The organism is Corynebacterium sp. HMSC30G07 (assembly GCF_001806945.1).
GTDB classification, from domain to species: Bacteria; Actinomycetota; Actinomycetes; order Mycobacteriales; family Mycobacteriaceae; genus Corynebacterium; species Corynebacterium riegelii.
In genome coordinates this window covers 1-192,339 of record NZ_KV786467.1, presented here as the reverse complement: position 1 = coordinate 192,339, position 192,339 = coordinate 1, and the positions used below count along the sequence as shown (strand labels likewise).

Sequence of the window (192,339 nt, the reverse complement as noted above, 5' to 3'; positions counted from 1 at the left end):
AACAACGTATCGACTAGCAAATATCGACTAGCAGAGAATCGGCTGCCCGGGGAGTGTGACCCGGGAGAGTCGGTAGGGAAGCTGGCCCTACTGTGCACCAAATAAGCGCCTGGCACGCGCCAGGCAAGCACCTACTAGCAGATAACGAGAACAAGCTTCCATATCCCCTGGTGGAATGTGTAGACACACGCCCCGCTTTGCGTTATCTGCTAGCAGCAGTAAGCGTAAGAACAAGCAGTGTAATCCTCTTCGGGGCTGTGCGTGTTCTTTCATGACCTACCCGCAACAATCGCTGCGAAAAGTGAGGAATACGCCGTGGTAGTTGGCGGTAATCCGGGGTCGGTCCATATACTGGTTGGAACGTAAACGGAAAGGTCTTTGTATGTCCGACAATGGGAACACCTCTAGGCACGAAAACCGTGGCTCATATGAGAATCGTGGGCGCGGTGGCTACGGGGGTGGGCGAGGTCGCCGATCTGAAGGCGGCAGGCCTGGAGATGATCGCGGTAACAGGTCCGGCGGCCGTTACCGCGGCGGTAGGGACGAGAATGACCGTGGTGACCGCAACCGTGACGACCACGGTCGGCCTAACCGTAACGGCGGTCGGGGTGATCGTAGGCGCAATGATCGGGCTGGTGGGTATGGCGCGGGGCGTCGTGAAGATCGCGTAAGGCACGACCGGTCTAACCCACGCAGGCAGGGCTACCGTGAGGATCGCATGGCTATGCGCCTGTCGGAACCGGACCTCCTTGAGGATATTGACGTAACTGTCCTGGATCCCTCAGTCCTGCAGGATCTGAAGGTGTTGTCGAAGGACAACGCCGATCGTGTGGCCAAACACATGATTATGGCTTCTGACTTGCTGGCAGACGACCCGCAGCTGGCGCTGCAGCACGCACGCGCGGCGAAGAACCGTGCTGGTCGTGTGAGTGTGGTTCGTGAGACTAACGGTGTTGTTGCGTACCATGCCGGTGAATGGAAAGAAGCGCTCTCCGAGCTTCGGGCAGCTCGCCGCATGAGCGGTGGACCGGGACTGCTCGCGGTGATGGCAGATGCTGAGCGAGGCCTCGGTCGCCCAGAGAAGGCTCTTGAGCTTGGACGCAGCCCAGAGGCTAACGAATTGGACGAGGAAGGCCGTATTGAGCTGGCCATTGTGCTGGCCGGTGCACGCCACGACCTCGGTCAGCATGAGTCTGCGCTGATCACGCTAGAGCGGATGAATCCGTCACTGGACTCCCAGGGATTTAGCCAGATGCGTCTGTCGTACGCGTATGCAGATGCGTTGTTGGCGGTTGGTCGTAAAGATGAAGCGAAGACATGGTTCCAACACGCCGCAGATCTTGACGTTGAAGCACTGACGGATGCGGACGAGCGCGTAGAAGAATTGAGCTAGAGGAATCGGGGTAGTAGATAAAGCGATGGCTCTGCAGGATACGTATGACGCACTGCTGCTTGACCTAGATGGCACGGTTTGGGAGGGCGGAGACGCCATTGAGCATGCTGTCGAAGCGATTAATGCTGCTGGGGTACCGGCGGTGTATATCACCAACAACGCGTCCAGAAGCGCCGCAGAAGTAGCGCAGATGCTGCGCGCAATTGGGCTTCAGGCGCAAGACAATGATGTGCTGACCTCCGCACAAGCTGCACTTGGGCTGGCTGAGGAACACCTCAGCCCAGGCGACCCAGTTTTGGTCTTGGGAGCGCCGTCTTTTCGCGATCTCGTGGCCAATGCCGGCTACCGCGTTGTTGATTCCGCAGATGAAAACCCGAAGGTGGTCCTGCACGGACACAACCCGGAAACGGGGTGGCATCAGCTTTCGGAAGCTGCGCTATCCATCGCGCGCGGGGCTGTGTATCTGGCCTCCAACCTGGACACCACGCTGCCGATGCAGCGCGGGCTGATGGTTGGCAACGGCTCCATGGTTGCGGCTGTGACCTCCGCAACCGGCGTAACGCCGCGAGCTGCTGGCAAGCCCGAGCCGGCAGTGTTCCTCCAGGCAGCCGGAGCGCTTGGCGCAAAGCGCCCGCTGGCAGTTGGAGACCGCATGGATACCGACATCGCTGGTGCCGTCGCCGCTGGTATTCCTGCACTGCACGTGCTCACTGGTGTCTCTGGGCCGTTGGCGCTTATTGAGGCACCAAAGGAACTGCGCCCTACGTTCATTGCGGAAGACATGCGCGCCCTTGCACAAGACGCAGAGCAGCTGAAACCCTCCGCGCAAGGTGGCTTTGGCGCGCGTGTTGACGGGCGCGACATCATCTTGAGCCACGGCAACGAAGGCGCAACCAGCATCCAGGCGCTGCGCACTGTACTGGAGGTGGCGTGGATGATGGACACCCCTCCGGAGCTTGTGCGCCCGAACTCGGATGCTGCAGAAGCCGCAACCGCAAACTGGTGGTAATCATGACCCCGGAAGATCCGGAGCAGCTGCGTCAAGCCTTCGAGGAGGCACTCGCGCAGCCGGCAGAATCGCTTGAAGATGAGGTGGAACGCCTTACAAAGGCACACCAGCTGCTGCATAACGCACTGCAAAACAGCTAGAACAGGAACTACTCATGGCACCATCACGCCGGCGTTTGGACGCTGAACTCGTCCGACGCAAGATTGCCCGCTCCCGCGAGCAGGCCCAGGGCTGGATTAAAGACGGCCGCGTGGAGGTCAACGGATTCGTCGCGAAGAAGCCAGCCACCATCGTAGAGCCGGATGCGTCCATCAAGGTTAGTGTTGGCCCGGATGATGAGTGGGCGTCACGCGGGGCCCATAAGCTGCTCGGGGCGTTGGGGGCGTTTGGGGAGATGGGGTTGAGCGTCGATAAGCAAAAGGCTCTCGATGCTGGTGCTTCGACCGGTGGGTTTACCGATGTGCTGCTGGCAAACGGCGCACGCGAGGTCGTCGCGGTTGACGTGGGCTATGGGCAGCTGATCTGGCGGCTGCAAAATGACCCGCGGGTCAAAGTGCTGGACCGGACGAACATTCGGCACCTCACGCCAGAGATGATGGATGGGCCGGCCGATCTGATGGTGGGCGACCTTTCGTTTATCTCCCTGAAGCTGGTATTGCCGGCGATCGTGGAATGCATGGCGGATGGCGCGGACCTTCTGCCGATGGTCAAACCCCAGTTTGAGGTGGGCAAAGACCGTCTTGGCAGTGGCGGGGTGGTGCGCTCAAACGAGCTGCGGGCCGAGGCAACCACGGAAGTGGCGCTGTTTGCGCAGTCATTGGGCTTAAGTTTGAAAGGTGTGACGGCATCGCCGCTGCCGGGCCCGAGCGGCAACGTAGAATACTTCCTATGGCTGGTGAAGGATGCGGGTGAAACCGCACTTGCACCGGGGGCTGTGGCTGAAATGGTGGCCACCGCAGTGAAGGAAGGACCGCAGAATTGACAGACGTGACAACGCAGCGCGAAATCCTGCTTGTGCCGCATTTCTATCGGCCTGACAACATTTCTTCCGCCGCGCGGGCGGCTCGCCTGCTGCAAGAGGCAGGCATCCGCGTGCGGCTCCTAGACCAGGGCGAGCCGGGTGCAGAGCAGCCGGTGGACAAGGACCCTGTGCTTAACCAGCTTGAGCGGGTCAAACCCGGTCCGGATGCCGCCGCTGGGTGTGAGCTGGTGCTGGTGTTGGGGGGCGACGGGACGTTTTTGCGCGCAGCCGGCGTGGCTCGTGACCAGAACCTGCCGGTGCTGGGCATCAACCTAGGCCACGTGGGGTTCTTAGCTGAGGGTGAGGCTGAAAGCCTGGAGACCGCAATTGGCCAGGTGGTTGAGCGCAACTACACCGTAGAAGACCGCATGACTATTGACGTGCAGGTGCGAAGTGCGGAGGGTGAAGAGGTTGGCCGTGGTTGGGCGCTCAATGAGCTCAGCGTGGAAAACATTGACCGCACTCGCGTGTTGGATGCGGTGTTGGAGATCGACTTTCGCCCGGTAAGTGCCTTTGGGTGCGACGGTGTGCTGGTGTCTACGCCAACCGGATCGACGGCGTACGCGTTTTCCGCTGGTGGCCCGGTCATGTGGCCGGCCCTGGATGCCATTTTGGTGGTGCCGAATAACGCGCATGCGTTGTTTGCGAAACCGCTGGTGGTCTCGCCACGCTCCACTGTGGCCATTGAAACGGAAGCGGACTCCAGCGCGGCTGTGGCGGTGATGGACGGGTTTCGACGCATTGACATGCCTGCCGGGTCGCGCGTGGAGGTCATCCGCGGTTCGCGCCCGGTGCGTTGGGTGAAGCTGGATCGTAAACCCTTCACGGACCGCCTGGTGCGCAAGTTCCAGCTGCCGGTCTCAGGCTGGCGGGGCCCGAGGTACACGTAGTGCTTGCAGAGATTTCTATCCGCAACCTTGGTGTGATTCCGGAGGCCTCGGCGGAGCTTTCGCCAGGCTTGACTGTGCTCACGGGTGAAACCGGTGCGGGCAAAACCATGGTGGTGACGGGCCTTCGCTTATTGACGGGCGGACGCGCCGACGCCTCACGCGTACGCACGGGTGCTGAAGAAGCCGTGGCAGAGGGAGCCTTTTCTACTGCTGGCTTGCCGGAGGATGTTTCCGCGAAGGTTGCGGAGATCGTAGAAAACGCCGGTGGCAGCGCTGACGAGAACGGCGAATACGTGGTCTCGCGATCGGTGAAGGCAACGGGCCGTTCGAAAGCGCACCTGGCTGGCAGGACGGTGCCGGCGGCAACGCTTGCGGAGATGGCGGGCCACCTGCTGACTATTCATGGGCAAAATGACCAGCTGCGGCTGATGAGCCCGGACGAGCAGCTTGCGGCGTTGGATCGGTTTGATCCGGCGATCACCCCGCTTGCCCAGGCTTACCGCGAGACGTACCGCGAGTGGCGCAAGGCAGCTCGCGAACTGGAGGAGCGCACGCAGCACAAACGTGAGCTGGCCCAGGAGGCGGATCGTCTGCGTTTTGCGTTGGATGAGATCGATGCCGTTGATCCGGTGGCGGGCGAAGATACCGAATTGGCTGCGACGATTCATCGTCTGCAGGATGTTGACGCGCTGCGTGAGGCGGCCCTCAACGCACTGGCAGCCATTGACGGCGCGGAGGCCGCTGGCGGCTTCGGCGCGGATGATGAGGCGGCGTCTACACTCGTCGGCCAGGCGGCGAGCGCGCTGGATGGTGCAAGTGATGAACAGCTCAAGGAGCTGGCAACTCGCCTGCATGAGGTGAGCAGTGTGCTTTCAGACGTCTCGGCGGAACTCGGCACCTATCTGACCTCGTTGCCGGCTGATGCCGATCAGCTGGAAGCGCTTTTGACCCGCCAGCAGGACATCCGGGGGTTGACCCGCAAGTACGCGCCCGATGTTGAAGGCGTGCTGGCGTGGCGCGCGAAGGCAGTAAAGCGCTTGAGCAAGATCGACGTATCCGAAGAAGCCGTAGACAAGCTCAAACAGCAGGTGTCCAAGCTGGAGAAGCAGTTGGCGTCGCGCGCGAAGGCGTTAAGTAAAGCCCGTGAGGCCGCAGCGGCGAAGCTTGGTGAGGCCGTTTCTGCAGAACTGCACGGCCTTGCCATGCCGAAGGCGCAGCTGACAGTCCAGGTCACCCGTGCCGGATACAGCGCAACCGGCGCCGACGAGGTGGCTATTCTCTTGGCGCCCAACAAGGCGTTGGAGCCGAAACCGTTGGCAACGAGCGCCTCCGGTGGTGAGCTGTCGCGCGTGATGCTCGCACTTGAGGTGATTTTGGCGGCCTCATCGCACGGGGCGACTTTGGTGTTCGACGAGGTTGACGCTGGCGTCGGTGGGCGCGCGGCCGTAGAGATCGGTCGCAGGCTTGCTCGTCTTGCTACCAACAACCAGGTTATTGTGGTTACGCACTTGCCGCAGGTGGCGGCGTATGCGGATACGCATCTGCACGTGGCGAAGGACGTGGGGGATGCGTTGGTGGCCTCGGGCGTGGCGCAACTGAGCGAAGAAGCCCGAATCGAAGAGCTGGCCCGCATGATGGCCGGCATGGATGATTCCGATACTGGCCGAGCGCATGCTCAGGAGCTGTTTGAACGCGCGCAGCGTGAGGTGGCGGAAATGCGCGCCTAAGTGCCGCGCGCCTCCCTTAAAACAGGCAGGTCACCGTGCACAATAGCGCGTATGACTGTCTCTACTTCCATCAACGGCACCTTGCGCGACTGCACTGCGCAGGGCAAAGGCATTGGCCGCCTCAGCGAAGGCGATATTGCGTTTGTGGACGCGCCGGATATGACGCGTCGATTCGCGGAGCTGTTGGTGGCGGCGAAACCTGCGGCGGTGGTCAACGTCGCGCGGTTTACCACGGGGCTTATTCCGAACTACGGCCCGCACGTGCTGCTGGATGCTGGCATTCCGCTGTATGAGGCGGCTGGTTCTTCCGTGCGTGGGGTGGTGAAGGACGGCAAGAAGGCTTCTGTGAGTCCGACCGGCGAGGTCATGATGGGTAAGAAGCTCATTGGCCAGGCCAGTGCCGTCAGCCGTGAGGACGTGGACGCCACCTTTGCGGACGCGCAGCAAGCGCTGGTGGACAACATGGAGGCCTACTTTGGCAACACCATCCAGTTCATCCACTCCGAGGCGCCCTTGCTTATCGACGGTGTGGGCTCACCCGAACTCGGCGACACCATGGCAGAGCGCAAAGTGCTTGTGGTCAGCCAGTCTGAGGAGCTGCGCGAGCGACTCGATGGGCTGAAGTTTTTCATCCGTGAGTACACGCCCGTGATCATTGGCGTGGGTGCAGCCGCGGATACACTGACCAAGCTGGGTTATGACATGGACTTCATCGTGGGTGACCCGACCGATATTTCCAACGAGGCACTGCGCGGGGACGCCAAGGTGATCCTGCCCGCAGAGACCGACGGTTTCGCCCCTGGCCTTGAGCGTATCCAGGACCTGGGTGTGGGCGCGATGACGTTCCCGGCGGCGACTGACTCGCCGACGGATTTGGCCATTTTGCTGGCGGTGTTCCATGACGCCGAGATGGTGATTACGGTTGGGCAGCCGGTGGAGTTGGACAGCATTTTCGCGGATGCGGCAGCCGCTGAGCCGGCGGCACTGCTGACGCGGCTGAAGGCGGGGCGCAAGCTTGTAGATTCGACGGTGATTGAGCACCTCTACGACACGAACACCGGCGGCGGGGGTGTCGCTTGGGCCTGGGCGATCTTGGGGCTTTTGGTGGCCGCCGCCACCGTGGTGTTGATCGTGGGCCTGGGCGGCTCGGAGACGTTTACAACGAACTTGGTGGATACGTGGAACCGCATCGCGCTGGAGTTCCAGAGCTGGTTTAACTAGGAGCTGAGAGACAACATGGGACAGGCAACTCGTGGCACCGGTCTAGTTGCGGCCGGTATTGGTTGGGGGATTGCGGCAGGCGTGGCACTTGGCACACTGCTGATCGCGCCGGCGTTGGAAGGATCGTTGGGCACCGGTTCCGTCACAGCGTCGGAGGCTGGGAAGGGGGATGCAGCGTCTGATAGCGGTGAGCTGGCCCGCGCCAACGGACAGGTTGATGAGGCGAACACGTTGCTTGCGCAGCATGGCGACGCCATCGTGTCCGGCGCCTTGGACGGCGTAGCGGTCACGTTGATCCGGACGGCTTCGGCTTCTGAGGAGGACGCTGCCGGCGTGCGCTGGATGGCAAACGCCGCGGGTGCGTCAAACTCGGGTGGCATCCGTTTGACGGAGAAGTTCTTCGAGCGCGATGCCGCTGATGAGCTGAGCAGTGTCATTGCTAATACGCTGCCGGCCGGTGCGACGCTGAGCGTGGATAACTTGGGCCCGGGCACGCACGCTGGTGAGTCACTGGCGGCGACGTTGACTGCGGCGAGTGATGAAGACCGCGCACTGGTACTCGAAGCGCTGACCCAGGCAGGGTTCATTGAGACCCGTGGCGAGGTGGGTGCAGCTGACGCCATTGTTGTCGTGGCTGCCGATGAGTTTGACGGTGAGGGCTTCGCCGCACAGCTGGTCGCGGACTTCGCACGGGCGTTGTCGGCGGGCGCGCGCACTGTCGTCGCAACGCAAGGTGCTGCTCCGGAGTTGGACGGGGTGAGCCTGCAGGGCAACGTGGACACGGAGGCTGGACGTGTCCAGTCGGCGTTGTTGCTTGCGGAAGACGCAGCAGAGGAGTAGGCCGTGTCTCACTCGCACGAGTTTGAGGTAGTTGACTCCCAGCTGCTGCATGACGCGCCGATTATTGCGCTGCGGCGCGACCGCGTGACTATGCCTGGTGGCACGACGGCGCATCGTGAGATTGTGGAGCATTTCGGTGCGGTTGCTGTCGTTGCGTTGGATGCCCAGGGCCGGGTGGCGATGGTGGAGCAGTACCGTCACAGCGTGAAGCGTCGCCTGTGGGAGCTGCCCGCAGGGCTTTTGGACTTCTACCAGGAAGACGAGTTGGCCACGGCGAAACGTGAGCTGCAGGAAGAGGCGGGGTTGGCTGCTGATTCTTGGGCGCTGCTGGTTGATCTGGTGACCTCGCCGGGCTTTGCGGAGGAGGCCGTGCGAGTGTTTTTGGCGCGTGACTTGCGTGAGGTGGAGCGTCCGGAGGCGCACGATGAGGAAGCCGACATGGGGTTTGCGTGGGTGCCGCTGGATGAGGCTCGCGCGATGGTAATGCGTGGCGAGATTGTGAACTCGATTGCGGTTTCCGGCATTTTATCCGCTAGTGAGGTCGTTGCGGGGCGCGCGCAGCCTCGTGAGACTTCGGTTGCCTTTGAGTTGCGCCCGAGCTCTCTTGCTTATCGACGCCACGCCGAAGGCATCACCCCCGACATGAAGAAAATCCCGCGCTAGTGGTTTCCCCTGCACAACTTGCCCGAGATTGGCACGTCCACTTGGTGGTGGAGCGTGGGCTGTCTGAAAACACGGTGAGCAATTATGACCGTGACATGAAGCGCTACGTTGCCTGGCTGGATAACGCCGGTATTGCTGACCTGAACGATGTGACTGCTGGCCATCTTGAGGCGTACGTGGCGGATTTGCGCCGCGGAAGTGAGACGGTGAAACCGCTGGCGGCGTCCTCGGCGGCTCGGGCACTCGTGGTTGCGCGTGGTCTGCACAAGTTCGGTGTGTCAGAAGGCCTGCTGGCCGGTGATGCCGCGGCTGAGGTGGCGCCGCCGCAGGCCGCAGAGAAGCTTCCAGACACGCTGAGCGTGGACGAAGTCGCGCGGCTGATTGAGTCCTGTTCTGAGGACAACGCGTTAGGTCTGCGTGACAAGGCGCTGTTGGAAACGCTGTATGCCACTGGCGCGCGCGTGAGCGAGGTGTTGGCGCTGAACGTGGATGACGTTGTTGATGCACGCGGTGTGCTGGTTGTGACGGGCAAGGGCAATAAGCAGCGCGTTGTGGCCCTAGGTTCGCATGCGCAGGCAGCAATTGAGTCGTATCTTGTGCGTGCGCGCCCGATGCTGGCGACAGGTAAGTCGCACGCATTGTTTCTCAACGCACGTGGCAACGCACTGTCGCGCCAAAGCGCGTGGACAATTATTAAAGACGCCGCATCACGCGCCGGCATTAACAAGGACATTTCCCCGCACACGTTGAGACATTCATTTGCCACGCACCTGCTTGAAGGAGGCGCCGATGTGCGAACCGTGCAGGAGTTGCTGGGACACGCATCTGTGACAACGACGCAGATTTACACGCATATCACTGCGGATAACCTACGAGAAGTCTGGGCAGGTGCGCATCCGCGTGCATAGGCGGTAACGTTAGCCCGATGATGCGAAACGTTGCGGTAGGAGCGTGCGTTGCCACGCTGACGCTTTGCCTTCCCCTTGCCACTGGTCCGGTTGCGTTAGCGCAGCTGCCTGGGGGACTGGATCCAGCGCAGATCAAAGAGATGCTGCCATCCCAGGTAAGTGTGGCGGCGGGGGAGTCGACGACTGTAGACGTTGGCGTGCCTGTCGATGTGAACTATTCCGCTGATGGCTGGGTGGTCAGCTCTAGCGGCACGACCGTGACCGTTCAGGCTCCGAATACGCCGGGTGCAACCGCCAACGTGCCGGCAAGTGCGCTTGGTTACTCTGCGACGATCACCCTGGTAGCCGTCGGCGGTAGCGAGTCCCCAGATGTGGCGCCGGACGGGGAAGCAGAGCAAGCAGAAACGTCCAAACCGGAAGAGGATGGCGGCAATCCAGGCACGGGCTCGGACACTGGCTCGGACACGGGCTCGGACACTGGCTCGGACGCGGACGCGCAGCAGCAAGACGGCGCTCAGGTAACACACCCGCCGCGCGAGGCAGCAGCACCCGTGGACACAACGGCGGCGAAGACGTTCTATTTCGATGGTGAGATCCACGGCAACACGCTTGTGGTCACCGTGCCGCTGACCCGCGCTGCTGACTTGGCAAAGTACGCCCGCACGGATCGTGAGGGGGCGAAGCTGCGCTATCTGGACGTCAACGGTCGGGTAATCCAGGGAGTGAAGCGTGATGTGGATATTGCCAAGCGGACGCTGACGCTGACCTATCCGGAGGGCGAAACCCCAGACAATCCTTTCATCATGGAAGTGGTTCGGGATGACTCGGTGGCTGAGTTCATAGCGGTGATTACCGCGAAGAATGCGCCAGTGGAGCAGGCAGAGGCGTCGGCAAGCGAAGGCGACGATGCAGCGGAGCAGTCGACGAATCCGTATGCGGACGTAGCTAAGGAAAGTCAAGGTGCTGAACCTGACTCTGCGAATGGCGGCGGCATTCCGGTGCCCTTGATTGTCGGCGGCGTGGGCCTGTTGGTGCTGCTTGCGCTGGTGTTTACGGTGCTGCGTCGTCGCGGGACGGGGCGCGCCTAAATACTGGGCGGGCGAGAGGCCACCCAAGATAAATGCCATCGTTGTAAGATGGTGGCGTCAAGTGTACAGGCGGGATAGAGAAAGGACCTGCGATGGCGGAGAAACCGGCAGACGGCGCGTTGTTCGAAGCTGAAGAACGCAAGACGTTCTTGACCGGACGGCCCTACCGCGAGTTTGCGGCGCCGAAAGAGCTTGACCGCCACGGTCCCGCAAAGATTATCTCGATGGTCAACCAGAAAGGTGGCGTGGGCAAAACCACTTCCACCATCAACCTTGGTGCTGCGCTGGTAGAGCAGGGGCGCAAGGTGCTGCTGGTTGATTTGGATCCGCAGGGTGCTCTGTCCGCGGGCCTGGGTATTGCGCACGAAGATGACCAGATTACGGTGTATGACCTGCTTTTTGACAACACCGCCAGCATTCACGCGGCAATCCAGCACTCGAAGGTCTCCGGACTAGATCTTGTGCCGGCAAACATTGACCTTTCAGCTGCAGAAATCCAGCTGGTCAATGAGGTGGGTCGTGAGCACACACTGGCGCGTGCGCTGCGCCCGGTGCGCAATGAGTATGACTACATCTTCATTGACTGCGGTCCTTCGCTGGGCCTGCTTACAGTCAACGCGCTTGCAGCGTCCCACGGCGTAATCATCCCGATGGAAGGTGAGTACTACTCCCTTCGCGGCTTGGCGCTGTTGACGGACACAGTAGAGAAGGTGCGCGACCGCATCAACTTCGATCTAGACATTGTGGGCATTTTGGTGACCATGTTTGATCGCCGCACCACGCACGCGCGCGAGGTCATTGAGCGTGTGGTTGAAGTCTTCGGGGATCGCGTTTTTGACACGGTGATTACCCGCACTGTCCGCTTCCCGGAGACCTCTGTTGCAGGTGAGCCGATCACCACGTGGGCACCAAGCTCCCAGGGTGCGGAGCAGTACCGCAGCTTGGCGCTCGAGGTTATGGAACGCACTGAGCGGAACTAGCGTGAGCGTAGGCGCGCAGCACCAGGTTGGTGAGCAGCCGGAGATCACCGGCTTCACCTTGGTCCTGAACAATTTTGAGGGGCCCTTTGACCTCCTGCTGAACCTGATTCACTCCAAGAAGCTTGACGTGACCGAGGTGGCGTTGGCGGAGGTGACGGATGAGTTCATCGCCTATACCCGCGCCCTTGGGCAGACGGCGGAGCTCGATGAGGTCACGGAGTTTCTTGTTATCGCTGCCACCTTGTTGGACCTGAAGGCTGCACGCCTTCTGCCGCGCGGTGAGGCCGACGAGATCGAAGACCTAGAGCTTTTGGAATCGCGCGACCTGCTTTTTGCTCGCTTGTTGCAGTACCGCGCCTACCAGCAGGTGGCTGAGCAATTCCGGGCCTGGCAGGCAACGGCGCAACGTAGCTACCCGCGTGCGGTGGCTATGGAGGAGCGTTTCGCCGAGCTTTTGCCGCCGGTTGAGCTTGGTCATACGCCTGATAGCTTTGCGCAGCTTGCGGCCAGCGTGTTTCGGCCTAAGCCACCGGAGGAGGTGCGCACTGATCACCTTCATGAGGTTGCGGTGTCCGTGCCGCAGCAGGCCGGCAAGATTCTGGACACGCTCAAGCTTGCGGGAGCGCAGACTTGGCTGTCTTTTGCCGCACTAACGCGGGATTGCACGCGTTCCATGGAGGTTGTCGGGCGGTTTCTTGCCCTGCTTGAGCTGTATAAGGCCCGCGCAGTGGAAACACAGCAGGAGGTTGCCCTTGGCCCGCTTGATGTGTCGTGGACCGGCATTGAGGTGGACCCAGCCGTCGTCGCCGCCGGAAACTGGACCTAAGACACAACCCAAGGAGTGAAGCGATAACTATGGAGATGGTCTCACAGCTGCGTAGCCAGATTGAGTCGATCCTGCTGGTGGTGGACACACCTGTAGCCGCCGCCGACATCGCGGGTGCCTTGGCCGCAAGCGAAGCGGACATTGAAGAGGTGCTTGCGCAGTGGTCGGAGGAACTCACTTCCCGCGGCAGCGGCATAGATCTTCGCAGGACTGAGGCCGGGTGGCGCTTGTACACCCGCGCGGAGAATGCTGACGCGGTGGAGTCATTCGTGCTGGACGGCGCGCAGACCAAGCTGAGCCGCGCGGCCCTTGAGACCCTTGCGGTGGTGGCGTACCGGCAGCCGGTGACGCGTGCCCAAGTTTCCGGGGTGCGTGGCGTCAACGTCGACGGTGTCATGCGCACGCTCACCCTGCGTGGTTTGCTTGCAGAAGTGGAGCCGGACGATTCCACGGGTGCTCACCGCTACGTCACCACTGAGCTGTTTCTGGAGCTTTTGGGCATTGAGTCACTGTCCCAGCTGCCGGAGTTGGCGCCGCTTTTGCCGGATGTGGACGCGATTGAAGACGCCTGGTAGCCACCCAGCAGCCTTTAGATAGGTAAATAACGGCAAAACGCTGGTAGGGTGGGCCGCATGACTCGAACCGCTCGCCGAGACGGCACACCGGAGAGGGATAAGAACGAAACGTTCTATATCTCCTACGCAAAGCCGGCTAAGAAACAACACGTACAACGTCCGGAACCTCACCCGTTGGAGGACAACTGGTGGGATGATGAAGAAACTAAAACCCGCAAGCAAAACACTGAAGGTGTGCGCCTGCAGAAGGTGCTCGCTCAGGCGGGTGTGGCCTCACGCAGGCATGCGGAGGTGATGATTGCCCAGGGGCGCGTCAGCGTCAATGGCAAGCGCGTCACTGTGCAGGGTATGCGTGTGGATCCGGATCGTGATGTGATCCGGGTTGATGGCACCCGTATCAATGTCAACGAGAAGCTTGAGTACTTCGCGTTTAACAAGCCGCGTGGCGTGCACACGACTATGAAGGATGAGCTGGACCGCACGTCTGTGGGCTCGTACCTGTCGGAGCGCACTGCCTCTGGTCAGCGCCTGTTCCACGTGGGCCGCTTGGATGCGGATACGGAGGGCTTGCTGCTGCTTACCAATGACGGTGAGCTGGCGAACCGTCTGACCCACCCGAAGTACGAGGTGTCCAAAACGTATTTGGCCACCGTGCTGGGTGAGGCAAAACCGGCGCTTGTCAAGGAGCTCAAAGAGGGCATCATGCTTGACGACGGCCTCGCGAAGGCCGACTACGCCCAAATCGTCGATGTGCACAACGGGCAGTCGTTGATTCGTCTTGAGCTGCATGAGGGCCGCAAGCACATTGTGCGCCGCATGTTGAAGGCCGCAGGCTTTCCGGTGCAGCGTCTGGTGCGTACGAAGGTGCACACGGTGCAGCTGGGCGATATGAAGCCTGGGTCGATGCGTGCGCTGAACGCTGCTGAGCTGACCTCGTTGTACAACGCGGTGGAGATGTAAGGGGAGCGTTATGGCTGATTCTTCGTTGCTTTCGAATACCGCTGACGGTGGCTTGATTCTGGCTGTTGATGGGCCTTCAGGTACCGGTAAGTCCACGACGTGTCGTGCGTTGGCGAAGCGCCTGGACGCGAAATACGTGGACACGGGTGCGATGTACCGCGTAGCAACGCTGGCTGTGTTGCGCGCGGGCGTGGACCCGCAGGATACGGATGCCGTGATTGCGGCAACAGCAGATCTGCCGCTAACGGTGTCGGATGACCCTGATTCCACCGAGGTACTGCTTGGCGGTGAAGACGTCTCTGGTGAGATCCGCGGCCCCGAGGTCACTCGCAACGTCTCAGCGGTGTCTGCGATTCCGCAGGTGCGTGAGAACCTTGTGGCGCTGCAGCGCAAGCTTGCTCGTGATGCACATCGCGCGATTGTTGAGGGCCGTGACATTGGCACTGTCGTGCTTGTGGACGCTCCGGCGAAGGCCTACCTGACGGCGTCTGCGCAGGTCCGCGCGAAGCGTCGCTACGACCAGGATGTGGCAGCCGGCCGAGAGGCGGACTTTGACACGGTGTTGGCGGACGTGCAGCGTCGTGACGAGCTGGACTCTTCACGCGCCACCAGCCCGCTGAGGCCTGCCGAAGACGCTGAGATTATTGACACCTCGGCGATGACGCTCGATGAAGTGTTGAAAACCTTGATTCAGTTGATTGAAAGGAGTGCCCGATGAGTGATCACAACCGTGACCACGAGCAGATGCCAGAGACGCAGTTCTACCAGCCTGGCATTGACGCCTCCGGCTACGACGAGGTGGAGGAGCACTACGTCACCGCTGATGACGCTGAGTTCTACGAGGGTTATGAAGACTTTGATGACTCTGACTTTGACGATTCAGACTTCGGTGAGGCTGACTACGGCGACACCGGCCTAGAGGGTCGGGATGAAGACGCCGATGAGGACGCTGAGTACACCGACGAAGAGTGGGCCGAAATTGAGCGCGCCTACGGCATTGCACGGCCCGACATGGTGGAAGAGGCGCTGCCGACGGTTGCCATTGTGGGCCGCCCTAACGTTGGTAAGTCCTCGCTGGTCAATAGGTTCATTGGCCGCAGGGAGGCTGTGGTGGAGGACCATCCTGGCGTGACCCGTGACAGGGTGAGCTACCTTGCTGACTGGGGCGGGCGCCGCTTCTGGGTGCAAGACACCGGCGGCTGGGACCCGGACGCCAAGGGCATCCACGCGGCAATCGCGCGCCAGTCTGAGGCCGCGATGGAGACCGCGGACGTGATTGTCATGGTGGTGGATTCCCACACCGGCATTACGGAAACGGATGCGGTGATGGCCAGAAACCTGCAGCGCTCCGAGGTGCCCGTCATCTTGGTGGCCAATAAGTTTGAGTCTGAATCGCAGTGGGGCGACGTCGCAGAATTCTATGGGCTGGGTCTTGGAGACCCGTGGCCGGTATCTGCACTCCACGGCCGCGGTGGCGCGGACGTGCTCGATGAGATCCTGCGCGTGTTCCCAGAGGTGCCGCGTGCGGCGAACTCCATTACGGATGGCCCGCGCCGCGTGGCCATTGTTGGACGCCCGAACGTGGGCAAATCCAGCCTGCTGAACAAGCTGAGCAAGTCGGACCGTTCGGTGGTGGACAACGCCTCGGGTACCACGGTGGACCCGGTGGATGAGCTCATTCAGCTGGATAAGAACCTGTGGAAGTTCATCGACACCGCAGGTCTTCGCAAGAAGGTGAAAAACGCCCAGGGGCACGAGTACTACGCCTCGCTACGCACCCGCGGCACCATCGATGCTGCCGAGGTGTGTGTGGTGGTTATCGACGCCTCCCAGGAGATCTCTGAGCAGGACCAGCGCGTGATCTCCATGGTGCTGGAAGCCGGCAAGGCGATGGTGATCTGCTTTAACAAGTGGGACCTCATGGATGAGGATCGCCGCTACTACTTTGACCGCGAGTTCGAAGAGCAGATTGGCCACCTCAGCTGGGTGACCAAGATCAACATCTCCGCAGACACGGGTCGTGGTTTGCACCGTCTTGAAGACGCCATGACGGAGGCCCTGGAGAACTGGGACAAGCGCATCTCCACAGGTCATCTGAATACGTGGCTTCGTGAGGCGATTGCGGCCAACCCACCGCCGATGAAGAACAACCGTCTGCCGAAGCTGTTGTTCTCCACCATGGCGGCTACACGTCCGCCGACAATCATCCTGTTCACGACGGGATTTTTGGATGCGTCGTACCGCCGCTACCTGGAGCGCAAGTTCCGTGAGCGCTTCGGCTACCACGGCACACCAATTAGGATCGCGGTGCGTGTGCGCGAGCGTAGCCAAAAGAAACGCTAGCGCCGCTCATAAGCAAAGGCGTCAGTGCGATAGGGAAGCGGCAGCAGCTGGCCGGGGCTGAAGCCTAACCTCTCGTAGAGGTACCAGTGAAGGTTCGCCTCTACCTTGGCGCGGGTGGTGTCGCTGGCCCGCAGCCAGTAGGAGCGGGTGCGCATGAGTGAGATCAGCTCTTCCGGCGTGGTGGGTTGAATCCACTTGGTGCGCTGCTCATCTGCAAGTTGCCACTGGTTACCAACGGTTGGGTAGAACCCTTCGCGGTGGACGTCGCCAGAGTGGCTGATGCGGGAGTATCGCAGCACCCAGGGGTGGGTGACATCGAGGGTGTTCCACACCAACACCAAGCGGCCATCCGGTTGAGCTACGCGTGCCGCCTCACGGCTGGCGGCGTCGATGTCGAGCCAGTGCCACGTTTGCGCGCAGGTGATCGTGGAAAACTGAGCATCTGCAAAGGGCAGCGCCTCTGCGGTGCCGCGGACCACGGCAACGTCCGTAAGGCGGGAAGCCAGAACCTGCGCCATGTCTGGGGAGGGTTCGAGGGTGGTGACGCGGTGGGCGTCGGCAAGCAGAAGCTCTGTGAATTTGCCTGTGCCAGCGCCGATGTCGAGAAGCTCCCCGCCGTGCACAAGCGAGCGGACCTCGGCGGGGTAGGAGGGTCGAGCAGCGTGATACAGCGAAGCACCAGTGGAAAACGCGCCGGCGGTGAATGCTCGGGCGGCGTCGTTTTTGAATGCTGGGCCCTGTCTGGAGCTGGGGTTGACCATAGGTGGCCAATCTAGCCGTGTAGCCTTGGAAGTTATGAATAAGGCGGTGCGAATCACGGCGGCGCTTGCGCTGTCGGTGGGTCTGATCAGCGGATCGAGCAACGCGGAGGTTCTGGCAGCCAGCACAACCACAACCTCTACCAAGGTTCCGGTGCCGGACTCCATGGAGCGGAAAGAGCGCCGCATCAAGGCTGGTGGTGAGAAGCGCACATACTGGGTCTCCGCCCCGAAGGATGCCAAAGACCGCGAGCTGCCGCTTATCCTGGCATTCCACGGCAAGACTGACACAGCGAAGAACTTCCTAGAAAACAGTGGCCTTGGGCATGCGGACGCCATCGTGGTCGCCCCGGACGGGCTAGCCAAGAAGGATGTGTGCGACGACAAGTTCAAACAAGCCTGGTCTCCTGCCCCCTACGCTGTAACCACGCCGGAGCAGGATTTTGCGCTGGTTGATGCGCTGCTGGCGAAGATGGATAAAGAGTTCAATATTGATCCCGAGCGTATTTACCTGACCGGGTTTTCTAACGGCGGCGGCTTTGTCGCATCGGTTATCGCGCAGCGTCCGAAGCCGTTTGCCGGTGCGGTGATTGTCTCGGCAGCGGTGCGCAACTCCGAGTCGGAACTTCGCACTGGCCTGCCCGTGCCGCTGCGCATCATCCACGGGGATAAGGACCAGCAGGTCCCGCTGGAGGGGTACAACCGGCCCACCAATGTGAAGGGCTGCAAAGACGGTCCGGGTGATGTGGTGTTGGATATCCGTGATGTGCGCGACGCGTTTTTGCTGCGCAGCGGCTCAACAAACGTGTCCTATCACGAGGTGAAGGGCATGGGGCATAAGTGGATCCATGATGAGCCGATAGACGTGACTGATGAGGTGCTCGACTTCTTTGATATCCCCAAGCAGGGGTAGCGGGAGGTAGTGCGCTACGCTTTCCACCCGTGCGCGGGGCAAAAAGAGTTGCAGCCGCCGCGATGGCCTTGATGCTCGCGGCGGGTATTAGTGCATGTTCGCCCCTGCTTCACGACGATCCAACGCACACCCCACCAACCCTCACCAAAGTCGAAACCGCCGACCCTATGGACGTGGCGCAGCCGTGGAGTCCGGCAAGCGCAGGTACTCGCTCGGTGACGGCGGCTGGATTTGAGCGCAACTACATCATGTCGCTGCCCCCGGGTGCGCATGAGCGCTCCAGACTTCCCGTGATCTTCGTGTTCCACGGGTATAAAGAGAGCGCTGAGACCATCCGCGAATACTCAGGGCTGGATTCAGCCGACGCGATCGTGGTGTACATGGAAGGCATTGACAAAGCCTGGGCGCCAGCACCGTATGCGGTGACTACTGGCGAGCAGGACTTGGCGTACGTGGACGCGGTGTATGACCAACTGATCAATGAATTCGCTGTGGACCGCGCGCGTGTGTTTGCCGCGGGTCTATCCAACGGCGGTGGGTTCGCCGCGTATGTGGGTTGCCAACGCCCCCAGGCGTTTACCGCGGTGGCAACGGTGGCCGGCGCGTTCTATGAGAAGGTGTCTGCGGGGTGCTCCGCGATTCCGATGAAGCACGTGGATTTCCACGGCACGCATGATGCGGTGATCAATTACGCGGGGGGAGAGCGCCACAGCACTGTCTACGGGTCGAGCGCGGAGCTGATGGAGGACGCCGCACGCCGCAGCCGCTGCGACGCTGAACCGGCCATCAGCGCCGTCTCGCCAACCATTGAGGAGTACCGCTGGACCGGGTGTGACGCCGCTGTCACGCACTACCGCATTGAGGGTGGGCCGCACGTGTGGCCGGGGTCCATCAAAGACACCTCGGCTACGGTGTCCATCGGGTTTGCCACGCGCCAGATTCTGCACTTCTTCGGAGTCGGCCTGCGCTAGAGTCAAAAAACAAAAACCCCAGCTCACGCCGGGGTTTTTGTTTGCCTTGTCGGACTGACAGGATTTGAACCTGCGACCCCCACACCCCCAGTGTGGTGCGCTACCAAACTGCGCCACAGCCCGATGTTGCCAAAAGGGCAACACCGAAAGATTACAGCACTGTCATCGTGGAATGAAACCGGCAGGTGGGGCGGGCAGGCCGCACACGTACACCCAGCGCCCGGCGCGGCGTTCAAACGTGGAGTATTCGCATTGGATGCCGCTTGCGTGGGTGGCTGCAAACGTAACGGCGCCGTCCTTGTCAAAGGGGCCGCCGCCGCTGGTTCCAAGGATCTCCAGGTTCGTGTAGGGCTCGCCATCGGGGTTGATGCTTAGGTCAGCGGGCAGTGTTTCCTCGGCCCAGGTGCTGCGGATATAGGCCTCGTCGCCGACAACGAAGGCGCTGTAGCGCGAGCGCATGAGCGCCTCCGCAGTCGCCGGGGTTGTCTCGCCTGCGTGGTAGCGCCCACAGCAGTCGGCGTAGCGCAGATTCGAGCGGCAGGGGCACGACTGGTTGGGGTTTAGCACGATAAGCGTCCCCTACTTGATGGCCTTGGCCGCTTTGGCCTGGGCGCGGCGCTCTGCAACGGTGGCCTTGCGCACCACGGTCTCCAGCTGATTCTTGGCCACGTAGCCGTCCACGGTGGACGCGGCACCTGCGGCACGCAAGGTCTCAGCCTGGTCGTCCGTCAGGTCACCGTAGAGGGTGATTTCGCGGGTAAATCCGCCGGTGCCGTTGTGGGTGATTTCCACGCGGACGTCGTCAAGCTGCATGCCCTTGGCTGCCTCCCGGATGGCCTGGGAGCAGCTGACAGCAAGTGCGGACATGTACAGGCCGGTAGACGTTACGCCTTGGCCCTTACCACCGGAGTTCTTGGCGCGGTCCGTGGTGATCGCACGGCCGGAGGTGCGCACCACGTCGCCGTATTTGGTGCCGCGGGCGGTATAGGAGATCGCGTTGGAGTCACCCGTTTCCTCCGGCGTGAACTCGGGCACGATGTACTGCTTAGCCCAGGAGCCGATGATGTCGGCGGCGCGCTGCGCGGTGCCCTGGCGGGTGAGCAGGTGGTCCGCCTTGTCCAGGGCCATGAGGGACTTGGGGTAGCGGGTGAGACGGAAGATGGTCTGGGCGTTGTCAATGCCCACAGTCACGTCAATCGGGGAGTGGACTAACAAGAGCGGCTTCCGTAGCAGCGGCAGGTAGGCTTCCGGGTTGGTCACCGCGAGGTCCTCCAGAAACTCGCGAGAGATGATCAGCTCGCGCCCGCCCAGGATGACGGGTACGGAGCCGTTCGCGTCGGCTTCACCGATCTTGTCTGCGTAGTGGAGCACGGAGTGCGCCGGGTCAAAGGGTGCACCGACGGTGGCCACGGCCTTGATCATGTGCTTCAGCTCCGGGCGGGTTGCCGCCTTCAGTGTCGCCGCACCACCCAGGGAGTGGCCCATGATCAGCTGTGGGGCGGTGAAGTTCTCTTCCATCCATTGCGCCACTGCCACAATGTCGTCGACGTTTTGGCTGAAACTGGTGTCTTTGAACTCACCGCCGGACTGGCCGAGGCCCGGGAAATCAAAACGCAGCGTGGCAATGCCGTGTTCCGTCAAGCGTTTAGAGATGCGTGACGCTCCGGGGGTGTGGCGTGAACCTGCGAAGCAGTGGGCAAAAATCGCGTATGCCTGCGCAGGGGCATCGGGCCGGTCGATGGTGGCTGCCAGCGGCGTACCGGTTGAGGATGGCACGGTGACGTTCAATGACTGCATGGGTACACAGTAAAGCACGTTGCAGGTTTGGTGTCGGGTGGACTTACCATGGGCAGAACACTGAAAGGAAGGACGCATTTCCACATGGGCGCATTTGATTGGTTCTGGAAGGCCATGGGGTCTACCTCCGAGCGCAACAACAAGAAGTCCAAGGGGGTTGTCGCTGCGGCTCAAGGGTTGATCGAGGAGCTTTCCCTGCTTGACGACGCTGCGTTGGCCTCCACCGTGCGCTCCACCGTAGCGGGCGGCGAGATTGCTGATAAAGCCCGGTTTTTGGCGGGCTTGTCGGTGGCCTCTCAGCGCACGCTGGGCATGACGCCGTTTGAGGTGCAGAACCAAGCTGTGCTGCGTCTGCTTGAGGGCGATGTGATCCAGATGGCTACCGGTGAGGGCAAGACGCTGGTGGGGGCTATGGCGGCGACGGGCTACGCGCTGACCGGCAAACGGGTGCATGTAATCACCGTGAATAATTATCTGGCGGGCCGTGATGCTGAGTGGATGCGTCCGCTGGTGGAGTTTTTCGGACTGACGGTTGCGCCAGTGACGGAATCCTCGACGCGTGCAGAGCGCGTGGCGGCGTACGCGTGTGATGTGATTTACGCGCCTGTGACTGAGATTGGCTTCGACCACCTGCGGGACAACCAGATCACGCACCGCTCCCAAACGGTGCAGCTGGATGCCGATGTAGCGCTGGTGGATGAAGCGGACTCCGTGCTTGTGGATGAAGCGCTGGTGCCATTAGTCCTCGCTGGTTCTGAGGGCACCAAGCAGGCGACCGGCCAGATCACAGCCGCAGTGTCGCAGCTGGAGGAGGAGAAGGACTACACCATCGACTCTGATGGCCGCAACGTGTTTTTGACCGACGAGGGCGCGGCCAAGGTGGAAAAGCTCCTGGGCATTGACTCGCTGTATTCGGATGAGCACATTGGCACCACCCTGGTACGGGTGAACCTGGCGCTGCACGCCAAGGCGCTTCTGATCCGAGACGTCCACTACATCGTTGCTGATGGCAAGGTGGCGCTTGTGGATGCTTCGCGTGGCCGCGTCGCCGAGCTGCAGCGCTGGCCCGACGGCCTGCAGGCGGCGGTGGAATCCAAGGAAGGCCTGGATGTGTCCGAGGGTGGTCGCATTCTGGACTCGATTACCTTGCAGGCGCTGATGCGCCGCTACCCGGTGGTGTGCGGCATGACTGGTACCGCAGTTGAGGCCACTGACCAGCTGCGTTCCTTCTACGGGTTGCACGTGTCCGTGATCGACCGGGCAAACGAGCTTGCGCGTTTTGATGAGGCGGATCGCATCTACGCCACCATGGCGGAAAAGAACGCGGCAATCGTGGAAGAGATCGCGCATATCCACGAAACCGGCCAGCCGGTGCTGGTTGGTACGCACGACGTTGCGGAGTCCGAGGAACTCGCCGAGGCTCTTGAGGCGCGCGGCATCGCTGTCAACGTGTTGAACGCGAAAAACGACGCTGAAGAGGCGCGCATCATTGCTGAAGCCGGTGATACGGGGCGTGTGACTGTGTCCACGCAGATGGCTGGCCGTGGTACCGATATTCGCCTCGGCGGAGCAGATGAGCGCGACCACGACGAGGTGGCGCGGCTTGGCGGCTTGGCAGTTATTGGCACTGCACGACACCGCACGGCCCGCCTAGATAACCAGCTGCGCGGCCGCGCGGGCCGACAAGGAGATCCAGGCTTGAGCCTGTTTTTCGTCTCGCTTGAAGACGACATTGTGAACGTCGGCGGCGCCGACGAGCAGGTCACTGCGCACCCCGCGGAAGACGGCCGCATCGAATCCGGCCGCATCCAGCAGTTCATTGAGCACTGCCAGCGTGTGACCGAGGGCCAGCTTTTGGAAATCCACTCGCAGACCTGGAAGTACAACAAGCTCCTGGCGGATCACCGTGACATCTTGGATGAGCGTCGCGCGGCGCTTCTGGACACCGACACGGCCTGGCGGGAACTGTCTGAGCGCAACCCGCAACGCGCCGCGGAACTGGAGCACCTTCCGGCGGATACCAAGGAGCAAGCAGCACGCGACATCATGCTGTTCCACCTGGATCATGAGTGGTCGGAGCACCTCGCGCTGATGGATGACGTACGTGAATCCATCCACCTTCGCGCCATTGCCCGCGAAACCCCGATTGATGAGTATCACCGCATTGCCGTTCGCGAATTCAAGGACCTTGCCAACCGCGCGGTTGATAAGGCTGTGGAGACTTTCGGATCCGTGACTATTGATGAAGAAGGCGCACACTTGGCGGATGCCGGGTGGAAGCGTCCAAGCTCTACGTGGACCTACATGGTGTCTGATAACCCCCTGGCTGGGTCCGGAAATTCGGTTATCTCCGGCATTGGCAACATCTTCCGCTAAGATAAACCGCGACTTATTTTTCTTACTTCCGATTTTTTGGAGGCTCCAATGAGCGAGAACACTGCAACCCCGCAGGCCCAGGTTGAGACGACCTCGGTTTTCCGCGCAGACCTGCTGAAGGAAATGGAGAACGGTGCAGCACCTGCTCCGGACTCCGCTCCCGGCGCCGAGAATCTGCCAGAGGGCGCTGCACTTCTCGTGGTCAAGCGTGGCCCGAACGCGGGTGCGCGCTTCCTGCTGGATCAGGATTGCACCCCTGCTGGCCGCCACCCTGAGGCGGACATCTTTCTTGATGATGTGACGGTTTCTCGCCGTCACGCCGAGTTCCGCCGCACGGAGGACGGTTATGAGGTAGTGGATGTGGGCTCGCTCAACGGCACCTACGTCAACCGTGAGCCGCGTAACTCTGAATCCTTGTCCAACGGTGATGAGATTCAGATTGGTAAGTTCCGCCTGGTGTTTATCGTCAGCGAGAGCTAAGACCACACGCTTCGCCTCTGGTGCGCAGAGGCGAAATTTTTTCAGACCAACCTTCAACCTCGAGGAAAGATTGAGCATCCAGTGAGCGCCATCCCGAAGACCTCCCCGCAGACCCGCGCTGGGACTGCTAAGGCTGCGAAGACTGCGAAGACTGCGAAGACGATGTCCATTGGCGTCGTGCTGGAACGCCTGCGCACGGAGTTTCCGGACGTTACGGTGTCCAAGATTCGTTTCCTTGAGTCCGAAGGGCTGATTACCCCGCAGCGTACGGCTTCCGGCTACCGCCGTTTCACAGATGAGGACGTGGAGCGTCTTCGCTTCATCCTGATCACCCAGCGTGATAACTACCTGCCGCTGAAGGTGATCCGTGAGCAGCTCGAAGCGATGGATGCGGGTTCGGTGGCTCCGGTTGCGGCTGTTGCTGAGGCTGAACCGGCACCGACATTGCGTTCTTCGGGGCCCAACCTGTTTAGCGACGTTGATGTGGCCACCAAAGCCTCCGCCCCCCAAGAATTTGTGGACGAGCTGATCCGCGCGGGCCTCATTGCGCCAAGTGCAGCCGGCCTGTTTGGTGAAGACGACGTACGCATTGTCACCGCAGCGCTCACACTCGACGGCTACGGGCTGGACGTTCGACACCTGAAGACCTTGCGTACGGCTGCCTCCCGTCAGGCGGACCTGATTCACCAGGTCACTGAGCCGCTTGCGAAGTCCGGTAAGGCCTCCGGCTCGCAGGAGGCTGAGGAGATGGCGCACCAGATGGCAGCGGTCATGGCCACGCTTAGCTCATCCTTGGTGCAGGCGGAGCTGCGCCAGCAGCGGGCGCGCTAGTGATTGCCGTCAACCTTGTCGGGGTCTACGCAATTGGCCCCGAAGAGTTCCTCTGCGCGTTGTTGGAGTGGGAAGAAGAGCAGCGCTACGTTCCAGTGTGGCTCTCGCTCGCAGACGGCGCGGCACTTGCCGCCGCCATCGAGGGGGAGGCGCGCCGCCGTCCGAGTGTGCATGACGCCATGACGGAGTTAATCACCCGCGCCACCACAGGCATCAACACCATTGCGGTGACCAGCTATTACCAGGGTGTGTTCATCTCGGAGCTTTCGCTTGCAGACGGCACGACAATCGACATGCGCACCTCCGACGCGTTACTGCTCGCCGTGGCTTCGGATACGCAGATTCTTGTTGAGGAGTCAGTGCTGCAGCAGGCGTCCATGCATTTGAATCCGGCGACAGCGAAGGAACTGTTCGACCTGGATTTGGAAGACGAACTTGACCAGGCGGAGATCGAGGGCGAGTTTGAGGAGTTTATGCGCGAGCTCGGTCTCGATGGGGGAGACGGGGGTAACGAGGGGGACCAACCCTCAAGTTCTTCTTGAGACTTGTGCGGCGTGTTGCGCATGTGACACTTGACGTTAAGCCTAGGCTGACATTTAATTAGCACGAGGCCTTATGGCAAACACCATGGGAGTAATTACATGAGCACGAACGACGTTGAAACCGCCGACTTCGCCGAAGCTTCGGTCCAGGAGTCCCTCTTCGACATCGGCCCGTCCGATGAAGTTGGCTACCGCGTGCCAATCGCATGCCAAGTTGCGGGCATTACCTACCGCCAGCTTGACTACTGGGCACGCACCAACCTGGTGCGCCCGTCCATCCGCGGTGCGAAGGGATCCGGCTCCCAGCGTCTGTATTCCTTCAAGGACATCCTGGTGCTCAAGATTGTCAAGGGCCTGCTGGATACCGGTATCTCGCTGCAGAACATCCGCTTGGCGGTGGACAAGCTGCGTGACCGCGGTGTGAACGACATCGCCGAGATCACCCTGGTGTCTGATGGTGCGACGGTCTACGAGTGCCGCAGCAACGAAGAAATCATCGACCTGCTCAACGGCGGCCAGGGCGTGTTTGGCATCGCCGTGCCGCAGATCATGAAGGATCTGACCGGTACTATCTCCGCGTTCCCGTCCGAGCGTGTTGTTGAGGACGCTGAGCCGGACAACGTCGTCGGCATCGATGAACTGGCGGCACGCCGCCAGCGCAAGACCTCTTAGACGCTCGTTTACGCTCCCGCTGCCTCCCGCACTGCCTGCGGGAGGTTTTCTGCTTCAATCCACGTGCTGGCGACCTCCTTGACCGCCGCATCGGGCTCCTGCGTACCGACGTGCACGCCAATGACCTCAACCTTGTCACCAGCGAGCTGACGGATCTGGTTTACAAACGCCTCGTCGGCTGCCGGGTCGCCGTTGGCGTCGGCGGTGCCGGTGGTGATCAACACGACGCGTACGGGTTCCTCACGCTGCGCCATCTCGGCCACCGCGGCACTGACCGCCTCGCGGGTCTGCGGCACACCACCCGTGCCCAACCTGCCCACAACATCAGCGATGTACTCAGCGTCAGGCGTCATATCAACGTTATGGCGGTAGCCCTGCGTCACCCCGGGGCTTAACGGGGAGGAGTAGTTCCACAGCGCTACCTCGTGGCCGTCAGCCTGGACGTCACGTGCCGCCTGATCGACCGCCTCCTGAGCCTGGGCCATAAACGGTGTCATTGCGTCCGAAGTATCCAGGACAAACAGGGTGTTTCGGCCCTCACTAGTCAGTGCCGCGCCACCATCCGGCAACGCCGCCGCCCACACGGTTTCCGGGATCAGCGGCTGCGAAACCTCAGCAGCCGACACGCGCTCGGCGGCGAAACGTGCGAAATCCTGGCCTGCACGCGCCTGGTTCTCATCCACCGTGTTAGTACTGTTCAGCGGGATCGCGGCATACTCCACGGCACCGTCGAGCGCCTGGAAGTCTTCCGCCTTCTGGCTTGCGGATGCCACCGTCAACCCATCAGCAGGTGCCTCACCATCGACGGCTTGCTCGGTAAGTGCATGGACGGCTTGCGCGGGGCCGTCCGCAAGCAGGAAAGCCACAACCGCATTTGCCTCCGGAGTGTTGGTGGGGAAGCGGACATTGTTCAACGAAACCTCACCCTTGCCCGCAACACCAACCTGGTCCACATACACAACGGCCGGCTCCGCAACCGCCGAAGAACGCTGCGCGCGACTCAACTCCTCCTGCGTAATGGACGTTGCTGGGGCGAGGTACACCGCAGCGTCCGCAATCTTGTCCGTAATCACCGGCAAGATGCAGTGCTCACGCACTACCGGCTTCGATGCCGCGTAGGCGCCGATGAGCTCCTGGGCGATCTGCTCATTGCTTGTGGCTACCGGCAACGCGAGCTCACCAAGCACACAGGGTTTCTCCTGCGCAGTCGTCTCGCTTTCGTCACCGCGCTGGCTCACAGACCACACCACACCGCCAGTGAGGGCCAACACCGCGCACAGCGCCGCGATCGCCCCGCCCGAAAGAGAGTAGTTGTTCTTACCGTTGGAATGCCGACCCATAGGGGCCAATCCTAGTCCGCAACCTCAGCAGAATCATCGACCAACAGGGCATCCAACAACGCGAGAAGTTGCGCCCGAATCGGCGCAGCCTCTGCGGCAAGTGCTCGTTGCCGCGCCACGTACTGCGCTTTGCCCTCCGGCGTCTCAACCGGGACAACGCCAAAGCCCAACCCGCGGCAGTCATAGGGGGAGGCCTCCATATCCAACGTACGAGCCTTTACCGCCAACTCAAAGGCATCCAGCAGCAGCTCACCTGGGACAACCGGGCCCATCTTCGCCGCCCACTTGTACAAATCCATAGACACATGCACGCATCCAGCCTGATCGTTAGCAACCTGCCCCTCACGCGTCAGCACCGTCACGTTCAACGGCTTGGCGGCAGGCGTGAAGAAACGGTACGCATCAAAGTGGCTGCACTTGACCTGGTGTGCCTCAACCACCGCATCGGTGCCTTCAGGACCAAGGCGCAGCGGCAAATCATGGCGCGGCGTATCCCGGTAAACCATCGCCCACTCATGCATGCCAAAGCAGTCAAAGTGTGGCGAGCGCTGCTGCGTTGCCCGCAACAGTTCGCGGATACGCTGCATGTCGTTACCGCGTTTGGCCAGGAATTCGGTGGGGTTGAAGGAGGCGTTATCTGGGGCGTCGATAAGCAGAATGCCCAACCCCGGATGCCACCGCTCAAGCTGGCTGGCCCGCACCGGATAGTACTCAAAGAGGAAATCCCACACAGGGTGCTTCTCACCACGAGTGCGGCGCTGGCGATGCGGGACCGTATAGCGGCTGGCACGCTCCAGATGAGCCGCCTGACGTGCCTGCCAGACCTGCGGGGGAAGACTAATCGTCTTCATGCGTCCAGTCGGTCACGGTACCCACGTACTCCTCAATGATGTCCTCGAGTGCGGCGACACCCACCAGCTCACCATCCACACGCACCTGCGCCATATGCGCCGAACGACGGTGCATACTTGTCAACGCATCATCCAGGGACTGCGAGCCATCCACAATGCTCAACGGACGAATACGGCTGACCGGCACAAGCGCACGATCATCCTCCGCCGCAAGGAAATCCAAAATGTCCTTCACATGCACATAGCCAACCAACACGCCCGGCGCGCGCTCAACGGGATAACGCGAAAAGCCAGTCTCACGTACTGCCTCTTCGATCTCATCAAGGCGAATGCCGCGCGGGTGGTACGCAAGGGTGCGCACCTCATCCAACGGGATCATCACCTCAGTGACACTGCGAGACTCCGTACGCAGGGCGTTGGCCAAACGACGCGTCTCCTCCGCATCCAGCAAGCCTTCCTCGTTGGACTCACGGATCATGGTGGCCAGCTGCTCCTGGTCCACCGTGGATTCCAGTTCATCGCGTTGTTCAATACCGAAGGCTAGCAACGTCTTACGAGCCACCCAGTTCATCGCCTCTAGCAGCGGGCGCGTCAGGCGCATCCACACCGAAAAGGCCGGCACCAGTAGCATCGCGGTCTTCTCCGGGCCCGCAATGGCAATGTTCTTGGGCACCATCTCACCCAACAAAATGTGCAGGAACGAGATGATGATTAGTGCGATGACAAAGCTGATGGGGTGCAACAGCTCCGGCGGCAGACTTGTCGAGGCAAACGGCACCTCAATGTAATGGGCAATCGCAGGCTCGGCCACCTTACCCAGAATCAGTGACGCCACCGTGATACCAAACTGCGCACCAGCCAAGTAGATAGAGAGGTGCTCCGTGGCGTAAAGCACGCCCTTGGCTTCCTTCTTGCCCTGGGCCAAGAGTGACTCAAGACGGTCACGGCGCGAAGACACCAGTGCAAACTCCGCCGCGACGAAGAACGCATTCGCCAACAGGAGGACGACAATAAGCAAAACTGCAGTCACAATGCTCACAACGCACCGCCTTCCTGTAACGCTGCGGCTTGCTCCGGCGTAACGGGGGACAAGATGGCGCGCTCCACGCGGCGATCATCCATCACCGTCACGCGAGCCAGCCAGAAGCCGTCCCTGACGGTCTCCAGCTCCTCCTGAAAGCTCGTCGCCGTAAACTGCGGCAGCACAACCTTGTCGCCCACCTGCGGAATCCGACCAAGCGCCGACATGATCAGGCCACCAAGCGTTTCATAAGGCCCGTCCGGGGCGGCGTAGCCGGTTTTCTGCGTGAGCTCATCAAGACGCACAAGGCCCGCAACCTCCCAGGAGGTGCCGAAGCGTTGGAAGTCGCGCTCGGATTCTACGTCGTCGTACTCGTCGTACACCTCGCCGAGGATTTCCTCAACCACGTCCTCAATGGTCACAAGGCCTTGGGTACCGCCGTACTCATCGGCCACCAGCACAACCTGGGAGCCGGCGGAGCGCACGCGGTTGAGCACTGCATCTCCATCGAGTGTGCCCGGCACAAACGGCACTGGGCGTGCCATGGAGGCAAGCTTGGTGGTACTGCGCGCCTCACGCGGAACGTTGAATGCGTCCTTGATGTGGACCACGCCAATCGTGTCGTCCAGATCGCCTCGGCGTACCGGGAAACGCGAGTGGCCGGACTCCTGCGCAAGCGCGATGAGATCCGCTACGGTGTCCTCCGCGTCCAGCGCTTCGATGGTGGAACGCGGCGTCATCACCTCTTCTGCAGTGGTCTCGCCGAAGCGCAGCGAGCGGTCAATCACGGCAGCCGTGTCCGCGTCCAGGCCGCCTGCCTCAGCCGAGTTGCGCACCATTGCGCCAAGCTCCTGGCCCGAGCGTGCCGACGCCAACTCATCCGCCGGCTCAATACCCATCTTGCGCACAATCCAGTTAGCGGAGGAGTTCATCGCCTTGATAAACCACTTGAACACCGCGTTAAACGCATTCACCGGCGGAACGACGAAACGAGCGGTGTGCAGCGGCTCTGTGATTGCGATGTTCTTCGGTACAAGCTCGCCGAACACCATGGAAAGCACCGTGGCCACTACAAGCGCAAGCACCAGGGCAACGGGGCGCGAGGCGCTTTCGCTCAAGCCCACTAACTGAAGGAGGGGAGTGAAATACTGGCCGAGTACGGGCTCTGCCAAGAAGCCAGCGGCCAGCGTGGTCAGCGTGATGCCCAGCTGCGCGCCGGACAACACGAAAGACAGGTTGCTATGGCTGCGCGCCACTGCGCGCGCCCGGGCGTCGCCCTTTTCCCGCACGTGCGCCTCAATAGTGGAGCGCTCAAGGCCCGTCATGGCGAACTCGATAGCCACGAACAAGCCCGTGGATGCGGTGAGAAGCAGAAACCCGATAAGGGCGAGGATGGATATGAATATGTCCATGGTGTGGTGCTAGCGCGAGCGCTTTAGCGTGAGTGTCTCCTCCTGCGTTGCTGGTTGGTGCGACGCTGGTTGTTTCGGCGCCGGTTGTGTTGCGGTTTGCCTGAAGACCGTGCGGGGGCTGCAGCACGCTGCGGCTGTCCCGGCGGTGGCAAAGGTTGCCCTTCAGGCTTTGTTGCCCCAGTAATTTTAATCAGCTCGGGGCTCAGCGGCTGTACTTGGACCTCCGGCGCGTCCACACCCGCCTTCTTCAGCAGCGTTGCAACCTCTTTGCGCTGCTCATCCATCACCAACGTCACTACCGTGCCCGTGGTTCCGGCGCGGGCGGTGCGCCCTGCGCGGTGCAGGTACGCCTTGTGCTCGGCGGGTGGGTCGATGTGGACGACCAACGAGACGTCATCAATATCGATACCTCGCGCCGCAATATCGGTGGCCACCAGCACGGGCGTCGAGCCGTCCGTAAACCCCTCGATTGCGCGGGTGCGTGCGCCCTGGCCTTTATCGCCGTGCAGCCCTTGGGCGTGGATGCCAACGCGGCGCAACTTCTTTACTTGCCTGTCCACGCCGTGCTTGGTGCGCATGAACATGATCGTCTTACCTTTACGCGCTGCGATCTGCGTGACAATCTCGGCGCGCGTGTCCCGGTTGCCAACCAGCAGCCGGTAGTGCTCCATCGTGTCCACTGCAGCCTCAACCGGGGCGGTGGAATGGGTGACAGGGCAGTGCATGTAGCGCTTGACCAGCTTGTCCACGTCCCCGTCCAGAGTCGCGGAAAACAGCAGGCGCTGCCCGCCGCTAGGCGTCATGTCCAGCAGTTTGCGTACCTGTGGGATGAAACCCATGTCTGCCATCTGGTCGGCCTCATCAAGCGCGGTGATCTCCACTCGATCCAGGTGTAGATAACCCTGGTTGACCAGGTCCTGGGCGCGGCCCGGGGTGGCCACCAAAATATCTACCGGGGCGGCGAGCGCACGGATGTGGTGGTTGATATTCACGCCACCGACAACCTCAATCACCCGCAGCCCAAGCGCGCCTGCTGGCTCCTCCAGCCGCTCCCGGATCTGGGTGGCCAGCTCACGCGTCGGTGCCAAAATAAGACCTCGGGGCTTTCCGCTTTTCGACGGCGCGCCTTCCAACCTCGCCGCCATCGGCAACCCAAACGTAAACGTCTTGCCGGAACCAGTCGGCCCGCGGCCAAGCACGTCCTTGCCCGCAAGCACGTCCGGGATCGCCGCCTGCTGGATGGGGAAGGCATCCGTGATGCCCTGTTTGTGCAGGACACGGACAATGTCGCGGGGCAGGCCGAGGTCGGCGAAAGAAGTCATCCGAAAGATTCTAGTAGGACAACTCTTCGCGGTCACCCGACCACGCGGTATGGAACGTGCCCTCCATATCCACACGGCGGTAGGTGTGCGCGCCGAAGAAGTCGCGCTGGCCCTGAATCAGTGCCGCCGGCAGGCGCTTGGAGCGCAGCGAATCGTAGTAGGACAGGGAAGACGCGAACACGGGCACGGGCAGGCCGAGGCGGGTGGCGGTGACCACGATGCGTCGCCAAGCATCAACAAGCCCCTTTTCCAGCTCACCCTTGAAGTACGGATCAAGCAACAGGGAGGCAAGCTCCGGGTCGCGCTCATAGGCCTCAGTGATGCGGTTAAGGAACTGCGCGCGAATGATGCAGCCGCCACGCCAGATACGAGCCAGATCGCCCGGCTTGATGCCCCAGTTGTACTCCTGGGAGCCCGCGTTGATCTCATCGAAGCCCTGGGCGTACGCCACCAACTTGGAGGCGTACAGGGCGCGGCGTACATCCTCCACAAACTCCTCGCGCGACACTCCCAGTGCCTCAAGCGTGGTCACATCGCCCGCAGGCAGGATCGCGCTCTGGGCCGCCTCACGCTGCGCGAGCGCTGAAGACAAGGCGCGGGCAAACACAGCCTCACCAATACCGGTCACCGGCACGCCCAGGTCAAGCGCTTCTTTCACCGTCCAACGGCCGGTGCCCTTTTGGCCAGCGGCGTCCACAATGATGTCAATGAACGGCTTGCCGGTACGCGCATCCACCTGGCGCAGCACCTCAGCGGTGATCTCAATCAGGTAGGAATCCAGATCACCCTTGTTCCACTCCGTGAAAATGTCCGCGATCTCCGCAGGCTCCAGCCCGGCAGCGTAACGCAGCAAATGGTAAGCCTCACCAATAACCTGCATATCCGCGTACTCAATGCCGTTGTGCACCATCTTCACAAAGTGGCCGGCGCCATCCGGTCCGATGTGAGTCACACACGGTGTGCCGTCCACCTTCGCCGAAATATCCTCCAGCAGCGGACCCAAGGTCTCCCAAGACTCCGCAGGACCGCCCGGCATAATTGACGGCCCACGCAACGCACCTTCCTCACCACCAGAAATACCGGCGCCCACAAAGTGACGGCCCGTGGCAGCAACCTCCCGCTCACGACGGATCGTGTCCGTGAACAGGGCATTACCGCCGTCAATGATGATGTCACCCTCATCCATCGCCTCAACCAGCTGCGCGATCACAGCATCCGTCGCGGCACCCGCCTGCACCATGATGATCGCCTTACGAGGACGCTCAAGCGAGGCCACAAACTCCTCGATCGTCTCAGCCGGAATGAAGTTGCCCTCATGGCCAAACTCCGCAACCACCGCGCGGGTCTTCTCCGGCGAGCGGTTATAAATAGCCACAGTGTGGCCCTTGGATGCGAAGTTACGCGCCAGGTTGGAGCCCATCACAGCCATACCAACAACGCCGATCTGAGCAAGGGAAGTATCCGAAGCAAGTGGGGTAGTCATGCAGCACAGTGTACGTGGCCGCGTTGGGCAACTGCGTCTCGGATTAGTTTCCGACTAGCCCACAAACCCCAACACCATACGTATAGTGACCGGCATGGAAATTGCAGAGATCAACCGCATGAATACCGGATTCGCCCAAACCATCGGCATGGAAGTCACCGCTTGCTCCGAAGAAGAGATCAAAGCCCACATCGACGTGGGCCCTGAGCACCTCCAACCGGCAGGCATTGTCAACGGCGGCGTCTACGCAGCCATCGGCGAGACGCTGGGCAGCCTTGCAGCCATGTTCACCAGCCAAAAAGCAGCCGTGGGTATGAACAACAACACGGATTTTCTTCGTCCAGTGACTTCCGGTCGCATCGAGGCCGAAGCCATCCCAGTTCACATTGGTCGCACCACGCACCTGTGGCGCATCGAAATGCGCAACAACGACAAGCTAGTGGCAATCACCAACCTGAAGTTGATGATTAAGGGCTAGCTACTCAGGCTAGAGCCAGTGGTTCTTCCGGAACCACCAGAACATCAGCGCCATCGCGCTAAGCATTACTAACAGTGCGGCTGGGTAGCCAAACGCCCACCCTAACTCCGGCATGTTCTCAAAGTTCATGCCGTAAATACCAGCAATAAGTGTCGGCACAGCGGCCATACCAACCACAGCTGAGATCGTGCGCATGTCGGCGTTTTGCTGCATGCTCACCTTCGCTACCGAAGCGTTCAGCAGGGAAGACAGACGCTCATCAAAGCCCGAAACGCGATCCGAGGCAATTGTTGCGTTGTCCTGTACGTCGCGGAAGTAGGATCGCAGCGCTTTGCGCACCATGTCTTTGTTATTGGTCAGGCCGTTTCGAAGCGCAGGCGCCAGCGGATCAATTGCGTGGCGCATCTCCAAGATCTCACGCTTGTAGCTGTAGATCTTGTCAATGTTAATTTGGCGCTTCGGCGTGAACACTTCATTTTCCAGCTCATCCACGTCCTGGCTCAGGTATTCCGCGACCCGCAGATAGTTGTCCACCAAGTAGTCCGCCACAATCCACGCAACCGCACTGGGCCCAAGGACAACGAGGTCTTCTTCCGCCTCCAGCTGGGCAGTCAGATCCGGCAGTGGTGCGTTGTGGCGAATGCTTACCGCAAAATTCGGTCCCGTAACCACCTGCACCTCGCCAGTGGAAATGATCTCACGGGCGTCCGCTACTTCTTCGTCATCGCGGTAGTGCACGGAGCGAACAACCATAAACAACTGCTCGTCGTAGCGTTCGATCTTGGGACGCTGGTGGGCGTCCAACACATCGTCCACAATCAGGTCATCAATATCGAAGATGCCGGCAAGCCGCTCCATCTGATCCTCAGTAGGGGACTTCAGCGACAACCACACAAACGCGTTCTCGTGCTGCTGCACAATCTCCATCGCTTGGTTGACGCGAATATTGCCGGGCAGACGCTTGCCGTCAACAAACACCCGGCAAAAATCCATCGAGCGCTCAATAGGCACCCGGATGGGTGTATTCGACGGGGGCTCGGGTCTTTTCGGTCGCGGTCGCGTAAGTGGAATGCGTGGCGGCATGGGCTCCAAGCCCCCTTTCATTGGATCAAGGGGAGGGCGCTCCCGAGGCGCTCTCAACGTAATAGGTGATACTACGCGCAGACCCCGGGTTAGAAAACTGTCAGGCCACGGGAGCGAAATACTGAACGCACATGTTCCAAAGATTCCGCTGTCGGGGGAGTCGTGTCCTCCAACTGGTAGTCCAAACCAATCTTCTTCCACTTGTCCGCGCCCATGTTGTGAAAGGGTAGGACCTCTACACGCTCAACGGTGCCTTTCCAGCGTGCGACGATGTCAGCGACCTGTTGCACGTTGTCCTCACCATCCGTCAGGCCCGGCACAAGCACGAAACGTACCCAGACCTTTTTGCCCTTTGCGTGAAGACGATCACCGAACTCAATCGTCGGCTGCAACTGCCGTTCAGTGACGTGCTCATAGGTGTTCGGATCACCAGACTTCACGTCCAAGAGGAACAGGTCGATGTTGTCCAAGTCCTCGTCCGTTAGTCGCGCGCCCAAGTAACCGGAAGTATCAACCGTGGTGTGCACGCCCGCGTCATGCACCGCCTTGAGCAGACGACGGGTAAACGCGATCTGGAACAGCGGCTCACCACCCGACAGCGTTAACCCGCCACCGGAGGCGTTGAACACAGGTTTGTAGCGTAGGACGCGCTTTACCACAGCGTCGATACGCTCCAAAGTGCCCTCTTTCATCTCCATCGTGTCCGGGTTGTGGCAGAACTTACACCGCAACGGACAACCAGACAGGAAGAGCGTCAAACGGGTGCCCGGGCCGTCAACCGCAGTCACCAACTCCCACGAGTGGATCAAGCCGATCTCGCCGGTACGGCGTGCGTCGAGCAACTCTGGGCGGGTGATCTCCAAATCATCCGTGGATAGCCCACCTAAACCGGCAGCGACGCCGCGCACGCGTTCACCCTGTTCGGGCTGAAGCGTGACAACGCCGCTGGTGCCATCAAACGCCATTTACGCGCCCTGGTGGAAGGTACGGGAAATGACGTCGCGCTGCTGCTCCTTCGTCAGCTTGACAAAGTTCACGGCGTAGCCGGAAACGCGCACCGTCAGGTTCGGGTAGTTCTCTGGGTGCTCCATCGCATCTTCAAGCGTGGACTCGTCCAACACGTTAATGTTGGCGTGGTACAGGCCAGACTCCATGTTGTTTGCAGCACGGGATGCCTTCATGGAGGCGAGACGCTCGTCAAAAGTAGGGGTAGACATTGTTCGAAGTGCTCCTTTATCTGTGTGAAGTGGGGGATTAGGCCGGCTGGATGGTCGTGTCAGCGTTGTCCATGATGAAGCCCGCGTCCAAGACACCAACCAGGTTCTTTACCTGCTCTTCCTTGTTGCGGCCAAGACCAGCAGGAGTGATGGTGTTGGTCAGCGAAATGCCGTCCAGCGCATCGTTGTAGTCCAGCTTGCCAACCGACAGCATGGAGGCAACCATGCCGTGGTTATCGGCACCGTTTTCCGGGTTTGCGCCCGGCGCGAACGGAGTACCGGCCTTGTGCCCGGACGGGAACGAACCGGTGGCCTTGCCGTAGACAACGTTGGAGGTAATGGTCAGCACGGACTGCGTCGGAATGGCGTCGCGGTACATCGGGATCGCCTTGATCTTCTGCATCACGGTGTGCACCACGGTGGCAGCGATGTCGTCCGCACGGTCATCGTCGTTGCCGTAGAACGGGAACTCACCCTCGGTGATGTAGTCCACCACTAGGCCGGTCTCATCACGAACCGGGAAGACCTTGGCGTACTTAATCGCGCTGAGTGAGTCAGCCACAATGGATAGGCCTGCAATACCGCAGCCCATGGTGCGGATGATGTCAGAATCATGCAGCGCCATCTCAATGGACTCGTAGGCGTAGCGGTCGTGGCAGTAGTGGATGATGTTCAGCGCCTCAACATAGGTGCCCACAACCCAGTCGAGCATTTCCTCGTACTTCTGCCAGACTTCGTCGAAGTCCAGTGGGCCGTCGCCAAGAATCGGCGTGTGGTCGCCATCGGTGATCTGCTTGCCGCTGACCTCATCGCGGCCGCCGTTGATGGCGTACAGCAGCGCCTTCGCCGCGTTGACGCGCGCGCCGAAGAACTGCATCTGCTTGCCCACCTTCATAGGAGACACGCAGCAAGCGATGGCGGCGTCATCGCCCCACTTGTCACGAATCTGTTTGTCAGACTCATACTGCAGCGAGGACGTCTCAATGGAAATCGCGGCGCAGAATTCCTTGTATCCCTCCGGCAGCTGCGGGTCCCAGAAGATCGTGATGTTCGGCTCTGGTGCCGGGCCAAGATTGCGCAGCGTCTGCAGCAGGCGGAACGCAGTCTTGGTTACTTGGTGGCGGCCGTCCTCGGAGAAGCCTGCGTCCGTCCAGGTAGCCCAGTACGGGTCACCGGAGAAGATCTGGTCATAGTCCTCGGTGCGCAAGAAACGCACGATGCGCAGCTTGATTACCAGCGCGTCGATGATCTCCTGAGCTTCAACCTCGGTCAGGGTGCCGTTGGCCAGGTCGCGCTCAAAGTAGGCATCCAGGAAAGGGGAGAGGCGGCCAATAGACATGGCAGCGCCGTCCTGGCTCTTGACTGACGCCAAGTAGCCGAAGTAGGTCCACTGCACTGCTTCCTTAGCGGTGGAAGCCGGTCCGGAGATGTCGAAGCCATAGTCCGCGGCCATCTTCTTCAGCTTCTTCAGCGCTTTGATCTGCTCGGCGTGTTCCTCGCGGTAGCGCGCCCAATGCTCGGAGAACCCGTTAGCAAGCGAGGCGTCCTTGGCTTGCTGCTTTTCCTCAATGAGGTAGTCCACGCCGTAGAGCGCCACACGGCGGTAGTCACCAATGATGCGGCCACGGCCATAGGCATCCGGCAAGCCCGTGACGATGTGGGAGGAACGTGCCGCACGGATGCGAGGCGTGTAAATGTCAAACACCGCGTCATTGTGTGTCTTGCGGTAGTGGGTGAAGATTTTCTTCACATCTTCATTGACCTCTTTGCCGGCTTCTTTAATGGCCTGCTCGACCATGCGCCAGCCGCCGTTCGGCATCATGGCGCGCTTGGTTGGGGTGTCCGTCTGCAGGCCAACAATCACATCATCATCTTCGGAGATGTAGCCCGGGGCAAACGCGTCGATGTCTGCAGGCGTGTCCGTATCTACGTCATACACACGGCGTTCACGTTCAACAGCGAGGTAGGTTTTGTCTAGATAGTCCCAGAGGCGAAGCGTCTTTTCGGTAGCGCCTTCAAGGAACGAAGCGTCCCCGTCGTACGGGGTGTAGTTGCGCTGCACGAAGTCGCGGACGTCAATTGTTTCCATCCACGGGCCCGGCGTGAAGCCTTCCCATGCTTGGTGCTGCATTTGCGGCTGAGTAGAAACTGTCACAGTTGCACGGTCCTTCTGTTGACTATTGAAGTGTTCCTGCGGCTGCGCTTGGGCAATTCCCGCTTGACGACGCCACGCGCGTGCCGCTCACATCCAAGTATAAAGAAAACCGGCCCCTTTAGGTAATACGAATGGCGTGACGTTTGGCACAGAAAACCCGCCCTCATGGTGAGGGCGGGGGAGCTGAGTGCTGCTAGCCTTGGCCAGCTTTCGGCCTCGGCTACTTTTCGGTCTCCGTGTTTTCACGCGCCACGCGCTGCAGCAACTGGCCATTGGTGGTGACCAGGTTGTAACGACGCGAGTTCAGCGCGTTGAGCAGCCACGTAAACGAGGTGACCACGCGGTTGCGCAGACCCTGCAGGAACTGAACGTGGACGAACAGCCACATCAACCAGCCAATGAAGCCGCTGAACTCAACCTTGCCCATCTTCACCACAGCGTTGAAGCGGGAGATGATCGCCATGGAACCCTTGTCAAAGTAGCTGAACGGGTCACGCTGATCCGGCTCCACGCCGTGCTCAACCTGCTCTGTGATGATCTTGGCCACGTACTCGCCAGACTGCATAGCCACCTGGGCAACGCCCGGAAGCTTGTTCAGGCTCATCATGTCGCCGATGATGAACACGTTGCGCTTGTCACCCACGGAGCAGTCCGGGTTGACCTGGACGGTGCCGTTGCGGTTGACCTCAACGCCAGTCTGCTCAGCCACAATACGGCCCAGCGGGGAAGCCTCAACACCAGCGGACCAGATCTTGGTCGCAGCCTTGATGGTCGTCTCCTCATTGGTCTTGGTGTCCTTGTAGGTCACGGACTCTGCGTCCACATTGGATACCAAGGCGTTGAGGATCACAGTTACGCCTTCGCGCTCCAGCTGGCGCTGAGCCTTCTTGCCCAATCGCTTGCCAAATGGCGGAAGGACCTGCGGCATGCCGTCGATAAGCACGATCTTGGTCATCTCCGGGCGGAAGGTGAACTGGCCCTGCTCGAAGGAACGGTGAGCGAGCTCAGAGATCTGGCCTGCCAGCTCAACACCGGTCGGGCCAGCGCCCACGATGACGAAAGTGAGCAGCTCCTCGCGCTCTTCAGGCGTTGCAGCAAGCTCGGCACGCTCGAAGGCATCCATGATGCGTGCGCGGACCTCAAACGCGTCATCCAGGGTCTTCAGACCCGGTGCGAACTCGGCGAAGTGGTTATTGCCAAAGTAGGACTGGCCAGCGCCGGCAGCCAGGATCAGGGAGTCATACGCGTAAGCGCGCTCCTCACCACCGTCAACGGCGGTGACGGTCTGGGCTTCCGTATCAATGTCAGTGACCTCGCCGCGCATAACCGTGAGGTTGTCAATGCCGCGGGTGAGCTGACGCACCGATACCGCGATCTCGCCAGAGGATAGAAGACCAGTTGCCACCTGGTAGAGCAGCGGAGCAAACAGGTGATGGTTGGTGCGGTTGATAAGCGTTACGTCCACGTCGGCACCCGCGAGCTCGCGGGCTGCATAAAGGCCACCGAAACCGGCACCGACGATGACTACGTGGTGGCGGTTACCAGTAGGGCGGTATGGCGTTGCTGCCATGTTGAAGCACTCCTTGTGATTGAAGCTGAAAATACCCCGGTAGATACTACGCCCCCATCCCGGGTTATAGCACAGTGAGGGCACTTAGCGGCACTAAGGTGAATGCAATGACAGTCAACAGCGCCGCCGATCACCTTGTGGGTGTGGATGCATCCGCATGGCCTGGAGTAGCTACGCCACCACACATACGTGGTGCCGCACTGCGATCAAGGCGTGCCGAGGCAGCGTTTGCCAAGGCGGCTTCCCAGGCAGGGCTTGCCCTTGATGGCGATGAACCCGCGCTGGTAGTTGCCCATGCGGATGTGTTTGCGCGAATTGCTGCTAGTGGCTGGATTGGCCTTGCGGAGGGATACCTGGCAGGAGAGTGGGAGACGGCAGACTCTGACGCGCTAGTGGCCGTGCTGCGCGGCCTCATCGCGGCAAAGTACTGTCCGAAAACCCCACGAATTTCACCCAGTAGGGCTGCTGATGAGCTGCCGCCAGACCTGATTAGCCATTTCTCCGGCGATGGCGTTAGCCCATTTCAGGGGCATTTTTCGACAGGTGTGCCTACCACGCAGCGTGAGCTGGTGAAATCCTTTGCGCGCGGCGCGGGGCGTCGACATGAACCTGCAAAACATTTCGTCGATGTGACGGAATTCGCCACACCGTTGGATGCAGGGCGCGGGGATTTGAGCGATGCACAAGCCCGCAGTGCCGCGATGCTCCTTGGCGCAGTGCATGCCGGAACAGGCATCCACCTGCAGATTCGGCCCGCGGCGGGCTCTGCGCTGGCGGTTGCGGCGAGCCGTCGTGGCGCGACCGTGGACTGCGTGGCAAATTCTGACCAAGCAGCTGCGGAGCTGCGTGAACAACTCACGTTTGCGGGTGTCGCCGATGCTGTGCGGGTTGAGACCTTGGGCGAAGCTGCCCACGGTGCGTATGACGCCATTGTGAGCGTGGAGCACCTTGAGACACTGCCGGAGAAGGCTAAGGGGGAGTTCCTGCGCTTGCTTGATAACTCCCTGGTTCCAAGCGGTATGGTGTGTATACAAACGGTGGTGTGTGTGGAGCGGTTGCCGTCGGCGGCCGTTGCGGCCCTCGAATCGCTGCGGGCATACATTTGGCCGGGCTTAAGCTTTTCGACGTCACACGACATCGCCAAAACCACCGACCGGAACACCGGACTGCGCATCATCGCGGAGACGCGAGCGCCGGAGCACCTGGCTGAATCGTTGGCGTTGCAGCGCCGAACCTTTGAGGGCAATCTGCGCGACGCGGCGGCCGATGGGTTTGACGTTGTGTACCGGCGCCTGTGGATCTGGCAGCTGGCGCTGCGCGAGGCGTTGGCGCGAGAGGGGATGCTGAGCTTGACACAGCTGACCATGGTTAGGCGCCGGCGTCGCGGGCGCTAGGCCGAAGGGCGGGACTAGGGGCACGACCCCACTAACGTTACTTGACATAATGTACATTATCGGACAAATAATGATAATGGCCGCACTGCAGAAAGGTGCAGCCATATACCCCCAATAACGTAACGTGACGTTAAGGGTGACTATTTGGCCAGGTTGATGCGGATGTTGATCTCGCCTTCCTCCGCAATCTTTGCCGCGACAAACTCCGGCGTGTCCACACCGTAATCCAAACGGTTAATCGGAATGTCGCCCGCGATAATCAGGTTGTCGCCGGAACGCGCAACCTCAAACGTCTGCGTCACAGAGTTCGTTGTCCCCATGATGGTCAGGTCGCCCGTAAGCGTCACCTCTCCGACGTTGGCGTCTGTGGGTAGCTCGCTGACGTCGACAGGCTCAGTGAGCTCAAACGTGGATTCCGGGAACTGATCAGTATGGAAAATCTTGCGACGGACATTGTTATCACGTACATCGCTGTCTGTGGTGATATTCGTCATGTCCACAGTGATCTTGCCGGCGGTCAGCGTGCCGGCCTCAATGGTTGCAAATCCGGTAATACCGTTCGTGGATCCCGAGGTCTCCCTGCGCTCACCGGGCAGCACCTCATTGAAGGTGAATCCGGCCGCCGAACGGTTTGCGTTTGGGCGGTTGCTCACGCTCCATTCGCCATCAATGTCGGTTGAACTTGGCTTCAGTGCCGAATGATCGATACCTTCCGTTTTTACGCCACTGCCAAGCATGTTGATTGCTAGCGGAACAAATGCAATGAACAGCGCAAATACGGCAAATACGGAGACTACCGCGATCAGAACCTTTTGTTTCGTCTGCACCTTCTACCTCAGCTTTTCAATGTGTGTGGCCAGCTCAACTAATTCGTCACAAAGGTGACGAATTTCGTCTGCCTTTGCCCCTTCCGCAGCTGCCGTTGCAATATCTTCCGCGGCGCACTTGAGCGCATACAGCTCATCGCGAAGCTCTCCTACGCGCTCCGGGCGCAGTACAACGGAGCCTTCAGCAACCGCCGTACCAGCAATATTATGCCTTTGCTCATACGCACGCTGCTTGCAACTGGGGCTGCAGTATTTCCGTTTCCTGCCTCTCCCCTCCTGCGGCGCCAGCTCTTTCCCGCACCACTGACAAGCAGGTGCGGCCCTGTCGGTAAAACTGGTCTGGGCTGCCACGCCCAAACATTCTAGTACAGCCGGGAACAATCCTTGAAGCTTCCTCGTTATACTTAATCGATCGCACTAATCGTTGCAGCAAATGAAGGGACTGTGAGAGCATGGCAGATCGCGTGTTGCGCGGCAGCCGAATGGGCGCTGTGAGCTACGAAACGGACCGCGACCACGACCTCGCGCCGCGTCAAATGGCCAAATACAAGACCCCCAACGGTGAGGTCTACGAGGTGCCGTTCGCGGACGATGCCGAGATTCCCGAAGAGTGGATGTGCAAAAACGGCCAGATCGGCATCCTGATGGAGGGCGAAGGCGTCGAAGCTAAGCCAGCCAAGCCGCCGCGTACCCACTGGGACATGCTGCGTGAGCGCCGCAGCATCGAGGAGCTGGATGTGCTCCTCGAGGAGCGTTTGGAGCAGCTGCGCAAGCGTCGCCGTAACGCAGCGCGCATTGCCAAGGAGCAGCAGGCCGCTAACGGCCAGTAGTCGCGCGCTTCAACTCGTGCTTGGCTAGGTTGGTGAACTCACCAACCGCCGCAACGCCGTCACCGACAAGGTTGGCGGCGTTTTTTGGTGCCTTGGCCAGCGGGGACTTCTTCAGCTCGTACTTCGCCAGCTTGTACATCTCCCCAACCGTAGTGGCTGCCTTCTCTGCGGCAGAACCCAAGCGCTCACCGGTGCGCGACAGAGCGGAGCGCTCAAATTCGTACTGCGCAAGCGCGCCCACTTCCTTGAGCAGGTTGGCGGCAGAGGTGGTCTTCTCCGCCACTCCCCACTTGGTCACCTCAGCCAGTGAGGTCGCTGCGAAGCTCGCGTTGAGCTTGGACTCCCCGAGCGTGCGGTCCTCAAACGTAATCGGCACTTCGCGAACGTCGAAGCCTGCCTGGCCCGCCTTGTGTGCAACCTCCGCCTGGAAAATGAAGCCCTTCGGCGAAAGCTCGTTGAGATCCAGCTGCTCGAGTACTTCACGACGAAACGCGCGGTAGCCAGCCGTGAGGTCATTGACATCCTCCCCCAGCGCCGCGGAGATGTAGCGGTTGCCCAACTTGGACAGCAGGTAGCGCTGCTGCGGCCAGTTAGTCACCTCGCCGCCATCAACGTAGCGAGACCCGATGACTAGGTCCGCGCCGTTCTCAATTGCTTCCAGCAGGCGTGCAAGCTCCTCCGGGGCGTGGGAGCCATCCGCATCCATCTGGCAAATGACCTGGTAGTCGCGCTCAAGCGCCCAGCGGAACCCTGCACGGTAGGCGGCCATCAGACCATCCTTGGCGGTGCGGTGCAACACGTGGATCGTGTCGTGTTCTGCCGCCAGATCGTCCGCAAGTTTTCCGGTGCCGTCGGGCGAGTTGTCGTCCACAACAAGGACGTCAACATCGGGTGCAGCCTCAATGACTCGGCGGGTAATCAACGGGAGGTTTTCCACCTCGTTGTAGGTGGGGATGATCACCAGAGTCGAATTCGACACGTCGGAAGCTCCTTTAGCGTTAAGCATTGTTCAGGTTAGTTAACATTTGCAGCATACTCGCGACGTGCCAGCAGCACCGCCGCAGCACCTGCAAGCACAAGCAGCCACTCCAACACCGCGCCAAAGCGGGCAGCCGGAGTCAGTCCGGTGCGAAGCGGCAATGCTTCTACAAGGTGGTTGGCCTCAAAGATCTCCGTCTGCTGGGAGACAGAACCATCCGGGTGCACGATGGCAGACACACCCGAGGTTGCGGCGACAACGACCGCACGGTCCAACTCAATGGCGCGCATGCGGCTCATCGCCAACTGTTGGTAGGTCATGTCGGTGAAGCCGAAGGTGGCGTTGTTTGTAGGTGTGGCCAAGATTTGGGCGCCGTTTTTCACCGCCATCCGGTAGGCGGGGTCCTCCGCGACCTCGTAGCAGGTGGCTACACCCAGGATGGTGTTGCCGATTCGCACCACGCCCGGACCATCCCCTGGCTTGAAGTCGCCCGCCAAGTCCACAAGGTCAGAGAAGTTGCGGAAGAAATCCCGCATCGGCATGTATTCGCCAAACGGCTGGAGGAAGCGCTTGTGGTGCATATCGCCGGGTCCTGTCACCGGGTCGAAGACGACTTGGGTGTTGCGGGCCCCGACTTGGTCACGGGTCAGCGTGCCAACCATGATCGGCGCGCCCACAGCTTGTACGGCGGAGTCAATGAGCTGCGCAGCCTCAGCATCCGTAAACGGATTGACGTCAGATGAATTCTCGGGCCAGATAACGAAGTCAACATGGGTGCCAGCAAGCTTGAGCGTCTCATTGACGTGGTTAGCCAGCACCGCGCGGCGCTGCGCGTTGAAGTCCAGACCAAGCCTTGGCACGTTGCCTTGCACTGCGGCAACCGTCACCTCGTCGCTGGTTTTCGACGGGGAGTCCACCCCCAACCAAGCACCCAAGCCGAGCAGAAGTGGCGCGACGACACCTGCAGCCGCAGCCACACGCGCACGTCCTGAACGAAGCACCAGGGCGCATAGACTCGCGCCAACAATCACCGTGGCACAGGTAACTAGCACTGGCCCACCCCACGCGGCAAGCGAAGCCAGCGGTCCATTGATCTGCCCCCAGGCAAGGCGAACCCACGCAAACCCTCCAAAAGGCACAGAGGAGCGGATGAACTCCACTGCCACATACACCAGTGCAAACGTAAGGAAGCCGTAGCGGGTGCGCGCCACGCGCACCCCAAAGAGGCCGGTCATAATAGCGTACAGCGCCATCGTGATACTCAGCGCAACATAGGGCATCGCTCCGACAAATTCGCCGATCCACGGCAACAAGTAGAGGTAGCACGCCACACCGTGCACAAACCCGAGCAGCGCGCCAAAGGCGGCACTCGGACGCTCCTGCGCAGCACCCGCCAGCCCAATCTTGCCGGTTACCTTCGGCGACCACGGCGATAGCGCCAGGAACAACAGCGCAATACCGGCAATGGCGCACCACCAGTAGCCATGCGGTTCATAGGACAAATACACTAGCCAGCCAGCAAGGGCTGCCAGTGTGATGCGGTAAAACGCCAGCACCTAGTCGTCCCCCATCCGGTACCACTTTTCCAGTTCCTCGGCGTCGATAACCTCGTGGGACGTGTCCTTTTCCGGGGTGAACGTTCCGTAGCTGGTGCGGTAGCGAGACATCGGAGCCGACTCATAAACGCGCATGCCCACTTGCTCAATGTCGCGGCGAACACGCGCCGTCAACACGCCGCGGATCAACGCGCGCGTCGGCGGCAAAATCAACAGCAACCCCACAAACGAGGACACGAACCCCGGCACGATACACAGCGCCCACCCCGCCAACAGCAGTGCGCTATCGCCTGCCAATCGGCCAACAGATGAACGCCCTTGTGCTGCGCGCGCCAAGGCAGCGCGAAGCGACAAGCTGGCGGCAAACGCCCCGAGCGCCATCAACGCTAGAACCAAAAGGAGCGCCCAACCCACCCCGATTGCTTTGGCAACTCCCCAAAACGCCAGCATCTCAACGGCAAAGTACGCAAACATAAGCAGCGGCATGTGCCATAGGCTACCCGCCAAGCTGTGCTAGCAGCCAACGCACATCCCGGCTGAGCCACGCGAAGTACGGTCCGAAGTGGTTCATACCGGTGCGCCCCAGAATGCGCGGCAGCCGCCGCGTATGCACATCCACGCCCCAGGCGCTGCCGAGGGTGGTGACGGTTGGGTGGGGCACGAGGTCGTCGAAAAGCGAAGCCCACAGGCGGATCGGGATACGCGGCGGGCGGCGCGACCCGAGCCGGGAAGCCTCAAGATGTGCCGATGTCAGCGGCAAGTCTGCCAACAGCTCAGCCATAGTTTGGCCGGTAGTGGTCCATGTGCTTGTCTGCGCCCACGGCCTGTGCAACACCGCGCCTGCCGCACATACCTGCGCACCGAGCATGACAGCGCGCACCCCTTCCCCACTCAGGTATGGGGTGATCTCGCCAGCAATCCGCTCATCCGCGGCCATGAGTGCCGCCACCGCGTACAGGATGACAACAGAGGACATTGCCCCGTCCACATGGTCCAGCATGGCGATCAGATCGGCCGGCGGGGCGCCCACTACAGCCGCAAGCGGTTGCAGTTCAGGGGTGTACTCCGGCTGCTCAAGCCAGGCACCTACCGCGCCGCCGCCTTGGGAAAACCCCCACAGGCCGAGGTTGGTGGTGTCTATACCAAGCTCGGATGATGCCCGCAGCGCGTCAGCCAACGCGCGAGCTGATGAGACGTGGTCGCAATACAGCTGCACGTTGTCTTCGGGATCACGCGGGTAGTCCGTGACCACCACGTTCGCGCCGCACGCCAACAACAGGTTGATCGCCGGCTGCTCATACGCCGCGATGGCGTCCAAAGGACTGCGACGGGTGCTGAAACCCACGGTGCAGGTGTAGGAAGGATCACAACGCGGCGCGACCCCCTGTGTGGAGGGGGCAAACGCAACCGTGGGTGCCTCGCCTTCACCCCGCCACGGCGAGAGCGATCGGAATACGGCTCCGGTTGCGCTTAAGACGCGGCTATCGCGATCACTCGTTGCGTAGCTGATGCGCCACGCTTTGGCCGGGTTCATCCGACCACCAAGGCCTATCGGGCTGATCGTTTCAGCCGCCAAGAGCTGTCCTGGGCGCGCGCCAGCAAGCCAGGTAGCGGCCGCGAACTCAGGGTCTGTGCGTGGGCGAAGCACAAATACGCTTCCCGCCAGCCCCAATGCCGTGCGTGCGATCGGTGTAAACAAGCTCTATTACCTCGGCATATGGCGCCAAATTGGGCGGGGCACAAGGCGCATGATGAAGGCAAGCAACGCAAGCCTGCCCGGAATCCACACGGTTTGGCTGCGACTGCGGCTTGCGGCGGAAACCACTGCTTCCGCTACAACGTCCGGAGTCACCGACATGATCGCCGGTTTCATTCCGGTGGTCATCTTGCCAATGACAAACCCTGGCCGCGCCGTGATCAGGTGCAAGTCGCTACCGTGCAAGCGATCCGTCAGGCCCTGGCAGAACGCGTCTAGCCCCGCCTTCGTGGAGCCGTAGACGTAGTTCGCGCGGCGCGCCCGCCAGCCGGCAATGGAAGAAAAGGCGAAGATTTCGCCGCGCTGCATTACGTCTGCAAGCACGGTGAGCATGCTGACCTGGGCGAGGTAATCCACGCTGGCAATACGCACGGCTTCCCGCTCATCGCGCTCAGCCAGCTCCTGGTCGCCCAGGATGCCAAACGCCACGATGGCGGTGGTGAGGTTGTCCACCGACTCAACCAGCGCACGGTGCGACTCTAAGTCAGTTGCCTCAAACGCCACCGTCCGCACGCTACTGGCACCAGCATTGAGCAGTTGCTTCTCGACGCCCACGCCAACCCCCACATCCCTCACCGCACACACCACATCGCGGCCCTGACAGATACGCTGAGCAATCTCACCGCCAATATCGCTGGTAGCGCCAAGGAGAAGAATTGTGCCCTGACTTAGCATTCAAGTGCCTTAGGGGCGTTGTTGAGTGAGCGGGCACCTGTATCCGTCAGCGTCACAATGTCCTCGATGCGTACACCGAACTGACCGTCGACGTACACGCCCGGCTCAATGGAAAACGCCATACCTTCCTCAAGGACCAGGTCAGAACCGGCGATGATGAAGGGCTGCTCGTGTATCTCAAGACCGATGCCGTGACCCAGGCGGTGGGAGAATTCGTTGCCAAAGCCGGCCGCTGTGATGATGTCGCGCGCAACCGCATCCAGCTCACCAGCCGTCATGCCTGGGCGCGCAGCAGCTGCGGCAGCCTGCTGGGCCTCGAGCACAACCTGGTAGGCGCGCTGAAACTCCGGTGACGCCGCAGCACCCGGCACCACGTAGGTGCGCGTGCTGTCTGAGTGGTACCCGGTGTCTAGTGTGCCGCCGATGTCCACCACCACCGGATCCCCTGGCTGCAGCACACGGTCCGAGAAGTCGTGGTGCGGATTTGCGCCGTTGGGGCCAGATCCGACGATGACAAAGTCAACCTCGGCATGCTCGCGGCGGATAAGCGCTGCAAGTTCGGCGGCAACCTCGGCCTCTGTCCGGCCAGCGACGAGAAGCGCGGGTGCCTGCTCGTGTACCCGGTCGATGGCGGCGCCCGCCTTGGCTAGCTCAGCGATCTCCGCCGGGTCCTTGATCATGAACATGTCCGCAAACCGCTGGGACATTAGCCTGGTTTCAGGCAGCACAGCCTGAAGGCCAAACACGTGATCCGCGGTCAATGTCCGGCCAAGTTCTGCAGGTCCTCCTGCGACGTTGGCCACGCCAGCGTACGGGTTTTCGCCGTCGCGCCACGATTGCACGGTCACGTCCGTAAGGGCCGGCAAAGAGGCTGCATCCGTCGCCGGGGCGATAAGCACCTGGGAATCAGCCGTTACTACCAGCGCGGTCAAGCGCTCATGCGAGTGGAACTCATGCCCAGTCAACGCCTTCATCTCCGCGCCAACGCCGATAACCAGGGCAGTGACATCGGATTGCGCTACCCGCTTCTGTAGTGCTTGGCGGCGTGTTGCGTAGAACTCCTCAGCAAACAAATTCATGGCCACAATCGTAGGGCGCTAGCATGGTCGCGTGTCCGTCTCCCCCGCCCATCTCGTCCGGCTCCACAGTGCCAGCAGTCACTGCACCGGCACACTTGTCGCACCAGATGTGGTGCTGACCTGCGGCCACTTCTTCATTCCGCTGCTGGCAAAGCTTCGCAGTGTGACGTGCTCCGTAGGCGAAGAGCGCCGACGAATCGACGAGCTCTACCTCTTCCCCGGCACTGACATTGCGCTGGTTACGCTCACAAAACCAGTGGCGCTTGGAGACTTTCCCACGATTGGACCGCCACCTTCACTGCTCAGCCAAACCGTTACTTTCGGCTTCGGCGGAGGAGCACGCACCCCAAACGCGCGCGCAGGCAGGTACCTCACGCCACTGCCCTTGGCAGTCTCGCGCGCAGGCTACACGCGCGTGAGGCCCGCAGGCCTCGTGCTCAGCGGTGCGATTAAAGGCGACTCGGGTGGACCCATCGTCGCGAAGGGACGCATCTTCGCCGTCCAGTCGCTGATCCTAGACCCATACGGCAGGAACCTTCGCTTGGCGACGGTTGCGTTAGTCTCACCCCGCGTCGTCGACAAGCTCGAGGCGCTTAAGCGCCGATAGCCACCACGCCGCGTCGCATAGCATCAATAGCCCGATTGGCGTTCTTGCGGATGGTATCGCTGTAGCCCGTGTTGTGGATCTGCTCCAGCACGTCAATGACCTGACGGCACCAGCGCACAAAGTCACCTGCGGACAACTCCGCGCCCGACTCCGCTGCCGCAGCCATGGCGTAACCCAACGGTGCACCAGCAGTCCACTGATGCACCGCCAACGCAAAACCGGCCTCCGGGAGACGTGTCACCGGCAGTTGGTGGCGCTGCTCATCCGTAGTCAGCTCGTTGTAGACGCGCATCGTCTCATTCATCGCGTCCGCCATCGCATCTGTGGCAGCCTCCGGATACCCACCGGTGGTCTTGCGGTTCTCAAAGACCATCATTGAGGCAACGCCGGCCAGCTCCGCAGGATCCAACTCGTCCCAAATACCGCGCTTCAAACACTGCGCCACCAGCAAATCAGACACGTTATGGATTCTGGCCAGGCGCTCGCCCTCCTCCGTGACCTGCGGCTGGCCATCACGCAGCTCCACGTAGTCCAGCTCCGTGAGAAGGCCGATAATGCGCTCGAAGGTGCGGCCAAGTGTATCGGTCGAGTGGTCCACCTGGCGCTGGGCGCGTTCAAGCTTGCGCTCCTCACGCACCAACTGCTCGCCAACGCGAGCCAACAGCTCACGCTGCGGCGCCGGCCAATGGTGCGCAGGATGCTGGCGGATCGCCTCTCGCAGCGCCGTGACCTTCTTCGACGGACGCACCCGCGCCTGATCCTTCATACGCTTCGGCGCGTGGAAATTACTGCGCCTGAGCAGATCAACCACCTTGCGCGTGTGTTTGCGCGGCTGCTGCTGCATATGGCGCGGCACCTTGATGCGGCCCACCACAATCGGCGGATTACGGAACATATCCGCGCTAATGCGCCCAGACCAGCCGCGCTCCGTAGTCACCCACGGGCGGGGATCATCCTGCCTGCCAGCCGGCTGGAGCACTGCCGCAAGCTCCGGCATTTTCTTGCTCGGGATGGCAACCACCTCACCAATCTGCAGGCGGCCAAGGATCTTGCGGGTCTCTACCTCACGGTCATGCAAGGAGGTACGGCGGGCTTCCTTTTCAGCGTCACTCAGATCTCGCCGCAACGTCAGGTATTCCACCAGCTGGTCGGCGGCATCCTCGGCGTCGGTACCGGTAAGCGTTGCAACGTCACGATCCAACTGCGATCGCAGCTTGCGCACCTTCGCCTCCAGACGCTCGATCTCGCGGACCTCACCCACCACCGAACGATCCGTCTGGAATTGAGCAAACGACTGCTCGATCAGACGGATGGAGTCCTCGTAGCCGTTCATGCCCAGCATGTTGATCGCCATGTTGTAGCCCGGCGCAAACGGTGAAATCAACGGATAGGTACGCGTAGACGCAAGCCCCGCAACCTCACGCGGGTCCATCGCCGGGGCCCACTGCACCACCGCGTTACCAATGTGGTCAATGCCGCGGCGGCCCGCACGCCCAGTCAGCTGCGTGTACTGGCCAGGTGTTAAGTCCACGTGTGCCTCACCGTTGAACTTCACCATCTTCTCCAGCACCACGGTGCGCGCCGGCATGTTGATACCCAACGCTAGCGTCTCGGTGGCAAACACCACCTTGACCAGGCCTCGCACAAAAAGCTGCTCAACAATGTGCTTAAACGCCGGCAACAGGCCCGCGTGATGCGCCGCAAAACCACGGGTCCAAGCCGTGCGCACTTGGCGATAGTTCAGAACTTCGAGGTCTTCTTCGGGGATGTCGGCTACGCCGGCGTCGATAATCGCCCGGATCTGCTCCTGTTCCTCCGGCGTGGTCAGCTCTTTTCGGGAGCGTAGGCATTGGAACAGTGCGCCGTCGCAACCCGCACGGGAGAAGATGAAGACGATCGCCGGCAACATGTCGCGCCCCTGCAACGCTCGGACCACCTCCGGTCGGCCGACTGGGCGCACTCGGTCCTGGGAGCGTTCGCGCCCGGAGCGCCGACCGTCCGCACGAGAGCGAAAGCCCCTGCCCTGCTCATAATCCGATCGGCCCTGGTCACCCGCACCCGCCTCAATGCGGGCAATGGCGCGTTCAAGTTCCCGATTCACCTGGTCTGAATCCGGCTCAAACAGCGGAAACACCTTGCGGCCGACCATCATGTACTGGCTCAGCGGCACAGGACGGTGCTCAGACACAATCACGGCGGTGTCCCCGCGCACCGTGCTCAGCCACTCACCGAACTCCTCCGAATTCGACACCGTTGCGGATAAGCCGATGAGGCTTACCGAATCATCCAGGTTCAAGATGATCTCTTCCCACACCGCGCCGCGGTCCAGATCCGCCAGGTAGTGGATCTCATCCATCACCACGTGGCTCAGCCTGTCCAACTGGGGCGATTCCGCGTAGATCATATTGCGCAGCACTTCAGTGGTCATCACAACTACCTCAGCGGAGCCGTTAATGGACACATCGCCGGTGAGAAGCCCCACGGCGTCCTCGCCATGCTCTGCAACCAGGTCGTGGTATTTCTGGTTGCTTAGCGCCTTAATTGGCGTAGTGTAGAAACACTTTGTGCCGCGACTCAGCGCCAGCGCCACGGCAAACTCCCCCACCACCGTCTTGCCGGAGCCCGTCGGCGCGCACACCAGCACCCCACGGTCCGCCTCCACCTCACGGCAGGCATCAAGTTGAAAGGGGTCGAGCTTAAAGCTTTTCGACGCCACAAATTCACCCAAAAACGTCCCAGACATAGCTACCAGCGTACGTGGTTGTGTGCGGGGCTAAAGAACGTCGCTAAACGGGTCCTCTGGCTTCTTCCGGCTGGGCGCCACAGGCTGCGGCGACTCTATCGGCGCGGCGGCAATTGACTCTGTGCCGCCAACCGATGTGGGCGCCGTGATTGGCCCGGAGGCCTCCTCATCATCTAGGTCCATCCAGTCCGGGCGCGCACGGTTTGTCCGCTTGTCATGGAGGCGGCAGAACTGAAACGCGATCTCTACAAGCACCGCCATCGATGTACCAAGCGCAACCATGGAGAACGGGTCTTGGCCAGGGGTCATAAACGCCGCGAAAATAAACAGGCCGACGATGATGATGCGGCGCTTTTCCTTCACCATGTCGTATCGCAAGATGCCCGCGAGGTTGAGCATGACAACGATGAGTGGCAGCTCAAAGCTCACGCCGAACACCACGGTCAGGCCAAGCAGGAAGTTGTAGTAGCTCTGGCCGGTGAGACCGCCTACCTGGACTTCCCCGCCCATGGTCATAAGCACGTACAGGCCTTGGTCCAGCACGAAGTACGCCAGCACAGCACCGGCGACAAACAACGTCACCGCAAGCGTGACAAAGGTAAACGTGTAGCGCCGCTCATTCTTGTGCAACCCAGGGGTGATGAAGTTCCAGATCTGCAGCAGCCAGATTGGCGAGGCCATCACCAACCCCGCCAGCGCACCCACCTTCAGGCGCAGCATGAACATCTCAAACGGGCTGGTGGCCAACAGGCGGCAGGAGCCGTCATGCGTGAAATCCGCACGCAAATCCTGCGGCAGGTTGCAGTAAGGGCGGCGAATAATCTCACCCAACGGCATCAGGCCACCGGGGGCGCTCTGGTACCAAATGAACCCGATGATGGTGCCCACCACAATGGCAACCAGGGACACAATAACGCGCCGGCGGAGCTCCGTCAGGTGCTCCACCAGCGTCATTTCCCCCTGAGGGTTATGCTTGCGCTTTCGCCTGCGAGCTTTTCCCGCCCGCGGCGTTGACGACGCCTGAGACGCCATGTGAACTAGCGCTGCGTCGGCTGGTTTTCAGGACGATCCCAGAAGTCATCGCCCTGGGATGCGCTGCTGGTCTCCGGGTTCACCGGGGAGGCCGGGTTAGCCGTGGTGGCCGGGCCTGCAGTCAACTCGCCCTGCGGTGCGGTGGTCGCAGGCTGGTCTTCCGCGTCTTCACGACGCATCTCCTTGACCTCAGACTTGAAAATACGAGCCGAACGACCCATCGAACGCGCCAAGTCAGGCAGCTTGTTTGCGCCAAACAGCAGCAGCACGATGGCAAGAATAATCAGAATTTCGGGAGCACCGAGATTAGGCATGTGCGTCATCCTAACACGCGCATCGCGGCGTCCGCGCGACGAACAACTTCCTCGGCAAGTTCCTCTGGTGCCTGCAAACGCACCCTGCCAGCCTGGCCCAAACAGAAGCGCACGAGCCAATCGGCACTGCCGTAGCGCATTTGCGCTGGCACCCACTCCCCACCCTCGTGGGAAAGGTCGATATCCAGATCCCAGTCGTCTGCCAGCCACGTGGCGTCGCGGTGGATCAACAGCTGCGCGCGTTTTGCATCGCGCATGCTGAACGGATCAGCAGGATCCAGGGTTGGGGTTGGGGCGTTGGGTGGGTTCGACGTGGCGTCGGTAAGCACAATGCTCCTGATGCGATCAAAGCGGAACATACGCAGCTCACCGTGATCCCAGGCACGCAGGTACGTTTGGCCATCCTTATGGAACGTGTCAATCGGCGAAACCATGCGCGTTGACGTTGCGTTGGACGTTGCAGAGTAATAGGACAACTCAAGCTGCTTTTCCTCCGCAATTGCCTGGCGGATCGTCGCAGCCGGGGTGCCCTCGGCGTGCATCTGCGCATCATCTACCCCAGCACCATGCGCCACGGCGCGAATCTTTGCGGCGGCAGATATCACCGCGTCAGAGTCCACAATCCCCGGCATGGTTTCCAAGGACTCCAGCAACAGCAACAGCGCGTTCGCCTCCGTGGGAGTCAGGCGCAGAGGCTTGTCCAGCCCCTGGTTGTTAATCACGTTGACCGAAAACCAATCATGATTCAGGTCAATCATCTGCCCACCATGCATGCCCACGCCTGAAAGAAGCAACGCGTTGAGGTCATCCCTGATCTCACCGGGATCCGAACCCAAGTCACGTGCCATCTCCATCACCGTGGAGTCTGGGTGCTTGCCCACATACGCAAGCAAGTTCAGCTGGCGCACCACACGCTCGCGCCTCTGCTGGGCTGGATTCGTTGAGGTCACTTCTCTCCTCCCACGTGCCGCAGCAACGCCACGACGTCTTCTCGCACGTCCGCCGGTTCTATCGCGCTCACACTGCCCGCCAAGGATGCCACCGTGCGCACCAACCAATCACGGTCCACGCCTTGAAGCTTGATCGTGTCACCGTCACGCTGGCCGCGGCTAGCCAGTTCATCGCCCGCGGCGCCGCTCACCGTCACCGTTGCATCCGTCAGCGCATGCTGCAGTTGCTTCTCGACGATCTCCTGCAGACTCCCCTCCTGCCTCTTGAAGTCAGTCGCGTTGACACCGCGCACATGAGAAATCTTGCGGACGCGAAACACACGCGCCGCATCGCGGTCGCGGTCCCATCCCACCAGATAGGCGCGGTTATTCAGCGGCACGATCCCCCATGGATCCACCGTGCGCGTCTGCACCGGCATGCCCGGTGAGGAAACGAAATCAAACTTTAAGCGTTTCGACGTTCGCACACCCGTGAGCAAATGACGCAACGTGTCTGGGTCTAGGCGTGTGATGTCGTTGGAAAACGAGGCCAACACTGGCTCATCAAACGAACGCGTCGCCCCAGAAGCCGCAAGCTTCGTCCAACCCGAACGAGCAAACGCCCCCAGATTGGCGCCGTGGGCCAAATCAGCCGCCAGACCAATGACGGACGCCTCAGCCTCGGTCAACTCCACCGGTTCCAACTCGTACTGGTCTTTGTCCAACCACAGTTCACCGTCCATGTAGCGCACTGGAACCCACATGCTGCGAAGCTCTTTCACGTCACGCGAAAGCATGATTGCCAACGCCGACGGCGACTTACCCTGGTAGCCGTCCACGTTACGTCCAACCCACTCCATGTTGCGTGGGCTTTCAGCGCCCAGCAGGGCAAACGTGAGATTGACTTGCCTGCGGCCAGCATCCACCTCACTCACGGTTTGCCTCGCCTTGGCGTGTTTCGGCGATACGGGCGATCAGTGCGTCGACCTCGTCGTTCTCCGTAGCAAACGGGTCCAGCAGCTCAAGTGTGACCGGCTCCGGACGGTTGATCTTCAGATGCACCCAATCAACGTTATGGTCCACATCCGCTGCACGCACGGCGTCCAAGAATTTGCCGCGCAGCACCGCTCGTGTCGTCACGGGCGGAGCTTGCAGTGCCTGTGCAATTGCTTCATCAGTGGTCCAACGCTTGGCCAGACCCTTGCGCTCCAAGAGGTAAAACAGACCACGATCTCGATCGATGTCGTGATACGTCAAGTCGATCTGGGCAAGACGCGGGTGATCCCAGTCGCAACCCAGTTTGTCCTTGACCTGGGTGAGCAGCTTGCGCTTGATCACCCAGTCGATCTCGGTGTCCACGCCCGAGAAATCCTGCGACGCGATTGCATCAAGTGTGCGCTGCCACAGGTCCACGATGCGCGCCATCTCCTCGTTCGGCGTTCCCTCATCTGGGCGCACTTCCAGCCAGCGCCGGGCAGCGTCCAGCGTGCCTTGTTGGACGGCGAGGGCGGTGGTCACGCCACCGTCGCGAAGCAAAAGCTCCGTGCCACCAGTTGGGTCAAGCGCAATGTCACGAATGTGGCCGATCGGGTTGTCCAGCTCCACATCCGGCAGGTCAAAACCCGCCTCCAACATCTCAATCACCAACAACAGGGAGCCAACCTTCAGCGCAAACGACGGCTCAGACATGTTGGAATCGCCCACAATGACATGCATGCGGCGGAAACGACGCGAATCCCCATGCGGCTCATCACGCGTATTAATAATCGGACGCGTACGAGTCGTGGCAGAAGAAACGCCCTCCCACACCTGATCGGCACGCTGCGAGATGACGAAGCGACCCTTTTTGATCATGCCCGCCCCACAAATCAGCTGACGCGTAATCAGAAAGGGCAACAGCTGCTTGCCAAAAGACTTCAACACCAAATCACGGCTAATCAAGTAGTTCTCATGGGCGCCGTAGGAGTTGCCCGCCGAATCGACGTTGTTTTTGAATAGGTAAATATTGGCGTCAATACGATCGGCAGCCATCGCCTGATCCGCCTGGCGCGCGAGCTGGGCAAACGCGGCCTCGCCAGCCTTGTCGTAATTCAGAAGCTGCGTTACCGAATCGCACTCCGCTGTCGCATACTCCGGGTGCGAGCCCACATCCAGGTACAACCGTGAGGCGTTATCAGTGAAAATGTTGGAGCTCCGGTGCTTCGCCACAACAGGACGAAACAGGTAGCGAGCGGCCTCCTCCGGCGTCAGCACCGCCTTTCCATCCTTGTACGCGACGACACCAAACTCCGTTTCCACACCCATAATGCGGCGCGGATAGAGGCCGTTTGTCACTCTACTGCCCACCCTTTTGCACGAACGAGCGCACAAACTCCTCCGCGTTGTTATCTAGCAGCGCATCAATCTCATCCAACAGGTCCTCAGTACCAGTAGTGCTGATCTGCGCCTGTCCTGCCTCGAACGGCTCCTCCGGAGTGTCGTCCCCACCAGGTTTTCCAAAAACTTGCTGCTGTGTCATGTCTCTACCCTAACGCTTGAAGTAGTTCCCGAACGTTGGTTACGCGATCCAACACGTCACCAATATCGGCCTTAGTGAAACGGTCAAGTTTGTCCATTGGCAAACGGATCACCTCACCGTCCAGGTTGAAAATGATGGACTGCCAGCTCGCCGCCACAATGTCCTCGCCGAAGCGCTGGGTGACGTGACCGCGGAAGTAGGCGCGCGAGTCCTCCGGCGGGTTGGCTGCGGCTTGTGCAATCACGTCATCACTGACCAAGGTGTGCATCCGGCCCTTGCGCACAAGCGCGTGGTAGAGCGACTTCTCCGGATCAATGTCCGAATACTGGATGTCAATCATCTTCAACTTCGGATCAGACCAGCTCACCCCTCGGTCCGTATAGCCCTTCAGCAGGGTCCACTTCGCCGTCCAATCCAGGCGGTCCGCGGTGGACAGCGGGTCGCGCTCCAAGTCAGTGAGGATCTCATCCCACAGTTCGAGCACTTGCTTATCGACGCCATCGTGCGCCTCACACCTATCCATATACTTCCGCAGGAGCGCGGTCGCGGGGATGCGCTGGCCGTCCGCAAGCAAAAGCTCATGCTTCAGTGTCGGGTCGTGCGAGACGTTGTGCATCTCAGCAACTGGGTCCGCAAGGCGAAGGTCTGTGAAATCAACGTCATTCTCAATCGCATCAATAACCAGCTTGGTCATGCCGATCTTGAGGAAGTTGGAGTACTGGCTCATGTTGGCATCTCCAACAATGACGTGCAGGCGACGGAACTTCGTCGCGTTCGCGTGCGGCTCATCGCGGGTGTTCATGATGCCGCGATTGAGCGTGGTCTCCAGAGAAATTTCCTGCTCAAAGTAATCCGCACGCTGCGAAATCTGGAAACCATCACGCTCGGACGCCTGACCAATGCCGACGCGACCAGCGCCAATAATGACCTGGCGGGCAACAAAGAACGGAATGAGCGCCTGGGTGAGCGTCGAAAAATCCGTCTGGCGCGAATACAGGTAGTTCTCGTGGCTGCCGTAAGACTGGCCCTTACCGTCCACATTGTTCTTGTAAAACTTCAGCGGTGGGCAGGGATCGTGCTTATCCAGCACGCTGACCTGCTGCTCCCACAACTGGCGGATCGTGGCCGCAGCCTGGTTGAGGTAAATGTCACCGGCTGCGTCCTGAATCATGGCGTCAAACGCGTTGGAGGTCTCCGGCGAGCTGTACTCCGGATGCCCGTGGTCCACGTAAAAACGTGCACCGTTGGCCGTGACAACATTGGCCACGCCCATCGCGTTCGGGTCTACCTGCGGAACGCTGCGGTAGCGCCGCAGGTCAAACCCGCGAGTGTCCTTCAGGGGTGCCTCTTCCTCATAGTCCCACCGCGAGCGAGCGGACGTATGCAGCGCCGCATACGCCACCACAGCATGTGTAGAAGTGAGCAGTTGGCTTAACGACGGATCCTGCGGACACATAATGCCGTACTCCGTCTCAGTACCCATGAAGCGTGTCATGCGCTAGATGGTAGCTGCCGATTCCTTCTCTGTGGGGTGTTTACGAACAAGGGAGGCATAGATAGCGCCCGTAATGTTGTGCAGCACCGCGGCAACAGCACCCGGCAGCGCCGCCTCAGGGGCGAAGAACTTACCCGCCATACCCGAAGACAGACCAGCGGATTGCGTACCAACCTCAATGGCAACCGTGCGGCGGTAACTTTCCGGCTGGCCAGTGAACTTCGCTGCGTAGTAACCAAGCACGTAGCCGAGGACGTTGTGCAGCAGCACCGCGAGGAATACCATGAGGCCGACCTCAATGAGTGCTTCGCGGTTCTTGGCCACCGTTGGGAACACCACACCACCGATGCCCAAGATGGAAATCCACGGAAGGACTGGCGAGATCTTCTCCATCCACGAATCCAACAGGTAACGAAGCAGCAGGCCACCGAGCACAGGGATCAGCACCGTCTTTGCAAGCGAAGCAGCCATCGCGCCAGCGTTAACTTCCACCTCTGCCCCGGCGAGCAGCAGCATCAAAATCGGGGTCATGATGGGTGCGACCAACGTAGAAACACTGGTCATGGCAACCGACAGTGCCACATCACCCTTAGACAGGTAGGCGATGACGTTGGAGGACGTACCACCTGGCACCGAACCCAACATAAGGAGGCCAACCGCCAACATCGGGTTGAGGCCCAGCAGCTTCGCTACCGCTACTGCCCCCAACGGCATGATCACAAACTGCGCGATCACGCCGATGACCACAGGGACCGGCCGGCGGGCAATCTCCTTGAAATCCGGAATGGTCAAGGTCAGACCCATGCCGAACATGATGATCATGAGGAAGTAGGTGATGTACTGCGTTAGCGGCAGAAACGGCGCAGGAAATATGAATGCGATGGCCGAGCCGACAAGAATAAATACGGGGAAAGCAGCAATTGCGAACGCTGCGGATCGGTCCTTCTTTGTTGAGAACTCCGGTTCAATCAGTGTGGCCATAGCCCCTCCTGTCCAAAGTGTGGAAATGTAGTCCCGCTGTGTGGGATGGGGCTACTGTACGCTGCGTCACATTCCGCGCTTGCATTGGGTGGGTAATTGCGTAAAAATCACGCTGAGCACCTCAGGGATGTGTACGATACGGGCTAAAGTCGTACACCCGAAAGGAGACCATGCATGGCGGACCACGTACTGCACGAAAAGCGAGGCCGCGCCGGCATCATCACCCTCAACCGGCCGAAAGCAATCAACGCCCTCACCCTCGAAATGTTCGAGGAAATCACCCGAATTCTGCGAAGCTGGGAGGACGACTCAGACGTATCCCTAGTAATCCTGCGCGGCGCCGGCGAACGCGGACTCTGCGCCGGTGGAGACATTGCATCGCTCTACCAAGACGCCAAAGACGGCGGCACCATGGGGCAAACATTTTGGAAAGTCGAATACGAACTCGACTATTACATTCACACCTACCCCAAGCCCTACGTAGCAATCATGAACGGCATTGTTCTCGGCGGCGGCGTTGGCCTTTCAGCGCTGAGTGCGCACCGCATTGTTACTGATGATTCACGGGTAGGCATGCCCGAAACCGGTATCGGTTACTCCCCTGACGCTGGTGGCACCTACCTGCTCTCACGCAGCCCTGACCGTCTCGGGCGCCACCTTGCCTACACAGGGCTCCACGTCGGTGCAGCAGAAACCATTGACGTTGGGCTTGCAGACCACTACGTACCCCAGGATCAGCTAGAGACGCTTGTATCTGAACTAGCCACCACTGGAGACGTAGGCGTGATCAACGGCTTCGCACAACCTCTTGGCCCCGGATTTGGCGATGACCGCGAGGAAATGGCAGAGATATACGCCGCAGCAACGCCAGAGGCAACCCTTGAGCAATTGAGCGAGCTAGCTGAGCGCAATGATGATGACCACTGGTCCCACAAAGCCGCCAAGGCGATGCGGCGAAACTCGCCACTTGGCATCAAGGTAGCTGAGACCACCTTGAATCGCGGTGCGAACATGACACTGGCTGAGGCACTGACCCAGGAATACTGGTTCAGCCTCAACATGCAGCGCCACCCAGAATTCGTCGAAGGTATCCGAGCCCAGATTGTGGAAAAAGACCGCAACCCGTCCTGGACCTACGCCACGCTTGCCGACGTCCCCGCCAACGTAGTCAGCGACCTCACCGCCTTCGACACCGTGCCAGGCGCGACACCGCCAGAATTCAACTAAACGTGCAAGAAGTCAAGAAAGGAACCACCAACATGGCCTATGAAAACATCCTCGTAGAGACCACTGGCCGAGTAGGCGTAATTACGCTCAACCGCCCGAAGGCGCTCAACGCCCTCAACTCCGCAACCATGACCGAGGTCACCGCTGCTGTAGGCGAGCTTGACAGTGACAATGCGATTGGCTGCATCGTCATTACCGGCTCTGAAAAGGCGTTTGCCGCCGGCGCAGACATCAAAGAGATGAGCACCAAGACCGCCACCGAAATGTACACCCTGGACTTCTTCGCCGGATGGGACGCACTGACCCGCGCACGCACCCCGATTATCGCAGCGGTCAACGGATACGCGCTCGGCGGCGGCTGCGAACTTGCCATGATGTGCGACATCATCATCGCCGGCGATACCGCGAAGTTCGGACAACCCGAAGTGAACCTTGGCGTCACCCCAGGCATGGGCGGATCCCAGCGACTCACCCGCGCAATTGGTAAGTCCAAGGCTATGGAAATGTGCCTGACCGGCCGTCAGATGGGCGCTGAAGAGGCCGAACGCTCCGGGCTCGTCGCGCGTGTTGTCCCAGCCGAAGAACTGGTCGATGCAGCGAAGGACCTGGCAGAAGAGATTGCCCAAAAGTCGCTCGTGGCTACCACAATGATCAAGGAACAGATCAACGCCGTAGACGAGCTAAGCCTCTCCCAAGGCCTTATGTACGAGCGCCGCACGTTCCATTCCATCTTCGCTTCCGAAGACCAGAAGGAAGGCATGCAGGCATTCACTGAGAAGCGCAAGGCTAACTTCCAACACCGCTAAATAGGTGCGAAAAGGTGGGAGGAAATTTTCCTCCCACCTTTGTTTTGCCCTACTGGCTTATCGGGTTACCTCAGCCCTTCAGACTCGGGAAATCAGTGTCAGCGAATTCGGTGGACGCCTTGGTCTCACCACCATCGGCTTCGTGAATCTCTACCTCACGCTTACGCAGGTCCACGCGGCGAATCTTGCCCGAGACAGTCTTAGGCAGTTCGTAGAACTCCAGGCGACGAATACGCTTGTACGGAGCTAAGCCGTCGCGGCAATGCTTCAAAATTGACTCTGCGGTTTCCGCAGTCGGCTCCCAATTAGCAGCCAACGCAACATATGCCTTCGGCACCGCCAAACGGATTGGGTCCGGCGAAGGCACAACCGCCACCTCAGCAACCGCCGGGTGCTCAATTACCACAGACTCAAGCTCAAATGGCGACAGGCGGTAGTCGGAAGCCTTGAACACGTCATCAGCCCGACCAATGTAGGTGATGTAGCCATCCGCATCGCGCTCCGCGGTGTCACCGGTGTGGTAGTAGCCGTCACGGAACGTCTCCGCGTTCTTCTCAGGCTCGTTGTAATAGCCAACGGTCAGGCCCACAGGACGTGGATCCAGTTTGACGCAAATTTCACCCTGGTCACCGATCTCGTCCGTGGCTGGGTCAATCAGGGCGATTTCAAAGCCTGGCAGCGGGCGCCCCATAGAACCAGGCTTAATCTTCTGCCCCGGAGCGTTACCGATCTGCACAGCAGACTCGGTCTGGCCGAAACCGTCACGAACCGGGACCTGCCAATGCTTCTCAATCGTGTTGATCAACTCCGGGTTCAACGGCTCACCGGCAGCGGCAATCTTCTTTGGCGGGTTCTTCAACCGCGAAAGGTCAGCCTGTACGAGCATGCGCCACACAGTTGGCGGGCAGCAGAAGCTGGTGACACCCTCTGCGTCCATCTTCTCCATCAATGCTGCTGCATCAAAGCGCGTGTAGTTATAGACGTAGATTGTTGCTTCTGCAATCAGCGGTGCGAAGAAGTTCGACCACGTGTGCTTCGCCCAACCAGGTGCTGCAACGTTGAGGTGCACATCATCCTTCTGTAGGCCGATCCAGTACATCGTCGAAAGGTGGCCAACCGGATAGGAGGTGTGGGTGTGCTCTACAAGCTTCGCTCTCGAGGTGGTGCCAGAGGTGAAGTACAGCAGCAGCGTCTCGTCTGCCTTTGTCGGCTGCGACTGCTCAAATACCGCCGACGCACTGAAGGAATCGTTGTAGCGCAACGTCGGGTGAGCCTGCTGCGCATTAGGATCATCACCACACTGAATGATAGTGAAGTCGCCGGCAACCTCATCAAACTTCACAGCGTCCTCAGCATTGGTGATCACCCAAGAGATCTCAGCGCGTGTTGTGCGATCTTCCAGATCAGCCGCACCGAGCATGACCGTAGCCGGGTTGATAACCAGGCCCGCCTTGATGCAAGCAAGCATGGATTCCCAAAGCTCGACCTGGTTGCCAAGCAGCAGCATGACACGGTCACCACGCTTCGCACCGCTATCCAACAGCCAGTTAGCCACTTGCGAGGAACGGCGTGCTAGATCCTCGTAGGTGCGGCGCGTTTCGGTGCCGTCGATCTCCGTGATCACGAGTGCCTCGCGATCTTTTGATGCAGGATCAGACCCAATCTGGTCCACCCAATCGATAGCGAAGTTGAACTCGTCGAATCGGGGCCATTCAAAGGTCTCGTAGGCCGTCTCATAGTCAAACTGCAGCGACTGGAGCTTGTCGCGAGCTTCACGGAATTGCTGGGTCACGCTAGTCATGGCTTCCTCGATTCTCTTCGGTGTTGTTGGGATTGGGTTGAAGTGCGTGGCTTTGTGATGCTGGTGCCGGGGCAGGCGGGTCGAGGCCGCGCAACACTATTCGCCCGAGCTCCCGGTACGCATCCGGTGTGGCGATCACATCGGAGTACTCCCCCTGCTGAATGTCTTGCATTGAGCGCTGAATCATTCGTGCAGCAAAAGCAGGCTGAATTGAGTTGAACTCTCCAGCCTCAATACCTGTTTCAATACGACGCATGATCTCATCAATTGCCGCCGCAGTGTTTAGGTCATAAACCCGCTGCGCGACCGGCTCCGTTGCCAGATCATGCATGAACTCGGCGCTGGCTGGCTCCAAACACGTACGGATTGCGTCAAAGTACGCGAAGAGAGATTCTGCGTGATTCGCAATCGGGCGTCCAGCAGCTTCGGTGGTTTGCGCGATCTCTTTGAAGAAGCTGATCAGTATCCTTCGCACAATTTCGTCTCGGCTTTTTCCGAACGTGTACAAGGTGGATTTTGAACAGTGATAGCGCTTCGTCGCAGCGTCGATAGTGAAATCGCGAAATCCTTCCTTGAGAAAGTCGGCCAGTATGGCATCGTGCAACGCCTGCTTGCGCGGGGTGAGTGCTTCGGTCATGGCCTTCCTCCTTTCCGTTTTAGAGAAATCGAATTTCGAGACACGGATTTTCCGTTCCTGTACGATTTGTGTCTAAATCGTACACGGCGTGAGCCCATCCGCAGGAAGGTTTGAAAAAATGCCCCCGATTCTCCCCACCAACTCCCCCCAAAATGCCCATCTTGAAGGTGTGAAATTTCCCCACGCAGACATACTCGGCGTCGCTGACCAGCTAAATAGCGACGAGCGCAAAAGGCTGCAGGAAATCCACGAGTTCCTCCAAACCGAAATCCGCCCCGTTGTTGGCGAATACTGGGACCGCGAAGAACTTCCCTTCGAGCTGCTGCCAAAGCTGGCGGCCCAGGGCCTCGGAGAAATTGAGCTGTCCAACACCTCCCGATTGTTCCGCGGCCTTGTATATGCCGAAATCACGCGTGTAGACGTGTCCCTTTCCGCACTCGTAGGCATTCACAACGAACTCAACGTTGGCGTCATCCACACACTTGGCTCTGATGAACAACGCGACAAGTGGCTGCCGGGGCTTCGCAAGTTTGAAAAGCTCGGTGCGTTCGCTCTGACAGAGCCAGACCACGGCTCAGACATTGCAGGAGGGTTGGCAACCACTGCGCAGCGTACTGAGGACGGCTGGATTATCAACGGCCAAAAGCGCTGGATCGGCGCCGGAACAATCGCCGATTTTGCAATCACATTCGCCCGGGACGTTGAAGACCAAGCGGTGAAAGCCTTCATTGTGGAACTCGACAGAGACGGCGTAAGTACCGACAAGATCTCGCGCAAAATGGGCCTGCGCATCATGCAAAACGCAGATATTACCTACGACAATGTGCTCATCCCGCACGAAAACGCTATCCCGGGTGCGCAATCATTCAGCAACGTCAACGATTTCCTCTGTTCTTCGCGCGCCTGGGTTGCATGGCAGGCGGCAGGGCTTCAACTAGGAATTTTCGACGCTGCACGTGAATACGCCCTTACCCGCCAACAGTTTGGAAAGCCACTTGCAAAATTCCAGCTGATCCAGGAGCCGCTGACCCGGATTTTGGGCAACGCGTCGGCATCGTTGGCAATGATGGCTCAAATCGCGCACGTTCAAGAAGAAGGCAAGCTGGAGATGCCTATGGCGGCGATGGCCAAGGCCACAAACACCAGGCTGGCGCGTGAATCAGCCGCGGCAGCCCGAGCGATTGGCGGCGGTAACGGCCTACTGACTCAGCATCACCTATCCAAGATGATGGCGGATGCTGAGGTGCTCTACACCTACGAAGGCACCTACGAGATCAACGCCCTCATCGTCGGGCGTGCAGTGACAGGGCAATCAGCGTTTGTCTAGATCTATATCCTCTAGATCAGCCGTAGGGTTGGATCCCCCAGTACGGGAACACTGCACGGCTTGTCTGAATCAGTGACGTGCTGGGGCGGGAGGTAAGAACACGCTTGGGGTCGTATTCGGCGAATTGGGTGGTAACGCCGGCGTCGCCAAGCGTGAGGCTCCCGTCCCACCCATTGGGCATGGAGGCTGACGCCTCAAGCTCAACTCCCGCCACAGCCGCAAGAAGCTGCGTCCAAGCACGCGCGACCGAATCGAGTGTGTAGCCTCCCCCGCCCAGCGCAACCCACTTACCGCCCGCATACTGATCAGCCCACACTGCCAAAGAACGATATGCGTGAGCCATGGCGTCAATACTCACCTCAAGGTCAGCCAACGGATCAGCTCGGTGCGGATCCGCGCCGTGCTGCGTAACCAGTAACTCCGGCCGGAACTGCTTCAACAGCGCAGGAATCAGCGAATGAATCCCCTGCAGCCACTCACTATCATCAGCATTCTTGCTCAGCGCAAGGTTCACAGCAGTGCCCTGTGCCCCCTGGCCCCCGATCTCGTGCGCATAGCCTGTATGCGGATACAGATAAATACCCGACTCATGCACCGAGATCGTGAGCACTCTCGGGTCGTCCCAGAAAATCTTCTCCACGCCATCACCGTGGTGTGCGTCCAGATCAATGTAAGCAATACGCGTCGCACCCTGGTCTAACAGCCAGCGGACAGCAATCGCTGCATCGTTATACATGCAAAAGCCTTCCATGCGATCCGCCGCGGCATGGTGTAACCCACCTGCCAGGTTCACTGCACGCCTAGTTTCGCCTTGCCAAACAGCGCGTGCCGCTTCAACAGTGCCCGCCGCAATGCAGGAAGCAACGGTGGAAAGTCCGTGACTGATCGGGTTGTCATCGGTGCCAAGCCCGAAGCGTTTCGCAGCCACCTCCGCACGAGTCGCTTCGATATATTCCCGCGTATGCACTAACTGCAACAATGCGGTGCTGAGGGGCTGGGGGCTGTAAATGTCGAAAAGGTCGAGCATGTGAAAATACTCGGCCACGTTTAGCGCAAGTTTCACCCGATCCGGTCCCATCGGGTGCCCCGGCCCGAGTGAGTAGCGGCGCATCTCCTCGGCATTAATCAGCAGTGGTTTCATGCTCAACGGCTGGCTCATTGCAGTGTCCTCGCCAATGGTTCACGCTCTTGCCCAAGCGGCGCCACACGCAGTCGTGCACCAACCACATGCACCGCATCGATACCTACGATGACAGGGATCAACTCCACCTCAACAACCGCGGCAATATCGTCCTTCAGCTTGGAAAGCTGCAGAAGCACCGACTCAAGGCCGCGGATATCAATCGGTTTCATCCCCGTCTGACCTGTCAGCAACGGGGCGGCCTTCAGATCACTGAGCATGTCCACCACATCATGGCGGCGAAGTGGCGGGATACGCCACGCAACATCCTTGAGCAGCTCCGAAGAGATCCCGGAAACACCGACGCCGACCAGCGGCCCCAGCACCGGGTCCTCTACAGCGCGTACTTTCAGCGAAGCACCCGAAGCCACTTGGCGTTGCACAGCAGGCTGCAACACTCCAGCATCCGAGCCCAAATGGAGCTCCTCGGCCAACTTCTCTAGGGTTTTCCAGGCGTGGGCAAGCTCGTCTTCAGTGTTGATCTGTCGGATCACGGTAGGTAGCTCGGAACGCCCGCGTACCAAGGGGCTCGTTGCTTTTAGCACCACATCCCACCCGTATTTCTCCGAAGCCTGTAGGGCTTCAGCAAAGGTTGGGGTGTCCGTCCAAGGCACAAGGTCAATGCCATACGCCGCCAAAATCTCTGCAGTTTCAGTGTCGCTTGCCCACCGCCCTTCCGGATTTTGGGCAAGAAGCTTATCGACGACCCCACGCGCCACATCCTCATCACCACTACCCACCAGATCATCAGGGCTTGGACGGATAGCAGCGCGGCGACGCTGATTGTCCAAAATCACGCCGAGCGCTTCCATGGCATCCGCATAATTGTCAAACACTGGCAGTTGCCCCTGCTGCTCTTCGCCCAAGCCAACCCCATAATTCGGCAACCCGATGCCAATAAACGATGCAATCAGTGGCCGCGGCTTACCTTTAGCAGCAAGGGCTGCAAGGTGGGCATAACTTTCCTCCGCGGCAGGTTCGTCGATTTCGACGACGGCGCAGACGATGATGTCGACGTTGGCGTCGTCAAGCAAAAGCTCAACCTGCGAAATCATCCCCTGCACCCCGGTGCCAACCGGCCGCTTCACCACTGGGCGCAACCCAAAACGCTGCGCCGACGCAGCCATCTGCAACGCAAGCCCCGAAGAATTCGAAACCACCGCCACACGACGCCCACGCGGAAGTGGCTGGCGCGTCAGAATCTGCGCGATATCAAACATGGCGTCACGACGATTCACAACCATCGCACCTGACTGTCGGATAACCGCATCAATCGTCTCCGACGATGCCGGTGCCAACCCCGTCTCATTACCCGGAATCGCCGAGCGCAACGCCCTCGACGGCAGAAACACGATCACATACTTCTCAAGCGCCAGCCGGCGCACAATGCGGAAAAACTTACGAGGGTTACCGCCGGAATCCAACGACAACATACAAATATGGGTCCGCTCATCATCAGACCAAAACTGCATGACGTCATTACCAGTAACATCAGCAAACGAACCCGAAGCCAAAAAGACACTCAAGCCAGTGCCCCGCGAAACCGCATGCGACAGCATCACCATGGCCACACCCGAAGACTGCGTGAACAATCCCACAGACCCCGACCGCGGAACCGGTACCGGCGTAGTGTTCAACCGCACCTCCGGATCCGTATTAATTAACCCGAGTGACGTAGGGCCTAAGACACGCAAGCCAACGTCACGAGCTGCCATCACCACATCACGCGTCTCATTGCTATTCAACGGCGGATAGTCACTCGGCGTAGTCAACACCACCCCATGCGCACCCACATCCGCCGCACACTGCATCAAACTATTGAGCTCATGCGGGTCGTGCACTGCCACAACCAAATCAATAGGCTCCGCGACAGCACTGAGAGCGGCAATATCATCAAAAGCGATTACCTCACCTGCGAAATCCGTGACATGAGACGCAACCCGATCGTGCACCCCCACTACTGCGACACGCTGAGGGGTGAGGAGGCGTCGCAAAGAGTTAGCCTCAGCTCGTGTTTCACGACGCTCCATCACCTCCCGCGAAACCTTATTCGGCGAGATCTCAAAATCCACCGTGATCATGCCGTCCTCCAACTCAGGCTTGACCTGGTATCCAGCAGAAATAAACACCTGAGTCATGGTGCGGTTCTGCATCAACATTTCAGCGAAAAAGCGGCTGACGTTGCCCTCTCGGCCGATCTGCGCCAAATGCTCCAACATGATCGGGCCGACACCTTTGCCCTGATGCGAATCCTGCACCAAAAACGAAACATCACCCACACGTGCCGGGAGAAACTGCTGCACAATCGCGTACCCGGCGACAGCAACAATGTCGCCGCGCTCCTCCAACACCAAGGTGACGCGTTCATACCCCTCAATATCTAACCAACGCTGCATGTCACTATCGGACAGCGTTGGATGAGTGCCAAAGAAACGCAGAAACTTCGACTTATCGGAGACACGGTCGTAGAACTGATAGATAGCCTCTTTGTCACCATTATCAATCGCACGAATGGTGGCGATGGACCCGTCGTTCAAAATGACGTCGGCTTCCCAATGTTGTGGCTGGACGTGCAACATGCTCCCACCGTATTCGTTTTCGGCGCCGTGAAAGCGGGAATCAGGACAGAAGTGTATGCCGTTCACCCCGTCACCACTTTGACTATGTCCGAGGATCAGGCCAGTTCGAGCGACCGAAAACTATGTGCATCTCCGAATTTCACGGGGGTAAATGTTGTCCTGCGCAACACAATTGCCGAAGAAGTGAGCGGCGTCACTGTACGATCAACGGCCATACCGTACATATCGATCTGCAGGGAGGAATACATGCGTACCATCCACCACTACGTCAACGGCACCTCATACGAAGGCACATCAGGCCAAACCCAAGACGTATTCTGCCCGTCCACCGGCAAGGTCCAAGCACAAGTCGTCTTGGCAAACAAGGGCGACGTAGACCACGCAATCGCAGAGGCTGCCAAGGCCCAACCCGCATGGGGCAACACCAACCCGCAAAAGCGCATCCGCGTCCTCAACCGCTGGCTGCAACTGATCACCGAAAACATGGATGAGCTGGCCCGCACTCTCGCGCTCGAGCACGGCAAGACCTTCCCCGACGCCAAGGGCGACATCCAACGTGGCCTCGACGTGGTGGAGTTTGCACTCGGCGCCCCGCACCTGCTCAAGGGCGAATATTCCACGCAAGTTGGCACTGGTATTGACACCTACTCCATGCGCCAACCGCTTGGTGTTGTCGCAGGTATCACCCCCTTCAACTTCCCAGCCATGATTCCTCTTTGGAAGGCCGGTCCTGCGTTGGCGGCAGGAAACGCGATGGTGCTCAAGCCTTCCGAGCGCGACCCCTCCGTCCCAGTTCGCCTGGCAGAGCTCTTTGTTGAGGCTGGCGGCCCGCAGGGCGTACTGCAGGTAATCCACGGTGGTAAAGAAGCTGTAGACGCCATCCTGGATTCCGACATCATCCAGGCTGTCGGCTTCGTGGGCTCTACCCCAATCGCACAGTACATTTACACCCGCGCAGCAGAAACCAACAAGCGCGCACAGTGCTTCGGTGGCGCAAAAAACCACGCGATTGTCCTGCCGGATGCAGACATTGAAGCAACAGCCTCCGCGATCGTCGGCGCCGCGTTCGGCTCTGCTGGTGAGCGCTGCATGGCCCTGCCGGTTGTCGTCCCGGTTGGCCAAGAGACTGCCGACAAGCTCGCCGCCTCTATCGCTGAGAAGGCACGCGCGCTGAAGGTTGGCCACTCCTTGGATCCGGAATCTGACTACGGCCCCCTGGTAACTCAGGATTCACTGGATCGAGTCAATCGCATCGTGTCCGAGGGAGTCGAGGCCGGAGCTACTTTGCTTGTCGACGGCCGCGAGTGGACCTTCACCGACAAGACCTTCGACGGCGAATCCTTAGCCGAAGGCTTCTACGCTAGCCCGACGTTTTTCGATAACGTCACGACCGACATGGACCTCTACACTGTCGAAATTTTCGGCCCGGTCCTGGCCATGGTTCGCGCGAACACACTTGAGGAAGCTACCGCACTGGCTACCAACCACGAGTACGGAAACGGTGTGGCAATCTTCACCCAAAACGGTGGAACAGCCCGCGAGTTCGCCCGCAATGTCCAGGTAGGCATGGTTGGCATCAACGTTCCGATTCCGGTGCCAATCGCCTACCACACCTTCGGCGGCTGGAAGGCGTCCGGCTTCGGCGATCTAAACCAGCACGGACCAGACTCCTTCCGCTTCTACACCAAAACCAAGACCGTTACTCAGGCATGGCCCCAGGCTGAAGACGCTGGCCCACAGTTCACCATGCCGCTGATGAACTAGTCCACCCCACTCAACGAAAAGGAATAAAGCAATGAGCACAATCGCGTTTATTGGTTTAGGCAACATGGGTGTGCCGATGGCTGCCAACCTGGCCAAACATGGTGAAATTGTCCGCGGGTTCGATGTTGTCGATGAGGCTCGTGCGCGTGCGAAAGAGCTAGGCATCGAGGTTTTTGAGACCGCTGAAGAGGCCGCCAAAGGCGCCGAACTGGTTTTCACCAGCCTGCCCAACGGAGGTCTGGTGAAGAAGGTCATCGTATCCCTTCTGGAAGCTGATCCGACACCGAAGATTTACATCGACCTATCTACCATCGCGGTCGCAGAGGCGCAGGAAGTGGCCGACCTTATTGCTAAGGCTGGCTCCCGTTTCTTGGACGCACCAGTTTCCGGTGGCATAACTGGCGCCCAGGCGGGCACCCTTGCACTGATGGTCGGCGGGCCAGAAGACCTGTTCAACGAGGTCAAGCCGATCCTGCACCACATCGGCAAATCAGTTACGCACACCGGTGACACTAGCACCGGTCAGGCTGTGAAGGCGTGCAACAACATGATCCTCGCTATCCAGCAGATCGCGGTCGCTGAAGCGCTTGTACTGGGCCAGCGCCTGGGACTGTCGCCGCAGGCATTTTTCGACGTGGTGTCGAACGCAACCGGCAACTCCTGGTCCTTGTCTGTCAACGCGCCGGTTCCCGATATTGTCCCGACATCGCCAGCAAACAACGACTTTAAGCCGGGTTTTGCGGCTGCACTGATGTTGAAAGACCTCAAACTTGCTATGGCTGCAGCGGATCAAACCGGCACGGACACCGTGTTAGGCCGTATTGCTACTGAGCAGTTCACGGATTTTGTTGATGAAGGCCACGGAGGGCTGGACTTCTCCGCAATTATTAAGGCAGTTGAAGGCAGGAAGGCCTAATCCGACAGTGACGCGCCGTTGATAATCTTCTGCACGATCGGCGCGTAATGATCAACCAACGATTGCGTCGAATGCGCCTCAACACCAGCATTGCCTAATCGACGCATCAACGAAAGCCCCACCAGCAACGCCATCGCGGACTGCGCGCGCAGTTCAGGTGCCGGATGCGGGTGGGGCGCTTCTGTGCGTATACGATCGGCCAAAACCTCGATCAGGTCACTTCGCACCCGCGAGCCGATAGCCGTCAAGCTTTCGTCCTCACCACTGGCCACCGAGATAGTGCGTGCGATGGAATACGGCGCATGCACGGGGGCCGATAGGGTCTCGATAATAGAGGTCTCCCCAAGCCTTTCAAATGGGCCAGCGAAGAGCCTCAGGGAAGAGTCCTGGAAGTCCACAGTCGCAGCGAACAATCCTGGCTTACTGCCGAAATGCTTGACCACCAACGCGACTGACACACCAGCTGTTGTAGCAACGTCCTTCAATGAAACGTTCGCGTACGTGTTCTGGCTAAATAGCCTCCGCGCCTCGACCAGAATGCGATCCCTGGCGGATTCAACCATATTTCTTGGCCTCCTTGCTCCGAGCAATAGTAATCGATTACCCACGGCAAAAAGGGGAAAACGAGGTAGGCCGAACGAGTATCGGTCTACCTCAAATGGTGCGGATGGAGATTAGAGGCCCAGAAGCGTCCAACCGCCGACCATGATGAGCAACGTAGTAAGCGGAATGAAGATAGTGACTACCGCGATGTCCTTGTATGACAGTTTGTGTGTCATACCGCAAACAATCAGCATGGTCAGCACTGAACCGTTGTGCGGCAGCGAATCGAAGGAAACGGATGCCATTGCAGTGATCCGGTGCATCAGTTCCATAGAAATGCCTTGTTCTGTTGCCATTTGCGCAAGTTGGCTGCCGAGTGTCTCCATGGTGATGGACAAACCACCAGACGAGGAGCCAGTGATGCCAGAAATCGCAGCGGTAGAGACCGTGGAGACCAACAAAGCGTTGTCCGAAATATTGAGCATATTCTCTTTCACCACGTTAAACACCACGAGTGAAGCGATAACTGCGCCGTAGCCAACCTCTGACGCTGTGGTAAGGCAGGGCAAGATCGCGTTCTTCGCACCGTCGGAAAGCTCACTGAGGCTCTCTTTGACCCGGGCCGGGAACATGCCAACGATCACAACTACGGCCAAGGCCAAAGCGATGGTTGGAGACCAAATTCCCAACAGTGCATCGATGCTGGTCTTGCCGTACTTATCCTCGGCAAGGTAATCCGTATCCAGCATTCCTGCTACCCCGTAGACCATGGCAAAGTTGGTAGCAACGACAACCAGGATGGGCAGCAGGCCCATCAGGCCTTGAACAGCGACGGACGGTTCCGTATCGGACTTGGCTCGCGTGCCGATTCGGCCCCCGGATTGGCCCTCGAAGAACTCGCCACCGATTTCAACCTTCCCGTCGGTGTTTTCCCCGATACCGGCCGGCGTTTCGACGACATTGCCGTTCTTATCAATTGGGTCATAGCCTTCGCCCGTGCGATTGAGCTGTGTGATGCGGAATTCCAACCATACCGTGCCAGCCACGAACATGATTAGTGACGCGATGAGGCCAAAAACCGGAGCCGCGTAGACGTTTGTTCCGAAGTAGCTTGTAGGGATTGCATTGTGGATCTGCGGGGAACCCGGCAGTCCGGCTAGTGCGTAGGTGATGGTTCCAAATGCGATTGCCGCTGGCATGAGTCGTTTCGGAACGTTTGCTTCCCGGAACAGCGCGGTCGCAATTGGCACGATGGTAAACGCCACCACCCAAGCTGAGACGCCGCCGTAAGCAAGCAGTGAGGTGGCGACCACGGTGGACAGCATGGCGCGTTTAGGCCCGAAGAGTGCGGTGATGCCGCGTGCGAGGTATCGAGCTAGGCCTGTGGAGGTCATGAGGTAGCCAAATATTGCCCCGAACATAAACAGCGGGAAATATTTGGTTACAAAACCACCAAGCGCCGGCATGAAGATCTGTGTGTAGGTGCCCATGATGGGTTGACCTGCGAAGAGCAGTGCGACAAGCGAGGCAAAGGGAGCGACGACTACAACCGAGTGGCCGCGGTATGCGAGGACAACCAGGATGACTAGCGAGAGCAGGACACCCAGAAACGAAATAACCATTCGTACTCCTTGGTGAGGCGGCTGTTGACTTGCCGAGACTGTAAGTCACCGCACTGTTGACTACCGCCAGAATCGGTATGCCAACTCACCATTCACCCCTAGTGTGTCCTGCATTACATCACGCAAGCTGGTGGTGAAAACTCAACGTGCACCTGGTGAGGGGGTGAACGTGGTTCACTGACCGTGGTGCGGCTTACCAGCCACGTTCAGCTAGACGGTGCGGTGCCGGCAGGTCGGAGACGTTGATGCCGACCATGGCCTCGCCCAGGCCGCGGGAGACCTCGGTAACCGTCGCGATGTCCTGCCAGTTGCGTGTGGCCTTGACTACGGCCTTTGCGCGCGCCTCTGGGTTGCCGGACTTGAAAATGCCGGACCCTACGAAAACGCCATCAGCGCCGAGCTCCATCATGAACGCGGCATCCGCCGGAGTGGATACGCCACCGGCAACCAGGAGCGGGACGGGCAACTTACCGTCCTCCGCCGTCTTGGCAACGAGCTCGTACGGTGCCTGCAGTTCCTTTGCAGCAACGTAGAGTTCGTCGCGATTGTTGCGCCACATGGCGGTCAACGCGCTGATCTCGCCCTTGATTTTGCGAATGTGCTTGACGGCCTCGGACACATCACCGGTGCCGGCTTCGCCCTTGGAACGGATCATGGCAGCGCCTTCGTTAATGCGACGCAGCGCTTCCCCGAGGTTGGTTGCGCCGCAGACAAACGGCACGTTGAAGCTGCGCTTGTCAATGTGGTTGACGTAATCGGCGGGGCTTAGGACCTCGGATTCGTCGATGTAGTCCACCCCGAGGTGCTCAAGAATTCGTGCCTCCATGGCGTGGCCGATGCGTGCCTTGGCCATGACGGGAATGTTGACGGCGGCGATGATGCCGTCGATGAGATCGGGGTCGCTCATGCGTGCCACGCCGCCCTGTGCGCGGATGTCTGCAGGGACTCGCTCGAGTGCCATGACCGCGACGGCGCCGGCGTCTTCCGCGATCTTCGCCTGCTCTGGGGTGACCACATCCATGATCACGCCGCCGAGGAATTGTTGGTTCAGTTCAGAAAAATCAGCCATAGTCATACCTTGCTGCCCCAACTGGTAAGTTCCAAGTGCCAGTTAGGTGTGAATTCTTTGTACCAGTGAGGGCATTGTGCTTATCGACGTCTCCCCCGCCAACCCCCAACCCCTCCCCGCCCAAATCGCCGCAGCGGTGCGGGCGGCCGTGGCTAATGGAACACTTCGCCCCGGAGATACCGTGCCGTCAACCAGGGCGCTTGCCATGCAAGCGAAAGTATCAAGGGGAACGGTTGTCTCTGCTTATGAGCAGTTAATCAGCGAAGGCTACCTGCTTGCTTCACAGGGAGCACCAACACGCGTCCACCCGGATCTGGTTCTTGCGCCGCATACGCAGCAGCGCAAGCAAGCCACTGGCAAGGTGACGCATAATAAGCGGGGAAATAGGCGCAAGCAGGAACTCATCTCGCTAAAACCAGCGCCCGGCACAGCTGGTTTAATCCGCCCAGCAGCCTGGCATGCGGCGTGGCGGGAGGCTGCATCTGACTCGGGCGGGCGGGTTGATAAGGCAGGTCAGGTAGAGCTGCGTGACGCAATCGCGGAGCATCTGCGCGTTGCGCGCAGCCTTGCGGTGGATCCTGGCAACGTGGTGGTCACTGGCGGTTCCCGCGAAGGTTTGATGCTGATTCTGCTTACGCTTGCATCCCACAGTTCGGGGCGGTTACGCATTGGCGTTGAGAGTCCAGGACACCCCGGCCTACAGCGCGTTATCGAAGCAGCTGGTCACGAGATTGTTCCGTGCCCAACGGATAGTCACGGTGTGTGCGTTGATACCCTGCCCGCAACCTTGGACGCGATCCTGGTTACGCCTGCTCACTTGTATCCGCTCGGTGGTGCCATGCCGGTTGCTCGCCGGTCGCAGCTTCTGCGCTGGGCAGCTGAGACTTCGACCTCGATTATCGAAGATGATTTCAACGCAGAACTTCGCTACCGCACAGCCCCACAGCCGACCCTGGCAGCTATTGCTGGGGACGGCGCAGATGTATTTACGCTCGGAACATTTTCAACGTTGCTGTCTCGCGAGCTCGCCGCAGGCTATGTTGTTGCCTCAAACTCCCAGGCAGAGGCCCTAGGGCGTACGCGACAGGTGTTGGGTATGCCGGTCAGCGCGGTCACGCAACGTGCGATAGCTTCGCTACTTCGCGGCGGCTACGTCCGCCGCAACACCAAGGCCACCCACGCCAGGCTGGCGAAGCGACGCGCCATTTTGGAAAGCCGCGTTGTACCCGCCCTTGCCAAGGTTGCCTCGCATGCTCAGCTTTCCGACGGCACCGGCGCCGACCTCATCGCCCACTTCCCCACCCGCGGGCACCGCAACGACTTTGCAGGCGTACTGGCGCGCTCCGGGTTTGAAGCTGGCCGCGCAGACACTGCGCTGACGATGAGTTTCGCGCACCTGTCTGACCAGGACTTCAACCGAGCAATCAACGCCATCGTGGAGACACTCGAGAATACAGACAGTTACTCCGAGCCGGAAACCACCTCAGCGGAAACAACGCGCTGACCGTGACGTCCGGTGATTCGAGCCCACTCATCCGGGTTTGCCGTGTTCGGGAGGTCCTCACTTTCGTCTTGTTCTGCACGAACAGCAAGTCGCAAGTGCTCGACGCCCACACCAACATGTTCCTCGACAACATGTTCCTCGACAACTTGGTCCGTGCCAGGGTGGTTAGCACCCTCAGTACCAGCACCCTTAGCACTGGCGGCGTTGGAAATGTGATCCTTGATCGCTAGCTTCTTGGCGCGGTCAACCACGTTTGCAATCATCGCGCCAGAGACAAAGTCGTGGTAGTGAAGGGTTTCCGTGGTGCCGTCAGCAAGCGTGAGGCGGACAAACGGGCGAGGGGCGTACATCGCCTCCACTGCAGCATCGATGAGGTCCTCGGACGAGGAAGCAAGCGGGATGTCGTCAGTGATGTAGCGGGCAAAAATATCCGCCGCCTCATCCCGGTTCGGGCGGGACACCCTGATTTTGATGTCAAGGCGACCAGGTCGCAGAATCGCCGGGTCGATGAGTTCTTCGCGGTTGGTCGCACCGATGACAATGACGTTTGCGATGTCTTCAACACCGTCAATCTCCGTCAACAACTGCGGGACCACTGTGGTTTCCATGTCGGAGCTCACCCCGGAGCCGCGGGTGCGGAAAATTGACTCCATCTCATCAAAAAACACGATCACCGGACGACCATCAGAAGCCAGCTCACGAGCACGCTCAAAAATGAGCCGAATACGACGCTCCGTCTCGCCCACGAACTTGTTCAGAAGCTCTGGACCTTTGACGTTAATGAAGTGGGCCTGCCCGCCGTCGCCAATACGCTGCGACAACGAATTAGCCACGGCCTTTGCAATCAAAGTCTTACCGCATCCCGGAGGCCCATACAGCAACAACCCCTTCGGCGGCGCCAAGCGGTACTGCTGGTACAACTCCGGATACGCAAACGGCAACTCGACAGAGTCTTTGATCGTCTCGATCTGCGAGGACAGACCACCAATATCGGCGTACGTCACGTCCGGCACTTCCTCAAGGGAGAGCTGATTGACCTCAGTCTTCGGTACGCGCTCAAACGCAAACCCAGACTTTAAGTCCACCAGCACGGTGTCACCTGCGCGGGCCTGCGATTGCAAAGGTTCAGTCAGACGCACCAAGTGCTCAGTGCCTTGTTGGTCAGCCACCACTGCACGCGTGCCACCAATCTTCTCAATCAGGGTAGTTAGCTGCCCGGTGGTGTCGTAGGAGCAGGCTTCGACGATCACGGTGCCGTCGCCAAGCCTGACCAGCTTGCCCGGCTTCAGCGAGTCCGGCGCAACCGTCGGCGCGATCTTGACCCGCATCTGCCGACCTGAGGTATAGATCTCAGCTTCATGATCCTGCGACGCCGGCTCAAGGTAAATGCCGTAAGTCGAAGCTGGCTCCCCCAAAGCCTCGACCTGGGCGTAGAGGCTGTTGAGCTTGTCGCGACTCGATTTCAACAGCTCCGCAAGCTTGGTGTTGCGCTCAGAGATATCCCTGTTCTCGCGCTTTAATTGGCGCAGTTCCGGCCCGAAAGCATCGTCAGTGATCATGCCTCGAGCATAACGAGATTACCTACGCGCGCGACGCTGCGGCCTCGGCGGCGTCACCCCATCAGCCAACCGGCGAGTCCACACCAGGAACGCAGTGTGCGCGTTCATGCGGTGCTCCGGGCGAGTTGCCAGCCCCTCAACCTTCCACTCACGCAGCAGCGTTTCCCACGCGCGCGGCTCCGTAAAGCACTTCGCCTCACGGATAGCCTCCATGATGTTCATCAGCTGCGGCACCGTAGCCACATACGTCATGAACACACCACCAGGAATCAGCAAGTTTTTCACAGTGTCAATGAAATGCCACGGTTCCACCATGTCCAGGATCAGGCGATCCACCGGGCCGCCGAGATCATCAACGGTCACCTCGCCGAAATCCCCCAAGCGCGGGGTCCACCACTGCGGCTCAGAGCCGAAGTACTCCGCCACGTTATTGCGGGCAAACTCCAAGTGATCGTCACGGATCTCATAGGAAAACACGCGCCCTTCCGGGCCAACCGCGCGAAGCAACGACATGGTCAAGGCACCCGAGCCTGCGCCAGCCTCCAACACGCGTGCACCCATGAAGATGTCGCCCTCAACCAGGATCTGCGCAGCATCCTTGGGGTAAATCACCGCAGCACCACGCGGCATAGACAGCACATGGTCTACCAACAGGTGACGGAAGCACAGGTAGTCCGCGCCGAGGGTGGACTGCACTACGCTGCCTTCATCAGCGCCGATGATGTCGTTGTGCTCCACAATGCCCTTATGCGAATGGAACTGACCGTCGGGCACAAGCTCAATGGTGAAGTGCCGACGCTTCGCGTCCGTGAGCTGTACCTTATCGCCCGCCTGGAATTTGCCCGAATACATTTATGCCCCTTTGTAGTACGCAGTTAGCGCCGCCTCGAACCAGGCCTGGTCTTGCAAACCAACCAGTTCCCGTGCTGAATGCATGGAGAGCAGCGGCACGCCGACATCTACCGTAGGGATTCCAAGGCGTGTAGAAGAAATCGGCCCGATCGTTGAGCCGCACGGCACAGCATTGTGGCCAACAAACGTCTGCACAGGGACCTCTGCCACAGCACACGCCCGGTGCCAGAGCGCTTCCGTCACCGCATTCGACGCATAGCGCTGATTCGCGTTGATCTTCAGCACAGGGCCGCGATTCATCAGTGGGCGGTGCGTCGGATCGTGCTTTTGCGGGTAGTTCGGATGCACGGCATGCGCCGCGTCTGCGGAGATCACGGACGATGCCGCGTAAACATCCAGCGGGTCGCCCATATCACCTGCCAACTTGGCCAGGACTCGTTCCAGCAGCGGCCCACCGGCGCCGACCGCGGTGGCCGATCCGATCTCCTCATGATTGAACGAGGCAAACACAAGCACATCCCCATCTGCCGGCGCATCAGCCACTGCAGCCAGGAAGGCACGCGCAGACGCGTGGACGCTGGACAAGTTGTCCAAGCGCCCTGCAGCCAGGAGGTCCCCCATCGCCGCAGGAGCCTGCGTATCTACGGCGATGAGATCGTGCGAAACAATACGCTTCGGGTCAACGCCTGCGGCCTCACCCATAATGTCCACCATCGGAGTATCCACGCACAACACTGGCTGCATGTGGGTCTGGCGGTCTATCTCAGGGGCATCGCTGCGGTAGAGGTGAATAGCCAAGTTGGGAACGCGGGCAATGGGAGGGGTGGTGATGAGGTGAGACGTGGCGTCGTCAAGCACGATGCGCCCTGCAAACGCCAGTTCACGGTCGAACCACGACTGCAACACCGGCCCGCCGTACACCTCAACCGCCAGCTGACGAAAACCCTCGCCGGCAAACTCTGGGTTCGGCTTCAGCCACAACCCGGGGGAATCCGTATGCGACCCGACAATGCGAAAACGCGGGTTAGCACGCTCCGGCACCCACCAGGCAATCACCGAACCATCTTGAACGATGACGTGGCCACCAGGGGTGATCTCTGAATCTTCGGCAAAACCAGCACCAACAAACGCGCTACGAACAACGTCGGCTGCGTGGAACGCACTCGGGCTGGCGGTGATGAACTCTGCAAGGCTACGCATGGTTCTACCCTAGCGCTGCGCTAAGGTTGGCTTCGATGACGCTCGCATTATCTCCGTCGCGCGCAGGCGACTACCAGCAATGCCCCCTGATGTACCGGCTGAAGGCCATCGACAAGATTCCTGAGCCGAAAACCATCCACCAGGTGCGCGGATCCCTCGTGCACGCGGTGTTGGAAGAGATGTTCACTTGGCCACGGGACCAGCGGACGTATCCGGCCGCGGTCAAAGAGCTGCGGCCAGCGTGGGCGAGACTTCAGGAGCTCGAGCCCGCGTGCGCCGAGCCGGTTGAGGACGAAATGCAGCTGCTTATCGACGCCCGCGCGCTCCTCAAAGGCTACTTCCACATGGAAGGCCCAGAGCGCTTCGACCCACACGCACAGGAAATGCGTGTGGAGTCCGTCCTGCCAAACGGCGTGCCGGTGCGCGGATTCATCGACCGAGTCGACATCGCTGATTCCGGCGAAGTGCGGGTGGTGGACTATAAGACCGGCAAAATGCCGCCGCCACGGTTCGCAGACAGCGCGCTGTTTCAGATGCGATTCTATGCGCTGGTGTACTGGCGTCTCTTTAACGTCATCCCAGCGCAGCTGAAGCTGATGTACCTGAAGGTGATGGACTCTATGGTGATCCAGCCTTCGCGTGAGGAGCTGGAGTATTTTGAACGCGATCTTGGCGATCTATGGGCCAATATTGTTGCCGACGGAAAAGAGGGAACGTTTAAGCCGAAAACGTCCAAACTTTGCGGCTGGTGTTCGTTCCAATCACTGTGCCCAGAGTACGGAGGTACGCCGCCACCCTATCCCGGATGGCCCGAAGTTTTTCAATAACAAGCGCTGAATTTTCAATAAGGACCCGTTTCTGTGGATAACTTCTGGGGGTTTGACCAAGTTATCCACAGGCGGCGAAAAACCTATTGACCAGGGGTTGACCGCCGTCTACCTTCCTGGCCATGAATCCTTTTGAACAGTTCTTACACGCACCAACCATTGACATCCTTGAGTGGTTCGACCGCGACCAAGCGATCGCGGCTGGCTACGACAAAGCCAAAGTGAACGAGTGGGCCAAGCTCCAGGAAATCTACTTCGGCCCCACTCAACAGCGACGCCAGCAAGAAAAAGCACGAGACAAGGCCCGACGTTCAAAACTGAATTTGGACCAGCTGGCCATGCTTGAGCGACGGCTGCGCAGCATCAAAGACAAGCGCACGCGAGACAAGATCCGCATCCAGCTGCTCAGCGTCCGCGGCACGTACCGGACGCTTGCCGAACGCGCGAAAGCATTGATCCCTCAGGCGCAGCGTAAGGCGACACCGCGGGTGACGTTTTCAAAGTCCCGTGACAAGCTACGCACCGTCACTTTTACCGCTGACGAGCACGAACTTGCAGATTTGGAGCACGAATGTACCTCAGGGCTTGACCCGACCAAGCCAGCGATGCCGCAGATGGTGAAACGATTACTTGCCGTGTTGCGTGGCGGTGGCGTGGGGCGGGCAGTGCGGCGCCCAATGATTCTGGTGCCACTCGATGAGCACGTGAAGATTCTGGCTGGCCAAGGCGACGAAACGATCCTAGGTCTTAGCGACGGTACCACCATCACCGGCGCCGAATACCTTGCCGCACAGTACGGCAAGGAGCTTGAGGTCGGGCTTTTTCACCCTCAAGAAGGCCCTGTGAACCTCTACCGCACGAAGCGCCTGGCAAACCCAAAGCAGCGGGATCTAGCGCGCCTGGTCATGCCGGTATGTCCGGTGCCGGATTGCCGCCACGGTTCTGAAGCTTGCGAGTTGCACCACATCACCTCCTGGAAGGCAGGTGGTGAGACAAACCTGAGCAACTTGGCGCCACTATGCCGCTATCACAACCGGGTCAATGATGATGACCCGCTGCGCAAAAAGCGAGGTCGCATCGAAAGTATCGACGGGACCCCGACGTGGGTATCTCCGAACGGTCACCCGGTGCCGAACCCGTATCACCCATTTGGGGCGATGCGGCAGCTGTTCGGCACCGCTAGGACCTAGAACAGGCCGGAGATGACGCCGTTGCCGTCGACGTTGATGTTGTTGGCGGCTGGCACCTTGGGGAGGCCCGGCATGGTCATGACGTCACCAGTCAACGCGACGATGAAGCCTGCACCGGTACGTGGCAACAGGTTGCGTACGTGCAGAGTGTGGCCGGTTGGCGCACCGAGCTGCGAGGGATCGTCGGAGAACGAGTACTGCGTCTTGGAAATGCATACCGGCAGGGTGTCCCAGCCGTTTTCCTTAAGCGTCTGCAAGTCCTTCAGTGCTGCTTGGGAGTACTGGACGTTCTCAGCGCGGTAGACCTCCCGTGCAATGGTTTCGATGGCGTTTTCAATGCCGTCTGCGGGATCGTACAGCGTGGTCGACTGGTTCTCGGTGAGGTTGTCCAGCAGGGTGCGGGCTAGGTCCTCGGCACCTTCGCCACCCTTTTCCCACACCTTAGCGATCTCGAGTGCAATGCCTTTTTCGCGCGCCCAGTTGCGGACGTATTCGCGCTCGGCGTCGGTGTCGGTGACAAAGTCGTTGAGTGCCACTACCGGGGTCACGCCGAACTTGCGGAGGTTTTCCACGTGGCGCTCGAGGTTGACAATGCCAGCTGCGACAGCGTCGAGGTTTTCCTCGGAGAGCTTTTGCTTATCGACGCCCGCGTTGTACTTCATCGACCTAATCGTCACCACAATCACGGCACCGGCAACATCCAACTCACCAGCACGCGCCTTGATGTCGAAGAACTTCTCAGCTCCAAGGTCGGATCCGAAGCCTGCTTCGGTAAGCACGATATCGGCATACGCCTGGGCGGTACGGGTAGCAATAAGCGTGTTGCAGCCGTGTGCGATGTTGGCGAACGGGCCACCGTGGATGAAAGCCGGCGTGCCGCCAAGTGTTTGCACCAGGTTCGGGTTGATCGCTTCCTTCAAAAGTGCGGCCATTGCGCCTTCGGCGTTGAGCTGGCTCGCGGTAACGGGTTTCTTGTCGTAGGTCAGGCCAACTGTGATGTTGCCAAGGCGGCGCTTGAGGTCATCCAGGTCAGTCGCTAAGCCCAAAATCGCCATGATTTCGGAGGCTGCGGTGATGGTGAATCCCGTCTCCGTCGGCACGCCGTTGCCCGGCCCACCAAGACCTGTGACTACGTTGCGCAGCGAACGATCGTTGACATCCAGACAGCGCTGCCAGGTGATCCTGCGCGGGTCAATGCCCAATTCGTTGCCCTGCTGAATGTGGTTATCTATAAGCGCTGCGAGCGTGTTGTTGGCGGACGTGATGGCGTGGAAATCGCCCGTGAAGTGCAGGTTGATGTTCTCCATCGGCACCACCTGGGAGTAGCCGCCGCCGGCGGCGCCGCCCTTGATACCCATCACGGGACCAAGCGACGGCTCACGCAGCGCCACAATCGCCTTCTTCCCCAACCGCGCCAGCGCATCCGTCAGGCCGATCAGGGTTGTGGACTTACCCTCGCCAGCCGGGGTTGGTGAAACTCCGGTGACAAGCACAAGCTTGCCCGGGTTGTTGTCCGGCACCTGGGTGATGTCGACCTTCGCCATGTAGCGGCCGTACGGCACCAGCGCGTCGGCCGATACACCTGCGCGATCAGCGATATCAGTAATGGGTTCTAGCGTGTGGGCTTGAGCAATTTCAACATCGGTCCTCATGAACCCCAAGAGTACCGCAGCTTCAGGCTCTAATCTTCGTCAATGTAGAGCTTGCCGCGGTACTCCGGATGCATGAGGTTTTCCTTGCTCAGGACCTTCTTCAGTTCATCTTCGGTCATGAGCTCGTGCTCAAGCACAAGGTCGTAGACGCTCTTGCCGGTTGCGGCGGCCTCGCGCCCGATGACATCGCCCATGTGGTGGCCGATCACCGGGTTCAGGTAGGTGATGATGCCAATGGAACGCGTCACGTAGGCCTCACACACCTCCTTGTTTGCGGTAATGCCCACGACACACTTCTCGCGCAGCGTCTTCGCCGCGTTAGACAGTAGGTTGATCGACTCAAACAGCGACTGCGCAATCACCGGCTCCATCACGTTGAGCTGCAGCTGGCCAGCTTCCGCCGCCATGGAGACAGTGACGTCATTACCAAACACCTTGAAGCAGACCTGGTTGACAACCTCAGGGATAACGGGGTTGACCTTTGCCGGCATAATCGACGAGCCCGCCTGACGCTCCGGCAAGTTGATCTCGTTCAACCCTGCACGCGGGCCAGACGACAGGAGACGCAAATCGTTGCAAATTTTCGACAGTTTCATCGCAGCGCGCTTGAGCGCGGAGTGCATCATGACGTAGCCGCCGGTGTCAGAGGTGGCCTCGATAAGATCCGGGGAAGCCTGAATATCCAGCCCGGTCACCTCACGCAGCGCGGAGACCACCTGGTCGCGGTACCCCGTCGGAGTGTTAATTCCGGTGCCAATCGCGGTGGCGCCAAGATTGACCTCCAAAAGCGAATCCGCAGCACTGTTGATGGTGCGCTGCTCCTCTGCAAGATTGGCGCCGAAAGCGGTGAATTCTTGGCCAAGGGTCATCGGCACAGCGTCTTGAAGCTGGGTGCGGCCCATCTTGATAATGTCCGCAAACTCGTCGCCCTTTGCGCGCAGTGCCTTCTGTAGCTCATCAAGCTCCGCCATCAATCCTTGTACAGCGTAGAACACTCCGAGGCGGAAGCCCGTTGGATATGCGTCGTTGGTGGACTGCGACATATTGACGTCATCGTTAGGGTTGATCACGTCATAGGCGCCCTTCGGCTCGCCCAACAGCTCCAGGGCAACGTTGGCTACCACCTCATTGGTGTTCATGTTCACCGACGTGCCAGCACCACCCTGGAACACGTCAGAGGGGAACTGATCCATGCAGTAGCCCTCGTTGAGGATCTTGTCGCACGCAGCGACAATTGCCTCAGACTTTTTCTTTGGCAGGGTGTGCAGGCGGCGGTTCGCAATCGCCGTCGCCTTCTTCACCTCAACCATGCCGCGGATGAACTCCGGGAACTGATTAATGGTGGTGCCGGAGATCTGGAAGTTGTCCACAGCACGCAGTGTGTGGATGCCGTAGAACTTATCGTTGGGAACGTCGAGGCGACCAAGCAGGTCTTCTTCAGTGCGAGTGCTCATAGCCTCCCACTATAGCCACGCGATAAAGACTGGTTACAGGCGTGCGATCCGCAGCTCGGTAGCCAGAACACCCTGGGCGCCAAGCGCGGAGAGTTCATCCATCACCCGGTTTGCGGCAGACTTCTCAACCATTGCGCGAACCGCTACCCAATCGTCACGATGCAGTGGGGACACCGTCGGTCCGGTAATACCCGGTGTCAACGCCAACGCCTGCTCCAAGTCTGCCCTAGCTACGTTGTAGTCAATCATCAAGTAGTTGTGTGCGGTCAGGATGCCGGTGATGCGGCCGAGGACGCGGCGGTGGGCGTCGTTAAGCTGCATGCCCTCACGCTTGACCACAACGGCACAGCTGGTCATGATCGGCTCACCAAACGGGGCCAATCCTTGCTGACGCAACGTCGCACCGGTCGAGACCACGTCCGCAATCACATCCGCCACCCCCAGCTTGATGGAAATCTCCACCGCCCCATCGAGGCGGATCACTGAACCAGGCGTAATCCCCTTCTCAGCCAAGTAATCCTCAACCAGGTGCGGGTACGACGTGGCAATGCGCTTGCCCTCCAACGCCTCAACAGTCCACGACTCGCCTTGCGGCGCCGCAAAACGGAACGTTGACGCACCAAACCCAAGGTCTAAAACCTCCTCGACAGACGCACGTGAATCCGCAGCCAAATCACGGCCAGTGATCCCCAAATCAAGGTGACCTTGCGCGACATAGATCGCGATATCCTTCGGACGCAGAAAGAAAAACTCCACGTCATTGGGTTCATCGACCACGTTCAAGGCTTTGGTAATGCCTCGGCCTTTGTAGCCTGCTTCCTTCAGTACCTGGACGGCGTGCTCGGACAGTGACCCTTTGTTGGGCACAGCGATGCGGATCATGGTGTTCCTTAAAAAGCGTTAGAGGTACTTGTAAATGTCGTCTGGAGTCAGGCCGCGCTTCAGCATCATCACCTGCGTCCAGTAGATCAGCTGGCTCATCTCCTCAGCCAGCTCGGCATCAGACTGGTATTCGGCGGCGATCCATACCTCGCCGGCTTCCTCGATGATCTTCTTCCCAATGAAATGGGCGCCCTTGTCCAACGCTTCCACGGTGGCGGAGCCAGCGGGACGCTCGGCGGCTTTGGCGGTGAGTTCAGCAAAAAGATCGTCGAAGTGTTTCACGGTGGGTAATGCTAGCCCACCATGGCGTGTGCGCGTGCGAACCAGTCCGCAATATCGTCCGCCTTTGCGCCAACAAAGTCCGTTGGATCAAACTTCAACACACCCTCAGGCACCGTTTCGGCAAGCCCCAACACCGCGCATCCGGCGGCGGCAGCAGCACTCATGCCGGTCCACGAGTCCTCGAACACGAGGCAATCTCTGGGCGCCGCACCAGCGCGACGGGCTGCTTCGACGTACATGTCGGGGGCGGGTTTTGCCTGAGCAACGTCCTCGCCGCTAAGGATGTCTACAAAGTAGTGCGCGCCAATGCCCGCGATGCACGGATCTGCCAGCACGTGCGGCGTGTTAGTGGCTACGTACATAGGCACCCCGCGCTCACGCAGCGCCGCAAGCACGTCGCCGACGCCTGGGTTGAGCGCCACGCCTTCGCCCATCAGTTGCGCCATGCGGGTGTGCATGATGGTGCGGAGGTGGTTCACGCGAGCGTCGTCAAGCTGATAGCCCGTGTAGCGCGACAGGATGCCCACGGTGTTTTCAAACGAACCGCCGACGGTTTCCTCACGCACCTCCGGTGGGATGCGGCGGCCCATGTATTCAGACAGTTCGTAGGTGGCGATGCCCCACAGCGGCTCCGTGTCCACCAGGGTGCCGTCCATGTCCCAAAACACCGCAGCAGGCAGGCTACTCAAGTTCAGGCAACTCCCCTAGCGCCTCATCGGTGGCACCTGTCGCGGCGGCCGCGCGCAACACGAGTGCCTCGATGTCTGCCTTCTCCTCCGGCTCCAGTACCGCGTCGGCGTGCTTGGCGTTGAACTCGGCCAAGTTTGCGTAAAACGGCGCGACAACCTTGACAAGCGTTTCCTCGGATGGGTCATCACCGCACTGGTCGAGCGCGTCCAGAAACATCTCCAGGATGTGCTTCAGATCGGGCAATACTGCGGGGTCGAAGGGCTCGTCCCAAAGATCCTTGTCCTCATCTGCCAGGTAGGAGCCGGATGCAAAAGTGGTCAGATCTGCGATGAACTCGTCGACGTCTGCCTGAAACTGCTCACGAATCGTGGTCATGGCTGCAATCTTTCCTTAGTGCCCTGAGATCTGCACACCGAGCAGCCCGTCGATGGCGGCTGCCAGCATGCCGTCGGCGTCGCCAGTTGCCTCATCGATGATTGCCAGGGCAGCCGGCGTGTCCAGGTCGTTTGCCAGGGCATTCCTTAGCTTATCGACGCCCACGCGCACCTCCCCCACGTCACCCTCATTCGCCAACGCCTCACGCCACCTTGCCAAACGAGCCTCAGCCGCATCGAGGCCCTCATACGTGAAGTCGCGGTCCGCGCGGTAGTGACCGTCGAACACGGCGAGGCGAATCGCCGAAGGGTCGTGTCCCGCCTCGGTGAGCTTGTGCACAAACACGAGGTTGCCCAAGGATTTGCTCATCTTCACCCCGTCCAGCGCAATCATGCCGCTGTGGACGTAGTGGCCCGCCATACGCTGTGTGTTGTGGGCGGCCTCGGCGTGAGCGGCGGAAAACTCGTGGTGGGGAAACGCCAAGTCACTGCCTCCACCCTGGATGGCAAACGTTGCGCCAAGGCGGTTCGTAGCAATCGCCGAGCACTCCACGTGCCAGCCTGGACGACCTAGGCCAAACGGCGACTCCCAGGCAGGCTCGCCTTCCCTGTGGCCACGCCATAGCAGGGCATCCAACGGATCGCGCTTGCCTTCGCGCTGCGGGTCGCCACCGCGCTCGGCGAAAAACTTAAGCATGGTCGCGCGGTCCAGGTTGGACTCATAACCAAACTGGGCTGTGGCATCGATAGGCGCGTAGATATCACCGTGGTCCAGCTTGTACGCGGCCCCGGCATCCAACAGACGTTGAATCATCACGACGATTTCATCAACCGCCTCCATCGCCCCGATGTAGTCTCGCGGCGGGATGACGGACAACGTCTCCATGTCGCTGCGGAACAGATCAATCTGGCTGGTGCCAAGCTCGCGCCAGTCCACTCCGTCGCGGGCGGCGCGCTCGAACAGCGGGTCGTCTACGTCGGTGATGTTTTGGACGTAGTGCACCTTGTGTCCATTCGCCAGCAGCTGGCGGTACACCAGGTCAAACGTGAGATACGTCGCAGCGTGCCCTAGGTGTGTCGAGTCATAGGGGGTGATGCCGCAGACGTACATGCCTACTTCTTCACCGCTGGTGTCTACGGGTTTGATGCGTTGATCAGCGGTGTCATAAAGCGACAGCGGGACTTCGGTCCCAGGGACGGCAGAAACAGAGGGCACGGGCCAAGATTGCATACCGGCCACCCTACCCGGCTTGCATCACCCCAGTTGCAAGCAAGATCATCACGAGGATGCCCAGCGGGATCCGGTACGCCGCAAACCAAGCGAAGGAATGGTGGGAGACAAACTTCAGAAGCCACGCAATGGAGACGTAGCCCAGCACAAACCCGATGCCGGTACCAACGAGTAGTTGCATGCCGGTGGCGGCTTGGCCGGCTTGGGGCGCGAAAGCGTCGGGAAGCGAGAAAAGCCCCGACGCCAGCACTGCCGGGATGGCGAGCAGGAAGGAGAAACGGGTGGCTACCTCGCGGTCAAGGTTCAGCAGCAAGCCGCCGGAGATGGTGCCGCCGGAGCGCGACACGCCCGGGATGAGTGCGAGGCACTGCCACAGGCCCATCACAATGGCGTCGCGCATCGTGAGCTCTTCAAAGCCGCGCTTTTTCGTGCCAACCCGCTCCGCCACAATAAATACCAGCGAAAACAGGATAAGCACGGTGGCGGTGATCCACAGGTTGCGGAAGTTTTCACGGATCAAGTCTTTAAGCAGCAGCCCGGCCACGCCGACTGGGATAGTGCCCACGATGACCATCCAGCCCATCCGATAATCCAGCCCGCGCTTGTGCGGGTTGAACAGACCGGCAAACCAAGCGGTGAGGATGCGCCAGATGTCTTTAGCGAAAAAGACCAGCACCGCAGCTTCGGTGCCCAGCTGGATGACGGCGGTGAAGCTGGCACCGGCATCTTGTCCCCAGAATAGTTGGGAAACAATGCGCAAATGCCCCGATGATGACACCGGGAGGAACTCGGTGAGTCCCTGCACGATGGACAAAACGACGACTTGGAGCCAGCTCATGGTTTCGTTCACGCGTTGCAACACTACTCTGGGAAGCTATGAAACCCTTGCCCACACGCGTGGCGTCGGCGACTGTGCTGGCTGCTGCGCTTTCACTTGCCGCTTGTACGTCCCCGACTGAAGTTGCTGATGATTTGGCGCAGAACATGGGAAGCGCCTCCCCCGTTGCGTCGCCGCCGGCGACAGACCCGGACGGGGAGGTAATCGCGTTTGCCCCGGTGCGTGACTTGGATACCACTGGTGACCTGGTTGCGGTTCGTACCGATGATGCTGTGCATGTGGGCACTGTTGAGCAGCTGCGTAACAACACTGCCGTGACCTACCCCACCGACGCCTCCTGCGGCGAGGTCAGCGCAAACGCTGGGACGTTCGCGTTGGCTTGCGGCAGTCAGGTACGCCTGTTTGACGCGAGCGGTGAGACCACCTTGGAAGTGGAAGAGCCTGCGACCGCCGCAGTGGTCACCTCTAGTGGTGAGGTGGTAACCGCGAGCGATGCGCAACGCAAGGTGTGGGTGTACCGCGACGGTAAAAAGGTGGACACGATCTCCGTAGCGCGTGAAACCGACCAGCTGATCGCTATGCAGTTGCCTGATCAGGATGATGCGGTGGTACGTATCAATCGCTTCGATACCACGATTCAAGACGTCGATTGGACCGGTGGCAGGCAGGGCGGCACGCTGCGCGTGGGCCTTGGCGTGGGCAAGATTGACGGAACGGATGGTGTGGTGCTCGCGGCTGACGCGACCGGCTCGCAGCTCTTTGTCTACAACACCATGGACATCATTCGTCTGCACCAGACGGCGCCTGTGGCGCAAGGCCCGTGGGATGTGACGTGGGATGCGGCGAACAAGCTCGCTTGGATCACGTCCACTGCTGACAACACCGCCACCGGCTACGACCTGTCCGGTGGTGTGCCAGTGCAAAAAGCGCAGGTAGCGACAGTTGCGGATCCGCAGAGCATCATTTCGCTTGACGACGCCACGTTGATCATCGCCTCCGCCACCGGCGACGGCATCCAAATCGTGAAAGAAACACTGTAAAGGATCCATGATGACGCTTTATGACACCGCGCTGAAACTCATGTTCCGCATCCCCCCTGAGCGCATCCACGGCATCATCTCCGGTGCGCTCGGTGTGCTCAATACGGTCACGCCGCTCAACCGCGGGATGGAAAAGGTCGTGCGCGTGCACAGCCCGCGTCTTGAGCAGGAACTTTTCGGGGTTCGTTTCCCCTCGCCGCTGGGCCTGTCAGCGGGATTTGATAAAAACGCCACCGCGTTGGATGCCTGGGGCGCGGTCGGATTCGGCTACGCGGAGGTTGGCACGGTCACCCCGCAACCGCAGCCTGGCAACGACACCCCGCGTCTGTTCCGCCTGCCTGCGGACAAAGCCATTTTGAACCGTATGGGCTTTAACAATGACGGTGCCCTGAAGGTTGCTAGCCGCCTGCGCAAGCGCAAATCGAACGATGTCGTAGGCATCAACATTGGCAAGAACAAGACCGCTGCCGACGCCGTCGCCGACTACCGCGCAGGCGCCACATTGCTCGGGCCTCTGGCAGACTTCGTGGTGGTCAACGTCTCCTCTCCCAACACCCCTGGGTTGCGTGACCTACAGGCTGTGGAGGAACTGCGTCCAATCCTGGGCGCTGTCAAGGACTCCACCGATACGCCGGTGTTGGTCAAGATTGCCCCCGATCTTTCAGACGAGGATATCGACGCTGTAGCGGACCTGGCCGTCGAGCTCGGCCTGGCTGGCATCGTGGCCACTAACACCACCATCTCTCGCGAGGGCCTGAAAACCCCCGCCGACGAGGTTGCGGCGATGGGCGCCGGCGGCATTTCCGGTGCTCCGCTGACCGCACGCTCCTTGGAGGTGCTTCAGCGGCTGCACGCTCGCGTCGGCGACAAGCTCGTGCTCGTCAGCTCCGGCGGCATCATGGACGCACAAGAAGCGTGGAAGCGAATCACTGCGGGTGCAAGCCTGCTGCAGGGATACACCCCGTTCATCTACGGAGGGCTGGGGTGGGTTCGTGGGGTGCACGTGGGCGTCGACAAGCAGCTGAAGCTCCACGGCCTGAGCAACATCAGCCAGGCCGTAGGTAGCGGGCTTACCTGGAAAAACGACGCAGAATAAGCGCACACACCAGCGCCCCACCGCCCCACAATGCAAGTGAGGTGGTGGGCACAATGGTCAGCGCCTGGTTGGGCACCACCATGCCCACAGCGATCAGCGCAACTGCCACCCCCAACGCAACAAGCTGCTTCCGCGAGCCGCCCGTTGCGGTGTTGGTCGTTGCAAATGCGCCGAAAATCAACGACGCCACACACGTCAACACAAAACGCAGCGTGATCGCATACGTTTGATCCCCGCGCATGAACGCGAGAAACGCGAAAATGAACAAGACCACCGCCAGCGCCATAAAGGCGCCGCCGGCACGCAACTGAATTGGAACCATTGCGCAGAGGTTACTTGTTCTCGTACCAACCCCACGTTAAGGCACGGCCAAGCGTGTGGAAGTAAAGGTTGAAACCAAGCTGCGTCGGGTTAGCAATGCTGTCCGCATCAAGCTCCGTATCCACAGCGTGCACCACAAACAGGTAACGGTGCGGGCCGTGGCCGGCGGGCGGGTTTGCGCCGTAGTAGCCCTTCACCTCGGCATCACCAGTCAAAACGACAGCGCCGACGCCCATGCCGTCCTCGGCACCCGCGCCGGCGGGCAACTCCGTGACATCGGCCGGGATGTTAAACGCCGACCAGTGCCAGAACCCAGAAGCAGTCGGCGCATCCGGGTCGAAGCAGGTCACAGCAAATGTCTTCGTGCCCTCAGGCACGTTCGACCAAGCAAGGTGCGGGCTGGTGGCGTTATCGCCGGCTAGGTGATCCGGGAGGCGCTCACCATCCACGACGTCGTTGGACGAGATGTCAAACGACGGTACCTCCTTCAGCGGCGCGTACGGGTCAGGGCCAGGGAAACGATCAGAAACATATGAAGCAGTCATGGCCCCATTAGTACCTGAGGGTTAGTGACCTCCGCCACTCCACGCTGCAAATAGTTGCGCATATCTCCCCCGTTGGGTCAATAGCTCGGCGTGGGTGCCGTCCTCAATAATCTGCCCTGCGTCCATAACCAGAATGCGGTCAGCGGCCGCAGCCTGATCCAGGCGGTGCGCCACTACCAGTGCCGTAGTCCCCTTGGTAATTGCCGCGGCGGCAGCCTCCAAAGCGTTAGTGTCATCACTTCCGGCCTCTGCTGTGGCTTCATCCAAGATCAGCACCTTCGGCGACGCAAGTGCAACACGCGCCAACGCCACCTGCTGGGCCGTCTCCGGCGGCAGGTCCTCAGCGCCAGCACCAACCGGGGTGTCCAGGCCTTGCGGGAATACGCGCGCAAACTGGGCGCTTTCGGGATCCAAACCTGCGCGGCGGAGCGCATCCAACAGATCTGCATCTGAAGCGTCCTCATCAGCCATGGCCAAGTCTTGACGCAATGTACCGGCAAAGATGTGGACGTCTTGGGTCATGAGCGTCACGTTCTTAGCTGTCCACAGGTCGCTGACCTGAGTCGTGTCCACCTCACCCACGCGGATGCGGCCCGCGGTCGGCTCCACAAGGCCCGCAATCAGCGCAGCCAGTGTCGACTTGCCCGCACCTGAAGTGCCCACCAGCGCAGTCGTCGTACCAGCGGCCAACGTGACGCTAAGATTCTCCAACACGTTCGCTCCACCCGGGTAGGCAAACGAGACGTTATCCACCTCAACATCTACCGGTGCGTTCAAGTCCTCAGGCAGTGCGGATGCCTCACGGCCATCTGCCAACGTTGCCAAACTCACCGCACGCCCGACAGAGGTCGCCGCGCTTTGCAGCTCTCCGACGAAAAACAGGGCATTGAACACCATCACCTCTGCGCGGATCACCAAAAACACCGCGGCACTTGCCTGACCGGGGCTAATCGACCCATGAGCAACCAACCACGCACCCACCCCGAGCGTCAGCAACAGCCACGCGGCGAAAACGACCTGGCCCAGCCCCATAAGACGGATAAACCAGGGTACGCGATCCATCGTCGCCTCTACCGCACCCCACGAAGCCTTGCGCATCCGCCCAAGCGCCCAGTTCTGCAGTCCAAACGCGCGCAGCGTAGGCAGACCACGGACCGTATCAAGTAGTGCTGCGTTCCGTTTCGCCTCAGCAACACTCACCGCATTCGACGCCGCCGGGATGCTCCGAATGATTTCACGGGCAAACGGGTAGGCGCAGAGGATGAGGGTGATGAGGATGAGGGCGAGGCGTGCGTCGATAAGCAAAAGCCCAATGAACGAAATTGGGAACACAAACACCGTCGTCAACACGCGCGAACCGATGGCCGTGATAATCCGAACAACCTCGTCAATGTCTTTGGTCATGCGGGTAATCACGTTGCCGGTACCCAGCTCCATCACCCGTGGGACCGGCGCGCGAAGCACGGCATCTAAACAGCGCCGTCGCAAATCCACCGACGCCCGTGCAACCTTTGAGCCAACGATGTAGAAGCTCAGCATCCGCAACGCCACGTCGATCAGCATGCATGCCATGGCAAGGGCAATCGTCACCACAAACGCGCGCGTGCCGGTACCGAGGACAGGAACCGACGTGCCAGTCAGCGGATCAACACTTCGGCCAAAAAGATTCGCCTGCAGCGCATAGGCTGAGACAATCAACACCTGGACGCTGAGCAGTACCACCCACCAACGCCTATTCAACGCGTTCGGAAGCTGCGACAGGTAAGCAAAGGTCTCTCGAACTGTCGCAGGGGCAACGGCATCAGTGCGCTCATACTCTCGCTGCATTTACTTCACCTCCAACGCTTGGCCAGCCGCACCCCACGTGGTGTTGCCGGTGATGACAACAGTGGTTGCGCCGCCACGTAGCGCCTTGACTGCCTCGACCACGTTGGCTTGGGTGACGGAATCGAGGCCGGTCGTTGGGTCATCGAGGATCAGCACTTCCGGGTTCGCGGCCAGAGCGCGGGCGAGGGCGACGCGTTGGCGTTGGCCGCCGGAGAGGTTCAGGCCGGCCTCTCCAAGCGGCGCAGTTGGCAGCTCGCCGTCAGGTCCGACACCGCCGAGGCGTCGTAAAATGTCCTGGCAATGCGCCGCCGTTAGCGCCTCTTTGACCGCCGTGTCAGAAAACTCGCCGCGTGGATTGACGTTGTCTTCAATCGTGCCCTCGAAGATGTTGACGGTGTGCGGCGGGAACAAGACGTCGTCGCGCTGGGCCCACAATGAGGTCAACTCGTAAGACTCCTGGTCAGGCGGTAGCACCCAGAGTCCAGGGCCCGGCACCTCGGCGGCAACACCAGCATCGGGCGCAGCCAACGCCTCACCCGCGCTATACAGCTCAGATACGCGCTGACCACTGGCTACCGCGCGACCCCATCCGCTAGCCAAGTCACCGAACGCGAAGCCTGCCATGTTTAACGCCGGCGGAACCAAAAGCGCAACGGAAGCCATCTGACCCGGGGTAATCTCACCGCGCAGCGTCAAACGAGCAGCAACGAAAATGATCAACGCGTTACACACCCACGCAACTGCCTGGCGAGCAAAGCTCAACCACGCATCAACCACCAAAAACTGCAGGTTCAGCCCGCGCGCCGTTTGCGTAGAGGTGGCAAAACGGCCGGTGACCGCCGTGGCAGCGCCCAGGCCTTTCACAGCACGAATCCCCTGCGCAACGTCGGTTGCAAGACCCGCAACGTCAGCCTCCGCAGCGCGACGCTTGAGCGAAATGCGGGTAATGGGGCGCGAAGTCCACGCCGAAAACAGCGCGATGACAACAATGGAGACAGGCACAGCCAGCGCAACCCACGGTGAGACGCTCCACATCGCCACCACGGCACCCGTGGAGTAACCAAGCGCCATGAGCGGAAACGATAAGGACTCGCGGTAGTTCGCAATCGTGCTGGAGTCGGCGTCGATGGTGTTGAGCACCGTGCCAGGACTCATCGATCCCGCCCCGTTGCGCATCACCCCCAACGTCAAATTCTGCTGCGCCAAGTGGCGCACACGTCCCACGGACGCTGCGGAAAGGCCGTCGCCCGTTGCCTCTCCAAGAAACTGCACAAAAAAGATTGCGATAAGCACTCCAAACAGCCACCAGGCGTTGAAGTCGGTATCGCCCAGGAGGCCGTCCACAATCTTGCCCACTACGACGGGCACAAACGCCCCCACACCGGAGCCAATGAGGTAGCTAAAAACATGCAACGCCAAAACGCGCGGGTAGGCAAACACCATGTCGCCTACCACCCGACGACCTGCGGTCCACGAGCTGGGCGTGAGGTGTTGGGCGTCGTCCGCTGGTGGCACTGGTGGGACGAACCAGCGGTACGTCATCATTCTTCTAGGTGGTGGTAGCATGCGGGAGAATTTAGCAGATATAGCCCGTTGCGCTGGCGATTTGGCGGGCGCGGCGGGCCGACCTATAGTTATGCGAGTGCCTGGCCGAAAGGCCGAAACACCCAAAGCCCGGGTGGCGGAATGGCAGACGCGCTAGCTTGAGGTGCTAGTGTCCTATTAACGGACGTGGGGGTTCAAGTCCCCCTCCGGGCACAACCATCACCCTGCACATGTTGCGGGGTGTTTTTCGTCTGGGAGGTTGTGTGAAGCGTCGCCAGCTACTCCTTCTTGCGGCACTGGTCGTGTTTGTGTTGGGCTGGTTGCTTTTCGACGCCCCAACGCCCTCCACCCTCCGCTCCTGGGCTGATTCCACGGGAGCATGGTTCCCGGTGATCTTTTGGCTGCTATATGTCGGCATCACGCTGTTTCCGATTCCGCGCACCATCCTGACGGTATCTTCCGGCCTGCTGTTTGGCCCCGCGCTGGGCATCCTGATTGCGATTAGTGCCACCACGGTTGCTGCCGTGATTACGCTGCTGGTTGTGCGGTATACGCTTCGAGATTTCGTAGCACCTCGGTTGACCCATCCCTCGGTGGAACGCATTAACGCCCGACTGGAATCCCGCGGATGGCTGGCGGTGGCAAGTCTTCGCATGGTGGCGTTTGTGCCGTTCAGCATTATGAACTACGCCTGCGCGTTGACCCGTGTTCGGGTTGTACCGTTTGCGGTGGCCACGTTTGTCGGCTCCCTGCCTGGGACAATTGTCACGGTTCTGCTTGGAGACACGCTCAGCGGACACGCAAGCCCCACCGTCATCGCTCTGACCGTTGCGCTTACCGTCGTGGGGCTTGTTGGCCTGCTTCTCGACGCCAACCTCCCCCAACCCACCCGTCAAGCCCCCAAGGTAGACCGCTAAGTCATTAACGCTAGGATTGCTGGCGTGATTGGCGTACATGCAAGGTATCGGGGCCGCGAGCGGCGGCGCGGCGAATACGTCTCCCGCTCGGCCGAGGCACTGTCCTCGCTGCCGGGGGTGGCGGAGTTTGAGGTGGTGGGCGTTGAGGATATTCGCGCGGACGTCGATACGCCTGAGCACGCGCTGAACCTGGTGATGGCCCTGCTTTCGGACGGTGACTGGGCCATCGGCCTCGGCATCACCTCGCATGGGCGCGGCGTGCATGCTGCTTCGGAGGCAGTAGGCACGCGCCCGGCGCAGGTGAAAGTAGGCGTAGACACCCGTAACCCAGGCACCAACGCGGAAGACATCGCCGCAGCTTTCGCGCTTGTCGGCCACGTGCTGCAAAAACGCACCATTGAGGGCCGGGAGGCCACTGCCCTGGTGCGCCGCGGGATGAACCAAAACGAAGCGGCCCGGGAGCTGGGCATCTCCAAACAGGCGATGAGTCAGCGTCTCCAGGCCGCGGGGTGGCAAGCGGAACAGGCGGGGTGGCGCCTAGCGCTCAACCTAATTACTCGGGCTGAGGAAGGTCGCTAGGCCGCTCGATTTCCAGCGGGTTAGCAATCGGCGTCTCAGGCGCACGGTGCTGCGTCGGATCCGGCTCGTCGACGTGCTTGTTCGCAACCGCACGCGCCTCCGCCAGTGCGCGGGCCAGCTCCGGGTCAGTGGAGGTATCAAACCACTGATCCGTATCCCCCTCCGACGCCAGGTCCTTGGTGTCCTGGTCAACGCGCTGTGCCTCGTAGCGGAACACGCCGTCATCGTCCTTGTTGGCAAAGGCCTTCGCAAACTGCTCCAGAGAGTTGCCAAACTGGGACGGGATCATCCACATCGTCGCCGCATCATTATTGGCAATCTTTGGCAAGTTCTCCAGGTACTGGTAGGCCAGCAGCTCAGGGGTCACGCCGGAAGACTTAATCGCCGCGTTGACCTTTTGAATTGCGCGGGCCTCACCCTGCGCCTCAAGGTACTTCGCCGCGCGCTCACCCTCAGCGCGCAGGATCATCGCCTGGCGCTCGGCTTCCGCGTTCAGGATGGCGGCGTGCTTCTCGCCCTCCGCGGACAGGATGCGTGCCTGCTTCTCACCCTCCGCTGTCTTGATGTCAGACTCGCGCTTACCTTCAGCAGTCAGAATCATGGCGCGCTTTTCGCGGTCCGCCTTCATCTGCATCTCCATGGACTGCTGGATGGACGGTGGCGGATCAATCGCCTTCAGCTCCACACGGCTAATACGCAGACCCCACTTGGCGGTTGCCGCGTCCAGCTCGCCGCGCAGGCGGCGGTTGATGGTCTCGCGTGACGTCAGCGTCTCTTCCAGCGTCATACCGCCGACAACGTCACGCAGCGTGGCCACAGAGATTTGCTCCACGCCGACCAGGTAGTTGTCAACGCCATAGATCGCCTTAGCGGGGTCATTGATCTGGAACGTCACCACCGTGTCAATTGCCACGGTCAGGTTGTCCTGCGTGATCACCGCCTGCGGCGGGAACGAAACAACGCGCTCACGCGTATCCACACGGGCACGAATACGGTCAATGTAGGGCACCAGAAGCGTCAATCCACCGGAGACGGTGCGTGTGTAGCGGCCTAAACGCTCAACTACGGCGGCTTCGCCTTGCGGGATCATCTTCACGGATGCAAAAAGCAGCGACACCACAAGTATAAGGATGACGCCAAAAAGAAAAAGGCCTGGCATGCTCTAGTCCTTCCAGACGACCGCGACTGGGCCATCAATTGCAGAGACAGTTACTACGTCACCCACCGTATAGGTCTCCCCTGGGTCGAGGGCGCGGGCGGACCAGATGCTGCCGTCGAAACGCACCTGTCCCCCCACTGGGGTGATGTCTTCAACCACCTCGGCACGTGAGCCGACGAGTGCGCGAGGTGATTCGTCGTACGCCTTCGGCGATTCCAAACGACGCCGCAAGTACGGGCGCAGGAAGAACCAAAAGGCGGCGGACGATGCGGCAAAGATGGCAACTTCAGCAGCAGGCGGGATGCCGATCAGCGAGAAGCCCGCTGTTGTCAGCGCACCGGCGGCGATCATGAGCAGGGTCATTTCGCCAACGAATACTTCAAGGATGGCAAGCACCGCGGCTGCCGCAAACCATATCAATGGACCCATGGCGGCCATGCTACATATCTGTTTTGCTCAGCTCAGGATTAGTCACGAAATCCACGAGCCGTTCAACCGCCCCGATCAGGGTGTAGTCCAGGTCACGAAAGGTGTTGACCGAGGAGTAAACGCGGTGCCAGCCTTCCTTCGGGTCAGACCAGCCGAGGCGTTGGCAGGTGCCGGTTTTCCAGTCTTCGCCGTAGGGGACGTCGGGCCAGGCAGCAATGCCGACACTGGCAGGTTTCACTGCCGCCCAGATGTCAATGTAGGGGTGTCCGGTAACAAGCACGTGCGGCCCGACGCCCTCGACTAGGCGCGACTCTTTGGTGCCTTCGATCAGGTGGTCTGCCAGCACACCGATGCGCCGGCCCGGCCCTGGCTGGAACTCGGCGAGTCTCTCCGGCAGGTTGTCCAAGCCTTCGAGGTATTCCACCACAACACCTTCGACGCGTAGGTCGTGGCCCCACACCTTCTCAACGATCGCGGCGTCGTGAATACCTTCTACCCAGATGCGGCTCGGCTGAGCCACTTTTGCCTGGACGTTTGCCACTTTGCGTGAGCCGGAGTTGGAGCGCGCCGGGCCGTTGTCACGCTTGGGCACGTACCTGGTCAGCGTCACGCGTTGGCCTTCTACCATGAAAGCGCCTGGCAGCATTTTGAAGAGTCGTTGGGTGCCGTAGCGGTCTTCAAGCCGGACGAAGTCGCCGTCGTAGGTGCGTTCAAACCCGACGACGGCGCCGACGAAATCATTGCCAACGATCTCCACGATGATGCCGGGTTCGGCCGGCACCGACGGGTAGGTTGGGCGCCTGGTGCGCGCATGTCCGCTAAAAATGTCTCCGCTGTAGCGACTGTCTCCCATAGTGTGTCCGTATTCTATCGGTCTGGCTAGACTGGCCGGAATGCACACGCGCGCTCAGGTTTATTCTCCGTTGCAAAACACTGCCGTCTGGTTGGCGGCGTGGCTGTATGGCGTTGAGTCAACGGATGAGACGCTTGATGCGTTACGTGATTTGGGTGGTCGGCACAGTTTCGGTGGGGCGCCTGTTGGGCAGTTGCTTGCCGACGTCCGCACGCACTCCAACCTCACCTCCCCCGATCCCGTCGTACGCCTTGTGTTGTGGGGCCCTGGTCAGGCGGCGCGACTTCGGGCTGGCTCGCCCGCAATGGAGGCGCTTACACAGGCCGGCGCGATCGTGCTGCGGGGGGTGGACGCGCAGCACATCTTGGTACCGGAATATCAGACAAGCGAGGTGCACTGGCGGTGGTTTGTGGAGCAGGATCCGTTGCCGGAGCCTGAGTGGCTGTCTCCCGGGGAGGCGGACCAGTTGTTGTCGCGGGCGACAGACGAGGCCGCAGTGTTGATTGAGGCCGCCGGCGGCACCAGGCAGGATCTTCCAAATCCGCGTCTGACGGTGGGCACACTTGCGGATTTCTACGACACCCCGGGGCTTCCCGTGGGGGTCACGCCACGTGCAGCGAAGCTATTTGCGCGTGCCGACCGAGTGGCGGCAACCATTGAGACGGTGACCGACCGTCTGGGCGACCATTCATTTGACCCGCAACTCTTTGCCTTGTGGCGCCACGTGCGTAGCGCCCGCATGGCGGGGGTTGCGGATGCGGTTATTGATTATCGTCGTGCCTGGACCTGACCTGGGTGGGGCCAGCGTGTGGGGGTCGCACTGGCGCGCAACAGTCCACCTTGCAGGGCTCGCCATTGACCGTGCATCCCAACGTGTCAACGCTAGACAAGGTTTGCGGCTTGACATCGGTGGCGACTGCCTCGACTAAATCCACAATCATCGATGCAAACGCCGGCTCCAGACCAACGGTGCCGACGCGCTCGAAGCTGACACCAATCTCGTCACACGCCTGTTTAAGCTCCGTGTCTAGGTCCCAGACCACCTCCATGTGGTCAGTAATAAACCCGATTGGGACGCAGATGAGGTGTTGCAGTTTGCCTTCGCCATGCAGTTCGCGGGTCCGGTCAACAACGTCAGGCTCAAGCCACGGGGTTGCGGGGTTGCCGGAGCGAGACTGCCACACCACTTCGTAGTCGCTCACGCCCGCTTCGGCAGCGACGAGGCGCGCTGCTTCAGCGACCTGGCGCGAGTACAGGTGTGGGTCTTCGGCGCCTCCGGCGGCGGCGTCGGCGGCCGTCGGTACGCTGTGTGCGGTAAACAGCACGGTCGCACCTTCGGGGGCGCGTTCAACAGCGGCACGCAGCTTATCTGCGATCAGCTGCACAAACACAGGGTGGCCGTAGAACTGCCACAGCTTGGTGTAGTTGAGCTCCGGGGTGACTTCACGGAGACGCTGGATGTCTTCGTCGTATTGGCGGCAGGCGGAGTAGCCGCCCCAGGCACTGGTGGCGAAGACGAGGGGGTTGCGGTGGCCGTCGGCAAGCATCTGCTCCGCAGTTTCAGCGGCAAAGGGATACCAGTTGCGGTTGCCAAAATAGACCGGCAGGTCGATGCCGCGGGCAGTAAGCTCCGCCTCAATGTTTGCGATGAGCTCGCGATTCTGCGCGTTAATTGGGCTGACACCACCGAAGTGAAAGTAGTGCTCGCCGACCTTTGCCAGGCGCTCGCGCGGGATGCCACGCCCGCGCGTTACGTTCTCCAGAAATGGAATAACCTCGTCTTCCCCTTCGGGACCACCGAAAGACAAGACGAGGAGTGCATCGTAGTCATGAAAGGCCATGGGTAATCAGCGTACCCGTAGGCGTTAGAGCAGTCGCACAGCCTTCGGGGACATGTTTGCCCAACGCACCGGGACTACGGATACGTTTTGGCCGGCTTGGGGGGCTTCGATCATGGTGCCGTCGCCAAGGTAGATGGCCACGTGCTGGGAGCCGCCCGGGCCCCAGAACAACAGGTCGCCGCGCTGTGCCTGGCTGGGATCGATCTGGGTGCCGCGCTGGTACTGGTACCCGGTGTAGTGCGGCAGGGAGACACCAGCGCCGGCGAAGGCGTAAAGCACTAGGCCGGAGCAGTCGAAGCCCTTAACGCTGCCGCCGTTGACGCCGGTGGTTGGGCCGTTGGCGTCGCCGCCGCCCCACACGTACGGCGTGCCCACAACGGACATGGCGCGAGCGATTGCGGTTTCCACGGAGCCGGAGTTAGCTGGCGCGACGGCCTGCTGGATTTCCTCGGTGATGGATTCAGCGGTTTCAACGGCCGGCAGGAGCTCGGACAGGGAGTCAGAGACGCTCTGGCCGGCAGTGTCGGAGACGCCCAGGCCTGTCTGCAGGCCGCCGGCGAAGGCAGAGACGATGTCCAAAAGGTCAGACGAGGAGCTCATGGCAGTGCCGCTGGCGTACGGGTCGGCGAAGGTTGCGTGCGGGGTTTGCGTCGAGCCCACTAGCGCTGCAGAGGCTGCGATGTTGGAGGCTTCCTCGACCGCGTTGTCCGGGGAAGCGATCTGGGCGGCAGCAACGGCTTGTGCGATGACCTCGGGTTCTGGGGACGGTGCTTCCGGGGCGATCTCGGCTACACGCTCGGTGACTTCGTCCACGATCTCCTGGTCAACCTCAGGTGCCTCGTATGTCGGGGCTTCCTGCTTTTCGACGCCCGGACGCACCTCACCCAACTCGCCCTCAGCCGCGTCAAGCGCAGCCTGGGCCTCGGCGAGTGCGGCGTTGCGCTCGTTGAGTGCCTGGGCATTGTCTTCAAGCAGCTGTCGCGCGTTGGTTTCAGCGTCAGCGGCATCTCCCGCTGCTGCTTCCGCCAGCTTGGCAGCCTCACGTGCCACGGACGCTTCGTTGGCGGCCTCGATGCGAGCGCGCTCAACGGCCTCGAGCGCTTCTTGCTTCTCTTTGGAGCGCTGCTTCAGGAACTGGGAGCGCTCAAGTACCTCGCGCTGACCGCTCCCGGAACTTAAGGAGTTCAGCACACTGGACTGGCCCGCGCCGCGGTACTGCGAGCGGGTGATGTTGCTTAGTTCTTCACGTGCCTTTGCCACCGCCTCCTCGGCAGCTTTGAGGCGCTCGTCCGCATTTTCGGCGCCGCGGCGCGCCTGTTCGGCGCGAGCCTGGGCATCGCGCAGATCAACCAAGGCGCGGTTCACGCTCTCCTGGAGGTCACCGACCCCAAGGGTGAGTTCATCCACGTTTGCTTGGGCGCGCGCGACAGCGGCGACAAGCTCCGCGGTGGATTCGGTTGCGCGCACGGGATGTGCTGCACTGGCGAATGTCAATGCAGCGGTGACTGCCACTGCGGCGCTCGCCTTCAAAAATGGGTTGCCCACGAAGGTGCTCCTCACACCGCGCGCCAAAGCCCACGGGCTGACTAGGCCCGGTCGTGACAAGCGTTAAGCCTTGACGTGCGGTCACTTCAAAGTTGACTACTGATGCAGGCGCGCAGACCGAAGGCAGACGAAACCAACCCCCAACAACGTGACGATTACGTAGCGTGCTTCCCCACATGCCCGTATCGGTCAGCGATGGCAGCTTGACTAGAGCGTGCCACCGTTATGTTGCTGTTGGGTAACGGTTTGACAACCTTCGGCTCACGAGCCGACAGCAGAACCATACGTCACGAGATCAACTTGTTTCACATTCTTTACCAACCGCAACAGCAGTCAAGGCTTTTGGCGTGACTAGGCGGCGCGGCTAGCTGGCCGTTTAGACACGCCGAGAGATAGTGTGAGTTTTGTCACATACGTGACGTGCCCAACGGTTTGACGGCTCGCCAGGAGGCGACAATCACAACAGTGGTAACAACAACAATGGCGAGAAAAATGGGGAGCCACGCGGGTTGGGTTTGCGTGGACGTCGATAAGAATGCCCTGAGGCCGTCCCCATAGTCAGGCTGCGCGACCATCGCTCGCTCCCCTTGTTCCACCTGGGCGCGCGTCAGCGAGTTACTCACTGCAATAGCAACGTCAGGAGTGCGGACAATAACGGTGTCAATGCCCGTCTCATTGGCCAGGTCCTGTGCCAAGTCCCGAACATCCGGGATATGGGGTGGCGTGTGTTCCAAAATGACGAGCCCGTGATTCTCAGGTAACGCATTCGCGACATGGTTTTCAAGGTCCTCGTTGGCCACTTGGAGGGCGATATTGTCCTCGCGGAGCTGGTGCACGAGGGAGGAAACATCGATGTCAGCGCTATGCATAGAGAAATAATCTACGCCAAAAACCAAAACATAACGCTCGTACTGTTATTATTGCGGTAGAACTGTGGCGCCTGGCATATGATTAATGGTTGACCGCCACGGGTCATGTACCCCACATATCAACGAGAAACGGAGCTCACTGTGGCTGAAAGCAAGAACTCCTTCAACGCCAAGAAGACGCTCGAGGTCGGCGGAAAGTCGTATGACTACTTCGCACTCGACGCCGTAGAAGGCATGGAGAAGCTTCCCTACTCCCTCAAGGTTCTGGGTGAGAACCTGCTGCGCACCGAGGACGGCAAGAACGTCACCGCAGACCACATCAAGGCAATCGCGAACTGGGATCCATCGGCAGAGCCGTCCATTGAGATCCAGTTCACCCCTGCGCGTGTACTGATGCAGGACTTCACCGGTGTGCCGTGTGTTGTTGACCTTGCAACCATGCGCGAGGCTGTCTCCTCCCTCGGCGGCAACCCAGACCAGGTTAACCCGCTGAACCCGGCCGAAATGGTCATCGACCACTCTGTGATCATCGAAGCATTCGGTTCCGAGGCTGCTGAGGCGAAGAACGTAGAGATCGAGTACCAGCGCAACGAGGAGCGCTACCAGTTCCTGCGCTGGGGTGCTGAGAACTTCTCCAACTTCCGCGTTGTCCCGCCGGGAACCGGCATTGTCCACCAGGTGAACATCGAGTACCTGTCCCGCGTTGTCTTTGACAATGAGGGCGTGGCATACCCGGACACCTGTATTGGTACGGACTCCCACACCACCATGGAAAACGGCCTGGGCATCCTGGGCTGGGGCGTCGGCGGCATCGAGGCCGAGGCTGCAATGCTCGGCCAGCCGGTGTCCATGCTGATCCCGCGCGTGGTTGGCTTCAAGCTGACCGGCGAGATCCCGGCCGGCGTAACCGCAACCGACGTGGTGCTCACCATCACCGAGATGCTGCGTGAGCACGGCGTAGTGCAGAAGTTTGTCGAGTTCTACGGCAACGGCGTCAAGCAGATTCCGCTGGCAAACCGCGCCACCATCGGCAACATGTCCCCGGAGTTCGGCTCCACCTGTGCGATCTTCCCGATCGACGAGGAGACCATCAACTACCTCCACCTCACCGGCCGTTCCCAGGAGGACATCGACCGCGTCGAGGCATACGCCAAGGCTCAGGGCATGTGGCTGGAGCAGGACGCTGCTGAGGCTGAGTACTCCGAGTACCTCGAGCTCGACCTGTCCACCGTTGTGCCGTCCATCGCTGGCCCGAAGCGCCCGCAGGACCGCATTCTTCTGGCAGATGCCAAGGAGACCTTCCGCAATCAGCTGCCGGACTACAACACCGCAGGCAACGAGACCTTCGAGCCGGTTCGCGCACCGAAGGTTGACTCCGTGGAATACAACCAGTCCTGGCCGGGCAACGGCGAATCTGCCGCTGCTGGCGCTGAGGGCCGCGCATCCAAGCCGGTTGTCATCGAGTCCCCGCAGGGTGGCGAGTTCACGCTTGACCACGGTGCCGTAGCAATTGCTGCTATTACCTCCTGCACCAACACCTCCAACCCGTCTGTGATGGTCGGCGCTGCCCTGTTGGCTCGCAAGGCTGCAGAGAAGGGACTGAAGGCGAAGCCGTGGGTCAAGACCATCATGGCTCCGGGCTCCCAGGTTGTTGACGGCTACTACGAGCGCGCAGACCTGTGGAAGGACCTCGAGGCTGTCGGCTTCTACTTGACTGGCTTCGGCTGTGCATCCTGCATCGGTAACTCCGGCCCGCTGCCGAACGAGGTCTCCGAGGCAATCAACGAGTACGACCTGACCGCAACCGCAGTGCTGTCCGGTAACCGTAACTTCGAAGGCCGCATTTCCCCGGACGTGAAGATGAACTACCTCGCGTCTCCGCTGCTGGTCATCGCATACGCAATCGCCGGTACGATGGACTTCGACTTCGAGACCCAGCCGCTGGGTCAGGATGCTAACGGCAATGACGTCTTCCTGAAGGACGTTTGGCCGTCCACCGAGGAGATCGAGTCCACCATCGCTTCCACCATCTCCCGCGAGATGTACGAGGCTGACTACGCAGACGTCTTCAAGGGCGACGAGCAGTGGCAGGGTCTGGACATTCCGACCGGCAAGACCTTCGACTGGAACGAGGACTCCACCTACATCCGCAAGGCACCGTACTTCGACGGTATGCCGGAGGAGCCGGAGGCAGTCACCGACATCGCTGGTGCACGCGTTCTGGCGAAGCTGGGCGATTCCGTGACCACGGACCACATCTCCCCTGCTTCCTCCATCAAGCCGGGCACCCCGGCTGCGGACTACCTGGATGCACACGGTGTTGCACGCCACGACTACAACTCCTTTGGTTCCCGCCGTGGTAACCACGAGGTCATGGTGCGCGGCACCTTCGCAAACATCCGTCTGCGCAACGAGCTGGTGGAAGAGCAGGGTGGCTACACCCGCGACTTCACCAAGGAAGGCGCTCCGCAAGACTTCATCTACAACGCTGCGATGAACTACGCCGAGAAGAACATCCCGCTGGTTGTTCTCGCCGGCAAGGAGTACGGCACCGGCTCGTCCCGTGACTGGGCTGCAAAGGGCACCAACCTGCTTGGTGTTCGCGCCGTGATCGCAGAGTCCTTCGAGCGTATCCACCGCTCCAACCTGATCGGCATGGGCGTTCTGCCGCTGCAGTTCCCGGAGGGCGAATCCCACGCTTCCCTGGGTCTGGACGGCACCGAGACCTTCGCCATCAGCGGCATCACCGCCTTCAACGAGGGCGATGAGATTCCGGCTACCGTTCACGTCACCGCGACGAAGGACGGCGGCGAGACCGTTGAGTTCGACGCAGTTGTTCGCGTGGATACCCCGGGTGAGGCGGAGTACTACCGCCACGGCGGCATCCTGCAGTACGTGCTGCGCCAGATGGTGAAGAGCTAAGGCCACGAGCTACGCACGTAGTTTGTAGCTAAAGAAGTGAAAAGGCCGCCCGGGTACGTGTTCGGGTGGCCTTTTCACGTGGACGTCTATAAGCAAGAAAGCCCCCGTATACGCCATGCCGATTATTAGCGAAGGCGAGCTGGCGCGCCGCCGCCAGGAGATCATTGACGCCTCCCGTGATTGTTTCGCCAGGTATGGCTTTGAGGGGGCTACCGTCGCTCGCCTAGAGGAGGCGACGGGAAAGACTCGCGGCGCGATCTTCCACCATTTTGGTGATAAGGAGACGCTGTTTCTTGCCATCGTGAGTGCGGATGCGCAGCGCCAGGCTGAGGTGGTTTCCCAAAATGGTCTGGTTGAGGTGATGCGGGAGATTCTGCGCAATCCCGCTGAGCACGGCTGGTTTGCCACCCGAAGCGAGATCATTCGTAAGCTCCGTACCGACCCGGTCTTTGAAGCACGTTGGCGTGAGCACCAGGATGTGCTGGATCAGGCGGTGCTGGAGCGTTTGCGTTCCAATGAGCATTTGCGTGACGACGTCAACGTCAACGTCCTCCAAACCTACCTCGAGACAGTGCTCGAAGGGGTGCTTACCAGGCTGGCTGCTGGCGAATCGCCGGAGCGACTGGACGCCATGTTGGATGTTGTGGAGCAGTCGATTCGCGGCTGATTGTCTCAAAGTAGACCAAGCGGTATAGAATGACGCGCATGTCTACACTGCTTTTTCTTTCCCTACGCAACGGCGAGCTTGGCCCGGATGTGGCCCGCGCCGAGTATCACGACGCGTTGGCGTCGACGGGTTTAGAAGAAGTTGAGTTAGTCCACCGCGTGATTGACTCCCCTGCCGCCGAACTTGGTCCGCTTGACGGGATTGCTGGCGTTATCGTTGGTGGCAGCTCGCTCAACGTGAGCAATGAAACGTATGACGACTACCAGCGCCACGTCGGTGAGGTGCTCACCCAGGTGTTGGAGTCTGGTTTACCGGTCTTTTTCGTCTGCTTCGGCCTGTCCTGGCTAGTGGATCACGTCGGCGGCGTCATCGGACATTCGCACGCGGAAGATTCCGGCCCGACCCACGTGGAGGTCACCGAGGCTGGGTGCAAAGACGTCTTGCTGGCCGCCGCCCCGCAAACGTTTACTGCTTTAACCGGCCACACTGAGGCACCGGAAGAGGTGCCGGAGGCGTTGACCGTGCTGGCGACTGGCCCAGACGGGATGACCCAGATGGTGCGCTACGGCGACCACGTGTGGGCCACGCAATTCCACGCGGAGATGAACGCAGACGCCATGCGTACGCGCATGGATTTCTACCACGACTACGGCTACTTTGCACCTGAAGACTATGCGCGCATCGTTGCGGACCTGCCGCACCACGACGTGTCCGCAGCAAACGGACTGATGCGCACGTTTGCGCAGTACGTACGCTCCTAACAGCCGGCCAGGCTACAAGGCTAGCTACAGGTCCTGCAGCTTCTGGTTGCCATTTTCAAACTCAAACGGATTCTGATCAAAGGACTCGCCCCGGTTGATAATCTCCGCAATCACCTGGGCAACGAGCTCGCGGGCTGTCTCAGAGCTTTGCGGCGGCGCGTCGTTGAGGATGTTGATGCCGGTCGCAGGGGCATCGGTGAGCAGGGTCGGTCCCAGGATGACCTGGTCGATCTCGCTGGAAAGCAGACGTAAGTCCACTGCCTTCTTTGCCTCCACATAGGCGTACCAGGATGACCCGTCGTCTTCTGCCTTGCCGTCTTGGGCGCCAGCATAGGAGACGTTGATTAAGAGCGGGGCGAACTCGCCGAGTTCTTCAAGTGCGTCGATCATCACCATCGCCGCGTCACGGTCCACCGCATAGGTTCGTTCCGGATCACCGCCGCCAGCACCAGCGGACCACACCACGACGTCAAACGGCGTCAGCAAACGCGCCCAGCCTTCCCTATCCAGCTTGGTCAAGTCTTGAATGATCACGGTTGCACCTGTTTCGGCAAGGCGCTCGGCGTGCTTGGGATTGTGGGCGAGGGCGGAGACGTGGTGGGAGGTGCCGACAAGCAAAGGCACCGTGTGAGCTGACACTTTGCCCCCGGCACCAAGGACTAGGACGTAAGAACGTGCGTCATGCATACGCCCACAGTAACCCAGTGGGTACTATCTTTGCCCATGCATGCAATTATCACGACCACGGGTCAGGACCGCGTCGGCATCATCGCCGGCGTGGCAAACGCCGCAGCCGAACGCAACCTGAACATCATCGACGTTTCCCAGACGCTCATGGACAACTTCTTCACCATGATCATGCGTGTTGAAGTACCAGAAGGCGCCAACGTGGGCGCCCTACAAGCCGAACTCGCCGAGGTTGGCGAGCGTCTCGGCGTAGTTGTCCGCCTGCAGTCCGAAGCCCTCTTCACCGCGATGAATGAGATCTAGCATGGCTGCAGCATTCGACTTTGACTTCAAGTCCAAACACATCCTCGACGTCATCCACATGATCGAGGACTACCGCCTGGACATCCGCACCGTCACCATGGGCATCTCACTGATCGGGTGTACGCGCGCCACCATGGAAGCCACCGCAGAGGCTGTGTATGACCGTGTAGTTACCCGCGCCCGCAACCTGGTCCCGGTGTGCGAAGGCATCGAGCGTGAGCTGGGTATCCCGATTGTGAACAAGCGCGTGTCCATCTCCCCCATCGCTCTGGTGGTCGCGGGCGTTGCGGGCGACCCGGTGCTTGTGGCCAAGGCGCTTGACCGCGCGGCAGCGGAGCTGGGCATTGACTTCATTGGCGGCTACTCCGCGCTTGTGGAGAAGGGTGCTACATCTGGCGACGCCCGCCTGATCGCATCGATCCCTGACGCGTTGGCGCAGACGAGCAAGATCTGTTCGTCGGTGAACGTGGCTACGTCGCGCGCCGGCATCAACATGGATGCTGTGGCGGAGATGGGCCGCGTGATCAAGCGCGCCGCCGAGTTGACGGCCACAGAATCGTCCATCGCCTGTGCGAAGTTGGTCGTGTTTGCCAACGCTGTTGGTGATAACCCCTTCATGGCCGGCGCCTTCCACGGCATCGAAGAGCCAGACACTGTCGTATCGGTCGGCGTGTCCGGCCCGGGTGTGGTCAACAATGCGTTGGGTTCGCTCGAGGGAGCCACGCTTAACGACGTTGCCGAGGAAGTAAAAAAGGCCGCCTTCAAAATCACCCGCGCAGGCCAGCTCGTGGGCAACATGGCGGCAGAGCGCCTCGGTGTGCCGTTTGGCATCGTGGACCTGTCGTTGGCGCCGACTGCTGAAATGGGTGACTCCGTCGCACACATCCTTGAGCACATGGGCCTGGATCAGGTAGGTACCCACGGAACCACGGCAGCTCTCGCCCTGCTCAATGACGCTGTAAAGAAGGGCGGCATGATGGCCTGCTCACGCGTCGGCGGCTTGAGCGGTTCCTTCATCCCGGTCTCTGAGGACAAGGGCATGATCGACGCGGTGCGTGCCGGCAACATCACCATGGACAAGCTGGAGGCCATGACCTCGATCTGTTCCGTGGGCTTTGACATGATCGCCATTCCTGGCGACACGTCCGCGGAGCTCATCTCCGGCATGATCGCGGACGAAGCCGCGATCGGCGTGATGAACCATAAGACCACCGCAGCACGCCTGATCCCCGTACCAGGCACGAAGCCTGGCGACGAAGTGAACTTCGGTGGCCTACTCGGCTACGCGCCGGTCATCCCGGTGTCCCAGGTGGGCAACGACGCGTTCATTCGCCGCGGGGGCTTCATCCCTGCCCCGGTCCACGGATTCCGCAACTAGGAATTCCTAGCCCCAGGCCTTGACCCTCACACGATGTGAGGGTTTAGTCTGGCGTCGTGAAGATCTCTGATATAGCAGCTGCAGCTGGTTGTTCAGTCCGCTCAGTGCGCCACTTACATGAAGCTGGAGTAGTTGAAGAACCAGCCCGGACCAGCGGCAACTACCGCGAATACTCTGTCCGGGATCTGGCAGCAGTCATTCGGGCTCGGGCACTTATCGACGCAGGCGTGCCCGTAGCCGACGTCCAATCCGATGACGCCGTTGCTCGTTCCCTAACACTGCTGGATGAACGGATACGGCACCTGCAGCATCAACGTGAGCGCCTTGCGCTGATACAACATGCTCCGTTGGGTGCCCCGGAGGACATTCGGCAACGTTTGAGCGCTGTCTTCGAAGATGCTGACACCCTGCAGTTGGAGCTGGACTCGTGGGACCTGATGGCGCTCACCGGTGTTGCTACCAGCGCCACGTGGACTGTGCTTCGACGAAACCTTGATGATCAAACGTGTATCGCCGCGGCACGTGAGGCTGGCAGGTTATGGAGCGAACTCGCAACGTTAACCTCGCGCGATGAGAAAGTCACTCCGATCGTGCAACGCCTTCATGAGCTCTTTCCTCTCGGACTGATGCGGGGTGTTTTAGAAACGCTACAGCCTGCTCAAACAGGGCTAGCGGTGGGTGACGTCCCGACTCGTGGAGCGCAGGCGTTCGCGCTCGAATCCATAGCAGGGAGTCTGGGTGGCTAGGCTCTGGGCACTGCTGCGCAAACATCCTGGTTTCCGCCTCGCACGCTATGAGCTCGGGTTGTATCGAGACCTCACGCGATGGGTCAAAGGCGTTCAGCTTATTCCCGATGGCGCGGATGCCCTTCCCCACCCTCCCGGCCGACTACAGATGCTTGGTGTTCTCACAGCGGTTCTTGTGTCCGAAATGGTGGCAGTGCATCTTCTTCTACCACCTGGCTCACTGCGATTGATCGCACTGATTATCTCGGCCTGGAGCTTTATCTACCTTTGGTCCCTGATTGCCAGCGAACGTATTCGCCCCAGCTACATCGCAAAGGACGTAATCGTCCTGCGCCGCGGAAGGATTGTGTTCGCTGAAGTGCCGACGGCTCTCATCCGCAGTCAACGCCGAGAGCGCTCATTTGCATCCGACATCGAAATCGAGCAAGGCGTGCTTACGCTCGGCAGTCCTGCAGGGACAGACACCGTTGTTGATCTAGAAAAGCCAATCGAGGCGGCCAAAGACCGATACCCATGGCAAAAGCCCCGGTACGAGCGAGTGCATCAAGTCCGATTCTATGCCGGGGCAACACAGCCCTAAGTGCTCGGGCTAGCGCTTCTTGCCTACCGCGAAGTAGGCAAGCCACCCGGCGGTGTTTACCGTGCCGATGATCGGCGTCCACAGCCACTTCGGGCCGCGGATACGGCGAGCGTCGGTACGGGCAAGGTCACGCAGCGCCCATGCCTTGCCGGCGGTATCAATAGCGACAAGGACGCCGACGAGCGTCTTCTGGTCTGTGGAAAGTTCGTCCCAGGACTCGCGCAGCGTGGTCAAAATCTCGTTGATGTTCATGCTGCCAACACTACGCCACAGCCCTAGTGTCACAGCCCTAGAAGATGGTGTTGCTGATCATGCCGCCGATTGCAAGGCCGCCGAGCAGCACGCTTATCACGACAAGCGCGATGGCAGCGCCTTCGGCGTCGCTGGAGCCGGCCTCTGACAGTCCCTCAATAAGTGAGCTGCCCGGGGTGATGTCGTGTTCAAGAAGGCGGGCGCGGGCACCGAAGTAGCGGTTGATCGCCTCCGATTCTTCTTCCATGGTCACCATGCGACCATCCTGCGGCGCGTTTGCGGTGACCACGTAGCGCGTATTCCCGTTGCTGTCTTCGACCTCGTAGCTGGTGGACAAGACACCAACCAGCCCGCCGCCCGGTAGATACATGGGCCCGCCGGAGTCGCCTTTTCGGGCACCGCGCGGCGTTTCAACAATGATCTTGGTGCCCAAGGTGGCAATGAGCTCGCCGCAATCTGCGCTACCGCTGGTGCCGTGGCTGGTGTGTCCGTGGAAGCACACTTCCTGGCCTTTGCGCAGCTTACTGATCGGCACGATGCCGTCGCGATCGAAGGTGTTGGGATTGATGGTCACGCCCTCTTTCCAGCGGATAATCGCCCAGTCGTTCGCGTCCGTTTTCGGGTCGTACTTCGGCGACATTTCGATCGTGCCGGCGGCGATAGCCTTTTGCATGCGTTGGCCGGACTTATCGGAAAGAAAAACGCGGCTCACGCCCTCGGCACAGTGGGCGGCGGTGTAACTGACTCGGTTGACCGGGTCGTTGTACCCAATCGTGCACTCGCCCGCCAGGGTGCCAAACTGCCAGCCTTGGTTGACCTCGAGCCCATTTCTTATCGACGACTCCGCCCCCGCCCCCGGCGCCCCCACACCTGCAAAAACGAGACCAGTAGCTAACAGTGCGGCACCAAGGCGTAGAGCATAAGAAGTCATAACTTCATGCTAATTTGCAGGGAGCTTTATGCCAATTCCACGATTTCCATATACTCGTCGCTCCACAGGTCCTCGTCCCCCTCCGGCATGATGATCACGCGCTCCGGCTCCAAGGCGCGAACGGCACCTGGGTCATGCGTAACTAGGACGACGGCGCCGGTATACGTTTTCAGTGCATCCAGCACCTGCTCGCGTGATTGCGGATCCAGGTTGTTCGTGGGCTCGTCGAGAAGCAACACGTTCGCACGCGACGATACAAGCGTTGCCAACGCTAGGCGCGTCTTTTCACCACCCGAGAGCGTGCCCGCGGGCTGTTCCAACTTGTCGCCGGAGAACATGAACGCACCTAAAAGGCCACGCAGGTCCTGTTGGCCGGCGTCTGGACAGGCCTCGATAGTGTTTTCCCAGACGGTCTTCTCACCGTCAATAGTGTCGTGTTCCTGGGCGAAGTAGCCGACCTTCAGGCCGTGGCCGGTGACAAGCCCGCCTTCGCCGTCGGTACGCTCAACGCCCGCCAGAAGCTTTAGCAAGGTCGTCTTGCCCGCACCGTTGGTGCCCAAAACAACCACGCGCGAGCCTTTATCAATAGCCAGATCAACGCCGGCGAACACTTCGAGCGAGCCGTACATCTTGGTCAAGCCCTTGCCGTACAGCGGCGTCTTGCCACACGGCGCAGGTTCCGGGAACTTGATGGAGGCGAACTTGTCGGCCACGCGGACCTCATCAAGCTCACTCATCATGCGGTCCGCGCGCGCAAGCATCTGTTTCGCCGCGGCGGCCTTGGTGGCCTTCGCACCGAGCTTGGCCGCCTGTTTCTGAAGCGCCGATGCTTTCTTCTCCGCGTTGGCACGCTCGCGACGCCTACGCGCCTCATCTTCCGCGCGCGCTTTCTGGTAGGTGCTAAAGCCCATGTTGTACACGTCTGCCTCAGCGCGCACTGCGTCGAGGAACCAGACCTTATTGCATACGTCGTCCAACAGCTCAACGTCGTGGGAGATCATGATCAACCCACCTTCATGCTTGGACAAGAAGTTACGCAGCCAGGTGATGGAGTCGGCGTCGAGGTGGTTTGTCGGCTCGTCTAGAAGCAATGTGGTGGCGGACTTGCCTGAGCCGGAGCGGGACGCGAACAGAATTTGGGCAAGCTCCACGCGACGGCGCTGCCCACCGGAAAGAGTCTTCAGCTGCTGATCCAGTACGCGGCTGGGCAGGCCCAAGTTGTCGCAAATTTGCGCAGCCTCCGCGTTTGCTTCGTACCCACCGAGTGCCTGGTAGCGCTCCTCTAGGCGCGAGTACTTCGCAATCGCCTTATCACGCTCAGCACCTTCGGTGACTTCCATGATGGCCTGCTGCTTCGCCATTGAACGCTGGATAGCGTCCAAACCGCGGGCGGAGAGCACACGCTCACGCGCGGTCTGCTCGATGTCGCCTTCTTTGGAATCCTGCGGCAGGTAGCCGATCTCACCCGAGCGGGTTACCGTTCCGCCGTAGGGTTCGGTCTCCCCTGCCAGGATGCGCATGGTGGTGGTTTTACCAGCGCCGTTGCGGCCCACCAGCCCGATGCGGTCGCCCGGCTGGACGCGCAGGTGTTGACCTGGTGCGGTCAACAGCGTGCGGGCGCCAACACGGACTTCAAGATCATTGGTCACAATCACGGCTAGTTACCTTACAGCCGTGGTCAAATGCAGCAGCCTAGACCGCGAACCCGAGCGCGCGCAGCTGCTCCCGGCCTTCTTCCGTGATGAACTGCGGACCCCACGGCGGCATCCATACCCAGTTGATCTCCAGCTCTTCGGCGTCGGTGTTGTTCACAACCGCCGCGCGCGCCTGTTCCTCAATCACATCGGTCAGCGGGCATGCCGGTGAAGTCAGCGTCATGTTGACTACCGCCACGTTGGCGCCGTCGCGCTCTTCAATCCACACGTCGTAGACCAGACCAAGGTCAACTACGTTGATGCCCAGCTCCGGGTCGATGACGTCGTGCAGGTACTCCTCCACTTCGCCGACAAGCTTGAGCTGCTCTTCGGTTTGCTCTGGGCGCTGTGCTTCTTCAGCCATCGTTCAGTCCTCCTTCGTCTCTACGGTTTTGCCGGTCTTGCTTAATGCTTCGGCGGTTGCTGCCTCAAAGGCTTTCCACCCAAGCAGCGCGCACTTCACGCGGGCCGGGAACTTAGCCACACCGGAAAACGCCACGCCGTCACCAATCAGTTCGGCGTCGCCCTCGACGGTGCCGCGCGAGGTGATCATCTCCTCGAAGGCCTGCAGCTTCTTAAACGCCTCACCGATCGGTTTGCCCACGATCTCCTCAGCCATCACAGACGTCGACGCCTGCGAAATCGAGCAGCCTTCGGCGTGGTAGGAGACGTCTTCGACTGTCTCGCCGTCGCTAGAGAGGTGGATGCGCAGCGTCAGCTCGTCGCCACACGACGGGTTGACGTGGTGCACCTCGGCTTCGAACGGATCGCGCAGGCCCGCATGCTGCGGGTTTTTGTAGTGGTCCAGGATGACTTCCTGGTACATCGATTCAAGGTTCATCGAAAGAACTCCTTCGCTTTGCTTATCGACGCCACCAACGCATCAACCTCTTCCAACGTGTTGTAGAGGTAGAAACTCGCCCTGGAGGTGGACTGCAGGTGCAACCCGCGGTGGGCTGGCCACGCGCAGTGATGACCAGTGCGGATTGCCACGCCCTCGGAGTCGAGAACTTGGCCCAAGTCGTGCGGATGGACGCCGTCGACGGTAAACGCAATCGACCCGCCGCGGTGATCGGTGGTTAATGGGCCTGCGATAGACAAGCCGTCGATACGCTGCATCTGCTCAAGTGCATATGCGGTCAGCTCGCGCTCGTGTGCCTGGATCTCCTCCATCCCGATTTCGGTGAGGAAGTCCACTGCGGCACCAAGCCCGACAACCTGGGAGGTCATCTGCGTTCCAGCCTCAAAGCGTTGCGGGGCGGGCGCGTAGGTGGATTCCTCCATGCGCACCACCTCAATCATGGATCCACCGGTCAAAAACGGGGGCAGGTCCTGCAGGTGCTTCGAGTACACCGCACCGACGCCATTCGGGCCGCACATCTTGTGGCCAGAGAACGCCGCGAAGTCAACGTCCAACGCGCGGAAGTTCACGGGCATATGTGGCACCGACTGGCATGCATCCAACACCGTCAGCGCGCCGACAGCCTTGGCGCGGCGCACCATCTCTTCCACGTCTGCGTGAGCGCCGGTGACGTTGGACTGGTGTGTAAACGCGACAACCTTGACGGAATCATCGAGTTCGAGCGAGTCGAGGTCGATGCGCCCGTCGGCAGTCATGGAGTACCACTGCAACGTCGCACCAGTGCGACGCGCCAACTCCTGCCACGGCACGAGGTTTGCATGGTGCTCCAGCTCCGTGACCACGATCGTGTCGCCCTCACCAACTGCCAAGTCGCCCGCGCGGCTATCGCCCAACACGTATGAGACAAGGTTCAGCGCCTCGGTGGCGTTTTTGGTAAACGCGATGTCATCGTTGTCCGCACCCACAAACGCCGCAATCTTTGCGCGGGCGGACTCGTAGGCGTCGGTGGCTTCCTCCGCAAGCTGGTAGGAGCCGCGGTGCACAGGAGCGTTGCAGCCCATCACAAAGTCGCGCTCCGCCTCCCACACCCGCAACGGCCGCTGCGAGGTCGCCCCAGAATCCAAGTAGACCAAGGGCTTGCCGTCGCGGACGGTGCGTCCCAGGATGGGGAATTCCTTCCTGATTGCGTGAACGTCTAAAGCCATTAGATGAACTTCTCGTAGCCTTCAGCCTCAAGCTGATCTGCAAGCTCAGCACCGCCGGTGGTGACAATCTTGCCGTTGGCAAACACATGCACGAAGTCCGGCTGCACGTAGTTCAGGATGCGCTTGTAGTGCGTAATCATGAGCACGCCACCGTTGGTCTCCTCCTGGTAGCGGTTAATGCCCTCGGAGACAATGCGCAGCGCATCAACGTCCAGACCAGAGTCGGTCTCATCCATCACCGCGAACTTCGGCTTGAGCAGGGAAAGCTGCATAACCTCGTGGCGCTTCTTCTCGCCGCCGGAGAAGCCCTCGTTCACAGAGCGCTCGGAGAAGGACGCATCCATGTGCAGCGCGTCACGGGCAGCGTTGAGCTCACCAACCCACTCGCGCAGCTTCGGAGCCTCGCCGCGCACAGCAGTCACGGCGGAGCGCATGAAGTTCGAAGAGGACACGCCCGGTACCTCTACCGGGTACTGCATGGCCAGAAAGAGACCGGCACGTGCGCGCTCGTCAACATCCATGTCCAGGATGTTTTCACCGTCCAGAAGCACCTCGCCCTCGGTGACCTCATAGCGCGGGTGGCCAGCAATGGTGTAGGCAAGCGTGGACTTGCCGGAACCATTTGGACCCATGATGGCGTGCGTTTCGCCGCCCTTGATGGTCAGGTTTACGCCTTTCAGAATCGGAGTGGGTTCCTGGCCTTCCTCGGTGGGAAGGACGTTGGCGTGCAGGTTCTTGATTTCCAGAGTGGACATATAAACGTTTCCTTTAGTTGTTGTTCAGCTCGAGCTCGCCGGCGACACGTGCAATCAATTCATCACGCACGGATTCCACCGGAATCTGGTTCAGGACCTCGTTGAAGAAGCCGCGGATGATCAGGCGCGTTGCTTCCTGCTCCGGGATACCGCGGGAGCGCAGGTAGAAGATCTGCTCCTCATCAAAACGACCAACGGTAGCGGCGTGGCCCGCACCCGCAATCTGGCCGGTTTCAATCTCCAGGTTCGGGATCGCATCAGCGCGAGCGCCATCCGTCAGCACCAGGTTGCGGTTGGTCTCGTAGGTGTCAGTGCCCTTGGCTTCTGCACGAATCAGGACGTCACCAACCCAGCAGGTGCGTGCCTCCGGCAGACCGGAATCCTTATCGCCCTGCAAAGCGCCCTTGTACAGCACGTTGGAGCGGCAATTTGGCACCGAGTGGTCCACCAGCATGCGGTTTTCAATGTACTGACCTGCGTCAGCGAAGTAGACGCCCGTCAGCTCCACGTCTGCACCCGGAGCCTCAAAGGTCACACGCGGTGTCAGTCGCACTACCTCGCCACCGAAAGCGGCAACGGTGTGGCGCAGCACAGCGTCGCGCTGCACCTTGATGGACTGCTGGCCAATGTGCACTGCGTCCAACGCCCACTCAGTGTCCACGATCGCGTTGACGTGGGAGCCTTCACCGATGTGCCAGTTCAGGTTGTCTGCGTGGGTGCCGGAGCCCTCATAACGCACGATCACCGTCGCCTGGGAGTGGCGGCCAGTTTCAACCAGGATGGTGCTAAACGTCGTTGCGTCCACACCAGCGCCAGTGATCGTGATCTCGATAGGTGCATCCAGTACCGCATCCGCTGGCACGGAAATCAACGTGCCATGCTCGGCTGCGCTCCATGCCTGGGCGGCAACACGGTCCACCGGGCCGCCTGCCACGCGCAGGCGCTCATCGTCGGCCGCGAATTGTTCGATGGTGACGTCCGACGGAGCGTCGATACGCAGCTGCTCCGAAACCTGCGTGGGGAACGTGCCGTCGTGCAGACCGCGGATCCTGCGCAGCGAAATAAAACGCCACACCTCATCGCGTCCACCCGGAACCGGGAAATCCTCCACGTTGAAGGACTGGAACAAATCACCCTTGTTGTTGTGCGTCGTTGCGTTACCAACAGGGTCAATAACGTTTTTGGTCGAAGTCAACTTAGCCTACCGATCCTTCCATCTGCAGTTCAATCAGGCGGTTGAGCTCAAGCGCGTATTCCATCGGCAGCTCCTTCGCAATCGGCTCAACAAAGCCGCGCACGATCATCGCCATAGCCTCTTCCTCCGCAATACCGCGGCTCATGAGGTAGAACAGCTGCTCCTCGCTCACCTGAGACACCTTCGCCTCATGGCCAAGCGTCACACGGTCATTTCGAATGTCGTTGTACGGGTAGGTATCCGAACGCGAAATGTCATCAACCAAAAGGGCGTCACATTCAACGTTGGACGCACAGTGGTGCGCGTTCGCGTTGACCTGAATCAGGCCGCGGTACGCGGAACGGCCGCCACCACGCGCCACGGACTTAGACACCACCGACGAGGAGGTGTGCGGCGCCAGGTGCACCATCTTCGCGCCGGTGTCCTGGAACTGGCCCTCACCGGCAAACGCCACAGACAACACCTCGCCGCGGGCGTGCTCACCAGTCATCCACACGGCCGGGTACTTCATGGTCACCTTGGAACCGATATTGCCGTCGACCCACTCCATGGTCGCGCCTTCCTCGGCACGCGCACGCTTCGTCACCAAGTTGTACACGTTGTTCGACCAGTTCTGAATGGTGGTGTAGCGGCAGCGGCCGCCCTTCTTCACAATGATCTCCACCACTGCAGAGTGCAGGGAGTCAGACTTGTAAATCGGGGCCGTGCAACCCTCAACGTAGTGCACGTACGCATCCTCATCCACAATGATCAGGGTGCGCTCGAACTGGCCCATGTTCTCCGTATTAATACGGAAATATGCCTGCAGCGGAATATCCACGTGCACCCCTGGCGGGACGTAGATGAAGGAGCCACCGGACCAAACAGCGGTGTTCAGCGCGGAGAACTTGTTGTCGCCCGCGGGAATAACGGAGCCGAAGTACTCCTTGAACAGATCCTCGTGCTCACGAAGAGCGGTGTCGGTATCAACGAAAATGACGCCCTTTTCCTCCAGGTCCTCACGGATCTGGTGGTACACAACCTCAGACTCGTACTGTGCGGCAACACCTGCAACCAGGCGCTGCTTCTCCGCCTCAGGGATACCCAGCTTGTCGTAGGTGTTCTTAATGTCCTCAGGCAGGTCTTCCCAGCTAGTCGCCTGCTTCTCCGTAGAGCGGACGTAGTACTTGATGTTGTCAAAGTCAATGCCAGAAAGGTCAGCACCCCAGGTTGGCATCGGCTTCTTTTCAAAGATATCGAGCGCCTTCAGGCGTTGGTTGAGCATCCACTCCGGCTCTTCCTTAATGCCGGAGATGTCGCGCACAACGTCCTCGTTCAGGCCGCGGCGCGCGGAGGCGCCAGCGACGTCAGAGTCATGCCAGCCGTAGTTGTAAGCGCCGATGGACTGAATGATCTCGTCATCATTCATCGGCGTCTCAAGGCCGGGTGCGGGAGTCGCTTTCGTCATCGTTTCCGCTCCTTAGCTTTCATTATTTGTGTGGTAGTTCCCCGTGGTCAGCGGGATGTTTGTGGTGCAAAGCCCGTTGCCGTCCGCAATCAGCGCCAGTGGTTGCACGTGGCTTCCCACTAGCTCCGAAATCGCCTCGTGCTCAGCCTCGCACAGCTCAGGGTGGGCCGCAGCAACCGACTGCACTGGGCAGTGGTGCTGGCAGATCTGCACGCCTCCGCCGGCGCGGGTTGCGGTTGCCGCGTAGCCGTGCGCCTCAAACGCTTCGACTACCTGGTCCACCACGTCTTCCACGTCACCGTTGGCGTCGACGCCGCCGAGGATGGCTTCAGCGCGACGTTTTGCAAACGCACGCACCGCCTCCTCGCCGCCAAGCTGCTCGAGCGCGTCAAGCGCGTCGAGCGCCAGCACGTCGTAGCTATTGCCAAAGTGGCTGCGTCCCAGCTGCGTAAGCCGGTAGTGCTTCGCTGGGCGGCCTCGCCCAACTTCGGCTCCGGCTACGGCGTTTGGTTCGCAGGTTTGCGCCAGCCCCTCTTCTACCAGCGCGTCGAGGTGCCTACGCACTCCGGCGGCTGAGAGACCAAGAACCTCTCCAAGTTCAGAGGCGCTGACAGGCCCGCGCCCAAGCAATTGCGTCATGACTTCCCGACGTGTGTCGCCGCCAACGCTGCGGCTGCGGTCCACCATCGTTCCACCTTCCTTCGCATGTACTGTCTGGGCACTTTCCACAACACTAGTGTGTCTTAATTCATTCCGCCGCTAAGGGCACCCTACAATCGCCGTCGTGCCCCGTTCGCTGCTGCTATCCGTCCGCCCCCGCTGGTTGGGCACCCTAGGCAGTACGCTCATTGGGGTTTCCAGTTGGGTCTCGGGTGCGTTGCCGGAGCCTTTACCTATCGACGCCACGTTGATCCCCACCTCCGCCATCACCCTGTTCGGCGTCGTCCTTTTGTGCATGGCGTGGGTAATGCTGCTGGTACAGAGGCGACACTCGCGTCGAAGCCTGATGGTGACGTATCTCTGGTGGGCCGCTCCCCTGCTTGTCGCGGCACCGCTATTTTCCAGAGACGTCTACTCTTACCTCGCGCAAGGCGCTGCGGTTGCCCGTGGCTTAGACCCATATGCTGCAGGCCCACTGGCGCTGCTTGGCACACACGACCCGTTAGCGCAGGCTGTGGACAGTTTATGGGCGACAACACCAAGCCCATACGGCCCGGTAGCCACCGGCATATCGGGACTGATTGCAGCGCTCACCCACGAGCACATGGTGGTAGGTATTGCCTTGCACCGCGCGGTGGCTTTTTGCGCAACCTTGGCCATCGCGTGGGCGCTGCACTCCCTACACAGATCCCCACACGCGCTACTTCTGGGTGTGCTGAATCCCTTGGCGCTGATTCACTTTGTGGGCGGTGCGCATAATGATGCGCTTATGCTCGCGTTGGTACTTGTCGGTCTCAGGTTCGCGCTGCGCAACTCACCTTCCAGCGCGGTTGGTGGCGCGGCACTTATCTCAGCTGGTGGGTTAGTAAAGTCCGCCGGGCTGCCAGCGCTTGGGTTTGCCGGCATGGTGTTGGCCCGCAGGTTTAAACGCCGCGGCATCCCAGTACCCATCCTCGCCGCAGCAGCTGTTGAAGGATCTGTTCTTGCCGGTACTGCGTTTGGCACCTCGGCAATAACTGGTACCGGCTTCGGCTGGATCGCCGCGCAAACTGCATCGGCGCAGACAAACAGCTGGTTGTCCATCACATCACTCATCGGCCGGGCCATTGGACACCAAAGCGTTGTCCAGACTCTCGGCCTTGTGCTGGCTGGAGCGGTTATGGTTACCGCGCTTTTCGCTACGTACCGCGGACGCATCCACCCATTAGGTGGCCTTGGCTTGGCCAATCTCGGCATGGTCGCGCTTTTTCCCGTTGTTCAGCCCTGGTATCCGCTGTGGGCGATTGTGGTGTTGGCGGGATGGGGGTTCCACGTGGCGTCGACAAGCAAAAAGCTCATCGCACTATCGGTGCTGTTCTGCGTTCTTGCACTGCCGCGCGGCCAGGCCCTCCAACCAACCGAAGTGATCACGATCTACCTGCTTGCTGCGGCGCTGTGCGTTATTGGGGTAATTGCCATCAGGCTAGTTAGGATAGCCAATCATGGGAGAAGCGCTCGTAGTCGATTCCGTAGTTAAACGGTTCGGTGAAAAAACCGCGGTGAACAACCTAAGCTTCACCGCCAAACGCGGCGAGGTCCTCGCACTCTTAGGACCAAACGGGGCTGGCAAGTCAACCACCCTGGACATGTGCGAGGGTTTTTCAAAGCCAACCTCAGGCACCATCAACGTGCTGGGGCTCAACCCGGCGACCCAGCCGCAAGCAGTGCGCGAGCGCATCGGCATCATGCTGCAAGGAGGCGGCTCCTACTCCGGCACCACAGTGCGCGAAATGCTCAACCTCGCAGCCTCCTACAACGTCAACCCACACGACCCCGACTGGCTGCTTGAACTTCTTGGCCTACAGGGAGCGGCGAAGACCACCTACCGGCGGCTTTCTGGCGGGCAGCAGCAGCGCCTCTCACTCGCCCTGGCCATTATCGGCAGGCCGGAGCTGGTGTTTCTGGATGAGCCGACTGCAGGCATGGACGCACAATCCCGGATGGCGGTGTGGGACATTGTTGACGCGCTACGTCGCGACGGCACCACGGTCATCCTCACCACCCACCTGATGGACGAGGCTGAAAGCCTTGCGGATTACGTAGTGATCGTGGACCGCGGCCAGGTCGTCGCCCAAGGCACCCCGGCCGAGCTGACCAACCACCAGGACTTCCCCGTCGTTTCCTTTGCCACCTCGGAGAACCTGGACTTGGCCGCATTGAACGCGTCGTTGCAAGGTTTTGATCTGCAAGCTGAGCAAAGCCGCCAAATGCACTACCGCATTCTGGGCGAGGCTCGCCCGGACGCCATTGCCGCCGTGGCTGCTGAAGCGGCAAACCAGAAGGTACTCATCCGCAACCTGCGGGTTGCCCACCGCACACTAGAAGACGTCTTCTTGGACATCACCGGACGAGAGCTGAGGAGCTAACCATGGCCCACCACACCACCTTGGAAGACGGCATCTTCACACCACAGCCACAGCGCGCCAGCTTTAGCAAGATGGCCGCAGCTCAGGGGCTCATCGAGTCCAAACTCATGCTGCGCCACGGCGAGCAACTGCTGCTCAACGTCATAGTGCCTGCCGGTCTGCTCATCGCCGCGGCAGTCGTGCCCATTTTTGGCGACACGGACTTTGACAAGCTCGTCCCCATGGTCTTTGCCGTCGCCGCAACCTCCGCCGGTTTTACAGGCCAAGCCATTTCGCTGGCATTCGACCGCAGATACGGGGCGTTGAAACGCGCCGGGGCTTCTGGTGTGCCGCCGTGGGTGATCATCGCTGGCAAGATCATCGGCGTGCTGTCCATGGTGGGGCTACAGTTGGTGATTTTGGGCACGATTGCCGCTGTCCTTGGTTGGCGCGTTGGCATCGCTGGTGCGGTTTTGGGCCTTGCCACGCTGTTAGTGGGCGTTGCGGTATTTACCTCACTCGGCTTGCTCATGGGCGGCACACTGTCGTCCGAGATGGTGCTTGCTCTGGCCAACCTGTTCTGGATCGTGTTAATGGGCATTCTCGGCTGGGTGGCCTATTCCGGTGATCTTGCCCACGCGGGCTGGTGGAACGCCGTGCCCACGGTTGCGCTTGCCAGCGCGCTTACGCAGGCCTTGCAAGGTGCATTCAACACCCTGGCGTGGATCTCCCTTGCAGTGTGGGCGGCCATTGGTGTTACGGCTGCCGCGCGCTGGTTCCGTTTCGACGGCTAAGGTCCGATACACTTTCAACCAACGACGAAACTATCGTCCGAAAGTTTGAAAGGACCCCCTGTGACCGCGCCAGTCGCCGAACACAATAACCGCTCCCCGCTGTTAGCCGTATGGCAAAATCCTACGGTTCGCTTTCAGCGCATCCTCGCTCTGATTCTGCTGATTTGCCAGGGCGGCATTACCGTCACAGGGTCTTTGGTACGCGTCACCGGCTCCGGCCTGGGCTGTGACACGTGGCCACTGTGCCACGAAGGCTCGCTTGTCCCAGTGGAAGGTGCTGCGCCCTGGATCCACCAGGCCATCGAATTTGGTAACCGTTTGCTGGCGTTTGTGGTTGCCGCCGCTGCAGTGGCAGTACTCATTGCAGTAGTCAACGCGAAGCGTTCCAAGACGATTAAGAACCTCGCGTGGGCGTCCTTCCTCGGCGTAGTACTCCAAGCTGTCATCGGCGGCATTTCCGTGCATTTGGATTTGAAGTGGTGGGCTGTTGCTATCCACTTCCTGCCGTCCATGGTGCTTGTGTGGATCGCAGCGATTTTGTACATGCGCATCGCTGAGACGGACTCCGCTACCCCGACGCAGCGCTACCCCGAGCCAATTCGCTGGATGGCACTGGCCGCTGCTATCGCACTGTGCTTTGTCTTGGTTACCGGCACGATGGTCACGGGCTCTGGCCCGCACTCGGGCGACTCCGGCGTGGGTATGGAGGGCCGTCTGCAGCTTGACACCGCGATGCTGGCGTACGTTCACGCCGCGTGCATGTACATCTACTTGATCTTCACGCTGGTGGCCTTCTTCCTGCTGCGTAGGAATAAGGGCCCGAAGGATGCATATAACACGGCGATCGTACTCATCCTGCTGATTCTGGTGCAGTGGGCTATCGGCGTTATCCAGTTCCAGTTGGGTGTTCCGCGCTGGACTATTCCTGCACATATTGCGATGAGTTCTGCAGTTGTGGCGTTTTCTGCGTTCCTTTACGCACATGGGCAGCGCCGTTTGCCTACCCTTGTGTGACATGAAAGCCATTTTAGTTAGCCGTCACGGCGGCCCCGAGGTCCTTGAGTACACCGATGTTGAAGCACCGACTCCGTCGAAGAGCCAGTTGCTTATCGACGTCACGTATGCCGGCATCAACTACATCGACACCTACTTCCGCTCCGGCACTTACCCGCAAGAGGTGCCGTACATCCCTGGTTCTGAGGGCTGTGGGCGTGTGGTGCACGACCCTTTGGGTGAGATCGCCGAGGGCACGTTGGTGGCGTGGAACCGTGGGCCAGGCTCCTACGCTGAACAGGTAGTGGTTGACCGTGGCCGTGTGGTCGCGGTACCCGAGGGTGTGAGCGAGCCAGTTGCTGCGTCGATGCTGCTGCAAGGAATGACGTCGCACTACTTGGTGGAATCTGTCTACCCGGTCACCGACGAGACGTCGTTGGTCGTCACCGCCGGTGCCGGCGGCGTGGGGCTTATGCTCACCCAGATGGCGGCGGCTAAGGGTGCACGGGTGTTTTCCGTAGTCTCCTCCGCGGAGAAAGAAGCGTTGGCTGCAGAGGCCGGCGCAACTCAGGTTTTCCGCTACGGCGATGATCTAGCAGCGCAGATCAAGGAAGCCAACGGTGGCGAAGGTGTGGACGTTGTCTTTGACGGTGTTGGCGCTGACACGTTTGATTTCGCGTTGGAGGTCTGCCGTCCGCGCGGCATGGTTGCATCCTTCGGCTCAGCCTCAGGCGATGTGCCGCCGTTTTCCATCCAGCAGCTCAATCGCGCAGGTTCGCTGTTTCTTACTCGCCCGAAGTTGGACGACTACACCGCTACCGATGATGAGTTCCGGATGCGCGCCCAAGCCGTGGCCCGCGCGGTGGAAGAGGGAACGCTGAGCATCCGTATTCACCCGCCATACCCATTGTCGGAAGCCCTCAAGGCACACGAAGACCTTCAGGCACGAAAGACCACTGGTTCAGTGGTACTAGAAGTCCAGCGCTAGAGCAGCGTTGGGAGCCCAAGCACTGCGTCAATGGACAGCGCCAAGAACAAGGCTGCCAGGTAGTTGTTGGACAGGATGAACAGCTTCATCGGCTTGACCTCGGCGCCGTTCTTGACGTCCGTGTGCAGCTTGGTTGCCACAATCAAGAACGCGGCACCTGAAACAATAGCGGTTGCAAGGTAGATCCAGGACGCTGCCGGCACGAGCGCAAACGACGTGATCACGGTCAGCCAAGAGTACAGGACAATCTGGCGCGTGGTCTGCTCGGCAGAAGCCACCACCGGCAGCATGGGCACGTTTGCACGCTCGTAGTCGTCCTTGTACTTCATGGCTAGCGCCCAAGTGTGCGGTGGCTGCCAGAAGAAGATGATCATGAACAAAACGAACGGCTGCCACCACTGATCCGGGGTGCCGTCATTCACGTTGTCACGGATAACAGCCCAACCAACCATCACCGGCATACTGCCGGCCACACTGCCCCAGATCACGTTCTGCCACGTCGTGCGCTTCAGCCACTTCGTATAAATGAAGATGTAGAAGAAGTTGGTGAAGATGATAAACGCCGACGCCAGCCAGGAGTTGCACAAAAACCCAAGCCACAACACGGAGGCAATGAGCAGGCTCCAGGCGAAAATGCGTGCCTTTTGCTTAGTAATGCGGGCACGAACCAAGGGGCGTGCACGGGTACGTCCCATCAGCTGGTCAATGTCGTAGTCCGCAACCATGTTGAAGGCGCTGGCTGCTGCAGCGCCCATCCAGCCACCAAACAGTGTTCCCAAAATGAGCCACAGGTGTACCTCGCCGCGGTCTGCCTGCAACAGCGCAGGAATCGCGGCGACCAGGAGTAGCTCGATGACCCTCGGCTTCGTCAATGCGAAATACGCCTTGATGGTCTCCAACTGTGCTCCTTCTAAACTCTCTGAACTATGCCCGAACTTTGACCCCGGCATCATTCCTTTGGTTGATACTAGTCCCCAAAGGTGCAATGCGGGGAATCGAGCGCTCCGCCCCGCGCTTGCACCCCCGCGGTAGGATTCTTTAAGACCAACTCTGCTCTGACTACAACAAGCGAGGACTTTTCAGTGACTCAGCAAACGCTGCCCCCAGAACTTCAGGCTATGACCGTTCGTAATTACCCAGAAGATTGGACGGAGACTGACACGCGGGCAGTGGACACAGCCCGCGTTTTGGCGGCTGACGCCGTGGAAAACTGTGGCTCTGGCCACCCGGGTACCGCGATGTCACTCGCTCCCCTGGCATACACGCTGTTCCAGCGCGTTATGAATGTAGATCCGTCTGACAAGGATTGGGTGGGCCGTGACCGTTTCGTCCTGTCCAACGGGCACTCCTCGCTGACGCAGTACGTGCAGCTCTACCTTGGTGGCTTTGGTCTTGAGATGGAAGACCTCAAGGCGCTGCGCACATGGGGCTCGAAGACCCCGGGCCACCCGGAGTACAACCACACCGACCACGTTGAGATCACCACTGGTCCGCTGGGTCAGGGTTTGGCCTCTGCAGTGGGTATGGCCATGGCCGCTCGTCGTGAACGCGGGCTCTTCGACCCGGAGGCTCCGGCCGGCGAGTCGCCGTTTGACCACTTCATTTACGTCGTGGCTGGTGATGGCTGCTTGCAGGAGGGCGTTACTGCTGAGGCTTCGTCCCTGGCTGGCACGCAGCGCTTGGGCAACCTGATCCTGTTCTGGGATGACAACCGCATCTCTATTGAGGACGACACGCAGATCGCGTTCACCGAAGATGTGATGAAGCGCTACGAGGCCTACGGCTGGCAGACATTGACCGTGGAGTCTGGCGAGGACGTTGCTGCTATCGAGGCAGCTGTTGCTGAGGCGAAGGCTGAGACCGCAAAACCGACGATCATTCGTGTCAAGACGGTGATTGGTTTCCCGGCACCGACTCTGATGAACACTGGTGCTATCCACGGCGCGGCTCTTGGTGCTGAGGAGATCGTGCGCGTTAAGGAAGCACTGGGCTTTGATCCGCAGGTTCACTTCCCGGAAGAGGAGGAAGTGATCACCCACACCCGCAAGTTGCGTGAGCGCGCTGCGGCAAAGCGTGCAGCGTGGAACGAGAAGTTTGATGCGTGGGCGAAGGCCAACCCAGAGGCTAAGGCACTGTTCGACCGCCTTTTTGCACGCGAGCTGCCGGAGGGCTGGGGCGAGGGCGAGTTCGCCTTCCCAACCTATGAGCCGGATGCGAAGGGCGTGGCCACGCGCAAGGCCTCCGAGGCTGCTATCCAGGTGGCGGCGAAGGCACTGCCGGAACTGTGGGGCGGCTCCGCTGACCTTGCTGGTTCCAACAACACGCTGATCAAGGGTGCGCCATCGTTTGGCCCGGAGGCTATCTCTACCGAGATGTTCACTGCGGAGCCCTACGGCCGCAACCTGCACTTCGGTATCCGCGAGCACGCAATGGGTGCGGTGCTCAACGGCATCGCGCTGCACGGCCCGACCCGCGCGTACGGCGGAACGTTCCTGATTTTCTCGGAGTATCTCTACCCCGCTATCCGTGTTGCTGCCCTGTCCGGCATTGACGGCTACTACGTGTTTACGCATGATTCCATTGGCTTGGGTGAGGACGGCCCGACGCACCAACCGGTCGAGGTCTTGACCGCGCTGCGCGCCATCCCGGATCTTGCGGTGGTCCGCCCTGCGGATGCTAATGAGACCTCTGCCGCGTGGAAGGCCGTGCTTGAGGCGAAGGAGCAGCCGAAGGCGCTTGCCCTGTCGCGTCAGAACTTGCCGGTTTTGGAAGGCACCCGCGAGAAGGCTTTCGACGGTGTTGCCCGCGGCGCATACGTGCTGGTTGAGGCTTCCAAGGAAACCCCGGATCTGATCATCATGGCTACCGGCTCTGAGGTGCAGTACGCAGTGGAGGCCGCAAAGGTCTTTGAGGCTGAAGGCACCGCTACCCGCGTTGTGTCTGTGCCGTGCATGGACTGGTTCATGGAGCAGGATGACGCCTACATTGATCAGATCCTGCCGCCGGAGGTCAAGGCTCGCGTCTCCGTCGAGGCTGGCCTGTCCATGCCGTGGTTCCGCTTCCTGGGCGAGTACGGTCGGGCTGTGTCCCTGGAGCACTTCGGCGCGTCTGCACCTGGTGCGGAGCTGTTCGAGCGTTTCGGTTTCACCACCGACAACGTTGTCCGTGTTGCTCGCGAGACCTTGGACTGCGTTGCTCAAGGCCGTTCGGTGCCTACCTCGCAGCGCGTCGGTGACACCGAGGCTGAGCCGACTCGCGGCGACGGCAAGTAATCCACCCTGCAACCTGCAGAAAGGAATAGCATGACTGCCATTGATGATCTGGCCAAGCTTGGCACTTCCACCTGGCTTGATGACCTCTCGCGGGAGCGCATCACGTCTGGGAACTTGGAGGAAATCAAGGCTTCTAAATCCATCGTGGGCGTGACCACTAACCCGGCGATTTTTGCCAAGGCCATGTCCACGGGCAATGCCTACGATGCACAACTTGATGAGCTGCGTGGGGCTGGTGCGCTTGCGGACGCTGCTGTGTACGCCATGAGCATCAAGGACGTCCAAGACGCCTGTGATCTGTTCCTGCCCACCTATGAGGCAACGAACGGCGAAGACGGACGGGTGTCTATCGAGGTTGATCCCCGCTTTGCCGCAGATGAGGCGAAGACTGTCGCTCAGGCGGCTGAGCTGTGGAAGCAGGTTGATCGCCCGAACGTCATGATCAAAATTCCGGCGACCGATGAGTCGCTGCCGGCGATCACCGCCTCGCTCGCGGCTGGCATCTCAGTTAATGTCACGTTGATCTTCTCCGTAGAGCGCTACCGCGAGGTTATTGCCGCGTACAAGGAAGGTATCCGCCAGGCAGCGGACAACGGCCACGACGTCTCTTCCATTTACTCGGTTGCATCCTTCTTCGTCTCCCGCATGGACACGGAGGTAGACAACCGCCTTGACGCTATCGGTTCGCAAGAAGCGCTCGCGCTTCGCGGAAAGGCGGGCGTGGCAAATGCTCGCCTGGCTTACCAGGTCTTCCTCGATGAGTTTGCGGATATGTCTGCGCTGCCGGCGGGTGCGAACAAGCAGCGTCCGCTTTGGGCGTCCACCGGTGTGAAGAACCCGGAGTACCCGGCAGATATGTACGTGGTTGAGCTTGCTGGGCCGGACACGGTGAACACGATGCCTGAGGCGACTATCGACGCTGTGTTGGATGCCAACAACGTCCACGGCGACACCCTCACCGGCACTGCCCCGGCGGCGCAGCAGGTGTTTGACCAGCTCGAAGCGGTTGGTATTGACCTGGCTGACGTGGTGAGCGTGCTGGAGCGCGAAGGCGTAGAGAAATTCGTTGACGCCTGGCAGGAGCTGTTGGATTCTATGGAGGCAACTCTCAAGTGACACGTCCCAACCCGGGCCCGTCTGCCAACCCGCTGCGGGCCCTGGATGACACGCGCCTGCCACGTATCGCTGGACCGTCCGGCATGGTCATTTTCGGTGTTACCGGTGACTTGGCTCGCAAGAAGCTTCTGCCCGCAATCTACGACTTAGCTAGCCGTGGGCTCCTGCCCGCTGGCTTTACGCTCGTTGGCTTCGGCCGCAGGCAATGGTCCAAGCAGGATTTCGAAGACTATGTGCGTGATGCTGTAACGGCATCCGCGCGAACTGAGTTCAACGAAAACGTCTGGTCACGGCTTGCTGAGGGCCTGCAGTTTGTCAGCGGCGCGTTTGATGATGACGCAGCGTTTGACAACCTCGCAACGTTGCTGGAGCAGATGGATGAGGTGCGCGGCACCGGCGGAAACTGGGCGTTTTATCTCTCTGTGCCACCAGAGCACTTCGCTAACGTCATCCACCAGTTGGACCGCAGCGGTATGGCTGACCAGCAGACCGCGCAGGGCGGTAGCCGTTGGCGTCGCGTGATTATTGAGAAGCCGTTTGGCCACGATAAAGCCTCTGCGGTAGAGCTGAACGCTGTGGTCAACTCTGTTTTCCCGGAGAACTCGGTCTTCCGCATTGACCACTACCTGGGCAAAGAGACCGTCCAGAACATTTTGGCGTTGCGCTTTTCCAACGAGATGTTTGAGCCGGTGTGGAACTCTCACTACATCGACCACGTCCAGATCACTATGGCTGAAGACATCGGCCTTGGCGGCCGCGCCGGCTACTACGACGGTATTGGTGCCGCCCGCGACGTAATCCAAAACCACCTGATCCAGCTGTTGGCGTTGGTGGCTATGGAGGAGCCGACGTCGTTTTCACCGAGGCGTCTTAAAGCAGAAAAGCTCAAGGTGCTACGCGCAACAACTGCCGTAGAACCGTTCGACCGGACAACCGCTCGCGGCCAGTACACCGCCGGGTGGCAAGGCTCGGAATACGCAGTGGGCCTGCGCGAGGAGGAAGGGTTTGACCCTGAATCCACCACGGAAACGTTCGCGGCGTGCACGCTGCAAATCAACTCCCGGCGCTGGGCGGGCGTGCCGTTTTACCTGCGTACCGGCAAACGCCTAGGACGGCGCGTGACTGAAATTGCGCTGGTGTTTAAGCGACCGCCGTACCAGCCGTTTACTGAGGGCCAAACGAACCTGCTGACCAACAACGCCGTGATCATCCGCGTCCAACCAGATGAGGGCGTGCTCATGCGCTTCGGGTCGAAGGTGCCGGGCTCCTCGTTCGAAGTCCGCGACGTCAACATGGATTTCTCCTACGACGAGGCCTTCACCGAGCAATCCCCCGAGGCCTACGAGCGCCTGATTTTAGACGCCCTGTTGGACGAGTCCAGCCTCTTCCCCACCAACGACGAGGTTGAGCGCAGCTGGGAAATCCTGGACCCGGTGTTGGAGTACTGGGCCGAGGCTGGGCGGCCGGACGAGTACGCGGCGGGCACGTGGGGGCCACAGTCCGCGCACCGCATGCTAGAACAAGATGGCCGTGAATGGAGGCGACCCTAAATGATTCTGACCCTCCCGGACACGACCACAAGCCAGATTGCCACCACATTGGCTGAGGCTCGTGAAAAGGCCTCAGTGGCGAACGGTCGCGTGCTGACATTGCTGGTTGCCGCCAATGGGAACGACAACGTCGACGTGATCTTGGAGACCGTCCGCAACGCCACACGCAAAAACCCCGCGCGCGTGCTGGTGTGTCTGCTTGGCAACCCGAAGGCAGAGACCTCTATCGACGCGCTGCTTCTTATTGGTGCTGATGCCGGCGCCTCCGAGATTATCGTGATGGAGCTCAACGGCGAACTCACTGAGCATCTTGACGCCGTGGTGACCCCGCTACTGCTGCCCGACACCCCGATTGTTGCCTGGTGGCCAACGTTTTCGCCAACGTGCCCTGCCAAGGATCAGATCGGTACGTTGGCGCAGCGACGCATCACCACGTACAGCTCAGCTGCAGCTGCAGCTGATGGATATACGCCGGGTGATAGTGACATGATGTGGTCGCGCATCACTGCATGGCGCGCAGTGGTGGCTTCCGCGTTGGATCGTTGCCTGGAGTCGAAGGTTGCTGCTGTTGAGATCTCCGGACTTGCCGATGACCCCAGTGTGGATATCGCCGCCGGCTGGCTGGCTTCGGCGCTCAACGTACCGGTGACGCGCTCCTCTGCGTCCACGAATGCGGATGCGGTGCCCATTGCGAAGTTAACCTTGCAAGCAAGCGATGGAGACATCACCGTGGAAACCATCGATGGCAACACGGTCGCAGTTTCCGTCCCCAACCACCCCACGATGTTTGCGGCCCTGTCAGCGCGTACGGACGCCGAATGCCTCGCCGAGGAGCTTCGCCACCTGGGCCCGGACGCAACGTATGGCCGCGCGTTACAAGGAGTGAAAATCCATGCAGATTCATAGGTTCCCAGAGCTTTCTTTGCTTATCGACGCCACGTCGTCCCACCTCACCTCCCTCATCCAAACCCTGCAAACAGATAGCGGCGAAGCTCGTATCGTGCTCACCGGCGGCACTGCTGGCATTGCCCTGTTGAAGCGTGTGGCTGAGCTTGCCACGGCTGGCGCTGCAATCGACTGGTCACGCGTGCACGTCTTCTTCGGTGATGAGCGCAACGTACCCGTTACGCATTCGGATTCCAACGAGGGTCAGGCCCGCGAGGCGCTTTTGTCGCACGTTGACATCCCGGAGGCCAACATCCACGGCTACGGCCTTGACGGTGGGGACATGTCTGATGCCGTTGAGGCATACTCGCGCACGATTGCAACATTTGCGCCGGACGGCTTCGACCTTCATCTTTTGGGCATGGGCGGCGAAGGACACATCAACTCCCTATTCCCCCACACTGATGCAGTCCGCGAAGAGAGCGCAACTGTCGTTGCTGTCACCGATTCACCGAAGCCGCCCGCGGAGCGTGCATCGTTGACGTTGCCTGCTGTACGCAGCGCGGATCGCGTGTGGTTTTTGGTCTCCGGCGCGGAGAAGGCGGAAGCCACAGCTGCCCTTGTGGCTGGCGCGGCCCCGCTTGACTGGCCATGTGCCGGTGCGCGTGGTGTGAAGGAAACCGTTCTCTACGTCACCGAGGACGCCGCAAGCCAGCTGCCCTAGTTTTTCGTCGCTGGATGTATCTGGCAAATCAAAACTCCCCGCCACCAACGAAAGGTGTGCGGGGAGTTCTTTGTGCGTTAGCGGTGTCGGCCTAGGTCAGCGCCGGCGTGGCAAATGCGTGAATCAGGTTCAAACCAATGATGCACGCGATCCAGATGAGCGCCAGGATCACGGTGACGCGATCCAGGTTCTTCTCCACCGTGGTGGAGCCAGAGAGGTTAGCCTGCACGCCGCCACCGAACAGGCTGGACAGGCCGCCGCCCTTGCCCTTGTGCAGGAGCACGAAGACCGTCATCAAAATGGACGAGACGACCAGCACAATCTCCAGCGTGAGCGTCATGCGCAAAACCCTCCTCGGGTAGACAACCTTGTAACCTCTGCAGATCCTACACCACTAGCGGCGATACCTAGGAACCGGACACGGCCTGTGCTGCAGCAGCTGCAAGGCGTGCGAAATCCTGACCGTCCAGCGAAGCGCCGCCGACGAGACCGCCGTCAACATCTGCCTCACCGATGATCTCTGCCACGGTGTCCGCCTTGACGGAACCGCCGTAGAGGATGCGGATGGCGTCGGCGGTGGCGTCGTCCGAAAGCTCACGAACCAGCTCACGGATGGCGTGGCACACTTCCTGTGCGTCTGCAGCAGAAGCCACCTTGCCGGTGCCAATCGCCCACACCGGCTCGTAGGCAATCACAACCTTGGACAGGTCCAAGCCCTTGAGGGATTCGCGGGTCTGCTCTACTACGTAGGAAACGTGCTCGCCGGCCTCACGGATCTCAAGCGGCTCACCAACGCACACAATCGGCGTCATGCCGTGGGCAATCGCCTTCGCAGCCTTCGCCGCAACCAGCTCGTTGGACTCGTTGTGGTACTCACGACGCTCCGAGTGACCAACTACCACCCACGTGCAGCCGAGCTTCTCCAGCATGCTTGCAGAGATCTCGCCCGTGTAGGCGCCGTTGTCGTGCTGGGAGACGTCCTGTGCACCGTAGGTGATGGACAGCTTGTCGCCTTCCACCAGGGTCTGCACAGAACGCAGATCCGTAAATGGCACCATCAGGGCAACGTCGACGTACTCGTAGCCGTCCTTAGGAAACGCAAAAGCAAGCTTCTGCGCGCTCTGGATCGCCTCCAAGTGGTCATGGTTCATCTTCCAGTTACCAGCAATCAGCGGGGTGCGTGCCATAACTTCAACTCTCCTTACTTCGAAAGAACGGATACGCCGGGCAGTTCCTTGCCCTCAATGAGCTCCAGCGATGCGCCACCGCCGGTGGAGATGTGGCTGAAGCCGTCCTCATCCAGGCCCAGCAGGCGTACGGACGCCGCGGAGTCACCACCACCGACAACCGTGAAGGAACCATTGTCCTTGGTTGCCGCGATCATGGCGTCTGCGACGGCCTTCGTGCCGTCCGCAAAGTTCGGGAACTCGAAGACGCCCATTGGGCCGTTCCAGAACACCGTCTTGGAGTCCTTGATGGCGTCTGCGTAGTTCTTGGCGGTCTCCGGGCCAATGTCCAGGCCCATCCAGCCCTCCGGGATCTCGTCTAGGCCGACGATCTTCTTCTCCGCGTCCTTGGCAAACTCCGGCGCAGCAGCAACATCCACAGGCAGCAGCAGCTTCTCGCCGTACTTCGCCATGAGCTCCTTGCAGGTGTCAATCATGTCTTCCTGCAGCAGCGACTTCTGCACGTTGTGGCCCTGGGCGGCGAGGAAGGTGTAGCACATGCCGCCGCCGATGATGACCTTGTCGGCCTTCTCAGCCAGCGCTTCAATCACACCGAGCTTGTCGGAGACCTTGGAACCGCCGAGCACCACCACGTACGGGTGCTCAGGCACGTCCTTAACCTTGGACAGCGTCTCCACTTCCTTCTCCACCAGGAAGCCTGCGTACGCCGGAAGCTTCTTCGCCACGTCGTACACAGAGGTCTGTGCACGGTGGACCACGCCGAAGCCGTCGGAGACAAACGCACCGTCATCAGCAGCCAATGCAGCAAGCTCCTCAGCGAACTGCGCGCGCTCAGCCTCATCCTTGGAGGTCTCACGCGGATCAAAACGTACGTTTTCCACCAACATGATCTCGCCTTCGGTCAAGCCGTTGGCGCGCTCGTGTGCGTCCTCACCGCTGACGTCGCCCGCCAGGGCGACGAACTGGCCCAGGCGCTCAGACAGGGCCTCAGCCACTGGGGCCAGCGAGAACTTCGGGTTGACCTCGCCCTTCGGGCGGCCCAGGTGCGCCATGACAATCACCTTGGCGCCGCCGTCCAGCAGCGCCTTCAGCGTCGGCAAAGATGCGTCAATGCGGCCTGGGTCGGTGATGTTGCCATTGTCGTCCAACGGAACGTTGAAGTCGGAGCGGACAAGGACGTGGCGGCCGTCCACGCCTTCGTCGATAAGCTGCTGCAGTGTCTTCGTAGCCATAAAGGTTTCTCCTTGAAAGAAAGGGCCCGCAAAGTGCGCAGTTGCACTTCACCGGGCCCAAAACAACGTGGTGTTAGAGGTTGTCAGCGACCAGCTTGGTCATACGCACGTACTGAGCGGTGTAGGACCACTCGTTGTCGTACCAAGAGATGATCTTGACCAAGTTGCCGTCGATCACACGGGTCATACCAGCGTCAAAGATTGCACCGTGGGAGTTGCCGATGATGTCAGAGGACACGATCGGGTCCTCGGTGTACTCCAGAGCCTTGCCAAAGGTCTCATCCTTGACAGCTTCCTTCACCGCAGCGTTGACCTCTTCAACGGTGACGTCCTTGTTCAGCTCAACCGTCAGGTCAGTTGCGGAACCGGTGATGGTGGGCACGCGCATAGCGAAGCCATCCAGCTTGCCTTCCAGGCTCGGCAGCACGAGTGCCACGGCGCGAGCAGCACCAGTGGTGGTCGGCACAATGTTCTGCGCAGCTGCGCGAGCACGGCGAAGGTCCTTGTGAGGCGCGTCCTGAATACGCTGGTCACCGGTGTATGCGTGGATGGTGGTCATCAGACCAGACTTGATGCCAAAGGCCTCATCGAGAACCTTTGCCACCGGCGCGAGCGAGTTGGTGGTGCAGGACGCAGCGGAGATGATGTTCTGCTCACCGGTGTAGTCTTGGTGGTTCACACCCCATACGTAGGTGCCGTCAACGTTCTTACCCGGAGCGGAGATGATGACCTTCTTGGCACCAGCGTCCAGGTGAGCCTTCGCATCATTGCCGTCGGTGAAACGGCCGGTGCAGTCAAGCACAATGTCCACGTTTGCCTCGCCCCAGCCAAGGTTTGCCGGGTCCTTCTCAGCGGTGACCTCGATGCGGCGGCCATCTACCGTGATGGATTCATCATCATGAGTGACGTCGTGGCCGAGCTGCCCATACGCGGTGTCGTACTTCAGCAGGTGAGCAAGCGTCTTGTTATCGGTCAGGTCGTTGATCTTCACAACTTCCAACTCACCTTGGTACTCCTCCAAGATGATGCGGAACGCGGAACGGCCAATGCGGCCAAAACCATTAATTCCGATACGGGTGGTCATGCGTATTCTCACTCCTCAATGTTGAGATGTATTACCGCAAACCAGTGTAGCCAGCTAGCCCATGTGTTGCAGAAGAAGACGCAGATTAGTACCACCTATTTGGAGGGTGGTTCAGTGGCATCCTTTGCAGCCTTTGCCGCCACCACTGCGGCCTGCGTGTCAGGGATACACAATTCTTCAGCACGCTTATCTGCCAGCGACAACAAGCGACGGATCCTGCCGGCGACAGCATCCTTGGTCATCTGCGGATCAGCCAAACGGCCAAGCTCTTCCAAGGAGGCGACACGGTGCTCGACGCGCAGGAAGCCTGCTTCCGCCAGGTGCTCCGGCACATCGTCTCCCAGAATCTCGAGCGCACGCTCAACGCGCAGCGCGGCAGTAGCAGCTGCCTGTGCAGAGCGGCGCGTGTTCGCGTCATCGAAGGTGGCAAGACGCTGGCCCTCGTGGGCGCTTGCTTGTTTTGCTTCGCGCTTTTCATCCCATTCGATGCGCGTGCGCGGGGCCCCCATGCGGCTCAGCAAGATGCCAATAGTTTCACCGTCGCGAATATAGACGCGCTCTACTCCCCTGGTCTCACGGGTTTTCGCCGCCACGCTCAACCGACGCGCCAGGCCCACAAGGGCAAGCGCGGCCTCCTGGCCCGGACACGCAACATCCAGAGCACCAGTGCGGCCCGGTTCACTGAGGGACCCGCGTGCGAGAAACGCCCCGCGCCACGCAGCTTCCACACACGTAATCGGCCCGGAGATCACCTGCCGGGGCATACCGACAACAGCGTGGCCCGAGGGCGTAACAAGCTTGAGGCGGCGAATCACGTCGTGGGCTCCCTCGGTTACGGTGACCTGGTACCGGGTCTCGCGGCTAACGGTGCCCGGCTCAATGGTGGCGATCTCGCACTCCGCGTTGCACAGTTCCTCGAGGAAGAGCACAAGACGCTGTGCCACCGCACGCTCCCCAAAGTCACAGGTGATCGCAATACCCCGCGGGGTGGATGAAAACTCGCCGGCGAAACGGATCATTGCCGTTGCCTCTGCTTCCCGAGCTTCAGCCGTTGTCCGGTGTACTCCCAGCAACTCGTCTTTCACCTTTGCGGTCAGCGCCACCTGTTTATATCCTTCCCAAGCCAAAAACAGACACTAAGTCTAGCGTGCTTCCGTGAGCTTCAGCAGGGCGGTAGCCAGCTTCTGTGGATCGTGCCGATGGGACAGCGCCCCGTTGCTATCAAGCTCACGCATATCGCAGAAGCGCACTTCAGCATCCACCTTGGCTGCGGCGCGCCGCAGGTACTCCCGCTCGCCCTCGCTCATGCTTATCGACGAATCCGCGAGGAAATAATCCACATGCAAATTCGGCGCGTGCTGCGCAAACACATGCAGGTGGCGCTCAGCCGAAAACCCGTGGGTCTCCCCCGCTTCCGGCGAAAGGTTCAAGACAACTGCCACCGTCGCCTCTGTGGTGTTGAGCGCCTCAACAATTTCCGGCACCAACAAATGCGGGATGACGGAAGAGAACCACGAGCCGGGGCCGATGGTGACCACGTCAGCGTCCTTAATCGCCTGCACCGCCTCAGGTGAAGCAGCGGGGTGGTCTGGGAGGACGCGCACTCGCCGTACGGCTCCTGGCGTTGTGGCAACAGCCACCTGGCCGCGTACAGAGCGAAGCACCCGCGGATCATCATCAAGCCCGGCAACGTCTGCTTCAATCTCCAGTGGAATCGGGCACACCGGAATCACCCGGCCAACGGATCCTGTCCACTCCGCCACCACGTCGAGCGCCTGCTGCATACTGCCAAACTTTTCAGCAAGACCAGCCAAGATCAGGTTGCCCACGGCATGGCCCGCCATCGCGCCATGCCCACCGAAGCGGTGCTGCAGCGCCTCGCGCCACACCTCACCTCCATCGGAATCTTCCGTGAGCGCGGCAAGCGCCATCCTGAGATCCCCCGGCGGCACGATACTCATCTCGCGGCGCAAGCGCCCGGATGACCCTCCATCATCTGCCACCGTAACTACGGCGTTGATAAACGAGGCACCTGCGCAACGGGCAGCGCGCAACGTTTGGTAGAGCCCGTGGCCGCCCCCAAGACAGGTAAATACTGGTGATTGAGCGTCCGTATTGGTCACGAAAACAGCCTTTCTCCGTTTGTGTTTGGCGTGCTCGTGCCTAGTGGCGTTCCAGATCGCGATGGATCACACTGACATCCACATTGCCCTGTTGTCGCAGGCGCTTCCCAATAGCTTCTGATACCGCAACGGAACGGTGGTGACCTCCGGTGCAGCCCACGCCTACGGTGATGAAGTCCTTGCCCTCGTGGCGGTAGCCAGCAAGCGTGCTGGTGAGTAGCGAAACGAAGTTATCTACGTACTCCGTGGCACCCGGCTGCGAGAGCACATAGTCCGCCACGGGCTTGTCCACACCGCGGTACTCACGCAGCTCCTCAATCCAGTACGGATTAGGCAGAAAACGCACGTCCACCACAATGTCCGCGTCGCGCGGGGAGCCGTGCTTAAAGCCGAAGGACTCCAAGGTGACGTGCTGGCGATCTGCCGGCAACTCCCCCACAGATGCCTCCACAGCGCGGCGAAGATCGTGCACCGACAGGTTGGAGGTATCAATGATCACGTCTGCCCGATTGCGCATCTCTTCAAGCATTTCGCGCTCGCGCTCGATGCCCGTGGACAACGTGTCATCACCCTGCAACGGGTGCGTGCGGCGCACCGAATCAAAGCGGCGAATCAGCACGTCATCGCGCGCCTCTAAAAACAAAACAAACGGCGAGTAACCGCGTTCCCTCAACACGTCGACGGTTTCCACCATCGAACCGTTGAAGTCATCAGCACGCACATCAGTGACTACTGCGAGCCGCTCAACTGGAGAATCTTCGGCTGCAGCTAGATCTACAAGCTCCAGAATCAGCTGCGGCGGCAAGTTCTGGGAGACGAAGAACCCTTTGTCTTCAAACACCTTTGCCGCAGTGGACAGGCCACCACCTGAGAGGCCCGTGATGATCACCGGTCGGATATTTTCGCGCATGTGCCCCATCCTAACCGCTGCAGGAGCCAAGCAACCCCTACTTCTGCAAGTGCTGGAAAATCACCTCAGCAAGCTTTGGCCCTACGCCCTTGACCTGTTGAATCTCCTCTTGCGTGGCTTCCTTGAGCTTCTTCACCGAGCCGAAGTGCTTCACCAGATCAGTGCGACGCGTCGGACCAAGGCCCGGGATGTCGTCCAGCACCGATGCCCGCATCCGTTTGGAGCGCTGCTGGCGGTGGTAGGTGATGGCAAAGCGGTGTGCTTCGTCGCGAATCTGCTGGAGCAGATACATGCCTTCGGAGTTACGCGCCAAAATCAGCGGCTCATCGTCGTCGGGAATCCACACCTCTTCGAGGCGCTTAGCTAGGCCAATCAGCTGGACGTCTACAATCCCCAGCTCATCAAACACCGCCTGCGCGGCGTTGACCTGGGGTTTGCCACCGTCCACGATGAACAGCTGCGGCGGGTACGCAAATCGCTTTGTCCCGCCGGCGGTTTCATCGGCCTCGTCTGCAAACTCCTGGGCTTCCTGCACCTCATCCGGATTCGCCAGCTTGTCCTCGTTGTAGCGTTTGAAGCGGCGACGGGTGACCTCGGCGATGGAGCCCACGTCATCTGAGCGGCCATCGCCAGCTGCTTCCTTGATGCGGTAGCGGCGGTAGTCGTTCTTCTTCGGCAGCCCATCCTCGAACACCACGAGCGACGCCACCACGTCCGTACCCTGAATATGCGAAATATCCGTGCACTCAATGCGCAGTGGGGCCTCATCCATCATCAGTGCGTCCTGGATGTCTTGCAGCGCCTGGCTTCGCGCAGTCAGATCGCCCACGCGCTTGAGCTTGTGCTGGTGCAGCGCCTCAGCGGCGTTTTTGTGCACCGTTTCCATCAGTGCGCGCTTGTCGCCGCGCTGCGGAACGCGCACCTCAACCGGGCCGCCACGCAGCTGTGTCAGCAGCGTTTCCACATCGGAAGGCTCCTCCGGCAACACCTCAACCAAGATCTCGCGCGGTACCGGGATCGGCGCTTTCACCGCGGCGCGGGATTCCTGGTCAACGCCGCGGCGGCGGACCTTTTGCTCCTCAATGCGCTGGTCTTCCTCCGCCTCCTGCCGGGAACGTTCAACGGCATCCGAGTAGTACTGCACGAGGAAGTTCTGCATCAACGTCGGCAGCGCGGGATCTTCCGTACCTTCCTCAAGCCGCTCCATTGAGCCCGGCTCATCCCCGGTCTTCTCAACAACCCAGCCGCGCTGGGAGCGAATACGCCCGTCGCGAACGTTGAAAATCTGTACTGCTGCCTCCAGTTCATCGGTGGCAAAGGCGATGATGTCCGCATCGGTGTCTTGGGAAAGCACCACAGTCTGGCGTTCCATGACTTTGTTGACAGCCCCGAGATCGTCCCGAAGCCGGGCAGCTTTTTCAAACTCAAGGTTTTCCGCAGCTGTGTGCATCTGCTCAGTGATGCCGCGAACCAGCGCGTCCGTACGTCCAGACATAAAGCCCATAAAGCCTGCGACAATGTCGTCGTACTCTGATTCGGTGACGCGTCCCACGCAGGGTGCTGCGCACTTGTCGATGTAGCCAAGCAAACACGGCCGCCCAAGGGATTCGTGGCGGTTAAACACACCGTTCGAGCACGTGCGGATAGGAAACACGCGCGTGAGCAGATCCAGCGTTTCGCGCACCGCCCACGCATGGGAATACGGGCCGAAATAGCGAACCCCTTTACGCTTGGGGCCCCGGTAGAAAAACGCGCGAGGGTAGCGTTCCTTCACGCTGACGGCAAGCATGGGGTACGTCTTGTCGTCGCGGTACATGACGTTAAACCACGGATCAAAACGCTTAATCCACGTGTATTCCAACGCCAGCGCCTCAACCTCAGAGGCGACCACCGTCCACTCCACACTGGCCGCCGTAAACACCATCTGGCGCGTCCGCGGGTGCAGCGTGTTCGGCGGCTGGAAGTAATTGTTCAGGCGCGCACGCAGGCTTTTGGCCTTGCCCACGTAGATCACGCGGCCCGAAGCATCGCGGAATTTGTAGACGCCCGGCTCCGTAGGGATAGTCCCCGGCGCCGGACGGTAATCCTTTGGGTTTGCCACCGCTACCCGTTAATCCTTTGGCATGTACTTGGCTTCCAGCTCACGGAAACCATCCACCGCTGCCAGCGCGCGCTCCTTATCGCCAGCCTGCATCGCCCACAGGGGAACGTATTCAAAATCCGGCAGTTCAAGGCGCGCCATGCGCTTGCCTTTAGGAAAGCTCAGGCCGTAGACCAGTGCCCACGGGTAAAAGCGGGTGCCCACAATGTTGATCACCTGCACGCCATCTTCATTGGCGCGAACCCGCGGTCGGCTCAAGGCAATCCAGGACAACACCGAGATCACCAACCCCACGCCGATGAACGCGAACTTGTCCAGCCAGGTCAGTGTCACACCGGTGAACTGCACATCCACAACTGCCGCCATGAAAATATGCACGGCCATCACCACAAGGATCCAGATCACGGCCACGCGTTGTAAGTACGGGGACTTCGTCTCAAATTCCCACGGCTTGGTGCTGGTGACCGCATTTGGGTCCAGTGCTGTGAGGTAGGCCAGTTCTTTTTCGTCTAATCCCCGGGTGTTCACGCGGTTGATCCTATCCTTTCAACGGCAAAGAGCGGACCTTACGCAGCTCAACGGCTGCGCTGAGCGCCGCCTGCACGGCTGCAGCGCCCTTGTCTTCCTTTGCGTCTTCGCCGCCAGCGCGCTCGTAGGCTTGGTCTTCTTCCTCGACGGTAAGCACACCGTTGCCAATCGGCGTTTCCTCATCCAGTGCGATGCGGGTCAGGCCTTCAGTAACGGAGTCGCACACGTACTGGAAGTGGGCGGTTTCGCCGCGGATGACGCATCCGAGGGCCACGACAGCGTCGTAACGCTTGGCGCATGCCTGCACCACCACTGGCAGCTCAAGGGCACCGTCTACAAAGTAGAGGTCTGTTTTCACGCCGTGCTCGCGTGCGGTGTCTACCGCGCGCTCGGTCATTTGCTCAACCACGCGCGCGTTCCAGCGCGTGGCCACAACGGCCAGGGTCAACCCCTCAGCGCGTAACTGGTACTCCTCGGGGGCTCCGGTTGCAGCCATCCTTGTTGCTCCTTATTGCCTTTCAGCTTGCTTATTTGCCTAGCTTATCGACGCCACGTGAACACACGCACACGCCACCCACCCTAGTTGGCGCCGCCTGGGTGCTGGGCCAGCCACTCGCCTACGGCCTGTAAATCGTGTCCCATGCGGTCACGTTTCGTGCGCAGATACGCGATGTTGTCGTGGGAGGGCACGACCTCAATGCTGGCCCTGCCGCGTACTTCAGGACCAAAGCCACTGAGTGCTGCGACCTTGTCCGGGTTGTTCGACAACACCGTTAGCGAGGTCACGCCAAGGTCCGCCAGGATGTGGCCGGCAACGGAGTACTCGCGTGCGTCCACAGGCAGGCCCTGTTCCAGGTTCGCATCCACCGTGTCAAGGCCTTGGTCCTGCAGCCGGTAGGCGTTCAATTTGGCAGAAAGCCCAATGCCACGCCCCTCGTGGCCGCGAACATAGACCACCACGCCGCGACCAGCTTCCTGGATGCGCCGCATGGACTCGTGCAGCTGCGGCCCACAGTCACAACGCTTGGACGCAAACACGTCACCGGTCAGGCACTCCGAATGCACACGCACCAAGACCGGTTCATCCCCGGAACTGCCCGCAGTTCCGGATACGTCGCCCACAACCAGCGCCACGTGTTCAACCCCGTCCACATCACTGCGGTAACCGTAGGCGCGGAACTCGCCGAACTCCGTGGGCAGGCGCGTTTCAGCGGTGCGGGTGATAAGGGGTTGCGTGCGGCGTCGAAAAGCAATCAACTGCTCAATCGAAATCATGACCAGGTCATGCGCATCAGCGAAGCGGCGCAGCTCGTCCGCGCGGGCCATCTCGGTCGGCTCATCCTCCGAGACAATTTCGCACAACGCGCCCGCGGGCGAAAGCCCGGCCAAGCGTGCGAGGTCCACGGCCGCTTCGGTGTGGCCGTCACGTGCAAGCACGCCGTGCTTGCGAGCACGCAGCGGCACCACATGCCCTGGGCGGGTGAAATCCTGCGGGCCAAAGGACGCATCAGCCAAACGGGTGATTGTCTCCGCACGGGAACGGGCCGAAATGCCAGTGGTACCAGTGGCGGCATCCACCGTCACTGCGTAGGCAGTCTGGCGCGCGTCCTCGTTCTGCGCAACCATTGGCGGCAAATCGAGCTCACTTGCACGCTCATCTTCCATGGCCACACAGATGTATCCGGAGGAATACCGCACCATAAACGCCACAAGCTCAGGTGTTGCACGCTCGGCGGCGAAGATGAGGTCGCCCTCATTCTCGCGGTCCTCATCGTCTACAACCACCACAGCCTCACCGCGGGCGATCGCGGCAATGGCATCTACGACACTGTCCAACCTGACGGGCGCACTCATACTGGCCAACCTTAGTTCCGCACCATTTTCTCAACGTACTTGGCCACGATGTCCACCTCAAGATTCACCGTTTCGCCTACTTCCAGCTCGCCCGCGGTGGTTTCGCGCAGCGTGGTTGGGATGAGGCTGACCTCGAACCAGTCACCGCCAGCGGCGGAAACAGTCAGCGAGGTGCCGTTGACCGTAATGGAGCCTTTTTCCACCACATAGCGGGCCAATGCCTCCGGCAGCCCGAAGCGGAACACCTCCCAGTGCTCAGACGGCGTGCGGCTCAGCAGCTGCGTCGTGCCATCCACGTGGCCTTGCACAATGTGGCCGCCCAAGCGCTGGGTAGCCAGAAGCGCGCGTTCCAGGTTCACTACCGTGCCCTCCTGGTAGCTGCCAATGCGGGAGCGCTCAAGGCTCTCGCGCATCACGTCTGCGCTAAATGTGCCATCTGCCAGGTCCACGACAGTCAGGCACACCCCATCTACGGCAATCGAGTCGCCTGGGCGTGCATCGGAGGTCACCAGCGGGGCGTGAATGTGGACCCGTACCGCGTCTTCAAGCTGCTCAAGCTTGTCCACGCGACCTCGTTCCTCCACCAAACCCGTAAACATACGCCTTACGCCTGCCTTTTCATCTCAAAAATTACGTCTTTGCCTAACAACATGGTGCGAACCGGGGCAAACCGGCGGGCATCCGCAAGCGTTTCCGCAACCGGTCCGGCCAGCACTCCCCGCCCAGTCCCAAGGAACATCGGCGCAATGTAGGCCTGCACCATATCCACCAAGTCCGCAGCCAGGAAGCTGTGGGCCAGGCCGGCCCCGCCCTCAAGCAGCACGTCGCGCGCGCCGGTGTCCCACAGTGCCTGCAGGGCTTCCTCCGGGGTGGCATAGCACTCGTAATCTCCCTGGATCTCGCCGGCGGCCGCCCGCGAGCCAATCACCACGCGGCGAGGCTGATGCTCATACAACGTGCCGTCGGGTTTGCGTGCTGTCAGCTTCGGCTGGTCTGCCAGCGCGGTGCCGCTGCCCACGATGATCGCGTCTCGCGTCGCGCGGTCCTCGTGCGCAAACTCACGCGCCTCGTCACCGGTGATCCACTGACTCGTGCCGTCTGCGGCAGCGGTGAATCCGTCCGCGGTTGCTGCGTACTTCCACGTCACCGCCGGCCTGCCCAGGCGCATGGCTGTCAGCCACGGCTCAAGCGCCCCAACCGGATTCGGCATGTGGGTCACCTTCACACCGTGCTCACGCAGATACTGCGCTCCACCTGCGGCAACTGGGTTGGGATCGGCCACTAGGTAAACCACCTCTGCCACGCCGGCGTCAACCAAGGCCTGCGCGCACGGGCCGGTACGGCCGGTGTGGTTGCACGGCTCCAGGGTCACAATCGCCGTCGCGCCCCGAGCACGCTCGCCCGCCTCACGCAGCGCAACCGCCTCCGCGTGAGCGCCGCCTGCAGGTTGCGTGGCGCCGCTGGAGATGGCGTTACCGGAGGCGTCGATTAGCAAGCAGCCCACTGGCGGATTCGGCGAGGTGTTGCCGCGGACCGACTCACCTGCCTGGATTGCGGCGACGATACCTTCTATCAGCCACTCAGGATGCACGAGCTTCACGCGCGAGCTCGCGCAAACGCTCCACAGCCTCAGCCGGGTTATCCGCACCAAACACCGCACTACCAGCCACAAACGCGTCAACGCCTGCAGCTGCGGCCTGAGCGATAGTCTCGCCGGAAATACCGCCGTCAATACCAATGATGGTGTCTAGGCCCTGCTGCGCAATCGCGTCACGCAAGGTCATCACCTTCGACAACACCTCCGGCATGAACTTCTGGCCGCCGAAACCGGGCTCCACGCTCATGACCATGACCTCGTCGAAGTGCTCAAGGCTATCCAGGTAGGGCTCCACGGCAGTGCCCGGCTTAATAGCAAAACCGGACTGCACGCCAAGCTCCTTGCACTGACGCGCCGCGGCAACGTGGTCATCCACTGCCTCAACGTGGAAGACCATCCTGTCACCACCGGCCGCAGCGTAGGTTTCAAACCACCTCTCCGGCTGCTCAATCATCAGGTGCATGTCCAGGAACTGCTCCGTCACACCATTGACAGCCTTGGTCACATCCGGGCCGAAAGAAAGGTTAGGAACAAAGTGGCCGTCCATGATGTCCACGTGAATCAGGTCGGCGTTTGCCACCTTCCGCACGTCTTCACCAAGCGCCGCATAGTCTGCCGCCAGAATCGACGGTGCAATGTAAATCATGCCTCTAGGGTAGCTTGCGCAACACTGCGAAAAACATGGCATCGGTGCCGTGTCGGTGCGGCCACATCTGCACACTCGGGCCCTCGCCAACATTGTCCATGGCGTACGGACGTGCGTCGAGCTCCTCCACATTGCCAAGAGCCTTTTGCTTATCGACGATCCCGCGCGTCTCCCTCACATCCGGACTACAGGTGGAGTACACGATCACGCCACCCGGCTTTGCCAGATTGACCGCGGACGCGAGCAGCTCGGACTGCAAGGTGTTCAGCTCCGCGATGTCGTCTTCCGTCTTCACCCAGCGAGCTTCCGGGCGGCGCCGCAGTGCGCCAAGGCCAGAGCACGGCGCGTCCACGAGCACGCGGTCGTAGCTGCCTGCTTCGAGACCTGGGTCGCGGCCGTCTGCAACCTTAACGGTGACCGGCAGGTTGCCTACTGCCTTGCGGATCAGGTCTGCGCGGTGTGGGGCAACCTCGACTGCGTCCACGTGTGCTCCATCGATAGCGGCAATCGCTCCGGTGAGCGCCGCCTTGCCGCCGGGGCCTGCGCACAGGTCTAGCCAGCGGCCTTGATCGTTGTCCACCGGCACTTCCGCCAGCGCACGGGCGATGAGCTGCGAACCTTCGTCCTGCACGCCCGCAAGACCGTCGCGAACCTCCTGCAGATCGCCCGGGTCGCCCTCATCTAAGTAGACGGCGTAGGGCGAATACGTGCCCTCGCGCCCGCCGGTGGTCAGCGCCAGCTCTTCTGCGGTGATCTCGCCGGGGCGCGCAACCAGGTGCACAATCGGGCGTTCGGAATCCGCCTTCAGTGCGGAGTCGAGCTCAGCTTCCGCCGCATCACCGAGTGCGGCAGCGAAGCTCTTTACAATCCACTCCGGGTGCGCGTGGTTACGGTCGAACTTGGCCAGCCACTCCTCAACCGGGGTACGCGTGATGGAGCGCAGCACACCGTTGGCAAAGCCCTTCGCTTTGTCCTGGTTCGCGGCCTCCACCAGGCGAACCGATGTATCTACCGCCGCGTGGTTTTCCACACGCATGTAGAGCACCTGGTAGGCACCAAGGCGAAGCGCCGCCAACACCTCGGGGTTGATCTGCGCAACGGGACGCGAAGAATTCGCCCCAATCACCTCATCCAACACACCCATGGTGCGCAGGGTTCCGTAGGTCAGCTCCGTGGCAAAGGCGGCGTCACGGCCAGTGATCTTGCGCTCACGTAGCAGGCCAGGCAGCGTCAGGTTGGCAAACGCTCCGTCACGGGTGACGCGCAGCACCGTTTCAAACGCTGCCTCGCGCGGCGCATCACCGATAGACGCCGGGCGTGACTTCACGCTGTAGCGCTGCCTGCCAGTGCCTTCCGGCTGCTTCTTCTGTTGCTTCTGCTGCTCCGCAAACCCAGTTGGCCGCTTCGGCTCCTGCCTGCGACCCGCCGCGCGGGACCTAAATCCACCGCTCACTCGAACACCACCTGCTCATCTGCACGAAGTCCGCGCGCCCAATCGGCCGCGTTCATCATCTTTTTGCCCGGGGGCTGGATCCGCGTCAACACAACATCCGCCGTACCGGTGCCTACGCGGACCTCCTTTTTGCCAGCCGCAACCTCCCCCGGCGCCAGCGAATCCGTCTCTGCAAGCACTACCGGCTCCACCTTGACCCGCTGCCCACCAAGCGTGGTCCACGCCCCCGGCGCAGACGTATAGGCGCGAATGGCGCGATCGATCTCTGCTGCGGGCTTTGACCAGGTAATTCGCGCATCATCCACCGCGATCTTGGAGGCGTAGCTGGCCTCGCCCTCCTGAGCGCGCGGAGTAATCGTGCCGTTTTCAAGCCCGTCCATGGTCTCCACCAAGGTTGCTGCGCCGCGGCGTGCAAGGCGGCCAAGCAGCACGTCAGAAGTATCGTCTGGGGCAATCTCATCCGGCAGCACGTTGAGGATCTGGCCGGTGTCCAAGCCCTGGTCAATCCGAAAAACGGTGGCTCCGGTTGCTGTCTCACCGCTCAAGATCGCGTGCTGTACCGGTGCCGCGCCGCGCCACTGCGGCAGAAGCGAAAAGTGCAGGTTCACCCATCCGTGTGTGGCAATGTCCAGCATGCCTTCTGGGATCAGGTTGCCGTAAGCCACAACTGGGATGCAGTCAGGCGCAAGCTCGCGCAAACGCTGGCGGATCTCCTCATTGTCTTTCAAGGTCACCGGCGTGAGCACCTCAATGCCGTGCTTGAGCGCGAGTTCCTTGACCGGTGAGGGGTGCAGCGTGCGGCCGCGTCCTTTCCTTGCATCCGGTCGGGTCAGCACCGCTACTACCTCGTGCTGGGAATCGATGAGCTGTTGCAACGACGCCACCGCAGGTTCCGGCGTGCCGGCAAACACCAAGCGCATATCTTGCCTTTCCTCTTTCTCTAACCTGCTGTTATGACCGCTGCTGCGACCACTCAGCGGCGCGAATCTCAGCCATCGCCGCCGCGCGCACCGCAGGTTCCATACGTGTAAGGAACAGTACCCCGTCGAGGTGATCGCTCTCGTGCTGGATGCAGCGTGCCAGCAACCCTGATGCTCGAATTGCAACCGGTTTGCCCTCCACATCGACACCGCGCGCCACCACCGTGTCGTGGCGTGCGACCTCCGCTCGTACCCCGGGGATAGACAGGCACCCTTCAGGTCCCACCTGGAGCTTGTTGCCTATCGACGCCCACGTGGGATTCACCAACACTCCCCTTAACCCCTGGCAGTCATAGGTAAACACACGCTTGAGCACCCCGACCTGGTTGGCAGCAAGCCCGACGCCACCGGCTGCATCCATGGTCTCCAACATGTCCAGGGCAAGCTTGCGCAACGACGCGTCGAAGACTGTCACCTCCGCAGCCGGGGTGGTCAGCACGGGGTCTCCAAACAAACGAACAGGGAGGTTTACCATGCGCTTTAACTTATCCGATGTTGATCGGATTGACCTGCACCCTCAGCGGCAGGTCCGCTCTTCGCGCACCACGGCTGACTAGGCCTGCGCGAAGCGCCATCCCAAGCGCGTTTCGCCCAGCTAGCGGCGCGCGCACCAGCATCCGCTGCGCAGGCCCAAACTGTGCAACGTCCCATTCGCCCGGCAAGTGTTCCCCTTGCGGCAAGTCCACGGGCCCAAGCAGCTCCGCATGGGCAGGCAGATCCACATTGTTAAAGAAGTCGTCGAGGGCGGCCCGCGGAGCGTCTACAAGCGCAATGTGCACTGCGGGCGGGAAGCGTGCGTCGCGGCGCTGCGCAAGCTCAAGGGCGGCAAAACCGGGCATGTCCCAGCGGATCAGATGCTGCACGGCGGGAAGCGCAGGATCCGCAACCACCACCACTTCCCCCTCGTGGCGCACAAGCGTGGCGGCCGCAGCCCAACGCGCAAACGCATCCTCCACAGCGCGCAGGTCCGGCCGCTGCAGCAGCGCCCACGTGTCCAGCAACACCGCAGCACCGTAGTCTGCCCGCGGCTCCGCGCCGGGCGTAGCCACCACAATTGCGGCCTTATCAGGCACCGTGTCGCGCACCTTCTCACCCCAGGAGGTAACCACCCGGTACTTTGCAAACGCGCGCCCCAACTCTTCAGCAGTGCGCTCCGTTCCCACCACCACGGCGCGCACCTTGCGCGAACCGCACGACGGGCACACATGCTGCGCGTCTATACGCCCACACCAGCGACACGTCGGCGCCGCCGCCTCACCACTCGACGGCAATCCAAGCGGGCCCATACACCAACGGCACCGCGAAGGCGCACGACATGTGCCACACGCCAACGTTTGGATGTAGCCCGTACGCGGCACCTGGAAGAGCACAGGCTGGTCGCGCTCCAACGCGCGCGCCGCAGCCTGAAACGCCACCGAGGGCAAGCGCGCCTGGCGTGCCCGCGGGTCGCGCTCCAGCTCAAAATCGGAATCCCCGGCTGCATGAATGCGCGGCATCCGCGCACGCAACGCCTCACGCGGAGCCACCAGGCTATGCATCCAGCCGCTTTCCACCAACAACTGCGTCTCGGCGGTGCGGGTATGCCCGCCGATGATTAACGACGCATGCTCGATCCCCGAGCGCGTAGTCAACACCTCACGCGCATGAAAATACGGCTCGCGGGGATCCACCAGCGAATCATCCCCATCAAACATCACCACCATCAGCCGCAGGTTTCGCATCGGCGCAAACGCCGCCGAACGCGTACCCACCACAATCCGCGCCTGCCCATGGATCACAGACAGGTAGCGCGAGTAACGCGCCTGCGGGCCTTGGGACGCGGTCAGCGTTGTCACCTGCTTCGCCGACACCAGCTCACGTAACGCCGCCTCAACCCGGTCCACATCACGCTGATCCGGCACTACCACCAGCGCCGACGACCCCTCAAGCGCCACTTTGACCACAAGCGACGCAACAGCTGCCGCCCAGTCATCCCCCGGCGCTACTTGCCACGCGGCGCGTGCCACCGCGCCGCCCAACACTGCATCCACAAACGACTCGCCGAACTCATAGGCACTCCACGCTGACAAATCCGGCTCCTGCGCCTGTCCCAACTCCGGCCACGGGGTTGAGGTGTCCGTCTCCTCAGCTTTGGCGTGGCGCGCCGGGATCGCAGCGCGGTAGAGGTCGGAGCGGGTGGCGCTGTAGCGGTTAGCTAAAGCGTCGATAAGCAAACGAAGCTCCCTGGGGGCTACTACCTCCGGCGAGATAACCCGCTCGATGAACCGCAACTTACCCTCGTGTGTAGAGGTGGAGGCGCGCTCCAGCACCAGCGCATCCACCAGGCGACCGGCGAAACGGATACGCACCTTCACCCCCGGGCGCGCGGCTGCCGAATCGGCCTCAGAAACCAGGTAGTCAAACTCCCTGTCCAGGTGCGCCAAGCCAAGCAGCGGCAATACCCGAACCACGGGTTGTGCGGCAGCTTGGTTTTGGGACATGCTGTGAGATTCTAATGAAACCTGCCACACGCCCCCGATTGGCTATCTTGAGGCGTGCGGCGCATACTCTCTGGCTGTAGGAATCGTTCGCTTTTACTGTGAGTTTGACCCAAAGATGAATCGTGTTTCGCGCGCCGTTGCCGCCGCGTTGTGCTCTCTTGCTCTTGTTGCGCCGACTGTTGATGTCCATGCTTCGGCCTCCAGCGATATCGGTGCGCGAAGCTCGCAGGCAATGAATGACGCATGGCGGCAAGGCTTCAATGCCCTACCCCCACAGGTGCGCAGCGCGATTCCGAACGAGCTTCGCCCGGTCGAACCGGCACCGCCTTCGCACCCAGCTCCCCCGACGGAGTCTGAGCGTGAGAGCGCTCATGAGCCAACACCTGCGCCGGACTCCTGCGCGAACTGCGTGGCGCTGACTTTTGATGACGGCCCTGTGCCCGACACTGAGCGTCTCTTGGACATCCTGGATAAGAAGAACGTCAAGGCGTCCTTTTTCGTTGTAGGCAACAAAGCCCGCAAGTACCCGAAGACCGTGCAGCGCATTCGCAACGGCGGCCACACCATTGGCAACCACACCGTGGACCACCCGGTGCTGCCACGCCTGTCCCAGGACGGTATCAACCGCCAGCTCGACGGCACCAATGCAGCGATTCGCAACACCACCGGCCAGAACCCCCGGTGGATGCGCCCGCCCTACGGCGAGTATGACGCGCGAGTGACGGCTGCGTCTCAAAGCCGCGGCATGGCGGTCGCCCTGTGGGACGTGGACACGCTTGATTGGAAGCACCGCAACGCCACGAAAACGTGCGCGGTTGCCGTGCAGCAATCGCGCCCAGGCTCTGTGGTCTTAATGCATGACATCCACGGCCCCACGGTGGACGCGGTTCCATGCATCATCGACGGGCTGCGCGCGAAGGGGCTTCGCCCTGTCTCGTTGGACCAGATGATCACCTCGCCCCAGGCGGGTCGCGTCTACTCGCACCGCCGGTAGACTGCCCTTCATGACTGAAACTGAGGAGCAACCACGCCGCGGCTGGCTCAAAGCCATGCCGTACTTTCTGCTTGCAGCATATGTGCTGGTACCGCTTGTCCTCATCCCGGCGGCCGGCAGCAGCGCTCCTGCAGCAATGATTGTGTTTCTCTTCGGCACCGCGGGGCTTGTTTCGCTTATCGACGCCACGTTGTTCCGCCCCACGTATTCCATCCCCCTACTGTGCGGGGTTGGCTTTTGGCTTGCCAAAGTGCTCTACCTCAACGATGGGACGTTTGTGTACGGCTTGGGTTGCGTTGTTATCGCGGGTGTGTGTAGCTGGCTCGGCGGCGTAATCGGTGGCGTGATCGGTGGCCGCGTAAGCGCTGGCGCCAACAAGTAGCCAGGAAAGGACACCTGTGGAAACTTGGAGCCTCAACCATCCCGAACACGGCCTGATCGAAGTGCGTATAGGCTACGATAACGAGTTTTTGGAAACCGACCCCTCGTGGCCAGGTGAGCTGCCAGAGCAATTCGTCGAGCATCCCGAATTGATCAAGCACATACCCGCCAACGGCAGCGTGGCAGAACGACTGCGTGCGGGATTTCCCAGGCCGCCGACGCGGCTGGAAGTCCGCGTTAACGGTGAGGTGCAAACACAGTACCAGGATCTAGATTCCGGGCGAATCCCTCTATTCGGCCAAGGCTCTAAAGATGCACTGAAAATAATGACGCACTTCGGCGTTGACCGCGCGAAACCGAATCTCAACCTCACTTTCAACATATTCAAAGAACTGCTGGAGGTGGATTACCGCGAGGGCAAAACCATAGTGGAATTTGATCCGCCGGAAGGATCTCGGGGCGCGCGCCGCCGCCAAGCCATGGAATCCAGCAACATCAAGCGCACCCTCTTCCCCATCGCACAGGGCATCGGAAAAGGTGGTTGGGCGCTGGCTGCGTTGCTGCTTCCGCCTGTCATCGGGCGTTTTCTTGCCTGGATTGCGCAGTACCTGCCAGATATTGATCTGCCGGACTTCACCCTGCCGCAGATCCGGCTACCCCACGTTGACTTGCCAGTACCACAGCTTCCACAGGTGAGGTTGCCAACGCCGAATATTGCTTTGCCGGACCTGCCGGACCTGCCCTACTGGGTGGCTTGGCTTTTGGAGTACTCAAAAATCTGGGTCCCCGTACTCATCGGCATTGTCATCGGCGTCGTCGCGTTACGCAACAAGAAGAAGTCCGACGCCGAAAAAGCGAAGTGGGAAGAGCAGGAGTCCTAGATTCCCGCTGCGCGCTTGAGCTCCTCAACCTTGTCTAGGCGCTCCCACGGGAGGTCAATATCCGTACGTCCAAAGTGGCCATAGGTTGCCGTCTGAGCGTAGATCGGGCGAAGCAGGTCGAGCTCCTGGATGATCGCGTCCGGGCGCAGGTCGAAGACCTTTTGTACCGCCTGCTGGATGGACTCGCTGCTCTGGCCTTCAACCGCCGTGCCAAAGGTTTCCACATACAGGCCCACCGGGTTGGCACGACCGATGGCGTAGGCCACCTGCACCTCAACGCGCTTGGCCAGGCCTGCGGCGACAATGTTCTTAGCCACCCAGCGCATGGCATACGCGGCGGAACGGTCCACCTTTGAGGGATCTTTGCCGGAAAACGCGCCGCCACCGTGACGAGCCATACCGCCGTAGGTATCCACAATGATCTTGCGGCCAGTCAATCCCGCATCACCCATCGGGCCACCCAGGACGAAAGATCCGGACGGGTTAACCAAAAGCTTCGTGTCTTCGTTGTAGAAGGCGCCCAGCCCAGCGTCTTCAACCACCCACTCAAGCACGTGTTCACGCATTGCCGCGGCAAGCTCATCGCCAGTGAAGTCCGGGTCGTGCTGGGTGGAAATAACCACGGTATCCAAGTGCACCGGGATCTCCCCGTCATAAGCAAAGGTGACCTGAGTCTTACCGTCCGGGCGAAGACCGCTGACAATACCCTCGTGGCGCACCTGCGCCAGGCGTCGGCTCAGGTGATGCGCGGTAGCGATCGGCAGCGGCATGTACTCCGGAGTTTCATCCGTGGCGTAGCCGAACATCAGGCCCTGATCACCAGCACCAGACTGCGCAAGCTCCTCCTTGGAGGCGTGCTCGCGCACCTCCTGGGAGGTGGTCACACCCGCGGAGATTTCCTCCGACTGGTCACCAATAGCTACGTTGACGCCACACGTGTGTCCGTCAAAGCCAACCTCGGAGGACGTAAAACCGATCTCTACCAAGCGATCGCGCACAATCTTGGCAATGTTGGAATACGCGCTGGTGCGCACCTCCCCCACTACGTGCACCTGACCGGTTGTCACGAGGGTCTCAACCGCCACGCGTGACTTCGGGTCTTGGGCAAGCATGTCATCCAAGATGGCATCCGAGATGGAGTCACAGATCTTATCGGGGTGGCCCTCAGTCACGGACTCACTGGTGAAGAGGCGGTGGAACGTACCCTGAGACGTGCCATTGTGCTGTTCAGACATGCCCAACACACTAGACCAAGCGGTCTAATTTGGCAAAGCCGGGCGGTCCATTAATTTCAGTAGGCCTCAATCGCATTCCAAATTGCTACCGCTACCTCATGCTTTGAGCCTTGGGGCACTTCGGCTTCTGAGCCGTCCGCACCAAGAATCCAACCTTCATTGTGGGACTCACCAAACACCTTGCCGCCCGTAACGGCGTTGACCATGAGCAGATCCGCGCCCTTGCGCTTCAGCTTCGCGCGACCAAACTCCAACGCGTTATCGGTCTCTGCGGCAAAACCAACAATCACAGCGTTCGTCTCCCCCGCCTGGCGGCGCTCCACGAGCCCGCGCAGCACATCGGGGTTTTCCACCAAATGCAACGTGGACAGCGAGTCATCGGCTTGGCCCTTCTTCAGCTTGCTCGTCGCCTCTTGCGCAGGGCGATAGTCTGCAACGGCCGCCGCCATAATCACCACGTCCGCCTCCGCCGCACGCGCGTTCATGGCCTCCTCCAGCTCAGCGGTTGAGCGCACGCGCACAACCTCAGCACCAGCAGGGGTATCCAACGCGTCTGTATTGCCAGCAACAATGGTGACGTCGGCGCCGCGGTGCACCGCAACGTCTGCAAGCGCAAAGCCCTGCCTGCCCGAGGAACGGTTTCCAATGAAGCGCACCGGGTCAATATTCTCCTGCGTACCGCCAGCGCTAATCAGTACGCGCTTGCCTTCCAAGCTTCGTTGGATTGGGCCCGTTGCCAATACTGTGCGGGCAAGCAGCGCGATTTGCGACGGCTCAAGCATCCGCCCTGGACCAGTGTCCTTACCAGTCAGCCTGCCGTGTGCCGGCTCTAGCACCGTTACCCCGCGGCGACGAAGCGTTGCCACATTCTCCTGCGTCGCCGGGTGCAGCCACATCTCCGTATGCATCGCCGGGGCTAAGACCACCGGGCACGTAGCCACCAGCACCGTCGAAGTCAACAGATCATCAGCACGCCCCGCGGCTAGGCGCGCAATCAAGTCAGCTGTTGCCGGCGCAGTAACAATCAGGTCAGCCTCCTGGCCCACCCGAACATGCTGGACTTCGTCCACACGGCTAAACACCTCAGTGTCCACCGGGTTTCCGGACAGCGCCTCTAACGTTGCAGCCCCAACAAAGCGCAGTGCGTTTGGTGTCGGCACCACCTTCACGTTGTCCCCGGTCTCCGTGAACTCCCGAATCACCCCGCATGCCTTGTAGGCCGCGATGCCGCCAGCAATACCGATCACTACGTTGCTTTTGCTCATGGGCATAAAGTCTACGCAACGCAAAAACCGCGCACCCGCCAGCTGCGGCGAAGTGCGCGGTTATAGAAAACCGAGGTACGAAAGCTTAGTTGCCTTCTTCGTGCTCCAGAAGACCCGCCTGGATCTCACGCAGCGCGATAGACAGCGGCTTCTCGCCCGGCTCTGGGTTGACCAGGGGGCCGATAAACTCGAACACACCCTCATCAGAGTTCTGGTAGAAGCTGTTGATCTGGCGAGCACGCTTGGCCGCAAAGATGACCAATGCGTACTTCGACGAAACCTTGGTCAGCAGCTCATCGATCGGAGGAGCCGTAATGCCCTCCGGTTCGTCGTACACACGCTCCGCGGAAGCGGCAGCAGTGGTCGACAGCTCATCAGTGACGTTGCTCAACTCAACACCTACTCATTTGTTGTATCAGTCAAAAGGGCCGCGATGGCGGCAACTGCCCGGTCAACATCATCGTTGACCACAATGGAGTCAAACTCATGCTGGGCATCAAGCTCGCCTCGGGCAGTTTCTAGACGACGCTTAATCACGTCCTCAGTTTCAGTCCCACGACCAGTCAAGCGCTCCACCAACACTTCCCACGACGGGGGTGCAAGGAACACCGTCTTAGCCTCGGGCATCAACCGCTTAATCTCGCGTGCGCCAACCAGGTCGACTTCAGCCAACACCGGTCGCCCCGCCTCCAGCGCTTCACGCACTGGACCAGCCGGCGTGCCGGAACGCTGCAGGCCGCCGTGAATGTCGGCCCACTCCAGCATCTCGCCAGCATCAATGCGCTCCTGGAAGTCAGTTGGAGAGACGAAGAAGTAGTCCCTGCCATCAACCTCACCGGGGCGTGGTGCACGCGTAGTCATGGACACCGAAAAGTATAGATTCGGCACATCAGTAACAAGGCGCTGAACCACGGTGGATTTACCCACCGCGGACGGGCCGGCCAAAACAATCAGCCGACCACGCGTTGCATCATTCTTCACGGTATCCACGGGCGCGTATGTCTCTTACGCGTCGAAGCCGAAACGCTCGAGCAGAGCGCGGCGCTGACGGTCACCGAGGCCACGCAGGCGGCGGGTCTGGGCGATCTCCAGCTCCTCCATGATCTCGCGAGCCTTGACCTTGCCCACCTTCGGCATAGCCTCGAGCAGTGCGGAGACCTTGGTCTTGCCAATGATCTCGTTGGTGTCAGCCTTGTCCAGGACGTCCTTCAGGGTGGTCTCGCCACGCTTGAGGGAAGCCTTCAGCTCTGCACGTGCCTTACGTGCCTCTGCTGCCTTCTCAAGGGCTGCCTTGCGCTGCTCCGGGGTCAACTCGGGAAGTGCCATGGATCCTCCAAAATTTATTCGTAGTTTGTACTGGTCCAGTTACTTAACTGTCCTCAGCATTATTGCCGAGAAGCACCTTATACCCAGGTCGGGTAATTGCATCGTTGCAACTCGCCAGCTTCGGTCTAGTGTAGCACTGCATCTAGTGCTGCCGTATTGACTTGGCTCTACAGACTACTGCATTTCGCCATGTCAACGCATCGACGCAAATAAACTACCAGGGGTTTTGCCCTGGTAGTGAATTGCCCCTCCTAATTATCGCGTTTCCCCAGCTCGACGGCTTGATTGCGCAGGTCACTGACATTCGGTCCGTGGCGCAACACAGAACGCGAAACGTTTGGAAACACCAGGTGTGCACGCTTCCCAGCAATGCGGTCAACGTCTGCAAAGGTCGCGCCTTGCGCACCCACACCAGGCATCAGCACCGGGGCATTGAGGGATTCAAGGGCTGGAGGCGTATCGACGGTCGCGCCAACCACCACACCCACATCCCCCACTTCCCCACGCAAAGCGGCATCCGCGTTGAACTTCGCGCACTCATCAGCCATGAACTGCGCAACCGTTACCCCACCGTTCAAGGTGGAGCTCTGAAACTGCTCAGCCTCAGGGTTGGAGTTTGCAGACATCACGAACACGCCCTTGCCGTGTTGCTGTGCAAGCTCAATCGCCGGGGCAAGCGAGCCCACACCCAGATACGGCGTGAGCGTCAATGCGTCTGCCTCCAGCGGTGCGCCTGGTTCCAACCACGCGGCGGCGTAGCCGGCCATGGTGGATCCGATGTCGCCACGTTTGGCATCCGCAATCGTGATTGTTCCCAACTCACGCGCCGATGCAAGGGTCTCCTCCAGCACGGCGAAGCCTTGGGCGCCGAAGCGCTCGAAGAACGCCACCTGGGGCTTGATCGCCGCAACGTGACCGCCGAAGGCTTCCACACACGTCATAGCGAAGGTGCGCAAGCCGTCGACAGTGTTTGCAAGGCCCCACTGCTGAAGCAGCGCCGCATGGGGGTCAATGCCGACGCACAGGCGCCCATGCGTGCGGCCTGCCTCTACGAGACGGTTACCGAACCCCATTGCCAACCTTATGGTCGAGCTCCTGCAGGCTCATCACCGTGATCTCCTTAGCGCGAAGCGCCTCGATGCCCTGTACAGCGGCGGTAACGCCCTGCACCGTAGTCATGATCGGCACACCTGCTGCTACGGCGGCTGCGCGAATGTCATAGCCGTCATGGCGAGCACCCGCAGAGCCAGCAGGGGTGTTGAGCACCAGGTCGATCTCACCGTCGGTGATGCGATCAACCACAGACTTGCCCTCCGCACCCGCGCGGACCTCGGAGGCCTTCAGGACGGTCTCGCACTCGATACCGTTGCGACGCAGCATCTGTGCCGTCCCCTCCGTAGCCAGCACGCGGAAGCCCATGGTGGACAGGCGCTGGATTGGGAAGATCAGGGTGCGCTTGTCACGGTTAGCCACAGAGACGAACACCGTGCCCTCAACCGGCAGCGCACCAAAAGCTGCGGCTTCTGCCTTGGCGTATGCGACACCGAAGGACGGAGCCACGCCCATGACCTCGCCGGTGGACTTCATCTCTGGGCCCAGGATCGTGTCCAGCACAGCGCCTTCCGGCGTACGGAAGCGGCTAAACGGCAGGACAGCTTCCTTCACGGCAATCGGGTGTTCCAGCGGCAGCGAACCGCCGTCGTAATTGGACGGGATCAGCCCCTCCTCGCGCAGGTGCGCAATGGTTGCGCCCAGCATGACGCGGGCAGCAGCCTTGGCCAAGTGCACGCCCGTTGCCTTAGACACGAACGGCACGGTGCGCGAAGCACGCGGGTTGGCCTCGATGACGTAGAGGATGTCATCCTTCAGAGCGAACTGCACGTTCATCAGGCCCTTAACCCCAATGCCGTGAGCAAGCGCCTCAGCGGAGCGGCGCACCTTGGCAATGTCGTCCGGGCCGAGCGTCATCGGCGGCAGCGCACACGCAGAGTCACCGGAGTGGATGCCGGCCTCCTCGATGTGCTCCATTACACCACCCAGGTAAACCTCGTTGCCGTCAGAGAGCACGTCTACGTCAATCTCAATGGCGGAATCCAAGAAGCGGTCCACCAACACCGGGTGATCCGGGGAAAGTTCCGTGGCACGGTCAATGTAGTCGTGCAGGGACGCCTCGTCGTACACAATCTCCATGCCACGACCACCCAGCACATACGACGGGCGCACCAGCACCGGGTAGCCGATGTTGTTGGCAACCTCGCGTGCCTCCGCAAAGGAGGTCGCCGTGCCGTATGCCGGGGCAGGCAGGTTGGCAGCCTCAAGCACCTTGCCAAACTCACCACGGTCCTCAGCAGAGTCGATGGCCTCAGGGGTGGTGCCGACGACAGGCACGCCAGCGTCTGCAAGCTTCTGTGCAAGACCCAGCGGAGTCTGGCCACCAAGCTGGACAATCACACCGGCAACGGTGCCGGATGCAGCCTCAGCGCGGTAGATCTCCATGACGTCTTCGAAGGTCAGCGGCTCGAAGTAGAGTCGGTCTGCCGTGTCGTAGTCCGTGGAGACGGTCTCCGGGTTGCAGTTGACCATCACGGTCTCGTAGCCAACGCGCGACAGCTCAAGGGCTGCGTGCACACAGGAGTAATCAAACTCAATGCCCTGGCCAATTCGGTTCGGGCCGGAGCCCAAGATGATGACCTTCTCGCGCTTGCCGTCGCTCGTAGCAGCTGCTTCGCACTCTGCATCCGGATCCAGCTCGTACGCGGAGTACAGGTACGGCACCTTCGCTTCGTACATACCTGCGCAGGTATCGACCGTCTTGAACACCGGGTGGATGTTCAAAGACCAGCGCAGGGAACGCACGCCCTCCTCGCCCGCAAGCTCCGGGCGAAGTGCGGCAATCTGTGCGTCCGAAAGACCAAACGCCTTCGCCTCACGCAAAAGATCCGCATCCAACACAGGCGCAGACTCAAGGGTCTTGCGGAAATCAACCAGAGTTTCCATCTCACCCAAGAACCACGGGTCAATACCGGATGCGGCATAGACCTCATCCGCGGTTGCGCCCAGGCGCAGCGCCAACTCAGCGTCGTAAATGCGCTTGTCCGTTGGCACTTTCAGGTCTTCGAGTACTGCGGCAACATCTGTTGCGCGCTCGCCCGCAAAGTACTCATCCGGACGGGTCCAGAAACCGTTCGGCTTGTCCTCCATGGAGCGCATAACCTTATTCAGGCCCTGGATGTAGTTGCGGCCAATACCCATGGCCTCACCCACAGCCTTCATGGAGGTACCCAGCGTCTCATCAGAGCCCGGGAACTTCTCAAAGGCAAAGCGCGGCATTTTGACAATAATGTAGTCCAGCGTCGGCTCTTCAAGCGCCGTAATCGCCCCACCGGTCATGTCGTTGGAGATCTCATCCAGCGTGTAGCCGATGGCCAGAAGCGTTGCCACCTTTGCAATCGGGTAGCCAGTTGCCTTGGACGCAAGCGCCGAGGAACGCGACACGCGCGGGTTCATCTCGATCGTGATCAGGCGGCCATCCTTCGGGTTGATGGCGAACTGGATGTTGCAACCGCCCGTCTTCACACCAACCTCTCGGATAATGGCCTTACCCTGCTCGATCAGGCGGGTGACCTCAGGCTCCGTGAGCGTCAGCACAGGAGCAACCGTGACGCTGTCGCCGGTGTGCACACCCATCGCATCCACGTTTTCAATCGTGGCGATGGTGATGCAGTTGTCCGCCTTATCGCGGATCAGCTCAAGCTCGATTTCCTTCCAGCCAAGGATGGACTCCTCAATCAGCACGTTCGCCTCAGGGCTGGCGGTCAGACCATCACCGGCGATGCGGTGCAGGTCATCCATGTCATAGGCCAGGCCGGAGCCCAGGCCGCCCATGGTGAACGACGGGCGCACCACGCACGGGAACCCAAGCTCAGCAACGGTCTCTTCGACCTCTTCCATGGTGTAGCAGACGCGGGAGCGAGCGGACTCGCCGCCGATCTTTTCCACGATGTCCTTGAACTTCTGGCGGTCCTCACCACGCTCAATCGCATCAATGTCAGCGCCGATCAGCTCCACACCGTGCTTGGCCAAAATACCCATGCGATCGAGTTTGATCGCGGTGTTGAGTGCGGTCTGGCCACCCAGCGTTGGCAAAATTGCGTCAACCTTGTGGCCGGCTTCTACCTCGCGCGCCAGAATCTTGTCAATGTAGGCCGGCTCGATCGGCTCCACATAGGTGTGGTCCGCAAACTCCGGGTCCGTCATGATCGTCGCCGGGTTAGAGTTCACCAGCGTCACACGCAGGCCCTCATCCTTGAGCACACGGCAAGCCTGAGTACCCGAGTAGTCAAACTCACAAGCCTGACCGATCACGATCGGGCCAGAACCGATCACCATCACATGCTTGAGATCATCGCGCTTCATTTAGTTTTCCTCCTTGACTACGAGGGTGGCGACAACGCTTTCGTTGCCGGTCTGAGACAGATGTCGGACCAGTTTGCGGGTGTCCACCCCGTAGATACCGCTGATGCCTTGCGCGGTCATCGCTTCCTCCAAGGTGCGCACCGAGCGGAAGTTGGAAACCCGTGCGGTGAGATCCCTCACCACGACGGCCCCAACGGTGATGCGACCCTCCGAGTTGGCTACGTCCTCATCGTTCCAACCAGCGTTGCCAACCTGCGGTGCAGCGAAGATAAGCACCTGCCCCTCACGAGCAGGGTCAGTCATTTCGCGCTGGTAGGCAAACAAATCGGTGGTTACAGTGGCTGCGCCAGAGATCTCTGCGGTAGGCGTAGCGCCGAAGAGGTATCCGGGGAAAGACGTGCCGTCGGCAAGCACAAGCTCTGCCTTCTTACGTGCGTTCATAATCGGTTCCTTAAATGTTGGTGTAGGTCGGCGTGCCGCGCAGCCAAGTGGCAACAACGCGGGCGGAAAATTCCATGCCCTCGTACGGGGTATTCGAAGCTTTCGACGCCATATCAGCGCCGCGAGCAGTCCAGGGGTCATTCGGGTTTACCAACGTCAGGTTCGCTGGCTCACCTGCAGCGATCGGGCGGCCCTGATCCGCCAGACGCAGAATCTCTGCGGGGCGCTCACTCATCACCTTGGCCACAAAGCGCCAATCCGCCAGACCAGATTCAACAAAGACCTGGTGGATTGCCGCAAGCGACGTCTCAAGGCCAAGCATGCCCGGCTTCGCGTGATCAAACTCCACGCACTTATCTTCAGAGCCGTGCGGAGCGTGATCTGTGGCAACAACGTCCACGATGCCTTCCAGCAGCGCGTCCCGAAGCGCCACCGCATCTTCGTGCTCACGAAGCGGCGGGTTAACGCGGTAGTTGCCGTCATAGGTAGCGAGCAGCTCATCGGTGAGCAGCAGGTGGTGTGGAGTCACCTCAGCGGTGATCTCAATGCCCTGCGCTTTGGCCCAGCGCAGCAACTCCACCGTGCCAGCGGTAGATGCGTGGCACAGGTGGTAGCGCCCTCCATAGTCGCGGGTCATGATCAGGTCACGCGCAACCACGGATTCCTCCGCAACACGCGGCCAACCAGTCAGTCCCAAACGCGCAGCCTGCTCACCTTCATGGGCAACACTGTGGGCGGTCATGCGGTGATCCTCAGCGTGCTGAGCCAACACCACGTCATACGCCTTGGCGTACTCGATTGCGCGGCGCATCAGCTGCGGGTCGTTGACGCAGCGGCCGTCGTCAGAAAACATGCGGACGTGTCCGCGGCTCATCAGGCCGATCTCAGTGAGCTCTTTGCCCTCCAAGTTCTTGGAGATAGAACCCACCGGGTAGACGTCACACTTGCCGTAGGCCTGGCCCTTGTCCCAGACACCGTCTGCAATAAACGGCTGGTCAATCACCGGGTTCGTGTTCGCCATGGTAAACACGGCGGTAAAACCACCCTTCGCCGCGGCGTCCGAACCAGTGGCAATAGTTTCGGTATCTTCGCGGCCCGGCTCGCGCAGGTGCACGTGCATATCTACCAGGCCCGGCAGCAAGACCAGACCGCCACAGTCCTTGACCTCATCGGCGCCGCTGATGTCAACGTCTGGACCGACCTGGGCAATCACACCGTCGCGGATCAACACCGTCGTGACGTCCTCGCCATACGGGCGCACATTTGTGAGAGCGGTGGTACTCACTTACTTCACCTTTCCTTCCAACGCGTCCTCACCCGAGGTCAACAAGGTAAACAGCACCGCCATACGGGTGTAGACACCGTTGGAGACCTGGTTGAGCACCACAGTGTTGTCGCGATCAGCCACGTCGAAGTTAATTTCCATGCCTCGCAGCATCGGACCGGGGTGCATGATGAGGGTTTCCGGACCCAGCTGGTCCGCGCGCTGAGCGGACAGGCCGAACAACGTGGCGTATTCTCGGTGCGTGGGGAAGAAGCCACCATCCATGCGCTCAGCCTGGACGCGCAGCATCATCACCACATCTGCACCTTGCGCAATCTCTGCGTCAAAGTCGAAGGAGACGCGCGCCGGCCAGTGCTCAACGCCCATGGGCAGCAGCGTCGGCGGTGCGACGAGCACCACCTCGGCTCCCAGGGTGGACAGCAAGTCCACGTTGGAGCGCGCCACGCGCGAGTGCAAAATGTCACCGACGATCAGGACCTTCTTGCCCTGCACATCACCGATGTGCTGACGCATGGTCACCGCATCCAGCAGCGCCTGCGTCGGGTGCTGGTGCTGGCCGTCACCCGCATTGATGATGGAGGTCTCCGGCAGCCACTTGCGCAGCAGATTCGGCGCGCCCGAGGACGGGTGTCGCATCACAATGGCATCAGCACCGATCGAGGCGATCGTGGACGCCGTATCTTTCAGCGACTCCCCCTTCTTCACACTGGAGGTAGCGGCCGAGACGTTAATCACGTCCGCACTCATCCACTTGCCAGCGGTCTCAAACGAAGACCTGGTGCGCGTGGAGTTCTCGTAGAACAAGGTAAAGATGGTGCGTCCGCGAAGCGTTGGCAGCTTCTTAATCTCGCGGCCATCAAGCGCCTCGCGGAAGCGGTCGGCCTCATCCATCAGGCCAACAATCTCCTCACGGCTTAAGTCTGCAATGTCAATCAAATGCTTCATTGCTTGAGCCTTAGCCCTCTCTGGTCAGGGTCACGCCGTCAACGGCATCAATGGGCGTGAGCGTGACAGTCACGTCCTCCGTCATAGCGGTTGGGATGTTCTTGCCCACGTAATCAGCGCGGATAGGCAGCTCACGGTGCCCACGGTCAACCAAGACCGCAAGCTGGATCGCCTTTGGCCGGCCAATATCTCGAAGCGAATCAAGCGCTGCGCGGATGGTGCGGCCGGAATACAGCACGTCATCCACCAGGATGACGGTGGTGCCATCAATGTTGGCCGGAATGCTGGTGGGCCTCAGCGCCCGGTGCGGCTTATCCCTCAAGTCATCGCGGTACAGCGTGACATCAAGACTGCCTACTGGGATGGCTACGCCAGCGAATTCTTGGATGGCATCAGCAATACGATGCGCAAGTGGCACTCCCCCGGACGGAATACCAAGCAGCATGACTGTTGGTGCGTCCTCGCCATCAAGCGCGGTTTTCTCAATTATTTGGTGCGCGATGCGTGCGATCGTGCGCCCGACGTCTGAAGCTGTCAACAGCTCAACCGTCTGACGGTTCTCGTCGCTCATCGGTCCTCCTTCCCCGCCTCACAGTGCGGAATTTAAAGGTGGTGTCAACGACGCGTCCAAGCGTAGCACCGCGCACGCCTTTCAGGACAGTGGTTTACCATCGCCTGAGAGAATTTGTACCCCCGCACACCAAGTATTCAAGGAGAAAAAGGGCTGTGACTTCCCCGACCCCCGTCACGCTTGAGGCCGTCGCGGACGTGTTTCGCGGACGCGACCTCAACTTCCAGGTAGAAGACGACAAGCTCCTGTCAGGTTTTGAAAACTGCACTATCTTCTTCGCTCTCAGTGATGACAGCCTGGTGTTTGAATCCATTTGGCGTGGCATGGCCCCGCAGGACCTCGCTCCGCAGCTGCTGTTCACCATCAACGACCTCAACCAGGCGCGTTTCGCCCCAACACTGCGCATGCTGGAAACCGCCGACGGCATGCTTACCACCTCAGCCACCCGCACAATTGACGCTGCGGAAGGGTTGACTGATGAGCAGCTGGAGGTCTTTGTTATCAGCACCATCCAGATGACACTAGAAACGTTTGCCCAGCTCGAGCAGTCCCTGCCCACCCTTGTTGATTGGACGGATACCCACGATGAGCACCACTAACACCCCCACCCAGGTCACACTGGATCGAATTATTGCCACTGCTGAAAACCTTGGCATTGATCTGGAGGAGGCAATCACTGGACGCTCCGCTCAGGCCAACGTCAACGGTGTGCCGCTGTTTTTCGTGCTGTTGGAAACCGTGCTGGTGATCCGCAGTGACTTTGCCACAGATGAGCCCACTCAGAGCGCTCAGGCCAACTACTTTTTGGCCGCGAACCAGGCGAATGCGTCCTACGTGCTCGCCCGCCAGGTTGCGGTGACGCATTTTGACACCCTGGTGGTGCGCTCAGAGCATGAGCTCAGTGTTGCAGGTGGGCTCACTGATGCGCAGCTTGAGCATGCTTTCCGACGCGGCGTTGACGCCGTCACCACCGGCCACCAGATCATGCTCGCCCATTTTGAAGAACTCAACGAGATGGAAGCTGCAGCTCGTGGCGAAGCGCCTCAAGCTCCTCCCCACCAGACATCTGACGAGTGAGCTCATCAATCGTGATAGCTTCACGCGGGGCGTCAAGCTCCTGGCGCCCCAACTTCAAGATGGTGAAGTGGTCACCCACCAGGTAGGCGTGGTGCGGGTTATGGGTCACCAGCACCACGGCGACGCCACGGTCGCGGGCAGAAGCGATGAACTTCAGCACCACACCTGACTGCTTCACACCAAGAGCGGCCGTTGGCTCATCCAACACCACCACACGGGCGCCGAAGTAAACCGCCCTGGCAATTGCCACCACCTGGCGCTGGCCGCCAGAAAGGTTGCCAGCCTCAACGTTGACATCTGGGATGTCAATGCCCATATCCAGCAGCTGCTCAGCGCAGATTCGCTGCATCTCCTTCTGCTTCAGCGTCCCAAACGGCCCATTTAGCTCCTGGCCAAGGAAGAAGTTTCGCCACACGCTGAGCTCATCAACAATCGCCAGGTTTTGATACACGGTGGCAATCCCAGCAGCGAGGGCGTCGCGGGGGGAAGAAAACGTGGCCGGTGAGCCGCAGATAAGCAGCTGCCCACTGGTTGGTGCGTGTAGACCTGCAAGGATCTTGATCAAGGTGGACTTACCTGCGCCATTGTCGCCCAGCACGCAGGTGACTTCGCCCTCTTCAACCAGGAGGTTCACCCCACGCAGCGCGTCGAAGGTGCCGTAGGACTTGGTGATGTCACGCAGTTCAATAATCGCCATGCCTTAGCGCCCCTTCGTAATCTTTGCGAATGACGTGTTGGTCAGCACCGCGAACAACAGCATCGCGCCAAGGAAGAACTTAAACCAGTCCGGGTTCCAGCCGGCGTAGACAATGCCCTGGTTAGTCATGCCGAAGATCAGCGCACCAATCATCGTGCCAACCGCCGTGCCGCGCCCGCCTTTCATCGCACAGCCGCCTATCACTGCAGCGATGATGTAAAGGAACTCATTGCCCACACCCTGGCCAGCTTGGATTGAGTCAAAGGCAAACAACGTGTGCATGCCTACGAACCAGGCGGCAAAGCCGACCGTCATAAACAGCACAATCTTGACCATGCGCACAGGCACACCGACAGCGCGCGCAGCCTCCTCATCGCCGCCCACGGCGGTAATCCAGTTGCCAAACTTCGTGCGGAAGAGCACGAAAGACGCAATGGCCACAAAGAGCAGCCACCAGATAACCGTCACGCTGATGCGCACGCTGCCGATGTAAAAGCTTCCTGCGAAAACAGTACGGGCTGAGGCGAAGCCTTCCATATCTGCAATCGACGGGGTTGCCACCTGGCCGGTCACCAGCTTGGTCACCGCCAGGTTCAGTCCCTGCAGCATCAAAAACGCCGCCAGGGTGATCAGGAAGCTGTCAATGCCAGTTCGAGTGACCAGGATGCCGTTGAGCGCCCCGATCGACAGCGCGATGACCAGCGCTAAGCCCGCCCCCACCCAGGAGTTCAAATGCAGGTTGTAGTTAAGCATCGAGGCAGCCAGCGCGGCCGTGGTCACCGCAACGCCGGATGACAAATCAAACGCGCCGCCAATCATGAGCAAACCCACGGCCAAGGCAACAATGCCCAGCGTGGAGCTGGCGTACAAAATGGTCGCCATCGCATCAAACGAGCGAAACGCGGGAGCGACGGCGAGGAACAGGCTCAAAATGACCAGGAAGCCAAGCAGGCTGGCCAGCTCCGGCCGGCGAATCAGCTTAGCTAACCCGGTGTGGCTTCGGAGACGATCATCAGCGCCTGACTCTTTCGATTCATCTTGAACGGCAGTGGTCATCGAAGACCTGCCTTCGCAGCCTCAGCGATCTGTTCCACATTGTCCTGGTCCACAAAGCTCGGACCCGTGTACACCGGCTGGCCGCCGCCGAAGGTGCCGCCGTTGCGCTTAGCCACCCACAGCGAATCCACCGCAAGGTAGCCCTGCAGGTACGGCTGCTGGTCCACAGCCCACGCCACACGGCCGTCTGCAATAGCGTCAACCAGCTCAGCGTTGGTATCAAACGTGACCACCTGCGCCTCAGATCCGGACTGCTTGACCGCCTCCGTTGCGCGCATCGCCACAGGGGCCTGCAGGGCAAACACCGTGTCAAAGGTCTTGTCCTGCGAAAGCTTGGAGCTAATCGTTGACTGCACCGAAGTCAGGTCTTGGCCGTTGACGTAAAGCAGTTCGACCTCTCCTCCGAGGCCCTCTTTCACACCGTTGCAGCGCGCCTCCTGGGAAGAGTTGCCCTGCTCATGGATAACGCAGAGCACCTTGGATTTCCCTTCCTCTTGAAGACGCTCACCTGCAGCCGTACCAGCAACAGTCTCGTCCTGGCCGAAGAAGCCAGTCAAGCCGTACTTGGTGTACTCGTTCATGCCAGCGTTCAAGCCAACAACCGGAATGCCCGCGTCAACGGCGTTCTGAGCTGCAGGCCCAATGGCCTCAGCGTTAGGCAACGTAACGGCAATGCCATCAACGTTTGCGTCCACAGCAGAGCGCACCAAGTTTGCCTGGTTCGGTGCCTGCGGATCAGAGGAATAACGCAGCTCAATATTATCCTTCTTGGCCGCGTCTTCTGCACCCTTTCGTACAAGATCCCAATACGTGTCACCTGGCGCACCATGGGTAACCATCGCCACCACATAACGCGGGGTGTCTACCCCACCGGCGGTCTCGCCACCGGCCTCACCCTCACGCGGCGCGCCCCCCGTGGACGAGCAACCCGCCAACGTCAAACCGACCGCGGCCACCATTGCCGCTACTTTGTACAGCTTAGAGATTCTTTTCACTCACCCAGTGTGCCCGCTCACAGGCAAAAACCCGGCATCCCCATCGCTCTTTACCGATTAAGTAGCCGGCCCCCACGTTGTTTAGCGCCTTATCTAGCGTCTTAATTAAGGTCAGATAATCCTGGCCCCACCGGCTGCTGATCAAACAGTGGAGTCAGCTCAGCCATGGCTTCCTTCATGTCCTCCACATCCTGGGCGTCCCCCTTGGAATAGCGGAACATGTACGTGGTCGCCGAAGCATTGCCGAAACTGGTTGAGCAGAAGAACTGACGCAAGTCTGCCTCCGGGTGCTTGGCGCACGCGAAGTAGCGATCGCCCACCGTGAACGCGAATTCATCCCACGGCAGCACCTCTTCCCCGTCACGCACCTGCTGTTCTTGGTAGCTTTCAGCGTGCAGCGTGCGTTCATCCTGCGCGCCCGTCGTCGGGTCAGCCGGGCACGGAACCTGCCCCAGCTCTTCGTCGTAGTACGAGACCCCGACGGAGAATTGCTCAGTGCCACTTCGGTAGTACTTATTCCAACCCTCGTCCATCTGCGTGCTGAAGTCTGGGTCATAGGGCAAGCCCACGAGCTCTTCCGGCATCTGGTCCAAGAGCGCCTTGATGCTCACCTCTGTGGCACAAACATCGGGGTCTGGTGCGTCTTGGGCTTCGCTAGTATTGCCACTACTCAGCTCGGTAGTGTTCTGCGTGGTGTCCTCGGCCCCGCCGCCACCTTCGGCGTTCTGCGCGCTGTCCGAACATCCCGCCACCGTCAGTGTCGTTGCCGCCAATACTCCTGCAATTGTTTTCGCCTTGCGCATTCGCCCTACTTCCCTCGCCACGACTCGCCGTCTGAGTCGTGCAATGTGATGGAAAAGATCGTGTGCCCGCAAGGCTACACACGTGACGCTCCCGGTTCCTTCGGACGCATCACGAAAGCCCCGGGAGCTGGTGGGATTAGGGGTCTCTAGGACTCCGCGAGGCGCTTGAGCTCGACCTCAGGGTCAAAGTCAGCCTTCGGCCACTTAAGATCCAATGAATCCAGCGCATCAGCAAGCAAGGTCTTGACCACGGCGCGGCAGTACTTCTTATTGTCTGACGGCACGCAGTACCACGGCGCAACATCGGTTGACGTACGCGTCATAGCGATCTGGTAGGCCGCCATAAACTGAGACCACAGCTTGCGGTCTTCAATGTCACCCGGGTTGTACTTCCAGTGCTTCTTCGGGTTTTCAATTCGCTTACGCAGGTTCTCAGCCTGAAACTCACGCGAGATGTGCGGCATGATCTTGATGATCTTCGTGCCGCGGGCCGCGAGCTCCGCCTCAAAATCCACAATCGCACCGTAGCGACGCTCAATCTCCTCAGGCGGAGCCATCTGCTTGACGCGCTGCACCAACACGTCTTCATAGTGCGAGCGGTCAAACACAACAATCTGGCCTGGCTTCGGCAGATGCGGCTCAAAGCGCCACAGGAAATCGTGTGCCGCTTCCTCTTCAGTCGGGCGACCAAAAGCCTTCACATGCACGCCTTGGATGTCCATCGTGGCGCCAATGACGTGGCGCACAATGCCGCCCTTGCCGGCGGTGTCCATACCTTGGAGCACCAGAAGCACTGACCCAGCTTGCTCATTGCCGGCGCGACCGTTTGCGTAGAGCTTCTCCTGCAGCTCATCTAGCTCATCGTCTCGGTCGTTGAACACCTCATCCACGTCGTCCGCGCCAGAGAGCCCGGGCGTAGACGCCGGATCAACGTCATCTAGCTGGAAGTTGGGTCCAACGAAATGCGATTTTGCTTCCTCAACGGTGAGCTTTGCCACTGCTTCTCCTTAGCTTTGGTCAGATTCTTCTACCGCATCGCCCGGTGCGTCCGGGGAGTTGGCCTGCACAATGCCATCCAGCATCGCGTGAATGTACGGCGGAGCCTGGTTGCCGGAATACTCCGTGGCCATCTCCAACGCGTTAGCGATGGCGATAGCGGCATCAACCTCGTCGTTATACAGAATCTCCCACGTAGCCACGCGCAAAATCTGACGATCAACCGCCGGCAGTCGGTAGAGCTCCCAGTCACGGTCCAAGAAGCGCTCAATCTGATCATCAAGATCATCCAAACGCTCAGCGGCACCGCTAATGATGTCGCGCGTGTACTGCGCAACCGGCGCTACAGCGTTGTTGGGATCCCGCGCCAATTCAACGCGGTCCTCAACAATCGCCACCGGGTCAATGTCGCGGGTCTCTGCCTCAAACAGAATGTCTACTGCACGGCGCCGCGCACGATAGCGCGCGCCGTGGCGCTTGTGATCAGGCATTAGTTGTTCACGCGGGAGAGGTACTCGCCCGTGCGGGTGTCAACCTTCACCACGTTGCCCGTCTCCAGGAAGAGCGGCACCTGGATCTCAGCACCGGTCTCCAAGGTGGCCGGCTTGGTACCACCGGTGGAGCGATCGCCCTGCAGGCCCGGATCGGTGTGCTCAATCTTTAAGTCAACGGAGATCGGCAGCTCACCAAATAGTGCCTCACCCTCGTGGAAGGACACCTGCACGCGCATGTTCTCCAGCAGGAAACGACCAGCGTCGCCGAACGCGTCCGTCGGCAGCTCGTACTGCTCGTAGGTCTTGTCGTCCATAACAACGAAGCTGGTGCCGTCGTTGTACAGGTAGGTCATGTCACGACGGTCAACCGTTGCGGTCTCAACCTTCACGCCAGCGTTCCAGGTCTTGTCCACGGTCTTGCCAGAGACGACGTCCTTGAGCTTGGTGCGCACGAATGCAGGGCCCTTACCCGGCTTAACGTGCTGGAACTCGACGATCTGCTGCAGCTTGCCGTCTACCTTCAGCACAAGGCCATTCTTGAAATCGGCAGTAGTTGCCACGGGTTTTGCCTCCTTGGGACATTGCGATCAAACACCGCAATGCTACAGCACGATCAATTCCTTGGGGTAACTGGTAATGATGCGAGGCGCACCGGAAGTGATGAACAACGTGTCCTCAATACGCACACCGCCCTCACCTGGCAGGTAAATACCCGGCTCAATGGTCAGCGTCATATCTTCGCGCAGCACGCCTTCGCCGGTCTTTGCCGCAGATGGCGCCTCATGCACATCCAGGCCCACGCCGTGGCCCGTGGAGTGCACGAAATAGTCGCCGTAGCCAGCGTCCGTAATCACTTCGCGGCAGGCAGCGTCCACATCAACAAGCGCGGTGCCCGGCGTGGATGCCTTCACACCAGCAAGCTGCGCCGCGAGCGTAACTTCATAGGTTTCACGCAGTGTTGCACTGGGCTCACCAATGGCAAACGTGCGCGTCATATCTGAGTTAAAGCCCAAGCGGTGCATACCAAAGTCAATGGTGACCAGGTCTCCCTTGGCCAGCACACGATCCCCCGCGGAGTGGTGCGGCATCGCAGAGTTCGGGCCCGATGCCACAATCGTGTCAAAGCTCGGGCGCTCAGCCCCCAGCATGCGCATGCGGAATTCAAGGTCAGCGGCGATGTCGCGCTCGCTACGGCCTTCACGCACGCCGCCAGCCTCCACCATCTCTGTCAGCGCCTGGGTGGCCAGCTCCGCGGCTTCTGCAAGGCGGGTCAGCTCCAAGTTGTCCTTGGTCAAGCGGATCTGCTCAATCACACCGGTGACCGGCACCAGCTCAACACCCTCAGGGCAGGCAGCCTTCATGCGTTCCAGCTGGGCAACACTGACGTAATCAGCCTCGAAGCCCACGCGGTGGCCCGGCACCACAGGGGCCAAAAGCTCCTTGGCCAGCTGGCGGGTAATCGTCGCCTCGATGTCAGGTACTTCGCTGGCAATCTGGGTGGTGTATCGCCCGTCCGTAGCAATGGCCGCGCTGCGGTCCTTCGACACCAACAGTGCCGCATTCGAACCAGTGAATCCGGAAAGGTAGCGCACGTGCGTGATGTGGGTGACCAACATGTCATCCACACGCTTGCCCGCTAGTTCGGATGCCAGCTTGCGCCGACGTGTTTCAAAGCGAGTATCTGCCATTCCCATGGTTATGCCTCCTTATTGGCCCGCGCTACCAAGTGTTCCAGTGCCAGGGTGTAGCCATGCACACCGAGGCCTGCGATTACGCCGATAGCAATCGGGGAAAGATACGAGTGGTTTCGAAATGCTTCACGCGCATGCACATTGGAGATATGCACCTCAATAAACCCTGCTCCGTCGGCCACCTCGGCCAAGGCGTCGCGCAGCGCCACTGACGTGTGCGTCCAGCCGCCTGGGTTGATAATCACCGCTGCCCCATCATCAGCCGCCTGATGGACCCACTCAATCATCTCGCCTTCGTGGTTGGTCTGCTTGAAGTCAACCTCCGCGCCAAGTTCGGCGGCACGAGCTTTCACTTGCTTTTCGACGTCCACGAGACCCACCCTTCCGTAGACCTCCGGCTGCCGCTTGCCCAACCTATTCAGATTTGGTCCATTGAGCACGACAATCTTTAAAGAATCTGGCATTGGTTTATGCCTCCTCTGCAGCTTGAGCGGTGATCGCCTCGTAGGCGGCGCGCATTTCGTCCACCGTGGCGTCTTCAAGCCTGGTGCACGATCCCATGCCGTTGAGTACTACGAAGCGAATGCGGCCGTCACGGTTCTTCTTGTCACGGCCCATTCCCTGGTACAGCTCATCAAACGCATCAGCGTCGTAGGTAGTGGGCAAGCCAACTGCGGAGAGGATCTCGTGGTGGAGAGCAAACAGGGCCTCATCAATCAATCCCCTATTCTGGGCAAGCTTTGCCGCAAACATCATGCCCACAGCTACCGCGTTGCCGTGGCGCCACGTGTAATCTTCCCGAAGTTCAACCGCATGCCCCAGCGTGTGACCATAGTTGAGGATTTCGCGCAGGCCTGACTCCTTCAGATCCTGGCTCACCACATTGGCCTTGACTGCCACGGAACGGGTAACCAGTTCCTCCCAGTGCGCGTCGGCGCCGTCGCGGTAAAGCTCCAGAATCTGCGGGTCCGCAATAAAGCCCGTCTTGATCAGCTCAGCGGAGCCGGAGATGATCTCTTCCTCCGGCAAGGTGTGCATGCGCTCAAGGTCAATGAACACGGAGTCAGGCTCATGGAATGCACCGACGAGGTTCTTGCCTGCGTCTGTGTTGATGCCGGTTTTGCCGCCAACCGCCGCATCCACCATGGCAAGCAGCGTGGTGGGCACCTGGATGACCTTGATGCCACGCATCCACGCGGAGGCCACAAACCCAGCCAGGTCGGTTACCGCTCCACCGCCAAGACCGATAACTGCATCCTGGCGCGAAAAGCCACGGGCTCCAAGCATGTCCCACAGCTCACCGGCGACGGTGAGCGTCTTTGCATCTTCAGCATCGGGCACAGGGGCTAAGACGGCCTGGATGCCAAGCGCCTCAATGTCGTGGGCTACACCGCGGGCGACCGCACTCAGCGGCTGCTGGTGAATAATGGCCACCTTGCGCGCGCCAATGTCTTTTACTCTTCCGGCAACCTCGCCGGTGATGTCATAGCCGATGTGGATGTTGTACGGGCTTTGTCCCGTCACCTGGATCATTGGCATCGCGTTAACCCCAACCTATTGTGTGCTCGTTGTGCCTATTCGGTATCGATAAAACTCAAGACTTCAGCCACCACCCGCTGCGGTGGCCGCGAATCCGTCCGTACGCGGTGATCCGCTACTTCACGATAGAACGGTTCACGCGTAACTAGCAGGTTGCGGTAGTGCTCGTGCGGGTCATCTGCCTGCAGTACGGGCCGCGATGTGTCTTCTGCGGTACGGCGGATGCCCTCCTCTGCAGTGACATCGATCCACACCACCGTGTGGTTCTGCAAGAGGGCGCGGGTGGATTCAGTCAGCACTGCTCCACCGCCAAGGCTGACCACGCCGCCCGTAGCCAACGCACGTGCTACGTAGTCTGCTTCAACCTCGCGGAACGCTTTTTCTCCCAGCTCGCTGAAGATTTCGCCGCAGGACTTGCCTTCGCCCTGCTCAATCAACGTGTCTGAATCCACTACTGGCAGGTTCAGGGCACTGCCCAACCTACGACCAATTGTGGATTTACCTGCACCGGGCGGACCAACCAGGACAACGCGCGGGGAAGAATTCACAACATGCGGCGGCTCCGGAGCCGCGATCGTGGCTTCAGACATCTAGTTCTCTCCCTCTTCGGAGTCGGCGAATGCAAGGCGCGTAGACACGTACTCCTTGTAGGAGTTGATATTGCGCTTAACCTCTTCCAAGCTGTCTCCCCCAAACTTTTCGGTAACAGCGCGGGCGAGCACCAGAGCAACCATGGCCTCGGCGACGACGCCACCGGCTGGCACTGCGCACACGTCAGAGCGCTGGTGGATACCGGTTGCGGCACCACCAGTCGACATATCCACAGTCTTCAGTGCACGCGGCACCGTGGAAATCGGCTTCATAGCTGCGCGGACGCGCAGCTGCTCACCGTTGGTCATGCCGCCTTCCAGGCCACCGGCACGGTTGGAGAGACGACGCAGCTGCCCGTTCTCACGCACCATTTCGTCGTGCGCTGCGGAGCCGCGACGGCGAGCTTCCTCAAAGCCGTCACCAATCTCCACGCCCTTGACACTCTGGATACCCATCAGTGCGCCGGCCAGCTGAGCATCCAAACGGTGCTCACCGGAGATGTGGGAGCCAAGCCCGATCGGCAGACCATCCACAATCACCTCAACAATGCCACCGAGGGTGTCGCCAGCCTTCTTCGCTGCTTCAATGCACGCCACCATGTCAGCCTCCGCGTCCTTGTTAAAGGCACGCACCGGGGAAGCATCAATGGCCTCAATGTCCGCAAACGCCGGGGACTGCCCCTCATACGCCGCGGACTCACCGATGGAGACCACGTGGGAGAACACCTCCACCCCCAAGGTCTCACGTAGGAAGCTACGCGCAACCGCGCCCGCAGCAACGCGCGCTGCAGTCTCACGCGCTGAAGAACGCTCTAGGACCGGGCGGGCAGAGTCAAAGCCGTATTTCACCATGCCAGCAAAGTCGGCGTGGCCAGGACGCGGACGTGTCAGTTTCGCACCGCGGCCAGAAGCCAGTGCCTTGGCAACCTCCGGATCCGATTCATCCACCGGCTCCGCGCTCATGATGGTGGTCCACTTCGGCCATTCAGTGTTGCCAATCTGGATGGCAATCGGGCTGCCAATCGTGCGCCCATGCACAACACCAGTGAGCAAGGTGAGCTCATCAGCCTCAAACTTCATACGCGCACCACGGCCGTAGCCGAGGCGGCGGCGAGCTAGCTGGTGGCCAATCTCGTCCTTGGTCACCGGCACCCCAGCCGGCAAGTTTTCAATAAGCGCTACCAGCGCCTGTCCATGGGATTCCCCAGCGGTAGTCCAACGAAGCATTGCAGCATTGTCTCACACATGCGCTAAGAAAACGCACAGACTGCGACAAGACACCACGTTGAAATAATCATCGACGGTCCATGCGCTACCGATTTACGCCGCAAAACCAACGATATACCTATGGTGAGCAGGGACGATAGCGCAACAGCCGCAATAACCCCGCCGATTCCGCCCATCGCGGCCACCACCACCCCAAGTGGAACTGCAAGCTTGATGTCACCCCCGCCGATGCCACGCCCAAACGCCAGATAGGCTAACCCCCACAACAATCCCCACGCCCACTGCGGGTGCACCATGCACGCGCCGAGTGCCAGCACTGCGGCTGGAAGGGTCAGGATGTTGGGAAGGATGTTACGCCATGCGTCGATAAGCAGAAGCCCCAACGACCATACAACAAATACCCCGAACCCCATGCCGGGGATTCTATCAGCGCTGAACGTGTGCGAACAGGGCCTCGCGCATCTTTTCACGCGGGGCCTCAACCCCAGTGAACTGCTCAAACTGGGAGTAAGACTGCCCGGCCAGCATGGATAGCCCGCCAACAGCGTGATACCCGTTGGAAGCGGCGCACACCGCAAGCGGTGTCGGCCAAGGGTCATAGATCACATCCAGCACCGGCGCATGCGCAAGTGCAGGCACATAGGGCTCGATGCCTGCCGACGGCACCGTGGAGACCACCACATCCGCAGCCATAGTGATCTGTGCAATATCAGTGCCCTCAAAAGGAACAAACGCAGCGTCCATCCCCTCAGTCAACCCAGCAAACTCATCTGCGCGGTCAGAGCGGTTCAAGATAGTCACCTGCTTCGCACCGAGCTGGCGCAACGCCCACACAGCAGGGCGAGCCGTACCACCTGCACCCACCACCACAGCAGTGCGAATCGGCGCGCCACGCATCAGCTCTTCCAAGGCGATCAGCAGGCCTTCACTGTCCGTGTTATCCGCACGCCAAGACTTTTCATCGATGCGCACCAGCGTGTTCGCCGAGCCGATCTCGCGCGCACGATCAGTCACTTCATCAGCAAACTCAAGCGCCGCGAACTTCGCGGGCATGGTCACCGAGAAACCGCGGAAGGACTCGTCTGCCCCACCCACAATGCGCGGCAAATCCTCTGCCTTGCACTCAAAACGGGTGTATTCCCAGTTGTCTAAGCCGGTGGCTTTAAAACCCGCCGAGTGCAGGACCGGCGAAAGCGAGTGCTGAATGGGAAAACCCAGTACGGCTGCGCGCAACATATTCATCGTGCCTGCCTAACGCTGGGAATCCAGCACGCCGCTTTCAATTGCGCGAACCGTATCAGCCATGTGCTGCTCAAACGTGTCGTTGAACACCGTGGTGCCGTCCTTATCCACGGTGACAAAGAACAGCCAATTGCCCTCAGCCGGGTTCTCCATTGCCTCAATAGCCTCGATCGACGGCGACGCGATCGGCGTCTCCGGCAGGCCGTCCTTGGCGTAGGTATTCCACGGGGTCACACGCCCACGGTCCTCATCCGTGGTCGCCACCTCTACAGACGGCAGCCCGTAGTTCACGGTGGAATCAAACTCAAGACGCATCGGAGCATCCAGGCGGTTCAAGATCACACGCGCGACCTTGTCAAACTCACCAGCTGGGGCTTCGCGCTCCACCAGGGAGGCCGCAATCAGCAGCTCATACGGCGACATACCGACTGCTGCTGCGCGTTCCGTGATCCCCGTTGCCTCATACTGTGCTGCAGAGCGGGTAATCAGGTCAGTCAGAATATCTTCTGCACTTGCACCCGGATCAATGATGTACTCGCCCGGAGCAATAAGGCCCTCGAGGCGCTTTGCATCACCTGCGCGCTGCGCAACCTGCTCACGCGCCCACTCCGGCACACCTAGAGCTGCAGGATCCGCGTTCGCCGCAACCTTGTTCAGCTGCTCAATATCCACGCAGCCGCTCATATTCGTGCCGCCACAGGTGACGTCCTGAATCATGGACAAAATACCGAAGCGGGTCTGCCCACCAAGCACGTTGATGTCCATCAGCGTTGCACCGCCGTAAACCTTCAGCGGGGTGATCTTATTGGCGTCATTCACAAGCGCCGCAACCGCAGCCTTAGCGCTCATCTCACCCTGCAAGCGGTAGAAACCTGGGTGGATGTTGTCCGCGTCAGGGTTGTTCGCCGCCGCGGCCTGGAACGCGCTATTAGAAGCAACAATGCCGCGCTCCTCCAACTCAGGACCAAGAGCAGAGATAGTCGAGCCTTCAGGGATCTGCACGATCTCTTCCACGCCATTGCCCTCCCCGCTAAAGTCCCTGGAACCGCTTCCGCGTGACACTGCGATCACGGCGATCAGCCCGATGATGAGCAGGATCGAGGCGATAAGCACGGCGATACTGCGCGTTTTGCGCTGTGCGCTTCGTCGGGTGGTCACGATTCGTTCTCCTTCAGGTTGTTGTTGCGCCCATCTAACCAAGATTGGAGGATCTCCACAGCCGCCGCTTGGTCAATAAACTTGCGCCCCTGCTTCTCAGAAGTGCCAGCGGCACGCATTGCAGACGCAGCGACGACGGTAGTGAGCCGCTCATCCGCCATCCGCACTGGCAAACCTGTGCGCCGGCGGATGCGAAACGCGATCTCCTTGGCATGTTTGACGCTGTTACTGCCGTTGCCTTGCAAGTCACGCGGCAGCCCAACTACCACCTCTACTGCTTCATACTCACTGGCCAGCTGAACAAGACGGTCAATATCTTCACCATCACGGTCCTTGAAGCCAGTGACGCGGGAAACAGTTTCTAGAGGCGTTGCCATACGCGCGTCACGGTCAGAGACAGCCACCCCGATGCGCACCGTGCCCACATCCACGCCTAAACGGCGGCCGGGGCCCGGGTCATCCACACCAGGTGTGTCTGGCTCTACCTTCATCGCATTGATCCTTCAACTGTCTTTACATAGCGCTATTCAGCAGTGCTTGTTGGCAGTGTTTTTACTGGTGTTTTTACTAATGTTTTCCAAGCATTGCTGGTGCATTACCGACGCTAATGCGAAAACACGCCGAAGCGCACCCAGCGCTCGGCGTGTCACGTAATCAATTCGTTATCTTAAGCATCCAACTGCTCGCGCAACGCTGCCAAACCAGCATCGATGCCCTCTGGGTTGTTGCCAGAACCCTGGGCCAGGTCTGGCTTACCGCCGCCCTTTCCGCCCACGTGGGAACCAAATGCTGCGACCAGCTCACCAGCCTTGATGCCCGCGTCCACGGCCGCCTCAGTAGCGGCGATTGCGAATGCCGCCTTCCCGCCCGCCTTCGAGGCAAGCACCACCACAGCGTCGGCAGCGCCGAACTTGCCGCGGATGTCACTAGCCATCGTTCGCAGGTCACCGGTGTTAATCCCCTCCGGCAAGTGCACGGCGGCCAGCTTGCGGCCGTTAGCCAGCTCCTGAGCACCAGCAACAATGGCACCAGTGTTGGACAGCAGCTGCTGGCGGTGGAGGTTCTCTACTTCCTTCTCAGCCGCGCGCAAACGCTCAGTCAGCTGAGCAATGCGCTCGGGCAACTGATCAGTCGGGGTCTTCAATTCCGCAGCCAGGCCAGACGCCAACGCTGCTTCCTTGGAGAAGTAACGGAAAGATTCCAGGCCAGAGTAGGCCTCAATGCGGCGCGCACCAGAGCCAACCGATGACTCACCCAGCACTGCAACCGGGCCAATCTGGGAGGAGTGGCTGACGTGAGTACCACCGCACAGCTCGATGGAGAACGGGCCACCGATCTCCACCACGCGCACCTGGTCGCCATAGTTCTCGCCGAACAGTGCCATCGCGCCCATGGCCTTGGCTTCTTCCAGGCTGGTCTCAATGGTGTTGACGGCAAAGTCCGCATCCACCGCCTGGTTGGTAATGGTGGCAATCTCTTCCAGCTGCGCATCCGTCAGCTGCTCGGTGTAGTTGAAGTCAAAGCGCAGGTAGCCCGGCTTGTTCAAAGAACCGGCCTGGACTGCGGTTGGGCCAAGCACCTCACGAAGTGCTGCGTGGATCAGGTGCGTTGCGGTGTGTGCCTGGCGGGCACCGTGGCGCCACGCCTCATCCACCTCAGCAGTGACCGTCTGGCCAAGGTCAAGGCCGCCATTTTGCACCGTCGCCTTGTGCACCCAGAGCTTCTTGCCAATTTTTTGCACGTCGTTGACGTTGAGCACGGTATCGCCCACGACGATGCGGCCACGGTCCGCCATCTGGCCGCCGGCCTCGGCGTACATCGGGGTGACATCCAGGATCACCTCAACCTCATCGCCTGCGGTGACCTCGCCAACCTTTTCGCCGTCACGGACAAGGCCGATCACATTCGCGCTGTGAGTGAGCTCATCAAAGCCAACAAACTGAGTCGGGTTGGCGTCAACCCACTCGCGGTAGAGCGAGTCATCGCGGTTGCCCATCTTCTTGGCCTTGTTGTCAGCCTTTGCGCGGGCGCGCTGCTCCTCCATCGAGGCGTGGAACGCGTCCATATCCACGTCCAGGCCGGCTTCACGAGCCATCTCAAGCGTTAGGTCAATCGGGAAACCGTAGGTGTCGTGGAGCTCAAACGCCTGCTCGCCAGAAATCTGGGTGCCGCCCGCGGACTTCAGCGCTGCCGCGGTCTCATCAAAGCGGTGGGTACCAGACTCCAGCGTCTTAGAAAACGCGCGCTCCTCAGCCATGGCCACGCGCAGAATACGGTCGCGGTTATCAGCAATCTCCGGGTACGACGGCGTCATCGTATCCATGATCGTCTCCATCAGCGGCTGCATCACCGGGCCGGTTGCGCCCAGCAGGCGCGCGGAGCGGATGATGCGACGCAGCAGACGGCGCAGGATATAACCACGGCCCTCATTAGACGGGGTAACGCCATCCAGGATGATCATCATGGATGTACGCGAGTGGTCTGCAATCACGCGGAAGCGAACGTCATCAGCTGGGGTTCCAGCGTCATACTTCGTACCGCTGAGCTGCTCGGCCACGTCAATCACAGGGCGCAGCAGGTCAGTCTCGTAGACGTTGTCTACGCCCTGCAGGATGCAGGCCACACGCTCAATGCCCAGGCCGGTATCGATGTTCTTGTTCGGCAGCTCGCCGAGAATCTCAAAGCCGCCCTTCTTGTCACCAGCGCCGCGGATGGATTCCATGAACACGAGGTTCCAGATCTCCATGTAACGGTTATCGTCCGCAATCGGGCCGCCCTCGTTGCCGTACTCCGGGCCACGGTCGTAGTAGATCTCAGAGCACGGTCCACACGGGCCGGGCACACCCATGGACCAGAAGTTGTCCTCCATGCCCATGCGCTGGATGCGTTCCGACGGCACGCCGATCACGTTCTCCCAAATCTGCGCCGCCTCATCGTCCTCAGTAAACACGGTTACCCACAGACGCTCCGGGTCAAGACCCAGGCCACCGTCTTCCACAGCACCAGTCAGCAGCGACCACGCGTGCTTGATCGCACCTTCCTTGAAGTACTGGCCGAAGGAGAAGTTGCCCGCCATCTGGAAAAACGTGTTGTGGCGGGTAGTAATACCCACTTCTTCAATGTCAAGGGTGCGCACGCACTTCTGAATCGAGGTAGCAGTGCCGTTTTCAAACGGCGGCGTCTGCTGGCCCAGGAAGTACGGCTTGAATGGCACCATGCCGGCGTTGACAAAGAGCAACGTCGGATCATCAAGAATCAGCGAGGCGCTGGGCACCTCAGTGTGTCCGCTCCTCACGAAGTGGTTGGTAAACCGCTCGCGAATCTCATGAGTCTGCACGACGTGCCTGTCCTTTCAACGAGAAAATCTCATAGCAAAATTACGTCCGGAAATACTCTACCCGCGACCCCGCACCATCCTGCGCAGCCGCCCAAGGTATTCACTGATCCGTTTCTCCGCACCGTGGTTTGTCGGCTGGTAGTACACCGCATCTTCCAACCCTTCCGGGATGTACTGCTGCTCGACCACACCACGCGGATCATCGTGGGGGTACTTGTAGCCCACCGCGTGTCCAAGGGCTTTCGCACCCTCGTAGTGTCCGTCGCGCAAGTGCGGCGGCACCGGCCCCACCTTGCCCGCGCGCACATCAGCTTGCGCCGCAGAGATCGCCTCTATGACGGAGTTGGATTTCGGCGCAGTTGCTAGGTGGATCGTCGCCTGTGCGAGGGTCAGACGCGCCTCCGGCATGCCGATGAACTGCACGGCCTGGGCTGCGGCCGTTGCAGTCTGCAGCGCGGTGGGATCAGCCATGCCAATGTCTTCCGAGGCGTGAATGACCAGACGACGCGCAATAAAACGCGGATCCTCGCCCGCCTCAATCATGCGTGCCAAATAATGCAGCGCAGCATCCACGTCCGAGCCGCGAATCGACTTAATGAAGGCGCTGGTGATGTCGTAGTGCTGATCCCCATCACGGTCGTAGCGCACCACGGCACGATTGACGTTGTTGCGGATCACCTCTTCCGTCACTTCCCCACCCGCGGGCACCGCCTCGGCGGCGGCCTCAAGATACGTCAAGGCACGACGCGCGTCGCCTGAGGCGAGGAGGGTGAGTTGGTTCAACGCTGCGTCGTCAAGCGAAATGCTCTTGGCAAGCCCCCGCTCATCAGCCACCGCACGGGTGAGCACCCCGCGGATATCCTCATCGCTCAGCGGCTCAAGCTTCAGCAGCAACGAACGCGACAGCAGCGGGGCAACCACGCTAAACGATGGGTTTTCCGTCGTCGCCGCAACCAGAAGCACCGTACGGTTTTCCACCGCCGCCAGCAGCGCATCCTGCTGGGTTTTGGAAAAGCGGTGCACCTCATCGATAAACAGCACCGTCTTTTCACCACGGGCAAGGTCGCGCCGAGCGGTATCAATCACGGCGCGCACTTCCTTAACCCCCGATGTCAGCGCGGACAGCCCAATGAAGTTCTGCCCCATCGTCGCCGCAATCAGCGAGGCAATCGTGGTTTTCCCCGTCCCCGGCGGCCCGTAGAGGATCACACTGGCTGCGCCAGAGCCCTCGATCAGGCGGCGCAGCGGTTTGCCCTCCCCCAACAGGTGACGCTGGCCGGCGATCTCATCGATCGTGCGCGGGCGCATTCGCGCAGCCAGCGGCGCGTGCGGTCCAACTTCAAAGAAGCTGGAGCCCCTATTGCTTATCGACGCCCCGCCGACCTCATCATCCCCGAACAAACCCTCCTGTGCCATAGTGCAACCTACTTCAGTTACTACTTCAGTCGCTGCGCAACATCGCTGGCAAACTGGGAAATGACCAGGTAAGCAGTGTCACGGCCAGTACCGGCGTAAGCAGCAAGAGCGTTGAACGTCTCGTGCAGATCCTCACGGACAATGAGTTCCTCGTGACTGAACGGGCCTTCGCTTGCGGGACGCAACATGTCACCACTGGAGATGCCAGCATCCGCGAATCCAAGCACGGACTCCGCAACCTCCTCGTTCACGTCCACGCCTGCGGCCGCAAATTCGGTAGCCAGCTCCTCATCCGTAGCCACCACCTCCGCAAGCGCCACTGGGTTGAGCACCGTCAAGCTGGACAGCGCCCACCCGATCATGCCTGCGGTGATACGCGCCTGAAGGGTGTCCTCGTGGTTGAGCAGCGGCCAGGTGCCACGGACTTCACGCAGCCAGGCCTCAATAAACGCACTGACCGCATCCTCGTGGTACGCACGCGGAGACAGATACAACGGGAACCCGGCGACCACAAACGCCACATCAAAGGTAGCGTCACGGAAACCGGCCCACTCATAGTCCAGAAACTGCGTCCCTGAATCCGTGTACATCACGTTGTCCGGGCTCAAATCAAACGGCGTAAACGCGCGCACACCACCGCGAAGCAGACGTGACTGCAGGTTTGAGGCAGTCACCTTCACCTCATTTGGCACCTCGAAGCCGGCCTGCTCAAGAATGGCCAGGCCCAAACGGATGCGGTGAGACAGCAGCCGATCACGCAACTGCTGGATCTTCTCCGCACCGGTGCGGGAACGCGTCATCCTTGCAAACAACGCGTTGTACTGCGCTTCCTTATCTGCCGTGCCGGCGTGCATCTTGCCAAGGGCCGTGCCCAAATTGCGCAGAATCTGCACGTGCTGGATGTCGTCAGCGCGTTCCAACATGGTCGCCAGCGTGTCAGCATCGCCAGCGTCCGAAAGAATGATCATCCGGGCGTCCAAGTCATAGCCCAACATCACTGGGCCAGGGCGCACGTCACTGCTTAGCGAGGTTGTGAATTGATAGGCCACGACCTCACGCAAAAACGCAGCATCATCAAACAGATTTCCCGTCTCCGGGGAGTGCTTCACCACTACCGTCCTGTGTTGCAGGAACGGGTTGGTAGCCACCTTCGCGCGGTACACACCGGCAACGCCGGAACCAGACAACGCAGTGACGTCGGTGAGCTTTTGGGCACCCCCGTAGCGCCGCGTGAGCACACTCTCCGCGGCGGAAATTACGGCATCGCGATCCATATTGGGTCTCTACCGGCGTTAGGCGTTGTCGCCGTCTGCCTTCTCTGTGGATTTTTCGGTGTTCTTCTTCGGCTTGAAATCCACACCCGTCTCTGCACGCTGTGCTGCCGGAATTGGGGCCGGCGCATCCGTCAACGGGTCAACACCGCCACCGGACTTCGGGAACGCAATAACGTCTCGGATGGATTCAAAGCCACCGAGCAGCGAGACGATGCGGTCCCAGCCGAAGGCGATACCGCCGTGCGGAGGAGCGCCGAACTGGAAAGCATCAAGCAGGAAGCCGAACTTCTCGTCTGCTTCCTCATCGGTGATGCCCATGACCTCAAACACGCGCTTCTGTACGTCGTGCTGGTGGATACGGATGGAGCCACCGCCGATCTCATTGCCGTTGCAGACAATGTCATAGGCGTACGCGAGTGCTTCGCCAGGGTTGTTCTCGAAGTTATCCATAAACTCCGGCTTCGGGGAGGTAAACGCGTGGTGCACAGCCGTCCACTTGGAGTGGCCCAGCGCCACGTCGCCGGAAGCCGTTGCATCCGCAGCCGGCTCGAACAGCGGCGCGTCCACAACCCAGGTAAACGCCCAGTCGCCTTCCTTGATCAGGTCCAGCTTGCGAGCGATCTCACCGCGGGCTGCGCCAAGCAGTGCGCGAGAAGACTTCGTGTCACCGGCAGCGAAAAAGATTGCGTCCCCCGGCTTCGCGCCAACGTGTGCTGCAATGCCAGCCTTTTCTTCATCGGTGATGTTCTTAGCCACAGGGCCGGTCAGCTCACCGTCTTCCTGAATCAGGATGTAGGCAAGGCCCTTCGCACCGCGCTGTTTGGCCCACTCCTGCCAAGCATCCAGCTGCCTGCGCGGCTGAGATGCGCCACCGTCCATCACCACGGCGCCCACGTACTCAGCGTTGAATACGCGGAACGGGGTGTCCTTGAAAAACTCGGTGCAGTCCACCAGCGGGATGTCAAAGCGCAGGTCCGGCTTGTCAGAGCCGTACTTTTCCATCGCCTCCTTGTAGGTCATGCGCGGAATCGGCGTCTGAATCTCGTAGCCAATGAGCTTCCACAGCTCCACCAAGATTTCCTCGGCCAGCTCAATGATGTCATCTTGGTCAACAAAGCTGGCCTCAACGTCCAGCTGGGTGAACTCAGGCTGGCGGTCAGCGCGGAAATCCTCATCGCGGTAGCAGCGAGCGATCTGGTAGTAGCGCTCCATGCCGGAGACCATCAGCAGCTGCTTAAACAGCTGTGGCGACTGCGGCAGTGCGTACCAGGAGCCCGGCTTCAAACGTGCCGGCACCAGGAAGTCACGTGCACCCTCCGGGGTGGAGCGCGTCAGCGTCGGCGTCTCAATCTCTACGAAATCGTGGTTGTCCAGCACGCGGCGTGCAGCCTGGTTTGCCTTTGCACGCAGACGCATGGCGTTCGCCTGACGCTCACGGCGCAGATCCAGGTAGCGGTACTTCAGGCGGGTCTCTTCACCGACCTCGGTGGAGGACGCATCTTCAATCTGGAACGGCAGCGCCGCCGACTTGTTCAATACGGTCAGCTCGGTGGCGTTGACCTCGATCTCGCCGGAAGCCAGGTTCGGGTTTGCAGAGCCTTCCGGACGTGGCTCCACCACGCCGGTGACCTTGACAACGAACTCACTACGCAGGTCGTGCGCAGCCTCCGCCACATCAGATTCACGGAAGACAACCTGGGCGATACCCGAGCGGTCGCGCAGATCGATGAAGATCACGCCACCGTGGTCGCGGCGTCGTGCCACCCAACCGGTGAGGGTGACAGTCTGGCCATCGAGGTCTTTATTGAGGTTCCCCGCAAGGTGAGTGCGCAGCACGGTGTTTTCCTAGTCCTTCCAAAAGGCGTTAAAACTTATCGCGCAAGAGTCTACCGCGACCGTCTCAAGACATGCGCTTAGGTTGTTTGGCACAATGCAAGCCATGACGTTTAGAGGAGATGCCAGCCAAGGCGCAAGCGGGCGTGTGCAAACCAGTTCAGGTTCCCGTGGCGGACAGCGAGGCGGTTCAGGCGGCCTGCTTGCACTGCCGTTGTTGCTTGGCGGCGGTGGTGGCGGAACCATCCTTTTGATCTTGCTGGTGCTGCTCTTCTTCAACGGTGGCCTCGGGGGTCTTGGTCTTGGTGGTGACCAGCAGGGCCACTACCAGTCGCAGGGCGACTACAACCTGGAGCACTGTGATCAGCCGAATGCGGCTAATGAGTATTCGGACTGCCTTGCCGCGGCGACGGTCCTGTCTGTTGATGATGTGTGGTCCCAGGTACTGCCGGCGCAGGCCAACTTGGAGTACCGCCCGGCAGGTATGCATATTTTCAAGGGCGAAGTGGCTTCCGGCTGTGGTTACGCATCTTCTGCAACGGGGCCGTTCTACTGCCCGCGCGATGAGACGGCGTACTTGGATGTGTCCTTCTTCGATCAGCTGCAGCAGCTTGGCGGCAGCGCAGGTCCGCTGGCTCAGGCATATGCCACCGCGCACGAGATGGGTCACCACATCCAGCACATCGAGGGCACCCTGGGGTTGAGTGATTACAAGAACCCTGGCGAAGACTCCGCTGCGGTTGCTATTGAGCTGCAGGCGGACTGCTATGCAGGCCTGTGGGCACATTACGCACAGCAGGGTGGGCGTTTGGAGTCTGTTTCGGACGAGCAGCTGCACGAGGCAATCCAAACCGCACAGTCCATCGGTGATGACAACATTCAGCGTCGCTCCGGCGGCGAGGTCGACCCAGACGCGTGGACCCACGGCTCCTCCGAGCAGCGCGGCACCGCTTTTATGGCTGGCTACCAGACCGGCAAGATGTCCGCCTGCGACACCCTCAACCGAGGCGTGTACAACGACTAATTCGCGTACGCTCGCGGTCATGGCTGATTCACCAAATCGCGCCGTTGCATTCCTTGCCGCGTTCAATGACGTGGAGGGGTTTCTGCGCGAGGCGTTAGGCGCGAAGAAAAGCGACTCTTTTAAGTGGATGTGCTCCCAGGCAGCCAAGCGTGGGTTGATTACCTGGGAACAGTCCACTGATCTGAAGGAATACGCTGAGCTGCGCAATGCGATCAGCCACGGCGAGTACCGGGACTTCAAACCAATCGCGGAGCCGTTGCCTGAAACCGTCGCAGCACTCGAGCATCTTCGGGACGTGTTGCTCAAACCCGTCACCGCATTAGAGGTGGTGGGCCAGAACCAAAAGGTGGTCACCTTCTCCCCCGCTGATGCGGTTCGCGATGCGCTGCATGCGATCCGGGAGTCAGGCCACACACAGTTTCCGATTTACGACGGTGGCGTGTGCGTCGGCCTACTGACCACCAATGCCATTGCGCGTTGGATTGCAGTCGTCTTACAAGATGACGACACTATCGGTTCAACGTCTATCAGCGAGGCGCTTAAACTTTCCGGACAACACGACCACCCGGTGTTTCTGCCGCGAACCGCACCGGCAGCCGCGGCCATCGAAGCGTTGACTACACCGCTAAAATCTGGCGCACTGCCACGTGTGGCAATCATTACGGAGCACGGCAACGCTGACCAGCGCCCCATTGCCGTAGTCGGCCCAACGGACATTCCGGCACTTGCTGCCGTTACCTAAGCCCACAACCAACCCACCTTGGAGGAGGAAGTTTCAATGCCAACCAAGTCAGCAACTGTTAGCGTTCTTGATCTGTTTTCTATCGGCATCGGCCCGTCTTCCTCACACACGGTGGGCCCGATGCGCGCAGCCCAGGCGTTTGTGAGTACCCTGCCGCAGCTGCCGGCGAAGGTGCGCGTAGCACTTCGTGGCTCGCTTGCCGCCACTGGTGTTGGCCACGGCACCGACCGCGCGGTTCTGCTTGGCCTTGTCGGATACACGCCGACGACAACCAGCGCAGACATTTCGCCGAAACCCGGCGAAGAAATCCCGCTGACTGGCACCATCTCGGGTCCTGTCGGCAGCGTGGAGTATGAGGTGGAGTTCAACCCCCAGCCGGTGCCAGAACACCCCAACTGCCTGATTTTTGACGCTTGGGATGCCCAAGGCAACCAGCTGGCAGAGAACGTGGAGTACTTCTCCATCGGCGGTGGGTTCATCCTTGACCGTGCGGGCATGTCCGCGCATGAGAACGAAGCTGGCGTGGTTGCTGTCGCGCACGAGAAGACTGTGCCCTACCCCTTTGACACGGGTAAAGAACTGATGGAGCAGTGCGCCACGCACGGTCTAACCATCGCCCAAGTCATGCGGGCAAACGAGGAAGCCTTGCACGGCAGGGACGCTCTCAACGAGCACTTGGACGCCGTGTGGGACGTCATGCAGGAGTGTGTTGCCCACGGGCTGAAAACCGAGGGCACACTGCCAGGCGGCCTCAACGTCAAACGTCGCGCGAACCGTCTCCACCGCCTGCTAACCGCGGAATATCAAGCGTCAACGGCCCGCGGGCTTGACGCGATGGAGTGGGTCAACCTGTATGCGCTTGCGGTCAATGAGGAAAACGCTGCGCACGGGCAGGTGGTTACTGCCCCGACGAACGGTGCGGCAGGCATCATCCCGTCGGTGATGCATTATTGCCGTGACTTCACCGACGATTTTGACCGCGACCGCGTGCACGAATTCTTGCTCACGGCAGGCGCTATCGGCGTCATTATTAAAACCAACGCCTCGATTTCGGGTGCGGAGGTTGGCTGCCAGGGCGAGGTTGGCTCGGCGTCATCCATGGCTGCCGCTGGTATGTGCGCCATCCTTGGCGGCACCCCGCAGCAGGTAGAGAACGCCGCTGAGATCGCACTCGAGCATAACTTGGGGCTTACCTGCGACCCTGTCGGCGGGCTTGTGCAGGTTCCCTGCATTGAGCGAAACGCCATCGGTGGTGTGAAAGCCATCAATGCGGCGCGTTTGGGCAAGCTTGGCGATGGCACCAACATTGTCACCCTCGACGACGTCGTTGAAACCATGGCCTCCACTGGCCGCGACATGATGACGAAGTACAAGGAGACGTCTATGGGCGGCCTCGCTGTGCAGCTTGGTCTGCCGGTCAACATCATCGAGTGCTAGTCCAACTGGGCTCTACAAAACCTGCTCAATTTGCTCTTTTGCGTGCGTAAAGCGGTCCTCCATGACCGCCATACTGAATGCGTCCGCACCATGTGCGGTGGCTAATGCCGGCGCTTGTTCTAGGACGCTGCGCACCTGACGGAGCCATTCTGTGGTTTCGATATCGAGGGATACGCCGAAGAGGTCGAGTACTGCCGGCTCTGTGAAGTCTTCGAGGGATAGCTGCGACTTGCCGTCGAGTGTGAGCTCGTAGGCATCGCCGTCCCCAGGCGGGGTGGGGTTGACATCGAATACCGGTGATAGGACCCAGGACCCGCCATTCCGAAGAAAACCGTGGTTGCGGAGATGGTTGTCTACGTTGCCAACGAGGACCCCGAAAACGGCACGTCGCCATTGCTCGGTGGTATCTGCGCCACTGTATTGGGACCATTCCATGAGATCGATCCAGTCACCGCCGCCTCCGTCAACGGCTTGCAGCGCGGTCATTGCAGACATGTAGGGAATGCGTACCCCTGCAACGTCACGGTCGAAGCGACGCAGGAACAACACTGTGCGGTCCTCCCCATCGACAATAAAAGTGCGGGTTTCATGGGCAGGAACCTTTATTCCCACTCGCTGCATCAGCCCTAGTGTTGCTGCCTCCCATGCCATAACGTTCCACTGATCCCCGTGGGGTTTAGGAAACTTTGCAAGCCACAGCTCTTGCCCACGTCGGACATTGGCTTTGGGACGCGCACCGCCAAGCGATCCAGTCGCGCGGAACAATCTCCTCACATTGCGCTCGAGAATATCTCTGTCACCGCGCTGTACTTGATCAGCCGTGCGCAAAACCTCTACAAGTTCGTGCTCACCCGGAACGCCTTCGCCATCTGCGACCGCAACTCCATCGACCCAGAAGCGGGTCGCCCCTTGCCTGCCGTTGTCATTGACCCCAAGCAGCAGCGAAACCTCGTCCAGATTTCGCCCTGCTGCGCGCATGAGAACTTTTCGGCCCCATGTATCTGGCGCGGAGTCGCTAAACGGGTTTACTGGCAAGATTGGCTGTGGCCCTGAGAAAAGACCAAGCGCTGGAGCTAAGGAAAAGGCGTCCGGACGGGCCAAAAAGGAGGGTTCGTACGCAAACGACGCCGACGCTCGCGTGCGGTAAATATATCCAGCAAGGACGTCATTGCCGCCAATGACGGTGGTAACCGCAATCTTACTGTCGCCCACTACCTTCTCCCCTAGAAATCCGGTTTCGGGGTTCGAACCCGTTCGGGCAGCTGCTCTGCGGCCCGCAAGCGACCCACGTCTGTGAGATAGGGATCGCTTGCCGTGACCACGCGGTCGAGCAGTCCCAGCACGTTGAGGACCGCAAGCGTCGCGTCCAACCCGGCACCCTGCCCGTTTTCCAGCTTGCTCAGCGTGGTCGGCGAAATGCCAGCACGCTCAGCAACCATGCTGCCGGTGAGCCCCAGCAGCTTGCGTTGAATGCGAACATGCTCACCTATCGCGCGCATTCCGCGGCGAACGGGCGTCGGCGTGTATCTCATGCGCTTGATTTTAGCAACAGAAACCTAGCAGGAAAACCAGGTATGTTACAGATTTCTGTTACTTAATCGCGTGCTAGGCCTGGACAGCCGCAGCAACCGCCTCCGCGCTCAGAGCAACCGTCACCTGGGAGTGGTCCGCAAGGTTCTTCACAGTGACCTCCCCGGCCTCCAGCTCGCGATCCCCCAGCACGAGTGCAAACTTGGCGCCAGCGCGGTCAGCGCCCTTCATAGCGCCCTTGAGCCCGCGGCCGCCGTAAGCCATGTCAGTGGAGATACCAGCAGCGCGCAGCTCATTGATCAGCAGCGCCATCCGCTCTTGGGCCTTTTCGCCAATGCCAACGCCAAAGACGTCCACGCGACGCTCAACTCCTTCAAGCGTTACACCCTCAGCTTCAAGCGCGAGCACCGTACGATCCACGCCAAGACCAAAGCCGATACCGGAGAGGTCCTGGCCACCGATCTGGGCCATGAGCCCGTCCCGACTTAGGCCATGGGTGGGTGAGCAACGTC

General features: G+C 60.3%; 189 protein-coding genes and 2 tRNA genes. 67 read left to right on the top strand and 124 right to left on the bottom strand.

Annotation, left to right across the window (positions count from 1 at the left end; all coding sequences use genetic code 11):
• Window positions 1–382 precede the first annotated feature (382 nt).
• The 17 genes from HMPREF3104_RS07400 to der all read left to right on the top strand — a co-directional run bounded on the left by HMPREF3104_RS07400 (window position 383) and on the right by der (window position 16,444).
• On the top strand, window positions 383–1,393 hold the full coding sequence (locus HMPREF3104_RS07400; protein ID WP_070494999.1) for a tetratricopeptide repeat protein: 1,011 nt from the start codon (window positions 383–385) through the stop codon (window positions 1,391–1,393).
• Between the two features lie 25 nt (window positions 1,394–1,418).
• Window positions 1,419–2,402: an HAD-IIA family hydrolase gene (locus tag HMPREF3104_RS07395; RefSeq protein ID WP_070494998.1), complete on the top strand. Its 984-nt coding sequence runs from the start codon at window positions 1,419–1,421 to the stop codon at window positions 2,400–2,402.
• Window positions 2,403–2,404: 2 nt separating this feature from the next.
• Complete coding sequence (locus HMPREF3104_RS12475) at window positions 2,405–2,542, top strand: hypothetical protein (protein ID WP_168156363.1); 138 nt, start codon at window positions 2,405–2,407, stop codon at window positions 2,540–2,542.
• Window positions 2,543–2,556: 14 nt separating this feature from the next.
• A complete protein-coding gene (locus tag HMPREF3104_RS07390) occupies window positions 2,557–3,384 on the top strand; it encodes a TlyA family RNA methyltransferase (RefSeq protein ID WP_070494997.1) in 828 nt (275 codons plus the stop codon).
• Window positions 3,381–4,313: an NAD kinase gene (locus HMPREF3104_RS07385; RefSeq protein ID WP_052204417.1), complete on the top strand. Its 933-nt coding sequence runs from the start codon at window positions 3,381–3,383 to the stop codon at window positions 4,311–4,313. The genes HMPREF3104_RS07390 and HMPREF3104_RS07385 overlap by 4 nt, the downstream gene beginning before the upstream one ends.
• Window positions 4,313–6,040: a DNA repair protein RecN gene (gene recN / locus HMPREF3104_RS07380; RefSeq protein WP_070494996.1), complete on the top strand. Its 1,728-nt coding sequence runs from the start codon at window positions 4,313–4,315 to the stop codon at window positions 6,038–6,040. Before HMPREF3104_RS07385 ends, recN begins: the two co-directional genes overlap by 1 nt.
• A 51-nt stretch (window positions 6,041–6,091) precedes the next feature.
• Complete coding sequence (gene steA, locus HMPREF3104_RS07375) at window positions 6,092–7,261, top strand: putative cytokinetic ring protein SteA (protein ID WP_070494995.1); 1,170 nt, start codon at window positions 6,092–6,094, stop codon at window positions 7,259–7,261.
• A 15-nt stretch (window positions 7,262–7,276) separates the two neighbouring features.
• Window positions 7,277–8,101 (top strand): copper transporter, encoded by an 825-nt coding sequence (locus tag HMPREF3104_RS07370; protein ID WP_070494994.1) that lies wholly within the window; start codon window positions 7,277–7,279, stop codon window positions 8,099–8,101.
• A gap of 3 nt (window positions 8,102–8,104) precedes the next feature.
• Entirely contained in the window at window positions 8,105–8,764 is a 660-nt protein-coding gene (locus HMPREF3104_RS07365; protein WP_070494993.1) for an NUDIX domain-containing protein, read from the top strand.
• Window positions 8,764–9,672 carry a site-specific tyrosine recombinase XerD gene (gene xerD / locus HMPREF3104_RS07360; protein WP_070494992.1) on the top strand — a complete coding sequence of 303 codons (909 nt, stop codon included), beginning with the start codon at window positions 8,764–8,766 and terminating at the stop codon, window positions 9,670–9,672. The genes HMPREF3104_RS07365 and xerD overlap by 1 nt, the downstream gene beginning before the upstream one ends.
• Window positions 9,673–9,689: 17 nt before the next feature.
• Window positions 9,690–10,760, top strand: coding sequence for a hypothetical protein (locus HMPREF3104_RS07355; RefSeq protein ID WP_246816380.1), 1,071 nt, complete (start codon window positions 9,690–9,692; stop codon window positions 10,758–10,760).
• 92 nt (window positions 10,761–10,852) lie between these two features.
• Window positions 10,853–11,740, top strand: coding sequence for a ParA family protein (locus tag HMPREF3104_RS07350; RefSeq protein WP_070494991.1), 888 nt, complete (start codon window positions 10,853–10,855; stop codon window positions 11,738–11,740).
• Window position 11,741: 1 nt separating this feature from the next.
• Window positions 11,742–12,566 (top strand): segregation and condensation protein A, encoded by an 825-nt coding sequence (locus HMPREF3104_RS07345; protein WP_070494990.1) that lies wholly within the window; start codon window positions 11,742–11,744, stop codon window positions 12,564–12,566.
• A 29-nt stretch (window positions 12,567–12,595) separates the two neighbouring features.
• Entirely contained in the window at window positions 12,596–13,141 is a 546-nt protein-coding gene (scpB, locus tag HMPREF3104_RS07340; RefSeq protein ID WP_052204402.1) for an SMC-Scp complex subunit ScpB, read from the top strand.
• 57 nt (window positions 13,142–13,198) lie between these two features.
• Window positions 13,199–14,101: a pseudouridine synthase gene (locus HMPREF3104_RS07335; RefSeq protein ID WP_070494989.1), complete on the top strand. Its 903-nt coding sequence runs from the start codon at window positions 13,199–13,201 to the stop codon at window positions 14,099–14,101.
• Window positions 14,102–14,111: 10 nt separating this feature from the next.
• Complete coding sequence (gene cmk / locus HMPREF3104_RS07330; RefSeq protein ID WP_052204397.1) at window positions 14,112–14,819, top strand: (d)CMP kinase; 708 nt, start codon at window positions 14,112–14,114, stop codon at window positions 14,817–14,819.
• Complete coding sequence (gene der / locus HMPREF3104_RS07325) at window positions 14,816–16,444, top strand: ribosome biogenesis GTPase Der (RefSeq protein ID WP_070494988.1); 1,629 nt, start codon at window positions 14,816–14,818, stop codon at window positions 16,442–16,444. The genes cmk and der overlap by 4 nt, the downstream gene beginning before the upstream one ends.
• On the opposite strand, the gene HMPREF3104_RS07320 is transcribed toward der, so the two are convergent.
• The gene (locus tag HMPREF3104_RS07320) at window positions 16,441–17,205 is read right to left on the bottom strand and encodes a class I SAM-dependent methyltransferase (RefSeq protein ID WP_070494987.1); all 765 of its coding nucleotides are present in this window, start codon (window positions 17,203–17,205) and stop codon (window positions 16,441–16,443) included. The two genes, der and HMPREF3104_RS07320, sit on opposite strands and share 4 nt — an antisense overlap.
• Window positions 17,206–17,239: 34 nt before the next feature.
• Here HMPREF3104_RS07320 and HMPREF3104_RS07315 point away from each other — a divergent pair, with 34 nt between their 5' ends.
• Together HMPREF3104_RS07315 and HMPREF3104_RS07310 are read left to right on the top strand one after the other, a co-directional pair.
• Complete coding sequence (locus tag HMPREF3104_RS07315; protein ID WP_070494986.1) at window positions 17,240–18,115, top strand: CE1 family esterase; 876 nt, start codon at window positions 17,240–17,242, stop codon at window positions 18,113–18,115.
• Between the two features lie 29 nt (window positions 18,116–18,144).
• Window positions 18,145–19,086: a CE1 family esterase gene (locus tag HMPREF3104_RS07310; protein ID WP_141738159.1), complete on the top strand. Its 942-nt coding sequence runs from the start codon at window positions 18,145–18,147 to the stop codon at window positions 19,084–19,086.
• A gap of 49 nt (window positions 19,087–19,135) precedes the next feature.
• Here HMPREF3104_RS07310 and HMPREF3104_RS07305 read toward each other — a convergent pair.
• The 3 genes from HMPREF3104_RS07305 to HMPREF3104_RS07295 all read right to left on the bottom strand — a co-directional run bounded on the left by HMPREF3104_RS07305 (window position 19,136) and on the right by HMPREF3104_RS07295 (window position 20,883).
• Window positions 19,136–19,209, bottom strand: a tRNA-Pro gene (locus tag HMPREF3104_RS07305).
• A 39-nt stretch (window positions 19,210–19,248) separates the two neighbouring features.
• Window positions 19,249–19,653, bottom strand: a complete 405-nt coding sequence (locus tag HMPREF3104_RS07300) for a YchJ family protein (protein WP_246816379.1) — start codon at window positions 19,651–19,653, stop codon at window positions 19,249–19,251.
• A gap of 12 nt (window positions 19,654–19,665) precedes the next feature.
• Window positions 19,666–20,883, bottom strand: coding sequence for a bifunctional alpha/beta hydrolase/OsmC family protein (locus HMPREF3104_RS07295; RefSeq protein WP_083278987.1), 1,218 nt, complete (start codon window positions 20,881–20,883; stop codon window positions 19,666–19,668).
• Window positions 20,884–20,967: 84 nt separating this feature from the next.
• Here HMPREF3104_RS07295 and secA2 point away from each other — a divergent pair, with 84 nt between their 5' ends.
• The 5 genes from secA2 to HMPREF3104_RS07270 all read left to right on the top strand — a co-directional run bounded on the left by secA2 (window position 20,968) and on the right by HMPREF3104_RS07270 (window position 25,784).
• On the top strand, window positions 20,968–23,259 hold the full coding sequence (secA2, locus tag HMPREF3104_RS07290) for an accessory Sec system translocase SecA2 (RefSeq protein ID WP_070494983.1): 2,292 nt from the start codon (window positions 20,968–20,970) through the stop codon (window positions 23,257–23,259).
• A gap of 48 nt (window positions 23,260–23,307) precedes the next feature.
• On the top strand, window positions 23,308–23,739 hold the full coding sequence (gene odhI / locus HMPREF3104_RS07285) for an oxoglutarate dehydrogenase inhibitor Odhl (RefSeq protein WP_070494982.1): 432 nt from the start codon (window positions 23,308–23,310) through the stop codon (window positions 23,737–23,739).
• 81 nt (window positions 23,740–23,820) lie between these two features.
• On the top strand, window positions 23,821–24,570 hold the full coding sequence (locus HMPREF3104_RS07280; protein ID WP_052204377.1) for a transcriptional regulator FtsR: 750 nt from the start codon (window positions 23,821–23,823) through the stop codon (window positions 24,568–24,570).
• Window positions 24,570–25,112, top strand: a complete 543-nt coding sequence (locus tag HMPREF3104_RS07275; RefSeq protein WP_070494981.1) for a bifunctional nuclease domain-containing protein — start codon at window positions 24,570–24,572, stop codon at window positions 25,110–25,112. Before HMPREF3104_RS07280 ends, HMPREF3104_RS07275 begins: the two co-directional genes overlap by 1 nt.
• 99 nt (window positions 25,113–25,211) lie before the next feature.
• Window positions 25,212–25,784 carry a MerR family transcriptional regulator gene (locus HMPREF3104_RS07270; RefSeq protein WP_052204372.1) on the top strand — a complete coding sequence of 191 codons (573 nt, stop codon included), beginning with the start codon at window positions 25,212–25,214 and terminating at the stop codon, window positions 25,782–25,784.
• An 8-nt stretch (window positions 25,785–25,792) separates the two neighbouring features.
• Here HMPREF3104_RS07270 and HMPREF3104_RS07265 read toward each other — a convergent pair whose 3' ends face one another.
• Genes HMPREF3104_RS07265 through gndA form a run of 6 tightly spaced genes read right to left on the bottom strand, consistent with a single transcriptional unit; the run spans window position 25,793 to window position 33,213 of the window.
• The gene (locus tag HMPREF3104_RS07265; protein ID WP_070494980.1) at window positions 25,793–27,124 is read right to left on the bottom strand and encodes a VWA domain-containing protein; all 1,332 of its coding nucleotides are present in this window, start codon (window positions 27,122–27,124) and stop codon (window positions 25,793–25,795) included.
• Window positions 27,125–27,135: 11 nt separating this feature from the next.
• The gene (locus HMPREF3104_RS07260; RefSeq protein WP_070494979.1) at window positions 27,136–27,975 is read right to left on the bottom strand and encodes a 3-methyladenine DNA glycosylase; all 840 of its coding nucleotides are present in this window, start codon (window positions 27,973–27,975) and stop codon (window positions 27,136–27,138) included.
• Window positions 27,962–29,014, bottom strand: a complete 1,053-nt coding sequence (locus HMPREF3104_RS07255; protein WP_070494978.1) for a hemolysin family protein — start codon at window positions 29,012–29,014, stop codon at window positions 27,962–27,964. The genes HMPREF3104_RS07260 and HMPREF3104_RS07255 overlap by 14 nt, the downstream gene beginning before the upstream one ends.
• Window positions 29,011–30,408, bottom strand: coding sequence for a hemolysin family protein (locus HMPREF3104_RS07250; protein WP_070494977.1), 1,398 nt, complete (start codon window positions 30,406–30,408; stop codon window positions 29,011–29,013). Before HMPREF3104_RS07250 ends, HMPREF3104_RS07255 begins: the two co-directional genes overlap by 4 nt.
• A gap of 23 nt (window positions 30,409–30,431) precedes the next feature.
• Complete coding sequence (locus tag HMPREF3104_RS07245) at window positions 30,432–31,730, bottom strand: DEAD/DEAH box helicase (RefSeq protein WP_070494976.1); 1,299 nt, start codon at window positions 31,728–31,730, stop codon at window positions 30,432–30,434.
• A 10-nt stretch (window positions 31,731–31,740) separates the two neighbouring features.
• Window positions 31,741–33,213, bottom strand: coding sequence for an NADP-dependent phosphogluconate dehydrogenase (gndA, locus tag HMPREF3104_RS07240; RefSeq protein WP_070494975.1), 1,473 nt, complete (start codon window positions 33,211–33,213; stop codon window positions 31,741–31,743).
• 94 nt (window positions 33,214–33,307) lie between these two features.
• On the opposite strand from gndA, the gene HMPREF3104_RS07235 reads away from it, so the two are divergent.
• A complete protein-coding gene (locus HMPREF3104_RS07235; RefSeq protein WP_070495010.1) occupies window positions 33,308–33,691 on the top strand; it encodes a PaaI family thioesterase in 384 nt (127 codons plus the stop codon).
• Window positions 33,692–33,700: 9 nt separating this feature from the next.
• Here the strand turns inward: HMPREF3104_RS07235 and HMPREF3104_RS07230 are convergent, their stop codons facing one another.
• From HMPREF3104_RS07230 to HMPREF3104_RS07210, 5 genes are all read right to left on the bottom strand, one after another.
• The gene (locus HMPREF3104_RS07230; protein WP_070494974.1) at window positions 33,701–34,774 is read right to left on the bottom strand and encodes a magnesium and cobalt transport protein CorA; all 1,074 of its coding nucleotides are present in this window, start codon (window positions 34,772–34,774) and stop codon (window positions 33,701–33,703) included.
• A gap of 89 nt (window positions 34,775–34,863) precedes the next feature.
• The gene (gene pflA / locus HMPREF3104_RS07225; RefSeq protein ID WP_070494973.1) at window positions 34,864–35,739 is read right to left on the bottom strand and encodes a pyruvate formate-lyase-activating protein; all 876 of its coding nucleotides are present in this window, start codon (window positions 35,737–35,739) and stop codon (window positions 34,864–34,866) included.
• Entirely contained in the window at window positions 35,740–35,991 is a 252-nt protein-coding gene (gene grcA2, locus HMPREF3104_RS07220) for an autonomous glycyl radical cofactor GrcA2 (RefSeq protein ID WP_052204353.1), read from the bottom strand. It abuts the gene before it with no gap.
• Window positions 35,992–36,028: 37 nt separating this feature from the next.
• Window positions 36,029–38,122: a pyruvate formate lyase family protein gene (locus HMPREF3104_RS07215; protein WP_052204351.1), complete on the bottom strand. Its 2,094-nt coding sequence runs from the start codon at window positions 38,120–38,122 to the stop codon at window positions 36,029–36,031.
• A 244-nt stretch (window positions 38,123–38,366) separates the two neighbouring features.
• On the bottom strand, window positions 38,367–39,716 hold the full coding sequence (locus HMPREF3104_RS07210; protein WP_070494972.1) for an NAD(P)/FAD-dependent oxidoreductase: 1,350 nt from the start codon (window positions 39,714–39,716) through the stop codon (window positions 38,367–38,369).
• 107 nt (window positions 39,717–39,823) lie between these two features.
• Between HMPREF3104_RS07210 and HMPREF3104_RS07205 the strand changes: the two genes are divergently transcribed.
• On the top strand, window positions 39,824–41,110 hold the full coding sequence (locus HMPREF3104_RS07205) for an SAM-dependent methyltransferase (protein WP_070494971.1): 1,287 nt from the start codon (window positions 39,824–39,826) through the stop codon (window positions 41,108–41,110).
• A gap of 140 nt (window positions 41,111–41,250) precedes the next feature.
• On the opposite strand, the gene HMPREF3104_RS07200 is transcribed toward HMPREF3104_RS07205, so the two are convergent.
• Together HMPREF3104_RS07200 and HMPREF3104_RS07195 are read right to left on the bottom strand one after the other, a co-directional pair.
• Entirely contained in the window at window positions 41,251–41,937 is a 687-nt protein-coding gene (locus HMPREF3104_RS07200; protein WP_070494970.1) for a YceI family protein, read from the bottom strand.
• A gap of 3 nt (window positions 41,938–41,940) precedes the next feature.
• Complete coding sequence (locus tag HMPREF3104_RS07195) at window positions 41,941–42,288, bottom strand: hypothetical protein (protein ID WP_070494969.1); 348 nt, start codon at window positions 42,286–42,288, stop codon at window positions 41,941–41,943.
• Between the two features lie 101 nt (window positions 42,289–42,389).
• Between HMPREF3104_RS07195 and HMPREF3104_RS07190 the strand changes: the two genes are divergently transcribed.
• The gene (locus tag HMPREF3104_RS07190) at window positions 42,390–42,767 is read left to right on the top strand and encodes an RNA polymerase-binding protein RbpA (protein ID WP_052204342.1); all 378 of its coding nucleotides are present in this window, start codon (window positions 42,390–42,392) and stop codon (window positions 42,765–42,767) included.
• Here the strand turns inward: HMPREF3104_RS07190 and HMPREF3104_RS07185 are convergent.
• The 6 genes from HMPREF3104_RS07185 to HMPREF3104_RS07160 are packed head-to-tail and all read right to left on the bottom strand — an operon-like array spanning window position 42,754 to window position 48,812.
• Entirely contained in the window at window positions 42,754–43,773 is a 1,020-nt protein-coding gene (locus HMPREF3104_RS07185; protein ID WP_070494968.1) for a polyprenol monophosphomannose synthase, read from the bottom strand. The genes HMPREF3104_RS07190 and HMPREF3104_RS07185 overlap by 14 nt on opposite strands.
• A gap of 8 nt (window positions 43,774–43,781) precedes the next feature.
• Complete coding sequence (gene lnt, locus HMPREF3104_RS07180) at window positions 43,782–45,302, bottom strand: apolipoprotein N-acyltransferase (RefSeq protein ID WP_070494967.1); 1,521 nt, start codon at window positions 45,300–45,302, stop codon at window positions 43,782–43,784.
• A complete protein-coding gene (locus HMPREF3104_RS07175) occupies window positions 45,303–45,788 on the bottom strand; it encodes an FxsA family protein (RefSeq protein ID WP_052204337.1) in 486 nt (161 codons plus the stop codon). It lies immediately after the preceding gene.
• Window positions 45,789–45,798: 10 nt separating this feature from the next.
• On the bottom strand, window positions 45,799–47,001 hold the full coding sequence (locus HMPREF3104_RS07170) for a lipase family protein (protein WP_070494966.1): 1,203 nt from the start codon (window positions 46,999–47,001) through the stop codon (window positions 45,799–45,801).
• A gap of 6 nt (window positions 47,002–47,007) precedes the next feature.
• Window positions 47,008–47,733 (bottom strand): SDR family oxidoreductase, encoded by a 726-nt coding sequence (locus tag HMPREF3104_RS07165; RefSeq protein WP_070494965.1) that lies wholly within the window; start codon window positions 47,731–47,733, stop codon window positions 47,008–47,010.
• Window positions 47,727–48,812, bottom strand: coding sequence for a M24 family metallopeptidase (locus HMPREF3104_RS07160; RefSeq protein ID WP_070494964.1), 1,086 nt, complete (start codon window positions 48,810–48,812; stop codon window positions 47,727–47,729). Before HMPREF3104_RS07160 ends, HMPREF3104_RS07165 begins: the two co-directional genes overlap by 7 nt.
• Window positions 48,813–48,843: 31 nt before the next feature.
• Here HMPREF3104_RS07160 and HMPREF3104_RS07155 point away from each other — a divergent pair, with 31 nt between their 5' ends.
• Window positions 48,844–49,419, top strand: coding sequence for a trypsin-like serine peptidase (locus tag HMPREF3104_RS07155; protein WP_070494963.1), 576 nt, complete (start codon window positions 48,844–48,846; stop codon window positions 49,417–49,419).
• Here the strand turns inward: HMPREF3104_RS07155 and HMPREF3104_RS07150 are convergent.
• From HMPREF3104_RS07150 to HMPREF3104_RS07110, 9 genes are read right to left on the bottom strand one after another with little or no spacing between them, the layout of a single operon-like run.
• A complete protein-coding gene (locus HMPREF3104_RS07150) occupies window positions 49,406–52,162 on the bottom strand; it encodes a DEAD/DEAH box helicase (RefSeq protein WP_070494962.1) in 2,757 nt (918 codons plus the stop codon). The genes HMPREF3104_RS07155 and HMPREF3104_RS07150 overlap by 14 nt on opposite strands.
• A 30-nt stretch (window positions 52,163–52,192) precedes the next feature.
• The gene (gene tatC, locus HMPREF3104_RS07145) at window positions 52,193–53,194 is read right to left on the bottom strand and encodes a twin-arginine translocase subunit TatC (protein WP_083278985.1); all 1,002 of its coding nucleotides are present in this window, start codon (window positions 53,192–53,194) and stop codon (window positions 52,193–52,195) included.
• A gap of 5 nt (window positions 53,195–53,199) precedes the next feature.
• Window positions 53,200–53,508 (bottom strand): Sec-independent protein translocase subunit TatA, encoded by a 309-nt coding sequence (tatA, locus tag HMPREF3104_RS07140; RefSeq protein WP_052204324.1) that lies wholly within the window; start codon window positions 53,506–53,508, stop codon window positions 53,200–53,202.
• 5 nt (window positions 53,509–53,513) lie between these two features.
• Window positions 53,514–54,458, bottom strand: coding sequence for a helix-turn-helix transcriptional regulator (locus HMPREF3104_RS07135; RefSeq protein ID WP_052204322.1), 945 nt, complete (start codon window positions 54,456–54,458; stop codon window positions 53,514–53,516).
• Window positions 54,455–55,372: a helix-turn-helix transcriptional regulator gene (locus HMPREF3104_RS07130; RefSeq protein WP_070494961.1), complete on the bottom strand. Its 918-nt coding sequence runs from the start codon at window positions 55,370–55,372 to the stop codon at window positions 54,455–54,457. Before HMPREF3104_RS07130 ends, HMPREF3104_RS07135 begins: the two co-directional genes overlap by 4 nt.
• On the bottom strand, window positions 55,365–56,741 hold the full coding sequence (gene pafA / locus HMPREF3104_RS07125) for a Pup--protein ligase (protein WP_070495009.1): 1,377 nt from the start codon (window positions 56,739–56,741) through the stop codon (window positions 55,365–55,367). Before pafA ends, HMPREF3104_RS07130 begins: the two co-directional genes overlap by 8 nt.
• A 31-nt stretch (window positions 56,742–56,772) precedes the next feature.
• On the bottom strand, window positions 56,773–56,955 hold the full coding sequence (locus tag HMPREF3104_RS07120) for a ubiquitin-like protein Pup (RefSeq protein WP_052204318.1): 183 nt from the start codon (window positions 56,953–56,955) through the stop codon (window positions 56,773–56,775).
• Window positions 56,956–56,959: 4 nt separating this feature from the next.
• On the bottom strand, window positions 56,960–58,450 hold the full coding sequence (dop, locus tag HMPREF3104_RS07115) for a depupylase/deamidase Dop (RefSeq protein WP_070494960.1): 1,491 nt from the start codon (window positions 58,448–58,450) through the stop codon (window positions 56,960–56,962).
• Between the two features lie 3 nt (window positions 58,451–58,453).
• A complete protein-coding gene (locus tag HMPREF3104_RS07110) occupies window positions 58,454–59,431 on the bottom strand; it encodes a bile acid:sodium symporter family protein (protein ID WP_052204314.1) in 978 nt (325 codons plus the stop codon).
• Window positions 59,432–59,605: 174 nt separating this feature from the next.
• On the opposite strand from HMPREF3104_RS07110, the gene HMPREF3104_RS07105 reads away from it, so the two are divergent.
• A complete protein-coding gene (locus HMPREF3104_RS07105; protein WP_052204312.1) occupies window positions 59,606–60,658 on the top strand; it encodes an enoyl-CoA hydratase/isomerase family protein in 1,053 nt (350 codons plus the stop codon).
• 32 nt (window positions 60,659–60,690) lie between these two features.
• The gene (locus HMPREF3104_RS07100; RefSeq protein ID WP_052204310.1) at window positions 60,691–61,464 is read left to right on the top strand and encodes an enoyl-CoA hydratase; all 774 of its coding nucleotides are present in this window, start codon (window positions 60,691–60,693) and stop codon (window positions 61,462–61,464) included.
• A 70-nt stretch (window positions 61,465–61,534) separates the two neighbouring features.
• Here the strand turns inward: HMPREF3104_RS07100 and HMPREF3104_RS07095 are convergent, their stop codons facing one another.
• Together HMPREF3104_RS07095 and HMPREF3104_RS07090 are read right to left on the bottom strand one after the other, a co-directional pair.
• Window positions 61,535–63,265: an AMP-binding protein gene (locus HMPREF3104_RS07095; protein ID WP_070494959.1), complete on the bottom strand. Its 1,731-nt coding sequence runs from the start codon at window positions 63,263–63,265 to the stop codon at window positions 61,535–61,537.
• Window positions 63,258–63,902, bottom strand: coding sequence for a TetR/AcrR family transcriptional regulator (locus HMPREF3104_RS07090; RefSeq protein WP_070494958.1), 645 nt, complete (start codon window positions 63,900–63,902; stop codon window positions 63,258–63,260). The genes HMPREF3104_RS07095 and HMPREF3104_RS07090 overlap by 8 nt, the downstream gene beginning before the upstream one ends.
• Before the next feature lie 118 nt (window positions 63,903–64,020).
• Between HMPREF3104_RS07090 and HMPREF3104_RS07085 the strand changes: the two genes are divergently transcribed.
• The gene (locus HMPREF3104_RS07085; RefSeq protein WP_052204306.1) at window positions 64,021–65,229 is read left to right on the top strand and encodes an acyl-CoA dehydrogenase family protein; all 1,209 of its coding nucleotides are present in this window, start codon (window positions 64,021–64,023) and stop codon (window positions 65,227–65,229) included.
• Between the two features lie 16 nt (window positions 65,230–65,245).
• Here the strand turns inward: HMPREF3104_RS07085 and HMPREF3104_RS07080 are convergent, their stop codons facing one another.
• Both HMPREF3104_RS07080 and HMPREF3104_RS07075 read right to left on the bottom strand, forming a co-directional pair.
• Window positions 65,246–66,388, bottom strand: coding sequence for an acetoin utilization protein AcuC (locus HMPREF3104_RS07080; protein ID WP_070494957.1), 1,143 nt, complete (start codon window positions 66,386–66,388; stop codon window positions 65,246–65,248).
• Window positions 66,385–68,988: a GNAT family N-acetyltransferase gene (locus HMPREF3104_RS07075; RefSeq protein ID WP_070494956.1), complete on the bottom strand. Its 2,604-nt coding sequence runs from the start codon at window positions 68,986–68,988 to the stop codon at window positions 66,385–66,387. Before HMPREF3104_RS07075 ends, HMPREF3104_RS07080 begins: the two co-directional genes overlap by 4 nt.
• Window positions 68,989–69,234: 246 nt before the next feature.
• Here HMPREF3104_RS07075 and HMPREF3104_RS07070 point away from each other — a divergent pair, with 246 nt between their 5' ends.
• Both HMPREF3104_RS07070 and mmsB read left to right on the top strand, forming a co-directional pair.
• Entirely contained in the window at window positions 69,235–70,752 is a 1,518-nt protein-coding gene (locus HMPREF3104_RS07070) for a CoA-acylating methylmalonate-semialdehyde dehydrogenase (protein WP_070494955.1), read from the top strand.
• A 31-nt stretch (window positions 70,753–70,783) separates the two neighbouring features.
• Complete coding sequence (gene mmsB, locus HMPREF3104_RS07065) at window positions 70,784–71,668, top strand: 3-hydroxyisobutyrate dehydrogenase (RefSeq protein ID WP_052204299.1); 885 nt, start codon at window positions 70,784–70,786, stop codon at window positions 71,666–71,668.
• On the opposite strand, the gene HMPREF3104_RS07060 is transcribed toward mmsB, so the two are convergent.
• The 3 genes from HMPREF3104_RS07060 to pdxS form a co-directional block, all read right to left on the bottom strand.
• Complete coding sequence (locus tag HMPREF3104_RS07060; protein ID WP_052204297.1) at window positions 71,665–72,231, bottom strand: TetR/AcrR family transcriptional regulator; 567 nt, start codon at window positions 72,229–72,231, stop codon at window positions 71,665–71,667. The genes mmsB and HMPREF3104_RS07060 overlap by 4 nt on opposite strands.
• 111 nt (window positions 72,232–72,342) lie before the next feature.
• Entirely contained in the window at window positions 72,343–73,833 is a 1,491-nt protein-coding gene (locus HMPREF3104_RS07055) for a GntP family permease (protein ID WP_070494954.1), read from the bottom strand.
• A 193-nt stretch (window positions 73,834–74,026) separates the two neighbouring features.
• Window positions 74,027–74,902, bottom strand: coding sequence for a pyridoxal 5'-phosphate synthase lyase subunit PdxS (gene pdxS, locus HMPREF3104_RS07050; RefSeq protein WP_306482369.1), 876 nt, complete (start codon window positions 74,900–74,902; stop codon window positions 74,027–74,029).
• A gap of 76 nt (window positions 74,903–74,978) precedes the next feature.
• Here pdxS and HMPREF3104_RS07045 point away from each other — a divergent pair, with 76 nt between their 5' ends.
• On the top strand, window positions 74,979–76,406 hold the full coding sequence (locus HMPREF3104_RS07045) for a MocR-like pyridoxine biosynthesis transcription factor PdxR (RefSeq protein WP_052204291.1): 1,428 nt from the start codon (window positions 74,979–74,981) through the stop codon (window positions 76,404–76,406).
• Here the strand turns inward: HMPREF3104_RS07045 and arc are convergent.
• From arc to HMPREF3104_RS07030, 3 genes are read right to left on the bottom strand one after another with little or no spacing between them, the layout of a single operon-like run.
• Window positions 76,364–77,965, bottom strand: coding sequence for a proteasome ATPase (gene arc / locus HMPREF3104_RS07040; RefSeq protein ID WP_070494952.1), 1,602 nt, complete (start codon window positions 77,963–77,965; stop codon window positions 76,364–76,366). The two genes, HMPREF3104_RS07045 and arc, sit on opposite strands and share 43 nt — an antisense overlap.
• Before the next feature lie 18 nt (window positions 77,966–77,983).
• Window positions 77,984–78,817 carry a tRNA (adenine-N1)-methyltransferase gene (locus HMPREF3104_RS07035; protein WP_052204288.1) on the bottom strand — a complete coding sequence of 278 codons (834 nt, stop codon included), beginning with the start codon at window positions 78,815–78,817 and terminating at the stop codon, window positions 77,984–77,986.
• Entirely contained in the window at window positions 78,818–80,017 is a 1,200-nt protein-coding gene (locus HMPREF3104_RS07030) for a M18 family aminopeptidase (protein WP_070494951.1), read from the bottom strand.
• 35 nt (window positions 80,018–80,052) lie between these two features.
• On the opposite strand from HMPREF3104_RS07030, the gene HMPREF3104_RS07025 reads away from it, so the two are divergent.
• Entirely contained in the window at window positions 80,053–80,844 is a 792-nt protein-coding gene (locus tag HMPREF3104_RS07025) for a RecB family exonuclease (RefSeq protein WP_052204285.1), read from the top strand.
• 122 nt (window positions 80,845–80,966) lie between these two features.
• Window positions 80,967–82,034: an HNH endonuclease signature motif containing protein gene (locus tag HMPREF3104_RS07020; protein WP_070494950.1), complete on the top strand. Its 1,068-nt coding sequence runs from the start codon at window positions 80,967–80,969 to the stop codon at window positions 82,032–82,034.
• Here HMPREF3104_RS07020 and HMPREF3104_RS07015 read toward each other — a convergent pair.
• Genes HMPREF3104_RS07015 through HMPREF3104_RS06980 form a run of 8 tightly spaced genes read right to left on the bottom strand, consistent with a single transcriptional unit; the run spans window position 82,031 to window position 89,437 of the window.
• Window positions 82,031–83,686 (bottom strand): formate--tetrahydrofolate ligase, encoded by a 1,656-nt coding sequence (locus tag HMPREF3104_RS07015; RefSeq protein WP_070494949.1) that lies wholly within the window; start codon window positions 83,684–83,686, stop codon window positions 82,031–82,033. The two genes, HMPREF3104_RS07020 and HMPREF3104_RS07015, sit on opposite strands and share 4 nt — an antisense overlap.
• A 29-nt stretch (window positions 83,687–83,715) precedes the next feature.
• Entirely contained in the window at window positions 83,716–85,140 is a 1,425-nt protein-coding gene (gene aspA, locus HMPREF3104_RS07010; protein ID WP_052204279.1) for an aspartate ammonia-lyase, read from the bottom strand.
• A 33-nt stretch (window positions 85,141–85,173) separates the two neighbouring features.
• Window positions 85,174–86,022 carry an ATP phosphoribosyltransferase gene (gene hisG / locus HMPREF3104_RS07005; protein WP_070494948.1) on the bottom strand — a complete coding sequence of 283 codons (849 nt, stop codon included), beginning with the start codon at window positions 86,020–86,022 and terminating at the stop codon, window positions 85,174–85,176.
• An 18-nt stretch (window positions 86,023–86,040) separates the two neighbouring features.
• Window positions 86,041–86,304: a phosphoribosyl-ATP diphosphatase gene (locus tag HMPREF3104_RS07000; RefSeq protein WP_070462263.1), complete on the bottom strand. Its 264-nt coding sequence runs from the start codon at window positions 86,302–86,304 to the stop codon at window positions 86,041–86,043.
• A gap of 11 nt (window positions 86,305–86,315) precedes the next feature.
• Window positions 86,316–86,993, bottom strand: coding sequence for an HAD family hydrolase (locus HMPREF3104_RS06995; RefSeq protein ID WP_308314013.1), 678 nt, complete (start codon window positions 86,991–86,993; stop codon window positions 86,316–86,318).
• Complete coding sequence (locus HMPREF3104_RS06990) at window positions 86,986–87,369, bottom strand: hypothetical protein (protein ID WP_070494947.1); 384 nt, start codon at window positions 87,367–87,369, stop codon at window positions 86,986–86,988. The genes HMPREF3104_RS06995 and HMPREF3104_RS06990 overlap by 8 nt, the downstream gene beginning before the upstream one ends.
• A gap of 15 nt (window positions 87,370–87,384) precedes the next feature.
• Window positions 87,385–88,599, bottom strand: coding sequence for a cysteine--1-D-myo-inosityl 2-amino-2-deoxy-alpha-D-glucopyranoside ligase (gene mshC / locus HMPREF3104_RS06985; protein WP_070495008.1), 1,215 nt, complete (start codon window positions 88,597–88,599; stop codon window positions 87,385–87,387).
• Between the two features lie 10 nt (window positions 88,600–88,609).
• On the bottom strand, window positions 88,610–89,437 hold the full coding sequence (locus HMPREF3104_RS06980) for an undecaprenyl-diphosphate phosphatase (protein WP_070495007.1): 828 nt from the start codon (window positions 89,435–89,437) through the stop codon (window positions 88,610–88,612).
• Between the two features lie 38 nt (window positions 89,438–89,475).
• Between HMPREF3104_RS06980 and HMPREF3104_RS06975 the strand changes: the two genes are divergently transcribed.
• Together HMPREF3104_RS06975 and HMPREF3104_RS06970 are read left to right on the top strand one after the other, a co-directional pair.
• A complete protein-coding gene (locus HMPREF3104_RS06975; RefSeq protein ID WP_070494946.1) occupies window positions 89,476–90,477 on the top strand; it encodes a YncE family protein in 1,002 nt (333 codons plus the stop codon).
• Between the two features lie 10 nt (window positions 90,478–90,487).
• Window positions 90,488–91,573, top strand: coding sequence for a quinone-dependent dihydroorotate dehydrogenase (locus HMPREF3104_RS06970; RefSeq protein ID WP_052204269.1), 1,086 nt, complete (start codon window positions 90,488–90,490; stop codon window positions 91,571–91,573).
• On the opposite strand, the gene HMPREF3104_RS06965 is transcribed toward HMPREF3104_RS06970, so the two are convergent.
• From HMPREF3104_RS06965 to HMPREF3104_RS06950, 4 genes are read right to left on the bottom strand one after another with little or no spacing between them, the layout of a single operon-like run.
• A complete protein-coding gene (locus HMPREF3104_RS06965; RefSeq protein WP_070494945.1) occupies window positions 91,548–91,895 on the bottom strand; it encodes a hypothetical protein in 348 nt (115 codons plus the stop codon). The two genes, HMPREF3104_RS06970 and HMPREF3104_RS06965, sit on opposite strands and share 26 nt — an antisense overlap.
• Window positions 91,896–91,905: 10 nt before the next feature.
• Entirely contained in the window at window positions 91,906–92,439 is a 534-nt protein-coding gene (locus tag HMPREF3104_RS06960) for a YbhB/YbcL family Raf kinase inhibitor-like protein (protein WP_052204265.1), read from the bottom strand.
• 21 nt (window positions 92,440–92,460) lie between these two features.
• Complete coding sequence (locus HMPREF3104_RS06955) at window positions 92,461–94,266, bottom strand: ABC transporter ATP-binding protein (RefSeq protein WP_070494944.1); 1,806 nt, start codon at window positions 94,264–94,266, stop codon at window positions 92,461–92,463.
• Window positions 94,267–95,832, bottom strand: coding sequence for an ABC transporter transmembrane domain-containing protein (locus HMPREF3104_RS06950; RefSeq protein WP_371441048.1), 1,566 nt, complete (start codon window positions 95,830–95,832; stop codon window positions 94,267–94,269).
• Window positions 95,833–95,938: 106 nt separating this feature from the next.
• On the opposite strand from HMPREF3104_RS06950, the gene HMPREF3104_RS06945 reads away from it, so the two are divergent.
• From HMPREF3104_RS06945 to HMPREF3104_RS06935, 3 genes are all read left to right on the top strand, one after another.
• A tRNA-Leu gene (locus HMPREF3104_RS06945) sits at window positions 95,939–96,024 on the top strand.
• Between the two features lie 50 nt (window positions 96,025–96,074).
• A complete protein-coding gene (locus HMPREF3104_RS06940) occupies window positions 96,075–96,728 on the top strand; it encodes a TVP38/TMEM64 family protein (protein WP_070495006.1) in 654 nt (217 codons plus the stop codon).
• 24 nt (window positions 96,729–96,752) lie between these two features.
• Window positions 96,753–97,307 carry a MarR family transcriptional regulator gene (locus HMPREF3104_RS06935; RefSeq protein ID WP_070494942.1) on the top strand — a complete coding sequence of 185 codons (555 nt, stop codon included), beginning with the start codon at window positions 96,753–96,755 and terminating at the stop codon, window positions 97,305–97,307.
• Here the strand turns inward: HMPREF3104_RS06935 and HMPREF3104_RS06930 are convergent.
• From HMPREF3104_RS06930 to HMPREF3104_RS06920, 3 genes are read right to left on the bottom strand one after another with little or no spacing between them, the layout of a single operon-like run.
• Entirely contained in the window at window positions 97,282–98,466 is a 1,185-nt protein-coding gene (locus tag HMPREF3104_RS06930; RefSeq protein WP_052204252.1) for an SPFH domain-containing protein, read from the bottom strand. The two genes, HMPREF3104_RS06935 and HMPREF3104_RS06930, sit on opposite strands and share 26 nt — an antisense overlap.
• Window positions 98,467–98,469: 3 nt before the next feature.
• Window positions 98,470–98,895, bottom strand: a complete 426-nt coding sequence (locus tag HMPREF3104_RS06925; protein WP_083278991.1) for an NfeD family protein — start codon at window positions 98,893–98,895, stop codon at window positions 98,470–98,472.
• Between the two features lie 10 nt (window positions 98,896–98,905).
• Window positions 98,906–99,748 (bottom strand): DUF3097 domain-containing protein, encoded by an 843-nt coding sequence (locus tag HMPREF3104_RS06920; RefSeq protein ID WP_070494940.1) that lies wholly within the window; start codon window positions 99,746–99,748, stop codon window positions 98,906–98,908.
• Between the two features lie 40 nt (window positions 99,749–99,788).
• Between HMPREF3104_RS06920 and HMPREF3104_RS06915 the strand changes: the two genes are divergently transcribed.
• On the top strand, window positions 99,789–100,538 hold the full coding sequence (locus tag HMPREF3104_RS06915) for a hypothetical protein (protein ID WP_070494939.1): 750 nt from the start codon (window positions 99,789–99,791) through the stop codon (window positions 100,536–100,538).
• Here HMPREF3104_RS06915 and HMPREF3104_RS06910 read toward each other — a convergent pair.
• The 3 genes from HMPREF3104_RS06910 to HMPREF3104_RS06900 form a co-directional block, all read right to left on the bottom strand.
• Window positions 100,510–101,589, bottom strand: a complete 1,080-nt coding sequence (locus HMPREF3104_RS06910) for a ferrochelatase (RefSeq protein ID WP_070494938.1) — start codon at window positions 101,587–101,589, stop codon at window positions 100,510–100,512. The two genes, HMPREF3104_RS06915 and HMPREF3104_RS06910, sit on opposite strands and share 29 nt — an antisense overlap.
• Before the next feature lie 24 nt (window positions 101,590–101,613).
• Complete coding sequence (locus HMPREF3104_RS12875; protein ID WP_305763976.1) at window positions 101,614–103,134, bottom strand: NlpC/P60 family protein; 1,521 nt, start codon at window positions 103,132–103,134, stop codon at window positions 101,614–101,616.
• A 407-nt stretch (window positions 103,135–103,541) separates the two neighbouring features.
• Entirely contained in the window at window positions 103,542–104,003 is a 462-nt protein-coding gene (locus tag HMPREF3104_RS06900; RefSeq protein WP_052204242.1) for an Rv1476 family membrane protein, read from the bottom strand.
• Between the two features lie 141 nt (window positions 104,004–104,144).
• Between HMPREF3104_RS06900 and acnA the strand changes: the two genes are divergently transcribed.
• The 3 genes from acnA (at window position 104,145) to HMPREF3104_RS06885 (ending at window position 108,353) form a co-directional block, all read left to right on the top strand.
• Window positions 104,145–106,925 (top strand): aconitate hydratase AcnA, encoded by a 2,781-nt coding sequence (gene acnA, locus HMPREF3104_RS06895; protein WP_210386490.1) that lies wholly within the window; start codon window positions 104,145–104,147, stop codon window positions 106,923–106,925.
• Window positions 106,926–107,040: 115 nt separating this feature from the next.
• Window positions 107,041–107,592: a TetR/AcrR family transcriptional regulator gene (locus tag HMPREF3104_RS06890; RefSeq protein WP_070494936.1), complete on the top strand. Its 552-nt coding sequence runs from the start codon at window positions 107,041–107,043 to the stop codon at window positions 107,590–107,592.
• 38 nt (window positions 107,593–107,630) lie between these two features.
• Window positions 107,631–108,353: a glutamine amidotransferase-related protein gene (locus HMPREF3104_RS06885; protein ID WP_070495004.1), complete on the top strand. Its 723-nt coding sequence runs from the start codon at window positions 107,631–107,633 to the stop codon at window positions 108,351–108,353.
• Between the two features lie 24 nt (window positions 108,354–108,377).
• On the opposite strand, the gene HMPREF3104_RS06880 is transcribed toward HMPREF3104_RS06885, so the two are convergent.
• A complete protein-coding gene (locus tag HMPREF3104_RS06880) occupies window positions 108,378–109,040 on the bottom strand; it encodes an NAD(P)H-binding protein (protein ID WP_070494935.1) in 663 nt (220 codons plus the stop codon).
• 36 nt (window positions 109,041–109,076) lie between these two features.
• On the opposite strand from HMPREF3104_RS06880, the gene HMPREF3104_RS06875 reads away from it, so the two are divergent.
• The 4 genes from HMPREF3104_RS06875 to HMPREF3104_RS06860 are packed head-to-tail and all read left to right on the top strand — an operon-like array spanning window position 109,077 to window position 112,047.
• The gene (locus HMPREF3104_RS06875) at window positions 109,077–109,343 is read left to right on the top strand and encodes an ACT domain-containing protein (RefSeq protein WP_070494934.1); all 267 of its coding nucleotides are present in this window, start codon (window positions 109,077–109,079) and stop codon (window positions 109,341–109,343) included.
• Window position 109,344: 1 nt separating this feature from the next.
• A complete protein-coding gene (locus tag HMPREF3104_RS06870) occupies window positions 109,345–110,721 on the top strand; it encodes a PFL family protein (protein ID WP_070494933.1) in 1,377 nt (458 codons plus the stop codon).
• 56 nt (window positions 110,722–110,777) lie between these two features.
• On the top strand, window positions 110,778–111,467 hold the full coding sequence (locus tag HMPREF3104_RS06865) for a MerR family transcriptional regulator (protein ID WP_070494932.1): 690 nt from the start codon (window positions 110,778–110,780) through the stop codon (window positions 111,465–111,467).
• Window positions 111,460–112,047, top strand: a complete 588-nt coding sequence (locus tag HMPREF3104_RS06860; protein WP_052204227.1) for a hypothetical protein — start codon at window positions 111,460–111,462, stop codon at window positions 112,045–112,047. The genes HMPREF3104_RS06865 and HMPREF3104_RS06860 overlap by 8 nt, the downstream gene beginning before the upstream one ends.
• Window positions 112,048–112,056: 9 nt before the next feature.
• Here HMPREF3104_RS06860 and HMPREF3104_RS06855 read toward each other — a convergent pair whose 3' ends face one another.
• Genes HMPREF3104_RS06855 through HMPREF3104_RS06810 form a run of 10 tightly spaced genes read right to left on the bottom strand, consistent with a single transcriptional unit; the run spans window position 112,057 to window position 121,075 of the window.
• Window positions 112,057–112,299, bottom strand: coding sequence for a PLDc N-terminal domain-containing protein (locus HMPREF3104_RS06855; protein WP_246816376.1), 243 nt, complete (start codon window positions 112,297–112,299; stop codon window positions 112,057–112,059).
• A gap of 37 nt (window positions 112,300–112,336) precedes the next feature.
• Window positions 112,337–113,230 (bottom strand): trypsin-like serine protease, encoded by an 894-nt coding sequence (locus tag HMPREF3104_RS06850; protein WP_083278983.1) that lies wholly within the window; start codon window positions 113,228–113,230, stop codon window positions 112,337–112,339.
• Window positions 113,231–113,256: 26 nt separating this feature from the next.
• Complete coding sequence (locus tag HMPREF3104_RS06845) at window positions 113,257–114,885, bottom strand: ABC-F family ATP-binding cassette domain-containing protein (protein ID WP_070494930.1); 1,629 nt, start codon at window positions 114,883–114,885, stop codon at window positions 113,257–113,259.
• Between the two features lie 37 nt (window positions 114,886–114,922).
• Complete coding sequence (locus HMPREF3104_RS06840) at window positions 114,923–115,288, bottom strand: metal-sulfur cluster assembly factor (protein WP_052204216.1); 366 nt, start codon at window positions 115,286–115,288, stop codon at window positions 114,923–114,925.
• Between the two features lie 3 nt (window positions 115,289–115,291).
• A complete protein-coding gene (gene sufU / locus HMPREF3104_RS06835) occupies window positions 115,292–115,765 on the bottom strand; it encodes a Fe-S cluster assembly sulfur transfer protein SufU (protein WP_052204214.1) in 474 nt (157 codons plus the stop codon).
• Window positions 115,762–116,991, bottom strand: a complete 1,230-nt coding sequence (locus HMPREF3104_RS06830) for a SufS family cysteine desulfurase (protein ID WP_070494929.1) — start codon at window positions 116,989–116,991, stop codon at window positions 115,762–115,764. Before HMPREF3104_RS06830 ends, sufU begins: the two co-directional genes overlap by 4 nt.
• Window positions 116,991–117,746: a Fe-S cluster assembly ATPase SufC gene (gene sufC / locus HMPREF3104_RS06825; protein ID WP_070494928.1), complete on the bottom strand. Its 756-nt coding sequence runs from the start codon at window positions 117,744–117,746 to the stop codon at window positions 116,991–116,993. The genes HMPREF3104_RS06830 and sufC overlap by 1 nt, the downstream gene beginning before the upstream one ends.
• 13 nt (window positions 117,747–117,759) lie before the next feature.
• Entirely contained in the window at window positions 117,760–118,941 is a 1,182-nt protein-coding gene (gene sufD, locus HMPREF3104_RS06820) for a Fe-S cluster assembly protein SufD (protein WP_070494927.1), read from the bottom strand.
• A gap of 1 nt (window position 118,942) precedes the next feature.
• Window positions 118,943–120,388: a Fe-S cluster assembly protein SufB gene (gene sufB / locus HMPREF3104_RS06815; RefSeq protein WP_070494926.1), complete on the bottom strand. Its 1,446-nt coding sequence runs from the start codon at window positions 120,386–120,388 to the stop codon at window positions 118,943–118,945.
• A 12-nt stretch (window positions 120,389–120,400) separates the two neighbouring features.
• The gene (locus tag HMPREF3104_RS06810; RefSeq protein WP_070494925.1) at window positions 120,401–121,075 is read right to left on the bottom strand and encodes a helix-turn-helix transcriptional regulator; all 675 of its coding nucleotides are present in this window, start codon (window positions 121,073–121,075) and stop codon (window positions 120,401–120,403) included.
• Between the two features lie 97 nt (window positions 121,076–121,172).
• Between HMPREF3104_RS06810 and mptB the strand changes: the two genes are divergently transcribed.
• Genes mptB through HMPREF3104_RS06785 form a run of 5 tightly spaced genes read left to right on the top strand, consistent with a single transcriptional unit; the run spans window position 121,173 to window position 126,207 of the window.
• The gene (mptB, locus tag HMPREF3104_RS06805) at window positions 121,173–122,564 is read left to right on the top strand and encodes a polyprenol phosphomannose-dependent alpha 1,6 mannosyltransferase MptB (RefSeq protein WP_070494924.1); all 1,392 of its coding nucleotides are present in this window, start codon (window positions 121,173–121,175) and stop codon (window positions 122,562–122,564) included.
• Complete coding sequence (locus HMPREF3104_RS06800) at window positions 122,530–123,453, top strand: ABC transporter ATP-binding protein (protein ID WP_070494923.1); 924 nt, start codon at window positions 122,530–122,532, stop codon at window positions 123,451–123,453. Before mptB ends, HMPREF3104_RS06800 begins: the two co-directional genes overlap by 35 nt.
• A 2-nt stretch (window positions 123,454–123,455) precedes the next feature.
• Window positions 123,456–124,226: an ABC transporter permease gene (locus tag HMPREF3104_RS06795; RefSeq protein WP_070494922.1), complete on the top strand. Its 771-nt coding sequence runs from the start codon at window positions 123,456–123,458 to the stop codon at window positions 124,224–124,226.
• A 60-nt stretch (window positions 124,227–124,286) separates the two neighbouring features.
• Window positions 124,287–125,240 (top strand): COX15/CtaA family protein, encoded by a 954-nt coding sequence (locus tag HMPREF3104_RS06790; RefSeq protein WP_070494921.1) that lies wholly within the window; start codon window positions 124,287–124,289, stop codon window positions 125,238–125,240.
• A 1-nt stretch (window position 125,241) separates the two neighbouring features.
• Window positions 125,242–126,207 (top strand): quinone oxidoreductase family protein, encoded by a 966-nt coding sequence (locus HMPREF3104_RS06785; RefSeq protein ID WP_070494920.1) that lies wholly within the window; start codon window positions 125,242–125,244, stop codon window positions 126,205–126,207.
• On the opposite strand, the gene HMPREF3104_RS06780 is transcribed toward HMPREF3104_RS06785, so the two are convergent.
• A complete protein-coding gene (locus tag HMPREF3104_RS06780; protein WP_210386489.1) occupies window positions 126,204–127,157 on the bottom strand; it encodes a heme o synthase in 954 nt (317 codons plus the stop codon). The genes HMPREF3104_RS06785 and HMPREF3104_RS06780 overlap by 4 nt on opposite strands.
• 168 nt (window positions 127,158–127,325) lie before the next feature.
• On the opposite strand from HMPREF3104_RS06780, the gene tkt reads away from it, so the two are divergent.
• The 5 genes from tkt to pgl all read left to right on the top strand — a co-directional run bounded on the left by tkt (window position 127,326) and on the right by pgl (window position 133,754).
• Complete coding sequence (gene tkt, locus HMPREF3104_RS06775) at window positions 127,326–129,479, top strand: transketolase (protein WP_210386488.1); 2,154 nt, start codon at window positions 127,326–127,328, stop codon at window positions 129,477–129,479.
• Window positions 129,480–129,509: 30 nt separating this feature from the next.
• On the top strand, window positions 129,510–130,595 hold the full coding sequence (gene tal / locus HMPREF3104_RS06770) for a transaldolase (RefSeq protein WP_070494919.1): 1,086 nt from the start codon (window positions 129,510–129,512) through the stop codon (window positions 130,593–130,595).
• An 83-nt stretch (window positions 130,596–130,678) separates the two neighbouring features.
• Window positions 130,679–132,145, top strand: a complete 1,467-nt coding sequence (zwf, locus tag HMPREF3104_RS06765) for a glucose-6-phosphate dehydrogenase (RefSeq protein WP_371441049.1) — start codon at window positions 130,679–130,681, stop codon at window positions 132,143–132,145.
• Window positions 132,146–133,051 carry a glucose-6-phosphate dehydrogenase assembly protein OpcA gene (locus tag HMPREF3104_RS06760; protein WP_070494917.1) on the top strand — a complete coding sequence of 302 codons (906 nt, stop codon included), beginning with the start codon at window positions 132,146–132,148 and terminating at the stop codon, window positions 133,049–133,051. It begins immediately after the preceding gene.
• Entirely contained in the window at window positions 133,038–133,754 is a 717-nt protein-coding gene (gene pgl, locus HMPREF3104_RS06755; protein ID WP_070494916.1) for a 6-phosphogluconolactonase, read from the top strand. Before HMPREF3104_RS06760 ends, pgl begins: the two co-directional genes overlap by 14 nt.
• 91 nt (window positions 133,755–133,845) lie before the next feature.
• Here pgl and secG read toward each other — a convergent pair whose 3' ends face one another.
• The 18 genes from secG to HMPREF3104_RS06665 form a co-directional block, all read right to left on the bottom strand.
• On the bottom strand, window positions 133,846–134,094 hold the full coding sequence (secG, locus tag HMPREF3104_RS06750; RefSeq protein ID WP_052204186.1) for a preprotein translocase subunit SecG: 249 nt from the start codon (window positions 134,092–134,094) through the stop codon (window positions 133,846–133,848).
• A gap of 67 nt (window positions 134,095–134,161) precedes the next feature.
• Complete coding sequence (tpiA, locus tag HMPREF3104_RS06745; protein ID WP_052204184.1) at window positions 134,162–134,941, bottom strand: triose-phosphate isomerase; 780 nt, start codon at window positions 134,939–134,941, stop codon at window positions 134,162–134,164.
• A 14-nt stretch (window positions 134,942–134,955) separates the two neighbouring features.
• A complete protein-coding gene (gene pgk / locus HMPREF3104_RS06740) occupies window positions 134,956–136,173 on the bottom strand; it encodes a phosphoglycerate kinase (RefSeq protein WP_052204183.1) in 1,218 nt (405 codons plus the stop codon).
• Between the two features lie 73 nt (window positions 136,174–136,246).
• Entirely contained in the window at window positions 136,247–137,257 is a 1,011-nt protein-coding gene (gene gap, locus HMPREF3104_RS06735; protein WP_070494915.1) for a type I glyceraldehyde-3-phosphate dehydrogenase, read from the bottom strand.
• Window positions 137,258–137,352: 95 nt separating this feature from the next.
• The gene (whiA, locus tag HMPREF3104_RS06730) at window positions 137,353–138,360 is read right to left on the bottom strand and encodes a DNA-binding protein WhiA (RefSeq protein ID WP_070494914.1); all 1,008 of its coding nucleotides are present in this window, start codon (window positions 138,358–138,360) and stop codon (window positions 137,353–137,355) included.
• A 39-nt stretch (window positions 138,361–138,399) separates the two neighbouring features.
• Window positions 138,400–139,380, bottom strand: coding sequence for a gluconeogenesis factor YvcK family protein (gene yvcK / locus HMPREF3104_RS06725; protein WP_070494913.1), 981 nt, complete (start codon window positions 139,378–139,380; stop codon window positions 138,400–138,402).
• A 40-nt stretch (window positions 139,381–139,420) separates the two neighbouring features.
• Window positions 139,421–140,299 (bottom strand): RNase adapter RapZ, encoded by an 879-nt coding sequence (gene rapZ / locus HMPREF3104_RS06720; RefSeq protein ID WP_070494912.1) that lies wholly within the window; start codon window positions 140,297–140,299, stop codon window positions 139,421–139,423.
• Window positions 140,300–140,327: 28 nt separating this feature from the next.
• Window positions 140,328–142,391 carry an excinuclease ABC subunit UvrC gene (uvrC, locus tag HMPREF3104_RS06715; protein WP_070494911.1) on the bottom strand — a complete coding sequence of 688 codons (2,064 nt, stop codon included), beginning with the start codon at window positions 142,389–142,391 and terminating at the stop codon, window positions 140,328–140,330.
• 9 nt (window positions 142,392–142,400) lie between these two features.
• Complete coding sequence (locus HMPREF3104_RS06710) at window positions 142,401–142,919, bottom strand: PH domain-containing protein (RefSeq protein ID WP_371441045.1); 519 nt, start codon at window positions 142,917–142,919, stop codon at window positions 142,401–142,403.
• A 10-nt stretch (window positions 142,920–142,929) separates the two neighbouring features.
• On the bottom strand, window positions 142,930–143,415 hold the full coding sequence (gene ribH / locus HMPREF3104_RS06705; protein WP_052204164.1) for a 6,7-dimethyl-8-ribityllumazine synthase: 486 nt from the start codon (window positions 143,413–143,415) through the stop codon (window positions 142,930–142,932).
• A gap of 83 nt (window positions 143,416–143,498) precedes the next feature.
• A complete protein-coding gene (locus tag HMPREF3104_RS06700; protein WP_070494909.1) occupies window positions 143,499–144,773 on the bottom strand; it encodes a bifunctional 3,4-dihydroxy-2-butanone-4-phosphate synthase/GTP cyclohydrolase II in 1,275 nt (424 codons plus the stop codon).
• An 11-nt stretch (window positions 144,774–144,784) separates the two neighbouring features.
• The gene (locus HMPREF3104_RS06695) at window positions 144,785–145,372 is read right to left on the bottom strand and encodes a riboflavin synthase (RefSeq protein WP_070494908.1); all 588 of its coding nucleotides are present in this window, start codon (window positions 145,370–145,372) and stop codon (window positions 144,785–144,787) included.
• Window positions 145,373–145,377: 5 nt separating this feature from the next.
• The gene (gene ribD / locus HMPREF3104_RS06690) at window positions 145,378–146,373 is read right to left on the bottom strand and encodes a bifunctional diaminohydroxyphosphoribosylaminopyrimidine deaminase/5-amino-6-(5-phosphoribosylamino)uracil reductase RibD (RefSeq protein ID WP_070494907.1); all 996 of its coding nucleotides are present in this window, start codon (window positions 146,371–146,373) and stop codon (window positions 145,378–145,380) included.
• The gene (gene rpe, locus HMPREF3104_RS06685; RefSeq protein WP_083278981.1) at window positions 146,354–147,016 is read right to left on the bottom strand and encodes a ribulose-phosphate 3-epimerase; all 663 of its coding nucleotides are present in this window, start codon (window positions 147,014–147,016) and stop codon (window positions 146,354–146,356) included. Before rpe ends, ribD begins: the two co-directional genes overlap by 20 nt.
• 4 nt (window positions 147,017–147,020) lie before the next feature.
• Window positions 147,021–148,469, bottom strand: coding sequence for an RsmB/NOP family class I SAM-dependent RNA methyltransferase (locus tag HMPREF3104_RS06680; protein ID WP_070494906.1), 1,449 nt, complete (start codon window positions 148,467–148,469; stop codon window positions 147,021–147,023).
• On the bottom strand, window positions 148,466–149,389 hold the full coding sequence (gene fmt / locus HMPREF3104_RS06675) for a methionyl-tRNA formyltransferase (RefSeq protein WP_070494905.1): 924 nt from the start codon (window positions 149,387–149,389) through the stop codon (window positions 148,466–148,468). Before fmt ends, HMPREF3104_RS06680 begins: the two co-directional genes overlap by 4 nt.
• Before the next feature lie 31 nt (window positions 149,390–149,420).
• Entirely contained in the window at window positions 149,421–149,924 is a 504-nt protein-coding gene (gene def / locus HMPREF3104_RS06670; protein ID WP_070494904.1) for a peptide deformylase, read from the bottom strand.
• A 10-nt stretch (window positions 149,925–149,934) separates the two neighbouring features.
• Window positions 149,935–151,929: a primosomal protein N' gene (locus tag HMPREF3104_RS06665; protein WP_070494903.1), complete on the bottom strand. Its 1,995-nt coding sequence runs from the start codon at window positions 151,927–151,929 to the stop codon at window positions 149,935–149,937.
• A gap of 115 nt (window positions 151,930–152,044) precedes the next feature.
• Between HMPREF3104_RS06665 and HMPREF3104_RS06660 the strand changes: the two genes are divergently transcribed.
• From HMPREF3104_RS06660 to HMPREF3104_RS12290, 3 genes are read left to right on the top strand one after another with little or no spacing between them, the layout of a single operon-like run.
• Window positions 152,045–152,923, top strand: a complete 879-nt coding sequence (locus tag HMPREF3104_RS06660; RefSeq protein WP_083278980.1) for a polysaccharide deacetylase family protein — start codon at window positions 152,045–152,047, stop codon at window positions 152,921–152,923.
• Between the two features lie 10 nt (window positions 152,924–152,933).
• The gene (locus HMPREF3104_RS06655) at window positions 152,934–153,305 is read left to right on the top strand and encodes a hypothetical protein (protein WP_070494901.1); all 372 of its coding nucleotides are present in this window, start codon (window positions 152,934–152,936) and stop codon (window positions 153,303–153,305) included.
• Between the two features lie 16 nt (window positions 153,306–153,321).
• Entirely contained in the window at window positions 153,322–154,185 is an 864-nt protein-coding gene (locus HMPREF3104_RS12290; RefSeq protein WP_052204139.1) for a hypothetical protein, read from the top strand.
• Here HMPREF3104_RS12290 and metK read toward each other — a convergent pair.
• The 11 genes from metK to pyrR all read right to left on the bottom strand — a co-directional run bounded on the left by metK (window position 154,182) and on the right by pyrR (window position 165,669).
• The gene (metK, locus tag HMPREF3104_RS06645; protein WP_070494900.1) at window positions 154,182–155,420 is read right to left on the bottom strand and encodes a methionine adenosyltransferase; all 1,239 of its coding nucleotides are present in this window, start codon (window positions 155,418–155,420) and stop codon (window positions 154,182–154,184) included. The two genes, HMPREF3104_RS12290 and metK, sit on opposite strands and share 4 nt — an antisense overlap.
• Before the next feature lie 56 nt (window positions 155,421–155,476).
• On the bottom strand, window positions 155,477–156,691 hold the full coding sequence (coaBC, locus tag HMPREF3104_RS06640) for a bifunctional phosphopantothenoylcysteine decarboxylase/phosphopantothenate--cysteine ligase CoaBC (RefSeq protein WP_371441044.1): 1,215 nt from the start codon (window positions 156,689–156,691) through the stop codon (window positions 155,477–155,479).
• 79 nt (window positions 156,692–156,770) lie between these two features.
• Window positions 156,771–157,076, bottom strand: a complete 306-nt coding sequence (gene rpoZ, locus HMPREF3104_RS06635) for a DNA-directed RNA polymerase subunit omega (RefSeq protein WP_052204135.1) — start codon at window positions 157,074–157,076, stop codon at window positions 156,771–156,773.
• Between the two features lie 8 nt (window positions 157,077–157,084).
• Entirely contained in the window at window positions 157,085–157,666 is a 582-nt protein-coding gene (gene gmk, locus HMPREF3104_RS06630; RefSeq protein ID WP_052206351.1) for a guanylate kinase, read from the bottom strand.
• Between the two features lie 24 nt (window positions 157,667–157,690).
• Window positions 157,691–158,011 carry an integration host factor, actinobacterial type gene (gene mihF / locus HMPREF3104_RS06625; RefSeq protein ID WP_052204133.1) on the bottom strand — a complete coding sequence of 107 codons (321 nt, stop codon included), beginning with the start codon at window positions 158,009–158,011 and terminating at the stop codon, window positions 157,691–157,693.
• A gap of 251 nt (window positions 158,012–158,262) precedes the next feature.
• Window positions 158,263–159,084: an orotidine-5'-phosphate decarboxylase gene (gene pyrF, locus HMPREF3104_RS06620; protein ID WP_052204132.1), complete on the bottom strand. Its 822-nt coding sequence runs from the start codon at window positions 159,082–159,084 to the stop codon at window positions 158,263–158,265.
• Window positions 159,071–162,427, bottom strand: a complete 3,357-nt coding sequence (gene carB / locus HMPREF3104_RS06615) for a carbamoyl-phosphate synthase large subunit (protein WP_070494899.1) — start codon at window positions 162,425–162,427, stop codon at window positions 159,071–159,073. Before carB ends, pyrF begins: the two co-directional genes overlap by 14 nt.
• Complete coding sequence (locus tag HMPREF3104_RS06610) at window positions 162,428–162,868, bottom strand: carbamoyl-phosphate synthase domain-containing protein (protein ID WP_052204128.1); 441 nt, start codon at window positions 162,866–162,868, stop codon at window positions 162,428–162,430.
• A 10-nt stretch (window positions 162,869–162,878) separates the two neighbouring features.
• Window positions 162,879–164,153 (bottom strand): dihydroorotase, encoded by a 1,275-nt coding sequence (locus HMPREF3104_RS06605; protein ID WP_070494898.1) that lies wholly within the window; start codon window positions 164,151–164,153, stop codon window positions 162,879–162,881.
• Window positions 164,154–165,098, bottom strand: coding sequence for an aspartate carbamoyltransferase catalytic subunit (locus tag HMPREF3104_RS06600; RefSeq protein ID WP_070494897.1), 945 nt, complete (start codon window positions 165,096–165,098; stop codon window positions 164,154–164,156).
• A 10-nt stretch (window positions 165,099–165,108) separates the two neighbouring features.
• Window positions 165,109–165,669, bottom strand: a complete 561-nt coding sequence (gene pyrR / locus HMPREF3104_RS06595) for a bifunctional pyr operon transcriptional regulator/uracil phosphoribosyltransferase PyrR (protein ID WP_070494896.1) — start codon at window positions 165,667–165,669, stop codon at window positions 165,109–165,111.
• Window positions 165,670–165,824: 155 nt separating this feature from the next.
• Between pyrR and HMPREF3104_RS06590 the strand changes: the two genes are divergently transcribed.
• Window positions 165,825–166,268, top strand: a complete 444-nt coding sequence (locus tag HMPREF3104_RS06590; RefSeq protein WP_070494895.1) for a YbjN domain-containing protein — start codon at window positions 165,825–165,827, stop codon at window positions 166,266–166,268.
• A complete protein-coding gene (locus tag HMPREF3104_RS06585; RefSeq protein WP_070494894.1) occupies window positions 166,255–166,746 on the top strand; it encodes a YbjN domain-containing protein in 492 nt (163 codons plus the stop codon). Before HMPREF3104_RS06590 ends, HMPREF3104_RS06585 begins: the two co-directional genes overlap by 14 nt.
• Here HMPREF3104_RS06585 and HMPREF3104_RS06580 read toward each other — a convergent pair.
• The 20 genes from HMPREF3104_RS06580 to aspS all read right to left on the bottom strand — a co-directional run bounded on the left by HMPREF3104_RS06580 (window position 166,676) and on the right by aspS (window position 187,097).
• Window positions 166,676–167,443 carry an ATP-binding cassette domain-containing protein gene (locus tag HMPREF3104_RS06580; protein WP_070494893.1) on the bottom strand — a complete coding sequence of 256 codons (768 nt, stop codon included), beginning with the start codon at window positions 167,441–167,443 and terminating at the stop codon, window positions 166,676–166,678. The genes HMPREF3104_RS06585 and HMPREF3104_RS06580 overlap by 71 nt on opposite strands.
• 3 nt (window positions 167,444–167,446) lie before the next feature.
• Entirely contained in the window at window positions 167,447–168,499 is a 1,053-nt protein-coding gene (locus HMPREF3104_RS06575) for an ABC transporter permease (RefSeq protein WP_070494892.1), read from the bottom strand.
• The gene (locus tag HMPREF3104_RS06570; protein ID WP_070494891.1) at window positions 168,496–169,494 is read right to left on the bottom strand and encodes a substrate-binding domain-containing protein; all 999 of its coding nucleotides are present in this window, start codon (window positions 169,492–169,494) and stop codon (window positions 168,496–168,498) included. The genes HMPREF3104_RS06575 and HMPREF3104_RS06570 overlap by 4 nt, the downstream gene beginning before the upstream one ends.
• A gap of 101 nt (window positions 169,495–169,595) precedes the next feature.
• Complete coding sequence (locus HMPREF3104_RS06565) at window positions 169,596–170,297, bottom strand: hypothetical protein (RefSeq protein ID WP_070494890.1); 702 nt, start codon at window positions 170,295–170,297, stop codon at window positions 169,596–169,598.
• Between the two features lie 146 nt (window positions 170,298–170,443).
• Window positions 170,444–171,295 carry a PPK2 family polyphosphate kinase gene (locus HMPREF3104_RS06560; protein WP_070494889.1) on the bottom strand — a complete coding sequence of 284 codons (852 nt, stop codon included), beginning with the start codon at window positions 171,293–171,295 and terminating at the stop codon, window positions 170,444–170,446.
• Window positions 171,296–171,304: 9 nt separating this feature from the next.
• The gene (gene nusB / locus HMPREF3104_RS06555) at window positions 171,305–171,784 is read right to left on the bottom strand and encodes a transcription antitermination factor NusB (protein ID WP_070494888.1); all 480 of its coding nucleotides are present in this window, start codon (window positions 171,782–171,784) and stop codon (window positions 171,305–171,307) included.
• The gene (efp, locus tag HMPREF3104_RS06550; RefSeq protein ID WP_070494887.1) at window positions 171,784–172,347 is read right to left on the bottom strand and encodes an elongation factor P; all 564 of its coding nucleotides are present in this window, start codon (window positions 172,345–172,347) and stop codon (window positions 171,784–171,786) included. Before efp ends, nusB begins: the two co-directional genes overlap by 1 nt.
• Window positions 172,348–172,389: 42 nt before the next feature.
• On the bottom strand, window positions 172,390–173,481 hold the full coding sequence (locus tag HMPREF3104_RS06545) for an aminopeptidase P family protein (protein WP_070494886.1): 1,092 nt from the start codon (window positions 173,479–173,481) through the stop codon (window positions 172,390–172,392).
• A 2-nt stretch (window positions 173,482–173,483) separates the two neighbouring features.
• Complete coding sequence (gene aroQ / locus HMPREF3104_RS06540; protein WP_070494885.1) at window positions 173,484–173,942, bottom strand: type II 3-dehydroquinate dehydratase; 459 nt, start codon at window positions 173,940–173,942, stop codon at window positions 173,484–173,486.
• Window positions 173,943–173,946: 4 nt separating this feature from the next.
• Window positions 173,947–175,017, bottom strand: coding sequence for a 3-dehydroquinate synthase (gene aroB, locus HMPREF3104_RS06535; protein ID WP_070494884.1), 1,071 nt, complete (start codon window positions 175,015–175,017; stop codon window positions 173,947–173,949).
• Window positions 175,018–175,052: 35 nt separating this feature from the next.
• Window positions 175,053–175,607 (bottom strand): shikimate kinase, encoded by a 555-nt coding sequence (locus HMPREF3104_RS06530; RefSeq protein WP_070494883.1) that lies wholly within the window; start codon window positions 175,605–175,607, stop codon window positions 175,053–175,055.
• The gene (gene aroC / locus HMPREF3104_RS06525; RefSeq protein ID WP_070494882.1) at window positions 175,608–176,834 is read right to left on the bottom strand and encodes a chorismate synthase; all 1,227 of its coding nucleotides are present in this window, start codon (window positions 176,832–176,834) and stop codon (window positions 175,608–175,610) included.
• A 23-nt stretch (window positions 176,835–176,857) separates the two neighbouring features.
• Window positions 176,858–177,247: an A24 family peptidase gene (locus HMPREF3104_RS06520; RefSeq protein ID WP_070494881.1), complete on the bottom strand. Its 390-nt coding sequence runs from the start codon at window positions 177,245–177,247 to the stop codon at window positions 176,858–176,860.
• A gap of 13 nt (window positions 177,248–177,260) precedes the next feature.
• Window positions 177,261–178,070, bottom strand: a complete 810-nt coding sequence (locus HMPREF3104_RS06515; protein ID WP_070495001.1) for a shikimate dehydrogenase — start codon at window positions 178,068–178,070, stop codon at window positions 177,261–177,263.
• 15 nt (window positions 178,071–178,085) lie between these two features.
• Window positions 178,086–179,234 carry an endolytic transglycosylase MltG gene (mltG, locus tag HMPREF3104_RS06510; protein WP_070494880.1) on the bottom strand — a complete coding sequence of 383 codons (1,149 nt, stop codon included), beginning with the start codon at window positions 179,232–179,234 and terminating at the stop codon, window positions 178,086–178,088.
• Complete coding sequence (gene ruvX, locus HMPREF3104_RS06505) at window positions 179,231–179,725, bottom strand: Holliday junction resolvase RuvX (RefSeq protein WP_052204089.1); 495 nt, start codon at window positions 179,723–179,725, stop codon at window positions 179,231–179,233. The genes mltG and ruvX overlap by 4 nt, the downstream gene beginning before the upstream one ends.
• Before the next feature lie 176 nt (window positions 179,726–179,901).
• Entirely contained in the window at window positions 179,902–182,571 is a 2,670-nt protein-coding gene (gene alaS / locus HMPREF3104_RS06500) for an alanine--tRNA ligase (RefSeq protein WP_070494879.1), read from the bottom strand.
• A 57-nt stretch (window positions 182,572–182,628) separates the two neighbouring features.
• Window positions 182,629–183,987 carry a replication-associated recombination protein A gene (locus tag HMPREF3104_RS06495; protein ID WP_070494878.1) on the bottom strand — a complete coding sequence of 453 codons (1,359 nt, stop codon included), beginning with the start codon at window positions 183,985–183,987 and terminating at the stop codon, window positions 182,629–182,631.
• A gap of 20 nt (window positions 183,988–184,007) precedes the next feature.
• On the bottom strand, window positions 184,008–185,261 hold the full coding sequence (locus HMPREF3104_RS06490) for a protein kinase family protein (protein WP_070494877.1): 1,254 nt from the start codon (window positions 185,259–185,261) through the stop codon (window positions 184,008–184,010).
• A gap of 18 nt (window positions 185,262–185,279) precedes the next feature.
• Window positions 185,280–187,097, bottom strand: coding sequence for an aspartate--tRNA ligase (gene aspS / locus HMPREF3104_RS06485; RefSeq protein ID WP_070494876.1), 1,818 nt, complete (start codon window positions 187,095–187,097; stop codon window positions 185,280–185,282).
• 103 nt (window positions 187,098–187,200) lie between these two features.
• On the opposite strand from aspS, the gene HMPREF3104_RS06480 reads away from it, so the two are divergent.
• The 3 genes from HMPREF3104_RS06480 to HMPREF3104_RS06470 are packed head-to-tail and all read left to right on the top strand — an operon-like array spanning window position 187,201 to window position 190,297.
• The gene (locus HMPREF3104_RS06480; protein WP_070495000.1) at window positions 187,201–188,118 is read left to right on the top strand and encodes a KPN_02809 family neutral zinc metallopeptidase; all 918 of its coding nucleotides are present in this window, start codon (window positions 187,201–187,203) and stop codon (window positions 188,116–188,118) included.
• A 19-nt stretch (window positions 188,119–188,137) separates the two neighbouring features.
• Window positions 188,138–188,860: a CBS domain-containing protein gene (locus HMPREF3104_RS06475; RefSeq protein WP_070494875.1), complete on the top strand. Its 723-nt coding sequence runs from the start codon at window positions 188,138–188,140 to the stop codon at window positions 188,858–188,860.
• A gap of 36 nt (window positions 188,861–188,896) precedes the next feature.
• Entirely contained in the window at window positions 188,897–190,297 is a 1,401-nt protein-coding gene (locus HMPREF3104_RS06470; protein WP_052204076.1) for an L-serine ammonia-lyase, read from the top strand.
• A gap of 12 nt (window positions 190,298–190,309) precedes the next feature.
• On the opposite strand, the gene HMPREF3104_RS06465 is transcribed toward HMPREF3104_RS06470, so the two are convergent.
• The 3 genes from HMPREF3104_RS06465 to HMPREF3104_RS06455 all read right to left on the bottom strand — a co-directional run.
• On the bottom strand, window positions 190,310–191,509 hold the full coding sequence (locus HMPREF3104_RS06465; protein ID WP_070494874.1) for a type II toxin-antitoxin system HipA family toxin: 1,200 nt from the start codon (window positions 191,507–191,509) through the stop codon (window positions 190,310–190,312).
• A gap of 11 nt (window positions 191,510–191,520) precedes the next feature.
• Window positions 191,521–191,829, bottom strand: a complete 309-nt coding sequence (locus tag HMPREF3104_RS06460; RefSeq protein WP_052204071.1) for a helix-turn-helix domain-containing protein — start codon at window positions 191,827–191,829, stop codon at window positions 191,521–191,523.
• A gap of 73 nt (window positions 191,830–191,902) precedes the next feature.
• Window positions 191,903–192,339 (bottom strand): His/Gly/Thr/Pro-type tRNA ligase C-terminal domain-containing protein (locus tag HMPREF3104_RS06455; RefSeq protein ID WP_246816375.1); only part of this gene is annotated, 437 nt, incomplete at its 5' end.

Bases quoted from the DNA above. Each gene is read 5' to 3' on its own strand.
- HMPREF3104_RS07400 (WP_070494999.1), top strand. From the start codon at position 383: ATGTCCGACAATGGGAACACCTCTAGGCACGAAAACCGTGGCTCATAT.
- HMPREF3104_RS07395 (WP_070494998.1), top strand. From the start codon at position 1,419: ATGGCTCTGCAGGATACGTATGACGCACTGCTGCTTGACCTAGATGGC.
- HMPREF3104_RS12475 (WP_168156363.1), top strand. From the start codon at position 2,405: ATGACCCCGGAAGATCCGGAGCAGCTGCGTCAAGCCTTCGAGGAGGCA.
- HMPREF3104_RS07390 (WP_070494997.1), top strand. From the start codon at position 2,557: ATGGCACCATCACGCCGGCGTTTGGACGCTGAACTCGTCCGACGCAAG.
- steA (WP_070494995.1), top strand. From the start codon at position 6,092: ATGACTGTCTCTACTTCCATCAACGGCACCTTGCGCGACTGCACTGCG.
- HMPREF3104_RS07370 (WP_070494994.1), top strand. From the start codon at position 7,277: ATGGGACAGGCAACTCGTGGCACCGGTCTAGTTGCGGCCGGTATTGGT.
- HMPREF3104_RS07355 (WP_246816380.1), top strand. From the start codon at position 9,690: ATGATGCGAAACGTTGCGGTAGGAGCGTGCGTTGCCACGCTGACGCTT.
- HMPREF3104_RS07350 (WP_070494991.1), top strand. From the start codon at position 10,853: ATGGCGGAGAAACCGGCAGACGGCGCGTTGTTCGAAGCTGAAGAACGC.
- scpB (WP_052204402.1), top strand. From the start codon at position 12,596: ATGGAGATGGTCTCACAGCTGCGTAGCCAGATTGAGTCGATCCTGCTG.
- HMPREF3104_RS07335 (WP_070494989.1), top strand. From the start codon at position 13,199: ATGACTCGAACCGCTCGCCGAGACGGCACACCGGAGAGGGATAAGAAC.
- cmk (WP_052204397.1), top strand. From the start codon at position 14,112: ATGGCTGATTCTTCGTTGCTTTCGAATACCGCTGACGGTGGCTTGATT.
- der (WP_070494988.1), top strand. From the start codon at position 14,816: ATGAGTGATCACAACCGTGACCACGAGCAGATGCCAGAGACGCAGTTC.
- HMPREF3104_RS07320 (WP_070494987.1), bottom strand. From the start codon at position 17,205: ATGGTCAACCCCAGCTCCAGACAGGGCCCAGCATTCAAAAACGACGCC.
- HMPREF3104_RS07315 (WP_070494986.1), top strand. From the start codon at position 17,240: ATGAATAAGGCGGTGCGAATCACGGCGGCGCTTGCGCTGTCGGTGGGT.
- HMPREF3104_RS07295 (WP_083278987.1), bottom strand. From the start codon at position 20,883: ATGCAGTCATTGAACGTCACCGTGCCATCCTCAACCGGTACGCCGCTG.
- secA2 (WP_070494983.1), top strand. From the start codon at position 20,968: ATGGGCGCATTTGATTGGTTCTGGAAGGCCATGGGGTCTACCTCCGAG.
- odhI (WP_070494982.1), top strand. From the start codon at position 23,308: ATGAGCGAGAACACTGCAACCCCGCAGGCCCAGGTTGAGACGACCTCG.
- HMPREF3104_RS07270 (WP_052204372.1), top strand. From the start codon at position 25,212: ATGAGCACGAACGACGTTGAAACCGCCGACTTCGCCGAAGCTTCGGTC.
- HMPREF3104_RS07265 (WP_070494980.1), bottom strand. From the start codon at position 27,124: ATGGGTCGGCATTCCAACGGTAAGAACAACTACTCTCTTTCGGGCGGG.
- HMPREF3104_RS07260 (WP_070494979.1), bottom strand. From the start codon at position 27,975: ATGAAGACGATTAGTCTTCCCCCGCAGGTCTGGCAGGCACGTCAGGCG.
- HMPREF3104_RS07250 (WP_070494977.1), bottom strand. From the start codon at position 30,408: ATGGACATATTCATATCCATCCTCGCCCTTATCGGGTTTCTGCTTCTC.
- HMPREF3104_RS07245 (WP_070494976.1), bottom strand. From the start codon at position 31,730: ATGACTTCTTTCGCCGACCTCGGCCTGCCCCGCGACATTGTCCGTGTC.
- gndA (WP_070494975.1), bottom strand. From the start codon at position 33,213: ATGACTACCCCACTTGCTTCGGATACTTCCCTTGCTCAGATCGGCGTT.
- HMPREF3104_RS07235 (WP_070495010.1), top strand. From the start codon at position 33,308: ATGGAAATTGCAGAGATCAACCGCATGAATACCGGATTCGCCCAAACC.
- HMPREF3104_RS07230 (WP_070494974.1), bottom strand. From the start codon at position 34,774: ATGCCGCCACGCATTCCACTTACGCGACCGCGACCGAAAAGACCCGAG.
- pflA (WP_070494973.1), bottom strand. From the start codon at position 35,739: ATGGCGTTTGATGGCACCAGCGGCGTTGTCACGCTTCAGCCCGAACAG.
- grcA2 (WP_052204353.1), bottom strand. From the start codon at position 35,991: ATGTCTACCCCTACTTTTGACGAGCGTCTCGCCTCCATGAAGGCATCC.
- HMPREF3104_RS07215 (WP_052204351.1), bottom strand. From the start codon at position 38,122: ATGCAGCACCAAGCATGGGAAGGCTTCACGCCGGGCCCGTGGATGGAA.
- HMPREF3104_RS07210 (WP_070494972.1), bottom strand. From the start codon at position 39,716: ATGGCAGCAACGCCATACCGCCCTACTGGTAACCGCCACCACGTAGTC.
- HMPREF3104_RS07205 (WP_070494971.1), top strand. From the start codon at position 39,824: ATGACAGTCAACAGCGCCGCCGATCACCTTGTGGGTGTGGATGCATCC.
- HMPREF3104_RS07190 (WP_052204342.1), top strand. From the start codon at position 42,390: ATGGCAGATCGCGTGTTGCGCGGCAGCCGAATGGGCGCTGTGAGCTAC.
- HMPREF3104_RS07185 (WP_070494968.1), bottom strand. From the start codon at position 43,773: ATGCTTAACGCTAAAGGAGCTTCCGACGTGTCGAATTCGACTCTGGTG.
- HMPREF3104_RS07175 (WP_052204337.1), bottom strand. From the start codon at position 45,788: ATGCCGCTGCTTATGTTTGCGTACTTTGCCGTTGAGATGCTGGCGTTT.
- HMPREF3104_RS07165 (WP_070494965.1), bottom strand. From the start codon at position 47,733: ATGCTAAGTCAGGGCACAATTCTTCTCCTTGGCGCTACCAGCGATATT.
- HMPREF3104_RS07160 (WP_070494964.1), bottom strand. From the start codon at position 48,812: ATGAATTTGTTTGCTGAGGAGTTCTACGCAACACGCCGCCAAGCACTA.
- HMPREF3104_RS07150 (WP_070494962.1), bottom strand. From the start codon at position 52,162: ATGTCTGGGACGTTTTTGGGTGAATTTGTGGCGTCGAAAAGCTTTAAG.
- tatC (WP_083278985.1), bottom strand. From the start codon at position 53,194: ATGGCGTCTCAGGCGTCGTCAACGCCGCGGGCGGGAAAAGCTCGCAGG.
- tatA (WP_052204324.1), bottom strand. From the start codon at position 53,508: ATGCCTAATCTCGGTGCTCCCGAAATTCTGATTATTCTTGCCATCGTG.
- pafA (WP_070495009.1), bottom strand. From the start codon at position 56,741: ATGGGTGTGGAAACGGAGTTTGGTGTCGTCGCGTACAAGGATGGAAAG.
- HMPREF3104_RS07120 (WP_052204318.1), bottom strand. From the start codon at position 56,955: ATGACACAGCAGCAAGTTTTTGGAAAACCTGGTGGGGACGACACTCCG.
- dop (WP_070494960.1), bottom strand. From the start codon at position 58,450: ATGACACGCTTCATGGGTACTGAGACGGAGTACGGCATTATGTGTCCG.
- HMPREF3104_RS07110 (WP_052204314.1), bottom strand. From the start codon at position 59,431: ATGGCCACACTGATTGAACCGGAGTTCTCAACAAAGAAGGACCGATCC.
- HMPREF3104_RS07105 (WP_052204312.1), top strand. From the start codon at position 59,606: ATGGCGGACCACGTACTGCACGAAAAGCGAGGCCGCGCCGGCATCATC.
- HMPREF3104_RS07100 (WP_052204310.1), top strand. From the start codon at position 60,691: ATGGCCTATGAAAACATCCTCGTAGAGACCACTGGCCGAGTAGGCGTA.
- HMPREF3104_RS07095 (WP_070494959.1), bottom strand. From the start codon at position 63,265: ATGACTAGCGTGACCCAGCAATTCCGTGAAGCTCGCGACAAGCTCCAG.
- HMPREF3104_RS07090 (WP_070494958.1), bottom strand. From the start codon at position 63,902: ATGACCGAAGCACTCACCCCGCGCAAGCAGGCGTTGCACGATGCCATA.
- HMPREF3104_RS07085 (WP_052204306.1), top strand. From the start codon at position 64,021: ATGCCCCCGATTCTCCCCACCAACTCCCCCCAAAATGCCCATCTTGAA.
- HMPREF3104_RS07080 (WP_070494957.1), bottom strand. From the start codon at position 66,388: ATGAGCCAGCCGTTGAGCATGAAACCACTGCTGATTAATGCCGAGGAG.
- HMPREF3104_RS07075 (WP_070494956.1), bottom strand. From the start codon at position 68,988: ATGTTGCACGTCCAGCCACAACATTGGGAAGCCGACGTCATTTTGAAC.
- HMPREF3104_RS07070 (WP_070494955.1), top strand. From the start codon at position 69,235: ATGCGTACCATCCACCACTACGTCAACGGCACCTCATACGAAGGCACA.
- mmsB (WP_052204299.1), top strand. From the start codon at position 70,784: ATGAGCACAATCGCGTTTATTGGTTTAGGCAACATGGGTGTGCCGATG.
- HMPREF3104_RS07060 (WP_052204297.1), bottom strand. From the start codon at position 72,231: ATGGTTGAATCCGCCAGGGATCGCATTCTGGTCGAGGCGCGGAGGCTA.
- HMPREF3104_RS07055 (WP_070494954.1), bottom strand. From the start codon at position 73,833: ATGGTTATTTCGTTTCTGGGTGTCCTGCTCTCGCTAGTCATCCTGGTT.
- pdxS (WP_306482369.1), bottom strand. From the start codon at position 74,902: ATGGCTGATTTTTCTGAACTGAACCAACAATTCCTCGGCGGCGTGATC.
- arc (WP_070494952.1), bottom strand. From the start codon at position 77,965: ATGATCACTGACGATGCTTTCGGGCCGGAACTGCGCCAATTAAAGCGC.
- HMPREF3104_RS07035 (WP_052204288.1), bottom strand. From the start codon at position 78,817: ATGTATTCGGGCAAATTCCAGGCGGGCGATAAGGTACAGCTCACGGAC.
- HMPREF3104_RS07030 (WP_070494951.1), bottom strand. From the start codon at position 80,017: ATGCGTAGCCTTGCAGAGTTCATCACCGCCAGCCCGAGTGCGTTCCAC.
- HMPREF3104_RS07025 (WP_052204285.1), top strand. From the start codon at position 80,053: ATGACGCTCGCATTATCTCCGTCGCGCGCAGGCGACTACCAGCAATGC.
- HMPREF3104_RS07020 (WP_070494950.1), top strand. From the start codon at position 80,967: ATGAATCCTTTTGAACAGTTCTTACACGCACCAACCATTGACATCCTT.
- HMPREF3104_RS07015 (WP_070494949.1), bottom strand. From the start codon at position 83,686: ATGAGGACCGATGTTGAAATTGCTCAAGCCCACACGCTAGAACCCATT.
- aspA (WP_052204279.1), bottom strand. From the start codon at position 85,140: ATGAGCACTCGCACTGAAGAAGACCTGCTTGGTCGCCTCGACGTTCCC.
- hisG (WP_070494948.1), bottom strand. From the start codon at position 86,022: ATGATCCGCATCGCTGTGCCCAACAAAGGGTCACTGTCCGAGCACGCC.
- HMPREF3104_RS06990 (WP_070494947.1), bottom strand. From the start codon at position 87,369: ATGACCACGATTCGTGAGCAGTTTCAGGCAGACGTCGACGAGTTCATC.
- mshC (WP_070495008.1), bottom strand. From the start codon at position 88,599: ATGCAATCTTGGCCCGTGCCCTCTGTTTCTGCCGTCCCTGGGACCGAA.
- HMPREF3104_RS06980 (WP_070495007.1), bottom strand. From the start codon at position 89,437: ATGAGCTGGCTCCAAGTCGTCGTTTTGTCCATCGTGCAGGGACTCACC.
- HMPREF3104_RS06975 (WP_070494946.1), top strand. From the start codon at position 89,476: ATGAAACCCTTGCCCACACGCGTGGCGTCGGCGACTGTGCTGGCTGCT.
- HMPREF3104_RS06970 (WP_052204269.1), top strand. From the start codon at position 90,488: ATGACGCTTTATGACACCGCGCTGAAACTCATGTTCCGCATCCCCCCT.
- HMPREF3104_RS06965 (WP_070494945.1), bottom strand. From the start codon at position 91,895: ATGGTTCCAATTCAGTTGCGTGCCGGCGGCGCCTTTATGGCGCTGGCG.
- HMPREF3104_RS06960 (WP_052204265.1), bottom strand. From the start codon at position 92,439: ATGACTGCTTCATATGTTTCTGATCGTTTCCCTGGCCCTGACCCGTAC.
- HMPREF3104_RS06955 (WP_070494944.1), bottom strand. From the start codon at position 94,266: ATGCAGCGAGAGTATGAGCGCACTGATGCCGTTGCCCCTGCGACAGTT.
- HMPREF3104_RS06950 (WP_371441048.1), bottom strand. From the start codon at position 95,832: ATGCTACCACCACCTAGAAGAATGATGACGTACCGCTGGTTCGTCCCA.
- HMPREF3104_RS06930 (WP_052204252.1), bottom strand. From the start codon at position 98,466: ATGCCAGGCCTTTTTCTTTTTGGCGTCATCCTTATACTTGTGGTGTCG.
- HMPREF3104_RS06925 (WP_083278991.1), bottom strand. From the start codon at position 98,895: ATGGGTCCATTGATATGGTTTGCGGCAGCCGCGGTGCTTGCCATCCTT.
- HMPREF3104_RS06920 (WP_070494940.1), bottom strand. From the start codon at position 99,748: ATGGGAGACAGTCGCTACAGCGGAGACATTTTTAGCGGACATGCGCGC.
- HMPREF3104_RS06915 (WP_070494939.1), top strand. From the start codon at position 99,789: ATGCACACGCGCGCTCAGGTTTATTCTCCGTTGCAAAACACTGCCGTC.
- HMPREF3104_RS06910 (WP_070494938.1), bottom strand. From the start codon at position 101,589: ATGGCCTTTCATGACTACGATGCACTCCTCGTCTTGTCTTTCGGTGGT.
- HMPREF3104_RS06900 (WP_052204242.1), bottom strand. From the start codon at position 104,003: ATGCATAGCGCTGACATCGATGTTTCCTCCCTCGTGCACCAGCTCCGC.
- HMPREF3104_RS06890 (WP_070494936.1), top strand. From the start codon at position 107,041: ATGCCGATTATTAGCGAAGGCGAGCTGGCGCGCCGCCGCCAGGAGATC.
- HMPREF3104_RS06885 (WP_070495004.1), top strand. From the start codon at position 107,631: ATGTCTACACTGCTTTTTCTTTCCCTACGCAACGGCGAGCTTGGCCCG.
- HMPREF3104_RS06880 (WP_070494935.1), bottom strand. From the start codon at position 109,040: ATGCATGACGCACGTTCTTACGTCCTAGTCCTTGGTGCCGGGGGCAAA.
- HMPREF3104_RS06875 (WP_070494934.1), top strand. From the start codon at position 109,077: ATGCATGCAATTATCACGACCACGGGTCAGGACCGCGTCGGCATCATC.
- HMPREF3104_RS06870 (WP_070494933.1), top strand. From the start codon at position 109,345: ATGGCTGCAGCATTCGACTTTGACTTCAAGTCCAAACACATCCTCGAC.
- HMPREF3104_RS06855 (WP_246816376.1), bottom strand. From the start codon at position 112,299: ATGAACATCAACGAGATTTTGACCACGCTGCGCGAGTCCTGGGACGAA.
- HMPREF3104_RS06850 (WP_083278983.1), bottom strand. From the start codon at position 113,230: ATGACTTCTTATGCTCTACGCCTTGGTGCCGCACTGTTAGCTACTGGT.
- HMPREF3104_RS06840 (WP_052204216.1), bottom strand. From the start codon at position 115,288: ATGGCTGAAGAAGCACAGCGCCCAGAGCAAACCGAAGAGCAGCTCAAG.
- sufU (WP_052204214.1), bottom strand. From the start codon at position 115,765: ATGAACCTTGAATCGATGTACCAGGAAGTCATCCTGGACCACTACAAA.
- HMPREF3104_RS06830 (WP_070494929.1), bottom strand. From the start codon at position 116,991: ATGGCTTTAGACGTTCACGCAATCAGGAAGGAATTCCCCATCCTGGGA.
- sufC (WP_070494928.1), bottom strand. From the start codon at position 117,746: ATGTCCACTCTGGAAATCAAGAACCTGCACGCCAACGTCCTTCCCACC.
- sufB (WP_070494926.1), bottom strand. From the start codon at position 120,388: ATGACGAAAGCGACTCCCGCACCCGGCCTTGAGACGCCGATGAATGAT.
- HMPREF3104_RS06810 (WP_070494925.1), bottom strand. From the start codon at position 121,075: ATGGTGGACCGCAGCCGCAGCGTTGGCGGCGACACACGTCGGGAAGTC.
- HMPREF3104_RS06800 (WP_070494923.1), top strand. From the start codon at position 122,530: ATGGGAGAAGCGCTCGTAGTCGATTCCGTAGTTAAACGGTTCGGTGAA.
- HMPREF3104_RS06795 (WP_070494922.1), top strand. From the start codon at position 123,456: ATGGCCCACCACACCACCTTGGAAGACGGCATCTTCACACCACAGCCA.
- HMPREF3104_RS06785 (WP_070494920.1), top strand. From the start codon at position 125,242: ATGAAAGCCATTTTAGTTAGCCGTCACGGCGGCCCCGAGGTCCTTGAG.
- HMPREF3104_RS06780 (WP_210386489.1), bottom strand. From the start codon at position 127,157: ATGCCGGGGTCAAAGTTCGGGCATAGTTCAGAGAGTTTAGAAGGAGCA.
- tkt (WP_210386488.1), top strand. From the start codon at position 127,326: ATGACCGTTCGTAATTACCCAGAAGATTGGACGGAGACTGACACGCGG.
- tal (WP_070494919.1), top strand. From the start codon at position 129,510: ATGACTGCCATTGATGATCTGGCCAAGCTTGGCACTTCCACCTGGCTT.
- zwf (WP_371441049.1), top strand. From the start codon at position 130,679: ATGGTCATTTTCGGTGTTACCGGTGACTTGGCTCGCAAGAAGCTTCTG.
- HMPREF3104_RS06760 (WP_070494917.1), top strand. From the start codon at position 132,146: ATGATTCTGACCCTCCCGGACACGACCACAAGCCAGATTGCCACCACA.
- pgl (WP_070494916.1), top strand. From the start codon at position 133,038: ATGCAGATTCATAGGTTCCCAGAGCTTTCTTTGCTTATCGACGCCACG.
- secG (WP_052204186.1), bottom strand. From the start codon at position 134,094: ATGACGCTCACGCTGGAGATTGTGCTGGTCGTCTCGTCCATTTTGATG.
- tpiA (WP_052204184.1), bottom strand. From the start codon at position 134,941: ATGGCACGCACCCCGCTGATTGCTGGTAACTGGAAGATGAACCATGAC.
- pgk (WP_052204183.1), bottom strand. From the start codon at position 136,173: ATGGCTACGAAGACACTGCAGCAGCTTATCGACGAAGGCGTGGACGGC.
- gap (WP_070494915.1), bottom strand. From the start codon at position 137,257: ATGACCACCCGTATCGGAATTAATGGTTTTGGCCGCATTGGCCGTTCC.
- rapZ (WP_070494912.1), bottom strand. From the start codon at position 140,299: ATGGGGCACATGCGCGAAAATATCCGACCGGTGATCATCACGGGCCTC.
- ribH (WP_052204164.1), bottom strand. From the start codon at position 143,415: ATGGCTGCAACCGGAGCCCCCGAGGAGTACCAGTTACGCGCTGAGGGG.
- HMPREF3104_RS06700 (WP_070494909.1), bottom strand. From the start codon at position 144,773: ATGAGTGCGCCCGTCAGGTTGGACAGTGTCGTAGATGCCATTGCCGCG.
- HMPREF3104_RS06695 (WP_070494908.1), bottom strand. From the start codon at position 145,372: ATGTTTACGGGTTTGGTGGAGGAACGAGGTCGCGTGGACAAGCTTGAG.
- rpe (WP_083278981.1), bottom strand. From the start codon at position 147,016: ATGATTTACATTGCACCGTCGATTCTGGCGGCAGACTATGCGGCGCTT.
- fmt (WP_070494905.1), bottom strand. From the start codon at position 149,389: ATGCGCTTGGTGTTTGCCGGCACGCCGGAACCTGCGGTGGCGTCGTTG.
- def (WP_070494904.1), bottom strand. From the start codon at position 149,924: ATGGTAAACCTCCCTGTTCGTTTGTTTGGAGACCCCGTGCTGACCACC.
- HMPREF3104_RS06665 (WP_070494903.1), bottom strand. From the start codon at position 151,929: ATGTCCCAAAACCAAGCTGCCGCACAACCCGTGGTTCGGGTATTGCCG.
- HMPREF3104_RS06660 (WP_083278980.1), top strand. From the start codon at position 152,045: ATGAATCGTGTTTCGCGCGCCGTTGCCGCCGCGTTGTGCTCTCTTGCT.
- HMPREF3104_RS06655 (WP_070494901.1), top strand. From the start codon at position 152,934: ATGACTGAAACTGAGGAGCAACCACGCCGCGGCTGGCTCAAAGCCATG.
- metK (WP_070494900.1), bottom strand. From the start codon at position 155,420: ATGTCTGAACAGCACAATGGCACGTCTCAGGGTACGTTCCACCGCCTC.
- coaBC (WP_371441044.1), bottom strand. From the start codon at position 156,691: ATGCCCATGAGCAAAAGCAACGTAGTGATCGGTATTGCTGGCGGCATC.
- mihF (WP_052204133.1), bottom strand. From the start codon at position 158,011: ATGGCACTTCCCGAGTTGACCCCGGAGCAGCGCAAGGCAGCCCTTGAG.
- pyrF (WP_052204132.1), bottom strand. From the start codon at position 159,084: ATGGGGTTCGGTAACCGTCTCGTAGAGGCAGGCCGCACGCATGGGCGC.
- carB (WP_070494899.1), bottom strand. From the start codon at position 162,427: ATGAAGCGCGATGATCTCAAGCATGTGATGGTGATCGGTTCTGGCCCG.
- HMPREF3104_RS06610 (WP_052204128.1), bottom strand. From the start codon at position 162,868: ATGAACGCACGTAAGAAGGCAGAGCTTGTGCTTGCCGACGGCACGTCT.
- HMPREF3104_RS06600 (WP_070494897.1), bottom strand. From the start codon at position 165,098: ATGAAGCATTTGATTGACATTGCAGACTTAAGCCGTGAGGAGATTGTT.
- pyrR (WP_070494896.1), bottom strand. From the start codon at position 165,669: ATGAGCGACGAGAACCGTCAGACGGTTGAGCTGTTGACAGCTTCAGAC.
- HMPREF3104_RS06585 (WP_070494894.1), top strand. From the start codon at position 166,255: ATGAGCACCACTAACACCCCCACCCAGGTCACACTGGATCGAATTATT.
- HMPREF3104_RS06580 (WP_070494893.1), bottom strand. From the start codon at position 167,443: ATGGCGATTATTGAACTGCGTGACATCACCAAGTCCTACGGCACCTTC.
- HMPREF3104_RS06575 (WP_070494892.1), bottom strand. From the start codon at position 168,499: ATGACCACTGCCGTTCAAGATGAATCGAAAGAGTCAGGCGCTGATGAT.
- HMPREF3104_RS06565 (WP_070494890.1), bottom strand. From the start codon at position 170,297: ATGCGCAAGGCGAAAACAATTGCAGGAGTATTGGCGGCAACGACACTG.
- nusB (WP_070494888.1), bottom strand. From the start codon at position 171,784: ATGCCTGATCACAAGCGCCACGGCGCGCGCTATCGTGCGCGGCGCCGT.
- HMPREF3104_RS06545 (WP_070494886.1), bottom strand. From the start codon at position 173,481: ATGGGAATGGCAGATACTCGCTTTGAAACACGTCGGCGCAAGCTGGCA.
- aroQ (WP_070494885.1), bottom strand. From the start codon at position 173,942: ATGCCAGATTCTTTAAAGATTGTCGTGCTCAATGGACCAAATCTGAAT.
- aroB (WP_070494884.1), bottom strand. From the start codon at position 175,017: ATGCCAATGATCCAGGTGACGGGACAAAGCCCGTACAACATCCACATC.
- HMPREF3104_RS06530 (WP_070494883.1), bottom strand. From the start codon at position 175,607: ATGTCTGAAGCCACGATCGCGGCTCCGGAGCCGCCGCATGTTGTGAAT.
- aroC (WP_070494882.1), bottom strand. From the start codon at position 176,834: ATGCTTCGTTGGACTACCGCTGGGGAATCCCATGGACAGGCGCTGGTA.
- HMPREF3104_RS06520 (WP_070494881.1), bottom strand. From the start codon at position 177,247: ATGGGGTTCGGGGTATTTGTTGTATGGTCGTTGGGGCTTCTGCTTATC.
- HMPREF3104_RS06515 (WP_070495001.1), bottom strand. From the start codon at position 178,070: ATGTTGCGCGCAGCCGTACTGGGTTTTCCCATTCAGCACTCGCTTTCG.
- ruvX (WP_052204089.1), bottom strand. From the start codon at position 179,725: ATGAAGGTAGAGCCAGACACACCTGGTGTGGATGACCCGGGCCCCGGC.
- HMPREF3104_RS06495 (WP_070494878.1), bottom strand. From the start codon at position 183,987: ATGGCACAGGAGGGTTTGTTCGGGGATGATGAGGTCGGCGGGGCGTCG.
- HMPREF3104_RS06490 (WP_070494877.1), bottom strand. From the start codon at position 185,261: ATGGATCGCGATGCCGTAATTTCCGCCGCGGAGAGTGTGCTCACGCGG.
- HMPREF3104_RS06480 (WP_070495000.1), top strand. From the start codon at position 187,201: ATGACGTTTAGAGGAGATGCCAGCCAAGGCGCAAGCGGGCGTGTGCAA.
- HMPREF3104_RS06475 (WP_070494875.1), top strand. From the start codon at position 188,138: ATGGCTGATTCACCAAATCGCGCCGTTGCATTCCTTGCCGCGTTCAAT.
- HMPREF3104_RS06470 (WP_052204076.1), top strand. From the start codon at position 188,897: ATGCCAACCAAGTCAGCAACTGTTAGCGTTCTTGATCTGTTTTCTATC.
- HMPREF3104_RS06460 (WP_052204071.1), bottom strand. From the start codon at position 191,829: ATGAGATACACGCCGACGCCCGTTCGCCGCGGAATGCGCGCGATAGGT.